Source organism: Planococcus sp. MSAK28401 (assembly GCF_018283455.1).
GTDB classification, from domain to species: Bacteria; Bacillota; Bacilli; order Bacillales_A; family Planococcaceae; genus Planococcus; species Planococcus alpniumensis.
The window spans coordinates 557,501-788,186 of record NZ_JAAMTH010000001.1; the positions used below are offsets into that span (position 1 = coordinate 557,501).

202 protein-coding genes, 1 tRNA gene, 3 rRNA genes and 2 riboswitches (2 of these 208 cut by a window edge) are annotated in these 230,686 nt (G+C 47.0%); of the genes, 151 read left to right on the forward strand and 55 right to left on the reverse strand.

Annotated features, from left to right (window positions below; genetic code table 11):
• The 8 genes from G3255_RS02975 to tsaD form a co-directional block, all read left to right on the forward strand.
• Nucleotides 1-428, forward strand: a 16S ribosomal RNA gene (locus G3255_RS02975) (it extends 1,123 nt beyond the left edge of the window).
• A gap of 190 nt (nt 429-618) precedes the next feature.
• Nucleotides 619-3,550, forward strand: a 23S ribosomal RNA gene (locus G3255_RS02980).
• Between the two features lie 66 nt (nt 3,551-3,616).
• A 5S ribosomal RNA gene (rrf, locus tag G3255_RS02985) occupies nt 3,617-3,732 on the forward strand.
• The 16S, 23S and 5S rRNA genes sit together here with 1 tRNA gene alongside, the layout of an rRNA operon.
• A gap of 9 nt (nt 3,733-3,741) precedes the next feature.
• Nucleotides 3,742-3,814, forward strand: a tRNA-Asp gene (locus G3255_RS02990).
• Between the two features lie 119 nt (nt 3,815-3,933).
• Nucleotides 3,934-4,386 carry a tRNA (adenosine(37)-N6)-threonylcarbamoyltransferase complex ATPase subunit type 1 TsaE gene (tsaE, locus tag G3255_RS02995; RefSeq protein ID WP_211653221.1) on the forward strand — a complete coding sequence of 151 codons (453 nt, stop codon included), beginning with the start codon at nt 3,934-3,936 and terminating at the stop codon, nt 4,384-4,386.
• Nucleotides 4,383-5,075 carry a tRNA (adenosine(37)-N6)-threonylcarbamoyltransferase complex dimerization subunit type 1 TsaB gene (gene tsaB / locus G3255_RS03000; protein ID WP_211653222.1) on the forward strand — a complete coding sequence of 231 codons (693 nt, stop codon included), beginning with the start codon at nt 4,383-4,385 and terminating at the stop codon, nt 5,073-5,075. The genes tsaE and tsaB overlap by 4 nt, the downstream gene beginning before the upstream one ends.
• A complete protein-coding gene (rimI, locus tag G3255_RS03005) occupies nt 5,072-5,527 on the forward strand; it encodes a ribosomal protein S18-alanine N-acetyltransferase (protein ID WP_121300300.1) in 456 nt (151 codons plus the stop codon). The genes tsaB and rimI overlap by 4 nt, the downstream gene beginning before the upstream one ends.
• Nucleotides 5,520-6,539, forward strand: coding sequence for a tRNA (adenosine(37)-N6)-threonylcarbamoyltransferase complex transferase subunit TsaD (tsaD, locus tag G3255_RS03010; RefSeq protein ID WP_211653223.1), 1,020 nt, complete (start codon nt 5,520-5,522; stop codon nt 6,537-6,539). Before rimI ends, tsaD begins: the two co-directional genes overlap by 8 nt.
• Nucleotides 6,540-6,902: 363 nt before the next feature.
• Here the strand turns inward: tsaD and G3255_RS03015 are convergent, their stop codons facing one another.
• Entirely contained in the window at nt 6,903-8,846 is a 1,944-nt protein-coding gene (locus tag G3255_RS03015) for an ABC-F family ATP-binding cassette domain-containing protein (protein WP_211653224.1), read from the reverse strand.
• Between the two features lie 131 nt (nt 8,847-8,977).
• Between G3255_RS03015 and G3255_RS03020 the strand changes: the two genes are divergently transcribed.
• The 3 genes from G3255_RS03020 (at nt 8,978) to tatC (ending at nt 10,707) form a co-directional block, all read left to right on the forward strand.
• The gene (locus tag G3255_RS03020; RefSeq protein WP_211653225.1) at nt 8,978-9,610 is read left to right on the forward strand and encodes a redox-sensing transcriptional repressor Rex; all 633 of its coding nucleotides are present in this window, start codon (nt 8,978-8,980) and stop codon (nt 9,608-9,610) included.
• Nucleotides 9,611-9,700: 90 nt separating this feature from the next.
• Entirely contained in the window at nt 9,701-9,913 is a 213-nt protein-coding gene (locus tag G3255_RS03025; RefSeq protein ID WP_121300304.1) for a twin-arginine translocase TatA/TatE family subunit, read from the forward strand.
• 20 nt (nt 9,914-9,933) lie between these two features.
• Complete coding sequence (tatC, locus tag G3255_RS03030; RefSeq protein WP_211653226.1) at nt 9,934-10,707, forward strand: twin-arginine translocase subunit TatC; 774 nt, start codon at nt 9,934-9,936, stop codon at nt 10,705-10,707.
• A gap of 120 nt (nt 10,708-10,827) precedes the next feature.
• On the opposite strand, the gene G3255_RS03035 is transcribed toward tatC, so the two are convergent.
• A complete protein-coding gene (locus G3255_RS03035) occupies nt 10,828-11,703 on the reverse strand; it encodes a helix-turn-helix transcriptional regulator (protein ID WP_211655736.1) in 876 nt (291 codons plus the stop codon).
• A 124-nt stretch (nt 11,704-11,827) separates the two neighbouring features.
• A complete protein-coding gene (locus tag G3255_RS03040; protein WP_211653227.1) occupies nt 11,828-12,598 on the reverse strand; it encodes a CPBP family intramembrane glutamic endopeptidase in 771 nt (256 codons plus the stop codon).
• Between the two features lie 196 nt (nt 12,599-12,794).
• Here G3255_RS03040 and groES point away from each other — a divergent pair, with 196 nt between their 5' ends.
• From groES to G3255_RS03115, 16 genes are all read left to right on the forward strand, one after another.
• The gene (groES, locus tag G3255_RS03045) at nt 12,795-13,079 is read left to right on the forward strand and encodes a co-chaperone GroES (protein WP_101189528.1); all 285 of its coding nucleotides are present in this window, start codon (nt 12,795-12,797) and stop codon (nt 13,077-13,079) included.
• Nucleotides 13,080-13,117: 38 nt separating this feature from the next.
• A complete protein-coding gene (gene groL / locus G3255_RS03050; RefSeq protein ID WP_211653228.1) occupies nt 13,118-14,749 on the forward strand; it encodes a chaperonin GroEL in 1,632 nt (543 codons plus the stop codon).
• A 712-nt stretch (nt 14,750-15,461) separates the two neighbouring features.
• On the forward strand, nt 15,462-15,929 hold the full coding sequence (locus G3255_RS03055; protein ID WP_211653229.1) for a hypothetical protein: 468 nt from the start codon (nt 15,462-15,464) through the stop codon (nt 15,927-15,929).
• A gap of 113 nt (nt 15,930-16,042) precedes the next feature.
• Nucleotides 16,043-16,630 (forward strand): toll/interleukin-1 receptor domain-containing protein, encoded by a 588-nt coding sequence (locus G3255_RS03060; protein ID WP_211653230.1) that lies wholly within the window; start codon nt 16,043-16,045, stop codon nt 16,628-16,630.
• A gap of 39 nt (nt 16,631-16,669) precedes the next feature.
• Nucleotides 16,670-17,194 carry a hypothetical protein gene (locus G3255_RS03065; RefSeq protein WP_211653231.1) on the forward strand — a complete coding sequence of 175 codons (525 nt, stop codon included), beginning with the start codon at nt 16,670-16,672 and terminating at the stop codon, nt 17,192-17,194.
• Between the two features lie 67 nt (nt 17,195-17,261).
• Nucleotides 17,262-17,741: a hypothetical protein gene (locus G3255_RS03070; protein WP_211653232.1), complete on the forward strand. Its 480-nt coding sequence runs from the start codon at nt 17,262-17,264 to the stop codon at nt 17,739-17,741.
• Between the two features lie 72 nt (nt 17,742-17,813).
• Nucleotides 17,814-18,029: a terminase small subunit gene (locus G3255_RS03075; RefSeq protein WP_249222052.1), complete on the forward strand. Its 216-nt coding sequence runs from the start codon at nt 17,814-17,816 to the stop codon at nt 18,027-18,029.
• 149 nt (nt 18,030-18,178) lie between these two features.
• Nucleotides 18,179-18,307, forward strand: a complete 129-nt coding sequence (locus G3255_RS20210; protein ID WP_283092910.1) for a hypothetical protein — start codon at nt 18,179-18,181, stop codon at nt 18,305-18,307.
• 503 nt (nt 18,308-18,810) lie between these two features.
• Complete coding sequence (locus G3255_RS03080) at nt 18,811-18,963, forward strand: hypothetical protein (RefSeq protein ID WP_211653233.1); 153 nt, start codon at nt 18,811-18,813, stop codon at nt 18,961-18,963.
• Nucleotides 18,951-19,268 (forward strand): DUF771 domain-containing protein, encoded by a 318-nt coding sequence (locus G3255_RS03085; protein ID WP_211653234.1) that lies wholly within the window; start codon nt 18,951-18,953, stop codon nt 19,266-19,268. The genes G3255_RS03080 and G3255_RS03085 overlap by 13 nt, the downstream gene beginning before the upstream one ends.
• 33 nt (nt 19,269-19,301) lie before the next feature.
• Nucleotides 19,302-19,574 (forward strand): hypothetical protein, encoded by a 273-nt coding sequence (locus tag G3255_RS03090; protein ID WP_211653235.1) that lies wholly within the window; start codon nt 19,302-19,304, stop codon nt 19,572-19,574.
• A 56-nt stretch (nt 19,575-19,630) separates the two neighbouring features.
• Entirely contained in the window at nt 19,631-20,017 is a 387-nt protein-coding gene (locus tag G3255_RS03095; RefSeq protein WP_211653236.1) for a DUF2513 domain-containing protein, read from the forward strand.
• Between the two features lie 192 nt (nt 20,018-20,209).
• The gene (locus G3255_RS03100; protein ID WP_211653237.1) at nt 20,210-20,419 is read left to right on the forward strand and encodes a hypothetical protein; all 210 of its coding nucleotides are present in this window, start codon (nt 20,210-20,212) and stop codon (nt 20,417-20,419) included.
• Between the two features lie 470 nt (nt 20,420-20,889).
• A complete protein-coding gene (locus G3255_RS03105) occupies nt 20,890-21,315 on the forward strand; it encodes a hypothetical protein (RefSeq protein ID WP_211653238.1) in 426 nt (141 codons plus the stop codon).
• Nucleotides 21,312-21,854 carry a hypothetical protein gene (locus G3255_RS03110; RefSeq protein ID WP_211653239.1) on the forward strand — a complete coding sequence of 181 codons (543 nt, stop codon included), beginning with the start codon at nt 21,312-21,314 and terminating at the stop codon, nt 21,852-21,854. Before G3255_RS03105 ends, G3255_RS03110 begins: the two co-directional genes overlap by 4 nt.
• Entirely contained in the window at nt 21,854-22,435 is a 582-nt protein-coding gene (locus tag G3255_RS03115; RefSeq protein WP_211653240.1) for a hypothetical protein, read from the forward strand. The genes G3255_RS03110 and G3255_RS03115 overlap by 1 nt, the downstream gene beginning before the upstream one ends.
• Nucleotides 22,436-22,691: 256 nt before the next feature.
• On the opposite strand, the gene G3255_RS03120 is transcribed toward G3255_RS03115, so the two are convergent.
• Nucleotides 22,692-23,447 (reverse strand): SDR family NAD(P)-dependent oxidoreductase, encoded by a 756-nt coding sequence (locus G3255_RS03120; protein WP_211653241.1) that lies wholly within the window; start codon nt 23,445-23,447, stop codon nt 22,692-22,694.
• Between the two features lie 417 nt (nt 23,448-23,864).
• Here G3255_RS03120 and G3255_RS03125 point away from each other — a divergent pair, with 417 nt between their 5' ends.
• The 22 genes from G3255_RS03125 to G3255_RS03230 all read left to right on the forward strand — a co-directional run bounded on the left by G3255_RS03125 (nt 23,865) and on the right by G3255_RS03230 (nt 52,092).
• Nucleotides 23,865-25,037, forward strand: a complete 1,173-nt coding sequence (locus G3255_RS03125; protein ID WP_211655738.1) for an acyl-CoA dehydrogenase family protein — start codon at nt 23,865-23,867, stop codon at nt 25,035-25,037.
• A 211-nt stretch (nt 25,038-25,248) separates the two neighbouring features.
• A complete protein-coding gene (locus G3255_RS03130; protein WP_211653242.1) occupies nt 25,249-26,094 on the forward strand; it encodes a DegV family protein in 846 nt (281 codons plus the stop codon).
• A gap of 219 nt (nt 26,095-26,313) precedes the next feature.
• Complete coding sequence (locus tag G3255_RS03135) at nt 26,314-27,252, forward strand: sensor domain-containing diguanylate cyclase (protein ID WP_249222053.1); 939 nt, start codon at nt 26,314-26,316, stop codon at nt 27,250-27,252.
• Between the two features lie 33 nt (nt 27,253-27,285).
• A complete protein-coding gene (locus G3255_RS03140; RefSeq protein WP_211653243.1) occupies nt 27,286-28,386 on the forward strand; it encodes a threonine aldolase family protein in 1,101 nt (366 codons plus the stop codon).
• A gap of 241 nt (nt 28,387-28,627) precedes the next feature.
• The gene (locus G3255_RS03145) at nt 28,628-29,611 is read left to right on the forward strand and encodes a tRNA dihydrouridine synthase (protein WP_211653244.1); all 984 of its coding nucleotides are present in this window, start codon (nt 28,628-28,630) and stop codon (nt 29,609-29,611) included.
• A 175-nt stretch (nt 29,612-29,786) separates the two neighbouring features.
• Nucleotides 29,787-30,206 carry a hypothetical protein gene (locus G3255_RS03150; RefSeq protein WP_211653245.1) on the forward strand — a complete coding sequence of 140 codons (420 nt, stop codon included), beginning with the start codon at nt 29,787-29,789 and terminating at the stop codon, nt 30,204-30,206.
• Between the two features lie 129 nt (nt 30,207-30,335).
• Nucleotides 30,336-30,557 carry a hypothetical protein gene (locus tag G3255_RS03155; RefSeq protein WP_058381746.1) on the forward strand — a complete coding sequence of 74 codons (222 nt, stop codon included), beginning with the start codon at nt 30,336-30,338 and terminating at the stop codon, nt 30,555-30,557.
• A gap of 340 nt (nt 30,558-30,897) precedes the next feature.
• Nucleotides 30,898-33,288 (forward strand): glycoside hydrolase family 65 protein, encoded by a 2,391-nt coding sequence (locus G3255_RS03160; RefSeq protein WP_211653246.1) that lies wholly within the window; start codon nt 30,898-30,900, stop codon nt 33,286-33,288.
• A gap of 53 nt (nt 33,289-33,341) precedes the next feature.
• Nucleotides 33,342-34,580 carry an ABC transporter substrate-binding protein gene (locus G3255_RS03165; RefSeq protein WP_211653247.1) on the forward strand — a complete coding sequence of 413 codons (1,239 nt, stop codon included), beginning with the start codon at nt 33,342-33,344 and terminating at the stop codon, nt 34,578-34,580.
• Nucleotides 34,581-34,673: 93 nt separating this feature from the next.
• On the forward strand, nt 34,674-35,555 hold the full coding sequence (locus G3255_RS03170; protein WP_249222054.1) for a carbohydrate ABC transporter permease: 882 nt from the start codon (nt 34,674-34,676) through the stop codon (nt 35,553-35,555).
• A complete protein-coding gene (locus G3255_RS03175; protein WP_211653249.1) occupies nt 35,555-36,391 on the forward strand; it encodes a carbohydrate ABC transporter permease in 837 nt (278 codons plus the stop codon). Before G3255_RS03170 ends, G3255_RS03175 begins: the two co-directional genes overlap by 1 nt.
• A 25-nt stretch (nt 36,392-36,416) precedes the next feature.
• Entirely contained in the window at nt 36,417-37,118 is a 702-nt protein-coding gene (locus G3255_RS03180; RefSeq protein WP_211653250.1) for a YesL family protein, read from the forward strand.
• 45 nt (nt 37,119-37,163) lie between these two features.
• Entirely contained in the window at nt 37,164-38,186 is a 1,023-nt protein-coding gene (locus G3255_RS03185) for a LacI family DNA-binding transcriptional regulator (protein ID WP_211653251.1), read from the forward strand.
• Between the two features lie 27 nt (nt 38,187-38,213).
• Nucleotides 38,214-38,894 carry a beta-phosphoglucomutase gene (pgmB, locus tag G3255_RS03190; RefSeq protein ID WP_211653252.1) on the forward strand — a complete coding sequence of 227 codons (681 nt, stop codon included), beginning with the start codon at nt 38,214-38,216 and terminating at the stop codon, nt 38,892-38,894.
• A gap of 32 nt (nt 38,895-38,926) precedes the next feature.
• On the forward strand, nt 38,927-41,212 hold the full coding sequence (locus G3255_RS03195; protein WP_211653253.1) for a glycoside hydrolase family 65 protein: 2,286 nt from the start codon (nt 38,927-38,929) through the stop codon (nt 41,210-41,212).
• A gap of 34 nt (nt 41,213-41,246) precedes the next feature.
• A complete protein-coding gene (locus G3255_RS03200) occupies nt 41,247-42,344 on the forward strand; it encodes an ABC transporter ATP-binding protein (RefSeq protein ID WP_211653254.1) in 1,098 nt (365 codons plus the stop codon).
• A 310-nt stretch (nt 42,345-42,654) separates the two neighbouring features.
• Nucleotides 42,655-43,257: a copper resistance CopC family protein gene (locus G3255_RS03205; protein WP_211653255.1), complete on the forward strand. Its 603-nt coding sequence runs from the start codon at nt 42,655-42,657 to the stop codon at nt 43,255-43,257.
• The gene (locus G3255_RS03210) at nt 43,254-44,315 is read left to right on the forward strand and encodes a CopD family protein (RefSeq protein WP_211653256.1); all 1,062 of its coding nucleotides are present in this window, start codon (nt 43,254-43,256) and stop codon (nt 44,313-44,315) included. Before G3255_RS03205 ends, G3255_RS03210 begins: the two co-directional genes overlap by 4 nt.
• A gap of 264 nt (nt 44,316-44,579) precedes the next feature.
• Complete coding sequence (locus tag G3255_RS03215; protein WP_211653257.1) at nt 44,580-45,413, forward strand: DUF6920 family protein; 834 nt, start codon at nt 44,580-44,582, stop codon at nt 45,411-45,413.
• Between the two features lie 103 nt (nt 45,414-45,516).
• Nucleotides 45,517-45,619, forward strand: a riboswitch (SAM riboswitch).
• 104 nt (nt 45,620-45,723) lie between these two features.
• Complete coding sequence (locus G3255_RS03220; protein ID WP_211655740.1) at nt 45,724-47,571, forward strand: bifunctional homocysteine S-methyltransferase/methylenetetrahydrofolate reductase; 1,848 nt, start codon at nt 45,724-45,726, stop codon at nt 47,569-47,571.
• Nucleotides 47,564-51,001 (forward strand): methionine synthase, encoded by a 3,438-nt coding sequence (gene metH / locus G3255_RS03225; RefSeq protein WP_211653258.1) that lies wholly within the window; start codon nt 47,564-47,566, stop codon nt 50,999-51,001. The genes G3255_RS03220 and metH overlap by 8 nt, the downstream gene beginning before the upstream one ends.
• An 89-nt stretch (nt 51,002-51,090) precedes the next feature.
• Nucleotides 51,091-52,092 (forward strand): LLM class flavin-dependent oxidoreductase, encoded by a 1,002-nt coding sequence (locus G3255_RS03230; RefSeq protein ID WP_211653259.1) that lies wholly within the window; start codon nt 51,091-51,093, stop codon nt 52,090-52,092.
• Between the two features lie 198 nt (nt 52,093-52,290).
• Here the strand turns inward: G3255_RS03230 and G3255_RS03235 are convergent, their stop codons facing one another.
• Nucleotides 52,291-53,262: a cation diffusion facilitator family transporter gene (locus G3255_RS03235; protein WP_211653260.1), complete on the reverse strand. Its 972-nt coding sequence runs from the start codon at nt 53,260-53,262 to the stop codon at nt 52,291-52,293.
• 260 nt (nt 53,263-53,522) lie between these two features.
• Here G3255_RS03235 and G3255_RS03240 point away from each other — a divergent pair, with 260 nt between their 5' ends.
• Nucleotides 53,523-54,506: a F510_1955 family glycosylhydrolase gene (locus tag G3255_RS03240; RefSeq protein ID WP_211653261.1), complete on the forward strand. Its 984-nt coding sequence runs from the start codon at nt 53,523-53,525 to the stop codon at nt 54,504-54,506.
• 87 nt (nt 54,507-54,593) lie between these two features.
• Here G3255_RS03240 and G3255_RS03245 read toward each other — a convergent pair whose 3' ends face one another.
• The 3 genes from G3255_RS03245 to G3255_RS03255 all read right to left on the reverse strand — a co-directional run bounded on the left by G3255_RS03245 (nt 54,594) and on the right by G3255_RS03255 (nt 57,023).
• A complete protein-coding gene (locus tag G3255_RS03245; RefSeq protein ID WP_211653262.1) occupies nt 54,594-56,075 on the reverse strand; it encodes a phytoene desaturase family protein in 1,482 nt (493 codons plus the stop codon).
• A 59-nt stretch (nt 56,076-56,134) separates the two neighbouring features.
• Complete coding sequence (locus tag G3255_RS03250; RefSeq protein WP_211653263.1) at nt 56,135-56,464, reverse strand: four-helix bundle copper-binding protein; 330 nt, start codon at nt 56,462-56,464, stop codon at nt 56,135-56,137.
• Between the two features lie 337 nt (nt 56,465-56,801).
• A complete protein-coding gene (locus tag G3255_RS03255) occupies nt 56,802-57,023 on the reverse strand; it encodes an SHOCT domain-containing protein (protein WP_211653264.1) in 222 nt (73 codons plus the stop codon).
• A gap of 142 nt (nt 57,024-57,165) precedes the next feature.
• On the opposite strand from G3255_RS03255, the gene G3255_RS03260 reads away from it, so the two are divergent.
• The 5 genes from G3255_RS03260 (at nt 57,166) to G3255_RS03280 (ending at nt 61,051) form a co-directional block, all read left to right on the forward strand.
• Nucleotides 57,166-57,720 (forward strand): GNAT family N-acetyltransferase, encoded by a 555-nt coding sequence (locus tag G3255_RS03260; RefSeq protein ID WP_211653265.1) that lies wholly within the window; start codon nt 57,166-57,168, stop codon nt 57,718-57,720.
• 92 nt (nt 57,721-57,812) lie between these two features.
• Nucleotides 57,813-58,103, forward strand: a complete 291-nt coding sequence (locus G3255_RS03265; protein ID WP_211653266.1) for a DUF5316 family protein — start codon at nt 57,813-57,815, stop codon at nt 58,101-58,103.
• An 18-nt stretch (nt 58,104-58,121) separates the two neighbouring features.
• On the forward strand, nt 58,122-58,880 hold the full coding sequence (locus tag G3255_RS03270) for a class I SAM-dependent methyltransferase (RefSeq protein ID WP_211653267.1): 759 nt from the start codon (nt 58,122-58,124) through the stop codon (nt 58,878-58,880).
• A gap of 249 nt (nt 58,881-59,129) precedes the next feature.
• Nucleotides 59,130-60,068, forward strand: coding sequence for a magnesium transporter CorA family protein (locus G3255_RS03275; RefSeq protein ID WP_211653268.1), 939 nt, complete (start codon nt 59,130-59,132; stop codon nt 60,066-60,068).
• A 485-nt stretch (nt 60,069-60,553) separates the two neighbouring features.
• Nucleotides 60,554-61,051 (forward strand): GerW family sporulation protein, encoded by a 498-nt coding sequence (locus G3255_RS03280; protein WP_211653269.1) that lies wholly within the window; start codon nt 60,554-60,556, stop codon nt 61,049-61,051.
• 81 nt (nt 61,052-61,132) lie between these two features.
• Here the strand turns inward: G3255_RS03280 and G3255_RS03285 are convergent, their stop codons facing one another.
• Both G3255_RS03285 and G3255_RS03290 read right to left on the reverse strand, forming a co-directional pair.
• Nucleotides 61,133-61,336, reverse strand: coding sequence for a hypothetical protein (locus G3255_RS03285; protein WP_211653270.1), 204 nt, complete (start codon nt 61,334-61,336; stop codon nt 61,133-61,135).
• A 229-nt stretch (nt 61,337-61,565) separates the two neighbouring features.
• The gene (locus G3255_RS03290; protein ID WP_211653271.1) at nt 61,566-62,060 is read right to left on the reverse strand and encodes a hypothetical protein; all 495 of its coding nucleotides are present in this window, start codon (nt 62,058-62,060) and stop codon (nt 61,566-61,568) included.
• A 248-nt stretch (nt 62,061-62,308) separates the two neighbouring features.
• Between G3255_RS03290 and G3255_RS03295 the strand changes: the two genes are divergently transcribed.
• The 6 genes from G3255_RS03295 (at nt 62,309) to G3255_RS03320 (ending at nt 67,631) form a co-directional block, all read left to right on the forward strand.
• Complete coding sequence (locus tag G3255_RS03295) at nt 62,309-63,346, forward strand: hypothetical protein (protein WP_211653272.1); 1,038 nt, start codon at nt 62,309-62,311, stop codon at nt 63,344-63,346.
• Between the two features lie 151 nt (nt 63,347-63,497).
• On the forward strand, nt 63,498-64,220 hold the full coding sequence (locus G3255_RS03300; RefSeq protein ID WP_211653273.1) for a hypothetical protein: 723 nt from the start codon (nt 63,498-63,500) through the stop codon (nt 64,218-64,220).
• Between the two features lie 15 nt (nt 64,221-64,235).
• Entirely contained in the window at nt 64,236-64,625 is a 390-nt protein-coding gene (locus tag G3255_RS03305) for a GntR family transcriptional regulator (protein WP_349291406.1), read from the forward strand.
• Between the two features lie 3 nt (nt 64,626-64,628).
• Nucleotides 64,629-65,474: an ABC transporter ATP-binding protein gene (locus tag G3255_RS03310; protein WP_211653275.1), complete on the forward strand. Its 846-nt coding sequence runs from the start codon at nt 64,629-64,631 to the stop codon at nt 65,472-65,474.
• Nucleotides 65,475-65,497: 23 nt separating this feature from the next.
• Entirely contained in the window at nt 65,498-66,430 is a 933-nt protein-coding gene (locus tag G3255_RS03315) for an ABC transporter ATP-binding protein (RefSeq protein ID WP_211653276.1), read from the forward strand.
• Nucleotides 66,423-67,631, forward strand: coding sequence for an ABC transporter permease (locus G3255_RS03320; RefSeq protein ID WP_211653277.1), 1,209 nt, complete (start codon nt 66,423-66,425; stop codon nt 67,629-67,631). Before G3255_RS03315 ends, G3255_RS03320 begins: the two co-directional genes overlap by 8 nt.
• Before the next feature lie 66 nt (nt 67,632-67,697).
• Here G3255_RS03320 and G3255_RS03325 read toward each other — a convergent pair whose 3' ends face one another.
• A complete protein-coding gene (locus G3255_RS03325; RefSeq protein ID WP_211653278.1) occupies nt 67,698-68,549 on the reverse strand; it encodes an SDR family oxidoreductase in 852 nt (283 codons plus the stop codon).
• A gap of 381 nt (nt 68,550-68,930) precedes the next feature.
• On the opposite strand from G3255_RS03325, the gene G3255_RS03330 reads away from it, so the two are divergent.
• A complete protein-coding gene (locus tag G3255_RS03330) occupies nt 68,931-69,920 on the forward strand; it encodes an NAD(P)-dependent alcohol dehydrogenase (RefSeq protein ID WP_211653279.1) in 990 nt (329 codons plus the stop codon).
• A 98-nt stretch (nt 69,921-70,018) separates the two neighbouring features.
• Here the strand turns inward: G3255_RS03330 and G3255_RS03335 are convergent, their stop codons facing one another.
• Complete coding sequence (locus G3255_RS03335; RefSeq protein ID WP_211653280.1) at nt 70,019-70,597, reverse strand: biotin transporter BioY; 579 nt, start codon at nt 70,595-70,597, stop codon at nt 70,019-70,021.
• 248 nt (nt 70,598-70,845) lie between these two features.
• Here G3255_RS03335 and G3255_RS03340 point away from each other — a divergent pair, with 248 nt between their 5' ends.
• The 3 genes from G3255_RS03340 to G3255_RS03350 are packed head-to-tail and all read left to right on the forward strand — an operon-like array spanning nt 70,846 to nt 72,765.
• Nucleotides 70,846-71,388: a bifunctional transcriptional activator/DNA repair enzyme AdaA gene (locus G3255_RS03340; RefSeq protein ID WP_211655741.1), complete on the forward strand. Its 543-nt coding sequence runs from the start codon at nt 70,846-70,848 to the stop codon at nt 71,386-71,388.
• Nucleotides 71,381-72,283 carry a DNA-3-methyladenine glycosylase family protein gene (locus G3255_RS03345; protein ID WP_211653281.1) on the forward strand — a complete coding sequence of 301 codons (903 nt, stop codon included), beginning with the start codon at nt 71,381-71,383 and terminating at the stop codon, nt 72,281-72,283. Before G3255_RS03340 ends, G3255_RS03345 begins: the two co-directional genes overlap by 8 nt.
• Complete coding sequence (locus tag G3255_RS03350; RefSeq protein ID WP_211653282.1) at nt 72,280-72,765, forward strand: methylated-DNA--[protein]-cysteine S-methyltransferase; 486 nt, start codon at nt 72,280-72,282, stop codon at nt 72,763-72,765. Before G3255_RS03345 ends, G3255_RS03350 begins: the two co-directional genes overlap by 4 nt.
• A 33-nt stretch (nt 72,766-72,798) precedes the next feature.
• On the opposite strand, the gene G3255_RS03355 is transcribed toward G3255_RS03350, so the two are convergent.
• The 3 genes from G3255_RS03355 to G3255_RS03365 all read right to left on the reverse strand — a co-directional run bounded on the left by G3255_RS03355 (nt 72,799) and on the right by G3255_RS03365 (nt 74,890).
• A complete protein-coding gene (locus G3255_RS03355) occupies nt 72,799-73,881 on the reverse strand; it encodes an AI-2E family transporter (RefSeq protein WP_211653283.1) in 1,083 nt (360 codons plus the stop codon).
• Between the two features lie 175 nt (nt 73,882-74,056).
• Nucleotides 74,057-74,611, reverse strand: coding sequence for a maltose acetyltransferase domain-containing protein (locus tag G3255_RS03360; RefSeq protein ID WP_211653284.1), 555 nt, complete (start codon nt 74,609-74,611; stop codon nt 74,057-74,059).
• Nucleotides 74,612-74,635: 24 nt separating this feature from the next.
• A complete protein-coding gene (locus G3255_RS03365; protein WP_068872180.1) occupies nt 74,636-74,890 on the reverse strand; it encodes a hypothetical protein in 255 nt (84 codons plus the stop codon).
• A 138-nt stretch (nt 74,891-75,028) separates the two neighbouring features.
• On the opposite strand from G3255_RS03365, the gene G3255_RS03370 reads away from it, so the two are divergent.
• The 3 genes from G3255_RS03370 (at nt 75,029) to G3255_RS03380 (ending at nt 76,657) form a co-directional block, all read left to right on the forward strand.
• Nucleotides 75,029-75,694, forward strand: coding sequence for an alpha/beta family hydrolase (locus G3255_RS03370; RefSeq protein WP_211653285.1), 666 nt, complete (start codon nt 75,029-75,031; stop codon nt 75,692-75,694).
• Nucleotides 75,695-75,779: 85 nt separating this feature from the next.
• A complete protein-coding gene (locus G3255_RS03375) occupies nt 75,780-76,226 on the forward strand; it encodes a DUF4385 domain-containing protein (protein WP_211653286.1) in 447 nt (148 codons plus the stop codon).
• Nucleotides 76,227-76,297: 71 nt separating this feature from the next.
• Nucleotides 76,298-76,657, forward strand: coding sequence for a hypothetical protein (locus tag G3255_RS03380; RefSeq protein WP_211653287.1), 360 nt, complete (start codon nt 76,298-76,300; stop codon nt 76,655-76,657).
• Nucleotides 76,658-77,434: 777 nt separating this feature from the next.
• Here the strand turns inward: G3255_RS03380 and G3255_RS03385 are convergent.
• A complete protein-coding gene (locus tag G3255_RS03385) occupies nt 77,435-78,703 on the reverse strand; it encodes a dicarboxylate/amino acid:cation symporter (RefSeq protein ID WP_349291407.1) in 1,269 nt (422 codons plus the stop codon).
• A gap of 170 nt (nt 78,704-78,873) precedes the next feature.
• On the opposite strand from G3255_RS03385, the gene G3255_RS03390 reads away from it, so the two are divergent.
• A complete protein-coding gene (locus G3255_RS03390) occupies nt 78,874-79,758 on the forward strand; it encodes a TIGR01777 family oxidoreductase (protein ID WP_211653288.1) in 885 nt (294 codons plus the stop codon).
• A 104-nt stretch (nt 79,759-79,862) separates the two neighbouring features.
• Nucleotides 79,863-80,603, forward strand: coding sequence for a nucleotidyltransferase domain-containing protein (locus G3255_RS03395; RefSeq protein ID WP_211653289.1), 741 nt, complete (start codon nt 79,863-79,865; stop codon nt 80,601-80,603).
• Between the two features lie 164 nt (nt 80,604-80,767).
• Here G3255_RS03395 and G3255_RS03400 read toward each other — a convergent pair whose 3' ends face one another.
• The 4 genes from G3255_RS03400 to G3255_RS03415 all read right to left on the reverse strand — a co-directional run bounded on the left by G3255_RS03400 (nt 80,768) and on the right by G3255_RS03415 (nt 83,406).
• Nucleotides 80,768-81,145, reverse strand: coding sequence for a hypothetical protein (locus tag G3255_RS03400; protein WP_211653290.1), 378 nt, complete (start codon nt 81,143-81,145; stop codon nt 80,768-80,770).
• Between the two features lie 193 nt (nt 81,146-81,338).
• Nucleotides 81,339-81,896, reverse strand: coding sequence for a hypothetical protein (locus tag G3255_RS03405; protein ID WP_211653291.1), 558 nt, complete (start codon nt 81,894-81,896; stop codon nt 81,339-81,341).
• A 98-nt stretch (nt 81,897-81,994) separates the two neighbouring features.
• Nucleotides 81,995-82,384: a hypothetical protein gene (locus G3255_RS03410; RefSeq protein ID WP_211655743.1), complete on the reverse strand. Its 390-nt coding sequence runs from the start codon at nt 82,382-82,384 to the stop codon at nt 81,995-81,997.
• A gap of 167 nt (nt 82,385-82,551) precedes the next feature.
• Nucleotides 82,552-83,406: a CPBP family intramembrane glutamic endopeptidase gene (locus G3255_RS03415; protein WP_211653292.1), complete on the reverse strand. Its 855-nt coding sequence runs from the start codon at nt 83,404-83,406 to the stop codon at nt 82,552-82,554.
• A gap of 377 nt (nt 83,407-83,783) precedes the next feature.
• On the opposite strand from G3255_RS03415, the gene G3255_RS03420 reads away from it, so the two are divergent.
• Together G3255_RS03420 and G3255_RS03425 are read left to right on the forward strand one after the other, a co-directional pair.
• A complete protein-coding gene (locus G3255_RS03420) occupies nt 83,784-85,772 on the forward strand; it encodes a penicillin-binding transpeptidase domain-containing protein (RefSeq protein WP_211653293.1) in 1,989 nt (662 codons plus the stop codon).
• A 16-nt stretch (nt 85,773-85,788) separates the two neighbouring features.
• Nucleotides 85,789-86,733 carry an Abi family protein gene (locus tag G3255_RS03425; RefSeq protein ID WP_211653294.1) on the forward strand — a complete coding sequence of 315 codons (945 nt, stop codon included), beginning with the start codon at nt 85,789-85,791 and terminating at the stop codon, nt 86,731-86,733.
• 36 nt (nt 86,734-86,769) lie between these two features.
• Here the strand turns inward: G3255_RS03425 and G3255_RS03430 are convergent, their stop codons facing one another.
• A complete protein-coding gene (locus tag G3255_RS03430; protein WP_211653295.1) occupies nt 86,770-87,954 on the reverse strand; it encodes an MFS transporter in 1,185 nt (394 codons plus the stop codon).
• Between the two features lie 82 nt (nt 87,955-88,036).
• Nucleotides 88,037-88,136: riboswitch (purine riboswitch) on the reverse strand.
• Between the two features lie 149 nt (nt 88,137-88,285).
• Between G3255_RS03430 and G3255_RS03435 the strand changes: the two genes are divergently transcribed.
• The 3 genes from G3255_RS03435 (at nt 88,286) to G3255_RS03445 (ending at nt 90,264) form a co-directional block, all read left to right on the forward strand.
• Complete coding sequence (locus G3255_RS03435) at nt 88,286-88,456, forward strand: hypothetical protein (protein ID WP_211653296.1); 171 nt, start codon at nt 88,286-88,288, stop codon at nt 88,454-88,456.
• A 117-nt stretch (nt 88,457-88,573) separates the two neighbouring features.
• On the forward strand, nt 88,574-89,257 hold the full coding sequence (locus G3255_RS03440; protein WP_211653297.1) for a response regulator transcription factor: 684 nt from the start codon (nt 88,574-88,576) through the stop codon (nt 89,255-89,257).
• Nucleotides 89,258-89,259: 2 nt separating this feature from the next.
• Nucleotides 89,260-90,264 carry a sensor histidine kinase gene (locus G3255_RS03445; protein WP_211653298.1) on the forward strand — a complete coding sequence of 335 codons (1,005 nt, stop codon included), beginning with the start codon at nt 89,260-89,262 and terminating at the stop codon, nt 90,262-90,264.
• Nucleotides 90,265-90,348: 84 nt separating this feature from the next.
• Here G3255_RS03445 and G3255_RS03450 read toward each other — a convergent pair whose 3' ends face one another.
• On the reverse strand, nt 90,349-90,579 hold the full coding sequence (locus G3255_RS03450) for a hypothetical protein (protein WP_211653299.1): 231 nt from the start codon (nt 90,577-90,579) through the stop codon (nt 90,349-90,351).
• 565 nt (nt 90,580-91,144) lie between these two features.
• Between G3255_RS03450 and G3255_RS03455 the strand changes: the two genes are divergently transcribed.
• Nucleotides 91,145-91,828, forward strand: a complete 684-nt coding sequence (locus G3255_RS03455; RefSeq protein ID WP_211653300.1) for an ABC transporter ATP-binding protein — start codon at nt 91,145-91,147, stop codon at nt 91,826-91,828.
• Nucleotides 91,825-94,410: an ABC transporter permease gene (locus G3255_RS03460; protein WP_211653301.1), complete on the forward strand. Its 2,586-nt coding sequence runs from the start codon at nt 91,825-91,827 to the stop codon at nt 94,408-94,410. The genes G3255_RS03455 and G3255_RS03460 overlap by 4 nt, the downstream gene beginning before the upstream one ends.
• 47 nt (nt 94,411-94,457) lie before the next feature.
• On the opposite strand, the gene G3255_RS03465 is transcribed toward G3255_RS03460, so the two are convergent.
• A complete protein-coding gene (locus G3255_RS03465; RefSeq protein ID WP_211653302.1) occupies nt 94,458-94,748 on the reverse strand; it encodes a hypothetical protein in 291 nt (96 codons plus the stop codon).
• A 179-nt stretch (nt 94,749-94,927) separates the two neighbouring features.
• Here G3255_RS03465 and G3255_RS03470 point away from each other — a divergent pair, with 179 nt between their 5' ends.
• The 4 genes from G3255_RS03470 (at nt 94,928) to G3255_RS03485 (ending at nt 97,053) form a co-directional block, all read left to right on the forward strand.
• A complete protein-coding gene (locus G3255_RS03470; RefSeq protein ID WP_211653303.1) occupies nt 94,928-95,143 on the forward strand; it encodes a hypothetical protein in 216 nt (71 codons plus the stop codon).
• A gap of 1 nt (nt 95,144) precedes the next feature.
• Complete coding sequence (locus G3255_RS03475; RefSeq protein ID WP_211653304.1) at nt 95,145-95,351, forward strand: hypothetical protein; 207 nt, start codon at nt 95,145-95,147, stop codon at nt 95,349-95,351.
• 11 nt (nt 95,352-95,362) lie between these two features.
• Complete coding sequence (locus G3255_RS03480; protein ID WP_211653305.1) at nt 95,363-95,590, forward strand: hypothetical protein; 228 nt, start codon at nt 95,363-95,365, stop codon at nt 95,588-95,590.
• 173 nt (nt 95,591-95,763) lie between these two features.
• On the forward strand, nt 95,764-97,053 hold the full coding sequence (locus G3255_RS03485) for a M48 family metallopeptidase (RefSeq protein WP_349291408.1): 1,290 nt from the start codon (nt 95,764-95,766) through the stop codon (nt 97,051-97,053).
• 26 nt (nt 97,054-97,079) lie between these two features.
• Here G3255_RS03485 and G3255_RS03490 read toward each other — a convergent pair whose 3' ends face one another.
• Nucleotides 97,080-97,346 (reverse strand): hypothetical protein, encoded by a 267-nt coding sequence (locus G3255_RS03490; protein ID WP_211653306.1) that lies wholly within the window; start codon nt 97,344-97,346, stop codon nt 97,080-97,082.
• 214 nt (nt 97,347-97,560) lie between these two features.
• Between G3255_RS03490 and G3255_RS03495 the strand changes: the two genes are divergently transcribed.
• A complete protein-coding gene (locus tag G3255_RS03495) occupies nt 97,561-97,713 on the forward strand; it encodes a hypothetical protein (protein WP_167399221.1) in 153 nt (50 codons plus the stop codon).
• Nucleotides 97,714-97,769: 56 nt separating this feature from the next.
• Here G3255_RS03495 and G3255_RS03500 read toward each other — a convergent pair whose 3' ends face one another.
• Together G3255_RS03500 and G3255_RS03505 are read right to left on the reverse strand one after the other, a co-directional pair.
• Nucleotides 97,770-98,135 carry a type II toxin-antitoxin system RelE family toxin gene (locus G3255_RS03500; protein WP_211653307.1) on the reverse strand — a complete coding sequence of 122 codons (366 nt, stop codon included), beginning with the start codon at nt 98,133-98,135 and terminating at the stop codon, nt 97,770-97,772.
• Entirely contained in the window at nt 98,116-98,475 is a 360-nt protein-coding gene (locus G3255_RS03505) for a type II toxin-antitoxin system Phd/YefM family antitoxin (protein WP_211653308.1), read from the reverse strand. The genes G3255_RS03500 and G3255_RS03505 overlap by 20 nt, the downstream gene beginning before the upstream one ends.
• Nucleotides 98,476-98,773: 298 nt before the next feature.
• Between G3255_RS03505 and G3255_RS03510 the strand changes: the two genes are divergently transcribed.
• From G3255_RS03510 to G3255_RS03570, 13 genes are all read left to right on the forward strand, one after another.
• On the forward strand, nt 98,774-103,120 hold the full coding sequence (locus tag G3255_RS03510; RefSeq protein ID WP_211653309.1) for a PDDEXK-like endonuclease domain-containing protein: 4,347 nt from the start codon (nt 98,774-98,776) through the stop codon (nt 103,118-103,120).
• A 212-nt stretch (nt 103,121-103,332) separates the two neighbouring features.
• Complete coding sequence (locus tag G3255_RS03515) at nt 103,333-104,595, forward strand: competence protein CoiA family protein (RefSeq protein WP_211653310.1); 1,263 nt, start codon at nt 103,333-103,335, stop codon at nt 104,593-104,595.
• A gap of 195 nt (nt 104,596-104,790) precedes the next feature.
• The gene (locus G3255_RS03520; RefSeq protein ID WP_211653311.1) at nt 104,791-107,550 is read left to right on the forward strand and encodes a type I restriction endonuclease subunit R; all 2,760 of its coding nucleotides are present in this window, start codon (nt 104,791-104,793) and stop codon (nt 107,548-107,550) included.
• Between the two features lie 72 nt (nt 107,551-107,622).
• On the forward strand, nt 107,623-109,206 hold the full coding sequence (locus G3255_RS03525) for a type I restriction-modification system subunit M (protein WP_211653312.1): 1,584 nt from the start codon (nt 107,623-107,625) through the stop codon (nt 109,204-109,206).
• Nucleotides 109,181-110,326, forward strand: a complete 1,146-nt coding sequence (locus G3255_RS03530; RefSeq protein ID WP_211653313.1) for a restriction endonuclease subunit S — start codon at nt 109,181-109,183, stop codon at nt 110,324-110,326. Before G3255_RS03525 ends, G3255_RS03530 begins: the two co-directional genes overlap by 26 nt.
• A gap of 48 nt (nt 110,327-110,374) precedes the next feature.
• The gene (locus G3255_RS03535; RefSeq protein WP_211653314.1) at nt 110,375-111,835 is read left to right on the forward strand and encodes an ATP-binding protein; all 1,461 of its coding nucleotides are present in this window, start codon (nt 110,375-110,377) and stop codon (nt 111,833-111,835) included.
• 439 nt (nt 111,836-112,274) lie between these two features.
• A complete protein-coding gene (locus G3255_RS03540; protein WP_249222056.1) occupies nt 112,275-113,198 on the forward strand; it encodes a restriction endonuclease in 924 nt (307 codons plus the stop codon).
• A gap of 34 nt (nt 113,199-113,232) precedes the next feature.
• Nucleotides 113,233-113,472: a hypothetical protein gene (locus G3255_RS03545; RefSeq protein ID WP_211653315.1), complete on the forward strand. Its 240-nt coding sequence runs from the start codon at nt 113,233-113,235 to the stop codon at nt 113,470-113,472.
• A 157-nt stretch (nt 113,473-113,629) separates the two neighbouring features.
• Nucleotides 113,630-115,489: a PDDEXK-like family protein gene (locus G3255_RS03550; protein ID WP_211653316.1), complete on the forward strand. Its 1,860-nt coding sequence runs from the start codon at nt 113,630-113,632 to the stop codon at nt 115,487-115,489.
• A 15-nt stretch (nt 115,490-115,504) separates the two neighbouring features.
• Nucleotides 115,505-116,314, forward strand: coding sequence for a hypothetical protein (locus tag G3255_RS03555; protein ID WP_211653317.1), 810 nt, complete (start codon nt 115,505-115,507; stop codon nt 116,312-116,314).
• Nucleotides 116,315-116,480: 166 nt separating this feature from the next.
• Nucleotides 116,481-117,287: a bacteriochlorophyll 4-vinyl reductase gene (locus G3255_RS03560; protein WP_211653318.1), complete on the forward strand. Its 807-nt coding sequence runs from the start codon at nt 116,481-116,483 to the stop codon at nt 117,285-117,287.
• Between the two features lie 115 nt (nt 117,288-117,402).
• The gene (locus tag G3255_RS03565; protein ID WP_211653319.1) at nt 117,403-118,101 is read left to right on the forward strand and encodes a DUF4085 family protein; all 699 of its coding nucleotides are present in this window, start codon (nt 117,403-117,405) and stop codon (nt 118,099-118,101) included.
• A gap of 45 nt (nt 118,102-118,146) precedes the next feature.
• On the forward strand, nt 118,147-119,007 hold the full coding sequence (locus G3255_RS03570) for an SAV1803-related protein (RefSeq protein WP_211653320.1): 861 nt from the start codon (nt 118,147-118,149) through the stop codon (nt 119,005-119,007).
• 159 nt (nt 119,008-119,166) lie between these two features.
• Here G3255_RS03570 and yfkAB read toward each other — a convergent pair whose 3' ends face one another.
• Nucleotides 119,167-120,297, reverse strand: a complete 1,131-nt coding sequence (yfkAB, locus tag G3255_RS03575) for a radical SAM/CxCxxxxC motif protein YfkAB (protein ID WP_211653321.1) — start codon at nt 120,295-120,297, stop codon at nt 119,167-119,169.
• A 222-nt stretch (nt 120,298-120,519) separates the two neighbouring features.
• Between yfkAB and G3255_RS03580 the strand changes: the two genes are divergently transcribed.
• A complete protein-coding gene (locus G3255_RS03580) occupies nt 120,520-120,846 on the forward strand; it encodes a hypothetical protein (protein WP_211653322.1) in 327 nt (108 codons plus the stop codon).
• 286 nt (nt 120,847-121,132) lie between these two features.
• Here the strand turns inward: G3255_RS03580 and G3255_RS03585 are convergent, their stop codons facing one another.
• The 5 genes from G3255_RS03585 to G3255_RS03605 all read right to left on the reverse strand — a co-directional run bounded on the left by G3255_RS03585 (nt 121,133) and on the right by G3255_RS03605 (nt 125,972).
• Nucleotides 121,133-121,333: a helix-turn-helix transcriptional regulator gene (locus G3255_RS03585; RefSeq protein WP_211655746.1), complete on the reverse strand. Its 201-nt coding sequence runs from the start codon at nt 121,331-121,333 to the stop codon at nt 121,133-121,135.
• Nucleotides 121,320-121,853: a DUF6773 family protein gene (locus tag G3255_RS03590; protein WP_211653323.1), complete on the reverse strand. Its 534-nt coding sequence runs from the start codon at nt 121,851-121,853 to the stop codon at nt 121,320-121,322. The genes G3255_RS03585 and G3255_RS03590 overlap by 14 nt, the downstream gene beginning before the upstream one ends.
• 224 nt (nt 121,854-122,077) lie before the next feature.
• Nucleotides 122,078-123,607 (reverse strand): FAD-dependent monooxygenase, encoded by a 1,530-nt coding sequence (locus tag G3255_RS03595; protein ID WP_211653324.1) that lies wholly within the window; start codon nt 123,605-123,607, stop codon nt 122,078-122,080.
• A gap of 264 nt (nt 123,608-123,871) precedes the next feature.
• Nucleotides 123,872-124,756, reverse strand: a complete 885-nt coding sequence (locus G3255_RS03600; RefSeq protein WP_211655747.1) for an oxidoreductase — start codon at nt 124,754-124,756, stop codon at nt 123,872-123,874.
• 259 nt (nt 124,757-125,015) lie between these two features.
• The gene (locus G3255_RS03605) at nt 125,016-125,972 is read right to left on the reverse strand and encodes a calcium/sodium antiporter (protein WP_211653325.1); all 957 of its coding nucleotides are present in this window, start codon (nt 125,970-125,972) and stop codon (nt 125,016-125,018) included.
• Between the two features lie 313 nt (nt 125,973-126,285).
• Here G3255_RS03605 and G3255_RS03610 point away from each other — a divergent pair, with 313 nt between their 5' ends.
• From G3255_RS03610 to G3255_RS03640, 7 genes are all read left to right on the forward strand, one after another.
• A complete protein-coding gene (locus tag G3255_RS03610) occupies nt 126,286-126,612 on the forward strand; it encodes a hypothetical protein (RefSeq protein WP_211653326.1) in 327 nt (108 codons plus the stop codon).
• 407 nt (nt 126,613-127,019) lie between these two features.
• Nucleotides 127,020-128,201 carry an IS256 family transposase gene (locus G3255_RS03615; RefSeq protein ID WP_211653327.1) on the forward strand — a complete coding sequence of 394 codons (1,182 nt, stop codon included), beginning with the start codon at nt 127,020-127,022 and terminating at the stop codon, nt 128,199-128,201.
• An 83-nt stretch (nt 128,202-128,284) separates the two neighbouring features.
• Nucleotides 128,285-129,226, forward strand: coding sequence for a hypothetical protein (locus tag G3255_RS03620; RefSeq protein WP_211653328.1), 942 nt, complete (start codon nt 128,285-128,287; stop codon nt 129,224-129,226).
• Between the two features lie 33 nt (nt 129,227-129,259).
• On the forward strand, nt 129,260-129,727 hold the full coding sequence (locus G3255_RS03625; protein WP_249222214.1) for a hypothetical protein: 468 nt from the start codon (nt 129,260-129,262) through the stop codon (nt 129,725-129,727).
• A gap of 365 nt (nt 129,728-130,092) precedes the next feature.
• Nucleotides 130,093-132,132: a glycosyltransferase family 4 protein gene (locus G3255_RS03630; RefSeq protein ID WP_211653329.1), complete on the forward strand. Its 2,040-nt coding sequence runs from the start codon at nt 130,093-130,095 to the stop codon at nt 132,130-132,132.
• Nucleotides 132,122-133,423 (forward strand): glycosyltransferase, encoded by a 1,302-nt coding sequence (locus tag G3255_RS03635; protein WP_211653330.1) that lies wholly within the window; start codon nt 132,122-132,124, stop codon nt 133,421-133,423. The genes G3255_RS03630 and G3255_RS03635 overlap by 11 nt, the downstream gene beginning before the upstream one ends.
• A 618-nt stretch (nt 133,424-134,041) precedes the next feature.
• On the forward strand, nt 134,042-135,382 hold the full coding sequence (locus tag G3255_RS03640) for a uracil-xanthine permease family protein (RefSeq protein ID WP_211653331.1): 1,341 nt from the start codon (nt 134,042-134,044) through the stop codon (nt 135,380-135,382).
• 226 nt (nt 135,383-135,608) lie between these two features.
• Here G3255_RS03640 and G3255_RS03645 read toward each other — a convergent pair whose 3' ends face one another.
• On the reverse strand, nt 135,609-135,878 hold the full coding sequence (locus tag G3255_RS03645; protein ID WP_211653332.1) for a LapA family protein: 270 nt from the start codon (nt 135,876-135,878) through the stop codon (nt 135,609-135,611).
• 524 nt (nt 135,879-136,402) lie between these two features.
• Between G3255_RS03645 and G3255_RS03650 the strand changes: the two genes are divergently transcribed.
• The gene (locus G3255_RS03650; RefSeq protein ID WP_211653333.1) at nt 136,403-138,061 is read left to right on the forward strand and encodes an SWIM zinc finger family protein; all 1,659 of its coding nucleotides are present in this window, start codon (nt 136,403-136,405) and stop codon (nt 138,059-138,061) included.
• A gap of 165 nt (nt 138,062-138,226) precedes the next feature.
• Here G3255_RS03650 and G3255_RS03655 read toward each other — a convergent pair whose 3' ends face one another.
• The 4 genes from G3255_RS03655 to istA all read right to left on the reverse strand — a co-directional run bounded on the left by G3255_RS03655 (nt 138,227) and on the right by istA (nt 142,669).
• The gene (locus G3255_RS03655) at nt 138,227-138,781 is read right to left on the reverse strand and encodes an MFS transporter (RefSeq protein ID WP_211653334.1); all 555 of its coding nucleotides are present in this window, start codon (nt 138,779-138,781) and stop codon (nt 138,227-138,229) included.
• The gene (locus G3255_RS03660) at nt 138,778-140,208 is read right to left on the reverse strand and encodes an FAD-binding oxidoreductase (protein ID WP_249222057.1); all 1,431 of its coding nucleotides are present in this window, start codon (nt 140,206-140,208) and stop codon (nt 138,778-138,780) included. Before G3255_RS03660 ends, G3255_RS03655 begins: the two co-directional genes overlap by 4 nt.
• A gap of 426 nt (nt 140,209-140,634) precedes the next feature.
• Nucleotides 140,635-141,387: an IS21-like element helper ATPase IstB gene (gene istB / locus G3255_RS03665; RefSeq protein ID WP_211653335.1), complete on the reverse strand. Its 753-nt coding sequence runs from the start codon at nt 141,385-141,387 to the stop codon at nt 140,635-140,637.
• The gene (gene istA / locus G3255_RS03670; protein WP_211653336.1) at nt 141,380-142,669 is read right to left on the reverse strand and encodes an IS21 family transposase; all 1,290 of its coding nucleotides are present in this window, start codon (nt 142,667-142,669) and stop codon (nt 141,380-141,382) included. The genes istB and istA overlap by 8 nt, the downstream gene beginning before the upstream one ends.
• 170 nt (nt 142,670-142,839) lie before the next feature.
• Between istA and G3255_RS03675 the strand changes: the two genes are divergently transcribed.
• Complete coding sequence (locus G3255_RS03675) at nt 142,840-143,940, forward strand: DUF1572 domain-containing protein (RefSeq protein ID WP_349291409.1); 1,101 nt, start codon at nt 142,840-142,842, stop codon at nt 143,938-143,940.
• A 152-nt stretch (nt 143,941-144,092) separates the two neighbouring features.
• Here the strand turns inward: G3255_RS03675 and G3255_RS03680 are convergent, their stop codons facing one another.
• Nucleotides 144,093-144,581: an N-acetyltransferase gene (locus G3255_RS03680; protein WP_211653337.1), complete on the reverse strand. Its 489-nt coding sequence runs from the start codon at nt 144,579-144,581 to the stop codon at nt 144,093-144,095.
• A gap of 246 nt (nt 144,582-144,827) precedes the next feature.
• Between G3255_RS03680 and G3255_RS03685 the strand changes: the two genes are divergently transcribed.
• Complete coding sequence (locus tag G3255_RS03685) at nt 144,828-145,142, forward strand: hypothetical protein (RefSeq protein WP_211653338.1); 315 nt, start codon at nt 144,828-144,830, stop codon at nt 145,140-145,142.
• Nucleotides 145,143-145,337: 195 nt separating this feature from the next.
• On the opposite strand, the gene G3255_RS20040 is transcribed toward G3255_RS03685, so the two are convergent.
• Both G3255_RS20040 and G3255_RS03690 read right to left on the reverse strand, forming a co-directional pair.
• On the reverse strand, nt 145,338-145,448 hold the full coding sequence (locus G3255_RS20040; RefSeq protein WP_249222058.1) for a putative holin-like toxin: 111 nt from the start codon (nt 145,446-145,448) through the stop codon (nt 145,338-145,340).
• A gap of 570 nt (nt 145,449-146,018) precedes the next feature.
• Complete coding sequence (locus G3255_RS03690; RefSeq protein ID WP_211653339.1) at nt 146,019-147,476, reverse strand: amidase family protein; 1,458 nt, start codon at nt 147,474-147,476, stop codon at nt 146,019-146,021.
• Nucleotides 147,477-147,870: 394 nt separating this feature from the next.
• On the opposite strand from G3255_RS03690, the gene G3255_RS03695 reads away from it, so the two are divergent.
• Nucleotides 147,871-150,594, forward strand: coding sequence for a M14 family metallopeptidase (locus tag G3255_RS03695; RefSeq protein WP_211653340.1), 2,724 nt, complete (start codon nt 147,871-147,873; stop codon nt 150,592-150,594).
• A gap of 221 nt (nt 150,595-150,815) precedes the next feature.
• Complete coding sequence (locus tag G3255_RS03700) at nt 150,816-151,658, forward strand: aldo/keto reductase (protein ID WP_211653341.1); 843 nt, start codon at nt 150,816-150,818, stop codon at nt 151,656-151,658.
• A 184-nt stretch (nt 151,659-151,842) separates the two neighbouring features.
• On the opposite strand, the gene G3255_RS03705 is transcribed toward G3255_RS03700, so the two are convergent.
• Nucleotides 151,843-152,991: an MFS transporter gene (locus G3255_RS03705; RefSeq protein ID WP_211653342.1), complete on the reverse strand. Its 1,149-nt coding sequence runs from the start codon at nt 152,989-152,991 to the stop codon at nt 151,843-151,845.
• A 147-nt stretch (nt 152,992-153,138) separates the two neighbouring features.
• Entirely contained in the window at nt 153,139-153,657 is a 519-nt protein-coding gene (locus tag G3255_RS03710) for a TetR/AcrR family transcriptional regulator (RefSeq protein ID WP_211653343.1), read from the reverse strand.
• A gap of 266 nt (nt 153,658-153,923) precedes the next feature.
• Here G3255_RS03710 and G3255_RS03715 point away from each other — a divergent pair, with 266 nt between their 5' ends.
• Nucleotides 153,924-154,598 (forward strand): metallophosphoesterase family protein, encoded by a 675-nt coding sequence (locus G3255_RS03715; protein WP_211653344.1) that lies wholly within the window; start codon nt 153,924-153,926, stop codon nt 154,596-154,598.
• Nucleotides 154,599-154,706: 108 nt separating this feature from the next.
• Here the strand turns inward: G3255_RS03715 and G3255_RS03720 are convergent, their stop codons facing one another.
• The gene (locus tag G3255_RS03720; protein ID WP_211653345.1) at nt 154,707-155,516 is read right to left on the reverse strand and encodes a CPBP family intramembrane glutamic endopeptidase; all 810 of its coding nucleotides are present in this window, start codon (nt 155,514-155,516) and stop codon (nt 154,707-154,709) included.
• A gap of 185 nt (nt 155,517-155,701) precedes the next feature.
• On the opposite strand from G3255_RS03720, the gene G3255_RS03725 reads away from it, so the two are divergent.
• The 4 genes from G3255_RS03725 (at nt 155,702) to G3255_RS03740 (ending at nt 159,759) form a co-directional block, all read left to right on the forward strand.
• Nucleotides 155,702-157,180: a flavin-containing monooxygenase gene (locus G3255_RS03725; protein ID WP_211653346.1), complete on the forward strand. Its 1,479-nt coding sequence runs from the start codon at nt 155,702-155,704 to the stop codon at nt 157,178-157,180.
• A 148-nt stretch (nt 157,181-157,328) separates the two neighbouring features.
• Nucleotides 157,329-157,844, forward strand: coding sequence for a YfiT family bacillithiol transferase (locus G3255_RS03730; RefSeq protein ID WP_211653347.1), 516 nt, complete (start codon nt 157,329-157,331; stop codon nt 157,842-157,844).
• A 282-nt stretch (nt 157,845-158,126) separates the two neighbouring features.
• Entirely contained in the window at nt 158,127-159,353 is a 1,227-nt protein-coding gene (locus G3255_RS03735) for a DUF819 family protein (RefSeq protein ID WP_211653348.1), read from the forward strand.
• Nucleotides 159,354-159,480: 127 nt separating this feature from the next.
• Entirely contained in the window at nt 159,481-159,759 is a 279-nt protein-coding gene (locus G3255_RS03740; protein WP_211653349.1) for a toxin-antitoxin system YwqK family antitoxin, read from the forward strand.
• 142 nt (nt 159,760-159,901) lie between these two features.
• On the opposite strand, the gene G3255_RS03745 is transcribed toward G3255_RS03740, so the two are convergent.
• Nucleotides 159,902-160,951: an aromatic acid exporter family protein gene (locus G3255_RS03745; protein ID WP_211655751.1), complete on the reverse strand. Its 1,050-nt coding sequence runs from the start codon at nt 160,949-160,951 to the stop codon at nt 159,902-159,904.
• 241 nt (nt 160,952-161,192) lie between these two features.
• Between G3255_RS03745 and G3255_RS03750 the strand changes: the two genes are divergently transcribed.
• From G3255_RS03750 to G3255_RS03805, 13 genes are all read left to right on the forward strand, one after another.
• Nucleotides 161,193-161,993, forward strand: coding sequence for an ABC transporter ATP-binding protein (locus G3255_RS03750; RefSeq protein ID WP_211653350.1), 801 nt, complete (start codon nt 161,193-161,195; stop codon nt 161,991-161,993).
• A complete protein-coding gene (locus G3255_RS03755; RefSeq protein WP_211653351.1) occupies nt 161,986-163,626 on the forward strand; it encodes a hypothetical protein in 1,641 nt (546 codons plus the stop codon). Before G3255_RS03750 ends, G3255_RS03755 begins: the two co-directional genes overlap by 8 nt.
• 256 nt (nt 163,627-163,882) lie before the next feature.
• The gene (locus G3255_RS03760; RefSeq protein ID WP_211653352.1) at nt 163,883-166,153 is read left to right on the forward strand and encodes an excinuclease ABC subunit UvrA; all 2,271 of its coding nucleotides are present in this window, start codon (nt 163,883-163,885) and stop codon (nt 166,151-166,153) included.
• 331 nt (nt 166,154-166,484) lie between these two features.
• Complete coding sequence (locus G3255_RS03765; RefSeq protein ID WP_211653353.1) at nt 166,485-167,297, forward strand: TspO-related membrane protein; 813 nt, start codon at nt 166,485-166,487, stop codon at nt 167,295-167,297.
• A gap of 108 nt (nt 167,298-167,405) precedes the next feature.
• Complete coding sequence (locus tag G3255_RS03770; RefSeq protein ID WP_211653354.1) at nt 167,406-168,074, forward strand: type 1 glutamine amidotransferase domain-containing protein; 669 nt, start codon at nt 167,406-167,408, stop codon at nt 168,072-168,074.
• A gap of 395 nt (nt 168,075-168,469) precedes the next feature.
• Nucleotides 168,470-169,309: an MIP/aquaporin family protein gene (locus tag G3255_RS03775; RefSeq protein WP_211653355.1), complete on the forward strand. Its 840-nt coding sequence runs from the start codon at nt 168,470-168,472 to the stop codon at nt 169,307-169,309.
• A gap of 36 nt (nt 169,310-169,345) precedes the next feature.
• Complete coding sequence (gene glpK, locus G3255_RS03780; protein WP_211653356.1) at nt 169,346-170,842, forward strand: glycerol kinase GlpK; 1,497 nt, start codon at nt 169,346-169,348, stop codon at nt 170,840-170,842.
• A gap of 213 nt (nt 170,843-171,055) precedes the next feature.
• Nucleotides 171,056-172,042 carry a macro domain-containing protein gene (locus G3255_RS03785; RefSeq protein ID WP_211653357.1) on the forward strand — a complete coding sequence of 329 codons (987 nt, stop codon included), beginning with the start codon at nt 171,056-171,058 and terminating at the stop codon, nt 172,040-172,042.
• Between the two features lie 350 nt (nt 172,043-172,392).
• Nucleotides 172,393-173,049 carry a vWA domain-containing protein gene (locus G3255_RS03790; RefSeq protein ID WP_211653358.1) on the forward strand — a complete coding sequence of 219 codons (657 nt, stop codon included), beginning with the start codon at nt 172,393-172,395 and terminating at the stop codon, nt 173,047-173,049.
• A gap of 37 nt (nt 173,050-173,086) precedes the next feature.
• Nucleotides 173,087-173,578 carry an Ltp family lipoprotein gene (locus G3255_RS03795; protein ID WP_211653359.1) on the forward strand — a complete coding sequence of 164 codons (492 nt, stop codon included), beginning with the start codon at nt 173,087-173,089 and terminating at the stop codon, nt 173,576-173,578.
• 317 nt (nt 173,579-173,895) lie between these two features.
• Nucleotides 173,896-174,027, forward strand: a complete 132-nt coding sequence (locus G3255_RS20365; protein WP_442757068.1) for a hypothetical protein — start codon at nt 173,896-173,898, stop codon at nt 174,025-174,027.
• A gap of 151 nt (nt 174,028-174,178) precedes the next feature.
• On the forward strand, nt 174,179-174,661 hold the full coding sequence (locus G3255_RS20370) for an aldo/keto reductase (protein ID WP_442757069.1): 483 nt from the start codon (nt 174,179-174,181) through the stop codon (nt 174,659-174,661).
• 280 nt (nt 174,662-174,941) lie between these two features.
• A complete protein-coding gene (locus G3255_RS03805) occupies nt 174,942-177,740 on the forward strand; it encodes a hypothetical protein (protein WP_211653360.1) in 2,799 nt (932 codons plus the stop codon).
• An 89-nt stretch (nt 177,741-177,829) separates the two neighbouring features.
• Here G3255_RS03805 and G3255_RS03810 read toward each other — a convergent pair whose 3' ends face one another.
• The gene (locus tag G3255_RS03810; protein ID WP_211653361.1) at nt 177,830-179,266 is read right to left on the reverse strand and encodes a carbon starvation CstA family protein; all 1,437 of its coding nucleotides are present in this window, start codon (nt 179,264-179,266) and stop codon (nt 177,830-177,832) included.
• Between the two features lie 348 nt (nt 179,267-179,614).
• Here G3255_RS03810 and G3255_RS03815 point away from each other — a divergent pair, with 348 nt between their 5' ends.
• Nucleotides 179,615-180,553 (forward strand): Gfo/Idh/MocA family protein, encoded by a 939-nt coding sequence (locus tag G3255_RS03815; protein WP_211653362.1) that lies wholly within the window; start codon nt 179,615-179,617, stop codon nt 180,551-180,553.
• 484 nt (nt 180,554-181,037) lie between these two features.
• Here the strand turns inward: G3255_RS03815 and G3255_RS03820 are convergent, their stop codons facing one another.
• The 3 genes from G3255_RS03820 to glcT all read right to left on the reverse strand — a co-directional run bounded on the left by G3255_RS03820 (nt 181,038) and on the right by glcT (nt 185,033).
• Nucleotides 181,038-181,829 (reverse strand): endonuclease/exonuclease/phosphatase family protein, encoded by a 792-nt coding sequence (locus G3255_RS03820; protein WP_211653363.1) that lies wholly within the window; start codon nt 181,827-181,829, stop codon nt 181,038-181,040.
• Nucleotides 181,830-181,942: 113 nt separating this feature from the next.
• The gene (gene ptsG / locus G3255_RS03825; RefSeq protein ID WP_211653364.1) at nt 181,943-184,003 is read right to left on the reverse strand and encodes a glucose-specific PTS transporter subunit IIBC; all 2,061 of its coding nucleotides are present in this window, start codon (nt 184,001-184,003) and stop codon (nt 181,943-181,945) included.
• Between the two features lie 187 nt (nt 184,004-184,190).
• On the reverse strand, nt 184,191-185,033 hold the full coding sequence (gene glcT / locus G3255_RS03830) for a glucose PTS transporter transcription antiterminator GlcT (RefSeq protein WP_211655752.1): 843 nt from the start codon (nt 185,031-185,033) through the stop codon (nt 184,191-184,193).
• A gap of 631 nt (nt 185,034-185,664) precedes the next feature.
• Here glcT and G3255_RS03835 point away from each other — a divergent pair.
• The 7 genes from G3255_RS03835 (at nt 185,665) to G3255_RS03865 (ending at nt 194,023) form a co-directional block, all read left to right on the forward strand.
• Nucleotides 185,665-186,978, forward strand: coding sequence for a D-alanyl-D-alanine carboxypeptidase family protein (locus G3255_RS03835; protein WP_211653365.1), 1,314 nt, complete (start codon nt 185,665-185,667; stop codon nt 186,976-186,978).
• A gap of 302 nt (nt 186,979-187,280) precedes the next feature.
• On the forward strand, nt 187,281-189,188 hold the full coding sequence (nagE, locus tag G3255_RS03840) for an N-acetylglucosamine-specific PTS transporter subunit IIBC (RefSeq protein ID WP_211653366.1): 1,908 nt from the start codon (nt 187,281-187,283) through the stop codon (nt 189,186-189,188).
• 57 nt (nt 189,189-189,245) lie between these two features.
• Complete coding sequence (gene nagA, locus G3255_RS03845; protein ID WP_349291412.1) at nt 189,246-190,424, forward strand: N-acetylglucosamine-6-phosphate deacetylase; 1,179 nt, start codon at nt 189,246-189,248, stop codon at nt 190,422-190,424.
• Nucleotides 190,421-191,137: a glucosamine-6-phosphate deaminase gene (gene nagB, locus G3255_RS03850; RefSeq protein WP_211653368.1), complete on the forward strand. Its 717-nt coding sequence runs from the start codon at nt 190,421-190,423 to the stop codon at nt 191,135-191,137. The genes nagA and nagB overlap by 4 nt, the downstream gene beginning before the upstream one ends.
• 29 nt (nt 191,138-191,166) lie before the next feature.
• The gene (locus tag G3255_RS03855; RefSeq protein WP_211653369.1) at nt 191,167-191,889 is read left to right on the forward strand and encodes a GntR family transcriptional regulator; all 723 of its coding nucleotides are present in this window, start codon (nt 191,167-191,169) and stop codon (nt 191,887-191,889) included.
• A 123-nt stretch (nt 191,890-192,012) separates the two neighbouring features.
• Nucleotides 192,013-192,747 carry an SIS domain-containing protein gene (locus tag G3255_RS03860; RefSeq protein ID WP_211653370.1) on the forward strand — a complete coding sequence of 245 codons (735 nt, stop codon included), beginning with the start codon at nt 192,013-192,015 and terminating at the stop codon, nt 192,745-192,747.
• 307 nt (nt 192,748-193,054) lie between these two features.
• Entirely contained in the window at nt 193,055-194,023 is a 969-nt protein-coding gene (locus tag G3255_RS03865; protein ID WP_211653371.1) for an NAD(P)-dependent alcohol dehydrogenase, read from the forward strand.
• Between the two features lie 247 nt (nt 194,024-194,270).
• On the opposite strand, the gene G3255_RS03870 is transcribed toward G3255_RS03865, so the two are convergent.
• On the reverse strand, nt 194,271-194,777 hold the full coding sequence (locus tag G3255_RS03870; protein WP_211653372.1) for a zinc metalloprotease: 507 nt from the start codon (nt 194,775-194,777) through the stop codon (nt 194,271-194,273).
• 268 nt (nt 194,778-195,045) lie between these two features.
• A complete protein-coding gene (ade, locus tag G3255_RS03875; RefSeq protein WP_211653373.1) occupies nt 195,046-196,773 on the reverse strand; it encodes an adenine deaminase in 1,728 nt (575 codons plus the stop codon).
• A gap of 396 nt (nt 196,774-197,169) precedes the next feature.
• On the opposite strand from ade, the gene G3255_RS03880 reads away from it, so the two are divergent.
• The 8 genes from G3255_RS03880 (at nt 197,170) to G3255_RS03915 (ending at nt 210,736) form a co-directional block, all read left to right on the forward strand.
• On the forward strand, nt 197,170-198,729 hold the full coding sequence (locus tag G3255_RS03880; RefSeq protein WP_211653374.1) for a response regulator transcription factor: 1,560 nt from the start codon (nt 197,170-197,172) through the stop codon (nt 198,727-198,729).
• Nucleotides 198,689-200,467: a sensor histidine kinase gene (locus G3255_RS03885; protein ID WP_211653375.1), complete on the forward strand. Its 1,779-nt coding sequence runs from the start codon at nt 198,689-198,691 to the stop codon at nt 200,465-200,467. Before G3255_RS03880 ends, G3255_RS03885 begins: the two co-directional genes overlap by 41 nt.
• A 732-nt stretch (nt 200,468-201,199) precedes the next feature.
• On the forward strand, nt 201,200-202,498 hold the full coding sequence (locus tag G3255_RS03890) for an ABC transporter substrate-binding protein (RefSeq protein WP_211653376.1): 1,299 nt from the start codon (nt 201,200-201,202) through the stop codon (nt 202,496-202,498).
• A gap of 111 nt (nt 202,499-202,609) precedes the next feature.
• Nucleotides 202,610-203,557, forward strand: coding sequence for a carbohydrate ABC transporter permease (locus tag G3255_RS03895; protein WP_211653377.1), 948 nt, complete (start codon nt 202,610-202,612; stop codon nt 203,555-203,557).
• A complete protein-coding gene (locus G3255_RS03900; protein WP_211653378.1) occupies nt 203,554-204,381 on the forward strand; it encodes a carbohydrate ABC transporter permease in 828 nt (275 codons plus the stop codon). The genes G3255_RS03895 and G3255_RS03900 overlap by 4 nt, the downstream gene beginning before the upstream one ends.
• 300 nt (nt 204,382-204,681) lie before the next feature.
• Complete coding sequence (locus G3255_RS03905; protein ID WP_211653379.1) at nt 204,682-206,892, forward strand: alpha-galactosidase; 2,211 nt, start codon at nt 204,682-204,684, stop codon at nt 206,890-206,892.
• 57 nt (nt 206,893-206,949) lie between these two features.
• Nucleotides 206,950-208,674: a glycoside hydrolase family 35 protein gene (locus G3255_RS03910; protein WP_349291413.1), complete on the forward strand. Its 1,725-nt coding sequence runs from the start codon at nt 206,950-206,952 to the stop codon at nt 208,672-208,674.
• 31 nt (nt 208,675-208,705) lie between these two features.
• Nucleotides 208,706-210,736, forward strand: a complete 2,031-nt coding sequence (locus tag G3255_RS03915) for a beta-galactosidase (protein WP_211653380.1) — start codon at nt 208,706-208,708, stop codon at nt 210,734-210,736.
• Nucleotides 210,737-211,123: 387 nt separating this feature from the next.
• On the opposite strand, the gene G3255_RS03920 is transcribed toward G3255_RS03915, so the two are convergent.
• The 4 genes from G3255_RS03920 to G3255_RS03935 are packed head-to-tail and all read right to left on the reverse strand — an operon-like array spanning nt 211,124 to nt 215,942.
• Complete coding sequence (locus G3255_RS03920) at nt 211,124-212,221, reverse strand: ABC transporter ATP-binding protein (protein WP_211653381.1); 1,098 nt, start codon at nt 212,219-212,221, stop codon at nt 211,124-211,126.
• Nucleotides 212,222-212,263: 42 nt separating this feature from the next.
• Nucleotides 212,264-213,760 (reverse strand): UDP-glucose--hexose-1-phosphate uridylyltransferase, encoded by a 1,497-nt coding sequence (galT, locus tag G3255_RS03925; protein WP_211653382.1) that lies wholly within the window; start codon nt 213,758-213,760, stop codon nt 212,264-212,266.
• Complete coding sequence (gene galE, locus G3255_RS03930; protein ID WP_211653383.1) at nt 213,757-214,758, reverse strand: UDP-glucose 4-epimerase GalE; 1,002 nt, start codon at nt 214,756-214,758, stop codon at nt 213,757-213,759. Before galE ends, galT begins: the two co-directional genes overlap by 4 nt.
• Nucleotides 214,755-215,942, reverse strand: a complete 1,188-nt coding sequence (locus tag G3255_RS03935; protein WP_442757070.1) for a galactokinase — start codon at nt 215,940-215,942, stop codon at nt 214,755-214,757. Before G3255_RS03935 ends, galE begins: the two co-directional genes overlap by 4 nt.
• A gap of 104 nt (nt 215,943-216,046) precedes the next feature.
• Here G3255_RS03935 and G3255_RS03940 point away from each other — a divergent pair, with 104 nt between their 5' ends.
• The 6 genes from G3255_RS03940 to G3255_RS03965 all read left to right on the forward strand — a co-directional run bounded on the left by G3255_RS03940 (nt 216,047) and on the right by G3255_RS03965 (nt 226,497).
• Nucleotides 216,047-217,198, forward strand: a complete 1,152-nt coding sequence (locus tag G3255_RS03940) for an ROK family transcriptional regulator (RefSeq protein WP_211653385.1) — start codon at nt 216,047-216,049, stop codon at nt 217,196-217,198.
• Between the two features lie 50 nt (nt 217,199-217,248).
• Nucleotides 217,249-218,295, forward strand: coding sequence for an aldose epimerase family protein (locus tag G3255_RS03945; RefSeq protein ID WP_211653386.1), 1,047 nt, complete (start codon nt 217,249-217,251; stop codon nt 218,293-218,295).
• 340 nt (nt 218,296-218,635) lie between these two features.
• A complete protein-coding gene (locus tag G3255_RS03950) occupies nt 218,636-219,532 on the forward strand; it encodes a hypothetical protein (protein WP_249222059.1) in 897 nt (298 codons plus the stop codon).
• A 381-nt stretch (nt 219,533-219,913) separates the two neighbouring features.
• Nucleotides 219,914-222,709, forward strand: coding sequence for a bifunctional diguanylate cyclase/phosphodiesterase (locus G3255_RS03955; RefSeq protein ID WP_211653387.1), 2,796 nt, complete (start codon nt 219,914-219,916; stop codon nt 222,707-222,709).
• 240 nt (nt 222,710-222,949) lie between these two features.
• Nucleotides 222,950-224,674 (forward strand): ABC transporter ATP-binding protein, encoded by a 1,725-nt coding sequence (locus G3255_RS03960; RefSeq protein WP_211653388.1) that lies wholly within the window; start codon nt 222,950-222,952, stop codon nt 224,672-224,674.
• Nucleotides 224,671-226,497, forward strand: a complete 1,827-nt coding sequence (locus G3255_RS03965) for an ABC transporter ATP-binding protein (RefSeq protein ID WP_211653389.1) — start codon at nt 224,671-224,673, stop codon at nt 226,495-226,497. The genes G3255_RS03960 and G3255_RS03965 overlap by 4 nt, the downstream gene beginning before the upstream one ends.
• 63 nt (nt 226,498-226,560) lie before the next feature.
• On the opposite strand, the gene G3255_RS03970 is transcribed toward G3255_RS03965, so the two are convergent.
• A complete protein-coding gene (locus G3255_RS03970) occupies nt 226,561-227,154 on the reverse strand; it encodes a class I SAM-dependent methyltransferase (RefSeq protein WP_211653390.1) in 594 nt (197 codons plus the stop codon).
• Nucleotides 227,155-227,400: 246 nt separating this feature from the next.
• Here G3255_RS03970 and G3255_RS03975 point away from each other — a divergent pair, with 246 nt between their 5' ends.
• The 3 genes from G3255_RS03975 to G3255_RS03985 all read left to right on the forward strand — a co-directional run.
• Nucleotides 227,401-228,903: a phytoene desaturase family protein gene (locus G3255_RS03975; RefSeq protein ID WP_211653391.1), complete on the forward strand. Its 1,503-nt coding sequence runs from the start codon at nt 227,401-227,403 to the stop codon at nt 228,901-228,903.
• Between the two features lie 309 nt (nt 228,904-229,212).
• Nucleotides 229,213-230,130, forward strand: coding sequence for an ABC transporter ATP-binding protein (locus G3255_RS03980; protein WP_211653392.1), 918 nt, complete (start codon nt 229,213-229,215; stop codon nt 230,128-230,130).
• Between the two features lie 16 nt (nt 230,131-230,146).
• Nucleotides 230,147-230,686: the 5' portion of an ABC transporter permease gene (locus tag G3255_RS03985; protein ID WP_283092932.1), read on the forward strand. The gene runs 228 nt beyond the window's last position; the window shows 540 of its 768 coding nt (coding positions 1-540); its start codon is at nt 230,147-230,149; the stop codon falls past the right edge of the window.

The following is a 230,686-nucleotide window of genomic DNA, read 5'->3' on the forward strand; positions in this document are numbered from 1 at the left end:
TGATCTTAGTTGCCAGCATTCAGTTGGGCACTCTAAGGTGACTGCCGGTGACAAACCGGAGGAAGGTGGGGATGACGTCAAATCATCATGCCCCTTATGACCTGGGCTACACACGTGCTACAATGGACGGTACAAAGGGCTGCAAACCCGCGAGGGGGAGCCAATCCCAGAAAACCGTTCTCAGTTCGGATTGCAGGCTGCAACTCGCCTGCATGAAGCCGGAATCGCTAGTAATCGCGGATCAGCATGCCGCGGTGAATACGTTCCCGGGCCTTGTACACACCGCCCGTCACACCACGAGAGTTTGTAACACCCGAAGTCGGTGGGGTAACCCTTACGGGAGCCAGCCGCCGAAGGTGGGACAGATGATTGGGGTGAAGTCGTAACAAGGTAGCCGTATCGGAAGGTGCGGCTGGATCACCTCCTTTCTAAGGATTATATCGGAACCGATTCTTAACGGATCGGGTTGACGTTTTGCGTTCAGTTTTGAAGGTTCACTCCTTGCGGAGCACTTTCAAACTTGTTCTTTGAAAACTGGATAGATCGACATTGATTAAGAAACAAGCATCAAGTAGCGTGATCGCTTTGCGATCAACTTATTTTTTTTGACCATTCAGTGGTTAAGTTAATAAGGGCGCACGGTGGATGCCTTGGCACTAGGAGCCGAAGAAGGACGGCACTAACACCGATATGCCTCGGGGAGCTGTAAGTGAGCTGTGATCCGGGGATTTCCGAATGGGGAAACCCACTGTTCGTAATGGAGCAGTATCCATGTGTGAATACATAGCACATGAGAAGGCAGACTCAGGGAACTGAAACATCTAAGTACCTGAAGGAAGAGAAAGCAAATGCGATTCCCCAAGTAGCGGCGAGCGAAACGGGATCAGCCCAAACCAGAAGGCTTGCCTTCTGGGGTTGTAGGACACTCTATACGGAGTTACAAAGGAATGGATTAAGCGAAGCGACCTGGAACGGTCCGCAAGACAGGGTAATAGCCCCGTAGCTGAAAGTTCATTCCCTCCAGAGTGGATCCTGAGTACGGCGGAACACGAGAAATTCCGTCGGAATCCGGGAGGACCATCTCCCAAGGCTAAATACTCCCTAGTGACCGATAGTGAACCAGTACCGTGAGGGAAAGGTGAAAAGCACCCCGGAAGGGGAGTGAAATAGATCCTGAAACCGTGTGCCTACAAGTAGTTAGAGCCCGTTAATGGGTGATAGCGTGCCTTTTGTAGAATGAACCGGCGAGTTACGATTGCATGCAAGGTTAAGGTGAGAAGCCGGAGCCGCAGCGAAAGCGAGTCTGAATAGGGCGAATGAGTATGCAGTTGTAGACCCGAAACCAGGTGATCTACCCATGTCCAGGGTGAAGGTAAGGTAACACTTACTGGAGGCCCGAACCCACGCACGTTGAAAAGTGCGGGGATGAGGTGTGGGTAGCGGAGAAATTCCAATCGAACCTGGAGATAGCTGGTTCTCTCCGAAATAGCTTTAGGGCTAGCCTCAAGAAGAGAATCCTGGAGGTAGAGCACTGTTTGGACTAGGGGCCCATCCCGGGTTACCGAATTCAGACAAACTCCGAATGCCAGTGATTTATGCTTGGGAGTCAGACTGCGAGTGATAAGATCCGTAGTCAAGAGGGAAACAGCCCAGACCACCAGCTAAGGTCCCCAAATATCCGTTAAGTGGAAAAGGATGTGGCGTTGCTTAGACAACCAGGATGTTGGCTTAGAAGCAGCCATCATTTAAAGAGTGCGTAATAGCTCACTGGTCGAGTGACACTGCGCCGAAAATGTACCGGGGCTAAACGGATTACCGAAGCTGTGGATGGACATCGTAGATGTCCGTGGTAGGAGAGCGTTCTAAGGGCGTTGAAGTCAGACCGGAAGGACTGGTGGAGCGCTTAGAAGTGAGAATGCCGGTATGAGTAACGAAAGACGGGTGAGAATCCCGTCCACCGAATGCCTAAGGTTTCCTGAGGAAGGCTCGTCCGCTCAGGGTTAGTCGGGACCTAAGTCGAGGCCGATAGGCGTAGACGATGGACAACAGGTTGATATTCCTGTACCACCTCCCCGCCGTTTGAGTAATGGGGGGACGCAGAAGGATAGGGTGAGCGTGCCGTTGGTTGTGCACGTCCAAGTTGTGAGACGAGAAACGAGGCAAATCCCGTTTCTATGTACATCAAGCAGTGATGGCAAGAGGTTTACCTCAGAGTCCCTGATTTCACACTGCCAAGAAAAGCCTCTAGCGAGGCGGGAGGTGCCCGTACCGCAAACCGACACAGGTAGGCGAGAAGAGAATTCTAAGGTGAGCGAGTGAACTCTCGTTAAGGAACTCGGCAAAATGACCCCGTAACTTCGGGAGAAGGGGTGCTCTGGTAGGGTGTTACAGCCCGAGAGAGCCGCAGTGAATAGGCCCAGGCGACTGTTTAGCAAAAACACAGGTCTCTGCAAAACCGTAAGGTGACGTATAGGGGCTGACGCCTGCCCGGTGCTGGAAGGTTAAGGGGAGTGCTTAGCGCAAGCGAAGGTGCGAACCGAAGCCCCAGTAAACGGCGGCCGTAACTATAACGGTCCTAAGGTAGCGAAATTCCTTGTCGGGTAAGTTCCGACCCGCACGAAAGGCGTAACGATCTGGGCACTGTCTCAACGAGAGACTCGGTGAAATTATAGTACCTGTGAAGATGCAGGTTACCCGCGACAGGACGGAAAGACCCCGTGGAGCTTTACTGTAGCCTGATATTGAATTTTGGTGCAACTTGTACAGGATAGGTAGGAGCCAGAGAACCCGGAGCGCCAGCTTCGGGGGAGGCGTCGGTGGGATACTACCCTGGTTGTATTGAACTTCTAACCCACAAGCCTTAGCGGCTTGGGAGACAGTGTCAGGCGGGCAGTTTGACTGGGGCGGTCGCCTCCTAAAGAGTAACGGAGGCGCTCAAAGGTTCCCTCAGAATGGTTGGAAATCATTCGCAGAGTGTAAAGGCACAAGGGAGCTTGACTGCGAGACGGACAGGTCGAGCAGGGTCGAAAGACGGACTTAGTGATCCGGTGGTTCCGCATGGAAGGGCCATCGCTCAACGGATAAAAGCTACCCCGGGGATAACAGGCTTATCTCCCCCAAGAGTCCACATCGACGGGGAGGTTTGGCACCTCGATGTCGGCTCATCGCATCCTGGGGCTGTAGTCGGTCCCAAGGGTTGGGCTGTTCGCCCATTAAAGCGGTACGCGAGCTGGGTTCAGAACGTCGTGAGACAGTTCGGTCCCTATCCGTCGCGGGCGCAGGAAATTTGAGAGGAGCTGTCCTTAGTACGAGAGGACCGGGATGGACACACCGCTGGTGTACCAGTTGTTCTGCCAAGAGCATCGCTGGGTAGCTATGTGTGGCCGGGATAAGTGCTGAAAGCATCTAAGCACGAAGCCCCCCTCAAGATGAGATTTCCCATTGCGCAAGCAAGTAAGATCCCTCAAAGACGATGAGGTAGATAGGTTCGGGGTGGAAGCGTGGCGACACGTGCAGCTGACGAATACTAATCGATCGAGGACTTAACCAACAAACTGAAACGTGAGTTTCCCCCAATGTCGATTTATCCAGTTTTGAGCGAACAAGCTCAACAGAGTCCAGTGATGATGGCAAAGAGGCCACACCCGTTCCCATCCCGAACACGGAAGTTAAGCTCTTTTGCGCCGATGGTAGTTGGGGGTTTCCCCCTGTGAGAGTAGGACGTCGCTGGTCTATAATTTTGGTCCCGTGGTGTAGCGGTTAACATGCCTGCCTGTCACGCAGGAGATCGCCGGTTCGATCCCGGTCGGGACCGTCATTCCAAAAAGTGAGCACAGCGAACCCGCTGTGCTCTTTTTCTATGGAAACAATATATTTTGATTTGCACGGCTATCTCCGCTAAACTATGAAAAGACTCAAACGAGGTGAAGAGACATGAGCTTTACGATTACAGTGCAATCGCCGGAACAGACAGAGAAACTTGCCATTCGATTGGCTTCGTTTTTACAACCTCAAGATCTTCTAACACTCGAAGGTGACTTAGGGGCAGGAAAGACGACTTTTACTAAAGGATTGGCAAAGGGGCTCGGCATCGAACGAACAGTTAATAGCCCGACTTTCACTATCCTCAAACAATATGAAGGACGAGTAAATCTGAACCATTTCGATGTATATCGCTTGGAAAATAGTGATGAAGATATCGGTTTTGATGAATTATTTGCAGAAGAAGCTGTGTCGGTGATCGAATGGGCTCAGTTCATCAAGGATTATTTGCCGGAGGAACGCCTGGATATTGTGATTCGCCGCTTATCTGAAGAGGGACGTGAAGTGGAGTTTCACCCGCACGGTGTCCGTTATGAAAACTTATGCAGGGAGCTAACACAATGATCTTAGGAATCGATACCTCGAATTCACCGCTAGCTATCGCTTTGGTGAAAGATGACACAGTATTAATAGAAGAAACTCAAAATTTAAAGATCAATCATTCCTTAACTGCTATGCCTGCCGTAGAGGAATTGATGAAAAAAGCAAAAATTGCTCCGGGTGATTTAACGCAAATTGTTGTTGCGGAAGGGCCTGGATCTTATACAGGAGTTCGAATTGGCCTGACAATCGCGAAAACTCTCGCATGGTCGTTGAAAATTCCGTTGACCACGGTATCGAGTTTAAAGGTTCTTGCAGCGAACGGACAGGGATTTAACGGTCTAGTTTGCCCTGTCATGGATGCAAGGCGTGGTACCGCTTTTACTGCACTTTATGATGGGCTTGATCTGGCAACAGTCCTTTCAGATCGGCATAGCGACTTTAGGGAGTTCCTTGAACAAGTGCATATACAGGGACGTCCGGTTTTGTTTACGGGAGTTGACCTTGAGATTCACCGGGCAGTGATTGAGGAAATGCTGGGGGACTTAGCCTATTTTGCTCCGTTCCAAAATAGGCTGCCAAGAGCGTCGAATTTAATTGCCTTGGCAGCGGATGAAGAAATGAAAGAAGTGCATCATACGGTACCTGAATATCGCCGGATTACAGAAGCGGAAGCGAATCTGGCAAAACTTGAAGAAGGAAAAGGCCAATGAGCGAATCAGTGAAATTTCGGAAGATGACTATTCATGATGTAAATGAAGTGTACGAAATTGAAAAGCAATCGTTTACGCTAGCCTGGACTAAAGAGGCGTTTGAGCAAGAGATGCTGAAAAACGAATTTGCTTATTATGTGTTGGCTGAAACGCAAGAAGGAGTCGTCGGTTACTGTGGCATGTGGCTTGTCATGGACGAAGCACATATTACGAATATTGCCATCTCACCCAAAGAACGGGGCAAGAAGTTTGGGGAAGCATTAATGAAAGAGGCAATAGAAACTGCTAAAGCGCAAGGTGCGAAATTGATGACATTGGAAGCACGTGTTAGCAATATAGCTGCGCTTAATTTATATAAGAAACTAGGATTCAAAAATGGTGGCATCCGAAAAGGTTACTATACGGATAATCAGGAAGATGCCATAGTTATGTGGGTGAATTTCGATGAATAAAGATATTTTTGTATTGGGAATAGAAACGAGTTGCGACGAAACAGCGGCTTCAGTTGTGAAAAACGGGACAGAAATTATCTCCAATGTGGTGGCATCGCAAATTGAGAGCCATAAGCGCTTCGGGGGTGTGGTACCGGAAATTGCCTCGAGGCATCATGTCGAGCAAATCACGATTGTAATTGAAGAAGCTCTGCAGCAGGCGAATTTGATGCCAATTGAATTATCCGCGGTAGCTGTAACAGAAGGGCCTGGTCTAGTAGGGGCATTGCTGGTTGGTGTCAATGCAGCAAAAGCGTTTGCCTTTGCGCATAGCTTGCCGCTAGTGGGTGTTCATCATATCGCAGGCCATATATATGCGAACCGATTAGAGCAGGAAATGGAGTTCCCGCTTTTGTCGTTGGTCATTTCCGGAGGGCATACTGAGTTGATCCTCATGAAAGAGCACGGTGATTTTACAGTCATCGGCGAAACTAGGGATGATGCTGCAGGGGAAGCCTACGACAAAGTGGCGCGGACATTGAACTTGCCATATCCTGGCGGGCCGCATATTGACCGATTGGCGCATCAAAGTGTGGAAGCGGTCGATTTTCCGCGGGTTTGGCTGGAAGAAGGATCTTATGATTTCAGCTTCAGCGGATTGAAATCGTCTGTGCTGAATTATATGCATAATATGAAACAACGCGGGGAAACGCCCGTGCCGGAAGCTGTTGCCGCAGGATTCCAAAACAGCGTCGTGGAAGTCGTAACGGCAAAGACTTTGCGCGCAGCCAGGGAATTCGGTGTACGACAAGTAATTGCAGCGGGCGGTGTAGCAGCCAATAAAGGCTTACGCCAATCGTTGACTGAGACTTTTGAAAAAGAGGGCATTCCCTTCTTTATTCCACCGCTGCCGCTTTGTACAGATAATGCAGCGATGATCGCCGCAGCTGGAACAGTTATGTACGAAAAAGGATTAACAGGAGATATGGCCATGAATGGGCGCCCGGGCATGCCTTTAAGTTCATGGATTTAACTGAAAGCATTGCCGCAATTTATTGAGAATTGCGGTAATGCTTCTTTTTTTATGAATAATATCCAAATATTATAAGGACATAGAAACGTGTTTTCTGTCAATAGAGAACATTTGTACTTATGCACAATTTGTGAATAAGCTGTTAACAACCGATCGATAAATAGTGGATTACCTACATATTGTGGAGATTAAGGTGGAAAACTATGTGGATAAAAGAAAATAGTCCTGTGGATAATGTTCGTAACTCTGTTGATAGTTGATTTTGCAACTCTTTTAATGTGTACAAATCTGTGGAAATATTTATTTTCTGAAATGGTATTGACCTATATGTAGGAAATGAAAAACCGCATACCCAGTATGCGGTCAGGAATTCATTTCTTCAAGTTGTTCTTGTAATTCGAGCCATTCTGCCATGGTTGCTTCATGTGATTGCTTGAGTTCTTCCAGGCGTGATTGCAAAGGCATAACGCGTTCATGGTCCTGGAAAATATCCGGCTCGCATAGTTGTTCTTCAATCGCGGCGATTTCTTCATCAAGTGCTTCCATCGCCTGCTCGATTTCAGTGTTTTTTCTTACTAATTGGCGTTCGAGTTTTTTGGCTTCCTTATCGATTTGCGAAGTAGAGGTGGATGTTTGCGTTTCTGGCTGTTTCGCTTTTGCTTCAAGGGCATCGAGTGCCGCGAGTTCTTCAGTTTCGAGTTTCTTCTCGACATAATAATCGTAATCGCCCAAATACTCGGTTGTGCCGTCGCGGGACAGTTCTACCACTTTTGTAGCGATCCGGTTCATGAAATAGCGGTCGTGGGAAACGAATAGTAATGTGCCTGGATAGTCGATCAAGGCATTCTCGAGTACTTCTTTGCTATCGAGGTCCAAATGGTTGGTCGGCTCATCAAGCAGCAAGACATTGGCTTTTTGCATCATGAGCTTAGCAAGTGCCACACGCGCTTTTTCGCCGCCCGATAAAGTCGAGACCGGCTTCAAGACATCGTCTCCAGTGAATAAGAAGCGTCCGAGGATGCCCCGGATGTCTTTTTCATTTACATGCGGGTAGTCGTCCCATAATTCGTTGAGCACGAGCTTATTGCCTTTTAAGTTCGCTTGTTCCTGATCGTAATAGCCGAACTGGATGCCAGTGCCGTAATGGATGTCACCTGCGAGTGCCGGCAATTCTTTCATGATGGTCTTGAGCAGCGTCGATTTGCCGACACCGTTCGGCCCGACAAGCGCGAGGCTGTCGGTGCGGTAAAGTTTTAGCAAGATGTTGTTCGAGACCGGCTGGGCGCCATAGCCGACGGACAGCGACTGGACGTTCAAGACGTCATTGCCGCTTTGCTTTTGGATGTCGAAGCCGAAGCGCGCTGATTTTTCGTCGCCTTCCGGAGCTTCCATCCAGTCGGTTTTCTCGAGCACACGGCGCCTGCTTTGCGCCATTTTTGTTGTAGAAGCCCGAACCAGGTTACGGGCGACGTAATCTTCAAGTTTGGCTTTCTCGCTTTGCTCTTTCTCGTAATGTTTGCGGTCGAGTTCGTATTGTTTCGCTTTTTCGCTTAAATAACGGCTGTAGTTGCCGGTGTATTTACGGACCTTCTTGCGTGACACTTCGTAAACCAGCGTGACGACTTGGTCGAGGAAATAGCGGTCATGCGACACGATGAGCAATGCGCCCGGATAATTCTTCAAATAGTTTTCGAGCCAGCTCAGCGTTTCGATGTCCAAATGGTTGGTCGGCTCATCGAGAATCAAGAGCTGCGGCTTTGCGAGCAGGAGCTTCGCCAGCATGAGGCGGGTTTTCTGGCCGCCTGACAGGGAAGTGATTTTCTTTTCGTAGTCTTCCGGATAGAACTTCATGCCGTGCAGGACCGCGCGCGTATCGGCCTCGAACTGATAACCGCCGGCATCTTTAAAATGAGTCTGGAGGAGGTCATATTCTTGCATGACCTTGGCATTGCGTTCGGCATCATTGTACACATCCGGATCAGCCATGGCAGCTTCGAGCTGGCGCAGCTTTGCTTCCTGATCCCGGAAATGGGCGAAGATTTTCATCATTTCCTGCCATACGGTGGCGTCTGAATTCAAGTCGGTTTGTTGTTCCAAATAGCCGATCGTTAAATCTTTCGGCATGATCAAATCGCCGCTGTCGTAAGACATTTCACCGGCGATGATTTTCAATAATGTGGATTTTCCGGCACCATTGCGGCCGACAAGTGCGACCCGGTCACGGTGCTGGACTTCGAGTTTGGCGCCTGAGATGATTTCCTCGGCACCGAATGATTTATGGATTTGATTGACTTGCAATACGATCATTTAGGGTCACCTCTATTCTTCTTAAGTGTAGCTGATGGGCGTGCGCTTCGCAATTACGCAAGCCTTTACATATCAAGGCCTGTCATGTAAGATTGATACGATTTGACAACAGTTCAGAAGGAAGCGATCCCATGCTTGACGAATCCCATAAAATCCCGCAAGCGACAACGAAGCGGCTGCCCTTGTATTACCGGTTTCTCCAGAATTTTGCCAATGCTGGACAGAAACGCATCTCCTCACAGGAGTTGAGCGAAGCGATGAAAATCGATTCGGCGACCATCCGCCGCGATTTCTCCCATCTTGGCGCACTTGGCAAAAAAGGCTACGGCTATGATGTGCAGGAGCTCTTGGCGTTTTTCCGTAAGACGCTTGACCAGGACGAAGCGACGAATGTTGCGTTGATCGGTGTCGGAAGCCTCGGCAGCGCGTTTTTAAAATACAATTTCCACCGCAATCACAACACGAAAATCATCCTGGCCTTTGATACGAACAGCCCCCATGAAGGCAAGAAAATCAGCGGCATCGATACCTACCACCCCGATTTGATTGAAGAGAAGATTAAGCAGTACGGTGTGGAAGTGGTCATTTTGACGGTGCCGTCGCGGTCGGCTCAAGATGTCACCGACCGGCTCGCCCAGACAGACATTAAAGGCATCCTCAATTTCACGCCGGTGCGCATTTCCGTACCGGAACATATCCGCGTCCAGACGATCGATTTATCGGTGGAGCTGCAAACTTTGATCTACCAGATCAAGCATGATTAACATAAAACCTTCACATTTGAACGGCCATTGGAAATAGCCAAAAGGCCTTGTTTCATGTACACTAGAAGCATACTACAGGAGGTGTCTGATATGGCTCCAGGTCCATTAAGTTTAATCATCATCGGGATTGTCGCCTTGCTGATTTTCGGCCCGAAAAAATTGCCGGAACTAGGGAAAGCATTCGGTTCTTCCTTGCGCGAATTCAAAAACGCCACAAAAGGATTGGCCGACGACGATGAAGATGACAAGAAAGTCGAAACAGCAAAGAAAAACGATTTAGATAAGAAAGACGAGCACAAGTAACACGATAGGATGTTTGTCCGATGAACCAACAAAATGAAATGACGGTAGTTGAACATATAGGTGAACTTAGAAAACGGCTGACCTTGATAGTCGTTTTCTTTCTGTTCGCGCTCATTGCCGGATTCTTTCTCGCTGAGCCTTTAATCCGCTATTTGCAGTTCAGCGAAGAGGCGCGGAATCTGACGCTGAATGCGTTCAAGATTACCGATCCGATTAAGATATATATGCAGGTCATGATGATTTTGGCATTGATCATCACGTCGCCTTTGATCATGTACCAATTTTGGGCATTCATCAGCCCTGGACTCTCTGACAGGGAGCGAAAAGTGACGCTTGGGTATATTCCGTTTTCCTTGTCCTTGTTTATCGGCGGGATTGCGTTTTCCTATTTGGTGTTGTTTCCATATGTTATTGGATTCATGCTCAATATATCGGAGAATCTGGATATCCAGGAGACGATTGGGATCAATGAGTATTTCCAATTTTTGTTCCAAATCACCTTGCCGTTCGGCTTTATCTTCCAGCTGCCGGTGTTGATGCTATTTTTGACGCGTCTCGGGATTTTGACGCCGATGATGATGACGAAGTACCGGAAGTATGCGTATTTGGCGCTGGTGACGATCGCCGCTTTCATTACGCCGCCGGATATTATTTCCCATATGATCGTGACATTGCCTCTGATTTTACTCTATGAATTCAGTGTAATCATTGCGCGCATTGGCTATCGTAAGTTCCTGCGGGCAGAACAGCAGCAGGCAATTGAAGAACAGACAGAAGACCTTCCGCCGAAATGATGGCGGAAGGTTTTTTGTTTGGAATGAACTGTACGTAAATCGAAATTCCCCTCAGTGTCAGCTCTTAGCGCTGACACGGAGGGGAATTCATGAGAATTTGATTAAGGTTCTATACACAAACTAGTCTTCGAAAGATAAGTTAACCGGTTCTTCCATTAACTCGTTTTCCAATTGCATATTGGTTGTTGGGGTGTTAGCATCCACTGTTTGGAAAGACAGCCCGTCTATCCAGACTCCACCTGTGCCGGTGAGCAACACGCCGAATGAAATGGCTGCACTGTGATCGGGGACGTCGAGGACAATGGAATAGCGGTTCCACGTGGTGGTGCCGGTGAGTGGGCGGTTGCTCATATTGTCGAATTGTAAAACGTCTTCTGATGAATTGTCGACACGCATCCATAGGCCCGCGAAATGTTGGACGTCTTTCGTTTGGATAAATCCGGACAGTTGAATGCGCTGTCCGCGGTAACGGTCGGCTTTAAACTGCTGCATCATCGTGGCGAATTCTTCATCATCTGCGGAATCGGTTGATTTTAGGTATCCTGATGCTCGACCCTGATGGATTTCTTTTTGGTCAGTGCCAATTTCGTAATGGTCAGGATGGCTGCCGCTGATGAACCAGCCTTTCAGTTGTTCAGTCATCTTCGTTTCCTCCTTGTGTAGGTGCATGGCATTCATGATTTTTCGGTAACGGCCAGGTGGAAGTTGGTAAACTTTCTTGAAGGCGCGTGTGAAAGCTTCTTGAGATTCAAATTGATAGAAAAAAGCAATATCGATAATACGTTCATCGGTATACAAAAGCTGGCTAGCTGCATTGGCAAGACGTCTTTTTCGTATGTATTCAATAGCGGATATGCCGACAGTGTTTTGAAATATGCGGTGAAAATGAGATTGAGAAAATCCGGAAACCGCTGCGATCTCATTAGCTGAAATGGCCTCATGCAAATGCGACTCTATCCATTGGATGGACTGCTGGATGAAGTGTTCGTAATTCACCATGCATCACCTCCTTCTACGCTTTATCATAAAGCAAAGCAGAATTACATTTTTGATTTTTATTGCTTTCTTGTTGTGAAGGCATAAAAACCGCCGCTCCAACAAGGGAGTGGCGGTTTTTGGGTTATTGCAGGTTTTCCATTTGTTTGATGAAAGTTTCGATCTTGTCCATATTGAGCTGGATGAGCATGACGTAGCCGTTCAGCAGGATGTGCGCGATGATCGGTGTGATGATGCGCTTGGTCCGCTGATAGAGGGCTGCCAGGATCAGTCCGGTCGTGAAGTAGAGCAGAAGATGCGTGAACTCGAGATGGACGAGTGCGAAGACCAGCGCCGAGATGGCTGTGGCGATCCAGAAGTTCATCGTTTGGTTCAAGGAGCCGAAGACAACCCGGCGGAAGACGAGTTCTTCGAGTATCGGGCCGAACAGGACGACCGCGATGATCGCGTAAGGCACGACTTCAGCGATTCGGACGAGCGTCTGTGTATTGGCGGATCCGGGGTCGATGCCGATTGCCATTTCAATCATGGCGGCGATCGATTGCCCGATGATCAATAGCAGAAAGCCGAGGACGCCCCAGCCGATAGCAGCGGGAAGGCTCGATTTTTTGCCTTTCCAAATATTGAAGAAGTTGCGGTCGCGCAAGATGAGAACCATCGTAACTAAAAAGCCAACGCCCATCGTCAGGAAGATCAGCCAGCCCGACGTCGAAGCGCGGGCGGTGGCGTCGTCAAGTCCTTGATCGCGGAAATAGCCAAGCGTCGGGCCGATAAAGAGGATCGGCATGAGCTGGACGGCTACGAAGACGAGCAGGACCAGGAGCGGCGTGCGCATGTTTTTGCGCTTATACCCTTTCGCTTTCTGCGAAGAGGCGGTTTTATCGGTTGAGGTCATGTAGTCAAATTCCTTTCTTTTCGCGTGCTTCTTTTATTGTAGGGCTTAACAGAAAAAGGCGCAAAGAATTCAAAACGCTATAAGGTTTCTGCTTGCAATTAACTGAAGATTTTATTAAACTTATCTATGGGTTAGCACTCAAGACTAGAGAGTGCTAAGCGACTAGAAGCTATTTAATTTGAGGAGGGTGTTTCAATTGTTAAGACCATTAGGAGATCGTGTCATCATTGAGCTCGTCGAAAAGGAAGAAAAGACATCTAGCGGAATCGTCTTGCCAGGATCTGCGCAGGAAAAACCGCAGGAAGGCAAAGTGATTGCGGTAGGGAATGGACTTATCCGTGAAAATGGACAGCGTACAGAGCTGGACGTAACTGAAGGAGACCGCGTCGTCTTTTCGAAATATGCGGGCACAGAATTGAAATACGAAGGCAAAGAATACTTAATTTTACGTGAAAACGACATCCTTGCGATTGTCGGCTAAATAAGCATAAATTCTATTTATATAGGAGGAACCGAATCATGGCAAAAGATATTAAGTTCAGTGAAGATGCACGCAGCCTGATGTTGCAAGGTGTAGATAAATTAGCGGACGCAGTCAAAGTTACGCTTGGGCCAAAAGGGCGCAATGTTGTACTTGAGAAGAAATTCGGCACGCCGCTGATCACAAACGACGGCGTAACGATCGCTAAAGAAATCGAGCTTGAAAACGCGTTTGAAAACATGGGCGCGAAACTTGTGGCGGAAGTGGCTTCCAAAACAAACGATATCGCAGGTGACGGTACGACGACTGCGACTGTTCTTGCACAAGCGATGATCCGTGAAGGCTTGAAGAACGTTACAGCTGGCGCTAACCCTGTCGGCATCCGCCGCGGCATCGAATTGGCTGTGGAAAGCGCAGTTACTGGATTGCAATCCATTTCCCAGCAAATCGAAGGCAAAGAATCGATCGCGCAAGTAGCGGCGATTTCTTCTGGCGACGAGGAAGTCGGCAAATTGATCGCAGAAGCGATGGAGCGCGTTGGCAACGACGGCGTCATCACTTTGGAAGAATCACGCGGCTTCACGACGGAACTTGATGTCGTAGAAGGCATGCAATTCGACCGCGGCTATCAGTCTCCTTACATGGTGACGGATTCCGACAAAATGGAAGCGGTTCTTGAAAACCCGTTCATCCTTGTCACAGACAAGAAGATCGGCAACATCCAGGAAATCCTTCCAGTACTCGAGCAAGTCGTCCAGCAAAGCAAACCGTTACTCATCATCTCTGAAGATGTTGAAGGCGAAGCGTTGGCAACACTTGTCGTGAACAAATTGCGCGGCACATTCAACGCAGTGGCTGTTAAAGCCCCAGGATTCGGCGACCGCAGAAAAGCGATGCTCGAAGACATTGCAGCACTCACTGGCGCTGAAGTGATTACAGAAGACCTCGGTCTTGACCTGAAATCCACAAACATCACACAACTTGGACGCGCAGCGAAAGTCGTTGTTTCGAAAGACAACACAACGATCGTTGAAGGCAATGGCGATTCCGAGAAAATCATCGCTCGCGTGGCACAGATCCGCAGCCAATTGGAAGAAACAACTTCTGAATTCGACCGCGAAAAACTGCAGGAGCGCCTAGCGAAACTTGCTGGCGGTGTCGCAGTCATCAAAGTCGGCGCAGCAACTGAAACAGAACTTAAAGAGCGTAAACTGCGCATCGAAGACGCATTGAACGCAACACGCGCAGCGGTTGAAGAAGGCATCGTAGCAGGCGGCGGTACAGCGCTTATCAATGTCTACAACCAAGTGGCGAAAATCGCGGCAGAGCAAGAAGGCGACGTCGCGACAGGCATCAACATCGTGCTCCGTGCACTTGAAGAGCCGGTTCGCCAAATCGCAACGAACGCTGGCCTTGAAGGCTCGATCATCGTTCACCGTTTGAAAACCGAAGAAGTCGGCATCGGCTACAACGCGGCAACAGGCGAATGGGTCAACATGCTTGAGCAAGGCATCGTAGACCCAACGAAAGTGACGCGTTCAGCACTACAAAACGCAGCATCCGTTGCAGCGATGTTCCTAACAACTGAAGCAGTCGTAGCAGACCTGCCAGAACCAGCACAAGCTGGCGGTGGCATGCCCGATATGGGCGGCATGGGCGGCATGATGTAAAAAGAACTCCCAAACCTTGTTATTACAGGGTTTCGGGAGTTTTCTTTTTGTTTCGGGCAACAATGGATTTCAAAAAATATCTATTAAAGTTTTTTAGTCATTTCCGAGAGGTGACTGCTGAATAGCTCGGAAGCTTTACTTTTTACGTTTTTCGTCATGTGGGCATAAACCTTCATGATCATGTTAGTATCTGAGTGCCCCACACGGCGTTGAATTTCTGCTTCAAGCAGTAAATAGACGTTCGTATGGAAAAGACTATGAGAGGTAATGTGTTTATTAGTGTCTATCATCTTCAGTGCTTTTGCGATCACCAGCAGCATTCTCCAGGCAATCATTCACTTGGTAATGAATATCATCCAAGTAATTGCGCCGCCAATTAGTTTTATTGCAGGGATGGTCTCTTCTAATCTGGCTATCAGCACCCCGCCACGTTCATAGCAGGTATTATGACATCGATATTCCAGCTGTTTCGCCCGATTGTGGACGTGGTGATGGAAGTATTAAATATCATGACGCAGGTCATTTCAGAAGTTTGGCAGCGAGTAATGGTTTTGACAGGTGGATTGTCCGTCGGTATCAGTCCCATCATCAGTGGGTGCTCAGGCGTCGTATCAGACATATTTAATAATCAACAATTATCAGCGGCGCCATGAATAACGTTTCCAGGCTCATCACGGGTGTGTTCGAGAATATCCGCGGAGCCTGGAAAGGATTGACCACTTTTGTGGATGGAATCTTCAACGGTATCAGCAGCAATGTCCAGGTACTTGTTAATCAGGTCAAAGGCTTTGTGAACGACGTCATCGGCGGCGTGAATGCTGCAGTCAGCCTGATTAACAAAATTCCAGGTGTTAGCATCTCCGCAATTCCGATGCTTTACCGGGGGACGAATGACTGGCAGGGCGGCTTTGCTCGGATGAACGAGGGCGGTCGAGGGGAACTCGTAAACCTTCCGAACGGGGCGCAAGTCATTCCACACGATGTATCGATGAAATACGCTAGAGAAGCTGGCAGAGCATCTTCTGGCGACTCTAAAGGGAATGGACCGAGTGTCTACAATGATGCAGGAGTTCAGGTTCATATTGCGAATTTCGAAAACAATACAGATCGGGATATCGAAACCCTCTCTCACGATCTTGCTTGGCTGACGAAACGAGAAAGAGGACGCATAGATTATTAAAGCGCATAACTTAAAGTCAAAAAGGTTGCATAAAATAAAATTCCAATTTTAAACAGGAATCCCCTTTCTAGGCATAGAATGTTAACATATACGCTTAGAAAGGGGATTTGCAAATGGTAAGAATGGGTATTAACAGAGCTGAAGTGGGACAGCGAGCACTATTGGAAAAATCTTCGTTCAGTAACGAAGAAAGGTGTATATTCCTTTCCCACGCTTCTAAAGATAAAGAGGCTGTAAGAGAAATAGGTAACTATATCATGAACTCAGGAATTGATATTTATCTTGATGAAAATGATATCGATTTACAAACAGCTGCTGAGGCAGGTAACCATAATGAAGTTACTTCATGTATAGAAAAAGGAATTAATAAATCAACAGATATTTTTTGCATTGTTTCTGAAGAAACTAAAAAGTCCTGGTGGGTGCCATATGAAGTGGGATATGGAAAGAAAGCGAAGACCAATCTATATACATTTCTTTTAAGAGACGTCACACACATTCCAAGCTACTTAAAAATATGTGGCATCATTAAAGATAGATGGGACCTAAATAGTGTCTTAGGTGATTTATCTAAGGGGGAGCTTTTGAAGGAGTCTAGCACTTTTGATTACAATTACAATCAAAGAGCGGGGAGTATCGTAAACTATGACGCCGCTAATCACCCACTTAACGAATACGTTCGAGAAATTAGGCATGATTAGGAAGAAAATCAATTCTCGTAAGTTATTGGAGGTAATAAGATGAGTCGTACACCTAATAAATTCACGGTTTCTTTAGGTATACCTAACATGGCTAGCATTTCCGGAGAATGGGAGCCTAATGAAAATCAACAGGACGCTTCTTGGGAGATTTACGTAGAACTTGTTACTCGAGTCTCGGTGGTAGGTCTTAAAGAAGATGAGGGCAACGTTAGGGAGGCCCTTTCATCTCTGTATGCTATTTTTGCCGAAACGAGAGGGATTCTTAAGAGATATGGGCCGGGTATTGCGATTTCTCCGGGGAAAGGTGATTTGTCTTTGGGTTATATAGCGGTGAGTGTCCTGAATGATTTTCTCAGGCCGTTTTTAACTAAATGGCATCCTATACTCTTATCTCATGAAGAAACTCGTAATGAAGGGGTTTCGCTTATGAATCATTACAAAGTCTGGGAGCGAGATGATGAGATCAGAGAAGGGCTAAATCAATTATCCGATTTTCTGTACGAGTATTCTAAAATTCTGGCTAAAGGCGCTGGAATACCGCCATTAGTTGAAAAAAGTATCTAAGTAAACGTAAAGTAAGTGTCGGAGTTATATCTAGGGAAGAAGTTAATTATACAAGGGGTTGTTTTAAGTGGAGGCATGGTTGATTCCAGGAGAGTTAAAAGTTAATATCGAAGCAGATACCTATTTCAGAGATGAAAAGGACGTTTATGACATCAAAGATACTTTGACGGAAGAGGAGTTTGAAAAGTTTAAAGACTTTCTTGTAGCCATATCCATAAGTGAAGAGCAGTATTTCACCCTAGAAATTGATGGCTCACCAAGTCTAGTCAGATTCGGACTTATCAGTCATAGAAAAACAGATGACGGTGTGCGTATTAAAGGGCCAATTGTATCAAGCTTTTTTGACGAGAAGCAGGAAGAAAAAGATTATGGTGATAACTTCAGTGTCAATATAGAAGATCGAACTTTAATTAATGAGCTTCGGTTTGAACGTTTGACAGCCAAACTTATTGAAAAGGGGTACCTGACTGAGGATGAAGCGGGAGAGATAGTAAAGTTTCCTTCAGAGAATTTCGTACGAAAAGCAATCGAATACAGAACATTTTAGCCTTAGCGCTTCCAATCCGGAGGCGTTTTTCTTATGTCGTAAAACGGTAAATAACCTGAAAGTTGGTGGTAAATGGTGAAACTGACAGTCAAGCAGCAACGATTTGCAGACGAGTACATCCGGCTCGGAGAGATTACTCAAGCAGCAGTAAACGCAGGATACAATCCGAAAAGCGCATATAAAACAGGAAGCGAAAACCTCAGAAAACCCCTAATCGAATCTTATATAAACAGGAGTATGGAGAAATTGAAGAAGGAGTACCTAGCAGAACAGGACGAAGTACTGTAATTTCTGACGAGCGTGGTAAGGGGATGAGCGAGCAGCACTACGTTAGTCGGTCTTGGAATGGGATTATAGTGAACGGGCGTCTGTTCGGAGTATAGAAATATAACAGTAACCGGCTGCAATGATTTCAAAAAAAGGAGGAGTGATCCCTAGTGAAGCAACAGAAACCTTATATACCGCCGCATGTACTTAGTGCTATGTGGCAGTTCATGCTCAAGACTTCAGTTCCTCGTATCCTTGCAGAAGAGCAGAAAAGAAGAGTGGAAGAAAAATTAAAGTGAAAAATGTGTAATTAGAAGGATGTCAGTTAAAGTTCTCTTGAAAACTACTGGACATACAGAGAGAGGAGTACGAATTAATTATTTATGTATTACGCCCGCTCCGGCCAGTCCATGTAAAAAACTGAATTTCCATCCAAATTAGACTGCTGATTACCCAGGCACACCCCCATAAAAGAAGTCCTTGAAATGCCGAGAAAGTACCTGTTTCAAGCAGCGCCTTTCTCCACCTGAAATGGACTTCCTTATAAGGAGAGTAGTAGGCGTTGTTTTTCGTCAATATATCCAGTTTTCCCAAGGGTTTAATGGGGTGTGGGTTACACAGCCCCTAGTTACACACCCCTAAACGGGAGGCTCAGAGGGGTGTGTAAGACGGGAGTAAATGAGTTTTTCTGATAGAAGAATTCTAGTAGAGGAAATTCGCAGAAGGTAAGAGAATACTTAGGTATAAATATAAAACCAAAAGGGATAGTGATTGCTGAAAAAAGCCGGAAAGGATGAATTGAATGAAAAGCAAAAAACCCGATATTTCTCCGCAGACCCTCGAAGCCATGCGACAGTTTATGCTTAAAACTTCTGTGCCTCGTATTCTTGCAGAGGAGCAGAAAAGAAGGGATCTCCTGAAAAAGGAAGAAGGCGAATCCGGATGCAAAAACTAAACGTCGAGCTTTCAGTCGAGATACCAGCTGAATACGTATTGATCACTAAAGTAGAATACGAAGAATTGAAAGGCAATGAGCTGCGCGGCGTTTACTGGAATATAAAAGAGCTTGAGAAGCGTACAGGCAGGAAGGCCACATGGTTGAAAGAAAACGTGCTCTATCCAGAGAAATTCAGAAAAGTGTTGGATATCGAGCACGGAGGCTTTGTGGCTTATCCGAAGACTAAGGGGCAGCCTTGGGCGTTTCAAGCTAAGAGAATGAGTGATTTTTTGGATGAGAGATTTTCTCGTATATTTCTCTGAGACGAAAGAAATTCCAGGGAAGGAGGTGCTTAATTGCCGTTCATTGAAGTGAAGGTAGATGTCAATCACGATGAAATTCGCAAACAGGTTAATGATCGAATCGACAAGGCTATCCAGGAGACTCTCTTCTTGTGGGACATAAACGAGATGGCCAAACGCACGTGCATGGGCAAGACGTTTCTCGAAGAAGAGTTTCTGCGCGATCCACGCATGAAGTTGCTGGAACGGCGGAAGGGGAAAGGTAAGCGGTTTTGGTTTTACGAACAGAGCTTAACGGTCATGCAGCAAATCATGGAAGAGTGGTAGCAAAATAAACGCGTGGACAGACGCTATTGTTTTAAAAATGTAAGGAGGACACCTCGTTGAAAAGAGATATGGAATACGTAAGAAAGCTATTAATTGATTTCTCTGAGGGCAAAGGAAGAGGAGATTTTAAAACATTTACCTTCGAGAGTGATAAAATGGCAGTCTCGCAACATTTAAAATACGAGTATCATTTGAAAATAATGGAGCAGGCTGGCTTAATAACCTATAAAAAGCGAAGTTATAAAAGTGGATTCGCGTTATTGAATGCCCCGGAGTTAACTTGGTACGGACAGGATTATTTAAGTGCTATTGAGAGTGATACAGTATGGAAGAAAATTAAGGTTACTATCAAAGAGAAAGGCTTGGAGACTGGGCAGGTTACGTTTGAGGTATTTAAAGAACTAGCCAAAGCTAAAATGAAGGAAACTTTCGGTTTAATTTAATTGCGGTGAGTAGTAATAAAAATTTTAACTATCTTGAAACTTTTCTTCCATTTATTCGTAATTATATGTATCAAATGAAATGGGGGAAATATTATTATTACTTATAACGCTTCAGAAACCAAACAAGCTGTAAAGTTTTTTGAGAACAACCTCGAATTCTTAGGGAAGGTTCAATCAATTGAGCATAAGCGATTGAAATCTGAAACTATGTACCAGACCATCATCAAAGGTACGGAAGAAACATTAACGATTAACGACGGATTGTCTTCTGGGTATGCTGGCGAAGGGCCAAGAGGACTTGTTAAAGTGCTGGAGAGATTGGGTGTTGAAAGTTCTGATGCAGAGTATTATGCCAAAGATAGAGATACTCACAAAAAAGGTTTTATCCTCGAACTTAAATAGAAGTGATTAAACGAGTTTCCGAGTGGATGCTCGTTTTTATTATTACTTTGATATATTCCCACACAGATAGAATCATTGCATTTAAAGTTTAAAAAAGATTCTTTCACAAATATTTCACAAGTTTTTTTCGAATGTGTAGGCCTCGCTAAAACGCATTGAAAGTGGCCTAGAGGGACAATAAGTTTAAAAGCAACTAATGTACTATTTTAATGAAAAAACCTCTCTATAGTGGTTCTAAAGGTCTCTGGGGTACTAAATGCGTAAGGAAAAGCTATAACAACTCTTCCTGACATATCGGTATTTCAAATGGAAATTTATGGAGTGTACAATTAGGCTATCGGTGGTATAGAATATGTATACAGCAGGTATACGGTAGTCTTTAGAGGTGTTTGAGGTAGTTTACTCGCACCTTTTTCGTGTATTCTAAACTGTATTAATGTATGCATGAATGTATTAATGGAGGTATATAAATGCCTAAAGTAACTAATTTTGTATTTTGTGAGCCGGGACAATTTAAGCCGGGTTCATCACAGATCCCATTTATAGAAGGAGTTTCAACTTCTAGTAGTTTATTTGGGTTCGCTATTTTGTACTCAATTACTAGTTTTTCTAGATTCGAGGATCATAATGTATTTCTTAGTATAAAAGATCCTCACGAGGAAGAACTGATTAAAACTGAAGAGTTTACTATCGAAAAAAGCGAAGACGTTAGTGGTGACTTATCAAGAGAGTTTCCATCGAAAGAGCTACTGAATGGTGCAACAATGGCTATAGAATTTAATGATGTTGAATATAGAGGCCAAGGTTTGTACAAGGTAGAAGTGTTCTTCGATGGAGAATTATTAGGTGAATTTTTCCTCCCTGTTATCTTAAGAAAGGAGAGTGAAAAGGAATGAGCGGAATAGGAGCAACAAGCGTCGCTGTTAACGAGAGAAGTTTTATAGATACTTTTATAAAAACAACTGCTGTTTTAGTGGTAGTTGCATCTACTTCGGGAATCTATACGAATGTTCATGTTTTAAAGGATCAAGAGTTAAGTAGTAAACAAAAAACCGCACCAAGTGTTGAAGTTAAGAGACACAACTTATTTTCCTCTGCGAAACCTAATGTTCTAGAAAAACCTAAGCCTAGATTAATAAATTTGACAGAGATGAATAAACCTATATATCAGAGTTCCTTATTAGAGGCTAAAAATGTAGAAGAGAATGACTTTGTATATGCAGACGATTTTGATACTGTGGACAATTCAAATGACTCTAAGAGCATTTACGTGACTCTTTCTTATGGGGGGCATTTACCAGCAGCTTCTGATGATGATTTCGACTTTGTATATGCAGACGATTTTGATACTGTAGACAATTCAAACGACTCTAAAAAGCTTTCTATGCAACAAGCAACTGGGGGGCGCCTGTTTGATGGGAGAGATAGAGGATAATGACAGAAGAAAACACAACTACAGCTTTATATCGTGAAGTTTTCTCGACAGAAGACATCAGTCAAGGGGATATCTTCTTCGGTTTCCCACTCATGCTCCCTGACCCCGAAAGTATTGATAAAGTTGTAGAAGTAACAAAAGAAGGAATAGAGGCTACTGTAAAATACAAAGTGAATACTACAAATTTAATAGTCCTGACTCAGGCATGTGATTTATCAAGGGATAATGGCCGTTTGCCAGTTAAATCTGTGGTATGTGCAGCTATAAATGATATTAGCCAATATAAGTTACAAAACGTGCACAATGTAAATGCGCAGAAAGTACACAGTTTTTACTTACTCCATAAGGATGATGTGTTGTTTAAAAAGTCTCATCTAATTGAGTTTAAGAGCACATATACAATTCCTTATGAATTATTGAGTAAATATGCGCAAAATTACGGGAATAGAGTTCGACCAACTAGCCCTATTCTAGAGAAAGTTTCTCAACAGTACGGTAATTTTTACTCGAGAATTGGTCTCGAGTATGTAAGAGAGTCGAAGGATCTTGCAGCAGAGTACAATTCATTAAAAGGTGAATAATAAAAATGCAAGAGAGGAGCTTCGGTTTTCTTTTTTTATGAGCAACAATCCGGCAACAATGAAATGATTTTCCATGAAAAACTATACGAACAAAAAATGAAAACCTTCTATATAGTAGGGTTTTCGATACCCCATACAAGACTATAATAGCTACTCTTCAATGGGCGGCATGATGTAAGTCATCAACCCATTATAAAAAATCCCCTCTCACATGATGTGAGAAGGGATTTTTTTGGTATCGGAACTATAAGAGAGCTTACTTCCTCGAAGTATACTGAAAAACCGGATCCATCAACTCAAACTCATAGGTCTCACTATTGACCTTGCCAACAATCTGTTCGCTATCATAAAGCTCCAGCATAAACTGAGCCATCTCTTTTGCAGTATGGAATTTCTGCACATTGTCGCCATAGCTGAATTCATCAAGTTCCCGCGCCGTTTTTACGAATTCGGTTTCTGTCATGGATGGTGCGAGTATTTTCACTTTTAACTGAGCTCCGTTATCCTGCAGCTCCTGGGCCAGGCCTTCGGTAAATGCGCTGACGTAAAATTTAGTCGCAGCGTATGTAACGGCATTTGGCACGAGTCGGTAGCCGAGGTCTGATGAGACATTGATGAGCTGCGCGCCTTGTTGGTCCGCATAATCGCGTGCGTAAAGAGTGGAAAGCGTGGTGAGTGCTTCTACATTTACGCGAAGCATTTTTTCCGTTTTAGTTACATCCTGTTCAGCGACGGTTGAGCTGTTTCCGAAGCCTGCGTTGTTCACGAAGGTTTCAATATCGTAGTCTTTAAGGCTTTCATAAAACGCATGGACCTGCTCGCTTTCAGATAGGTCTGTCGGCTTGATAATGACGTCGAGATCGGTGTTCATGTTTTGAATGTTCTCTTTTAGATTATTAAGCTCGGCTTCTCTTCTTGCGACAATAATCAGGTTTTTGCCGCGTGATGCGAAAGCCAATGCCGCTTCATATCCAATTCCTGAGCTGGCGCCTGTGATAACTGTGTACTTCATATGAACCCCTCCATTGAAATAAATGTTATTAATTAAACGCTCCTGAAATCGTACCAGTCCTTGAAGTGAAAGAAAAAGCAGTTTATAAGCCAGAAATTTCTTAGAGTATTTAGAATTATAAGTGTACTCAAGTGAAGATTATACACTATTCTTCGAGTAGCAAAGGAATAGGAAGCATCGGGTTAATTAAAAAGATCATTTAAGGGTATAAAGTTGATACGACGACTTTCCCGAGAATATGCGGGATGGTTCGATTGATGCGAGCACTTCATAGATCAAGCGGATATAGCATCACAGGCAACGCAGTTGTGCCGAGCACGCTCCAAGGCTTATACTCGGTGCATCAATAATCTTTGGATAAAGTAGAAAACGGCTTCATGATAATGGACGCAATAGATAGGAGAAAGGTGAAGAATGATGGATATCACAAAAGCGAAGACATTTGAAGAACGCATGGACATATTGAATGAAACCGTCGCACCGTTTACGGAACGGGCGGCGCACAATGATTTGGAACGAGAATTTCCATTTGAGAATTTTGAGGAACTGAAAGCGATCAATTACCCGGCGTTGACGATTCCAAAACAATACGGCGGAGCAGGTATTTCCTTGTCGGAGATGCTGCGCTATCAGGAAGCGATCAGCCGCGCGGACGGGTCGACGGGATTATCGATCGGCTGGCATATGGGCATCGTCAAAGATTTGGGCGAGACCGATAAATGGGACGAGTCGGTGCTTGTGGCCTTATTTGACGACATCAAAGCGCGTGGCGCGTTGATTAATAATTGCGCGACTGAAAAGCAGACCGGCAGCCCGACAAGAGGCGGGAAACCGTCGACCACCGCCAGAAAAATTGGCGATTCGTGGGTGATTGACGGGCGCAAGTCATTTACGTCGATGGCGCCGGTATTGGATTACTTTAATGTGACTGCTGTAATTGAAGAAACCGGGGAAGTGGGCTATTTCCTCATTCCACGGTCGGCTGAAGGCATAGCAATCGACGAGACTTGGGATAGCGTGGCCATGACCGGCACCGGAAGCCATGATTTGGTGTTGACGAATGTACATGTGGAGGAAAATGCCTTGGTCGAGATCAGTGTGCCCGGGAAAAAGCAGCCAGCTGGATGGCTGCTCCATATTCCGGCGTGCTATCTCGGAATCGCCCAAGCGGCACAGGATTACGCAATCCGCTTTGCGCAGGATTATTCGCCGAATAGCTTGAACGGGCCGATCATCGAGCTGCCGAATGTGAAACAAAAGATCGGCCAAATCGAAATGGAGTTGCAGCGGGCGCGGCATTTCCTTTATTCCGTAGCGAAACAATGGGACGAATCGGACGACGAACAGCGCTCGCAGATGGCTGCGGAACTCGGGGCCGTGAAAGTCGCGGTGACGAATTCAGCGGTCGACATCGTGGATCTAGCGATGCGGGTCGCGGGTGCACACAGCCTGTCGGAAAAATCGCCTTTGCAGCGCTATTACCGCGATGTGCGGGCAGGACTTCACAACCCGCCGATGGAAGATATGCTCATTCCGGCGCTTGCTGATTTTGCGATTGGCCAGCAGACACAAAAACAACCGGTTAAATAAGATGGAGCCGCTGATCCCTTGGGATCCGCGGCTTTTTCCTTTTTATAATTGGAAAGAAATAACGGATATAAGTGCAAAATATGTCGGCGCTTACATTAATTTTCGCTTATGTGACATCTGTCACTAGCCGCTAATGCCGCGCCTCCTGTACGTTAACTAGAGCAGACAACTGCTTCCGATATGGAATTTGCATCTAGAGGAGATTTTTTGAATGAAAAAAATAGCATGGATCACGGATACAGCAGCGCAATTGGATGATGCGTTCATCCAAAGGCATAATGTCTACGTATTGCCCCTTAGTGTCGTGTTTGACGACGGGTCGTATCGCGAGTCGATCGACCTGACACAGGGAGAATTTTACGATAAATTACGTGCGGCTAAAGTGTCGCCGAAAACTTCACAGCCGGCCATCGGGGAGATGGTTGCTTTATATGAACAATTGCAGTCTGAAGGCTATGATTTTGCGGTAGCGCTTCATTTGTCGAGCGGGCTATCCGGAACGTTTGCCAGTGCGCAATCAGCTGCTAAGATGGCAGACTTTAAAGTGTATCCGGTCGATTCAAAAATCGGTTCGTTCCCGATGGGGAAAATGATCGAAATCGGCAATGAATTATTCGCGTCCGGAAAAGAACCGGAAGAAGTCGTGGAGACGATCAATCAATTGACTGCTAAATCGCATTTGTCGTTCATTCCATCAAGCTTGAATCAATTGCATAAAAGCGGGCGAGTGTCAGGGACGCAGGCATTTCTCAGCAATATCCTCAACATCAAAGTGGTCATCACTTTTGTTGACGGCGTCACGACAATGAAAGAAAAAGTCCGTTCGAACAAACGCGCCAAGGAAAGTGTCAATTCGGCGTTGCGCGCGGATATGGAATCTGGGATGGTGCCGGAAGTGGCGGTCATTCATTGCAATAATGAAACCGGCGCAGAAGCATGGAAAAACGAATTGATGAAGGAGTTTTCCGGCCTTAAAGTGGATGTCATTCCGCTAAGCGTCTGTGTGGGAGTCCATGCCGGAGAAGGCACGACCGGCTTGAGCTGGGTCAGTTATTAAAACAGGAAAGATCATCATGAACCTCGGATTGGCTGCGTTTTTATACGCTGTCATCCGGGGTTTTATAATTTAACTATATGGGAAGACCGTTTTACCGGGGGCCGTTCTATGTTAAGCTTTAATAAATATAGTTAAATATTGGCTATTAATCAGTAGCCTTGAATTAATTTTCCAAAAGAATGCAAACAAGAAATCTGACACTAATTGAGGTGCTTAATTATGGTGACATTTCGTGAATTGGAAATGTATAAGAATTTCGATGAGCTGGCGGAAGATGTGATCGATTTGGCGAAAGAGATTTTGCCGGATCAATTGTTTTATTTAAGCTCCATCAGTGAAGCCCAGCAAATAATCTTGAAGCATTCGCCGAACGATACGACGATCCCCATAGCGGAGGGATTGGTGTTGAATTTGGAGGATTCGCTATGCAGCCGTATAGATTTCAAGAACAAGCAGCCATTGGTCTATGAGGATGTCAAAGACGGACATGCATTGGGAGCGTTTGAAGAGAAGCTGGAAGCAGCCAATGTGCGCTCATATTTGGGATTGCCGATTTCATTCGTCAATGGGGAGAGGTTCGGCACTTTATGCGCGGTGAATGATGAAAAAAGCCAGTTCGATCTAAAAAGCATCACTTTATTGCAGCGGATTGTGCGGATGTTTACCTATTACTTGGATCTCGAGCGCTTCGCTTACCGAGATTCGCTGACGGATCTGTATAACCGGCATTACCTTGCCCGTTTTTTCGAAGGGCATTCCGATGCTGGCGGGGCGGTATTCTTTCTCGATCTAGATGGGTTCAAAAAGGTCAATGATTTATACGGACATGAAACAGGAGATGTGGTGTTGAAAGAAGTAGCCTCCAAGTTGCAGCGATTTACTGCAGATCATCCAGATGCTTTGGCGATTCGTCTTGGCGGAGATGAATTTCTGGTCTATTTCACTAAGCCAGCAAGTGAAACGGAATTGAGCGAATGGGCAAACCGTCTGCTCGACAGCTTGAGTGATTGGGCAGCCGATTACCCGCTGTCGGCGAGCATCGGCATTGCCCAATATCCTGCCGGTGGGGATTGCAACTTGAAAGAACTTCTTCAACAAGCAGACCAAGCATTGTATCAAGCGAAAAAAGCAGGGAAGAACCGCTATACTTTCTATTAAGTTCAAAATTAAGCGTTTTGAGGAGTGGGGACATTGGCTGAACTCAATCGACTGCAATCGGCCTTTAAGCAAGCGAGGTATCAATTGGCGAATCACGGCACGCGCAATGCGGGTGTGTTGAAACAGGCTTTTGAAGATGTCGCTGATGATGTTGAAAGTGATTTGTATGGAAGTGGGCAGGTCATTGAAGCTTTTCAGGAGAAGATGGCGGCATTTTTAGGAAAAGAGACGGCAGTCTTTTTCCCGAGCGGCACAATGGCCCAGCAGATTGCGCTGCGGATTTGGTGTGATGATAAAGGGCTGAAACGAGTGGCCTACCATCCGCTCAGCCACTTGGAAATCCATGAAGAAGACGGTTTGAAAGAATTGCATGGCATCGAATCGGTGTATTTGACGGACCCGGACCGTGTCGTTGAGTTGAAAGATGTCGCAGAGTTGGACCAAGAGGTGGCGGCGGTGCTGTTGGAATTGCCGCAGCGCGAAATCGGCGGGCAATTGCCAAGTTTCGAGACGCTGGAACAAATCTCGCACTATTGCCGCGACAACCAGATCAAGCTTCATCTCGACGGCGCCCGCTTGCTGGAAGTTACTCCTTATTACGAAAAGTCCGCAGCGGAAATTTGTGCCCTATTCGATAGCGTCTATTTGTCGTTATACAAGGGAATTGGCGGAATTGCAGGCGCTATCCTGGCTGGGGACGAAGCATTCACGAAGCAGTCGAAAGTGTGGAAAAGGCGACATGGGGGCGATTTGATCAGCCTCTATCCGTATGTCATCTCGGCCGATTATTATTTTGACGAGCGCTCTGGGAAAATGAGTGACTATTACGAAGCGGCGAAACGAGTGGCCGCACTCTTTAATTCCTGCCAGAGCATTGCGACTTTGCCGGAAGTGCCGGTTTCGAATATGTTCCATGTCCATTTCGCGCATCCAAAAGAAGAAATAGAACCGGTCATCGTGGAGCTTGAACAAGAAACGGGGATCGGCATCACCAGTTATTTGAAAGAAATCGACAGCGGGTCGTGTTATTTTGAAATGTCGATGGGAGACCAGTACGCAGAAATACCAGCAGATTTGGTTCAACAGGCATTCAAGCGATTGGATCAAAAGATGAAAGAACGCTTTAGTGAATAGAAGATGGTCTATTCAGCCCTTCCAGGCAATCTGCGGATTGCGGGAAGGGCTTTTGCGTTCAAGCGGAAGCAGGAGCGCCTCTCTTTCCACAGCGCGTAGAATCGTGTAAACTGTATAAGGTTAAGAAAAGATAGCGAGACGTAGTGAACCATTTGATATTTTTGCATTCTTACTATAGATGACAGTGAATTTTTGGATGAAGGAACGCTTCATCCCGCAAGGAAAGGATTGGAATTGAACTATGAAAGAAAATTTTTGGCGTGAATTGCCGAAGCCATTTTTTGTATTGGCGCCGATGGAAGACGTGACGAATGTGGTGTTTCGCCATGTGGTAGCGGAAGCGGCGAGCCCTGACGTGTATTTCACGGAGTTTACGAATACGGAAAGCTATTGCCACCCGGAAGGCATCCACAGCGTGCGCGGGCGCTTGACGTTCACGGAAGATGAACAGCCGATCGTCGCCCATATCTGGGGCAATAAGCCCGAGCATTTCCGCGAGATGAGCATTGGCATGGCGGCGCAAGGCTTTAAAGGTGTCGACATTAATATGGGCTGTCCCGTACCGAACGTTGCCGCCAAAGGAAAAGGCAGCGGCTTGATCAATTACCCCGATAACGCGGCGGAAATTATCCAAGCGGCGAAAATGGGCGGACTGCCTGTCAGCGTCAAGACACGCCTCGGCTATACTCATGTCGACGAATGGAAAGGCTGGCTGCGCCATGTCCTGGAACAAGACATCGCCAATTTGTCGATTCATTTGCGGACGAAAAAAGAAATGAGCGCGGTGCCGGCGCATTGGGAATTGATCCCTGAGATCAAAGCGCTGCGCGATGAAGTGGCACCGGATACGCTAATCACCGTTAACGGAGATATCCCAGACCGCAAAACCGGCCAGGAACTGGCGGATAAATACGGCATCGACGGCGTCATGATCGGGCGCGGAATCTTCCATAACCCGTTCGCTTTCGAGGAAGTGCCAAGAGAACATAGCACGCAAGAATTGTTCGACTTGTTGCGCCTGCATTTGGACCTTCACGATAAATATTCGACAGAAACCGAGCCCATCGCCTTTAAGCCGCTGCGCCGTTTCTTCAAGATTTACGTGCGCGGCGTACGCGGTGCTGGTGAACTCCGCAACGATTTGATGCATACCGAGACGACCGATGAAGTACGGGCATTGCTCAATGAATTCGAGAAGCGGGAAGTTCCCGTAGCGACCAGCTAAAATTGGATATGAAAATGCCGTCAGAAGCCATGAGCTTTTGGCGGCGTTTTTTATGGAAAATAACTGGGGCTTGAAGAGTTTAGAGCTTCACAAATCGGGAAATGAACCCAGAACCACTTAATTTGGTATTTACAAGGAGGCGAACATCATCGCACAAACGAGCTCAAAAGAGCGGATGGATGAAGCATTGAAAAAACTGGAAGAAGATTACCTGGATGCTGTGGAAAATAACGACTCGGACAGCGTAGAAGAATTTATAGAAGCATTTCTATATGATTCCTGGTCGTATAACGAACGGAATTTAGCGACGATTAAAACCGCCATGAGCCGTTATTCTCAACAACAAATAGATGTCGACACGTTCAGCAATTCATTCAAACGGATGGTCGACCGCGTGCAGAAGAAGTTACAGGAACTTGATGGACAAAGCCATTATCCGGTCATCCAAGACGGCCGGGGCGCTTCCTTATTGATTGCTTTTGTGGACGGATTGGTCATCCAATACTTCGCAGGCACCTATACAATCGAACAATTGGAAAAAGATACCCCTTATTTAATGCGCGCTATCTTGCAATTGTTAAAAGCCGAAAGCTAAATAAAGCAATTTCCATCAATTGTTGCACCCATGCGTGGTATAATAGAAAACTTAAGGTGGCATGAAACAGCCATTTGAGACGGAAAGCGCCAAAAGCTTTCTTCTACTATTAAATTGAGGTGTAAGCAAATGAATAAACGATGGACGATCGATAAAATCAGAACATTTGTCAACAACAATTCCGACAGCAAACTATTGTCGACGGAGTATCACGGATTCTCCCAAAAGTTGTTGTTCAAATGCGCATGCGGCAATAACTTCGAGAAAACCTTCACGAAGTTCAACAAAAACAACCAGCGCAAATGCGACACATGCCAACCACCAAAAGCACCACGCGGGCAGGAACAATAAGATAACGCCAATCCTGGCAGGGCACCCTGAAAGTTAGAGTTCATTCCTAACTATTGGGGTGTTTTTTATTTCCTTTACTTCAACTAGCGATCGGTGGGAATCTGTCCGCCCTGCTAGATGACCATACTCCTTGACTATTAAAAATTTAAGGATTATACTAACTTGAAAGCGCTTAATATTCTGTGAAATGTATATATATTCGCTTGCACAGCTTAGAAGATGGTAAGGTTCATGGACGATTCAACAAGTCAAAAAAGAGCCTGGAAAAACCATCTTTTTCTTTTACAGAAAAACTAAAACGTTTTCGGAAACTTGAGGATTGTAAAGGAGGCAGGCTGGAATGATGAATTATTCGCTCGGGACAGGGGCATATAAAGATTGGCTCTTGTCGGAAACCAATTTTTCAGCCAATGCTTTAGGCAAAAGCGAAGCGGTCATGCTACTCGGCAATGGCTATATGGGGCTCCGTTCCGACAACGAAGAACCATACTTAGCGGAGCAGCGCAACCTGTTCGTCAATGGGACGTTCAATAAGGCGGAACTGAACGAAGTGACGGAGCTACCAAACGCAGCCAATGTGACGCGGATCGATATCCGGGTTGACGGCGAACGTTTTTCATTGGAATTTGGCAAGACGAAAAATTACATCAAACAACTTAACTTAAAGGATGCTGAACTGACACGCACATTCCAGTGGACTTCACCTAAAGGCAAAACCTTGCACTTTCATTTTAGCCGTTTCGTCTCTCTGGATGATCTGCACTTAATCGCCATGAAAATGGAAGTGGAAAGCCTATCTCACGATGTGGCCGTGTCGATTGACAGTGGTATCGACGCCCAAATGACCAACTCGGGCGTCCAGCATTTCAGGGAAGGTGAACGGAAAATATCAGATGGGCGATTTATCCAGCTGGTCCAAACGACTAATGAAACCGGAATCGACCTCGTCCATAATACGGTCCATGCTTTTAAACTCAACGGCAAGGACACCGATACGCCAGGCGATAAAAACATGGCGCGCAGAAAAGCATGGATGACATATGATTTTGAATTGCGCCCACAAGACCGGCTTGTCATGGAAAAGCTGTCGACGGTACATACGAGCAGAGATACAGAACGAAAATCCGGATACAGCCTTCCACAGTTGCGCAGGCATTCGCTCGAACAACTGAAAGGCCACGTAACACAGGGCTACGATATGTTATTCCAAGCACATCGGCGCTCTTGGCAGCAAAAAGTATGGGAAGCCTACAATGTGGAAGTGGAAAGCAGTGAAGCGGTCGATCAACTGGCGCTCAGGTTCTCTCTTTACCATTTGACGGCCATGATCCCGGCGCATGATGACCGGTTGGGCATCGGGGCAAAGGCGTTGAGCGGCGAGGGCTATAAAGGGCATTCATTCTGGGATACGGAAATTTTCATCCTGCCATTTTTTACCCTATCGAATCCACAAGCGGCCAAGTCTTTGTTAGCCTATCGTTATCATGGCCTCGAGGGAGCCAGGCAGAAAGCACGAGAGAACGGTTATGCAGGTGCCATGTACCCGTGGGAAATGGCATGGCCGACTGATGGGGAAGTGACGCCGGTATGGGGCGATATTGATATCGTCACCGGCGAACAGACAAAAATATGGTCGGGCTTCATCGAACAGCATATTTCGGCGGACATCGCATTTGCGGTTTACCAATATGAAAGCGTTACCGGCGATGTGGAATTCATGGAGCAATGCGGATATGAGATGGTGTTTGAAACCGCTAAATTCTGGGCAAGCCGGCTTGAATGGAACGAAGAATTTGGCCGTTATCATATTAACCAGGTCATCGGCCCGGATGAATACAAAGAACATATCAACAACAATGCCTTTACCAATTATATGGCGTACTTCAATTTAAGATTGGCCATGCGCTATGCTGATAAGCTATCTCAAGAACAAGGGGCGCTCTGGGAAAGTTTCGGTTTGGACGCCGACTATGCCGACTGGCAAGAAAAAGCAAGACAGCTTTATTTACCGGAACCTCGGGCTGAAGATCTTGTGATTCCGCAAGATGACACATACTTACAGCTGCCGGAAATCGACCTTGAGAAATATAAGCGCCAGACGAAGGTGAGAACGATTTACCGGGATTACAACGCCGAGCAAATCAACGGCATCCAGGTAACAAAACAAGCAGATACACTTTTGCTGTTTTACTTGATCGACCAGACTTTTTTTCGCGGCGACCCGCGTTTTTCCGAAGCCGCCAAAAAAGCGAACTTCCGCTATTATGAATCGCGTACGCTCCATGACTCCTCCTTGAGCCTCGCCACCCATGCAATCATGGCGAGTGACCTCGGAGAGCGGGAATTAGCATATAAATTATTCCGGGAAACGTGCGCTATTGATATGGGGCCTGGCATGAACACTTCAGATGAAGGCATCCACGCTGCAGCGATAGGGGGTATTTGGAAATCAGCGATATTCGGTTTTGCCGGCGTCCGGCTCGCTGATGGCAAGTTGCGGATTGACCCGTACCTGCCAAAACAGTGGCAACGCATGAAATTCACCATCTACTGGCAAGGGCAGCCTTTGCAGGTGGAAATCATGACTGATTTTATGGAAGTTACATCTGCCGGCGATCAACCGGTTAAGTTCGAATCAGGCGGAACGGTTCATAAAGTGGACCGCCGCTTGAAAATACCGATCAATCCAAACAAATCACTATCATCACCGAAAAAAATAGTTTCAAAATGAGCCATTCATTTTGTTTTCTATAGTATTCCACTAAATTAAAGGGGGCAACACACATGGCGTTCAATAAAAAATTAGTTACCGGCATGACACTGGCTGCAACAATGACACTGGCTGCATGCAGCGGCGGAAGTGAAGAAGGTTCGGGAGATTCGGGAGCAGCAGAAGGCATCACGATTTTCCAAAGCAAAGTAGAGATTTCTGAACAGCTTGAAGCTGCAGCTGAAGCCTATACGGAAGAAACGGGAGTAGATGTGGAAGTTATCGGAACGACAGGCGATGACTATACCCAGCAATTGCAGATTCGCCTGAACAATGGTACCGGCCCATCGATCTTTAGTGTAGAAAATACCCAAGTAGCGAAACGGTTGGAATCCTATATGTATGATTTGAGCGACACGGACATGGTCGAGAACATCGCGCCGGATATGGAATTGGCACTTGACGACAAAGTTGTCGGCATCCCTTATGGCGTTGAAGGGTTTGGCATCGTTTACAACAAAGAAATGGTCGACCCGGCAGACATCGAGGATATGGATTCGTTTGTCAACACATTGGAGACATTTAACGAGGAAGGCATCAATGGGTTCGGCCTTTCGTCTGAAGCATATTTCCTGATCGGCCACATCAGCAATTACCCATTCTCGGTCCAGGAAAACCCAACCGAATTTATGGACCAATTGTCTAATGGTGAGGTGTCTTTGACAGAAACTCCGGAATTCGCCGAATTTGGGGAAGCGATGGAAGCGATCAGAGCGAACACGCCAACTCCGCTCAATACAACATACGATACACAAGTTGGTGACTTCGCTTCTGGCAAAACAGCGATGATTCACCAAGGCAACTGGGCATCCGGCATGTTGGAAGAATTCGATGTGGACTTTGAAGTCGGCATGGCACCTTTCCCGCTTGCAGGAAATGATGAACTTGCAGTCGGCGTCGGCAGCAACTGGGCAGTCAACGGAGAAAAAGACCAAGCGGAAATCGACGCAGCGATCGAGTTTCTGGATTGGCTCCATACAAGTGAAACTGGCCAGAAGTTCATTGTAGAGGATTTTGGGTTTATCCCGGCAATGACGAATATCGAAGCTGGAGACTTGGATCCGTTGTCACAAGCAGTACTGGAAGCTTCAAATAGCGGGGAAACGATCCCATGGTCACATAACTACTATCCTGCCAATGTAATCCCTAACGACTTTACGCCAGTAGCGGAAAGCTTCTTCGTGGATGATAGCATGACAGGAAACCAGTTCATTGAAGAATTGGAAGCTGCGTGGCAGAATGCAGCCCAATAAACAAGATGTCCATTGAAGAATAGGAACACGCCTAAAGCGGCGTGTTCTGCTTTTTCTGTAGGAAAAGCAATCAGAAATAACTTGAAAGTAGGGATGGACGTGAAAAAAAGGAAAAATATCGGCTGGTATCTGTTATTTACAGTTCCGCTATTGATCATTTTTACAATCGTAGTTGTCATTCCGTTTGCCATCGGAATTTATTATGCATTTTTCGACTGGGATGGCATCGGGGCAAATCCGATGGTTTTCACAGGATTAGAGAATTTCAGGGTGCTACTGGAGGATGAGCGGTTCCTGCGCTCGGCATGGCTGACCGTATTGTTTACGGTATTGTCGGTCGTGACGGTCAATGTGGTCGGTCTATCCTTTGCGCTTCTTGTCACTTCTAAACTGAAGCTGGCGAACTTAGCGAGAACGATGCTGTTCATGCCCTATTTGATCGGCGGCTTGATACTTGGGTATATCTGGCAATTTGTATTCCTGGATGTCTTCACTTTAATCGGGGACGTGACTGGGCTCGAGTCGATATTCTTCAACTGGCTGAACAATGAAGATTTTGCGCTGTTTGCTTTAGTCTTTGTCTTTACATGGCAAATGGCGGGTTATGTGATGATTGTATATATTGCAGGTTTGCAGGGCATTCCTGGAGAGTTGGTCGAGGCGGCGAAAATCGATGGCGCGAGCAAATGGGATCGATTTAAGAACGTTACGGCACCGCTTTTGATGCCGGCCTTTACGATCAGCTTGTTCCTGACACTTTCTTATGGCTTTAAAATTTACGATGTCAACTTGTCGCTGACTGGCGGCGGTCCCGCAAATGCGACGGAATTGTTCGCCATGAATATTTACAATGAAATTTTCGGTTATGGAAATTATGGCTATGGCCAAGCGAAAGCGATTGTCTTCTTTGTCATCATTGCCGCAATCACCATGACGCAAGTGTATATTACGAAGAAGCGGGAGGTTGAGATGTAATGAAGTTCATACGGACATGGTCTAAAGAAATCTTGCTCTTCCTGATGGCGCTCGTCTTCTTATCGCCGATCTACATTATCTTTGTCAACTCTTTCAAAACCCGCCAGGAATTATATGAGAACACCCTAGCGTTTCCAAAAGAGTTTGGCCTGCAATTCTATAGTGAAGCGATGGACCAAATGGATTTCTTCAATGCGTTCCTGAACTCGATGTACGTTACAGTCGTTTCAGTCGTATTCATCATCGTTTTGTCTTCCATGATGGCCTGGATGCTTGCACGGTCCGGCAACGGGATCAGCACCGTGATTTTTATGACGATGATTGCAACGATGCTTATCCCGTTCCAGACAATCATGATGCCTTTGATGCAATTGGTGACCGGCATTACGAGAGAAACCGGTATTCCATTGTACAATTCACTCAGCGGCTTGATTTTCATGAACATCGGTTTTAATGCCGCGCTGTCTGTCTTTTTGTACCATGGGTTCGTCAAATCGATTCCAGTGTCTTTGGAAGAAGCGGCGACCATCGATGGTGCCTCGAAGTTCGGCGTGTTCTGGCGGATCATTTTCCCGATTTTGACGCCGATCACTGCAACGGTCGCGATTTTGAATGTTATCTTGATATGGAATGATTTCCTCTTGCCTTCTTTGACACTAATCGATAAAGGCTTGCGCACCATCCCGCTTTCCGTTTTTTACTTTTTTGGTGAATTCACCATTGAGTGGAATTTGGCCATGGCCGGGCTGACCTTGACGATTATTCCCGTGGTGATATTCTATATGATCGCTCAGAAATACATTATTAAAGGAATTGGGGAAGGCGCTATTAAATAAGCCCTTCTCTATTGGAGGGGTAACGATGCTGGAACTGAAAGGAATCGCAGGTGTGCTGTATACAGCGAGTGAGTGGGTGATGCGGCTGACTGCCGTCAATTTGATGTGGTTCATTTTAAGCTTGCCATTCTTTACGCTGCTTGTGACAATCGATATCAGTGATCCCGCTGCCTGGATTTGGTTCGGCGTGGCGGCTTGGTTATTTGCCTCCTTTTTGTTTTTCCCAGCGACGGCAACGGTGTTTTCAGTAGTCCGGAGTTGGATCGTAGAGGGGGATTATTCTTCGTCGTTCAAAAAGTATATTCAATACTTGAAGTCGGATTACCAATCCAGCGTCAAATCCGGGGCATTTTTCGCATCGGCCTGGCTCATCTGGTATTACAATTATTTTTACTTTTACAGCATACAAAATAATATCGCTTTCTTCTTTCTGGTCATCGGCCTCGGCATGTTTATCTTCACGGTCAATTTCTTGTCGATCAGTGCCCATTACAATATGAGCCGCAACGACCGGTTCAAGAATGCGTTTCTCATCTCAGCGGGGCGCCCGCTGGCGAGCTTATCCATTCTAGCGAGCAGCGCAGTGCTCATATGGGCCAGTGTGTTCCAGTTATTGTGGCTGGTGCCTTTAATGCTTTGCTCATTGCTTGCGTTCATGTCGTTTGCCGCATTCCACAAGGCGACATTGAAAATTTTGGAAAAGGCGTCGCAGGACACGGCATCATGAAGCACGATTTACCATCTTTCAATACGTAAGGAAGTGAATACAGGCATGACGACGATCAAAGACGTGGCGAAAAAAGCGAATGTATCGGTCAGTGTCGTTTCCAAATCATTCAATAATTACAAGGACGTCAAAGAAGAAACGCGCCAACGCGTACTGGCGGTAGCCCAGGAACTGAATTATTCACCGAACATCAATGCCAAAAATCTGTCTTCAAAAAAGCAGATGACGTTTGGGTTGATTTCTTCGGGAGTGCTCAATGACAACGAAAAAGACAATAACGCCTTCGATATTTTCAAGGGCGTTTACCAGGCGATTTCGGAAAGCCATTTTGAGTTATCTATCTACCTTATTGACTCCCAGCAGCAAAAAATGCAGAGCTATGTCCAGTATTGCCGCGAGCGAAATATCGGTGGGGCAATTTTGCAAGGGATCCGGACCGATGACCAGTATTATAAGGAATTGATTGATACTAGCTTGCCGTGTGTCGTCCTGGATATCATGAACGATACATCGAACGCACTTATTGGGACGGTATCGATCGACAATGCGGCAGCCAGTGAAAAAATCACTAAATATATACTGGAGAAAAACCATCGCGATATCTGTCTTATTACCGGCACGGCCGAGACCTATGTCAATGAAGAACGTATGCGGGGAGTTGAGCAAGCACTGTCTGAATATGGCATGTGTCTTGGCGATGTCGATATAGTGGACGGGGGTTTTTCGGAAGATAAGGCATATGAGCTTGCCGCCGCATATCTGCAGCGGCATCGGCCAACAGCATTTCTATGCTTCAGTGATTTGATGGCAATCGGCGTAATGAAAGCCATCAAAGAAGCCGGCTTGCAAATACCCCAGGACGTCTCGGTGACCGGCTTTGACGATTTGGTAATCAGCAGTTACACGCACCCTGAGCTGACGACAATTCGCCAGGACTTTGTAGAAATCGGCAGGACTGCCGCCCAATTGCTGCAAGACATTAAAGAACACAAGAATAAACAGCAGCATGTCTGGGTGAAGCACCAATTAATCGAACGGAAGAGCGTGAAAAATTTAGCAGGCAATTGATTGCTAAACAGAAAGGACTTAACTCTCATGGCACACTCCGCAGAACTTATCATTTATGATCTCGATGGCGTCATTACCGATACGGCAGAATTTCATTTTCTGGCGTGGAAGCAACTCGCCGAAGAACTGGATATCACGTTTGACCGGCGTTTCAATGAGCGCCTCAAAGGAATCAGCCGCATGGATTCGCTCGAACTTATACTCGCGTTGGGCGGCTCTAAAACTGCGCTATCTATGGAAAAGAAACTCGAACTCGCGGCACGCAAGAACGGCTACTATCTGGAGCTTATCGAAGAAATCAGCCCAGGCCATATCCTCCCCGGCATTAAAACCTTATTGGATGACAACAAACAAGCAGGTGTCAAAATTGCGCTCGGGTCTGCCAGTAAAAATGCACCGCATATTCTAGACATGCTGGAACTCAGTGATTATTTCGATTACATCGTGGACGCCGCACAAGTTCAAAAAGGCAAACCGGATCCCGAAACTTTCACCAATGCTGCGGACGCGTTAGGGGTTGCATATGAAAATTGCATTGGCGTGGAAGACGCAGCGGCAGGAGTCGATGCGATCAATAGCGCAGGCATGTTCTCGGTTGCTGTCGGCGATCAATCTCATTTGGGCCATGCCCATTATCGGGTAGACGATACAAAAGATTTGATGTTCGAAAACATGATTCAATGCTTTCAAGATTGGCGTAAAATCTAAAGAGACCGAGAAAAAGGGGGAGGAGAGGCCATATGAGCTGGAAACTAACGAAATATGAGCTGGATAACGATAATTTACTCACCAACGAAAGCCTGCTGTCCCTAGGGAACGGCTATTTGGGGGTCAGAGGGAATTTTGAAGAAGGCTATACGGACGGATTCAAATCAATTCGCGGAACCTACATCAATGCTTTTCATGATGAAACGGAAATCAGCTACGGCGAAAAGTTATACGGGTTCCCGGAAACTCAGCAAAAGCTATTGAACGTCATCGATGCCCAGTCAGTCGATATTTATGTGGATGATGAACGCTTTTCCTTGTTTGATGGAGAACTGCTGGCGTTCGAACGCAATTTACATATGGACGCAGGATTCGCGGAACGAAACGTCCATTGGATATCACCTAAAGGAAAAGAAGTTAAAATCCACTTCAGGCGAATGGTTTCGTTTGTGACGAAAGAATTGTTCGTGCTGGATATTCAAATTGAACCTATTACTCCGGTAGAGCGGGTGAAGATCGTCTCTACTGTCAATGGAGATGTCAGCAACTATGTCGATAAAGAAGATCCCCGGGTGGCATCAGGCCATGCTAAGCGACTGCATGTGACAGAGGCAAGGCAAGATGCCGCGGCATCGATTGTCAAAGCCAAAACGTATGTAACTGGCCTCGAAGCGGCATGCGTCTCGTCAGCCACTGTACAAGCAGAAAGCTGCGAGTACAGCAGCCAGCTGACCGATTCTGTTGTTGAAGAAACCTATGTATGTCAAGGTGTCGGTGCTGTGCACTTTACCAAATTCAATATTTTTACCGATACTTTGCGGCATGGGCAAGATTTGATCGATGAAGGAAAAGTGCTGCTCCACCAAGTACAAGACAAAAACTTCGACGAATTGCTCGAAGGCCAAAAAGCTTATCTAGACAATTACTGGGCAGTCTCGGATATCGAAATTGAAGGCGACCAACGCGTACAAGAAGGAATCCGATTCAATCTATACCATCTCCTCCAGTCTGTCGGCAAGGATCCGGCAAGCAATATCGCTGCAAAAGGCTTATCGGGTGAAGGCTACGAAGGGCATTATTTCTGGGACACGGAAATTTACATGTTTCCGGTATTTTTGATGACCAACCCGGTAATTGCGAAAAACCTGTTGTTACACCGTTATTCGATATTGGGCCACGCGAAAGAACGCGCGAAAGAACTGGGCCACGAAAAAGGGGCCTTGTTTCCTTGGCGCACGATTACCGGTTCGGAAAGCTCCGCCTTCTTCCCGGCAGGTACCGCACAATACCATATCAGCGCTGACATAGCTTATAGCTATATTCAATTTTACTTGGCGACAAAAGATGAAGCCTTCATGAAAAACTATATGGCAGAAGTGTTATTTGAAACGGCGCGTTTATGGGCAGATACTGGGCATATGCAGAACGGCCAGTTCCGCATTGATGATGTGACGGGGCCGGATGAGTACACTTGCATCGTGAATAATAATTATTACACGAACGTAATGGCCAAGCATAATTTGCTATGGGCAGTAAAGATCTACCGTATGTTGGAACAGCAAGATGAGGATCACTTAAGGCAGTTGGCAAGCCGCCTGGAGCTGACCGAAAACGAAGTGGAAGCATGGAAGAGTGCTGGCGAAAACATGTACTTGCCGTACGATGAAACTCTGGGAATCAATGCTCAGGATGATAGCTTCCTGCAAAAGGCAAGATGGGATATCAAGAAAACGCCTCGTGAGAAGTTTCCGTTATTGCTTCATTACCATCCTTTGACTTTGTACCGCCATCAAGTATTGAAGCAAGCAGATACAGTACTGGCTCATTTTTTACTGGAAGACGAGCAGAATCTTGACACGATTAAAAATTCCTATGATTATTATGAAGAAATCACCACACACGATTCTTCGTTATCCTCTTGTGTTCACAGCATCATGGCATCCAAGCTCGGCTATTCGGAAAAGGCGTATAGCTATTTTAACGAAACCGCGTTATTGGATTTGGAAAACACCCATAAAAACACCAAGGATGGGCTGCATATGGCGAATATGGGCGGCACTTGGCTCGGCATTGTCTATGGATTTGCAGGGCTCCGGTTGAAGGAAAGCGGACTGTCGCTGTCTCCGGTGCTTCCGGCGGAATGGAATGCCTTCAAGTTTCATCTGCGCTATCAGGCGAGGGTGCTGAAAGTCCAAAAAACACGTGAAGCGACGATCTACACGCTCGTTGAAGGGGAAAGTCTCGAGATCACCCACAACGGCGAAGCGCTAGTAGTGGAAAGTGGAAAAGAGTTGGTCGTGCCGGAAGATGCAGTATGAAGTTCAAAAAAATTAGCATAGGAGGGTACATGAAATGAGCAGTTTAACCTTAAAGAACGTTAAAAAAGAATACGATAAAGGTGTCGTCTCGGTACAAGATTTTAACTTGGAAATCCGCGATAAGGAATTTCTCGTATTGGTTGGCCCATCAGGTTGCGGGAAATCGACAACATTGCGGATGATCGCAGGGCTTGAAGACATTACGGAAGGCGATCTCTATATCGGCGATAAGCGGGTCAACGATATATCCCCGAAAGACCGCGGCATCGCGATGGTTTTCCAAAACTATGCCCTTTACCCACATATGAATGTCTACGATAATATGGCGTTCAGCTTGAAATTGAGCAAAATGAAAAAAGCCGATATCAAGACGCGTGTAGAAAATGCAGCAAACATTCTGGGCTTGCAAGATTATTTGATGCGCAAACCAAAAGCTTTATCTGGCGGCCAGCGCCAGCGTGTTGCCTTGGGTCGTGCAATTGTCCGCGATGCAGAAGTTTTCCTCATGGATGAACCTTTATCCAACCTGGATGCCAAACTGCGCGTCCAAATGCGCACGGAAATCCAGAAACTCCATCGGCGCCTGCAGACGACAACAGTGTATGTAACACATGATCAGACAGAAGCAATGACGATGGCAACACGCCTCGTCGTCATGAAAGACGGATTCATCCAGCAAGTTGGTTCGCCTAAAGAAGTTTACGATGAGCCCGATAATATCTTTGTAGGAGGCTTCATCGGGTCGCCTGCAATGAACTTTCTGTCCGGACGCCTTGAAGGCAATCAATTTGTAATGGGCGAAGTTAGCGTGCGAGTACCTGACAGTAAACTGAAAGCACTGCGTGACAACGACTATGATGGTAAGGAAGTGATTCTTGGCATCCGTCCGGAAGATATCCATGACGAACCGATTTTCCTCGAACATTCACCGGATACGAAAATCCGTGCTGCTATTGAAGTAGCGGAATTGATGGGGGCGGAAATCATGTTGTACTCATCTGTCGATAACCAGGATTTCGTCGCCCGCGTCGATTCCCGTTTCAGTGTAAAAGCTGGAGAAACCATCAATATGGCATTCGATATGAACAAAGTGCATTTCTTTGATAAAGATTCAGAACTGCGGATTAAATAAAATCATTTTATAAAAACCTTGCCTCCAGAGTAATTCGTGAGGCAAGGTTTTTAGGTAGCTGAATGATCATAGTGGCTCGAGAGCAAAGAAAGTTCTAGAACATTCAATTGGCTGCTTTAGCGGTCCGTAGATTGTAATGAGCCGATGGAAAAGCCCCGAAATCATTCGGGGCTTTTTTGATGCGTTCAACTTTCAGGAAAATTTCATAAATCCAAGCGCCTCGTTCTTGTGTCTTCGGTTCAAATGAAATAGGCTGAAAAGAGTGGATGCAATAATTCAGTTCATTCAAAAGAAAGAAGGAATCATACCTATGAAGAAGACCTTGATTTTATTAAGTGCATTATTGGTGTTGCCGATGACAGCGCACGCCCATTCCGTGTTGGAGTCATCTACTCCGGCTGAGGGTTCGGTAATCGCTGAGCCATTGGAACAAGTGGTGCTCGATTTTAGTGCCGGCATCGAACAAGGCAGTGACATGTCGATGACGATGGATGGGACCGCTGTCGATTTCAGCGAAGTGGCCGTGATGGAAGATCAATTGATCGGCACACCGGCTCAGGAACTGGAGGACGGTTCTTATGTCGTGGAATATGATGTATTGAGCCAAGATGGCCATCCGATCCAAGGTTCACTGGCTTTTGAGTTGCAGGCAGGCGAGGAAGAAGCGGCTCAAGAAGAGCAGGCTGAAGAAGCTGCGCAGGAAGAACAAGCTGAAGAAGCGGCGGACGAACAGGAAGCTGAAGATGAAGCAACAGAATCGGAACAAACTGAAGCTTCGGATGTGGAGCAAGCGTCAAGCGGGGAACCTGAAGCCCCTTCGGAAGACGCGGGATCTAGCATGACTTTGATCATTGCGGGCATCGCCATTATCCTGTTGATTGCTGCCGTTGTCTTAATGCGTAGAAAACGATGAATTGGCTGATCGCGTCATCGGATTTTTTCCTTTACGTGGTGCTGGCCTTTCTCGCAGGGGACGTCGTCTTGCGGTTCATTCATCCAGAAAAAAAGCCGCTTGTTGAAGTCCCGAAAAAATGGCTAATGCTTGCGCTTGCGTCGATCCCGTTCTTGCTTGCGCCTCCTGTCATCCAGCTCGTTTTATTGCTGGGGGATAGCTTTGGGCTGCTTCAAGCTTTGACGGATGTCACGACGGAATTTCGCACCGGCCAAAGCTATGTATTCGGCGTCTTGATGGCCGTGGCTTGGTTGGTCGTGGTATGGCGAGATGGATCGGCGGTGCTGCGTGCGTTTTGGCTCGTACTCAGCGTGCTCAATGTGGCATATGCAAGCCATGCGGCATCGATTGCAGATTGGCAAGGATTTACGGCGCACGCGCTTCATTTCCTGGCGCTTGTATTATGGGCCGGCGTCTTGATCCACATCGCCTGGTTTATGAAAAACGGGCGCGATTGGCGTGCGTTTCTTAAATGGTTCACGCCGTTTGCGGTGGCCATGATGGTCATTTTGATCGGCAGCGGAATTTGGCTTATGCTGTTTTTCGTGGCGCCGGAAGATTATGCGAGCTCGTGGATCTTGCCTTATGGACAGCTATTGCTGCTGAAACATTTGAGCATCGTTCCGCTCCTGTTCGCCGCGTTCATCAATGCCGCCTTGTCGAGAAGTGATGCGCCGAACCGCTCCTGGCTCAAGGTGGAGAGTTGGCTCTTGCTATTGGTGTTATTGATTACCGCCTTTATGAGCAAGCTCGCCCCGCCGCATAATATCAACGAAACGTTCCGGCTAGAAGGCAGCGCGCCATTTGTCGAATGGTTCGCAGGGCCGCAGTATCTGCCGGTGCATGCGGTATGGACGCCGAATATCGACGGATTTTTGATGATGGCGATCGGCTTGATTTTCCTGGGCTTGCAATGGCTGGGATATCGCAAACAACTGCCCGAATGGTTATCGTTAATTTTCGGTCTCGGGTTTGTCGCAGCGACTTACATTGGATTAATGTTCAGTTTCCTATTTTAATGAAAAGCCATCCTTGGAATGGCGAGTCCCAGAGACCAGTTGACGATGCTGTACTCGAAGACTATGGGACCGGCGTTGAAAAATATCTTGAACCGGCTCTTGAAGAAGCGAGCTGACGAATACCGAACGCTTCCGGAAGGCCAACTTCCGGAGGCGTTTTCTATTGTTTCACTAGGCAGGGAAAACAGCTGCCGTGTCGAAAGAAACTACAATGGAAATAGTTTACGGATAATAGCGCAGCAAAATCGGAGAGGGGTATGTGGCATGAAACGCAGATGGCCGGTTTTAGCATTGACATCACTTGTGGTATTCGGAGCTTACCGAAAATACAAAGACATGACGCGGCTCGTTAAGCCGACGTGGCCGGAAGTCCGTCACGCCGGGGAAGTGGAGAAAGCGAGAACGGGCAATCTCCCAAAACCAATCGCTAAATGGCTGGAAGCAAGCGGCGCAATCGGCCGCGAACAAGTGATGGGCGTTTATGTAAAGCAAGTGGGCTGGATGAAAACCAAACCCGACCAGGAAGAATGGACCGAATCGACCGCCGAGCAATACAGTTTTGTCGAACCGCCGTCGTTTTATTGGAAAGCGCGCATGAAAGTGGATGGTTTGTTCGTCACAGGGTCCGACAGTTTTCGGGACGGCCGCGCGGGCATGCGCATTCGCTTTGCGGGGCTCGTGCCGATCAACCGGACAATGCCCGACGGCAAGCTCGATGAATCGGCTTTGCAGCGCTTTTTAATGGAGATGGCCTGGCTGCCTGGGCTGGTGTTCAGCCCATATGTGCGCTTTTTGAATAGTAACGAACATTCCGTGGAAGCGGAAATGACCTATAACGGGTCGACCGCCAATGTGACATTCGAATTTGATGAAACAGGGCGCATGAAGCGGGCGCGTGCGATGCGCTATAAAGAGGTCGGCGAAGATGCCAAGCGCTTGCCGTGCATCGCAGAAGTGCATGAATGGCAAACAGTTGACGGCATCGAAATCCCGAGGCGAATCGACATCACCTGGATGATCGACGGCCAAGCCTTCACTTGGTATAAATTCACCGTCGAAGCCGCCAAATTCAACCCGCGCGTCCCGGATGCCTGGTAGAGATCAGAAATGTAACAGAAAGTTCTTTGTTTTTTGATAAATCACCTTGACCCAAATCACCGCAGGGGGTATCATGTGGGAATACTGAAAACTGCATAGTGAATTCTTATCTAGAGAAGTCGAGGGACTGGCCCGATGACGCTTCAGCAACCAGCCGCTTGCGGTCAGGTGCTAATTCCAGCAGGCACACGCCTGGCAGATGAAAAGGAACGAGTCCGATATCGTAAAGCCTTCTTTTTCATGGAAGGCTTTTTTTGTTTCATATCGATGCGTCCGCAGCTGCACGGCAAAATCAGACAGAGGAGGACGAATCATGTTATTAGATGAACTGAAAAAACGGATGCTGACGGCGGACGGCGCCATGGGAACGCTGTTGTACTCCTACGGCATCGAATACTGCAACGAGGAATTGAACATCCAGCGCCCGGAAGTGATCGAGAAAATCCACCGCGATTATATCGCAGCCGGGGCGGACATTATCCAAACGAATACTTACGGTGCGAATGCCCATAAACTGGCGCGCTACGGGCTAGAAGAACAGACCGAAGCGATCAATAAAGCAGCGATTGCCATCGCCAATAAAGCCGCAAAAGACGGGGGGCAGTTTGTCGTCGGCACGATCGGCGGCATCCGTGGCATCCGCAAAAGCGATGCGACGCTTGATGAAATCGTCGCCATGGTCGACCAGCAGGCCCAGCATTTATTGTCGGGCGACCCGGACGGCTTATTGCTCGAGACCTATTATGATTTTGAGGAACTCGCGGCGACCGTGACTCATTTAAAAAAACTGACCGATGCGCCGCTCATAGCGCAATTGTCGATGCACGAACCCGGCATTTTGCAAAACGGCATGAGCTTGAACGAAGGGTTGAAACGATTGGATGCGCTCGGTGCGGAAATCGTCGGCGTCAATTGTCGTCTCGGCCCGCACCATACGATCCAGGCATTCGAAGGCGTCGAACTGCCGGAAAAAGCCTTTTTGTCGGCTTACCCGAACGCTTCGCTATTGGATATCGAAGACGGGCGAATCGTCTATGAATCGGAAGCCGATTATTTCGGCCGTGCGGCATTGCTTTTGCGCGAAGAAGGCGTGCGCCTCATCGGCGGTTGTTGCGGTACGACGCCAAAGCATATCGAAGCGGTGAAAAAACGCATCGGCCATCTGCAGCCGATCACCGAAAAGAAAGTTGAAGAGAAAAAACCGATCATCATCCGTGAAGCGGAAGCCTTGAAAGACAAGCCCTTGCATGAAAAAGCGAAAACCGAACGGACCATCATCGTCGAACTTGATACGCCGCGCCATTTGGATATCGAGAAATTTCTCGAAGGTTCAAAAGCATTGGACGCAGAAGGCATCGACGCTATCACGATGGCTGATAATTCACTCGCCTCGCCGCGCATCAGCAATATGGCGATGGGGTCGATCCTCAAGCATAAGCAGGATGTCAGACCTCTCGCGCACATCACGTGCCGTGACCGCAACTTGATCGGCCTGCAATCGCATATTATGGGGCTGGACGCACTCGGCATCCACGACATACTTGCCGTCACGGGGGATCCGACAAAAGTCGGCGATTTCCCGGGCGCCACAAGCGTCTATGATGTATCGAGCATGGAATTGATCCAGCTCATCAAAAAGCTCAACGAAGGCATTTCATTCTCGGGAAAACCGTTGCGGAAAAAAGCGAATTTCTCTGTCGCCGCCGCGTTCAACCCGAACGTCCGCGTGGTGGAACGAGCTGTAGCAAGGCTCGAGAAGAAAATCGAAGCCGGGGCGGATTATTTCATTTCACAGCCGGTCTATACAAAAGAGAAAATCATCGAAATCCACGAGGCGACGAAGCATTTGGACACGCCGATTTTCCTCGGGGTCATGCCGCTGACGAGCATACGAAGCGCCGACTTCCTGCATAACGAAGTACCGGGCATCAAATTGTCCGAAGAAGCGCTCGACCGCATGCGGGCTTGCGGCGAAGACAAGGACAAAGCGACCGCGGAAGGCATCCAGATCGCGAAAGAACTGATCGACACCGCAGCGGAACTGTTCAACGGCATTTATTTGATTACGCCATTTGTGCGCTACGACATGACGGTGGAATTGATCCGCCACATCCGACAACTAGATTTAAAGAAAGCGAGCGATCGTGCCTATGCCTAAACATTTAATTGAACAGCAGCTGGAAAAACGCATCCTCATCATCGACGGCGCAATGGGGACGATGATCCAAAATGCAGACTTGTCTGCGGAAGATTTCGGCGGCGAGGAGTACGACGGCTGCAATGAATACTTGAATATCGTACGCCCCGATGTGCTTGAAGGGGTGCACGACGCTTATTTGGAAGCGGGTGCCGACATCATCTGCACGAACACATTCGGCGGCACGCCAGTCGTCCTCGATGAATATGGGCTCGGCCATCGCGCAGCGGAGATCAATAAAAAAGCGGTCGAAATCGCCAAGATCAGCCAAGCAAAATATTCGACGCCGGACTGGCCGCGCTTCGTTGCGGGCGCACTAGGCCCGACGACGAAAACTTTGTCAGTAACAGGCGGCATCACATTCGACGAATTAAAGGCCGATTTCCAGGTACAAGCAAAAGCTTTGATTGAAGGCGGCGCGGACCTGCTGCTTTTGGAGACGAGCCAGGATATGCTCAATGTCAAAGCGGCGACGATCGCAATACGCGATGCCTTTGAAGAAACCGGAGTGGAATTGCCGGTGATGATTTCAGGGACAATCGAACCGATGGGGACGACGCTTGCGGGACAGACGATTGAAGCATTTTACGTATCGATCGAACATATCAAGCCGCTTTCGGTCGGTTTGAACTGTGCGACAGGGCCGGAATTCATGACCGATCATTTGCGTTCGCTGTCTGAACTGTCGACAGGCTACGTCAGCTGCTACCCGAACGCCGGGCTGCCGGATGAGGAAGGGCATTACCACGAAACGCCGGAATCCTTATCGAAAAAACTGCGTGGCTTTGCTGAAAAAGGCTGGCTCAATGTCGTCGGCGGCTGTTGCGGCACGACGCCTGCGCATATCGCAGCGGTGCGTGAAGCGGTCGATGGGCTGGCTCCGCGCGAGCGCAATGAAACGAGCCATGGCCATGCGGTGTCCGGCATCGAAGTGCTCGAATACGACGAGTCGATGCGTCCGCTATTTGTCGGTGAACGCACCAACGTCATCGGTTCGCGCAAATTCAAGCGGCTCATTATCGAAGGGAAGTTCGAGGAAGCGGCGGAAATCGCACGTGCCCAAGTGAAGAACGGGGCGCACGTCATCGATATTTGCCTGGCGAACCCGGACCGCGACGAACTTGAAGACATGGCGGCATTCATGCAGGAAGTCGTCAAAAAAGTGAAAGTGCCGCTCGTTATCGACTCTACGGACGAAGACGTCATCGAAGCTTCGCTGAAATTCTCGCAAGGCAAAGCAATCATCAACTCCATCAATTTGGAAGACGGAGAGGAACGTTTCGATGCAGTCATGCCGCTCGTCAAAAAATACGGCGCTTCGGTCGTCGTCGGCACAATCGACGAAATCGGCATGGCGGTGACGCGCGAACGGAAACTTGAAATTGCGGAACGTTCGTACGAATTGCTGACGGAAAAATGGGGACTCGCCCCGGAAGACATCATTTTCGACCCGCTCGTGTTCCCGGTCGGAACAGGCGACGAGCAATACATCGGTTCGGCGGTTGAAACGGTTGAAGGCATCCGCCTCATCAAGGAAAAGCTGCCTCGCGCCTTGACGATTCTTGGTGTATCGAACGTCTCGTTTGGCTTGCCGCCGGTCGGCCGCGAAGTATTGAACGCCGTTTATCTATACCATTGCACGCAAGCCGGGCTTGATTACGCGATCGTTAACACCGAGAAGCTCGAGCGCTTTGCGTCGATTCCGAAAGAAGAAGTGAAGATGGCGGAAGAATTATTGTTCGAGACAACCGACAAAAACTTGGCGGACTTCACGGATTTCTACCGCGACAAGAAAAAGGAAAAAACGGAAGACGATATTCCGGATACCGTGCCGGAGCGCCTCGCTTACTATATTCTCGAAGGCACGAAAGAAGGGCTCATCCCCGATCTTGAAAAAGCGCGGGAGCTGTACGAAGATCCACTCGAGATCATCAACGGCCCGCTCATGGAAGGCATGGCGGAAGTCGGGCGCTTGTTCAACGACAATCAGCTGATCGTCGCAGAAGTGCTGCAATCAGCCGGCGTCATGAAAGCCGCCGTGTCGTATCTCGAAGGCTTTATGGAAAAGAAAGCGGACGATAGCGGGAAAGGCAAGGTCATTCTCGCGACGGTCAAAGGCGACGTGCATGATATCGGCAAAAACTTGGTCGATATTATTTTGTCGAACAACGGCTTTAAAGTGATCGATATCGGCATCAAAGTAACACCTGCTGCACTCATCGAAGTGATCCGTAAAGAACAGCCGGACATCGTCGGCTTGTCGGGGCTGCTCGTGAAATCTGCCAAGCAGATGGTGCTGACGGCACAGGATTTCCGTGAAGCGGATATCGACGTGCCGATATTAGTCGGCGGTGCGGCCTTGTCCCGACGCTTTACCGAAACGAAAATCGCCGCTGAATACAACGGTCCTGTCATTTACGCGAAAGACGCGATGCAAGGGCTGGACCTTGCGAACCGTCTGCAAAGCGGCGCGGGAAAAGCGGTCTTGCTCGAAGAACTCGGCGTACAAAAAGAAAAGCGCCAAGCGCAAGATGCCGCGCGCGCCGAAAAAGGCGCTGTCGCCATTTTGGAAAAGCCAGTCAAGACCGTTCGCGAAGATGCGCCTGTTTACGTGCCGAATGATTTGCGCAGACATGTATCGAAAGAGTATTCAGTCGCGCATCTATACCCGTACGTCAATATGCGTACATTGATCGGCCATCACCTGGGGCTCCGCGGCTATAGCGACAAACTCTTGCAGCAAGGCGATGCGCGTGCGGTGGAGCTGCACGAACTCGCGACGAAGTTTCTCCAGTCAGGGCTGTTGAAGCCTGCGGGGATGTATCAATTCTTCCCGGCGCAATCGGATGGCGACGATGTCATCATCTATGACCCGAAAGATGCCAAGACGGAAATCGAACGCTTCACATTCCCGCGCCAAGCCAAGGCACCATTTCTCTGTCTGGCCGATTATTTGAAATCAACCGCAAGCGGCGAGATGGATTATGTCGCGTTCATGCAAGTGACGGCAGGGCACGGGGTACGTGCGGAAGCGACACGCTTGAAAGAGGCAGGACGCTTCCTCGAGAGCCATACGCTGCAAGCGACCGCTTTGGAACTGGCAGAAGGATTCGCAGAACGCATCCATCAGGAAATCCGCGACCAATGGGGCTTCCCGGACGCGACGGACTTCTCGATGCGCGACCGGTTCGCGGCAAAATACCAAGGCCAGCGCTTCTCGTTCGGCTACCCGGCCTGTCCGAATCTGGAGGACCAGGCGAAACTGTTTGGCCTCATCAAACCGGAAGACATCGGTGTCCACTTGACGGAAGAATTCATGATGGATCCGGAAGCATCGGTATCGGCGATCGTCTTCGCCCACCCGGATGCGCGTTATTTCAATGTAGAATAAAGGAAACGGAGCAGGCAAACCGCTGCTCCGTTTTTCTTTGTGTTCAAGTGGTATGATGAAGAATAGAGAGTTAAAGGAGGTGCGGACGTATGACCGTCTTGAATATTTTGGATTACTCGCCGATTGATGAAGGCGAAACGGCAGCTTCCGCGCTGCGTTCCACTGCGGAATTAGCAAAACTGGCAGATCGATTGGGTTATAAACGCTATTGGGTCGCGGAGCACCATCAAGTGTTTTCCGTTGCGGGCAGTTCGCCGGAAATGCTGATGATGCATCTCGCGACACTCACCGAACGTCTGCGCATCGGCTCGGGCGGCGTTATGCTGCCGCATTACAGCGCCTATAAAGTAGCGGAGAATTTCCGTCTGCTCGAAGCGCTGCACCCGGACCGGATCGATCTCGGCGTCGGGCGTTCGCCGAGCTTCCGGCTCGTCAACCAGGCGCTCAATGAATCCAAAGGCAAGCGCGTGCCCTACGCCCAGCAGCTCATCGACCTGGAGAAATATTTCACCGATGATGTGGACACGGAACACCGCTTCCAGAAACTAAAAGCGACACCAGTGACGGAGACAGCGCCTGAATTGTGGCTGCTCGGGACAGGCGAAGGCTCTGCGAAACTCGCGGCTGAACGCGGCATGGCATATGCCTATGCACATTTCGCGCGCCCTGAACAAGCAGGCATCGATGCGATCAAACGCTACCGGGAAACCTTCGTGCCGTCCGGATTGCGTCAACAGCCGCATGTCGCCATCGCTGTTTTTGCCATTGTCGGCGATACGGAACAACAAGCCGAACAACTCGCCAAAGCATTCGATTTATGGCTGTTATTCGTCGAATCGGATTTCCAGCCGCCGTATTACCCGTCGGTCGAGACCGCTGAAAAGCGGCGCCTCAGTGCAACCGAGCAAGAACGCGTCGAACGTAACCGGAGCCGCATGCTCGTCGGCACGGCCGAACAAGTCAAGCAGCAAATCGAAGCCGTCGCCGAACAGTTCGAAGCCGATGAAATTACCATCATTCCGAATATTGCCGGCCATCAGGCGCGTATGGACACTGTGCGTTTACTGGCGGAAGCATTTAATATGAAGTGAGGTAGTAAGAAATCGGAATTTCTAGGCGCTCGCTTCGTATACTAAAAATTACACTTTGAATTGTCTGAATGGACATCGACACTCAGGCACTGCCTATCGTTTGATAAACAAAACCGCCAGGAATTTTCCCGGCGGTTTTTGTCTGGAAAGGCTGAGAAAGAATGGCGAAGCTGTCGGTCGAGAGCAAGCGATTGTTCCTTACTCCTGCGGCTTGGTCCAAGTAACTTTCCCGTCGTCCTCGTCAAATTCAATGATGACATCTGTGACATTCTTTATCTTTTCTTTGAGTTGTTGTTCAATATAATCCCGGATATCATCTGCTTCTTCAATCGTCATTGACGGGTCTACTTCCACCTTGATTTCGATATGAAGGCTATCTCCTTCTTTTATAGCATATAAATCTTGAATATCCCTTATTTGCGGATGCTCCATGATTTTGCTGCCAATGCGTGCCTGCAAGCCGAGATCTGCCACTCCGAGAACGCCGGCTGCATTGTCGAGGAAAATTCGGCCTACGACTATAATAAGCGAAATCCCGATGATGATGGAGGCATAGCCGGTTGCGCTATGAAATGGAGTGTAGGTGGAGACAACAATAGCCAATAATGCCAATAACGCTCCGCCGACTGCCACATTGTCTTCTAAAAAGACCAGTTTGGTAGCTGGTTTTGCTTCTTTGGCGTGTTTGTAACTTGCCGGAATGATTTTGAAGCCGCTGACTTGATCTTTCGGTAAATGTTCAGTGATTTCTTTCATGGCTTTATAAAGCACTGCGGCTTCGAGCATGGCTGCTGTTCCCAAGACGCCAATGTTAAGCCAGAACCACTCCTCAGAATGAGTGGCGTCTGAAATGTGATGGATTCCTTCTACAATTGTTTCATAGGCAAGTACCCCAACCACCAGGACAGCGCCCAATAAAACAAGATTCACTAAACGGCCAAATCCGCCGGGAAACCGTTCCGTCGGCTCTTTCTTGCTTAGTGCAGACCCTATGAATACAAAAAACTGGTTAGCGGCATCGCCGTAACTATGCATCATTTCTGCAAACATGGCGACGTTACCGGTGATAAGATAAGCTGCAGTTTTGATGATGGCAACAATCGTGTTGACAATTGCTGCCCATAATGCCGATTTCGTACCGAATTTCAGCAACCCGATAAATTCTTTCATGATGCCTGCCTTCTTTCCAGAGAAATTATAAGTTTACGTAATTTTATTCCCTTAATGGCGGCTATAAAACGCATTGCTTGCAAGTATAGGAAAGGTTCTTGGAGAAAAACCCCAGGTGTGTTGCTGCTTCGCCTGTTACAAGCTGCTAGGCGTAGGTAACTGCATTTTGTGACAAAGATGCATCATTTGGCGCAATTAGTTGACCTTTGATTCCAGCCGTGAAACTATAGAAACAGCACACTAGAGAGGAAGATCGAGCGATGAAAAACAACTGGTTATGGTCGGTGATGGCAGCCGGGCTATTCATTTCAGCTTGCAGCGCAGAAACGGCTCAACAGGAAACAGAAAACCCAACCGATACGGCATCTGAATCAACGGAAGAAACCGAAACGGCTTCAGCTGTCGATAGTGCGGCAAAGGAGCTGGAAGTTCCGTTTGATGGCGTCATGGATCATGTCCATGGCATGGGGTATATCGAAGAGAACGGCGGCTTGTATTTCGCATCCCATCACGGCTTAAAAGTGTATCGCGACGGGAAATGGACTGAAATTGAAGACCAATACCACGATTTCATGGGCTTTAATGCAACGGCGACTGGTTTTGTCTCGTCGGGGCATCCAGATATGCAATCCGGGATGCAAAATCCGCTCGGCATCAAACGCAGCGATGACGGCGGCGAAACTTTCGACGACCTCGGATTTGAAGGAGAAACGGATTTTCATGAAATGGCAGCCGGCTATAATACTAACAATTTGTTCGTCTTCAACCCGCAGCCAAATTCCGAAATGGACGCTGGCTTCCACCGGAGTGATGATGCCGGCGAAACCTGGCAGCAGACAGCGGCAGAAGGGCTGGAAGGGAAAGTGACGTATCTCGCAATGCATCCCGATGATTCAATGGTGATCGCAGCGGTATCAAACCAGGGAATTTTCTTGTCTGAAGACGGCGGCGAGAGTTTTACGCGCATCACGGAAGGCGAACTCGGAACCGCCGCATTCTTCAGTGAAGACGCGCTTTATTACGGCACGTACAGCGAAGAGGCAAAACTGGTGAAACGTGATCTGTCGGGCGGCGAGCGGGAGATTTCCTTGCCGGATATGACGGAAGACGGCGTTGTTTACCTGGCGCAGCATCCTGAGAATGCGGAGCAACTGGCGATTTATACAGCGAAAGGCCACGCATGGCTGACACAGGATGCCGGTGAAAACTGGGCACAAATCTTAAATGCAGGGCAAGTGCAGTAAATAGCAAGTTAATGAATAGATTATCTAGCGGCAGTTTAGCATGACAAACGATGAACACCCGCCCTCAAAACTGAGGGCGGGTGTTTTTTACGTCAGCAAAGCTTTTCCGGAAATGGAACGTGCGCAATGAATGCCGCTTGCAGCGACGCCGATTGTGCCGCCGCCCGGGAAGATATGGTCGCCTGTCAAGTACAGCTCCGGCAGCCCACTGTGATGCGAGATCGATTTGAACAATGCCGCATCCAAAGTTTGCGCGAAGCCGCCCACATAGCCGTTCGGCCGTCCCGTATAATGCTGCCAGGCAAGTGGTGCGCCGCTTTCGACATGGACGATCGCCGAGCGAAAGCCCGGGATATGCTGTTCAATCAAATCCAGCATACGCTCCGAAAGTTCAGTGCGCATCGCTTCGTAATCCTCCTGCGACTGCCAATAGGCCGGCTTCGAATGCGTCGAAATGGTTACGGTCTGGAAGCCTTCGGGTGCGCGCAGCCGGTCATCCATGCGCGATGCCGACATGAAGAAATGATGCCCTTCGTCCATGGCCGCACCGCTTGAGAGCTGGCGGAATTCAGGGAGAGGTTCCATGAGTTTCTCCGTGTCGAGTGCCAAGTACAAAGTCAAAGTCGTCCACGTTTCGGTATCGATGACTTCTTGCAGCGGGCGTTTTAATCGGTGGTGATGATCAACCGGCAACAGCTCGGTCAATAACTGGATCGGCGCATTGAAGACGACGGCATCCGCTTCGTATACATTGCCGCGCTGGTCGCTCGCGTGCCAGATGCCGTCTTTGTGTTCGAGTGTCTGCACGGTGCGCGGCTTTTTCACTTTGCCGCCATTTTCTTTGATGCTGTCCGCCATCACTTCGGCGAAACGATACAAGCCACCCGGGACGTAATAAGCGCCTTCGTGGTAAATATCGAGCGCCACCGCCGCGAGCAAGTACGAAACATCTTCCGTCGTCGTCTGCATGCTGTCGATCAGCAGCCCATCCAGCACATGGCGAAACGCATCGAGTTCGTCGAGGCCGTGCTTTTTCAACACTTGCCCGAGTGTCAGCTGGAATTTTGGCAGCAGGCGCAAATGAACCGGGCGCAAGGCTTTCGTGAGCGCCGCCCATTCCCGTACATTGTCAGGCGGCAGCGCCGGAAGCGGCCCCATCAAGGTGCGGGTGATGCGTGCCGTGCGGTACAGTTCCGCATAGAACGACAGGATGGCGGTTCGGTGCTCTGGAAAATGATCAGCGAGTTCCCGCACATGCCTCCTGCGGTCTTTATGGAAAACGAAGGTGCCTTTCGGATGGATCATTTCCATCACCCGCTCGAGCGGTTCGAGTTCCATTTGCTTTCCGAGACGGCGGAATACGCGTTCATGAATACCGCCAGGCTCGAGTCCCATGCCGAGCGTGGCACCAACCGGAAATAAATACGGGTGGCGCTTGTATTTTCCAGCGCAGCCGCCGAGTTCTGCTGCAGCTTCGAGCACGGTCACTTCATAGCCTTCTTTTGCCAGCAAGGATCCGGCCGTCAATCCGCCGATGCCAGCACCAACGACCAATATGCGTTTTGTCATCATGTCCCCTCATTTCTCCCATGAAAAAACGCCCGGCAGTTCAGCCGGACGCGTGTCTCTTATGCCACTTGTCTGCAAGCTTCTACGCATTTCAAGCAAGCTTCCGCACATTTTTGGCAATGCTCATGGTCATGTTTTTTGCATTCATTTCCGCATGCTTCACAAATCTCCGCGCATACTTTCGCGAGCTGTGAGACGAACGGCGAGTTGCGTTCAATGGCTTGGGCCAAATAGGCGCACATGTCGGCGCATTCGCGGTCGAGCCGGATGCACTCGGCCATCATTTTCACATCGTCTTCTTTCAGGCAAGCATCGAAACAATGATTGCACGCCACCATGCAGTCATGGAGCGTCTTGGACAGTTCTGCGTGTTTTGCATGTTCTACCATTCTGAAAAACCTCCTATAAGAATTATGATCATTCACTTATTCTTTGGATTTCCCGACTGGCAGAAAAATAAACAACTAGCAGTGCAAGCTGCCAAGAAACTCTTGATAACCGTATTTTCCGAAGCTTATTGCTCGCTTTCCGTGGGCTCGCGCCCAAGCCTCCTCAGTCGCCTTGCGCCTTGCGGGGTCTTGGTCGTCTCGCTATTCCACAGGAGTCGAGCCACACGCTTCTCCAAATACTCAGATAGGTCATTGGTTATTAAATGTCGAAAAGCTAAGGTTTTTTTGACTTACAGTGGATTGCGAACTTATTTAACACTCTGTAGCTGATGGGATTCTATCCATTTTTGCGCAGTCCGGGCTTTTGTTCAAGTTCTTTCATGCGTTTGCGAAACTCGTCTTCCGACAGCTCGCCGCGTGAAAAGCGTTCTTTCAATAACCGGGCTTCGTGATGGGGGGCGGGCAGTTTATGCGGTTTATGGCGAATGAAAAACAATACGAGGCACAGGACGATAAGCACGACCATCAAAGCGACGAGCACAGTAAAGAGCCAGAACATAAGCGTTCACTCCGTTTGCTTTCTTTTCTTTTAGTTTACGCTATTAAATTGAAAATTGCGTCTTTTTAATACAGAGAAAATAAATCCATGTAAGATACTGGATATGCTAAGCTTATGGATAATTCAAAAAGGGGGAAGCGGCATGTTTATACATAAGATTGATGAAGAGGTAGCGTTGAAATTGGTCGAGATGCAAGACGCGGAACGGGTTTTTCAATTGACGGACCGTTCGCGTGCTGTACTGAAGGAATGGCTGCCATGGCTCGATCACACGAAAACCGTCGAGGATACGAAAAATTTCATCCAGTCCGGCGCCGAAAGTTTCGCACTCGGCAAAAGCTTGAATTGCGCAATCGTCTACCGCGGCGAACTGGCCGGAATCGCTGGTTTCAACGAAATCAATGAAGCGAAACAGACGGCCTATATTGGCTATTGGCTCGATACCGAATACCAGGGAAAAGGCATCATGACAAGGGTAGCCGGAGCGCTGACGGATTATGCGTTAACAGAGCGCGGGCTCAATAAAGTCGAGATCCGCGCAGCGGTCGACAACGAGAAAAGCCGCAACATTCCAATCCGCCTCGGCTTTACGCAAGAAGGCATAATCCGCCAAGGAGAATGGCTATACGATCATTTTGTCGACAGTGTCGTCTACGGCATGCTGAAATCGGAATGGCCATCTGAAAAAGGCGAATGAAGTTCCCACATCTTTTTTTGCGCAATGTTTCCCACAGCCTTCCTCATTTAGTAAAATAAGAAGGAAACTAGAAATACAGGAGGAATACTATTATGAAGCACTTTCTACTCGGCCTTCTCGTATCAGGCCTGATCGCACTCATCGCTTTCCTGGCGGATGACTGGGCGCTGTTGTTCCCGATCGCTGGCGCAGTCGCCGTCATCGCACTCGTCTGGGCGGTCATTTCGTCCATCACGGCAGGCAAGCAAGTGAAATCTTCATTCAACACGAGTTCTGAACGCCGCCGGGCACAGCAGGCGCGCAACGCCAAAGTGAAAAACCTCGTGTTGTTCGCGTTGCCGAATTTGGTCTTGGCGCTCGTCGGATTGTTCATACTTTCCTAAACGAAAGAGGGGGATGTCATGCTCAGCTATTATAGTTCCTTGTCCGCGGAAGTGTACGACCTCGATAAGCCGATCGGCAAATCGTTCGGCGATGTCGAGTTCTACAGGGAGCGGCTTGCTGGAAATGAAGGGCGCATTTTAGAACCGGCCACCGGGACCGGCCGCTTGCTCGTGCCGCTGCTGGAAGACGGCCTTCACATCGACGGCTTTGACAGTTCGCCTGAAATGCTCGATATTTGCCGCGTCCATTGCAAAGAACGCGGCTTGCATCCGAAATTATTCGAAGCGGATATGGAAACTTTCCGCATCGACGTCGAATACGACGCCATCATTTTGCCTGCAGGAACGTTCCAGCTGCTTGCGGGGCGCGAACAGGCGATCAAAGCCTTGAAGAATTTCCGCAAACACTTGGCACCGGGCGGACGGTTGCTCGTCGATTTGTACGTCCCGCAAGGCTTCGAAGTCGACCGGCCGAGAACACGGACTTGGCAGACGAAAGCCGGCGAAGTCATCACGCTTGAGAGCAAGACCGTCGAAGTCGATTGGATCAAGCAGTATTCCGTCTCCCATAACCGCTACGAGAAGTGGCAAGGCGGCAAGCTAATTCAAACCGAACTCGAACGCTTCCCGATGCGCTGGTACGGCGTCGAGGAATTCAAGCTTCTGCTTGGCAGCCAAGGGTTTGAAGACATCATCGTCTCGTCCAATTACGAATACGGGCAATACCCGAAAAACGCTCAGCATGCCGTCACTTTTGAAGCAATCGCACATATTTGAAGACCAAAAGCTGTTTGGAAAAATTCCAAACAGCTTTTTATTTGCCTGAAATTGTATGTATGGCTGGCTAATGGTGTTTCATTCCACTCATGAGAATCTAAAATGAAATTGCAGCTTTTCGAAAAAGTTAGATTTGCAGCTAATTCGGGTAAACTCGTAAAGGTCTGGAAGTAAAATCGCTGTAGCCACAATCATAGGAAGTTTCTAGATAAGCGAGGCTTTCAGACAGAAAGAAAAGGGGGATCGAGCATGATTACAATACATAAAACCTCTGCTGGCGGAGATTTACAAACAATTGATACCTTCGAGAAGAATAGTTGGATCAATATGGTGGCGCCTTCACAAGAGGAGATCAGGGGAATAGTAGAACGCTTCAATATCCCTATCGAATTTTTAGAAGACCCATTGGATTTAGAAGAAAGCGCACGGATTGAATATGACGAAGAGACAAATTGCACATTGATCATTAACGACCTTCCAATTGTCGATGACAACAGCCCGCAGCTCGACTCTTATATTACAATCCCCATCGGCATCATTTTAGGGGGAGATTTTATCGTCACCATTTGCAGTCAAGCGACGAACTCCGTGGAAAACGTCATCAAGAAAAACGTGAATACGTCGATGAAAAATCGCTTTGCGCTCGAAGTGTTATTGTCGATTTCTACCCAGTACATAGTGAAGTTGAAGAAATTGAACAAACAGCGCCTCAAAATCGAAAGCAATTTGAAGGATTCCTTAACGAACAAGCAACTCTATAAGATCATGGAGATCGAAAAAAGCTTGGTGTACTTCCTGACCTCATTAAAAGCGAATGGCGATGTCATCACGAAGTTGTTCCGTACGCATTCCATAAAGTTGTATGAAGACGATGAAGACCTGTTGGAAGATGTGAAAATCGAAAACAACCAAGGAATTGAAACGACCGAGCTGTATACCAGAATCTTGGACAGCATCACGGGTTCGTATTCTTCACTCATATCGAATGAATTGAACAATACCATGAAAACCTTGACCCTTTTCACAGTTTTCTTAACCCTACCGACTTTGATCTTCAGCTTTTTCGGCATGAACGTGGCATTGCCTATTTCCGGGCAGGAGCCTGGTTCATGGATTACGACACTGGCATTGTCAGCCATATTGATGCTTGTGATCGCCATTTCTTTATGGAAGAGAAGGATATTCTAATTTCGTATAGTATTTTCCGAAGCTTATCGCTCGCTTTCCGCGGGCGGGAATCGAGCCTCCTCGTCACTGCGTTCCTGCGGGGTCTCTCAAACCCGTCGCTTCGCTGCTCCCGCAGGAAAGATAAGGTCGAACTACGTGAGATCTTATCTTTGCGAAGTAATGCGTAGCATTATTGAGCAGAAGGTTTTACGAGCGAACGCTTCTCCAAATGCTGAGATAGTTCATTGGCTTTTGATTGCCAAAAAGGTGATTCCCTTTTCGATTCATAGCGGATTATGGACCTCTTCAACACGCTAAAAAACGCCTGGAGATAAATCCAGGCGTTTTTTATATGTTTTTTAACTGGGATTCATCAATAAAAATTAGAGGGTTAGTAGCAGGCGGGGCGAATGTATATACTAACAATCGACAGTGCGGATTTATGCCGCTTGCCATTACTGCTGCCTTGGCCATGAGAATTCATCGTCAAAAAAGGAGTGTAGAACATGGAGGAAAAAGAAATAATCCCGTTCCAATCGTCTCCGGTACGACCGATTTTCGAAAAGTTTTCAAGTGCGCGTGATGTGTCGCTCGTCTACGGCGACCCGATCGAGATGCAAGGCAGGACCATCATTCCAGTCGCGAGAATCAGGTATAGCGTAGGAGCAGGTGCTGGCGGCGGCTATGAACGGGAAGACAAAGATTCGGAATCGCCTGGCTTCGAGGAATTTGAAGGCGGCCACGGGGAAGGCGCAGGCGGCTCGTTCTCAGTGAAGCCTGTCGGCATTTACGACGTGACAGCGGAAAAAACCGTCTACCGGCCGATTGTCCCGATTGAACTCATCGTCATGTTGCCATTGATGATGACCGGACTCGGGTTCTTGATGGCTGCGAGCCAGAACAAAAACAAAGGCGGCAAGCACAAAAAGCGCATGCAAGCCGGGAAGCGCTGCGAAAAGAAAGGGAAAGGCAAGAAGGTGAAAGGGTTGGGGCATAGCGGCTGAAGTGGAATGAGATAGTGATTAAAGCGAAAACCACCAGGGGATTGATACCCTGGTGGTTTTTCTTGAGGTAGAGCACTCATTCTAATTCGTGCCAAGTAATTGAATAACCGGTGCTTCAGAAGAAATGACATCCACTTGATGTTCCATACAGGAAAACGAGAAATGCTGATAGCTGATTTCTTCTTGGCTTTCCCGTTCCTTCAAATTCGTCCGATTCTCCAAATAAGTGAGAAGATCAGACTGTTGATAAATGCGATAAGCAAGTTCTGTATCAGAATCAGACATTCTTGTGAACTCTTCGGAAGTTACGGAATAAATGACATATGAACCGAAATCAATATGCCATCTATCCACTTTACCAGAGAGGTTTAGGAGCAAGTCTGTTTCATTCTCGCTGCCGCGCATAGAAATACGCAATGCGGACCCCGGAAGTCTCGTTTCTGCAAATCCTTCAAAGGCTATAAAGTAATCTTCTCGTGATAGCAATCCCGAACCTTTCATCAAATCGATCCTTTCATTGAGTGTTAATAACAGGGGAAGGAGCGAAAAGCCGGTTCGAGGCGAAAAATAACAGGACCGGCGGCAGCAAGGTGAATAAGGACAGCACACCTGCTAGTGAGAACAGCACGGCGGGCACGAAGCGGTTAAGATTGATTGTTAATAAACCGCCAACACTCAATAATGCAGATGCGACGAGTAAGTAAAAAGGATAGAAGAGCAGTTGTTTGGCGCCCGCCACTACATCGGCGGCGAATATTTCCGAGTTCATCATTGCTTCTGTACGTGTCATTTCCCGCTGTACTTTCGGATCATTCTGGAATAGCTCTGTTAATTGATTTTGAGCAATTTGGCTGTCATCAAGCGAGAAAATCAAGAAGCCTGACAAGCCTGCGCATACCAGCAATAGCGCGAGAGAAGCGATTGCTAGTTTAACCGGAGTGAATAAACTTTCGATTGAGATGATGAACCCTCCTTTAAAATAATCGGTTGTATACCACTTCGATAGCAATTTGGAAATTCCTGCTATTTATAGGAGAGGTGGAAAGACAAAAAAGGATTCTTTAATGACGTGTCTTAAAAGGCTGCATTGCCAAACTTTAAACAAAAGGTATAACTTTCAAAAAAATTAGTGAAACTATATTTAAATTTCCTGAAATCCATATATATGCATTTTTATATATTTTCTGGAAAAATATCCACTAAAAAGCTTTAAGGAATCAGTCGACGGGGTACGTGAATAGCAAGGAGGCGTTATGAGTGAGCAATATAAACAAACTGGCTGGAATGACTTTTGCCGTATTTTTACTCGCAAGCTGCCAAGAAACTGAAAATCCACCGCCTAGCACAGAGGACTCAGGTTCTCCAAGTGAAACAACACCTGACGAAGAAGAAACAGTAGAAGCAAAGGAAAGTAACGAAGATAGCCAAGACAATGAGGATAAAGAAGCGTCAGATGACTCGAGTGACAGTACAGATGACGATCCTTCAGATGGCTTTGAAGAAACTCAGGCGAGTCCATCCTTTTCCATCGAGACATATTCATATGTCACAAAAACCGGCTATCTCACCGCATTCAACATTGAACGCGGTGAGGATGAAGAGGGCATAGCTGAAAAAAGCTTGATGCAATCTCTGATTGAAAACGATCCTACCACATTAGAAATTCTGGGATCTTATGCTGAGTTGACTGTGGATATGCCGACGCTTAACGTGAAATTTACGGAAGAGGATGGAGGTGCATTATCCACAACTTCTGCGCAAACGACCTTTTTCTATAGTTCATTGTTTGGAATCAGTGATCTCTATGGCATTGAAGAAATTGTGTTTACCAATCCCGAGGGCGAAGAAAATGTCATTGTAGCTCAGCGCTTAGTGGACAAGCCCTTGATTGTTGAAGAAGAAAGAGGTATTTCGCGCGGTTACTATACAATGTACGACAAAGAGCTGGAGCAGACCAACTTCTTAGCTGGCGTGGATGTGGGAGAGCAAGTGGCGGATGAAAACGGTGGACCCTTGTCCTTTCCTGAAACAGTGGAAGTGATGAAGACAGCGGACCAGGAAGGGGCCACTTACTCATCAGCCATAGTGGAAGGATTGGAAGTGGTTGACGCCTCACTCGAAAACGATACGGCTACAGTTCGCTTCACATCAGATGAAGAAACAGTCACAGAACCCGACCTGATCGTCTTCGAAACCGCAATGCAATTGGCAGCCCTTGACTTTCAGGCAGAGCAACTTCGTTTAATAAACGAAACCTTAGAAGAAAGCATCACGTACCCGTTTGCGGTGAAGTAAAGATTAATAAGGATAAAAAAGGCTTGGAGAAAACCAGGCCTTTTTTTTATGTCTTGATTTTATCCAGGTAAATGGATTGACTATACTTAAAAAACGTTATACTGTGTATATGAGTATAAACAGTATAACAGTTAAGAGGGAGTGTTTATAAATGAATGACTGGAATCTAGCATACCGTTTGGCAACTTTCGAAATAAAAGCGTCGTTGCGCAATTTATTATTAATCCTGGCTTTTTATATCGCAATGAGCCTGATTTTTATGCTGTCGTTCGATGTGTATCTAGAAGGTGAGTTTAAAGGTTTTGACTTGATGTTCCTATTGGTGTTCTTCATGTTTCCGTCTTGGATGAAAGGAAAGGAATTTCAAATGCAGAAAATGGATGGGAATCTATGGTCGTCCCCGCCGGTCATCATGCTCCAGCAATTGCCGATAAGCAAAAACACAATTGTCAAAAGCCGCTTTATCATCCATGCGTTCTGTTCGTTTCCATTCCAATTGATCCTGCTGATCGCCATGCCACTCATGTCGGACAATTTTCGCGAAGCAATGACGCCTATTTCTTACCTTGTGTTCGTGCTGACGTGGCTTGCCATTTCGATTGCGGTCGGCTTTATGATGGCCGCCAGTGAAGCGGGAGGGAATTTTAGGATGAAAGAGATTGTGCTGTCGTTCATCTATATCTTGGTCGCGGCAGCCGCCATCTACTTGTTGTTCCCCATGCTTTCGGGCGGCGGATTAGTCGAGTGGACAATGGCGATTGCTGTGGACTGGCCGCTGCTGACGGGCACCACAGCTGTGCTCCTCATGATTGCCGGTTGGAAATACTGGCAGGCGGATATGAGAAAGACAATGAAGAAAACGGATTATCTGTGAGAGGAGGGCTTGCTTTTGCTGCCAATACGTTTATCCAAAGATTCCCGCGAACCGATTTATCACCAAATTGAAAAGCAGCTGAAAGCCTTGATTGCGGGAGGCCATTTGGTTGCGGGTTCGCCGCTTCCGTCAATCCGCGCATTATCGAAAGATCTGGAAATCAGCGTCATCACGATAAGGCGCGCTTATCAGGACCTCGAAGCGCAGGGCTTTATCCAAACGCTTCACGGCAAAGGGACCTTTGTTGCGGAAATACAAAATACGACCAAGCAGCAAGTGATGACCGATTCGGTGGAAAAGGAATTTGAACAGGCCATCCGCAATGCGATGGACTATGACTATACAGTTGATGACATCAAGCGTGTTTTTGAAGAAACCTTAAGCAAGCTGAAGGAGGGAAAATAACGGATGATTCCATGGATTGAATTAACGCAAGTCAATAAGCAAATCGATGACTTCCGGCTGGGACCGATCGACTTAGCCATCGAGCCCGGCACGATTACCGCCCTAGTCGGCAATAACGGTTCCGGGAAAAGCACCTTGCTGAAGCTGATTATGAACCTGGCCAACGTGGATACAGGAGATATCCAAGTGTTCGGCAAACCGGTGGACGGAGAAGACGAAAGTTGGAAAAAGCACGTCACTTTCCTGCCTCAAACTCCCGTTGGCTGGAATGCTTATACAGGAAATGATTTGAAAAACCTGATTGCTCCGCTCTATCCAAAATGGGAGGACGCTCTTTTTGAACATACGATACAGCTCTTAGGCATCCCGCTGGATAAGCGCTTCGGCAAATTATCACCGGGCATGCAGCAAAAGTTGAGTTTGTCGCTGGCCTTGCCTCGCAATACGGATATCCTTATTTTAGATGAACCGACCGCTTCTCTGGATATTCCTTCTAAAAACTTGGTGATGGATTTATTGGTCGACTGGATGGAGCGGGAAGACCGGGCTGTCATTTTGACGACCCATCAGCCCGAAAGCCTCCGCAAACTGGCGGACTATCTATTCTTGATAAAAGATGGCCAGGCAATCGGGAATTACGAAAAAGACCAGCTCGTCAGCCGATTTCGCCGCTACTGGCTGACGGAAATGCCTGCTGAAGCAGTACCTGGAGAACGATCGCGCTCCGGCCGGCAACTTGTATCCGATAATTTAGAGGGCACAGAAAAATACTGTGCGAAACACGGGATCGGGATTGTAGACGACAAAGCTCTGGAACTGGAAGAAATTATTAGCCTGTTACTGATATGAACCAAAAAGAGAGGATGAGGGAAATGGAGACCATGCTCACCGTAGAAAGATTGGGAAAATTTTTCAAAGACAAGCAAATCATTTCGAATATCTCGTTTGAAGTGAAACAAGGGGAAATCATGGCGTTGCTTGGGCCGAACGGGGCAGGAAAATCGACCACAATCCGCAATATCATGGGCATCATGTATCCGGATGAAGGGGCCATCACGTTCCGCAATAGTACAAATAACGAGATCCCCCGCAATAAAATCGGCTATTTGCCAGAAGAGCGAGGCTTGTACAAAAACGTCAAAGTGATGGATATCCTGCTATACCTGGCGGAGCTGAAGGATTATCCGCTGAACCGCGCCAAAGAACGGGCGTTGGAATTCTTAAAGAAATTTGGCTTGGAAGGCAAAGACAATGTGTCAGTCGAGGAATTGTCGAAAGGGATGGGGCAGAAAGTGCAATTTATCGCTTCGATTCTTCACGAACCCGAACTGCTCATTTTAGATGAACCGTTTTCAGGACTCGACCCGGTCAGCCAGGAATTATTCAAAGACGAAATCCGCTCATTGGCCAAAAACGGCACGGCGATTTTATTATCCTCCCACCAAATGAATCTTGTCGAGGAAATGGCGGACCGCTTATTCTTGATTCATCGCGGAACCAAAGTCATCTCGGGAAGCTTGAGTGAAGTGAAAAAGGAATACGCCAACTTTAAATGCACCATCCATGGAAACAATAGCCATGAAGTGCTGGAAAGCTTGCCGGAAGTGGAACGGGTCGAACATAGCGAGGAAGCGGCGGTGCTGTATCTGTCGAAGCGTGTGCAACCGGCGATTTGGTTAAGAAACCTGCCGGAACAACTCGAAGTCCAAGAATTATCGATTGACCGGATTTCACTCCACGAAATCTTCATCGATATCGCTACGGACAAAAACCTATTGAAGGAAGCGGGGGAGTTGCATGCATAACACGAAGAAAGTCGCAAAATGGGAAATCAAACGCAATATGAAAAGCAAGTCGTTCATCATCGGCTTGTTTCTGACGCCAATTATTTTCCTGGCCTTCCTGTTGTTGCCGGAATTGTTCAGCTCAGACGATGAACCAGCAACGACGACGGTTTATGTCAACGACCAGCTTGGTGTCTACGAGCAATTAGAAGCAGCTGCAGCGAACACAGAATGGAATATGGAACCGACGGACAGCACCCAACAGGAAGCTGAGGCGGCACTTGAAGAAGAGACGGACGCTGCCTATATTTTCATCGGTGAACAATCGGTCGAAAGCGGCACAGTACCTGTCTATACGAACGATGAAACGAGTGACGCCTTCATGGATGAAGTCCAGCTGCTTGGCGGGCCATTGCAAATGGTGCAAATCGAGCAGCTCGGCCTGACAGCGGAAGAAGCAAGGACAGTCGCACAAAGTATCGTCTTTGAAGACGCTTCGAATGAACCAGAAGAAGCGGGCCTGTTCAGTGAATCGATGCTCGAGCGCGTGGTGCCAGGGGCGTTTGCGGCTGTTGTCATGTTGTCGATCGTCTTCACGGGCATGGCGATTTTCCAAAGTGCTTCCCAGGAGAAGAAAGACAAAATAGCAGAAATCATCCTGTCATCACTGACGCCGGCTGAGCTGATGCAAGGCAAAATCATCGGCTATTTCGTGCTCGGCCTCATTCAGGTGGTCGTCTATGTATTGATTGCGCTGCCGGTGCTCATTTGGCGAGTCGATGTTCCGATCGTGGAGTATTTGTTCGTTCCTGAATTACTGGTCCTATTGCTCATCGCCATTCTCGGCTACCTCTTGTATGCAGCAATATTTGTCGGAATCGGCGCAACGATGGCCGACATCTCGACTGCAGGGAATTTCCAAGGCATGGTCATGATGCTGCCATTCAGCCCATTTCTGTTCATCGGCCCGGTATTCAACGATCCAAGCGGCATTTGGGCACAAATTGGAAGCTATATCCCGTTCACCGCACCTGGTGTCCTCATTATGCGCTTGTCGTTGCTGGAACAATGGCCATGGGTGGAAATCGTGATCGCCACTGCGATTCTGGCTATTAGCGTATGGGTCTTCATGAAACTCGCTGGCAAGATCTTCAAGATCGGCATACTCATGTATGGAAAAAATGCGACCCCGGGAGAAATCTGGAAGTGGGTCAGAACTTAATCAGTGAAATCATCCAGCCAGAAAAAAGCCCAGAGATCATGTCTCTGGGCTTTTCATATTCACATATTATTCAGCTGGAGTGCCGGGTTCGATCTCGTAGGATTTCTGAACGGTTTCGTTGCGCTCGCCCAGTCCTTCGTCGGTCGTTTTGCTCCACATGCCTTCCATGCGTTCCTTGACTTGTGGAATCATTTTTTCCGGAATGACGTTGCGGTATTGATTCGTTTCGCCAAGGATCACTTTGATCGACGGCTCGGTAACTTCTTTCGGATCGAACTGCTCGTAAGGGAAAGCGGCTTTCTCGTAGTCGAAGACCGTGTTTTCTGAATCGGACTGCCAGTTTTTCCATGTTTCAAACTCGCGGTCATTAAAGCCAGTCAAATATGGCCCTGGGTTGATGGTTGCCACTTCCACATTGAATTCCTGCAGCTCTTTGCTCAAGGCATCCGCGAAGGCTTCAGTTGCGTGTTTCGTTCCGCAATATGGCCCCATCAATGGATCTGCCATCAAGCCGGATACAGAAGAGACGAAGACGATACGGCCGGATTTCTTTTCGACCATTTGGCGCGCAAATCCTTTCGTCAATAAGGTCGGCCCAAAGAGGTTGACCTCGAATTGGTGGCGCAAGTTTTCTTCAGGGATATCGACAAGCGATCCACCTTCAGACACTGCCGCATTGTTCACCAAGACATCGATGTCCCATGTCCATGCTTTTTCGCGGTCTTTCGGATTCGTGACATCCAATTTCTCGATTTGCATCGATACGCCACGCTCTTTCGCTTCCTGCTCCAAAGCAGAAACCTGTGAAATGATTTCAACACCCGCGATGACGGATTTGCCTTTTTCCGCCAAGCTGAATGCAATATTTTTGCCAAATCCAGTGCCAGCACCGGTAATTAAGATTTTTTCGTTTGCCATTCAAAATTCCTCCTCGAGTTGTTTGTTGCTGCTGTTTTTACTTATATTTCCCCCACATACCCTTCCGGACTCTCTGGTCAAACGAAAAATAAGGGATTCTTTCGAAATTCAAGCGAAGAAATTAGCTGGATGAACAAGGGAGGTGACATGCCGGTTCGTTGTCAGTCACTAGAATTACAGGACAGGAAACCATGTAGTTGATCAAAATTGCTAAAAGCAACTAATAAGTATACTGTTGAGTTAATTTAAGTCGGAAAATTCTGATATAAATAATTCGTGACATCACGGCCGAAAATGTGTCATTCTGTTTGGCTATTGGAAAGAGGGAAAAATACCTGAAATAAGATACCTGGAGCTAAGCTATGAAGGAGGAGTTCGCCAATGAGAGCCAGCGTCCACGAAACCTATGGGCCGCCGGAAGTCATGGTCCTGAAAGAAGTGAAGAAACCGAGCCCGAAAGAAGATGAAATATTGATTAAGGTTCATGCAACAACAGTTACTTCTGGAGACTGCAAAGTGCGAGGGGCGGATCCATTTGCTGTCAGGCTGTTCTATGGATTGAAAAAACCAAAAATCGGGATATTGGGTTCTGAACTGTCCGGAGAAGTCGAAGAGATAGGGGAAAACGTCAAGTCATTTAAAAAAGGGGATTTGGTAGTGGGTGGAACAAATACAAAACTCGGCGCAAATGCCGAGTACGTATGCATCAAGGAAAAAGGCGCCATTGCCATCAAACCGGTGAATATGACATTTGAAGAGGCGGCCTCTGTTCCTTTTGGCGCCACCACCGCTTTGTTTTTCCTGCGGGATAAGGGGCATATCCAGAAAGGGCAAAAAGTGTTGATCTATGGTGCGTCGGGCAGCGTGGGCACTTATGCCGTCCAATTGGCTAAAATTTTTGGCGCAGAAGTTACAGCGGTGTGCAGTGGTAAAAATATTGAATTGGTAAAGTCATTAGGGGCTGATTATGCAATCGACTACACCTTGGAGGATTTTACCGATTCAGCTAAATCCTATGACGTGATCTTTGATACGGTAGGGAAAACTTCCTTTGCCCAATGCAAACGCGTCATGACCGAAAAAGGGATTTATTTAGCGACAGTTGCAGGAGTGCCTCAATTCGCGCAGATGTTTTCAACTTCGATCAGGGGTGGCAAGAAATTGATCAGCGGATTAGCCCCCATGCACAAGGAAGATTTGCTTTTCCTCATTGAATTGATTGAAGCCGGAAAGCTCAAATCCGTCATCGACCGAAGCTATCCTTTAGATCGAGTGGCTGAAGCCCATCGGTACGTGGAAACAGGGCATAAGCGGGGCAATGTAGTTATAAATGTGATAAAGCCTGACGAGCTTGCGGCTGTGAGTGATTAACAAAGCAGCCTTGTCCGAGCTTATTGTTCGAACGAAGGGAGAGTCAAAACCGAACGTCGGTTTTGACTCTCCCTTTCATTTTACAAATAATATGCTGTTCATAAAGAAGAATGATTCCGTGCTTCCAAACTAGGCAAAAGCTTCGCCGATGCCAAACGGTTTCTCACCGAGATGCCGATCCACGCAGCGAGCACGGCTTTGATAACCCCAACAAGGATGAACGGTAAGAATCCGCCCATAAAGGCGCCAGTCCAGGAAAGTTCAGCGAAGATCTTCAGCCAGACCGTTCCGAACGTTAAAGCTACGAACATGCCGAGGATGTTGGCAATGACTGCATTCATGACCGTAAAACCCATTTTTTCCAGGTAATAGCCGATGACAAAAGCGGTCGGGATGAACCCGAATAAATAACCGCCCGTCGGCCCGAACAAACTGCCCAAGCCGCCTGACATTTGCGCGAATACCGGGATACCGGCGGCGCCGATTGCGAGATAAACCAAGATGGACAATGTGCCATAGCGTGCGCCCAAAATCGTGGCAGCAAGCCCGATCGCCAAAGTTTGCCCGGTAATCGGCACGAGCGGCAAGGGAATGGTGACTTGAGCGAGTATGCCGATAATGGCGGCGAACAAAGCTGTCACGATCATCATCCGTAGTTTTTTGTTTGATTCTGTCATGAGAAAACGTCCTTTCGATTTGAGTTAACTAATTTTAATTATAAGTTAACTCAATAATATCTGAACGGGCGAGAAGGTGTCAATAAGCTTTTGGCCAATCAACAACTAGCCGAAACTCCCGGCTTCAGACCATAAGTGCAAAAACGAGGACGAATGCTGAGGGATGCAATGATAAAATGAGAGGGATACTATAGAGAGTAAAGGAGGCGGCGGCTTTGGAAACAAAAACGAAGTTCACGTTCGATGAGATGTGGGAGAAGATCCTGGATTGCGACCGGAAATACGATGGCTTGTTTTTCACGTGCGTGAAGACGACGAAGATCTATTGCCGTCCGTCCTGCCGATCGCGCAAGCCGAAAAAGCGCAACGTGGAATTCTGTTTTTCCATTGATGAAGCGGAGACTCGCGGATTTCGGGCATGCAAAAGATGCCAGCCGGAAATCGAAAAGTCGCCTTATGTGGAATTCACCCAGCAAGTCATCGCTTTTTTAGCCGATCGTTACGAGCAGAAAATCGGATTGGAAGAAGTGGCCGCCCATGTCGGCATGAGCCCCTCTTATGTGGACCGGCTGTTCAAGCAGGAAACGGACGAAACACCGCGTTCTTATTTGGAGAAAATCCGCATCGATAAAGCGGCTCATTTACTCGCCAACACTGATAAAACGAATTTGGAGATTTGCCTCGAGACCGGCTTTCAAAGCACGTCTCATTTCTATAAAGTGTTCCGGCAGCTGAAACAGCAATCGCCGGGCCAATACCGGAAAGAGAAAGGAGCGCGACAGGATGGATAGCAAACCGGCAATAGAACGCCTGAAAATCCCCACGCCGGCCGATTTTAATTTCGCGGAATGCCTGGCCATTCTCGGCCGCTCCGATCAAGAGCTGCTTCATACGATTAAGGAAGAGCGCATCACCAAACTATTAGTCATTGAAGATGAACTAGTTTTGTTCGATTTGAGCCATTCCGGCGAGGCCTTGCACATTGAGTTTTTGCATCGTTCGCCGTCTGAACAAGGAAAACAGGCAGCCCTCCGTTATGTAATAGAATGGTTCGACCTGGAAACAGACCTGCAGCCGTTTTACGCAATGGCAGCGAGCGACCCGGTCCTTCGGGAAGTCGTGGAGAACCATGCGGGATTGCGCGTGATGGGCATGCCTGATTTATTTGAGGCATTCGCCTGGGCCATCACCGGCCAGCAGATCAATTTGACTTTCGCCTATACGTTGAAACGGCGCTTGATTGAACACTTCGGCACTTCGCTTACGGTAGATGGAGTCGATTATTGGGCCTTTCCATCTGCTGAAACCATCGCGTCGCTGGAAGTGGACCAATTAAGAACGCTGCAATTTTCCGGAAGAAAAGCGGAATACATCATCGGTATCGCCCGCGAACTTTCAGACGGGCGTCTCTTTAAAGACGAGCTGCTCGAAAAGACAGAGCAGCAAGTAGAAAAACAATTGGTGGCGATCCGGGGCGTCGGGCCGTGGTCCGCACATTACGTCATGATGAAATGCCTGCGCTTTAATTCCGCGTTTCCAATATCTGACGTCGGGCTGCACAATGCCTTGAAGCATCAATTGGGACTGGAGCGAAAACCGACCATTGCCGAGATTGAGAATTTAGCCGAAAACTGGACAGGCTGGCAAGCGTACGCAACATTTTATTTATGGAGGGTGTTATTATGAATGAACTGTATCAAGTCGATTATCCATCGCCGATTGGGATCGTTGAAATCACCGGCACCGAACAAGGCATCGTGTCGCTTTATTTTAGCGACCGCGAGCAGCCGCTGCATGCGGTGCAACCGGACACGCCTCAAGTGCTGAAAAACGCTTTACAGGAATTGGACGAATATTTCAAAGGACAGCGAACGGAATTTACCGTGCCGTGCATTTCTTCCGGCACCGAATTCCAGCAAAAAGTTTGGGCGGCGCTGCCTGATATTGCTTACGGCGAAACGGCTTCGTACCGCGATATCGCGGCAGCTGTCGGCAACGAGAAATCCGTGCGGGCAGTGGGGAATGCCAATAGCAAAAACAAAATCAGCATCATCATCCCATGCCACCGCATCATCGGGTCGAACGGCAAATTGACGGGATACGCGGGCAGCCTGACCCGTAAGGAATGGTTGTTGAAGCACGAGCGGGCGATAAAAGGTCAAGAATAAGCCGACTCTCGGGCGTTTCAAAACATGCTTGTTTCAGCGCAAAGCCGGGAATTTCAAGCGGATCAACCGGTAAATATTCTGTACGATGGCTTTACCTACAGCGTAAACGGGGATGACCAGGATCATGCCGATAATTCCAGCAAAGCTTGCACCGATGTACAGCAGAAAAATAATCGTCACTGGATGGACGGCAAGTTTATGGCCCATAACGTTCGGAGAAATGAGATTGCTCTCCAATTGCTGAATCACAAGAATGGCAATAGCTGTCCAAAGCGCCAGAACTGGTTCCTGTAAAAAGGCCACAACGAGTACCGGCACAGCGCCAATGAATGGCCCGAGAAATGGGATCAGATTGGTAAACAAGGAAACGAGCGCGAGTATAACGGCGTATTGCAAATCAAGGAGCATGTAAGCGATCAGGCTCAGAACGCCCACGAACAAACTGACAATTGCCTGTCCCTGAATATAAGCACTCAAGTTCTCATCCATATCCTGCAGAATTTTCCGTCCGTCCTCGCGTGAGTCTTGGGGAAGCACTTTCAGAAAGTGGTCCGGCAGGTGTTCGCCGTCTTTCAACAGGAAAAACAGTACAAACGGGACAATGACTAGCTTGGAGACGATACTGAGGACACTGGCTAAAAAGTCCATGAGGTTGGCTCCCAAGCCGGCAGAAGTGTTGAGGAAATTATCCATCAAAGTGGATGGCTGAAGTCCTGGCATGACTTCCTGCTCTTCGATGTAGCGCCACCATTCGCTTTCTAGCGCGATATTGACCCATTGCTGGACTCTTGCGGCGATAAGCGGGAAGTTATTGATCAGTGCCATGATTTGATTCGTCAGTATCGGTCCAAGCCAGGTGCCGAGAAAGAAGATGATAATTGTGAAGAGCGCAAAGATCGACAGAATAGCTGTTACGTGCCCCATACGTTTTTCCAACAGGCTGACAAGCGGACGGAAAATATAGTAGAGAATACCGCCGACAACAATCGTCGGGGCAATGGTTGAGAAGATGACGCGGAAAGGATAAAGCAGAAATGGCATGCGGGCAGCCAAATAAATGATGATCAATATGAGAACGACGCTGTATAAAAATAGAAACCATTTTGTTTTTGGCATACACTTTTCCTCCAAACCCGCCTGCTTTTTGAGCAAGCCTTTGTTTCCCTATTGCCTGTCACACAAGGCGTTAAACAACCAAAACAGGAAGTGCTTTATTTGAAATCAATAAAAACGCAGAACTTTCTCTTCTTGAGAGGTTCTGCGTTTTTTATGCTTGTCAGAATGATGCTCCTTAGACGGTTTTGATAAAGGCAGCCGGATTCCCGCCGACTACTGTGTTCGCCGGTACGTCTTTGACGACTACTGCGCCGGATGCGATGACGGCATTGTCGCCGATCGTGACGCCGGGGTTGATGACGGCGCGGCCGCCGATCCAAACATTATCACCGATGCGCACTGCTTTGCCTGACTCGACCCCGCTCAAACGCTGTTCGATATCGAGCGGGTGAGTCGCCGTATAGATGTGGACGCCTGGCCCCACCAGGCAGTTATCGCCGATGCGGATATCACAGACGTCGAGGAAGACACAATCGAAATTGGCGAAGAAATTGTGGCCGACGTGGATATTATAACCGTAATCACAGCGGAAGTTCGGCTCGATATACAAACGGTCGCCGCTCGACCCGAGTAATTGGCTCATGAAGCGCTTGCGCTCCTGACCATCGGTTTCCATCGATTTATTGAACAAGCGCAATAACCGCTTCGCATTGACGCGCTCGCGCACGAGTACCGGATCGTCCGCCCGGTAAAGTGCGCCGGCAAGCATTTTGTCTTTTTCTGTATGCATCCAAATCCCTCTTTCCCGATTAAATTAAAAGCCGAATAACCGCCTCGCGATAAAGGCGAATGCCGCGACTGCGGTAATGAATGCCGCTACAAAGAACGCCACGGCATAGGACACTAGATTGCCCGGCAGCACCGCTTCGCCGATTTCAAAGAAATAAAAATGGATCGCGACCGGTTCTGTGGCATGGCGCATTAGCCACACTTGAACGCCCTTGACGGCAAATAAGATGCTAATGGCCAATAGGACCGAAAACGCAGTCCAGCGAATGCCTTTCCACATAGAACCGCCTCCCCAATAGATCATATGGATATTATAACAGAATAGAAAAACGACTCCTCATGAAGTTTTCGAATTCTTTGAAAAATTTACATGCAATTAACGTGAAAGACTTTATACTATAGGAAAGGAGTGGAACCAATGAAAACGATCAACCGAACCATCAAAACGGATAAAGGCCAAGCGGTCAACTACAACCTTGTCCTGAACCAAGACCAAACGAGAAAACTTGCAATTTTCCTGCCGGGCATCGGCTATACAACGAAAAGCCCGTTATTTCATTACACGGAGCGGCTGCTTGCGGAACAGGAATACGACATCCTGCGCATCAATTACGATTACAACCATCCGCTTTATGACGAATACACGATGGCGGAAATTGACGAGGCGGTCAAAGAAGATGCCAAGCAAGTGATCGACCAAGTATTGAAAGGCAGCATTTATGAAAAGTTCTTCCTCGTCGCTAAATCGCTCGGCACGATTGCGCTAGCCAATGAACTCGAGCGCAAGAAATTCAAAGGCGCAAAAACTGTCTGGCTGACGCCGCTCGTCAAGCACCAAGACATCTTCGAAGCGATGAAAAATTGCCAGAATCCGGCGCTGAGCTTTATCGGCGACAAAGACCATTATTACGACCGCAGCCGGATGGAAGAGCTCCAAGGCAACAGCCAGCTTGAGTCGCACGTCTTAAAGGACGTTAACCACGGCATGGATTTCATCGGCGACCCATTGAAGTCGATCGATGTCTTAAAAGACGTCATCACCGATATCCACGCCTTCTCGAAAAAGAGCATCGAGCACGCATAATGGACTGCCGCCCTTGAGGCGGTTTTTTTATGCTGTTTTTCAAGCAGCGCGACAGGGTATAGTTTCTGCAAAAGGAGGGTGCAGCATGGCATTCGATTACGATTTGGACTATAAAAATTTGGACTTGCGGAAGAACCCCGAGCTGTACCGCGTCGGCAAAGGCGAACAAGGCGTGTTGATGGTCGAACCGTATAAAAGTGAAATCCTGCCACATTGGCGATTCAAGACGCCGGACATCGCCCAGGAATCGTGCGATAAAATTTCAGAGCTGTTCGAGGAATACCGCAAAAAGGATGACTTCGTCGGCATGGACATGGCCCGCAAATTCATCCAAATGGGCTACACTCGCGCACGGCGTAACACGAACTACAAAGGCGGCCGCAAATACAACGAAGACGGCTCGATCAAAGACCGCGAGATTAACGAAGAAAAAGCCGAATCCGCCGCTATTTTCAAGAAGCGCTGGGACGAAATCCGCGAAGACGAGGATTATTTAAAACGTAAAAAAGAACACCAGAAAAAATATGGCTGAAGCAGTTCAGGCGTGAAACAGCGGCGCTCATCAAACGTCGAATAGACGAGACGGAAGGAAGGAGCATGCGAATGAATCGGTTTTGGAAAACGATGGTCTTGATTGCCGCGCTATTGTTGCTCGGGGCATGCAGCGAGCAGACTTTCAGCAATAGCGAAGAGACCGGGTCCTATGCCGGCATTTTAATCGTTGAAGACGAAGAGTATTTGTGGGAAGGCGAACTGGAAGGCAGCGACTACAGCGAGTCGACAAGACTCGGCGCCATCACCCAGTCGACGGCACCTGAAGTCATGCCAAGCGCTGATTTTTCTTCCGACTTCCTCGCTGAAGGCGCTGAAATTTACGCAAGCAACGAAGACTCCGACGTGCTCCTCGCCAAACGGCAAGACGGCAGCTGGGATGTATTCAGGAAAAGCGTGGAGCAAGAATAGCGAAGCTGCATCCGATGGGGTGCGGTTTTTTTGTGGAATTGAGAGGTTTGTTTGTGGAATGGAGAGGTTGTTTGTGGAATTAAGAGGTTGTTTGTGGAATGCAGCGATTGTTTGTGGAATGAATCGATTTATTTGTGGAATGAAGCAATTGTTTGCGGGATGCAGCGATTTATTTGTGGAATGAAGCAATTTATTTGTGGAATGAAGATAATGTGATATTTTATCGATTGGGTATTCGCTGCCTGCTTTTTCGGTGGTGCGTAGATAAGGGTAGTGGGGGAATCGCTTCTCGGGATCCAGCATCTGCCACGGTGGTGCTTGAAACAAAAATTTGATTGATGCATCGGGACTAATTAACTTCCATTCACAGCAAAGTTGACGAGAGCTACAAAACATGACGCATTTCCACATTTTTCAATTGAGTGAATAAGAAAATCCCTTCCACTCTAAAATTTGAGACGGAGTGGAAGGAGGCTGACGCCTGTGGGACCGCGCGAATGAATAAGTGAAGGGGAGCTGAGCTTATTCATTTGCGACATATCTGCTTGCAGATATGTCGCAGGCTTTTTTTCTTTGGAACATTGGCTGGGCACCCGCCCCCGGGCAGCTGAAAGCGCGACGTCCTGTCGCATCAGTTGCATGACTCGCATCCTGTGAGCCCCAAGCAGCCCCCTGAAACGCAGTCGAAAAGGCAGAAACTTTTCCTATCACTTTTTTTATTTCACATTTTCCCCAAAGAAAAAGCCTCCCGACATAGCCGGGAGGCTTGCTTCTATTTTATGCTTCTTGTGGGTTCATTGCTGTTTCTGTTTCCAAGCCGTGCTTTTTCTCGGATTCTGCGACCATCAGTGCGCAAGCTGCGTCACCGGAAATATTGATGGCTGTGCGGGACATATCAAGCAAGCGGTCGATTCCGAGTACAAGGCCGATGCCTTCTACCGGAAGCCCGACGCTCGATAAGACCATCGCGAGCATGATCAAGCCGACGCCTGGAACTCCAGCGGTCCCGATACTGGCAAGCACTGCGGTCAAGACGACCGTCAATAATTGGCCGATCGTCAAGTCGACCATGAAGGCCTGCGCGATGAACATCGTCGCGGCACCTTGCATGATCGCGGTGCCGTCCATATTAATTGTCGCGCCGAGCGGCTGGACGAACGAACTGATCGACTTTGGAACCTTCAGATCACGCTGCGCCACTTCCATTGAAACCGGAAGCGTGCCCGTGCTGCTTGAAGTACTAAAGGCGACCGTCATGGCCGGCATAAAGGTTTTGAAAAACCAGATTGGGCTCTTTTTCGCCAGGAAATAAACGGTGCCGCCGTATGTAAAGGCAGCGTGAATCAACAAGGCACCGATAACGACGAGCATATACGAGCCCATGGCCTGGATGGCGGCGAGGCCTTGCGAACCGATCGCTGTCGCAATCAATCCGAATGTGCCGTACGGAGCAAAACGCATGACGATGCCGACCAAGTACATCATGATTTCATTGCCTTGTTCGACAAGGCTCAATATCCCTTTCGTCTTATCGCCAAGAGCTGTCAACGCGAGCCCGACGAATACCGCGAAGACAATGATCTGGAGCATATTGCCTTCGGTCATGGCTTCAAGCGGGTTTTTCGGGATGATGTTGAGCAAGGTATCAGCGATCGACGGAGCGTCGTCCGGGCTATACGTCGCCGCACCGATATCAAAATCACCCGCTGCGCCCGGCTGAACGAGTGCGGATAAGCCGAGTCCAATGGTGATGGCGATGGTTGTCGTCACGAGGAAATACGAAATCGTCTTGATGCCGATGCGGCCAAGCTTCGCTGGGTCGCCAAGCCCGGCTGTACCGAGAACAATCGACAAGAATACGAGCGGCACGACGAGCATGCTGATGAGGGCGAGGAAAATCTGCCCGACCGGCACGAAGACGTAAGGATTGAGTATTGCGAAAACTTCAGGTGCAAAAAGATTTAAAAGCAGTCCTGTGATTGCACCCAAAATCAAGGCACTGATGACTTTAAATGTTAAGCCTTTCTTTTTCTTCAATTCATCCACCAACTTTCTTCATTTAAGGAAACGCATAAAAATAAGTGTAACCGAAGCGGAACAAAATCAACAGTTTCAACAGACCTTATAGCTTGGGAAGCCATTTCCTAAAAAACTGCAACTATTCCCATAGGTCTGGCGTCTAACATGATAGAATTACGGCGAAAAGAGGTAAGAATATGGTTAAGAAAGCAGTCATCGCAGGCGGTACAGGGTTTATCGGAACGTATTTGAAAGAAAAATACGAACGGCTCGGCTATCGCGTTTACATCATTTCCAGAGGTTCAGAGCATATTCAATGGGACGACGCACATCGTATGAAAGATGCGCTTGACGGCGCGAAATTGGTCATTAACCTTGCTGGAAAATCCGTCAATTGCCGTTACACAGAAGCGAATAAACGCGAGATTTTTAATTCCCGTACCGAGACGACCGAGTCGCTTGGGCGAATGATCGAAGCGTGCAGCATAGCCCCGGAATTATGGGTCAACGCCAGCACCGCAACGATTTACCGCCATGCCGAAGACCGCCCGATGACTGAGGATGGCGGAGAGGTGGGGCGTGGATTTTCGGTAGAAGTCGCAAAAGCTTGGGAAGATAGCTTCTTTTCATTCCAACTGCCCGATACGCGCCAAGTCGCCTTGCGCATCGCGATTGTCCTGGGAGAGGGCGGCGTCATGGAGCCGTATCGCAAGCTCGTGAAATATGGGCTTGGCGGCAAGCAAGGCAGCGGCCGCCAGATGTTCAGCTGGATCCATATTGAAGATCTGTACCGGACCGTGCGTTTCATGCAGCACCGTGATGAACTCTCGGGCGTCTTCAACGCTTCAGCGCCAAATCCTGTCACGAATAAAGAATGGATGAAAGCACTTCGGCAATCGATGAACCGCCGCGCTGGGCTACCGGCATCGAAATGGATGCTTGAGACAGGGGCAGCGGCACTTCGGACCGAAACCGAATTGATCCTAAAAAGCCGCTGGGTCGTACCGGAGCGGCTCGTGCGGGAAGGCTTCCGCTTCCGCTATCCGGGTGTCGGAAGCGCATTGGCTGATTTGAATAATTGACAGACTTAAAGGCATTCAAGAGAATGTCTTTATTTGTGCGCACTCTTGCACTAGGTAGGGTATGCTAGGGAAAGACTGATAGAAAGAGAGTGTGGGGGAAAGTAATGAGACAACGTTGGGAACCGATACACACAGCCAAAGTATTCGTCGAAACGAATTTTCGCCATTGCCGCGGGGCACTGCTAGCCGGAAGTGTAGTGCGCGGGCAAGAGACAGCGACGTCGGATTTGGACATCGTCGTATTCGATGAAACGCTGATGAGTTCATATCGTGAATCCATGATTTTTTATGGCTGGCCGATCGAAGTGTTTGTCTATAATTTAAGTTCGTACAAGGACTTTTTTGAAAAAGACCGAAAAGCGGCGAAGCCTAGCATGCCGCGCATGGTCAGCGAGGGCATTGTCTTAAAAGATTCAGGCATCATGGAAAACATCCAGCAAGAAGCGAAAGCCTTGCTCGAAGCAGGGCCGGAAGCGTGGAGCACGGACACGATCCGCACGAAACGCTATTTCATCACCGATGTGCTGGATGACCTGCGGGGCAGCGATGATCGGAAAGAACGGCTGTTTTGCGTCAACACGCTTTCGGATTTGGTGAGCGAATTCATTTTGCGCACCGAGCAAAAATGGATCGGCTCATCCAAATGGGTGATTCGTTCACTCGAAGCGCATGACCATGAACTGGCGGTACGGTTCGTCGAGGCGTTCGAGAACTTTTACCGGACCGATGAAACGGGGCACATTATCGAATTCGTCGAAAGTGTCTTGGAGCCTTACGGAGGCCGCTTATTCGACGGATTTTCGATTGGGAAAGCGGAAGCTGAGAGGAAGACGGAAAAGCTTTAAAGCTTAAGTTGGCTTAATCTTAGAGCTTACAATTATTCGAGCAAGTACGCCTATAATGAAATAAAATTCGCCGTCCAGTGAACATCAGGGCGGCGAATTTTGATGGAAAGAAACATTTCTATATTAACCGAGAGCTTTCATGAAAAAACACCGCTTCAGCGACGTCAGTTGTCAGTAGTTAGTAGTAAGTTTTCAGTTTGTTCGTTCCATGAAATTTCTACTTCTATTTCCTCATCCTCTTGTATAACTGAGCATCCTCCACAAGAGCCGTTGGCAATGCTAGCAACGTTATCGGATAACGTTACGCCTGTACCTTCTGAACCTCCTGAATTAGCTTCAAGTTTGTACTCGATTGTTTCAGGGGCTTCACCGTCGCCAGTAAATTTAACAGTTCCGTCTTCTACTTGGTTCGTTCCATTCGAAACGTCCACCACATAAAACACATCCCAGTTTTCACTGCTGCCCGAGAAGTTGTATCTATCGCCATCTACACATCCACTTAAAATGAATAGAAGCACCAATAGCCCGAGTATCTTTTTCAAAAATATTCCCCCTATCTAGTATTTGATGTTTGTTTAATGGCATCAATTTCCTCTTCTTCATTATTATACCTTAAAATTCAGAAAACATTTACTATTATTTAAACAATAACAAGCTCTAGGTGAGGGGATTTTATAAGGAATTTTAGTATAAAGTCTATCAACAAAACCGCCCAGACGAATCTGGGCGGTTTTTTTAATACATTTCCAAACGCTGCAATTCCTGTCCGTTTGCATCGAGCAATTGGAGCGGGATCGGGCGTTCTTCTGGTGCGTTTTCGATAAACCACACCGCTTTTCCGGACAAACTGGTGTCTTCCAATAATTCGATTGGGAAGCGCTCGCCCAGCAATAATTGATCAGCCGGAACCTCACCGACCTGGACGTGGCGCCCATCAGCCGGATCAAACAATCCGTAGACCAAGCCGTCACTGCTCATATAGCTGTCGATGCGGTCCGGATCATCGAGTGAGGGAATGGTGGTTTCGCTTCGCGTCTCGAGGCGCCAGCCGAACCAAGATTCCGTTGCCGTCACTGCCCCGAAGTTATCGTCGCCGCGGATGAAGAAAAATAATGCGCGGCCATTTAATTCGTAGACCGGCGTCAAGACAAGGTCATCGTCGCCATCGCGCACTGCCTCTTCCGCTGTATCGACTGTATCCGAACTCCATACGAGTGCAATGATCAGCGCCGCGGCGAGCACAAGGCCCAGCAGCACGAGCATGCGTTTTTGAATTAGGTTTTGCAGGGTCATCCGCCATTTCCCCTTCCGTTTCACGATGCTTCCATTATACGGTATTTTATTGAATAGAGGGAAATGAAAAAACGCCCGGATGCGCCCGGGCGTTTTTGTCAGTCTTTTTCGGTCAAGAACGTAATAACCGCAAACAATAAGAACGCGAGCAGCAAAATTGTGCCGCCGACGATAAAGAAAACCAAGATGAAGGTTTCGTTCATATTGAACGGGTTCAAATTATAGAACCACATGCCGACAGTTAAGCCTACTGCGCCGATCATCGCGAGAAAGCCGTGGATGGTGACGAGCTTTTTGTATTTGACGGTATACAAGCGGTAGAACACGCCCCAGGCAAAAACCGAAAGCCAGCCAACGAGCAGGATGTGGGCGTGAATCGGACGCAGCGCGTAATCCATCTGTCCCGCCATATGCGACCCGAGATAGGTCCCGATGAACCCGAAGATGGCCGAAAACTGGATCAAGCGCAAGCTCCATTTTTTCTCCAAGGTATTGTTGCGCGGTGTAACTGTGTTGTTCATGTAAATCCTCCTATAGCTTTTGGGAACAGCGACAAGTATTCCGCTGGATAGCCCCTAAGTTCATATGACTGTATCATACCGCACGAATATAAACGCTGTATGAACGGGGCGTGACAGATCATCGACAATTTTCTTTACGGCGTTTCGCTTTCTGTCAAAGGTTCAGCGATTTCGCGTGTGTCGGTTTTATCCCTCAAGCCTTTCGCGAGGCGGTAGATGATCCAAACGGTGAGCAGCGTGCTGATAACCAAGATGATGATATTGGCGAATGCTTTTGCTTCGATATCCGCAGCTGTGGTCACGATAAACCAGTCAATCGCGAAAAACTCATCGATCGGTACATAAATCGATAAAGCTGCCAGCGCATTATTGAGCATGTGAAAGAAAATCGGCAGCAATAAATTGCCGGTGCGCAAATACAACAGAGATGCGATGATGCCGAACAAGAACGAGCCGACAAAATCAAGATGCAAAACGCCAAACATCAAACTCGAAATCAAAATGCCGCCCCACATTGAAGTTTTTGCCGCAATACGCGTCAAGAAGACACCACGGAAAACGAACTCCTCTACAATCGGCGCCAAAATCACGAGCGTTAGCAGCATGAAATACTCATATCCGACACCGCCCGGCATCTCGACCGGCGTCAGCAATAATTCCGCAAACCATGGAAATGCGGGGTAGATAATCGCCAGCTGCAGCCAGAACATCGTCAGCGAGAACGCGATCGACACAATGACCATGCCCGTTATGCCAGGAAGCCATGGTTTAACGCCTTTGGTAGTTAAAACTTCACTAAGCGACCAATCGGGGTTTTTGCTCCAATAATAATGAAAGAAAAAGTACGGGACAACAATATAAAAGGCAATCTGCACCGCGATTTCGGTCGTGGCGACATCCGCACCAATCAGCATGAAGATGATCAAAGTCGCGATGACGCCGAGAATGGTGAAGAGAATCAAATAACGCGATTTCATTTCAGCGAACATAAATAGCCTCCTTTTCTTCCTTAATTATACGGAAGATGGGGCGGTTTGTTTCATATATGAGTGAGATTCTTCGTTTTAAATGTTAGTATTCCGCAAAATTACTACGAAAAGCTTTGCTCAACTCTCGCTATACTCGAGCATCGCAAACGAATAGACTCAGCAATGCTTCGTCTATTCGTTTCCTGCGGGCGAGCGTCTTTGCTCCATACCTTGAACTGTCTTTGTAAGAGTCTATAAGGCACATTTATACCAGCTGTCGTTGGATAGTAAAGACCTCAATTTCTACTTTTCAATTCCCTAATCCAAAAATTCCCGTATTGAAGCAAGCGGTTTCAGGGTAAGATGGTAGAAAAGGCTACGGAAATGGAGGGGTAGAAATGGGGAAAGGGAAGCTGTGGATGATTGGAATGGGCGCGGCGCTTACACTGGCAGCGTGTTCGGACGAGGAAGCGGACGTGCCGGTGCCGGAAGAGACGGAACCGGAGACGGTCGCATCGCCGGAACCGCGTGCACAACAATTCATGGAATTGTGGCAAGCGGGCGAATACGAAACGCTATATGATGAATTTTTGACGGAGCGGGCCAAAGAGGCATTCGGTGAAGAGACCTTCATTGACTGGCAAGTGGAACTTGAAGAGCAATTGTCATTGTCGGAGCGCGAGATCGATTGGCAATTGGGCGAAGAGCCGTGGCTGAAAAACGAGCCGGCGGATGTTCCGCTGACGATTTCAATGGACAGCGTCATCGGCGAGATTGAGTTCGATAAGACGCTGAGCTTTGTCTACGAGGAGACGGAAGAGGCTGAAGCAGGCGAATGGTTCGCAGAATGGGATCCGTCCTTCATTTTGCCGAATCTGTCTGAAGGCGATAACGTATCCGTGCAAATCAGCGATACCGCACGCGGCGAAATCGTCGACCGCAACGGCAGCGTCATCGCCGGCAATACGGATGCCTACGAAATCGGCGTCGTGCCAGAGAATTTCGATCGCGACGATTACACGGAGCGGCTTGCGGGGCTTTTGGATTTGTCCGTCGAAGACATTGACGCAGAACTCGAAAAGCCGTGGGTCGAACCGCATCATTACGTGCCGCTCGGAACTGTCGGGCCGGACCGCGAGAAATTGAACCGGCTGTTTGCGATTCCTGGAACCAAGCGCACGAAAGTGACGATGCGCCACTATCCGTACGGGAAATCGATGGCGCATTTGACCGGATACATCGCGCCGATCACCGCTGAACAGCTAGAAGAGCGCAGCGGCCAAGGCTACGGCCAAGGGGATATCGTCGGCTGTGAAGGCTTGGAAGAAATCTTTGAAACCGAATTGCGCGGAAAGCGCGGCGGCAAGGTCTTGATTGAAAAGACCGCACAAAACGAAACGATCACCGCTGTCGACAATTCCTCCGCAGCCGGTGAGACGGTAGAACTGACGATTGACGCCGACCTCCAGCAAGAAGTCTATGAGGAAATGGGTGGGGAACCGGGCACTGCAGCCGCGGTCGACCCGTACACAGGTGAGACGCATGTGCTGGTCAGTTCGCCAGCTTACGACCCAAATGATTTCATTCCAGGCATCAAGGAAACCCGCTTCCGCCAGCTTACCAACGATCCGGACCAGCCGTTCTTCAACCGGGCAGCGGCGTCTTACCAGCCGTCTTACTTGATGCAGCCAATCACGGCAGCCGTTGCTATGAAGCAAGGAACACTGGATCCGGCAGAAGGCATCGAGATCGACGGGGAGACGTGGCAGAAATACGCCTCGTGGAACGATTTTCGCATCACCCGTCCGAATCCGGGCGTCGCGAATCCGATCGACTTTGAAAAAGCGCTCATCCATTCTGACAGCATTTACTTTGCAATCCAAGCGACCAATATGCCGGACGACAGCTTCTTGGAAGGCTTGACTGAATTCGGCTTTGGTACGGCGTTCGACTATCCGGTGCCGCTCGCAGCTTCACAAATTTCGGAAAGCGGCACGTTCGGCTCGGAAGGCCAGCTTGCGAGTTCCGCATCCGGGCAGAGCCAAGTGCGCGTTAATGTTCTCCACACAGCGCTGATGTATGGCACATTTCTAGCTGATGGCGAAATGAAAAAGCCGATCTTGATTAGAGACGCGGCAGAAGAAAACTTGAAGCAAGATCTTTTGAATCCCGAGCAATCGGAAATGGTCCGTGCAGCACTCGTCCAAGCCGGTGAAGAAGACGGCCACGGCCTTGCTGGCAAGACGGCTGTCATCAAAACCGATGACGGCGATATGGGCTGGTTCGCCGGCTACGACCCAAACGTCGGCAATTTAAGTGCAGCGGTCATGATGGAAGATGAGGAAGACGCAGCGGCTATCGCGGGCGCATTGTTCAGCGATGACTAAACAGGGAGAGGTAGACATGAAAAGCTTTGCGACGCATGACGAACAGCTCGCGATCTTAAAAAGCCGCGGACTCGTCATCGAAGACGAAGCGGTCGCAAGACGCGTGCTGTCGCGTGACAATTATTACGCGCTCATCGACGGTTATAAGGAGCCATTCCTTGAGCGTGATGAAACCAAAAATCCGTACGGTGAAGAACTGTATGAAGCTGGCACGACGTTCAATCATATTCTCGCGCTGTACCAATTCGACCGCAAGTTGCGCTTGTTATTGCTCGGGGAATTATTGAAATTCGAGCGCAGCATTAAATCCAAGCTCGCGTACCGGTTTTCCGAACGCTTCCAAGAAGTCGACAGCTTTCTCGACAGCGCGAATTACAGCCCAGATGAAATTCATTTCCATGAACGCGACCGTATCACCGCGACGCTCAACAACCTGATCGAAAGCCATCGGAAGCGCCACCGCGTGCGCTATCCGGAGCTCCGCGAGTTCTACGAAAAGCATAAGAACTTGCCGCTATGGGTGCTGGTCAATTTCCTGTCGCTCGGCCAGATAACCAATTTCTATACGGTCATCGATCAAGACTTGCGTACGCGCATCGCGCAGGATTTCGCAGAGGATGCAGGAGAACAGGGCATCAAACTGAGCGCAGCGGAACTCGACGAAATCCTGTCGATCGCGTTCCCGTTTCGCAACAAGGCGGCGCACGAAGAAGTGCTGTATTCGTTCAGGTTAAGATCTCCGCTTGAACTCAAGCAGCTCGAAGCGCAGCTGCATCAGGAAAAAGGCCATATCACACGCGGCACGACGGCTTCGCTCATCAAATTGTTGAAAGTGGTGTCGCCGCCGGATGAGTATGAAGTGTTCACTCGGGAACTGTTGGAATTGATCCGTGAGTTGGAAGAAGTATTGCCGGAAAGGCCGTATGTATGGGTTATGACAGATGCGGGGTTCCGCAAATAGAAAAAGGCCTGGTCCGCGGACCAGGCCTTTTTTATATTAGAGGCTTTGCGATTTTTGGTAGCTGCGTATGCTGCGTTCGATCGCTGGACGCGTAATCGAGAACACTGCACAGCCAAGCGCAACCAGTACGATCACGGCGCCGACCCAAGCAGTGCTAGTGACGGAGCCGGTTTGCGTCAAGGTGAGACCGCCGACTGCAGATCCGAGCGCGATGCCGACTTGCAGCGCCGAGTTATTGAAGCTCTGCTGGATGTCGGATGTGGCCGGGTCGGTTTCGATCAAATAGCTTTGCTGCGGCGGGGCAAGTGCCCAGCTGAGCGCCGCCCAAATGACCATCACCGGCAAGAAGATGACGAGCGAGAACGTCGTGAACGGAAGGACGAACAAGCTGACGGCGAACGCCGAGATGACGATCAAAATGCTTTTCTTTGAACCGATCGAATCGGACATGGTGCCACCGATCGCACCGCCGCTCACTGCCGCGATGCCGAAAATCAAATAACAGGCGCTGACCCAGAATGGGCTGAGTTGCATGGTCGTTTCCAAAAACGGTGTGAAGTACGCATAAACGGTGTAATGCCCAGCGAGCATGAACAGCGTCGCGAGGTGGGCGGTGCCGATTTTCGCACTCGCGACCGCTTTTAATTGCTGCTTAAGCGGAATCGCCGTGCCTCCAGGAATCGGCTGGATGTAAAGCGCAATCAAGGCCATCGAACCGAGCGAAAGGGCTGCGATCGCAAGGAAAATGACGCGCCAGCCGAATGCATCGGCAATCAAAATGCCAAGCGGAACGCCGAGCACGAGCGACGAGCTGATCCCCATAAAGATCAGGCCGATCGCTTTCGCGCGGTAAGGCGGCTCAACGATTTTCGCGGCAATCGTGAGTGACAAGACAACGATGAGCGCCGTACTCGCCGCGGTAATGACGCGCGCGATGACCATCCACGTAAAGTCTGGGCTGAAGAAAGTCATGATGTTCCCGAGGAAAAAGATGAACATGGAAATCAAATAGACTTTCTTGCGCTCAAAACGACTCGTCGCAATGAGCAACACCGGTCCGGCGATTGCGTAAATCAAGGCGAATAAGGTGATCAACTGGCCGGCAGCGCTCACCGACACATCGAACTCTTCAGCAATGGTCGGCAAGATGCCGCCGACAATCAGTTCGACAAGCCCAACAGCTACCGTGGCCAAGGCTAAAATATAAACTTTCAAATTCATAACATACGCTTCCTTTCTCATTAAAAAATTCCATACAGTCAACTGATTCTTTTCAGAAAATAAAAAAATCCTGATTACAGAAAACGAAAAGATCGCTTTCTGTAATCAGGATTTTTCGGTTCCTGGTAGAGACCCTTAAGCCGTATTCTTAAGGTTATACAGATAGATTATGGGGGTTATTCACTTTGAACAGCTTACTATATAAACAGGGTTTATGCAAGAGAATATACAATAGACGTCAGACCTCTAGTGGAGAAATGAAACTTAATTTTAATTGAGCCGTAGAATAGACTACCGCAACCAAATCGGTCCACACGAAAGGAATGAGTTGATGAAGACGATCGGATATACGTTTCTCATGCTGGGCCTTGTTTTCTCTATCCTCAGCTTTACGGGCGACCAGCCGCCGGCACTCGGCCTGATTTTTATATCGGTCGGCATCACCTATTTCTTTATGGAAGACGAGGACGAACAAGAGGAAAAGGACGAAAGCAATTCTTAAGATTTTCCACTATTTCCAACCAATAGCTAGTCACTTTCAGCGAAAGCCTGTATCGTAGATGATAACAAATCTACCGGTACTGGCTTTTTTCATTTCAAAACGGATAGGGGAATACAGATGAACATACTCGTAGTCGAAGACGACCGGACGATCGCTTCCGGCCTGACATATTCGCTCGAACAAGAAGGCTTCACCACGGTGTTGTGCCACACGGCAAAAGATGCCACCGCAGCAATCGAAGGGCAGCTCTCTACAATCGATCTATGCCTCTTCGATCTGTCCTTGCCGGATGGCAGCGGCTATGACTTATGTGCGCTCGTGAAAAAGAAAAGCGACATCCCGGTCATTTTCCTGACGGCGTTCGACGATGAAGTGAACGTCGTCATGGGGCTCGATATGGGTGCGGATGATTACATCACCAAGCCGTTCCGCGTGCGTGAACTCCTGTCGCGCATCAATTCCGTTCTGCGCCGCTACCAGCGCAATGCACAGCCGAAAACGGTCGTTGAACTCGGCGATGTTCAGATCAACACTTCTGACGGCAAAGTCCATAAAGCGGGCAATGAAGTTCTCTTGACTGCGCTGGAATACCGCTTGCTGCTCATTTTTGCGAATCACTTAGGCCAAGTGCTGACGCGGGCGCAATTGCTCGATCGCATCTGGGACGTCGGCGGCGATTTCGTCAACGACAATACGCTGACGGTCTACATCAAGCGGCTGCGTGAAAAATTGGAAGACGATGCCGCGCGCCCAGAACTCATCAAAACAGTCCGCGGCATGGGCTATAAGGCGGGTGAGTAGGGATGTTCCGCAATCGTGAAATCCGCTGGCTGCTAGTTGTACTTATCACAATCAGCACACTTGGCACGTTTCTCTCAGCTATCTTTGTTTCCTATACAGCCGCGTGGTTCGCGCTCGGCGTATCGCTACTGCTGAGCGCAACAGCACTCGTTTTCACTTGGTGGCGCTATAGGGAAATCGAGCGCTTATCGGGTTTCCTCCAGCAAATCAGCAGCGGCGATTTCCAGCTCGATGTGCGCGACAACCGCGAAGGCGAGTTGAGCCTCTTAAAAACGCAAATCTACAAAGTGACGAAAATGCTGTCGGAACACGGCGCGCTTCTGACTGAAGACAAAGGCAAGCTGACGAACGCCATTTCGGACATTTCCCATCAATTAAAAACGCCGCTCACCTCGATGATGGTCATGGCGGATCTGTTGCGTGACAGCCAGTTGGATGACGCGAAGCGTAGCGAGTTTATTCGCAATCTCCATACACAGCTTGAGCGCATGGACTGGCTCGTGGCGTCATTACTCAAATTGTCGAAAATCGATGCCGGCACGATTCATTTCAAACAAGACCGCATCCCGGTATCCATGCTCATCGAAAAAGCGGTCGAACCGCTGCTCATCCCGATGGATATTAAAATGCAGGAACTTGAGATTGAAGGCGATCAGGACGCAGCGTTTACAGGCGACCTCAACTGGACGACAGAAGCACTCATCAATATTTTGAAAAACTGCGTCGAACATACCGGAGAAGAAGGCAAGCTCACCATCCGTTACAGCGAAAATGCGCTGTACACCGACATCCGCATCGAAGACAACGGCAGCGGCATTTCCAGAAAAGATTTGCCGTATATCTTCAAACGCTTCTACAAAGGCGAAAATGCCGGCGACGACTCGGTCGGCATCGGCCTCGCCATGGCTTATAGCATCATCACCAGCCAAAGCGGCGATATCGAAGTCGCAAGCACACCAAATGAAGGCACCCGCTTCCATATCAAATTCTACAAGCAGGTGATCTAGCGCCTGCTTTTTTCTGTGGAATGAAAAAACAGAAACTCCGCATCCGTGGAATTTCTGCTCAACTTTTTCAATTTAAATTAACGGTTATCCGGACGTGCTATTAAACCACCAGACGACCAGTGCCAAACTGACAACGCCCCAAGCAGTAACACTCCATACCCACCAAATCATGTGCTTGGTATCTCTTGAAGCTGCCTCGCTGTCCGGGTTTGCTTTAACATGCGCGAGCTTCGTCTCCATTCGTTTTTTCATCAAAAGGAATACAAGTAATCCGATAAGGATGAAACCGATCATGAACCACAATAAGAAATCCACGTTTTACCCCTCCTCTATTTTGGTGATTTGTTTCACTCTAAACCAGTGCAAACAAATTGAGTCGAATAGGAGTTTTGATAATTAAATTGTAACATGAAATCAATATCTGGAAATTGCCTTCCACTTCAAGTGAACTAGAACAGATTCTTATCTAATTTTCCTTAAGTGACTAGATTGTCACTTGAAAGTCACCGGGCAGTCATTAACCCTCTCTATACTAAAGTTATGTAAGACGGTTTGAAGTTGGTGAAAGAACATCTTATTTAATTTAAGTGAATTTATTTTACACCTAACTTAGTTGCATAGCAGATTCAAAGAGAGTAGTGGAGCGGTATAGAATCGTCTCAGGCATATTTTTAATTGCAAGGTTCAAAGAGATATGGAGCAAAACGGCGCAGACTCCTTGGGGATTAGCGAAGTGCTGAAATCCATTCGGGCGCTAGTCCGAATTAGTTCAGCGCAAGCCCCCAGGAAAGCAAGCCGTTTTGCGGAATATCGTTTGCAATGAAATTCCCAAAATATATTCAATTTATTCATAAACAGTAACCAAACGGAGGGTACACTCATGACAATCATGGAAGTAAAAAACTTATCAAAAGTATACGGCAAGGATGAAATGGCGGTCAAAGCACTCGACGACGTATCATTCAGCGTCAACAAAGGCGAATTCATCTGCATCATCGGGCCATCGGGTTCCGGCAAATCTACTTTGCTTCACTTGCTCGGCGGCGTCGACCGCCCGACCAGCGGCAACGTGTCGATCGATGGCACGGATATCTACAAGCTCGACGAAACGCAGCTGGCGATTTTCCGCCGCCGCCAAATCGGCTTGATCTATCAGTTCTACAACTTGATCCCGATCTTGACGGTTGAAGAAAACATCACCTTGCCGATGCTGCTCGACGAACAACGCGTCGACAAACATCAATTCCGCAAGATATCCGAGGCGCTCGGGATCGACCAACGCCTTAACCATTTGCCGAACCAATTATCCGGCGGCCAGCAACAGCGCGTCTCGATCGGCCGCGCGCTCGTCAGCAACCCGGCGATCATGCTTGCAGATGAGCCGACCGGAAACTTGGATAGCAAAAACAGCGAGGAAATCATGGAGCTCCTCAAAATGTTCAACAAAACCTTCAAGCAGACTTTGATCGTTATCACGCACGATGAGCGCATCGCCTTGCAAGCCGATCGCGTCATTTCCATCGAAGACGGCAAGATCGCCAAAGACGAGGTCATCCGCTCATGAATATCGTCAATAAAGTCACCGTCCGCCACTTGAAGGAAAACAAACGGCGCTCGCTTGTTACCATTATCGGCGCTATCATTTCCGTCGCCATGATCACCGCGGTCGCAACGCTCGGCGTGTCGTTTCTCGACTTGTTGATTCGTGAAGACATCGAACAAAATGGCGAATGGCATGTCCAATATCAAGAAGCGACTGTCGAGCAGCTCCAAGCGATTGAGCAAGACGGCAATACCGAACAGCTCATCGTCACGAGCGACGGCTTTGCCGATTTTGAGAGCGCCAAGACCGATTCCAAGCGCTATCTCTATTTTCGCAATTTCGAAGCACAGGGAATGGAACATTTCCCGCTTGCGCTCACAGAAGGGCGCTTGCCTGAAAACGCCAATGAAGTCGTTATCTCGGAAACTTTAAACACCAATTCCGATGAAACGTACCAAGTCGGCGACACTTTGACCGCGGGCATTGGCGAACGCATGCACAGCTTGGAAAACCGCAAGCTGTCAGAGTTCGATGCCATGCAATTCGGTGAAGGCGATACGTTCAATGAAGAACTGGTTAATGTAGAAGAGCAAACCTTCGACATCGTCGGCATCATCGAGCAGCCGGGCTGGGAAGTGTCTTGGCTGCCGGTTGTGAGTGTCGTCGGGTTTACCGACACCAACACTGCCGCAGCGGATGACACGTTTGACGGCTACGTCGTCGCTTCAAAAATCAACAACGACGTATTCGATGACGCCAAGGCGTTTGCCGAAGCACAAGGCATTCCGTCGGTTGATTTCAACTCAGATCTTCTGCGCTTATACGGCGCAACGCAAAACGATAATTTGCGGACGACCTTGTTCTCGCTCGCCGGCATCATGATGGGCATTGTTGTCATCGGCTCGGTGGCACTCATCTATAATGCATTCGCCATCAGCGTCTCGGAACGCGCGCGTCATCTCGGCATGCTCGCAAGCGTCGGGGCGACGAAACGCCAGAAACGCAACTCGGTGTTTTTCGAAGGGGCCATCATCGGCGCCATAAGCATCCCACTCGGCATACTCGCAGGGCTTGGCGGCATTTGGGTGACCTTCCAGTTCGTTAACACCTTCTTGCAAGGCGCGCTCAATGTCGAGCAGCAGCTAGAAGTCGTCGTCACGCCAATGATGCTGGTCGTTGCGATCGGCGTCTCGGCACTGACGATTTTGATCTCGACATACATCCCTGCTCAAAAAGCGTCGAAGATTTCCGCGATCGATGCCATCCGCCAAACGCAAGACATCAAACTGACCGGGAAAGCCGTCAAGACCTCAAAATGGGTGCGCAAGCTGTTTGGCTTAGAAGCAGAGATCGGCTTGAAAAACTTGAAGCGCAACCGCAAGCGCTATTTGGCAACGGTGTTTTCACTAGTCATTTCAATCGTCTTATTCTTGTCGGTGACTTATTTCACCAATAACTTAAAAACCTCGCTCGAAATGACGCAAAGCGAGCTGCGCTACGATATCCAATTGTACGGCGGTGAACTGAACGAACAGAGTCTCGCACAATACGCAAACCTTTCGGACGTCACCGAAGCCGGCTTAATGCGCCAAGCAGGAGGCGAAGCGCACATCCCGCAAGACCGTTTGCCGGAAGCATTGCTCGAAGAAATCGAACGGGGCGAAACGGAGCTCGTGGACGACCGCTATCGTTATTACGTGTCGGTGTATGCGATGGACAGTGAAAACTTTGCGCAATACGCAGAACAAATCGGCGTCGATCCAGCCGATTTCGGCCAGGAAACGCCGCGTGCCATTCTGATTGATGAAGTGGTCTATCAAGACGGCCAGTCCGGCAAACTGAAAGAAACGGAGACTGTCAAAATAGAGGAAGGCGAGACCTTAGAACTTCTCGGCAGTTCCATCAATGAAATGGGCGAGGAAATCGAACCGGAAGTGCTCGCCAATGTTGAAATCGCCGCAAGGACGAACGAAGCGCCAGCCGGTGTCTCGACTTCCTATCTCGGCAATTTGGATTTGATCGTGCCGATGGATGCGCTCGATGAACTCGGCTTTATTGCTGGCGACACCTATCCGTCCATCACGCTTGCATCGAGCGACCCGATGAAAACGGAAGCCGAGATTCTGGAAATCAATGAAGCGGGCATCGACATCTCGAATGTCTTCCAGCGGCGCCAACAGCAAGAACAACTCGTCTTGCTTATGCAAGTGTTCACGTACGGGTTCATCACCTTGATCTCGCTCATTTCCATCGCGAATATCTTCAACACCATCTCGACAAGCATTCAACTCAGAAAACGGGAATTCGCCATGCTGCGCTCGGTTGGCATGACACCAAAAGGCTTCAATAAAATGATCCGCTACGAAAGCCTGTTCTACGGTGTCAAAGCTTTGGCATACGGCTTGCCGATCAGTTTCGCGGCGATGGTTGCCATGCATTTCGCACTCGGCCAGACCTTTGATTACGGATTCATCGTCCCGTGGGGCAGTGTCGCCTTCGTCATCGTCGTGATCTTCTTGATTGTCGGCGCGGCAATGCTTTACTCGATTGCCAAAATCAAGAATGACAATATTATTGAAAGCTTAAAACAGGAAAATGCATAAAGAAAACGCGCTCAGCCGATTGGCGGAGCGCGTTTTTATATAGAGGTTCAAATTCTACGAACGGCATCTTTCTTGCGGAAGATCTCCATCAGCAATAACACCAAGCCGATAATAAACGTGCTAGGGTACAGGATGGCGAGCATCGCCACTGCAGCCCAACCACTTCGCTGGTAATGAGCATAGCCCATACTGACGAGCCAAGAGAATAAGGGGCAAATGACAAACATTGTCGTGATGCCCCAAATGACGTATTTGCCTTTGCGGGAATAGCCCTTACTGAGCTGGTAGGCGAGAAGCAGTGAGACGAGCAAGATGCCACTGGCTGCAATGTATTCCATATCGAATAGCCTCCTTCTGGTGGGTGCCAATCTAAGGTGAGCGTCTGTTTAAGTGGTTTCATTTTAACACAAATTCCCAATTGTTGAAGTTCTGCTTGAACATCATTCAGCTAACTTAGTGGAAAGGTTTCCAGGTATTCCCTGAGGGTAACAGGGGAGTAGAGCTAGGAGGAGAAAAAATGAATAACCGATTGAAAAATGCTTTATGGGTGATACCCACTTATGGCGTAGTCGCCTTTATTATGGGTTACATCATAGAAGGAAGGCCGGTTTGGAATCTGGTGCTCAGTTCCGTCATTGCTGGATTTCTTATTTCTGTATTTATTTGGCCGCGCATGGAGAAGAAGCGGCTAGAAAAAGAAAAGAAGGCACAAACCAGCTTGGAGGATAACTGAAATGACTAACTATGCAGTAAAGGCCATTTCATGGGCAGTGGCATATGCCGCCGTTGCGTTTGCAGTGAGCTACATATTTGGAAGCGAGCCAGATTGGTTCTTCTTTATCGGCTCTTTAGTTGCTGGATTCATTCTATTCGGTGTGCTGCGCCCAATCGTCCAGAATAAGCGGCGCAAGAAACAGCAGCGGGCAGGTGAACGCATATGAGCTGGCCGGAGATGAAGAAACATCTTACAGAACCAATCATTTCGAAGGAGAAAGACCCGCTGATATTTTTCCCTTTAGTCTTTTTCGCTGCCTGGATCGGAACAGCAGTCTACCGAAGAAGCGGCATCTCATATCTCGAATACATACTATGGATGATTCCAGTAGCAATCGTTGTTTCTATCTTGTATATTTTATTGGTTGTCTGGATTAAAAAAAGACGAGCGAAAAACAAAAAATAAATCATCTAAGAAACGCCGATCTCCAATAGATCGGCGTTTTTCTTATGCGTTCAAACGCTGCAGACGAGCTTATCCCCCGATTAAATTAATTTATTCCGTAAGCCAAAACCCTATTCTCCAAATGAGCAGTAAGTGCTATTATATGTAAGATATTCCAAATTGAGAGGGAGTAAATGATGAACCAGAAACAGATTCAATCCAGCAGAGAGACCGTGTATTTTATAATCAGCCTGATCTTCAGCATTCTTATTTATATTTTGGCAGCTGTCTCCATTATCGGTATCGGCATCGCCTTGACGGTGTTTGCGATTCTTTTGTTCGCAAATGTCGTCATGCTCGGCACGATTCGCGGCAACGGCGTGCGCATCCACGAGCGTCAATTCCCAGATGTCTATGAACGCGTGCAAACTTTAGCTGCGCAAATGGAATTAAAGAAAGTACCGGACGTCTTTGTCATCCAATCCGAAGGGGCACTTAACGCGTTTGCCACACGCTTCTTCGGCCGCGACATGGTCGTGTTGTATTCGGAAGTGTTTGAACTGGCGCGCGAGCAAGGCCAAGACGAACTCGATTTCATCATCGCCCACGAACTGGCTCACGTAAAACGCCGCCACGTTTGGAAAAATCTATTGATCCTACCGGCTGGGTTCATCCCGTTCCTCAGTACCGCATACAGCCGTTCATGTGAATACACGTGCGACCGCCACGCCGCGTACACCATTCAAAACGCCACAGCCGCAAAACGCGCATTGACGCTGCTTGGCATCGGCAAGAAAACCTACGCAGAAGTGAACGAAGACGCGTACCGCGAACAAATCCACACCGAGTCGAATGCATTTGTGTGGCTTGCCGAAGTATTGTCGACGCACCCGCGTTTGCCGAAGCGTATCCAGTCCATCGAGCGCTTCCATGACGGTGATGTGAAATACTACGAGCCGAACAATGGCAAAATTGCTCTGGGTGCAACATTGCTCATTGCGGGAGTCACCGCAGGCTATATCGGCCTCATCGCGTTAACGACAGCCGGCACCATAGCCTTCGCAAGCTTCATGCAATTTTCAGAAGCAAGCTTCGCCGACGGGTTTTCAGTCGACGGTGAAACGCCGCTCATGGTCGCAGCCTCAGATGGCGATGTTGCTGAAGTGGAAGCCCAACTCGCAAACGGCGCAGACATCGATGCCCGCAACGGCGGGAATGAAGACGCCTTGATGTACGCGATGTATTCAGGCGATACGGACGTTGTCACCACGCTGCTCGAAGCAGGAGCGGACCCGAACACGACCGATGACTTTGGAACGGTTCTCGCGACAGCCGTCGCTTATGGGGATTACGAAAGCGCTAAAATTCTCGTCGAAAACGGCGCCGACCCAGCACTCGAAGGTCCAGATGGCTTGAGCGCCATGGATGAAATCGGCGCAAGTTCCGAAGAAGAGTTCATGGAAATGCTGGAACAAGGCTATTAATAGATCTCAAAAACAAGCGTCGATCGCTAACAGATCGACGCTTGTTTCATTTCTACGCTGCCATCATCCCCATCGACATGATCGATGCCCCATTCGCAATTTCCTCCATTTTCCCACTCTACTTCATAACGGCCCCATTTGTATTCAATGGATAAGACCGCTGCGTCTCCGAACGGATTTGTATGAAGCTCTTCGATGATTGTGATGGCTTCGGATTCACTAATCTGCGGTTCTTGCATACAGCCGAATAATAGAGAGCTTAAGAACAATACGAGCAAACTCAAGCGCTTCATCACTTCACCCCTTCGGCAGATAGACGGAATTGAGCCCACAAAAGTTACTGGAATTTCGGCTGAATATGTTATGTGTCTGCAATAGGCGGGTAGGCAGGGAGTAACACCCATTTATTTGGCAACTAGGAACAGCTTGGTGAATGGAAGCAAATGTCCCGGATAGTTAGCACGGAGGAATAAACCTCGAAATCCTTACTAGAGAGGAATGGTTGAAATGAAAAAATTCGCAGCAATCATCTTCGCAAGCGGACTGGCATTGTCCGCATGTTCAGGCGACAGCGAACCGGAAACAGAACCGCTCGAAGAAAACGACGGCGCCGATGATACGATGACCGACACGGATGATGGTGAAGAGGAAGAGGATTAATAGAGTTCAAATATGAATAAAAGACATTCAAAAAGCTCGCAGCAAATGCGAGCTTTTTAGCGTTTTCTATCCATCATTTCTTTCAAGCGCTTTGCAGAATCAGTGAAGACTTCCTCATCTGCCCGGTTTCCTGTAGACAAGATCCAGACAATCTCGAGTTGGTCCTGTTTTACTCCAGTTAACCGATAAACGACTCGCAATCCGGCCTGTTTGAATTTCAATTCGCGGCAACCCGTTAACACGCTGCCGCGTTTATTAGAGAGAGGCTTGCCGATTTCATCTGCGCGAAATCTTAGTTTGGCTAGGCCTTTGTCAACCAGGTTGCGGCTGCTTCCGTCCAATTTACTGTATTCTTTCTGTGCTTTTGGATGAAAGTTTAAGACAAACTTGTCCTCGCTCATATCACTCGAACAACTCGTCATCGGAAATGTCATCTGGGTCGATTGCCATGATTCGTGCGTAGCTCTCTTCTCCAACAGCCTCCCGAAGCGGAATCGTTTGTTCAGGATGTGCCTCAGCTTCAGCTGCTCTTCTTGCGATCTCTTCATACCAATTCAGTTCGCGGTACGTTTCTAACTCTTGGTACATTTTTTCGTATTGCGCATAGTCTAAAATAACGGAATCGATTGTATTATTGGCAGAAATGAACTGGGGTTCTTTTTTAGCTGCAGCCCGTATGTGAGCCAATTGTTTTGCCGCCTTTGAAGCAGAAGTAATCTGATCTACGTTAAATTGCGGTTTTTTGGGAGTGTCGGTAGCCATAGGGTTCAACTCCTTTGCATTTGCTTCAATTATAGCAAGCTCAATGTACATTTGACAGTAAAATATACCGCTATTTTTTACGTTAAATATGCCGGTGTATTAATTATGAAGTTAACCAACTACAGTGGAAATGAAACTGCGGTTTCTTAGTCAGAAGTTGTCATGTCGCCTTGTGAAAAGCCAATCTTGTTGGTAAAATTAGGCACAGCATAATAATAATAGTATTAAAATATCAATTGATTAGCCTCTAAAGTCAACAGAAGCTGAGACATTAGAATAATGAAACGAGGTGTTCATCTTGGAAACTATCACTCCTACAGACAAAGCAAAAAACTTCTTCGAGTATATGCTCGCCTTAAACAATTTGGTGGGGAAAGTTATTCGTGATTACTCGGAATATGAGAAGAATTGGAACCTGGATGATATGAAGCTATTGGAAGGCTGCTTCGTATTTGACGAATGCCATAATGAAGAAAACTTAATGGAGATCCACAGGCCGACAATTACTGAGAAAGACACGACACCTCCAGCGCCTCACGCCATATTTAAAGACTGGCTGAGCTTTGATCCGAAAAAGGAAAATCAAAAGCCTTCTTATGTAGTCGGGAAACAGGTCGAGACAGTGAATGGTGAGAAAAAAGAAGAACTGTTTATCGATGACAAAAAGCGCATGCACGCTTATGGGACTTGGACAGCCCAGTGGAAAGAATGGGCTGAGAAGTTAAAAGAGAAAAAACGCATTCTAGAAAAATACGAAGAGTTTTTTGATCTCATCACTCAGCTTGAAAAAGAAGGGGAGTCTTTGGAGTTCATTTATGGCAAAGGCCTCTTTACTTGGAAACACCCAGACCCGAAAATCGGGACGATTCGATCGCCACTATTGACGAGCAAAGTGGAGCTGGATTTGGACTCTGTAAAAGGGATTATTTCTGTGAAACTCGTCGATCAAGCGGTTGCTGTGGAGAGAGAAATCTTCTCCGGAATCTCCATTCCGAATGTCCAAACGATTAATGACCTATGGAGAGATGTCCAAACACGTGAGATTACTGAGGATATGAATGACTTCTTCACGCAATTCATTCAAACCTTTGATGCTAATGGAAGATTCATCGACGGCCAAACAGCTAAGACACCAATGGAACATCCATCTGTTTATACTCATCACATGCTCTCACTGAGAACAAAAAATGCGCGAGTGCTACGGGACGACTTAACCCAAATCATTGACGGCATTGGCAATGATGAACTGGAACTATCGGATACAGTCACTTCCATTATCGGCGAACGAGTTGAAAATGCTCCTGAAAAAAACTCGACAGTAGAAACTGATGGAGGAAACAATTTTGAAGACGATATCCTCTATTTTCCGCTGGAATCCAATGAACAACAAAAGGCCATCATCAAGCGCATTTCGCATCACCAAGGCGTAACTGTACAAGGGCCTCCTGGAACTGGGAAGACCCACACCATTGCAAACTTGGTTTCCCACTTTTTATCTGAAGGCAAAAAGATCCTTATCACCAGCCAAAAAGAAAGCCCGTTGAAAGTATTGAAAAACAAAATCCCTCAAGAAATCAGGGATTTATGCGTACCGGTACTTGGTGGGGGGCGTGAATCGCTGCAGGAAATCGAGCAATCGATCCGTGTCATCGGCGAGAAATTGGGCGAACTTGATGTCGATAGGCTAGAAAAGGAAATCGCACGCGACAAGGATGCCTTAAAACAAAGCAGACGTGACGAAGCGACATTGAAAAATCAATTGAAAGTATACACCGAAAAAGAAGGCACCATTCTCCAATACAAAGGAGAAAAACTATTCAAATATGACGTGGCAAAGCGTCTAGCCGAATCGGAGATTGATTACAGCTGGATCCAGGATGAGTTGACGATGGACCAGACCTTCCCGTTAAACAAAGTCGACTTCACCGAATTATGGACATTGAAAAAAGAGTTGGCAAAAGAAGACTTGCCGCTGCATAAACAACTGCTTCCTCAAGTCGGGTCTGACATCCAAAACAGTTCGTCTTTCACCTCTTTCCTAGAGGCAGAAAAACAATTAGAACATGCAAATGAACAAGGCAAGGCAATCCTTGAGAAATACAAATATCCGCTAGAGGAAAATGAACTCAAGATCCTCCAAAAAGAACTCGATGAAATCATTGGAATGTCTGCCATTACAGAAAATGGCCCTTTCCGTTTGATTTTGGATGATGTTAAAGCAGGTGGCCCTCGAGAAGCAAGATGGCGTGAGCTCATAGAGAAACTATCCGGAGCCAATGAAAGATTATTCGCTTCTTATAATAAACTCGTTGCATACCAAGTGAAGTTGCCAAACAAGAGTACGGAAGAATTGAAAGCGGATGTTGCCATTGCGAGAGAACCGCTTGAAAACGGCAAAAAGCCGAACTTTCTGTTCTTTTTGACCAAAGGTAAGCAAACGAAATACTTGTTTGAAGACCCTGTATTAAACGATGCTTCCATCAAAACGCTCGGCGACATCGAAGTGCTGGAAATGCATTTGGAGTATGAATGGGTGAAGAAAGAAGCCGCGCGCTTGTTGAATGCCAATATGGAAGAAATCGGCCATACGCCAATCGACGTCGAAGAAAGACGCTTCCCGCATCTATTGGAAGAACGCTTGAATGAATTACAGCTGATCATGAAAACCGCCGATTCGATCAAAGCATTAAAATCCAAGCTGACGCACTACAACCTATACAAGATCGACCTCTATTCAATTGACGAGTGCCAGCAATTAAGAAAAGACTTGGATCTCGTCACCAAACGGGTTGAGTACTTGAAATGGGAAGAACAGTACAAGCAGGATCTGGGCAAACTGCAGGCCTTGAGTGCGCAAACGGATATACATCCAGTCATGCAGGAATTCAAGGAAGCTTATATCAATAGAGATACGGCGAAATGGGACGGGCTGTTGATGCAGCTGGAGCAATTACAGTTGAACAAGGCGAAAGCTATACGTTTCTATGAATTGCTCAACCAATTCGGTGAGACTTTGCCGCTGACAGCGAAACTGTATGAGCTGTCTGTTGAGTCGGACGTCCAGAAACCGGAAAGCTATTTGGAAGCGTTCGAGCTGAAAAAATTGCAATCTTGGCTTGATGAAACGAAAGACATGAACATCACGCTGTTGAAAAAGCAGCTGGAAGAAGAACATAAAGAACAGAAGCGCTTGGTCCGCTCCATCGTCAGTGCGTCAACTTGGAAAAACCAAGTACAACGGATCACCGAAGAAGAAAAACGGGCTTTGTCTGCATGGAAAACCTATATTAAACGTTTCGGTAAAGGCAGCGGTAAATCCGCCAAGCGCAACTTGCAAGGCGCAAGAGAAGAAATGAAAACTGCTCAAAGCGCCATTCCTGTGTGGATTATGCCGATCAACCAAGTGCTGGAGAACTTCCCGGTGACCAACGAGAAGTTCGACGTCATCATTTTCGATGAAAGCAGCCAATGTGATTTGTTCGCAGTCAATGTGCTGCTTCGCGGCAAGAAAGTGGTCGTCGTCGGAGACGATGAACAAATCAGCCCGCAATCAATCGGCACGAAGCAAGACGACGTCTACGAATTGGTCCGCCGCCACTTGAAAGGCATACCGAACGCCGATTTGTTTGACGGCAACCTGTCGCTTTACGAAATCGCCGAGCAGACATTCCCGAAAGAAGGGAAGCTGATGCTGCGCGAGCATTTCCGCTGCGTGCCGGAAATTATCCAGTTCTCGAACGACATGAGTTATGGCGGCGAAATGATTCCATTGCGTCTGCCGCTCGATGAAGAGAAAATCGATCCGCCAGTTACAGCCATCAAAGTGAATGACGGAGTAATCGGCGAACAGCGAGACATTAACGAAGCGGAAATCGACGCCATCGTCGCCGATATGGCAGAGATGGTGGAGGATCCGAAATTGAAAGGCCAAACTTTTGGTGTGATCACCCTCCTCGGAAACCAGCAACACAAACTGCTGGAAACAAGAATTCGCCAAGAAATCGGCGATCGAGAATTCGTGGAGCGCAAGATTATTTGCGGAAATCCGTATACATTGCAAGGGGACGAACGCGACATCATCTTCCTATCCATGGTCACAGCACCGAACCGGAGATTTATGGCCTTGACGAAAACCTCGGACAAGCAACGCTTCAACGTCGCCGCAAGCCGTGCGAAAAACCAGATGCGCTTGTACCATTCAGTGGACCTTGAAGACCTCAACACAGAAGACTTGCGCTACCGATTGTTGAGTTATTGCATGAACCCGACTCGCTTAAATGAGCAAGTAGCGAATCTAGAAGAGCAATGCGACTCGCCATTTGAAGTCGATGTTCTACGCATGCTTCTAGCACGAGGCTATAAAGTCACGCCGCAAATCAAAGTCGGTCAGTACCGAATCGACCTCGTCGTCGAAGGTCTACGCGACCGCTTGGCCGTCGAATGCGACGGAGAGAAATGGCACGGCCCAGAGAAGTTTGAAGAAGACATGAGACGCCAAGAATCCTTGGAGCGGGCAGGCTGGAAATTCTGGCGTGTACGCGGACGCGAGTTTTACTTTGATAAAGTGAAAGCGTTGGAGAGTCTGTGGGTTCAATTGGATGAGTTGGGGATAGAACCTATAAAAGATCAACAAATGACTAGTTAATATGAATATTAAAGAAGCCTTTTATGAACTTAAAAGGCTTCTTTTTTATATCCAAAACAGTTTTAACCACAATAAATGAACATAAAAGCATACGTTAAAACCACGAAAACGGTTATAAAGGCTATTTTAAATGAAAATATATGGAACTTAATTGGTTATTAAAACGTAAAAAGATTAAAGGTTTTAAATAAAACTACAAAGGGGGAATAAAAATGCTAGAAGCGATTTATGAGGGGAGAAATTTTAATCTTTCATCACACTTAAGTTCACAGGAATCAGTGAAACAAGAAGTCCAAAGGTTGAAGAAAGCAGCGGAAAAAGGGGCTTTTACGTGTCCGTATTGTGATGGTGTATTAAGGTTAAAAGCTGGTGAGGTAAAAGAAAAGCACTTCTTCCATCTAAATAACTCCTGTGTCATTTCAGAAGCAAGCGAAGTGTATCAACAGCAAACAAAAAGAGAAACGAAAAGCCATTCCGTTATGAAAGAAATCATCTATGACGAGCTGAAAACACAGGAAAAAATTAACGACAACTTACATGTAGAATATGGCTACGTTGATAAAGCAGAAGAGAAGTGGAAATACTATCCTGACATTATTGTAAACAATAAGAAAGCTGAACTCGCCATTACGATTTTGACGGATGTAACAGCAAATAAAGATTCGAATCTGGTGCGAAAAATAAAAAAGAGAAATGAATATTTCAAATCGAAAAACCTAAAGCCAATATGGTTTGTAGAAGAAACAGAACAATCTATTGATCTAGCGCATCGGGTAGTCCATTTGTGGGAAGCAGAATTAGATATTGCGATTAGGATGGAAGAAGACATCGAATGGGAATCTGCCATAAAGCAACTGGAACTCAACAATAATCTTTTTGACATTTTTGATTATCATCATCAAAGTCTCCCAACTACATTAGATGTTTTTAGTCTTTACTACGTAAAATCTACAGAAACAAACATTACGTTTACAGTGCAGCGTTTTATAAAAGATCAATTAAGCCATCCATACCGAGCATTTGCGCTGAACCATCCATATGAAATTAAAATGGCTACTGCTTTATGGACAGAAGACTCAATGCAATTAAGTGATCCAATCGTAGAAGAACAGCAAAGAGAAGTTTTTGTCAAAGAAGCTCTCGAACGAGATGAACAGTACATGGTTAATGATGAAGAAGAACTTACGACTAGTAGTCAACCTGAAAATAATCCGCAGACTACTGGAAAAGTCTATGAGGATCATGACATTGAAGAGATTTTAAGTGAATACATGAAAGAAGTCGAAGTGGTATCGGCTGACAAGTTCAGTAAGTTTCTAGTTGAGGAATGCGGTGCCCCTTCTCACAAATTTGCTACAGGACGATATCAAATTTATGGGAAGGTCTGCACCACTTTAAATGCCATGGAAAAGGAAGGCACCATAAAGTTAGTGAGGAAAGACTTTGTAAATGACCGTTTATACAAAGTTGTTTAAGTAAAGCAAATAACCATGAGAACTGTTTCTATTTTAATTTCTATACACTCGCCCATGGCTAACTCTAAATGAGTATCCATGATGCGAGTGTTTTTTATGGAAAATCCCACCTATTTTACTTCAAATAAGGAAATAGACCCGTATCCTGTGATAAAATTACATTAATTAAAGGTCGGCATTTTGAGGGGGATTAGCATGGTCTACGAGTCCCGGACACAGTCCGAAGCACAATTGGAAAACGAAATGATCGCCCAGCTGGCAGGGCTGGGTTATGAAAAAGTGAAGATACCGGATATCAAAAAGCTACAAGCGAATTTTCGTGACCAGGTCAATCGACTAAACGAGAAGAACTTGGAGGGCACACCGCTGTCCGATAAGGAGTTCGAGCGATTGCTGTTGGTGATCGAAGGAAAGAGTGTCTATGAATCGGCGAAGCTGCTGCGCATCAAGCAGACGATCAGCCGCGATGACAATAGTACGCTTTATTTGCGCTTGTTCGATACGCAGAATTTCGAGAACAACCACCTGCAAGTGACGAACCAAACGACTGTGATCGGGCGCTATACGAACCGCTATGATGTGACGCTGCTCATCAACGGTTTGCCCCTTGTGCAGATCGAGCTGAAACGGCGCGGGCTTCATTATAATGAGAGCTTTAACCAGATCATGCGCTATCGGAAGGATTCCTACGGGGGCTTGTATAACTTCCTGCAGCTGTTCGTCGTCTCGAACGGTGTCGACTCCAAGTATTTTGCTAACTCTGACCGGGAGCCGCTGAAGAGCCATATGTTTTTCTGGTCCGATGAAGAAAACAAACGCATCACGAAGCTTGATGAGTTCACCGATTCATTCCTCGAGCCGGAGCGGCTACAGAATATCCTCAGCCGCTATATGATTATCAACGATACTGACAAGCATTTGATGGTCATGCGCCCGTACCAGATCTATGCAGTCGAGCGCATCTTGAAGCAGGCTGTCGAACAAGAGAAGAACGGCTACGTCTGGCATACGACTGGGAGCGGCAAGACCTTGACTTCGTTCAAGGCGAGTGAACTGCTCGCGCAGGAAGAAGATATCAAGAAAGTCATTTTCCTCGTTGATCGGAAAGACTTGGACGCCCAGACGATGGAAGAGTTCAATAGATTCGAGAAAGATTCCGTGGATCGGACGACGAAAACCGGCGTCCTTGTCAAGCAGTTAAACGACCCATCGCAAAAGCGCATCATCACGACGATCCAGAAGATGGCAAATGCGGTAAAGACGGAACGTTACCAAGATATTTTAAAGAAGTATGAAAACGAGAAAATCATTTTTGTCATCGACGAATGCCACCGTTCCCAGTTCGGGGAAATGAACTTGCTTATCCAGCGCCATTTCAAGCGCGCTCAGTATATCGGCTTTACCGGAACGCCGCGTTTTGTCGACAATAGAAGCCAAGACGGCCGGACGACTACCGATCTGTTCGATAAATGCCTACATACTTACTTGATCAAAGACGCTATCAAAGATGGCAATGTGCTCGGTTTTTCGGTTGAATACATCCGGACAATCAGAGAAAGAGAAGGCGTCGATGATGTCACGAAAGTTCCAGGCATCGACCAGAACGAACTATGGATGGCAGACGCCCGCATGCGCCTCATCGCAGAGCACATCAACGACATCCATTACAAGAAAACCCATAATCGGACCTATACCGGCATGTTCACCGTCGAAAGCATCAAAGCAGCGGTGAAGTACTACGATTTGTTCAAAGCCATCGACAGCAAGCTGAAAGTCGCAACGATCTTCACGTATACCCCGAATGAAGAAAGTGATGAAAACGAAGAGCATTCCCGCCATTCGCTGGAGCGGATCATGGCTGACTTCAACCAATTATTCGGCACTAACCACTCGACGGATAATTTCGCTTCGTACTTCTCCGATGTATCGAAGAAAGTGAAGGCGGCGCAAATCGACCTCGTGATTGTCGTCGATATGTTCTTGACGGGGTTCGATGCGAAAAAGCTCAACACTTTATACGTCGACCGGCCGCTGCAGCACCATAGTCTCATTCAAGCCTATTCCCGCACGAATCGTGTGGAAGGTCCGAAGAAGACTTACGGCAATATCGTCTGTTATCGCAACCTGAAAGACGAAACCGATACGGCGATCCGCTTGTTCTCACAAACTAGTGATACGACAACCGTTCTCATGAAGAAATATGATGAGTATCTAGCAGACTTCCGTGGTCAGCTCGACACGCTGCTCGATGTTGCGGTAGATCCACAAGCGGTCGATGAACTAGAAGGTGAGTCAAAGCAGAAGGAATTCGTTGTCGCGTTCCGTGATTTAACGCGAATTTTGACAAAGCTAAAAACCTTCGTCGAATACGAATTCACATTTAAAGACATGGGCATCACGCCGCAAATGTATACCGACTTCCGCAGCAAATACCTTGCGCTCTACGAAAAAGAGAAAAACGAAAAAGATAAAGTATCGGTCATCAACGACGTCGATTTCGAAATCGAATTGATGCAGACCGACCGCATCAATGTGGACTATATCCTGGCGCTCCTTAGACAAACCGATTTCACGAACGCCAAAGAACGCGATTCTGCGGTAAGGCGTGCCATCAAGGAAGTCAACGAAGCATCGAGCGACGAGATGCGCTTGAAGCGCGATCTGCTTCTTGAATTCTTGCAAGGCGTCGCACCGACACTAACGAACGACGATTCGGTCGACAAGAAATTCCACGACTTCGAACAAGAGCGGCGCAAGCAAGAAATCCGTGCCATGTCTGAAAAAGTTCAAGTCGCGGAAGGCACACTCGATTATTTCGTGAGAGAATATGAATATACAGGTGTCACGCCGGACCAGGAAATCAGCGACGCCGTAAAAGCGCCGTTCAAGGAGAAGCGCAAACGCGTCCAGCAATTGAAAGACTTTATCCTGTCGAATACAAAACTTTATTCATAAACGAGGAAACAGCCGCATCCATTAGATGCGGCTGTTCCGTAAGTTAAAGTAAAACACCAAAGGAGAATCACCATGACAACATCCAAAAAACAGCGCCAGCAACAGGCAGAACTGCATAAAAAACTATGGACAATGGCCAACGATTTGCGCGGTCAAATGGAAGCATATGACTTCAAAAACTATATTCTCGGGCTGATTTTCTACCGTTATCTATCAGAGAAGACCGAAACTCGCATTGCGAAATTATTGGAAGAAGACAATATCTCTTACGAAGACGCGTGGCAAGACGAAGAATATCGCGAAGGCTTAGTGGAAATGCTTTTGGAGCAAATCGGTTTCGTAATCGAACCACAGTATTTATTCTCGCACATGATCCGCGAAATCCCGAAAGGCGACAAAGGGAAATTCGACGTCGAGCTGCTCCACAAAGCAATCAAAGCGGTCGAAGAATCAACGCTCGGCACAGAGAGCCAGCAAGACTTCGAGCATTTATTTGACGATATGGATTTGACTTCGACAAAACTCGGACGCGACGTGAAATCCCGTTCACAGCTGATCGCGAAAATCATGCTAAGCATCAGTGATATCCCTTTTCTGCATGACGATGTTGATATCGATGTTCTCGGTGATGCGTATGAATACTTGATCTCCCAGTTCGCGGCGAACGCTGGGAAAAAAGCGGGCGAGTTCTATACACCGCAACAAGTCTCGAAAATCCTCTCGAAAATTGTTACGCATGACAAGACCGACATGAAGAGCGTCTATGACCCGACTTGTGGTTCCGGCTCGCTCATGCTGCGGGTTGCGAAAGAAGCAAAAGTACGGAAATTCTACGGTCAGGAACTTACGACCACAACATTTAACTTGGCGCGCATGAACATGCTTCTGCACGATTTGCGCTATACGGATTTTGATATCCGCAACGACAATACACTCGAGAATCCGCATCATATCGATATGCGCTTTGACGCTGTCGTGGCGAATCCGCCATACTCCGCAAATTGGAGTGCTGATGCAAAATATTTGGATGACGACCGCTTCCGTGACTACGGAAAGCTCGCGCCAAAATCAAAAGCCGACTTTGCGTTCGTCCAGCACATGATCCATCAACTTGAAGACGCCGGGACGATGGCAGTCGTCTTGCCGCACGGCGTCTTGTTCCGCGGCGCAGCGGAAGGCACGATTCGCAAGTACTTAATAGAAGAAAAGAACTACCTCGATGCGGTCATCGGCTTGCCTGCAAATGTTTTCTACGGCACATCGATCCCGACGACAATCCTCGTCTTCAAAAAGAATCGCCGGACAGACGATAATGTCCTGTTCATCGACGCCTCGAACGAATTCGAGAAGGGCAAAAATCAAAACAACTTGACCGACGAAAACGTCGAGAAAATCATCACAACGTACATCTCGCGCGAAACAATCGATAGATATTCGTACGCTGCGGGCTTAGAAGAAATCAAAGAAAATGATTATAACTTGAACATCCCCCGCTACGTCGACACCTTTGTGGAAGAAGAGCCGGTCGACTTGGATGCCGTCCAAGCGCGCCTAACAGAAATCGAACAAGAAATCGCCGAGATCGACAAAGAGTTAGAAGAGTATTTTAAGGAATTGGGGGTCATGGGCAATGAACGTACCTCAGTTAAGATTTAAAGGGTTTGAAGGGGAATGGAGAAGAGTTTCCGTTGGCGAATTAGGTGAATTTATGAAAGGATCGGCTATTTCCAAAGCCGATTTAAGTGAAGTTGGAGAACCGTGCATTCTGTATGGAGAATTATATACAAAATATGGTGAAGTGATTCAAAATGTGTTTAGTAAGACTAACATTAAACTAAGCAAAAAAATATATGGTCATAAAAATGATGTCTTAATCCCTTCCTCTGGTGAAACTGCAATTGATATTGCATGTGCGAGTGCCTTGGAAGTAGAGAAGATTCTATTAGGAGGAGATTTAAATTTATTCAGGCCAAATAGTGAAGTGAAAGGTCCATTTATTAGTTATCAGATTAACGGAGTAAGAAAATTTGAGTTGTCTAAATTAGCCCAAGGGGCTTCTGTAGTCCATCTTTATAGTAATAGCTTAAAAAAATTCCGTCTGACTCTTCCAGTATTAAAGGAGCAAGAAAAAATCTCATCATTTCTTATACTTCTTGATAAAAGAATTGAAAAGCAAAAAGAGAAAATTGAAAAGCTTGAGCAGTTTAAAAAAGGGATGATGCAGAAGATTTTCTCGCAGGAATTAAGGTTTAAGGATGAGAATGGCGGGGAGTTTCCGAAGTGGGAAGAGAAGAAAATTGGACAAGTCCTAAAGATAAAACATGGAAGAGATCAAAAGAAGATTGAAACACTTGATGGGAAATTTCCTGTATTAGCCACTGGTGGAATAATTGGAAGAACTGATACTTTTATTTATGATAAGGAATCTGTGTTAATAGGTAGAAAAGGAACGATCGATAGACCTGTATATATGGATACACCCTTTTGGACGGTCGATACTTTATTCTATTCAGAGATTAAGGAAAATAGCCATCCCAAATTCGTATTTTATGTTTTTCAAAATATAAACTGGAAATTGTATAACGAAGCTTCTGGAGTCCCGAGTTTAAGCGCAAAAACAATTGAAGCGATTAAAATATTGACTCCTAGTTATAAGCAGCAGAAAGTAATAGCTGATTATCTTTCTATTTTAGATAGGAAGATTGAGAAAGAAAAAGAGAGGTTGATGATTTTGGAAGAGCAGAAGAAAGGCTTTATGCAAGGGGTATTTGTATGAAATTGGAAAACCAACTTGTATTGATTTAGAGCAATTAGGGGGGATCAAATGAATCGATCAACAGAATATTTAGAAAGTCTTTTAAATGAACTGAGAGCATTACCGAAGGAAACAGGGTGGGTAGAATTTAAGGGCAATAACCAAGATCCTCAAACAATCGGTCAGTATATTTCTGCCCTTAGTAATACTGCCGCGTACATTGGGAAATCACATGCCTACTTGGTCTGGGGAATTGAAGATGAGACACACGAGATTATAGGGACTACTTTTAAACCTAGTCAAACTAAGAAAGGAAATGAAGAGTTAGAAAGTTGGTTATTAAGGCTGCTGTCTCCCCGGATAAATTTTATTTTTTTCGAATTGAAAACAGAAAAAGGTGAAGTAGTCATACTGGAAATTGAAAGAGCCATGCATTCGCCTGTCCGATTTGAGAATAGAGAATTTATACGTATTGGTTCTTATAAAAAACCACTCTCTGAACATTCACAAATTGAAAGAGAGTTATGGCGGATTTTCGATAAGACACCATTTGAAAACATGATTGCAAAAGCTAATGTTGACGAGGAAACAGTCTTGAAATTATTGGACTACACTTCTTACTTTTCTTTACAAGGAATGCCTGTTCCTAAAAACAATAAATTAGTTTTTGAACGTTTAATGGCAGACGAAATGATTGAAAAAAACGAGGTAGGTCTATGGAATATTACTAATTTAGGAGCAATTCTATTCGCTACCACTCTTTCTGCATTTCCAAATTTAAAACGTAAATCTGTAAGAGTGATAGTGTACTCAGGAAAAGGTAAATTAGAGACTTTGAGAGAGCAAGAAGGTGCCAAAGGCTATGCCAGTGGTTTTGAAGGTCTAATTCAGTTTATTGATAATTTATTGCCTAGAAATGAAGTCATTAAGAAAGCTTTGAGGCAAGAAGTTTTGATTTATCCGGAATTATCAGTGCGTGAATTAGTTGCAAATGCTATTGTTCATCAAGACTTTTCTCTAACTGGGACAGGTCCAATGATAGAAATATTTGAGAATCGTATGGAAATTACTAATCCGGGAGTGCCATTGGTAAATGTGGATCGTTTTTTAGACAGTCCCCCACGCTCCAGAAATGAAGCTTTGGCTTCATTTTTGAGAAGGGTTGGAGTATGTGAAGAAAGAGGAAGTGGTTTCGATAAAGTTGTTGCTCAAACAGAAACATATCAATTACCGCCACCCACTGTAGAAGTTTCTAATAATCATACGAGAGTTACTCTTTATGCACCAAAGTCTTTTTCGAATATGGAATTGGAAGAAAAAATTCATGCTTGTTATTTGCATGCATGCTTGAAGTATGTAATGAGAGAGCAATTAACTAATGCGACTCTAAGAGCGAGGTTTGGTTTGAAAGATGCTGAAAAAAGTAAAGTTTCAAGGTTAATCAAGGAAGCAGTAGCAGTAGGGAAAATAAAACCTATGGATCCTGACACAGCTCCGAGACATATGAAGTATGTACCGTTTTGGGCTTAAAAAGAATTTAAGTTGCTTGTAAGTTGCATTACAGTTTAAAAAGTATTGAAGACAATAGAAAATTCACATTTAAAAGGTCGTTCTTAAGCGGAATTTAAGTTGCGCTTAAGTTGCAGCACGGTCAAAAGATTGGAATTAATAAATTGTTTCCACATAGTTAATCTTTCAATTCTTTCATAGTGCTAAATAATATATTTAGGAATCGCGCACCTATTTTTAAAAATTCTAAACGATTCCGACAATACATTACAATAAAATCCCTCCCCTATGTAACAGACAATTTCATTTGTTCACCAAACTTGAATGAAGAATCCGTAAAACTCAGTAATGGAAAAGATTCTTCATGTATTTTCATGTTTTGGCGTAAACAGTCATAAATGTATACGTAATAGATACAATGAACTAGATAGACTTATGAGATCTCAAGTGAATGCTATAAATGAAAGTAGGTGTATTGATGATTCCAGGATACCAAGAATTTATGTATCCATTATTGAAACTTCTTGAAGATCGAAATGAACACACTTTGCGTGATGCTTATATTCAGTTGGCTGATGAATTTAACTTATCAGAAGAACAGAGAGAAAAATTGCTGCCAAGTGGTAAGCAGAAGATCTTGCATAATCGCATTGGCTGGGCGAGAACCTACCTGAAGAAAGCGGGATTATTGAAAATCGTCCGTAGAGGAGTCTTTGTTATTACAGAAGCAGGGCTGGATGTATTAGAGAATCCACGAGTTATAGCTATTGATAATGCCTTTCTCATGCAATATGAAGAGTTTCGTGAATTTAAAAACAAAGAAAAAATTATTGCGCCACCTAAAGTGGATCCTGATGATAATTCCATTACACCTTTGGAAAAAATCGAGCAAAGTTATGCAGTCCTAAAAGATGAGATAAAAGAAGAATTGTTAGAGAAAGTGAAGAGCGGGACCCCACTGTTTTTTGAAAGAATAGTGGTAGAGCTGTTGGTCGCAATGGGGTATGGTGGTTCGATGAAAGATGCTGGCCAAGCGATCGGCCGCTCAGGCGATGAAGGAATAGACGGCATAATTAAAGAAGATATTCTTGGTCTCGATATGATTTATCTCCAAGCAAAACGTTGGGAAAATACTGTCACCCGTCCAGAACTTCAAAAATTTGCTGGAAGTCTAGACGGCCAGCGTGCTAAAAAAGGTGTATTTATCACCACATCTAACTTCTCCGAGGGTGCTAAAGATTATGTGAATATGATTGATAAAAAGATTATTTTAATTGATGGGGATGCGTTGACTGATTATATGTTCGCCTACAATATCGGGGTTAGCCAAGAAGAGTCTTTTGTTATTAAAAAAGTAGATGAAGATTTTTTTGAAAGCGAATAATTTTATAGAGCACGTTTAAAGACGGGGGATTTATATGAAATTAGTAGGTAAGAGCATTGTGATAGCGAGCTTTAGTATGAGTTTATTTCTAACCGGCTGTTCATTTGATAAAGAGACGTATGGCCTCACGAATAAAGAATACAAGCTGGTTGATAAATATTATGACGCCGACAAAATGGTCCAAGATTTAGAGAAGCTAGGTTATAATGATGCCGCTATTTCTGCGGAACTAAATGCAGCGTTAATGCAAGTGAAAAGAGAAACAGGAAATTGAATAGAAGCTAGAGCGTTTTTGGAAAAAAAGAGTTTAAGTATGAGAACTTACGATGTCGAGTCGTAGGTTCTTTTCTGTATATTCTAAAAAACGCTGAAATATTTGAGAAGAATGATAAAATTAAAGGTAAATATCACCAAAAGTTGAGGAGCTTACTATGACCCACTCACTAGAACAAATCGCACAACTCGAACACTCAAAAGAATTCGCACGGCTTCACCAAAAGTTCCATCAGTTTAATCCGCTGAAAGTGTTGCGGGTGGATCAGTTTGAAATCCGCCACTCGAACATCTTGGCGTGGCTCCTTGATCCGAACGAAACGCACCAGCTCGGCAGTTTCTTTTTGAAGAAATTGCTCACGCGTCTTGTGATGCGTGCGGAGAACGAAGAAAAAGGGGAGAGCATCGACTTTTTGTCGTTTCTTTATAGTTCATTCCATGATGCGGAAGTGTCGCGAGAAGTAAAGACGCATACGAACCGGATGATTGATCTGCTTGTCCATGTGCCATCACAGAAACTGGTGCTCGTTATCGAAAACAAATTCCATGCTGGTGAGTCAGACGGACAGCTCATGGATTATTTGGCTTATGCGAAAGGTGAGTTCCAAGAGCCTGGCTATACAGTGTTGCCGATCTTTTTGACACTGGCAAATGAGGAGCCATCAGATAATAGCTATTTACTCCTAGGCTATGAAGATGTGCTCGAGATTATCGAGCAGCAACTCGAGTTCTCGAAAGAAACGACCGCAGATGCCATCTATGATTTTTTATCGTTTTACATAGAAGTCCTGAAAGAGCAATTGGTCCATGACGTGGAATCGGTGGAACTGGCGCTGACAGTGTATGAGGAAAATAAAAACGCCATCGATTTCCTGTTCTTGAGCCAGAATGATAATTTCAAGAAACAGGCGGTCTATAAAGGCCTGTACAAGCAGCTTGCCAAGTTGGATGATTCGGAGAAAGCGGCGCTGCGGAAGATCTATGGCGCTAAGAAAAAGACAATCGATTTTGTCTTCAATATCGGCGGTAATGTCATTCGGGAAGCGTTTCTCGATTTTGTCAAAGAAGCGGCCATGCCGCAAGAAGCCTATACGGCGCATATCCGTTTCCCGCACTTCATCTTGCCGGATTGGTTTGATTTCCAGGAGATACTCGGTGAACCGGCATCTGTGTATTGGCTCGGTCAGGCGTTCATCATTTGGTTCGAACGACAAGTCGGTGAGCGCTTGAAAGTTACCGTTGAAGTCGGGCCGATTCCGTATGAAGAGAGGCTTCGCTTGCTGACGGAGTTGGAAAAGCGGGGCGTCAGCTTCCAGCAGAGCGGTAAACAGGAAGGGAAACGGTATACAAGAATTTATACGGCCTGGACAGATGTTGGCGATTGGGCATCCAAGCAGGAAGTGCTGAAGAGCATGTTCGTGTTGTATGATGCACCGGAACTGAATGATTTGTTCCGGAAGATTGCGGATTCAGTGGAGGCAATGTCAGACGACGAAGAAGCTGTATTGGTGGAGAGAGAAGTTGTGTCATTCAAAAGAGAACGCGCCACTTTTTCTCCGCAAGCCTTCCGTCAATTTTGCGAAGCACAAGGCATCAATGAAGACGAGCGTAAATACCATTACAGAAGCCCTTCCTTTATCTTGCCGTCATTCTCCCGCTTGAAAGAGCGCTTTGGTGAAACCCGCATTAACTGGTGGTGGCAAAACGGACCGTTCCTGATCTGGTTCGAACAATTGCGGGACGGCCGCCTGAAACTGGTCTTGGAGCTTGGTCCATTGTATGGTGAAAAACGTGTCTCGTTAATTGAAGAATTGGAAGCGTATGGATTGGAATTCAAACCGGCTTCCAAGCAAAAAACTGCGAAATACACACGGCTTTTCACGAACACGAAAGTAATTGATGACTGGCAGGACGATAGCCGAGTGGCTGATATGATGACGAGATTGTATGAGGATCCGAAGCTGCAGGAAGTGCTGCAGATTATTGAGATGATTAGCTTGGAGAAATCAGGTATATAGGGAAAGAGGGGAAGTATGTTACTGGACCAGATTTTTAGTTCGATGACGTCAGTATTCGAAGCTGATCCACTTACGATATTTGTATTATTAGTCATTACTAGTTTATTTTTATGGTTAACCAAAGAAATTCGCCTTCATCTAGATAAGGAAAGGACTTGGCAACAAAACGAAATAAGAAAATCCTTAGAGGTCTTCTCGAAAATTTTAGTGGAGGGGGAAAAGTATAAAACAACAAAAAATTTAGCTGGTTTTTATGAGGCTGTGTACTCGTCCATTCCATTTATAGAGCACCAATTAGTAAAGGAAATTCTAGCTGAAATAAATCATGATACTAAAAATAATGAAGAAAAGGTACTAGGAATCACTGAACTAGTCCAAGAAAAAACGAGTTTACTTAGTGCGAAAAATAAAATATATTCTACTTCGAAATTTCTTTTCGAAGATGTTGAAAAGTTTTTCTCAAGACTTTGGAAAATTATTGAACCGTCGATTTTATCTTTTTTCATCATTTATTCCGCTCTATTTGTTTGGCTGATTACCTATGCTTGGGAGAATCAATTTTGGATAATGATAAAATTGATATGTTTGTTTATGAGTTTTATGCTAACAGTTCTTACAGGTGACCTAATTATTAAAAGTGAAAAAATAAACGGTCCAATAACACTTTTTGGATTAAGCGCCATCCTCTCTTTCATGACAGTTATAACATCTGAAAAAAATACTTGGATTCCTCTTAGCTTGTTTTTAATCTTAATCGTTTCTGCAATTTATTTTGGAACAAAAGATAAAAAAGATTATGAGACTGTAAGTACTAGTGAGAAATAGAAGAATTAGATATAAGAAATACTGATTTTTCGTCAGGTGAAAGTTGAAATAAAAACTTAAGCGAGCTTGAAAAAATTATATTCTGTAAAGAAACAAAATAGCCTAGATATATTAATTAAGAAATGTAGTTTTGGTTAAGCGGTATTCTATAAATGGAGGAATTCGAATGGCACGAGAAGTACAAGAGAAGCATATTGACATATTTTATGCCACTATAAAGACAGCTTTAAATACTCCTGGGGTCAGGATACAACGAAATGATTTTTTGATGAAACAACTTAGTAAACACTTCCCCAAAGATGTAGTAGATGAAGCAATTTTAAAGAATCCAGCAAGTGCTGGTATCACAAAGAAAGAGATAGAAAAAATTGCAGTATCGTGTATTAAATATGAAAAGATGAAAGTCACATCACTTTCTGCAGCAGCAGGAATTCCAGGCGGATTTGCAATGTTTGGAACCGTTCCAGCAGACACCGCTCAATACTTTGCCCACGTTATTAGAGTGATGCAAAAACTTGTTTATTTATATGGATGGGAAGAGTTATATGATTCAGAAGAAGGCTTCGATGATGAAACGATGAATAGAATTACTCTTTTTATGGGTGTTATGTTTGGCGTCTCTGGTGCTAATGCAGCGATCAACCAAATCGCAAAAATAGCAGCGGTGAATGTCGAGAAGAAAATTGCAAGAAAAGCTCTTACTAAAGGCGCCATTTATCCTTTAGTTAAAAGAGTTGCTGGTGTTATAGGTGTAAAGATGACTAAAGAGATATTTGCCAAAGGGATAGGAAAAACGATTCCTTTTGTTAGTGCAGCCATTTCGGGTGGAATGACTTACACAACATTTAGTTCAATGACAAGTAATTTGAAAAAGCACCTTAAAGACCTTCCTATAGCCGATGAGAAATTTTATGACTCTTTCAATCTGAAAGAAAAGGACATTATTGATGTTGAATTTGAGGAAATATTATAGAACGAAGATGATTTAAATTGGAATGTAAAATAAAGATGTCGATGAATTGAGGTTGGCTTCACTGTTTTTGAGTTTATCGACTTAAGGGAAACGGAAAAGAAAGAAGGCTGAATAGATGAAATACTTCACGAAAGATTGGTATGAAGAAATGCAGGTTGCCGGTTTTCTCGTATTGCCGGAGACAGAAGAAGATTGGAAAGAGGAAGTGGATTATTACCGTGAGGAAGGAAAAGATTTGCGAGAGTTGAACTTGCGCAATCTGGATGATATGCGGGAAAGTTTGATGCGCTACTTGCCAGAGACGTTTCATCCATATATCCACGACGGCACACTGGTGACAGAATACCCGACGCCAGAGCTGCGCATGCTCGTTAACCGATGGGAACGGGATTACGAGCGGCGGATGGAAGAGTTGAGTGACCGGTATCAGCAACATTTTGAATCGATCAAAGCGGAGCTTCCACCGAATGCGGTCGAGCTCGTGGAGAATGGGCTGCATGATGCGGTCGTCCGTTCTGTCGAAAAGCCCTCTGAAGACCAGCTAATCCTGACGCTCGATTGCAGTGGAGGATTCCATTATTTCACCGATGTCCGATTCACTTTTGAAGGGGTGACTTATTCAAATGTTCCGGCTGATTTCAAAGGTGCTTGGTGGCTGTATGACGAAATTTATAAAACAGAAGATGGCTTCGAACTTCATACATTGTTTGATTCCCCAATGACCGAAACAGTGATCCGTGCATGCGATGTGAAAATCGAGACGCTGAAGTTGCCGCTGATGCGCCGGCTGAAGAATTGGTATGGAGGAAGGTAAATAGCTAGCTATAATTTTTTATAACCAAGATTAGGGGTCATATCGATGGACAGTAATAAAGAATACTTGGTCTTATTATCTAAGAGTTATGAAGAAGCAATCGAATTGTTGCTTCAAAAATACGGTCCTGCACAAGATGATTATTTCAGGGAAGCTTCATACCAGAGGTTTATGAACGGAGAAATAAAGAACATTACAAAAGGTAAATTCTCGAGAACAACTGAAGGTCTATATTGCCATCATATAGATGAAATCAAATGGTTAAAGATATCTGATCAAGATTTTGTGAAAGAATATGGTATCCCCTTTGAGACCCAAATAAAAAACAGATTAGTATATTGTGACTTGGCAGAGCATACGATTCTGCACGTATTGATAACAAAGGAAACTTCTTTTGCATATGGCTACTCAGGATACGAAGTGTTTTTAAAAAGGCTGATGGAAGAATGGTACCTTGATGAAAGAAAGCCCAATCCGGACTGGATGAAACGATGTTATATGAAGTCGTTTCTGAAGCCTCAACAAGCATTTGAATTGATTAAAGAAATGCAAAGGGTATTAGGAGAAAGTTATTTTAATACCTTAGAAGATTATTTTGAGGGAAAGAAGAAAAGGGAAGAACAATTACAACAGTGGAAAGAACAGCGAAAGCAAAGACGAATAGACGAGAGGGCACGTTGGATTGAGGTTGCAAAGCAATTACATCATAAGAGTCCTAGATATGACATTGTCATTGCCAGCTATTTTATTTGCGTAGAATATAGAGATGTAATGGATTTATCAAAACAAGCCACTACTTTAAAAGAGTATGATCGCGAGATGAAAAAATATAGAAAAGAAGAAATATTGGATGAGCTTTTGATGTATATAGAAAGTCTTCCTGAAAGCCACAATATTTTGGAGTGAGCCACATCCGTCTGCCGCCGTAAACTTTTCCAGCTTTTCCTTTGCTTAAAAGGCTGTTGCGGTAATTGATGTGGATTTGAGACAACTCTTTAAATACATTTCTTGAAACGCAAAAACCCGATCCAGCGTAAAGTTTCCACGCCGGATCGGGTTTTTCATTTAAACGGTAATTTTTGATTTTTGAACAGTAAAATCGATGTCCGGATAGTAGGCGTCTTTCACCAATAAATTCGGGCCGAGGCATTTGGCGGCTGGGCAGTGGCAGGCGATTGTTTTGGCTAATGGCCGCTCCAGCCAGCGGTCGAGCATTGTGGGCAGGGAATCGTGCTGGATATTGCCCATGGCTGGTGTGTCGCCGAAATCGGTGACGATGACTTCGCCGGTGAAGATATTCACATTGAGCCGTGAGCGTCCGTCCGGGTCATTGCGGACGGTGACGTTTTTGCTTGAGTGGATGCGGTTCAGGAGTTGAATGTCTTCGTCGTTTTGGCTGCACGGGTAAAACGGCAATGTACCAAAGAGCATCCAGACATTTTCATCGCGGGCATCGAGTAATTCGTGGATCGCTGTTCTCGTTTCATCGAGAGACAGCACTTCCAATTGGCTGGCGAAATCGCTCGGGTACATCGGATGCACTTCGTGGCGCGCGCATTTCATTTCTTCAATGATTTGCTTATGTATGCTCTTCAGGTGAGGCAGGGTCCGCTTGTTCAGCATCGTTTCTGCCGAGACCATAACGCCTGCTTCTGCGAGTGCGCGGCTGTTGTCGATCATGCGCTGGAATTGTTCAGCCCGGCGTTCACGGGAAGGCTTGCGTTCCATATTGGCAAATCCGCCATCGACAAAATCATCGATGGTGCCCCAGTTATGGGAAATGTGCAGAACATCCAAATAAGGGGCGATTTCCATATAGCGGTCCAGCGGCATCGTCAAGTTCGAGTTCATCTGGGTGCGGATGCCGCGTGCATGGGCGTATTTCAGGAGAGGCAAGACATAATTGGCGACCGATTTTTTCGAAAACATCGGCTCTCCGCCCGTCAAACTGATGGTCCTCAAATCAGGGATTTCATCGAGGCGCGAAAAGAGCAGCCCGATCGGCAGCGCGTCCGGATCTTTGTGCTCAAGCATATAGCCGACCGCACAATGTTCACAGCGCATATTGCATAAATAAGTCGTAGTGAATTCGATGCTGGATAAGGTCAGTTTCCCGTGGTCTTCGATATCCATATACGCTTCCCATGGATCGTATTGAGGGGTGATTTGTTTAAGTGTTGTTGCCTGGTTTTCCATATGTATCGTACTCCTAATCATTTTTTCGACTCTTAAGTATGCGCTTTTCCTGTGGCTCACGCAAGAGCTTGTTGTAACGTGCCATGAAGGATGTGAACTATCTTCATTTGTTCTTTTATCATTTTTTAACTAAATATTCTATTTTTTTGAGCTCTTTACTAGTAATCAAACGTTTGTTCCGATATATTAAAAGCATATCACTATGGAATGAGGTGCGTTTCGATGGTGCTAGCGATCAAAGAAGTGAACGGATTCGAAAAGGGTATGGAATATACGAGGGAGCTTGAGTTTTTGTCATGCTTTACAAACGACGAGCATCGGGTAGTCTCTTTAATAGATACAGATGGCAATGTTTTTTATTGGACGACTACGGAAGGCTCGCCTGAATATCGAAACTTCCGGTTAAAAGCCACTTATACATTTAAAGTGAGTTATATATCGACCATACTGGGCCCTTCAAGCCCGAAGGTCATTATTGCCGACTTGAAGGATCTATCAGCCAGAAAAAATATGTATGGCAAGGCAAGGCGCTTCAAATTAAATGCTTGATTCAAATAAATCATCGCCCTGTGTCAAAGGCGATTCAGTGTATACATGGTAATTGCATATAAAATAAGCCGTATCCAGAAACCTGCGTGGTGAATGGATGCGGCTTTTGTATGTGATTTGAATGAGTTGGATATCCGTGGAGGTGCTGAAAAAAACACCTTCCGCTGAACGACTCGCACTTTCATGCGGGTGTTTCAGGAAAGGTGATTTCATTGCTTTATCGATTTTACTTCGCTCCGAAAGCCACAATAAAAGAGTGGTATGGAACCACTCCAGTCGGGGATATTTATTCAGGTTCTTGCCAAAACAAATCATCCAGCGTTCGGCCGAGTGTATGGCAGATTGCCAAGCAAAGAGTCAGCGTCGGATTATACTTGCCTAATTCAATGAGACCGATTGTTTGGCGGGACACACCGATTCGGTCTGCAAGTTCAGCCTGGGATAAATCATGTTCGATCCGAGCCAGTTTGAGCTTAATATTTTTCATCGTTATCACCAGATTCATCATGGAGCATTCTGTCTATGGATCTCTCGCTGTTTCTCTTAAGGAGTTCATTTCCGCCTACCATGAAAATAAGGAAAAAGGGTGAGTAAATCATTAAAGAAACAAGAGCAGTCAGAAAGAAATAATAGATGCTCTGAAGCAGGCCGTCTGCGTATTGAACGGCACTGTTTATACCAAAGACAAGAGCAATAACGACACCGAGCGTGATACTTGCGACCAGATTTTTCTTTTGTTGCGGCCATTTGCTTTCGCGATCATGCATTTCAATCTCAGCGGAAAATACACCCAGTCTTGTTGATCGATAAACAAAGTAAACAGCGCTTAAGAATAGGATTAATAATTCTGTGGTGACGCTTTCGATACCAAGTTGATAAATAAAATATTTGAAGACAATTGAAACCACTGCGATCACCATTACCAAAATATGAATTTCAGCATAAATTTTATTTTTAGTATTTGTGATCCGTTCATCCTTAATTCCTGATTTTTTAAAGAGTCCCATGATGTACGCCTCCTTTACCATTTAAAGTAAGTGTACTTAATAATGAACCAAAAAGCAATATATATACGTCTTTTTGGAATTTAAATTATTCTTTTAGTCATATATATTATTGTGAAAGGATGATTAAAAATATTGAAATCACAGGTAAATTTCTTTAATAAAGTAGTAAGAGGCTAGATAAATGATCCATTATGGATTCATTCCTCTAGCCTCCTTTATTATTTTCACTTCGCTCCAAAAGCCACAATCCCAAAAGACTCCAAATACATGTTCAACACACGCAGCCATTGCTTATCAGTCGCAAGCGCCACATGGCCATCCGGCCGGATCAGGTACAGTGCGTTTTGCTTGAATCCTGCGTCTTTCATTTTCGCTTCCCAAGGAAACTCATGGAGTTCAAGCGAATGGGAGCGGGCAAAGTCGATGAGTTCAGGAGTCGCTTTTCCGTAGATATGGATTTGCCAATCGACAGAGCGCAGCGGCGCGAAATTATCGCCGTTTGCGGTTTCGATCCACGGTAAGCGCATGCCGGCGAAGATTTTGCCGGCTTTGCCTTTACTTAAGAGGCTGCTGCGGTAATTGATGTGGATTTGGGATAAAATTTTGAATGCGTTTTTTGAGGCGAACGAAAATTTGAATACTGATGGCAAGGCGTAAGGCACGGCATACTCCCTCAGCAAAGTCCCGGGCAGTTTTTGATTGACGATCGTCTGGAACGCTTTGTCGGTCGTCGCGATTAAGCGGCGCGCAAAGGCGATACGTTCTTGTTCGTAAGTGCCGAGTATCATAGAATCGGCTTTTCCTTGAACGACTGCCGCGAGTTTCCATCCGAGATTGATGGCGTCCCCAATGCCGGTGTTCATGCCTTGTCCGCCGGTCGGGCTGTGCAAGTGGCCGGCGTCGCCCAGGATAAAGATGCGCCCTTTGGTGAATTTTTCGCTGACGCGGTTATGGACGCGGTAGGTCGAAAACCAATTGACCTTGGATGCCTTCACACCGATTTTATTTTCAACATAATCGGTGATTTCGCTGTACTGAACATCGGTGCGTTCGTTGAATTCCTCGGGCACGATGCCGAGTATGCGTTTCGTGTGGGCGTTGCGGACGTTCATATAGAGCATGAAGCCGTCATTGTCCATGTACATGTCCATTTTTTCCATGTCGTCTACCGGCTCTGCAGTTTCGATATCGGCGACAAAGAACAATTGCTTGTACGTGCCGCCCGGAAAGTCGAGGTCCAGTCCTTTTCGGACCATGCTGCCGGCGCCGTCGCATCCGCATAGATAGGCGAATTCCGCTATTTCCACCGGCTCTCCAAGCTGCTGCATGACAGTGTTCACGCCATCTTCTGTATTTTCAAACGAAATCAACTCGGTGTTCCATTCCACTTCAACGCCGATCTTGCTTAATTCGTCGACGAGAATTTCTTCGTGATCGTCTTGCGGCAAGCTCAAGATAAACGGAAACGGGCTCTGTCCTTTGCCAAGCTCATGGAATTTCACTTGGGCCCGTACTTTTTTGCCGTCGCTGACATCGAGCGATAAAATCGGATGTCCGCGCTTGATGTTGCGTTCGGCGAGGCCGAATTGCTCGTAATGCTCCAAGATGCGCGCATGGACTGCGAGCGCACGTGAAGCGGTACCGGTTCCTGAATTTCGATCGATGATGCGAAACGGCACGCCTTGACGCGCCAGGCTATAGGCCAGAGCCAAGCCAGTGGGGCCCGCTCCGACGATTAAGATTTGTGGGTTCATGATATAGACCTCCTAATGAGTATCACGCCTGTTGATAGATTTGAATTAACGTATCGGGTAAAGCGATAAATTCGCGTATAAAAAAGTTGAAGCACGTGATACCGAACAAAAAACCTTGTACAGCTACTATATCCTTAATTGAGGGGTTTCAAGCATCAGCGTGTTCAATAAACGAAATGCCAGAAAAGCGTATGCAGAATTCCCTGGAAGGAGACCTCGCATACGCTTCTTTTTATTGTCTTTAACATGTTCAGTTCGAACGCATTAGTTATTGAAATCAAACGTGACACCGGTCAGTTGTTCTGACACGTTCCAGAGTTTCTGGCGGGCTGCCTCATCATTCACTGCCGGATCCGGCTTTTCTAACGTCGGATAGCCTCTGCGTTGGCCTTTGCCGTCGGGCCCGATGTATTCGCCGCCTGTGATGCCAGATGACGTCGCGGCATAGACGGTCGGAAGTGCGCCCATAGAGGGTGGCTGCAAGTAGCGGTTCATGAGTCCTTTGAAAATGCGGGGCATTTCTCGCCCGCCGATTTTAAATAGATTGGTCGAAGAAATCCCGGGATGGCACCCAATGCTCAGCGTCGATAAACCATGTTGTTTGAGGCGCTTATCGAGTTCTGTTGCGAACATCAAATTCGCCAGTTTGCTTTGGCCATAAAATTTCATCGCTTTATAGCCTTTTGAGCCGTCCAGGTTATCAAAGTCAATGGCGGCATTGCGGTGTGCCAGACTGCTGAGTGTCACTACCCGCGAATTCTCGGTGTGAATCAGCAACGGCAAGAGCAGGCCAGTCAAGGCAAAATGTCCAAGATGGTTGCTGCCGAACTGCAGCTCAAAGCCGTCTTTCGTCTTCGCATAAGGTGGCGTCATCACGCCGGCGTTATTGACCAGCAAATCGAGTGAATCGAAGCGGCTGATGAACGTCTCGGCAAAAGCACGCACGCTCTCCAAATCGGACAAGTCGAGTTTCATGACCTCAATAGGTGCCTTGGGAGATTCTTCTCTAATTTCTTGTTCAGCTGCCTTTCCTTTTTCGAGATCACGGACAGCCAAGATGACCCGTGCGCCTAAGCGGACGAAGGTTTTAGCCGTTTCCAGTCCGAGTCCGCTATTGGCCCCTGTGATAATAGCCGTTTTTCCTGTCATTGTATTAAATTCCACAAGCTCAGCTCCTACTAGTGTGATAGATTCTACTAACATGTACCCTAATGTAGCTTTTGATAATCGGGTGAGAAAATGTCCCTGTGCACGAAACAATTCTAAACGATTCTGACAATACGCTACAATTTATGCTGTATGCATTATGGATTCAGGGCGGAGTTTTTTCATATTCTTGATTGGTGAAGTCATAGAAGAAAGAGCAGCACCTATAAAACTAGGCGCTGCTCACATTTGTTTGGTCTGGTTAATTGCGCACAATGATAAATACTAAATAAGCGACATAGATGGCGGCCAAGAGTCCACCTTCGATCCTCGAAACCGTGTACTTGGTTCTGGAGAGAACCATCAACAAAATGGTCACAGCGATCATCAGAAAGATGTCCGTAAAGATTTTCGAGTCGACGGTTAACGGGTGAATCACGGCTGAACTGCCCAACACAAAAAAGATGTTGAAGATATTGCTGCCGATGATATTCCCTAAGGCGATGTCGACTTGTTTTTTCAAAGCGGCGGTTATCGAAGTGACCAGCTCGGGGAGAGACGTGCCCACCGCGACGATCGTCAAGCCGACCAAAGTTTCGCTCATTCCGAGTGAAAGGGCGATTTGGACACTGTTATCGACGACGAGGCTGCCGCCGAAGATGATGCCGGCAAGTCCGCCTATGGTTAACAGTGAATTTTTCAGCCTGGATTTGTTCGCGGTGTTAGCGTGCGTGTCTTCATTACTCCGGCGGTCTTTCCGTGCCACTTCGAAGATATAATAGAGAAAGATGGCGAAGAACAATAGCAGCACAATGCCTTCCGTTCTGGTGATGAGATTGCTGTCCAAAGATTGGAGCTGCTGGTCGCTGATCAGGACGAGCAATGCCACTGCACTGAGCAAGGCGAACGGGATTTCTTTACGGATCGTGTCGCTCTGGACCATCAACGGGAAAACGAGCGCAGTGGCCCCTAAGATGAGCGTGATGTTGAAGATATTGCTGCCGACAACGTTCCCGATCGCGACTTCACTGCTTCCTTCCAAAGCGGCGATGAAGCTGACGGACGCTTCTGGGGCGCTGGTGCCGAAAGCGACAACCGTCAAGCCGATCAATAACGGCGATACTCTCAAACTTTGCGCTATTTTTGACGCTCCTTCTACAAAAAAGTCGGCGCCTTTGATTAACAGCGCGAAGCCGACTAACAATAAAACGTAAGTCATCAGGCAATCACTTCCTTCCTGTTTTTCTGTTTATAGGACTTGCTCCTTTCTATGACCATACGCTTTAAACGAGTTCAAAACCAATAAAAACCGACACTGTTTAGCGGGGTGAAGGATCGAATCCACTGTCTTTTATTCGCGTAAATAGGTTGCAGGATTGAGCCGCTCCGGAGAAATAAAATTTAAACAAGGAGCAAGCAGAACAGCGTGATAGAATAACAGAGAGTGAAACAGAAAATAAACGGAGTTGCCTTGTCTAATCGGAAGTGCAGCAACCATAAATGATAGATGAGTTGAAAGGATGGATAGCCAAATGAACAAAATGGTAGAACAAAAAATGAACGAGATGACAGACGTCTTTAACAGCCTGCCGAATTGCCGGGTTGAGACAAGTGAGGACGGCAAGGTTTTGATCTTAAGCGACACCCCGGTTCCTTGGAGTGACACGCTAGAGAAAAAGGATGCGCATTCGGAATATAAAATCGGATCCATCACGCCTCATAAAGCGGCGCTCGGCCTCTATATCGATTTCCCACATAATTTGTTGGATATTGACCGGGTGGAAGACATCGTTGATCCTAATATTACCTTGACATATGTTGAGGCAGGCAGTAAGGCTTCAAACGTGAAAAGCTGGTGAAATCTATGAAAAAAATGGAGCATGGTTTGTTATATTCGAAGAACTTAATTTTGGGCATAATGTTTTTATTATTAATATTAGAAGCGATAGAACTCCTGTCTAAAGGCCATTCTCTTGTCATAGGCTGGTCCTTAGTGTTATTTGCATTAATAATTATAATCGCTACATATTGCAAATTTAATATGATGGATAAAAAATTAGAGTCCAAAAAAATAATGTCAAGAAAATCAAAGATAGAAAAACTAATCATGTTAATTTCTATTAATAATATCCCATTACTCTTCATATTTTGTCGTTTCGCTATGAGAGCGTAAAATATCTTGTGTAAATGAATAAATAGAAAAAGGAAGACCTTTTCTTGTAGAATTAAGTCACCACAACCAATTCACAGAAAAGAGGCCTTCCCTATGACTCAGTTTACAACAGATATTATGCAAGCTCTAGTAAAAAAAGAAGACATCTCCGAAGTTTTTCGCAAACATTTGGAGACGGCGGTGAATACACTTCTTCAAACGGAACTAACAGCGTTCCTGGATTACGAAAAATACGACCGCATCGGGTTTAATTCCGGCAACTCACGCAATGGTGTCTACACGCGGACACTCCATACGGAGTATGGGGATTTAGAGCTTTCGATGCCACGGGACCGGAACGGCGAATTCAACCAACAGACGGTCGCTCCGTACAAGCGCTCAAACGATACGCTGGAAGCCTTCGTTATTCATATGTTTCAAAAAGGCGTGACCATGTCCGAGATTTCGGACCTGATCGAGAAAATGTACGGCCATCATTACACGCCACAAACCATTTCCAATATGACGAAAGTCATGAGCGAACAGGTCGAGGCGTTTAAATCTCGTCCGTTAGAACAGCGTTACGCGTGTGTCTATCTGGATGCAACTTACATTGCCCTCAAGCGCGACACGGTCTCGAAGGAAGCCGTCTATATTACGATTGGCATCCGAGAGGACGGCTCAAAAGAAGTCTTGGCCTATACAGTGGCACCTACGGAATCCGCATTTGTTTGGGAAGAAGTCCTGTTGGACTTGAAAGAGCGCGGTGTCGAAGAGGTGCTTTTGTTTATCTCCGACGGCTTAAAAGGCATCACCGATCGCATCTTCGCGGTCTTTCCCGATGCTCAATATCAGGCGTGCTGCGTCCACTTGTCGCGTGGGATCCGCCACAAAGTTCGCGTTACCGATCGCAAGGAGATTCTGGATGATTTCAAATCGGTCTACCGGGCAGAGAACCAAGAACTGGGTGAAAAAGCGTTGAAAGCCTTTGTCGACAAATGGAAAACGGCCTATCCCAAAGTGGCGAAATCGTTGGAAGCGAATCCCTATATTTTCACTTTCTACAGCTTCCCAAAATCCATTTGGCGAAGCATCTATTCAACGAACCTGATCGAATCGTTCAACAAGAACGTAAAGAAATACAGCAAGCGCAAGGAGCAATTTCCGAACGAAGATTCCTTGGATCGCTTCCTGGTTTCCCAGTTCGAAATCTATAACCAGAACTTCTCCACCCGTTGCCATATCGGATTCGATCAAGCTCGTGCAGAGCTGACTGAGATGTTCAAGCAAGCCTAATCGATATACATACAAGAAAAGGATTTACTTATTTACACATAATTATTGACGGTCTCTTCGCTATAATTTTAGTTGGAACTTCTATGTATCTTGAACTTACGATTATAAAAATTAATCTTTCACTATGGATTATCGGGTATTTTATATTTTTTTTCTTTACCTATTTCTTGCACTTCTTTATATATCGACTGACCTTAAAAAAACTAGAAGTTAAATCTATTCATCTCGAAAAAAGTATTTTTAAGTATTTATTAAAAAATAAAAAATTAATAATCTTAGGCATTATATCACCTGATTACATGTTTGCTTACTTGTACAAAGAAGTTTTAGATGATAATTATGATAAAGATTTTTGTGAAATAAGAAAGAAGAAGTATTATCACGACTATAAAGCACAGAAAATCAAATGCGAATTGATTGGTGAACGGTATGAATGTGAAATTCACGAAAAAAAGAAGAAAAGAAAGTTGTTTATAATTTATAGTAATTGGGCCAATTTAATTGTCACTTCCTACTTTACTCTATTCGCTATTTTCAACTTATACGAAGACTTTATACCGAAATATTTTATAGATCTTGTAATAGTTATTATTATCACGCGTACATTGTCTCGAGTTATAGAAATTATTTATGCTTTTTACAATGACGTTGTTTCACCTAGCATGAGCTCTAATCTGGAATTCGGTGAAAGAACATCGAATCTTAAAAGATGGAACAGAATATCTTTAGCTATACATAGTTATGTAGAAGTCACTTTGTTATTTGCATTAATTTATCATTTGCTCAAAACTACATTTGAAGGTTCAAACGAAGAATATATTAATACCATTCTTTACAGTTTTTCAGTTTCAGCATTTAATGTATCATTTCCAGAAAGTTTATATACCTTTGAGAACTTTTTTCATGTTGTACAAATTGGGACTAGCATGACACTAGTTATTTTAGCGCTTGCAAGTTATTTAGGGATACAAGATGAGATGAACAAGTATGAAAAAATCGATTGGAATAATAACAAGTATATTTAAGAAATAGTAAGGATGATAAATGAATTGAAAGGAATGGATAGCGAAATGAACAGAATGGTCGAACAAAAAATGAACGAGATGACAGACGTCTTTAACAGCCTGCCGAATTGCCGGGTTGAGACAAGTGAGGACGGCAAGGTATTGATCTTAAGCGACACCCCCGTTCCTTGGAGTGACGTGATTGAGAAGCGTGACGCGCATTCGGAATATAAAATCGGGTCCATCACGCCTCATAAAGCGGCGCTCGGTCTCTATATTGATTTCCCGCATGATTTGTTGGATATCGACCGGGTGGAGGACATCGTTGACCCTGAAATCACCTTGACTTACTTCGAGCCAGGAACCAAGACCTCGACCGCGAAAAGTTGGTGGCGGTTCCGGTCGGACGAAAAATTCGACAGCCTCCATATGGTTTTGAGAAAGACCGAGCTGGAGTTGTATGATTTCACGAGAGACGACTGGGTCGGATTGATGGAAGAGATCACGGCTGTTCATAAGTGAAGGGTAAGCTAGTCGTATGGCCGAGCTACAATAGCTTTTCTTCAAACACATAATAGATTTGCACACTTGCCGATTCAACCTGGCAGGTGTGTTTTTTTATTGTCCCGCACCCAGCAAGTGGCTTGAAGGAGTGAGGGGGAGCATATTGTATCCTTTCTATCTAATGGTCTAGTTAACTATGCAGGGCAAAAAATGATGTATAAGGAATAAAGTATATTTGCACCTAATTGCTTCAATATTTTTGGCATTAATTGGCATCGTTCGTTTTATTAAAAAGAATGAACAGACGTATGCGTATATAGTAGCACCTCCTGTGGTATAGAATAGGAAGAAACTAATCTGCTGAAAGCATCGGGGGATGAAAAATGAACGAATTTATTGAGTTCAGAAATCGTGTTTATGATAAGGAAAGTAACTATAGTTATCCTCTCCAATTTTTAGATGAGTACATAAATAACAGCAAGGCGATAAACTCCGATGAACAAAGAGTGGTCGAGCAAATTCGAACGATCAAGCAACTAGAGCTGGACAAGCAGCTAGGTGAACATGAAGTAGACGAATTGCTGTCGTTTTTGGGAGAGCATCCAACGACAGACCGCTTTATCGTAGATGCAGTTTTACATTTATTCCATGATGACAACAAGCAACTAATAGAGAGAAAAATAAAAGACTTATTCGTGAACCAACAGTACGATAGCCAAAAGCTCTATCATGTTTTAGACCTTTGTATTGAATGTGATATGGATATTTTAAGTGATAACGATATCTTATCTATGCTCCAGAAATACGAGCTGGATGTAGAAATCGTTTCCATCTTGCTGGACTATATCGTTCGCTTTAACAGACAGGAATTTAAAGACGCGATTTACAAATTATTAGCCATGGATTACCCGGATGGCATCAAGATCCAGGGAATCAATGCATTAATGAATTTGTATCCAACGGAAACTATCGATCAGTCCTTTATGGAGGAGCATGTAAGAAACAAGAAAAACCAGGTGTTTATTGATAGCTATATGGACTTTCTCAAGACAGATTTTACATTTGAAAAGCCAGGCGTTTCCATTTTGCAGTCGATGTTCTATGGGGATTTTGAAGATAGCGGAAAAGGGAATAATGGCGGCTTAGCCGTATTATTAAAAGGCTTGGGTGAAGAGATCTCGAAAGACAGCCGCATAGCTCATGTGTTTACGATTACGATCACTCAAGAATTGAATAAGCCCTTTATCAGCTCTCATGGCGATAAACACGTATTCATCAGGTTGCCGATTTATTTGGACCAGTCTCGATCAGACAAGTTCATCAAAAGAGAGTTGTTTATCAAACGGCAGATAGCCAATTACTTAAAACGCTCAAACATACAGCCCGATGTCTTTCATATCCGGTTTTTAGACAACGCGTCTAAAGCGGTGGCTCATTTAAGTGAGGAATTAAATAGCAAATTGGTCTTTACGCTAACGCCGGATCCGCACCGGAACATGTTTGAAGGTTCGGGTCAGTTAAAAGAACTCGGTTTCAACGAGCTTATCGAAAAACTGAACAAGATCAAAATAGGTGACGAATTAATCCACACAAGCAATGGAATCGTTGGGATTGGGAATGGAGATGTGAAAACGGAACTTGCGGTTTATTTCCCTCAATTTAAAGATGACCGTGTAAATGGAAAAATCAAAATGATCGGTGAAGGGATACAAACAGGCCAAACCATTGATGAAGAAGCGATCGCTGCCTATTCCAACCGCCACATCGAATGGAATGAAACCAATAAAGGCTTTTTTGAGAAGCCTGTCATCTTAAACGTCGGGAGATTGGCTGTGTTAAAAGGGCAGATGGAACTGTTAAAAGCGTGGGCAAACTCCAAGCTTTCGGAAACCCATAATCTGCTCATCATCGGCGGTGACCTGGAGCGGCCGAGCAAAGAAGAAGAAATGGTGATGGAGTTTTTCGAGGATTTCCTACAACAGCATCCCGAGTTCAAAGGCAGGTTCATCCATAAAGGGGCCATGTCGAATGTGGATATCAGATTGCTGGAAAGGGATATTATCAAAAGAGACTTTGACTATCCCCATATCTACCTGTGCTCCAGTGTGAAAGAAGAGTTTGGCATCGCTATTTTGGAAGCAATGTCGATCGGCTTCCTGACTCTCGGCCCAATCAAAGGCGGAGTGAAAAGTTATATGAAGAACGGGGAAAATGGGTTTTTGATCGACACAAGTAATGGCGAAACGATTGCCAAAGAAACGGAAAGCCATCTGTATGATCCTAAAATCGATAAAGACGCAGTGCAAAAAATTCAAGCTGCAGGACAGAAAACAGTAGATGAAAACTTTTCCATTCAAAAGATTTCACACGAGTTCGTGTCATTTTATTTGTCTTTAGAAGGAGCAAACGAAAATGAAGTATAAAAAAATCTTTGTCGTCAGTCCGCCATTTTATTCGCATTTTAACCCTTTGCTCGTGTTAGCCAAAAGTTTTCAGGAACAGGGTGCACAAGTGACAGTTGGCTGCAGCATCGAATTCAAGGAACAAATCCTGAAAGAGAATTTTGCTTTTTATGAAATCGACATCAGTTCCAATAAAAATACAGGGACCAGTGAAGACACCGTGCAGCCGGATACGGAGAGAATGAGATTAGAAGAATTCTTTGAGTCGACTAAAAAGGGGGCGGTGGAAACACTGATCACCCAGTCCCGCCACCGAAAGGCCGATATGCTGTACAATCCGCAAGAGCTCATCGACAAGATCAAGGCCATAGATGATTCCATGGATGTTGATCTCTATGTGGTGGACATCTTATCGTATTCGGTTACGCTGAGCTTGTATTTCTTGGGGGTGCCTTTTGTGACGTTTTGCCCGCCTCATCCCAACACCATTCCAAGAGATGGACGGTATTTCAATGTGCCGAAAAGCTGGCCTGAGGCGATAACGGTCGACGAAGAAGATCTGAAGAAGTTAAAGCAAGTTTCCACCCAAACGCAACAGGAGTTTACTGAAGTCTTTAACAATATTATCAGTGAAAATAAGTCGATTAAAAAAATCAGCAATGCGTTCAGTTTAGTGTCTGAAATCGCGGTGATCTACAACTATTTTGATTTCAACAATATCGAAAAAAGTGAAGAAAACCCGAAAGAGCTGTTTATAGGAAATTCATTTCAAGCGGTTGCCTTGGATGAAGAATGGATGGAAAAGATAGCTACAAAAGAAAAGAAAATCATGATCAGTTTGGGAACTTTTTTATCGAATAGAAAAGACGTACTGGAAAAACTGATCCTGTCGGCCAGGGAAAGTCATCCTGATGCGCTCCTGATCGTTTCGGCAGGCAGCCATTCGGAGGAATTACAAAAATACAGCTCGCCCAATACGATCATCGAAGGTTTTATCCCTCAAGTAGCGCTTATGCAATATGTAGATACCGTTCTCTTTCACGGTGGATGCAACACCTTGACAGAAGCGATGTACCACGGGAAAGAGATGGTCATCCTGCCATTTTCCAGCGATCAGTTTAATATCGCCTATGACATTGAAAAGCACAATTTAGGAAGAGTATTGGATCCGAATAATTTCAGCCAATTAGAATTAGCGAAAGCATTGGCTGAGCTAGAAGAAACTTCTAAAGACAATTTACGCTATTGGCGAAACGTCTCAAGAGACAGAGGCGCAGATTATGCGGTGAAGAAAATATTGGAGATTGAATAACATACAAATATATAGGCTGACTAGTAAGTCGATATTCCGCAAAACAGCTGCGCTTTCCGCGGGCTCGCGCCCAAGCCTCCTCGGTCTCTGCGCTCCCTGCGGGGTCTCGGTCGTCTCGCTTTACCGCAGGAAATGAATGAACGAAGCAGTGCTGAGTGCATTCATTTGCGACGCATCTGCCATGCAGATGTGGGAGCACAAGGGTTTTGATAGTGACGAGGAGGCTCAGCGCGTGAGCCGTGGCCAGACCGGTTGTCAGCAGGTGGCCCAAATCAGAGAGAGTCACGAACTACTACACTTTTCGAAAGCAATATCTCAAGGACTCGGAGCGCAATGTGGCGACTCCTGCGGAAGAACGGAGTGATGAGACCCCGCAGGCAATGAATGAACGAAGCAGTGCTGAGTGCATTCATTTGCGACGCATCTGCCATGCAGATGTGGGAGCAACGGTTTTTTTGCGATGCTCGAACGCAGTGAGAGTTGAGCACAAGGGTTTTGATAGTGACGAGGAGGCTCAGCGCTTCGTCCGCGGAAAGCGTCCGCATGGAGCGCAGAGTCCTATTTACCGAAGATGATAAGGTGGATTAATAGCTGAATAAAATTGAAAAGAGGTGTTGTATGAAGGAAGTAGTTGGAGCTGACACAAAGGCTAGGAATACAAACAAATACGATGTGGATGGCGTCCCCGCGTTAAAAGAAGCAATACCTTTGGGGTTGCAGCATATTTTCGCAATGTTTTTAGGGAACGTGGCGGTCCCGATCATCATCGCGGGTGCGGTCGGCATCACAGGAGCGGATTTGACGATCTTGATTCAAAGTGCCATGGTCATGGCCGGAATTGCAACGATCATCCAATGTTACCCAATATGGCTGGTCGGGGCGCGGCTCCCGGTCGTCATGGGGACGAGCTTTGGATTTCTGCCGACCAATCTCGTCATCGCCAGCTCCTACGGCATAGGCGGATTATTGGGTGCCAGCCTGATCGGCGGTTTGTTCGGCGGAGCTTTAGGGTTTTTCATAAGGAAAGTAAGGAGATTCTTTCCGAAAATTGTCACCGGTACAGTCGTTTTGACGATCGGTTTGTCACTATTGCCTACGGGAATTGTCTCGATGGCTGGAGGCAGCGGATCTGAAAATTTCGGGTCAGCTAAAAACTGGTTGGTAGCTTTATTGGTACTGGCCATTGTGCTGTTTCTCAATAGATATGCAAAGGGAATGGCGAAAACATCCTCTATTTTAATCGGTATTATTATTGGATATTTAGTGGCTCTGCCACTGGGGATGGTCGAATTTACAGCCATGAGAGAAGCCAGTTGGTTCTCAGTTCCACAACCCTTCTATTTCCCGATGGAATTTTACTGGGGAGCGATTCTCCCTATGATGATCATGTTTATCGTGACATCTGTTGAGACCGTGGGAGATGTGACAGCCATGACGAATGGGGGAGCAGGCAGAGAGCCTACAGAAAAAGAGCTTTCCGGCTCAGTCATAGCGAATGGTTTTACGTCTTCTCTAGGAGCGATTTTTAATTCCCTGCCAAACACCTCGTTTAGCCAAAATGTAGGGATGATTGCATTTACCAAAGTAATGAGTCGATATGTCGTAGCTGTGGGCGCCGGATTCTTAATATTGGCCGGCCTGATCCCTAAGATGGGCGCGCTTATCTCCACCATGCCGCCAGCCGTCATTGGAGGAGCCACCGTTATCATTTTTTCTCAGATTACCTTAACGGGCATCGCCATATTGACCTCGGAGCCTTTAAATGAAAGAGCCAAGATCATCATCGGATTGTCTTTGGTATTTGGACTCGGCTTAAGCCAAGTACCCGATGCGATGAATGGGTTTCCGGAAGTGATTAAGTTATTGTTTGGCGGCTCTGGTATCACAATCGCCTGCTTTATGGCGATTGCATTGAACCTGATCATTCCAGAGGAGCCTGCGGAAACAGAAAACGCATAGGGGAAATCACGCTCGACAACAATAACACGAAGAAAAGGCCGTATCCGGCAAGCTCAATGCTTAGCGGATACGGCTTTTGTCTGTTTCATTTGGTATTGGTGCTCAAAAAAAGAGCCCCCTTTAAAAAAGGAGGGCTGTGCCTAATTTGATCGCCTGTTCCAAACAATTATCTACTTTGTCTCGGTTCAAAGTTTTTTAACGGACCCTCTTGGCCAGCGATAAAAAATTAAGAAGCAGAGACATTTTTCTTCGGTTTAACGGGCTTGCCTTTTTGTGCAGCTTTTTTATCCTTCTGCAAAGAGTAGATTTTGGCAAGCGCCACAGATCCGCTTAACAGGAATCCCATCAACGCAGAGGCCAGAATGACAAGAATAAGCGGCCAATCCGCAGTGCCAAAAACGAAGTTGACAGGCACGGTATCCACATTGACAACTGCGAAAATGGTAATCAATACGGCAAACAAAAATGCGAGCAACACGAGCCACTGGAGTTTCATATGCGTACCCTCCTTTTGAAGTTAGTATGGTGAAAAGGAACAGGATTTCGTAAGTTATGTAATTTTCCGTACTTTGTGGGTAACGGAAAAGATGGTCAGTGCATATGAAACTGGTTAGCTCGCTGTTATCGAAAATAGTTGTGATAGAGTTGTTCTACTAAAATATAGCTACATTGTACACCTTAATTTCTATTAAATCATCAAAAAGGTACTATTTTTTGATTATAAAAAAGGTGTTGCTTACTTGATGATTCCATTTGAAGTATGACCTTGTTGTATCGGGTATAATTCGACTTATATACTGTCATGCATGGAAAAACAGTCGGACATTACGGGGGATGCGTTTGTATTGTTGGCTATTCGTCATTTCGTCTGACACAGCGACGATATGGAGATCGATGAAAATAAAAGTAGTGCCAAGCTACGGCACATCTTCCTTCAAAAAATATGGTTTTCAATTAGAAAATCGCTTCTTATTCAGTCGCAACTCTTCACAAGTTATAATCAAACGAGGAGGGGAACTCATGAATCTAAGTAATTTTAAAAAAACCGTTCCCGCAAAGCTTTACAAGCGAGGATTGGATTATTTTGAGCAGGGTTTCGTGGAACAATTGACGGAAGATACGCCGAACCGCTGGCATGCTTTGGTTTCGGGCACACAAGATTACGAAGTGTCGGTCAATTTAAGGAAAGACGGAACGATTGTCGGTTCTTATTGCACGTGCCCGTTTGAATCGGATTCGCTGTGCAAGCATGAAATCGCAGTGTGCTTGGCGATTAGTGAATATAAAGCAGTAAATGGTACGACTGCAGTGGATGTAATGGCGCAATTAAAGGCGCTGAAAAAAGCGGAACTGCTGGAAATCTTGGAAGAGCTGGTGGAGAAGCAGCCTGCCGTCCATCAGTATTTGACAGAGAAATTCTTGGATACGGGAGAGATGGATGAAGAAAAAGCACGCCAGCTGATACGGATATCAGCTTACCGAGCTGTCCGCAATGGCTTTATCGAGTGGGACTGGACAGGCCAAGCACTTGAAGGCGTTGAGGAAGTGCTTGAGTTTTTGGATGGCTTGGATTCACGGCAGGATGCCGAACAGATCATCCGACTCAGTTTGGTCGTCATCAGGGAATGTACGGGCATGCTGCAAATTGCGGACGATTCATCCGGAGAGATCAGTTCAGCGATTTACGAAAGCTTGGAGAAGGTCGACGAAGCTCTGAGAGAGTGGCCAGGAGAAGTGGATGAAGCGATCGTCGATAGGATGCTTGAACTGTTGTATCCGCATATCTTGTTTGGATTGGAGCAGGACATGACCGATGCACCGAATGATTTGGTGGAATCTGTCTTGCGATGGAACGAAAAAGGAGAGTTCGGAGATAAGCTCTATAATTTCATTGAAAAACTGATTGCCAGTAAGGAAATGCAAAGCAAGACGTATCATTATTTAGAAGAGCGGTTCCGGGTGTACCAGCTATGGGTGCTGCAAAGACACAGCGGGCAGGATGCTGTCGAAGCATTTTATTCAAAGCATCATCGCTATCCGGCTATCCGTAAAGCCCAAGTTCTGCAGGCGCTGAGAGCCAGTGAATTCGAGAAAGCCCTTAAGCTATGCGAAGAGTCGGAAAAGTTAGATGCGGATTTTGCTGGGCTTTTACATGAATGGAAAAAGCTTCGTTTTAAAGCTTACGAAGGGATGGGCAATACAGCGGAGATGATCGACCTCAGTGCCAAGTTTACACTTGATGGTGAGGAAGAATATTACTTTAAGCTGAAGAATTTAGTGAATCCCGAGCAATGGCCGAATAAGTTGGAGGCGCTTCTGGCCGATATGAAAAACCGTCCGCGGAGCCGGCCTTTGTATCTCGGGATTCTAATTGAAGAAAAGAGGATGGAAGACCTGCTGGATTATTGCAGGAGGGATATCTCTGCAATCGAGCAGCTGTATCCGCACCTGTTGGCGGATTATCCGCATGAAGTGAATGAAATCTATACCGCCTATATTTACCGACAAATCGATCGGGCTTCCAACCGTAAAGCCTATTGGACTGCCTGCCAAAAGATCAAGTCGTTCAAAAACGCGCTCGGTACTCAAGCGGCGTATCGGTTGGTCGAAGAAATCAAATTCATGTATCCGAAACGGCCAGCGCTGTTGGATGAGTTGGGGAAGGTGAAGTTGAAATAACCATTTTGCTTCCTGATAAGCGCAGTAAAAAAAGCCGGATTCATTAACCTCACTTAAGGGTTAATGGATCCGGCTTTAGTATGTTCAGTTAGAGTAAATGCTGTGCCAATAAATGATGGATGTCCAATCGTTTGACTGGTGAATGTGGAAACCGCTATATGGATTTTAAGTTTGCAACTCCGGCAAGGGTTTATCTTTTTTCATTATCGAAAACCCGCTCCAGGCGAATAGTGCAGAGGCGATATAGAAAATGCTTGATATTGTGAAGAAATCCACTAAATAGCCGGTGGCAATGACCGCTGCCGCTGCAGCAATTGACGTCCAAATATGGTAATTGCCAATTTCTTTTCCGGCGCTTTCTTTTAATACATGTCTGGCCAATACGGTTTTTTCAGAATTTTTTTGGACTGCACCAAGAACTCCCATAAGGATTTGCAAAATATAGACATGCCATATTTCGTTTGCCAGGGGGAAGACAAGCAATATTAGCGCCATCCCCCAGGAATAGATGCTAAGCAGTACATGGTCGCCCGCTTTGTCAGCGATTTTACCGATGAGCGGGTAGCAAATCGCAGCGGTCAACGCAAACAGTCCATATGCCCAGCCAAACTGGGAATAGGAATTTCCAACGTTTCTGAGCATCAGGATGTAAAAAGGGAAGATCATGCTTGAGGCCATGACGATGGTTCCTTGATAGACGATGAATCGTTTATAGTTCATTGCTTATACTCCTCATAGAAAATATTCACAAACCGCCCGCTCGGATCATATTCTTTTTTTAAGTCGAAAAACTCGCTTGTCCTTGGATAGGCTTCTGCCATTTGCTCTCTAGTAGGGTAGCCAAAATACGGCAGGTAATAGCTTCCTCCATGGTCGAGCGTCACATCCACCATGTTGCGGACGACCCTTCCAGTATCTTCAATGCTCTGTGCATCTGTTCCTTGATTGATCAGGAGGACGAGCGAGAACATATCTTCCTTCGCATAAGACAGCACCGCTTTTTCATTTTTTTCAACATAACGGATGGTGATATTCAATAAATTAAATTGATCTTCATCGATTAAAGTTTCTCTCAAGTCATCAATATACGCTTCAAAATTTTCTGCAGGAACAAAATATTCCTGAAGGACTTCGGTGTTTTCGGGATGGCTGTATTCCATGAATTCGGAATCCGACCGCATGACATTGTTTCGTGAAATCAATTTTCCATCAATTGAAGCTGAATAGGTTTTCTGGGTATTCCAGAACACTTTTTTTCCTTGCTCATTCAGCCGGGCAAGTCCGAGGAAAAATTTCGGAACAGCGATCAAGGTCTCCTGCTTTAATTTTTGGGGCTCCATGGGAAGGCCTTCCCGCTCCATTTCCTGATAATTGATGACATACATGTCTTTCAAAAACGAGTCAGGGGATAAGGAAATTCGCGCCAAATGCATCTTCATGCTTTCGTCTGCTTTGACGTTGTCGTTAAAATAATCACTGTATTCGTCATACTGAAGCTGTTCAGAATGTATTTCATACATTTCATCGTCTGTCAGCTTCAATGTCACGTCCAGAATGACGCCGAATAAACCATAGCCTCCTATAACCGCTTGGAACAGCTCGGGGTTCTGAACCGAACTGAGCGTCAGGATCTCACCGTTTGCATCAAGCAGGCGAAGGGATTCGACAGTGTCGATCAAGCTGCCGTTTTGGATATCGAGGCCATGCGCATTGACGCTTAAAGAGCCGCCGACAGTAAAAATATTTTGGGACTGGCTGACTTTTAATGCTAGCCCATATGGATTGATATAGTCCTGAATGTCACTCCAAGTCGCTCCGCTTTGGATCGTAATGGTTTTTTCTTGTGCATCGAATCTCAGAATTTTATTATATGGTTTCATATCAAGAAGGATGCCGTCGGGATACACCGTATGTCCACCTTGGCTGTGCTGCATGCCGGCAATGGCTATCGGCTCTCCTTCCGAATTGGCATCGAGGACCACTTGCTGAATTTCGGCCGTGCTGTCGGTCGCTTTTATCGCTTTCATTTTTACTGGCAGCAAGCGGCTCTGGTCTTCTGCTACCGGCTCAGCTGATTGTCCAGTAAAATAAAGGATCGACAGGAATAAGAAAGTGATGTAAACAAAGAGCATCAAATAGCGTTTCATAATAGGTTTTATGCACTTCCTTCTGGTCCGGTATAACACTGCTTTTGATTTTACAATACCAAAGCTTTCTGGAAAATACTATGTTATTCGATATCTTATATGTTTGGTAAACACCGCCTAAGCGGCAGGTGAATAACTAATTGTTAAACTCGAGAAATGAAAGATGATTCATGAATTTTTTTATCTTGTCGTAAATCGTTAGCTTCCTCGCGCACAGGGGAGAGATTTAAAAGAGACTGGTAAGCTTCTTTTATCCTTTATGATCGGTTCTTTAGTAAAATATGAACTACCAAAGAAATGAGGCGTAGCTAATGGAATATATTTATCTCTTGATTGCGGCAGTTTTAGTTATAGTAGTTGGCGCCTTTATTTATGTAAATGTCAACTTGACTATGTACATTTTCGCTTGTTTAATGATGCACAACTTCACTCGTTTTCAGAAGCTAAATGATGCTTGATGCGATAAGATTCGCCGACAATGCTGACCACCGTAGCGTGATGCAAGATGCGGTCCAGGATGGCGTTGGCGATCTTCGTATCCTGAAAGACCTCGTCCCACGACTTGAAGTTTACATTGGTCGTGAAGATGGTGCTGCGCTTTTCGTACCGCATATCAATGAGTTGGAAAAAGCTTTTGGCATCTTCCGGATCAATCGGTAAATAGCCGATTTCATCAATGATGAGAAGTTTGTATTTCGTGTAGTGTTTTAAACGGGCCTCTAAGCGATTCTCCAATCGCGCTTTCTTTAATTGCTGAAGAAGATCATGGCACTTGATAAAATAGGTGCTTGTTCTTTTCTTGGCGGCTGCGATTCCGATGGAAGTGGCCAAATGGGTTTTGCCCACACCGCTGGTGCCTAAGAATACGATGTTCTCCAGGTTCTCGATAAAGCGCAGGGACAGAAAATCATACATCTGCCCTTTGTTGACGGTTGGCTGGAAGTCGAAATCAAATTGATCCATCTCCTTTAAATGAGGAAAAGCCCCGACCTTCACCATGGATTGAAGCATATTCTTTTCGCGCACGTCGATTTCATAGTTGGTCAATTTCACCAACATCTCCACAAATGACAGTTGGTTCGAGATGCTGAAGTCGACGACTTCATTGACGTGTGCGGTCATTTGCTTCAACTTTAGGTACTCTAAATTTTGAACAAGTTGCTGATAGGTATTAGTCATGCTTGTACACCTCACCGATCGCTGCCAGATTTCCTTTAGCTAATTCCTCGATGTTCGGATAATCGGGAAGGGCTTGGCCTAAACTTTCCTGATAATGGACCGGTTTGTAGTTCAGAGGCGACTGACTAATGGGATGCTGGACAAGCAGCTCTGTGTTATCATACACATATAGTTGGTCATCATATGTTTGTAGACCTACGGTCTTTCCTTGATACTTGGCTGGTACCGAGTAGTGTTTTCCTTTATAAGGAACCATATTTGAAGGGTTGACCTTTACAAGCGTGTGATTGATCTGATAAGAATCTCTTATTTGTTTCCGTGGTAGGGGCAATAAGAGGTTCTTTTCTTGTTTTAGTGCAAATACGGGTATTTTATGCGTCCCTTGATGAAACGATTGATTGATCCGTTCGCATAGCTTTTGCACAAATTGATGCAGCTCTTCCAAGTTGAACTTGCCTTGATAGGCATGGATTTCATCCAAGTATTTCATCGGTGCTTCCACTTTGCCTTTCGTATTCGGTTTTCCGGCAATGCAGGGATGTACTTTGAATCCATAGTCTTGCGCAAATTGGGCGAACTTCGCATTGACCTTTCCCTTGGAATAACGGGTACGGGAATCGTCCATGACGGTTTTCATGTTGTCGGTGACAATCACTTTCGGCACACCGCCAAAGGTTTCAAACGCATCGTTCATAAAGGAAAAGAGAACGGCTTGCGATTTGGAGATGCTTAGATGGAAAGCGCGGAATCGCGAATAAGAAAGCAAGAGGACAGCGACGTTGATGTAGACGACTTCTCCGTCCTTGGTTTCATAGGGCAGGTTTTCTTTCCAGTCCAGTTGGGCTTGTTCCCCGGGAGGGGTCTCAAAACGTGCACTCGATTCGAGGGGCACCGTTCGTTTCCCTTCCTTGAAATAGGCATTAAATTCAGGTGTTCGTTGAATATATGCACGGAAAGTCGATTGTCCGCATTTCAATCCGTGATTGTCTTTCAAGTATTGCCAGAGAATCCGTTTGTAATAGAAAACCTGTTTGGATTCGACGGATAGAAGAAGCGAAATGACTTCGTAAAATTCGTCGATTTGGGAGCCTTTCTTCTTGGTTTTGGATGGCGTGAAGCCGTTTAGGTATTTATCGATTGTTCGGCGGTCCACATCAAGCTTTCTCGCCAGTTCACTTTTGTTTATTTTCATTTTTAGATTCTCCATTAGGGTTTTAAATTTCGGTAAGTCACTCAATTTCTTCACTTCAAATTCCGTTTCAATCGCTAGCTGTATGTACATACTTAATCACCTCTAGATTAGTATGCCGATGCACATCAAAACTGTACATGCTTAGACAATCATTTTAGTACATAGTTAAGCTATCATTTCTAATTTATTTCAGAAAGAATAAAGACGCATCTATTCAAATAGAAGAAACGCCTAGCGAAAGTGTGGCGGAAGAGATAGAAGTGGAGGAGCCGGAACCCGAAGACGACGACAGCCAGTTGAATCCGGTCGTGACGGAAGTCGAAGACGCGGAACTCGTCAAGCACGGCTATAAGCGGATCGAGATCCCGGCGAATATGATGCCTGTTATCGCTGAGACGCTGAAAGACGGAGCAGTTATTTTCCATCAAAGCCGGACGTTCCGCGTGCAGTTCAGCCCGGAAGTTGTGAAAGGCTTGAAGGATAAGAGTATGACGCTCATTGAGCGGGTCAACGGCAAGGGCTATATGCCGGCGGTGAAAAAAGACGGCGTGAAAGGGATTTACGAGCAGGCGGTCTTGGTGAAACGGGTGAACCCTGGGCTCGTTGCCCATGCGAGCATGAGCCTGTTGACGACGGTGGTTGGCCAGCAGCAACTCATGGAAATTCAAAGTTCCTTAAAGAGCATGGAGAAAAAACTCGAGACGCTCATTCAACACCGTGAACACGATTTCGCCGGGAAAATCGACGCGCGTTTTGGCTATTTCAAAGAAGTCATCGAACGCTTCCGGAGAAACGGCATCACACTCGGCGGCGTGGAAGACGCGGAAATCGAAGGCTTTTACACGGCGACGCTGCAGGATTTGAAAGTGCTGACGAAAGACTTGAAAGCCATTGTGGCGAGTGTCGAAAGTTTGAAAGAGCACGAAACGCTGCGGAAATGGGGAGAGGCCCCGGTGAAAAAAGAGTACGAGCAACTCATCGGGCGCTTCAACACCAAGCAGGAACTATTGCTATTGAATGTGCAGTTTATCCAAGAATGCTACGAGCCATATTTGCGGACCATCCGCAATTACGAAGAAGCCGACGTAAAATCGCAGACTTTGGCAGAGATCGTTGCGGAGAATCACGCGTTGATCCAAAGCATTGAAGAGAAAGTGAAAAGCATTGAAGAAAACTATAAAGTGAAGATCAACTTCGGTCTGAAAGCCTTGAAGTATCGAAACTTGGAGAGTTTGAAAGAGTTGGCGCCTGTGAAGATTAATGAACAACAAGCTGCCGAGCAAGAGATTCCTTCTGAAGTGTTGGTTGAAGTGACGGAAGATGAGAAAGCTTATGCGTATGTGCCGCGGAGAAATGAATAGTACCGAAAACACCCTGTACCTGAGTAACGGCAAATGCCGCTCGCTTGGTAGAGGGTGTTTATTCTAGTTGATCAAATTCAGTGGTATTTAAAGTTCGGTGGGATCCATTTCCGCTTCTCTTATTTATAGAAGCAGTTGAATTAAAGACAGCATTAAAGCGTTTTTAAAAGCTCATAATCATTATCGATATGAAAACCATATTTTGTATAGAAATTCTTTTGTCTAATTTTTTGTTCGTCATTTTCGAAAGACATTTCACCGGTTATTGTAGTTATGTTTCTTTTCTTAGCTTCTTTAATAAGGTAAGTCATAAAAATAGATCCATACCCTTTACTATACTTCTTTATATGAGGTTTATTGCAGTTCTCTAACACTTGAATATCACTGATTTGTAAAGAATGTTCATTTAAAAAAAGAATCATTGATGATCGATCAATCTTTGTCCAGTGAACTGAGTACAACCAAAAATTCAATACTGGACCTTCTTTATCTTCATGGAGAGCCAGCAAAACTGGCTCTCCATATTTTGTTTCTAAAAGGGTAGCCACAATTCCGCCTTCGCCTGGCTTATTGAATTCTTTCAACCTTTTTTTAAGTAAAAAAAATTTGAATTTGTTTATTGATTTTACCATTACTTCCATACATTCACCCCTTTAGTTTTAATACGTGGAATGTATTAAATAGTTCCGATATATTTTTTATCAGATGAACATAGAAACGTAGAATTGACGGAACTTAATTCTTTTCGATTTATGTATCCATATGTAATAACACCTTTTCTTGTTAATTATAAGATGTTGATGATTAACAATAAAATATTCACTGAATCGGGCTGTAATTTCATGTGCTATTCTGGAATTGTCTTACAAGGGAAAGGGGAATCTAGCATGAGTACAGTTAATAGAGCGCTACAGTCTATAGGGAAATCTAATTTCGTTCACTACTTCGAGGATTATAAGGAACTGGCATTTAGCAAGGAAAAACTAAGCGGGAAAGATAAAATGCCTTTGGCTAAAAAGCTTTTAGAGGATAATCCAAATGCTTCTAAAATTTCTGGACAATTAATCAGGATTTCTTCAGCTATTACCATATTTAAAAATGGGTGGGAAGAGGAAGCTTTAAAAGAAGTCATTGCTTCAAAGCATCACTCGATCAGTAAAGAGATAAAAGCAAAAGCCGCGACCTTAATTAGTATGAGATAAAAACCGAAAGAGTCTATTAATAAACTATTAAATAATAGAACCCAAAAACTTAATATGCTATAATTTAGACATAAAAAAAGACCGAGTGCGCTAACACCCGGTCGATGCAGTACATGCCGTATAAGTGCGGCTGGCCAAATTGAAGATGTTTTAAGCAAAGAGTAACCACCTACAATCCTGGCAGGGAGAAGGCGGTTACTTCTTTTTGTTGATGGCAATTGCGATGATCGCGACTCCAGCGGTCAAAGCTGAAGTGAGGAATATACCAAATTGAAATAGCATATTCATAGCATCGTAAGTTACCATATCTAAACACCCCCTTTCTCAAGGGAGTGCCAACCGCCCGTCCACTTTATGTAGCTGCATTTTTTATTTTATCACGCAGATAGAGAGTTTACTATTGCGGATAAAATGTATGGAACTTGTGCCACATTCATTAAATAAAAAAAGATCGAGGCGGCATACATCAAAGCCAACCTTGATCCTTTATGAATAATAAGATTTCCCAATAAAATTCATTAAGAAATTTCTTTAGGGCAGCGGGTGGGATGACCACACGCCCAGTATCAGGAGAAGTGCTTTAACACCCAAATTGTTAAGCAAGTTTCTTACTCTCAATGTAGTTTGTTTTAGCATATACATTCCCCCTTTAAGGAATCGAACCTCGGAATTACTTCGAATTAACGTATCGATGAACTCAATCACCGATATAACAAGCAGCAATTCTCCCGCACCCCTAAAGGAACTTCTTTAAAGATAGTATAAACTTTATATTTTGAGAATTCAAATGGCACATTTATAAAAACACCCAACACTAAATGGTTGATACCGAATACCAACTCTTTAGTGTTGGGTGTTTTTTTACATTTTTAAAATTCAGTGCGATTCCAAATCTGGTTTAATCCGTTTCTGCGTCGCCTGTTCATATGAATAAGCCAGTTCAATCAACCGCGCTTCGCTGAAGGCCTGTGCACTGAACGTAACACCGACCGGATGCCCGCTGCTCGCGTAACCGGCTGGCACGGTAATAGACGGATAGCCCGCTTTTGCCGGCATCCCCGCGCCGCGGTTGTTTTGGAATAACAATGCGTCGAGTTGGTGTTCTTTCATGACGAGGTCGATGCCTTCAGTCGTTGAAGAACGCCAATCGATTTCACGGTGCTTCAAGTATGTCGCGTCGTTCGGATCGTCGCTCAAGTTTTGTGCTTTCTCCAGTTCCGCCTGGCCGAATTTCATGCGGCGCTCGGGGTCTTGTTTGTTGAAGGCAATGACGTCAGCGAGTGATTTGACCGGCACGTCATCTGGTGTAGTGGCGAGATAGTCATTGACGCCGCGCTTGAATTCATACCATAACACGTCTGATTCAAACTCCTGCTGGGAAATCGTCAATTCGACGACGGTGGCGCCGAGTGCTTTGATTTGCTCGATTGCTGCGTCCATAATGGCGCGTTCTTCCGGTGCTTCGTGGTTCAAGTACGAAAGATCGACGCCGATATGGGCGCCTTTCAAGCCGTCTGATTTGAGATGCGGCGTGTAATCGGTGAGTGCGCATGCTGTGCTCCCCAGTGTCGCCGGATCTTGTTCGTCGACGCCGGTCATGGCGCCGAGCAAGATTGCCGCATCTGCCACGGTACGTGCCATCGGTCCTGCGGTATCCTGGCTTTCAGCAATCGGGATGATGCGCGAGCGGCTGATGAGCCCGACGGTCGGCTTGATGCCGACGATGGAGTTGGCGCTTGATGGGCTGAGAATCGAGCCGGACGTTTCTGTGCCGACACCGACCACCGCGAAATTCGATGCGATCGCAGCACCCGTCCCGGAGCTCGAACCACCGACATCTTCCGGTTCAAAGACATCGATGCCGTACGGATTTTTCACTTGGCCGGCGAGTGAGCTATAGCCGCTCGGGCCGTCTTGCGACATGAAATACGCCCATTCGCTCAAATTCACCTTGCCAAGAATGATGGCGCCGGCGTCGCGCAGTTGCTTCGCGACGAACGCATCTTCTTTCGCAAAATTGTGTTCAAGTGCGATGGCACCGGCAGTAGTCGGCATCTTGTCTTTTGTTTCTATATTATCTTTCAGCAACACTGGAATGCCGTAGAGCGGGCCTTGACCGTCCTGTCCGCGTTTTTCGTCCAGCTCGGCTGCGATTGCCAATGCGTCTGGATTGATGGCGCGGACGGAATTGATTTTCGGTCCGTTTTGATCGAGTGCTTCGATCCGGTCGAGATAGGCTTGGACCAATTCGACGGAGGTCAGTTTTTGGTCATGGAAGGCTTGTTGAATATCTTCAATGGTCGCTTCGATCAGTTTAAATGTGCTTGTTTCCATATGTATGCTCCTCGCTATAATGATGTACTACCTTTAATTGTACATGAATTCGTAATTTTGTATAAAGTTTTGGTCGATGTCCCTGTGCACGACACAATTCTCCGGGTGAAAACCTTGGTGTGGAAGGGCTTGAATGTTGCGACGTCCCTGTGCACGACACAATTCTTCAGGTGAAAACCCTGTTGTGGAAGGATTTGTATGTTGCGACATCCATGTGCACCACACAATTAATAGATGTTTCAATAACTGGAATAAAGTCCTATTTTTAATAATTAATCCTTTTGCCTACTTCGGAATACGAAATATTCTGTTATATTAAGAGCTGGTAATAAAAATTTCAAGGTGAAGGGATGTTATGTGGATGAAAAAAGTTTTTGCAGGATAGCTCTCGGTAATGCTGGTGTTGTCAGCGTTTGTGCCGACAATGGCCGCAAATGAAACGGGGGCTAGTGCGACAGAACAAGCGACTGCGCTTGAAGTGAGCCGTTCGGTCTTTTCGTTGACCGAAGCGCGCACTGTCGAAGTGTCGGCTGATTTAGGCGAAGGGGTCGATTTGGAAGATGTCGAATTCCAGTTCGGAGGAAAGCCGTTGTCTGAATGGCAGCAATGGACAGAAGGCCAACAATACAATGGCGACCCATTCATCACAGTGGTTGAAGAGCCTTCTTTTGTGGAAGGCACGAACAAAATCACCGCCGTGCTGGAATTTGGTTTATTGTACGGGACGGATGATTTGTCCAACCGCACGATCCGCACGCAATACCAGCAATTTATCGGCGATTATGAACTGGCGCTGATTGATTCGGCAAGCGGCGACAAAGCGGCAGCGACTGTCGAATTGAATGTCTACGATGAGTTCAAGTTTTACGATGAATTAAAACCGGCGATCGATGATATTTTCGCAGCCGCTGAAGAAGATGCGGACAACGATCGCTACCTCGAGTATCAGACCGTCGGCAAAACGGTGGAAGGGCGCGATATTCATTTCGTCATTTTGGCGCGAGATGAGGCAGCGGTCGATCAGTATTTGAATGAAACTTTGCCGACTGCGCTTGAAGATCCGGAAAGTTTAATTGAAAAACTTGAGAACGATACGATGGGCGATTACCAAGTGCCGATCTGGTTCAATAATATCCACCCGGACGAAGTGGAAGGCGTGGACGTGCAAGTTGAGTTGTTGGAGAAATTCGCTTTGGAAGACGAAGTGAAATTCATGAATACAGACGGCGACACGGAATTTGAAGAGAACTTGAACGTTGACGAGGTGCTCGACGATGCGATTTTCCTCTATATGTTCACGAGCAACCCGGACGGCAGAGCGGCCAACACGCGCGCGAACGCCGAGGGCTTTGACTTGAACCGCGACAATGCGTACCAAACGCAAGTGGAAACGCAGCAAGTGAATGAAGTGCTGTCGAAATGGACGCCGCTATCATTTGTGGATTTCCACGGCTATGTGGACGGGTTCTTGATCGAACCGGCAACACCGCCGCATAACCCGAACTTTGAATACGATTTATTGATCGACAATATGATGGAACAAGCCAATGCGATGGGCCAGGCGGGCATCGCGAATTCCGAGCTGACCTCGTATTTCATTGCCAAAGACGGCTACGGTTCCGGTTGGGATGATATGACGCCAGCGTACACCGCAATTTACGCGATGCTTCACGGTGCGCTCGGCCATACGATCGAAGTGCCGACATTGAGCCAGGACGGCTATAATGCACTTGTCGGCAGCGGACTCGGCGCGGCGAATTACGTGCATGACAATAAAGACCAATTGTATAAAGAGCAATTGGAGATCTTCAAACGCGGCGTGGACGGGGAAGATAACCGTGCCGTCGATGAATATTACGTCAATGCGGCAGGTGAAGTGATCGGCCGTGACCGCGGAGACAATGAAAACTTCTTCCCGGATTACTACGTGATTCCGACAGATGACAAGAACCAGAAGAATGCGTTGGAAGCTTATAATATGGCGGATTATTTGATTCGCAACGGCGTGGAAGTCGAAAAGACCGTGAAACCTGTCGAGGTGGACGGGGTAACTTATCCGAAAGGCACATTCATCGTGCCGATGGACCAGGCGAAACGCGGCTTGGCGAATGCCATGCTCTATGAAGGTGATAATGTTTCCGATTGGGATGCGATGTATGACCCGATCGTCGTCAACTTCTCCGATTTGAGAGGCTTTGATTTGGAAGAAGTTCGTGTTGAAAATGCATTCGATGGAAAGACTCAAGAACTTGAAGAAGCGGTTGTTCCGACAAGCACGGTAAAAGGAAACCCGCCGAAACAAATTCTCGAGAACTCCACGAACGATGCAATCCGCGTCGTCAACGCGTTGCTTGCTGACGGCAAAACAGTGGAAGTGCTGACGGAAAGCAAAGGAAAAGCGGAGGCTGGCGATTTCGTCGTAGCAACGAACGATCTTCGCGCGTATGCCGATGATTATTATTTTGAGACGCAAGTATTCGGCAACGGCAAAAATGCCGAAACCGAAGTGCTGGAGCAGCCAAGTGTTGCGGCCACCGGTTCTGCGCAATTGAACTTCTCGTTGCGCCAGCTTGGCTTTGAACTGACGGACGCTGCAGCAGCGGATGTCATCGTCAGCGATGGCGGTTCATTTAACGCAGCACAAATCACCGGCAAAACTTTTGTCGGGATCGGTGCACCTGCACTTAACGCTGTCAGTAAGAGCGGCTTGCTTCCAGGCTTTGCGTACACGAGCACCGGAAGCAGACACGAAGGGCTCGTCAAAGCCGATGTCGCGGAGCATCCGCTGACTGCCGGATACGAGCAGCAAGAAAATCTCTACGTCACGACCGGTTCGTGGATTTCAAGCGTACCGGAAGGCGCAGAAGTGCTCGCGAGCTTCCAGGACAGCGACGATTTCTACCTCGCCGGCTGGTGGCCTGGCTATGAACAAGCGCAAGGCCAAACGATGGCGATTACGGCTGATGAGGGAGAGACGACGTTTAACTTGTTTGCCAACTCTCTGGCATTCCGTGCCCATACTGAGCACAGCTACCGCTTCATTGCGAACTCGATTTACGATGCAGTGAGCGTTGAAGCTGAAGTGGTGGTGAAGGGGAAAGGGAAGAAGAAGCAGTAGGTGATGTCCCTGTGCACCACACAATTCTCCGGGTAAGAACCTTGATATAGCGGCGTTTGCGTCACGCAACGCCCCTGTGCACAACACAATTTGAGATCCGCTCCATTCGACAATGGAGCGGATCTCTTTTTATTCGCCAGAGAAATTTCGGAAGCCGAATGATTTGAATTCATAGAGCTGTAAGAGTAATCTGAAAATAGATTTGAGAGGAGTGGAAGTAGATGGTAAAAGCAATTCCAGAAGTGACATTAAATGACGGCACAACTTTGCCGGTGACAGGGCTCGGTACATACGGACTGTGGGGAAATGCCGGAGCGAACGCCGTCAGCAGCGGCATCAATGCGGGATACCGTTTGATCGACACGGCGTATAACTACGAAAACGAAGGCGCGGTCGGCGAAGGCATCCGGCGCAGCGGCATTTCCCGTGACGAGCTATGGGTGACTTCCAAGCTGCCGGGACGCTATCACACATACGAAAAAGCCTTGGTGGCGATCCAGGAATCGCTATTCCGGGCACAATTGGATTATTTCGACCTGTATTTAATTCACTGGCCATTGCCGAATCAAGATACGTACGTGGAGGCATGGCAAGCCTTGATCGATGCACAGAAATGGGGGCTCGTCCGCTCGATCGGTGTCAGTAATTTCCTGCCTGAGCACTTGGATCGCATCATCAAAGAAACAGGGGTGACGCCGAGTGTGAACCAAGTGGAATTGCACCCGTTCTTCAACCAGGCACATCAGCGAAAAGTGCACACGGACCTCAATATCCAAACGCAATCGTGGAGCCCAATCGCCAGAGCGAAGGATATCCTGTCGAATGACACCATCAGCCAAATTGCCGAATCCCATCATAAAACCATCGCGCAAGTCGTCTTGCGCTGGCAATACCAAATCGGCTCGGTGTCGATTCCGCGTTCCACCTCGCCTGAGCGCCAGCGTGAAAACCTGGCTATTTTCGATTTTGAATTAAGCGACAGTGAAATGACGGCGATTTCGGATTTGTCCCGCCCGGACGGCAGGTTGTTTGATATGGACCCGGCGACGCATGAGGAGTTTTGATGTCCCTGTGCTAGACACAATTCGAGTATCCGGATTCCTGTGTTAGAAGGAATCTGGTGAAAAAATATCCCTGTGTGAGACACAATTAAAGACACATCCGCTGCGAAGGCTAGCGGATGTGTCTTTGTTGTTTTATTCATCAGAACGAATTGTGTGGGAATTGTGTGGTGCACAGGGACAGGGCTTACGGCTGTGCAGCGGTTTGTTGAGTAGAAACCGGCTGAGCATTCGTTTTAATAAAGATAAACAGCAAGCCAATCACTGCGAATGACAGAAAAGCGATCGGGTAGGACATGCCGTCGATCAAGACGCCCGCCGCGATCGATCCGATCGATTGCCCGATGCCGAGCGAGAAGAACGACAAGCTCACGCCGACAGACGGCGTATCTGGGAAATGGCGTGTGCCCCAGACGATGAATAAGCCAGTCATGAAAATGAATGAGATGCCGAATAAAATCGCCGACAGGTAGATGGCGGCAGAATGCTGAATGGTCAGGGTGACGAGAGACGCCGTCGCCACCAACACGCCGAGACGGTAAGACCAGCCGAGCCCCAGACGTTGAATAATCGTTCCGGCGATGCCGCCGATGATGCCGGCTGCGCCCATGACGATCCAGAAAATCATGCTTTCCGGCACCGAGAAATCGTGCGCTTCGGTCAGGTAGCTTCTTGAAAAGGTCCAGTAAATGGAGGAGCTGAAGCCGATGCCGATTGCCGCGAGAATCATAAAGCGCGCTTGGCCGAGCAGGCTCAGTTTAAACTGGCTGCCAGTGGATTGTTCCGGTTCTTCTTCCGGACGGTCGATCGCGCGTGCATTCCACCACAGCGTCAAGAACGCCAGGATTGCGAACAGCACGTAGCCCCAGCGCCACTGTTCGGCAAAGACCAGTGCGACAGGGCCGCTCGCGACGACTCCGACACTCGTGCCGGTATTGATCCACGTATTGCCTCTATCGCGCTCGCGGCTCTCAAGCGATTGCGCGACGACTTGGCTGAAGGCGGGCGATACCCAACCGCTCCCGAGTCCCGCGACAAATGCGCTGATGGCGAGTGTATAGAAACCTGGCGACATAGCCATTCCGAGCATGCCGATAAAGGCAGAAGCGCCGGAATACAACACGACGTGGCGGGCGCTCATTTTATGGATGAAGATAGCCGCTGTCACCAAGGCCAGTGTATAGGCGGCATACGCCACCGAACCGATCAATCCCGACTGGCTTTCGGATAAATTTAAGGCGCTGCTGATTTCCGGCAAGAACAAACCGAAACTGTATCTGGCGAACGCATAGGTGACACCGATCATGGCGATGCCGGGCAAAACGATTTTCCACATGATAATTCACTCCTTTTATTAGATAGAACGGTCATTATATTTTTAAGATAAAAAAATAGAACTGTTCTGAGTGCCGTTCTTAATTTCTTATTATAGATAGAACGGTCACTATACTTTTGAGGTAAAAAAAGTAAGCAATCCGCTTACTTATAAATGTTGCACCAAAGCCATCAAGGCATCTTCGACATCATCCAATGGAGAAAATTCCGCCAAGGATACGGCTCCTTCAAACAGCAAGGACAAGCGCGTCGCTTCGGTGGGCGTAAGCCCGTTCGACAGGAACAACTGCTTGGTGTCTTCTTTATGGTTCGTCACGAGCTGGACAATCGCGTGGTCGGGTTCGCTGACGAATTCTTCTTTCGCCCGCAAAAACATGCAGCCATTGGAAGCGGTATGCTTTAGCCAATTCAAATGGCCGATCGCTAGCCGTTGTGCAACCGAGCCCGTCGCTTGTTGTTTCGCCTGTTCGAGATAGTCCATATAAACTTGCGATCTGCGGGTCAAGATTTCCAAGATCAGTTCATCTTTGGAATTAAAATGATTGTACAGCGTCATCAGCGCCACGTCCGCTTCTTGGACAATCGCCTTCAAGCCAATGGCATGAAAGCCGTGTTGGTAAAACAGCTGTTCAGCAGCTACCAGTAAATCTTCTTTCTTGGTGCTCATGAGCCACTCCTCCATTAATTTAGATATAACGGTCACTCTAAAATTAACAGCTATGGATAGCGGATGCAAGTGAAACCTGTCCAAGTGCAAAAAAGGCGTGAGGGTTTTGCTGCTCACGTGAAGGGTAAATAATTGGATGAAGATGGTAAACGTAAATGGAGATTGTTTTGGCAGGAGTTTGAGTGCAAACAGGGAAATACGCATATAACGGGAAGTCAGGTGAATTCAGAGTTATTGTGGAAAACGGGAAGCAGGAGGTGCACACGATGAAACGGATCTTAGCCATCAGCGATATTCACGGAGAGCTGGAATTATTCAATGAGTTGCTGGAGAAAGTGGCGTATGACGCATCGAATGACCAGCTGATTTTACTCGGTGATTATGTGGACCGCGGCCCGGATTCCAAAGGCGTGCTGGAGCGGGTCGTCGAATTGAAGCAGCAAGGCGCGATTGTGCTGCGCGGCAATCACGACCAAATGATGCTGGAAGCAGCGAGGGGTGAAACCGGCGCGGCGGGGAACTGGGTGCGCAACGGGGCGCTTTCCACTTTGCAAAGTTACGATTCTTCCATAAAAGGCATGAAGCTTCCGGCGATGGAGCTGTTTTGGGAACATATCGAGTTTTTGAAAGAGACGAAGTTTTATTACGAAGCAGATGGCTACTTATTCGTGCATGCAGGGGTTCAGCCAGGCGTTGCGATTGAAGAGACAGATCCGTATTTGTTGATGTGGATCCGCGATGAATTTCATCGAGGCTACGCAGGCGAAAAAAAAGTCGTCTTCGGCCACACACCGACATTTAAGCTGAGAGGGTCGGATGATACGAGCGTTTATTTTGGCGATAACCGCATCATCGGCATCGATGGGGGCGCGGTGTATGGCGGGCAGTTGAATTGTTTGGAGCTGCCGGGTGAGCAGGTGTATTTCGTGAAGAAAGAATGAGGCGGGCGTTTATTTCGAATGATACGTGCCCTGTGCTTTGGCTAGCGAGGGTATTTTTTATTCACCAAAAACCTGCTTCGCGCTTGTTTTCGGAGAATCGGGGGCTGCTTACCGAATGGCCGATCTGCGCTGTTCCAAGCCCCGTGACATCCAACCGACGATAAGCAGCAATAGCGCCGTGCTCACAATCAGCGCGATGAGATTCGGTGCAGCTTTTGTGTACAGGTCGTTGACGCTCGTCACCGACAGCCATTCCATAAACGAAGTGTCGGCAAAGGCCTGGTAGACGGCGAGTGTGTTGTTGGCGGCATGAAGCAAAATCGGCGCGAGCAAATTGCCGGTTTTGACATACAGGAGAGAGGCGATGACGGCGAACAGGAAGGCACCGAAAAAATTGAGGTGAAAGACGGCGAAGATCAAGCTCGTGATGCCAATGCCTTTCCACAAGCCGAATACGTCCATCAGCTGATTCAACAGGACGCCGCGGAAGACGAATTCTTCGGCGATCGGCGCGACGACGGCAACGATGAAACCGGTGGCGGCCAAATACCAAACGGCATCGGGGAGCGGCTGCGGTGTAAGAAAGAGATCGACCAAAGCGGGCGCTGTCGCCATGAGGCCGCGCAGCAATAGCCAATAGATGCTTATGGAAAACACCATGATTAAGAACGTAAGCCCGGCGATCGGCAATAGCCAGCGGGCGATGCCGCGGAAAAAGACGACTTCGCGCACTTTCACGCCGCGCTTTTGGAAGTAGTAGCTGCAAATCCATCCCGGCAAAACGATGTAGAAAATGAGCAACATGACGATGCTGTTCAGGAAGGGGTTGCCGGCAACTTGCAACAAGAAAGAAATCGAGACGATCGATGCGACTGTCATCAAACCGAGAACAAACCGTGGCTTCTTTTCCCTGACCATCCTCATCGCCGCCTTTCCGTAAAGTGCAGAACGAATTGTATTTTAATCTCATAATATCACGATTTTGCGCACGTTCAGAAAGAAATGAATAAAGGATGATCAACTGCTGCGCTGAATACAAAAAATGACAAAAAGAGCCCGGTTTACAAGAGAATTTATTGCCAGCATTAAGAGGAGGGATAAACATGCATAGCGGACGCCCAGAGAAAAGCATTCGAAAAGCTAAAATTATCGTGATCGGGACCGGATTTTCCGGCATTGCAGCCGCCGCCCGCCTGTTGCAAGAAGGCGAACGGGATTTGCTTGTGCTAGAGCGGGGCAGCGATGTCGGCGGGGTCTGGCGGGACAATCATTATCCGGGGTGTGCATGCGATGTGGAATCGCATTTGTACTCGTTGTCTTTCGCGCCGAATCCGGGATGGAGCCGGAAATTCTCCCCTCAAGCCGAAATTCACGCGTATTTGCAAAAATGTGCTAACGAGTTCGGCGTTATGCGCCATATTTGTTTTCATCACGAAGTTCAGCGCATGGAGTGGGATGAGCGGCATAAGGAATGGCGGATCGAGACCAATATGGGGGATTTTGCGGCGCGAATCGTAGTGGGGGCAGTGGGCGCGCTCAGCGAGCCTTCCATTCCCACGATCGATGGAATCGAGCGGTTTCAAGGCGATGTGTTTCATTCGGCGCAATGGCCCGCGGATTTTGATTCAACAGGTAAGCGCATTGCCGTGGTCGGGACAGGGGCTTCTGCCATTCAATTCATTCCGCATATCCAGCCGCAAGCTGCGTCTCTTCATGTGTTTCAACGGACGCCGGCATGGGTGGTTCCGCAGCAGAACGAATTTATCAAAAGCAAGCGGCAGCGAGTCTATCGCCGTTTTCCAGCCCTCCAAAAAATGGCGCGGTTGAACATTTACACGAAGCGGGAAACGATGGTTTTCGGTTTCCGCCATCCGAACTGGCTGAAACTGCTGGAGAAAATAGCGGTCAATCATATGAATAAAGCGATCAAGGATCCGGCTTTGCGGGACAAACTGACGCCCGATTACCGAATTGGCTGCAAGCGCATCTTGCTGTCGAACGCTTATTATCCAGCCTTGGCACAGGAGAATGTAGAAGTACATACAGCAGGCATAACGGAAGTGACAGAAGACGCCGTGATCGATGGGGCAGGTAAGCGAATGCCTGTGGATAGCATCATTTTCGGCACAGGCTTTCAAGTCACGGATTTTCCGATCGCCCGGCACATTTACGGCCGTGAAGGACATTCCTTGGAGGATCAATGGAACGGCAGCCCGAAAGCGTATCTCGGCACGACCATTTCCGGCTTCCCGAATTTATTTCTGATTCAAGGGCCAAACACAGGACTCGGGCATACATCGGTCATTCTGATGATCGAAGCTCAAGTGGATCATGTGCTGAAAGTTTTAAAGCATATGAACCGCAACCAGCTCGAAACAATTGAGCCAAACCCACAAGCACAGCAACGCTTTGTTGAGGAAACGGACCATTTGACGAACGGAACAGTGTGGGTTTCCGGAGGATGCCGCAGCTGGTATCTCGATGAAACCGGGCGCAACTCGACACTTTGGCCGGGGACGACGCTATCGTTTATGAACAAAGCGGGCCGATTTAACAGTAAGGATTATATTTTCACTAATTAAAGGGGATGCCGCGTTCACTGTTTTGCCTGTAAGCCGGGATTTCGGTTTTGGGACAAAACATGGTTATTTTTCTGGTTTAAAAATGGTATGTTGGTAGGACTGTTGGAAATATGTCATTCAACAAATACAGAAAAAAGGGGTTAAACAAATGGATGTGAAATTTCCGATTGGACAAATGCAAGTTCCAGAACAAGTAACGAATGAAGACGTCAACAACTGGCTCAGAGAAATCAATAGCTACACCACGCGTCTTCGCGAGGTGGTGGATTCCTTGTACGATGAGGACTTGAACAAAACCTATCGAGAAGGCAGCTGGACAGTCCGGCAGCTTGTGCACCATATTGCGGATTCGCAATTGTCTCTCTACCACCGCCTGAAAAGGGGATTGACGGAATACCAACCGAACGTGTCTGAGTTTGACCAGGACAAATGGGCGTATCTCCCGGACAACCGACTGCCGGTGGAAAGTTCCATTCGCGTGTTGGAGGGGTTGAACGAACGGATCGTTGCGCTTGGAAATTATGTGACGGGCACGCAATTGGAGCGCGTTTTCATTCACGAAACGGACGGCGAGGTTCGCATCGCTGAAACCCTAGCAAAACTGTCGTGGCACGAAGAGCATCATCTGGCGCATATTCGAATCGCATTGGGCTTGGAACTTTAGTTGTCCCTGTGCATCACACAATTTCAGCGATGAGATTGTTGTAGTGGCGGCATTCAGGGATTGAAATGTCCCTGTGCGTCACACAATTCAAGGCCGTACCGGAAACTGAACCGTTTCCGGTACGGCCTTTTTGATGATTGTAAACAAGTGTGTAAAATTGTGAGACTACTCGACATCATCTGACAATAATAGGATACTGGGAGATGAAGCGGTCAGTTTAAATATAGCTCGTGCGCACAAATCGGGAAGACTTGAAGTGCAGTGAGCGAAGGGAGAATACATATGGAGAATTCATTGATTCGGGCAGATGATTTGCTGACGTTATGGGGCATCATCGTTATCGTCGCGGCGATGAGCATTGTGCTCGAGCAGAAGTACAGCTGGGCCGGGAAGATTTCTGGCGCCATCATTGCGCTCGTGTCTGCCATTATTTTATCGAATACCGGCATTATCCCAACGGCGTCGCCTGCGTATGACGCAGTATGGGCATTTATCGTGCCGCTCGCCATTCCGCTGTTGTTGTTCCATGTGAATTTCAAGAAAATCTGGAAAGAAAGCGGGCGCATGCTGCTGATTTTCTTGATCAGTTCAATTGGGACAGTGGCCGGGACAATCCTCAGCTTCTTCTTGTTAAAAGACACGATTCCGTTTCTCGACCGTATCGGAGGCATGATGGGCGCCTCTTATGTCGGGGGCGGTGTCAACTTCGCGGCGATGACGGCGAAGTTTGAAGCGCCGGAAGATTTGGTGTCCGCTGCGGTCGTGGCGGACAATTTGATGATGGCGCTCGTGTTCATCACTTTAATGGCGATTCCGACATTTGGTTTCTTCCGGAAAACTTATCCGCATCCGCACGTTGCGCAAGTAGAACGGGAAGCAGGGACGAACGGCGGCAAGACCAACGCCGAAAACTTCTGGAAGCGTCAGGATATTTCATTGAAAGATATCGCCATGTCACTCGGGACGGCGTTTTTCCTCGTCGTGGTTGCGACGAAGATCGCTGAGTTTTTTGCCGGCGTCGTTCCGTCCGGTGAAGAAGTCGGATTCGGCTGGAACTTGCTCAGCGGCTTGATCGGCGACCAGTATTTGGTGCTGACGACTTTGACATTCCTTGCGCTCGCGTTGTTCCCACGTTATTTTGACGGCATCAACGGCAGTCAGGAAATCGGGACGTTCTTGATTTATTTATTCTTCGTGGTCATCGGCATCCCGGCATCGATTCCACTGATCGTCCAGAACGCGCCATTGTTGCTGGTCTTTGTCGCCGTCATCGTTATCGTCAACTTGACGGTATCGCTGACGGCCGGGAAATTGTTGAAATACGATCTTGAAGAGATTTTATTGGTGGTTAACGCCAACGTTGGTGGCCCGACAACGGCTGCAGCGATGGCGATTGCCAAAGGCTGGCGCGAACTGATCGGACCGATCTTGGTGGTCGGGACGATTGGCTATGTGATCGGCAACTATATCGGGACGACGCTCGGTTTGTGGTTTGCGACGATGATGTAGGGAGGACGGTTGTGTCCCTGTGCGCCACACAATTTCAAGAGTGAAATGACTGTAGTAACGGAGTTTCGTGGCTGGAATGTCCCTGTGCGTGACACAATTAAATCATTCGGGAGGAGTTGAAGCAATCATGGATGAGGAAAAATGTGATGTAGTGAAACCAAACGGCGTGAAGGAAAAGAAGCTCGAAGTGATTGATGGCTATACGATCAAATACCATGCCAACGGAAAAACGATGTGGTCCAAAGGCAAAATCGTTGATGGGAAACCCGAGGGTTACTGGGAATGGTACTGGGCTGACGGGACATTGAAACGCTCAGGTCATTTTCAACAGGGCGAACCTGTCGGTGAGTGGATCACTTATGACAACAAGGGCGAAACGTATAAGGTGACCAATCGGGATAGATAGCGGCTCTGTCCCTGTGCGCCACACAATTTTAGCAGTAAGATCCTTATCGCAGCGGGATTTCCATCTCGGAATGTCCCTGTGCAAGACACAATTCAACAGAAAAAGGCCATGGCGGAATTCCGCCACGGCCTTTTTTTATTTCTTACGATTGTTGTGCTTCCTGCACGGCTTTTACGCTATTCGGATCGAAAAACTTATCGACTAAATCGTAGATGGTGATGAGTTCGTATAGAATCGTGAATTCTGGCGGGAACAGCGTTGGGTGAAGTGCGTCATCTGCTGGCACGCGTTTACTGTTTTCCCAAAACAGATCGGTAATGCTTTTCAGTTGCTCTTGGTGTTTTTCGTGATCGAAATTGATGGAATGCCGCAAGTCGTCTGCAAGTGCCATAACGGCATCCATAATGATTTCCCGCTCGGCTTTTGTCCATTGGATTTGTTGGAACGGGGCGCGAAGCAAAGCATTCAAATGGTATTCGAAGTTATCTAGAAACAGCAATTGCCGTTCCGCCATCTGCAGCTCGGCTTCCCGGTTGCGAACCCAAGGGTACAGGCTCGCTTCGTCGCGCTGATAATGAACCAATTTCTCGGTCTTGCGGATTTCAGTCGTCAGTTGCTTGACGATTTTTTTATCTTCCTGGAGGTTTGCATCTCCGTCGAAGAGGATGGTCCGGAAAGTATGTTCAAGCATGCTTCCGGCACGCCCGCTAATACTATGGATGCTTTTTAAGATAGCGGTGCTGTAATTTGGCGGGAACACAAGCATATTGACGGCGGTCGAGACGACCAGGCCGATCGTTGTCGTCCCTAAACGGATGAAGAACGAGAACAGGAAATTGTCATGGATGACTTCTACCATCGCAACAGAAGTTAACGTCGCAACCAGCAAGCCGGCATGCAGATTGAGCCGGAAACACACCAGGATTGTGGCGACCGCGGCAAGCGTATAGGTAATCGGGGAATTCCCGAACAAGGTGATAAAGAACACGGCAAAAGCTGAACCGATAGCCGAAGCAGGGAAGCGGACCAGCCCTTTTTTTATTGAATCACTGACGGTCGGTTCGATTGTCACAATCGCTGTGATGACCGCAAAGACAGGTGGCCAGTTAAACCATAGACAAATCGTGGCAGTCAAAAAGATGGCCAACCCGGTTTTTATTATTCGACTGCCAGCGAATTGAAAGGATCGCATCATATCCAGCCACTATCTCCTTTGCGTAGAATTTCTGTATTTTTAGTATATCATCTGTGTCGAGTGTCCCTGTGCACGGCACAATTTAGCAGGCGAAAAGCTTATACTGCTAGGCTTTCTTCATATAAGTGCCCCTGTGCACCACACAATTCAAGTCGATTTCCATTAAATCGGTAAAAACTCCCAAATCACTTCAGTTGAATGTTAGAATTAACACATAATTAGCGTGAGGGGTTTTTAGATGACTAGAGAAAACGATAAGGTGCTATCGATTCAGAATCTGACAATGAATTATGGCGGCAAGAAAGTGTTGAACGGCATCAATCTTGAAGTGGCAAGTGGCGAAATCATCGGTTACATCGGGCCGAATGGAGCGGGCAAGAGTACGACGGTAAAAATCATGCTTGGGCTGATTGATGATTACCAAGGAAAAGTGGTGATCTTCGGGCAAGATATTGCGTCAGGCGACCCGTCTTACAAAAAGAAAATCGGCTATGTACCGGAAAATGCGGAAGCCTATGACAATTTAACGGCGATGGAGTATTTGGTATTTACGGGAGAACTGTATGGCATGGGCCGTGACGCGGCGCATGCAAAAGCGGAGCGGCTGCTGGGGCAATTTGACTTGCAAGATGTCGGCCATTCCCGGTTGTCTTCATTTTCAAAAGGCATGAAGCAAAAAGTGCTGATCATCGCGAGCCTGCTTCATGATCCGGATCTATTGTTTTGGGACGAGCCGCTCAGTGGGCTCGATGCCAATAGCATGATGGTCATCCAGGAAATCCTGGCGCAATTGGCGGCGCAAGGAAAAACGATTTTTTATTCGTCACATATTATGGATCTCGTGGAAAAAATCAGCAATCGCATCGTGCTGCTGGTGAAAGGTGAAGTGGTGGCGGATGCGACGTTTGAAGAACTGCAGGAAATGAGTGAGGAAGGGTCGCTTTCCGGGATTTTCAATCAATTGACCGGGTTTACGGAGCATCGCAATAAAGCTAAGGACTTCGTGTCGATCGTACAGGGAGACGAGGAGTATGCGTGAATTCAAGTCACTGAAGTTCCTTGGAGCATTTAAAGGCATTTTTACTAGGTTTGGCGTCGATTATGCGGTGATGGAAAAGATACTGGAGATCAAATTGACGATGGACGAACGCCGCGTGCCGACGATTTTTGGCGAAAACGGCAAAAAGAAGAAGGAAGGCAACCAATTTCTAAAATCGTTGTGGATTTACGGGCTTTACAGTTTGATTTTGATTCCGTTTTTGCTGCTCGGGGAAAATTATATGTATCAATTGAGCCTCGTTTTTGGCATGATTCTGTTCATTTTGATGACCTCAATGATTTCCGACTTTTCCGTGGTGCTGCTGGATATTCGGGATAAGAACATTATCCAGACCAAGCCGGTCAATAAACAGACCATCGCGGCGGCGAAAATCGTCCACATCATGATTTACATGACGTTTGTGGCGGGGGCTTTCACGACGATTCCATTCCTCGTCGGCCTGTTTCAGCACGGCATTGTCTTTTCATTGATTTTCCTCATTGAACTCGTGTTGACGATCTTATTGGTCGTTGTCCTGACGTCCTTGCTGTATTTATTCATCCTGCGCTTTTTCGACGGCGAAAAGCTGAAAGACATCATCAATTACGTCCAGATTTTGCTGTCGGTCGGAGTTGTGGTGGGCTATCAAGTATTGATCCGGTCGTTTGAATTTGTTGATTTGAACATGACGTACGCGTTCAGCTGGTGGCATTTCCTCATTCCACCGCTGTGGTATGGGGCGCCATTTGAAGTGTTGTTGAACGGCAATACGTCGAGCCATTTCATCGCATTTACAATGCTCGCGTTGCTGGTGCCGGTCATCGCCATTTTTGGCTATGCCAAACTGATGCCGTCGTTTGAACGCAATCTTGAAAAGTTATTGAGCGACACGAAAACCCGCAAGAAACCCAGGAATGGGCTGGATGAAATGGGCGCTAAATTATTATGCCGTTCGAATGAAGAACGCGTCTTTTACCGCTTCGCTGCATCGATGATGAAAAAAGAACGCGAATTCAAACTGAAGGTGTTCCCGGTGCTCGGGATGTCGTTGTTCTTCCCGTTTCTCTTTATTTTTACGTATTCAGTAGACGGCGGCTTGGAAGAGATATCAAGCGGCAATATGTTCATGTTCATCTATTTCTGCAATGTCATCATTCCGAGCGTCGTGTTTATGCTGAAATTTTCGGAAGGCTATAAAGGCAGCTGGCTGTTTCGGGCGGCGCCGATTGAACAGGCATCAAGTGCCTACAGCGGCACCTTGAAAGCCTTCTTTGTGAAAATGTATCTGCCGGTTTTCCTGTTCTTGTCCATCGTCTTCATTTGGATTTTTTCGGCGAGAATTCTGCCGGATTTGGCAGCGGTATTGCTCGGCGGGCTTCTGCAAATATTAATCACCTATAGAATAGTGAATGAAGGCGAATTTCCGTTTTCAACTTCCTTCGAATTTGCCCAAGAATCAGGCGGCGCGAAGATGTTATTACTGACACTGATCACCGGCGCTTTTGTGGGCATGCATTTCCTCGCGAATGCGTTCGATTACGGCATTTATGTGTATGTCGTCGTGTTGTTGGCGGCTATAGGGATCGGCTGGCGCATGGTGTTTCCGAAAACGAAGGCAGTGGCTGCATTTTAATGTGTCCCTGTGCATGACACAATTCGGAGGATAAAATCCTTAATGCAGCAGTATTTTGGTGAAAGAATGTCCCTGTGCACCACACAATTTGACGCATCCGCGCTGGCGGATGCGTCTTTTTTCTATGCCCTGATGAATTGTGTGGGAATTGTGCGGTGCACAGGGACAAGTCGGTTGTGTGAACCACCCCGAAACAGGGAACACTTTTATGTAGTAGTGTAATCCACTGATCGGATTGGAAAAGGAGAATGTTAACATGCCAGAAAAACGAGATGAAATCATATTGCGAGGGCTTCGCGAAAATAATTTGAAAAATATCGATTTGAATATCCCGAAAGAGAAAATTAACGTATTTACCGGCTTGTCGGGTTCGGGGAAAAGTTCGGTCGTGTTCGATACCTTGGCGACTGAAAGCAGAAGGCAGATGACCTTGAACTATCCGCTGTATATCCGCCACCAGATGCCGAGGTACGAGCGGCCGCATGCCGACTTGATGCAGCATTTGAGCCCGGTAGTGGTTGTGGAACAAAAGCCGGTCAGGGGCAATTCGCGCTCGACGGTCGGTACGTATATGGACATCGACCCGCTGATCCGGCTGTTGTTCTCGAGAATCGGCAGTCCGCCGATCGGCTCGGCGACAGAGTTTTCGAGTGAAAGTTCGTTTGGCAACTGTCCGGAATGCAATGGCTTCGGGGAAGTCGTTACGCCGGATATCCACAAGCTGATCGATCACACGAAATCGATCCGGGAGTCCGCGGTGCGCTTCAAGCCGCTTGCGCCTCCTGGTTGGCAAGGCAGGTGGATGAGGGACGGCGGATTGTTCGATCCCGATCTTCCCATCAAAGATTTCACGGAAGAAAAATACAATCTGCTCGTATACGGGCCGCCGGAAGGACAACGTGCATTTAGCACTTATTATTACAAAGAAGGCGATCGCGACATCGAATGGGACGGCCTGCTTCCGAGGTTTATTCGCCTGTACATCAACCGGGACCTGACGAAACTGAAAATCGTCTCCCAGGAAGACGTCTTGGCGCTGACGACGCGTACCCCGTGCCCAGTTTGTGAAGGTTCGGGACTCAATCCGAGAGTGTTGGAGTGCAAAATCAACGGCTTGAACATCGCCCATTACGCCCGTTTGGAATTAACGGAACTGCTCGGTGAACTAGAGAAAATCGGCGACCCGATCGGCAAGTCGATTGCCCAACAGGCGCATCCGAGCGTGAAACAGCTGGTCGGTTTGGGGCTCGGTTATTTGAGCCTGTCACGTAAAATGGGCACCTTGTCCGGCGGGGAAGCGCAGCGCGTGAAAATCGCGCGCCACCTAGGCAGTAGCTTGAACAATATCACCTATATTTTCGATGAGCCGAGTGCCGGTTTGCATCCCGAAGAAATCAATATGTTGACGCATATGCTGGAAAGTTTGCGGGACAATTACAATACCGTCGTCGTCATCGAACACAATCTGGCGGTCATCAAGACGGCGGATGAAATCATCGAAATGGGCCCGGGCGCAGGCAGAAGCGGCGGTGAAGTGGTGTATCAAGGCGGGCAGGAAGGCCTGAGAAAAGCTTCCGCTCTCACTGACTTGGACCACACCGTAACGGTGAATGAACAGCCGAGAACATCCGAAAATACGTTTTCGATCAAACATGCTTCGGATAATAATTTGAAAAATGTCAGCGTGGAAATTCCACAAAATGCCCTCGTCTCGGTGTGCGGTGTTTCCGGTTCCGGAAAAAGCTCATTGATGTTCGGCGCATTTACCGGCAATTATCCCGAAACGATTGCGGTCGGGCAAGGCAGCATCGGCACGTCCAGCCGTTCAACGCTCGCGACCTATATGGGCATCATGAGCGACATCCGGTCGATCCTGGCAAAACAAACCGGACAGCCGGCGGGCTTGTTCAGTTTTAATTCATTGGGCGCTTGCCCCGTATGTGAAGGCAAAGGCATCACCACGCCGAATGTCGCGTTTGCGGATCCCGTGACGGTAACCTGTGAAGCGTGCGGTGGCACGCGGTATTCAGATGAAGCTTTGTCGTATCGTTATAAAGGAAAAAACATTGTGGAAATTCTGGAGCTGACGATCGACGAAACGAACGAGTATTTGGAAATGCCGAAAATCGTCAAAAAAGTGGATACTTTAAAAGATGTTGGTTTAGGCTATCTGACACTTGGACAAACGACAGGTTCCTTAAGCGGAGGCGAAGTGCAGCGTTTGAAGTTGGCGAGCCATCTGAAAAAAGAAGGGCAGATCTATTTATTGGACGAACCATCACTCGGTTTGCATGCGCGAGACAATGCTCATTTGTTAGACGTCTTCCAAAGACTGGTCGACAAAGGCAATTCGGTCATCCTCATCGAGCACAACCTGAACTTGATCGCAGCGAGCGATTGGGTCATCGAAATGGGCCCGAGCGGCGGCAAAAAAGGCGGCGAAGTGCTGTTTGAAGGCACGCCGAAAGAGATGCTTCAAGCGGACACTTTGACCGCGAAATGGTTGAGAAATGGGGTTGAGGGATAGAGTGGCAGCGTTCTGTCCCTGTGCACGACACAATTCGGGAAGCAGAAACCTTGATGCAGCGGTATTTCGATGTGGAAACGACCCTGTGCGCCACACAATTCTCGGGTTCAGAGAGCTTGTATTGATTCTCGCGTTGTCCCTGTGCAAGACACAATTTCAGCATGAGAAACCTTGATGCAGCAGCATTCTCCAGTCGAAACGCCCCTGTGCATGACACAATTCACCCGATTCATTCCGGAAAACCGTTTTGCTGACTGGCAAAAACGGGAAGATAGAAAGCAAGAGGCACATATTGCCAGTGACTATTATCTTTCAGGAGGATGAAATCATTATGGATGAACGCACATTGAAGAAAACCCAACTGTTTACCGTCTTGAACTTGGTCGCTTATTTTGTGACGCTTGGCGTCAATTACTTGGGGTCGTCGGGGTTCTTTAACGGCAACACGCAAAAAGATATTTCGGACAAATACATGACGCTCATTTCGCCGGCGCCGTTTACGTTTTCGATTTGGGGCGTCATTTACACGCTCGTACTGGTGACGCTCGTTTATTTATTCATCAAGCGAAAAGACGATAGGGTCAGCCGGTTGGTGCTGTTGATCTCGCCTTTGTTCATCGCGAGTTCGCTGCTGAATATGGGCTGGATTGTCGTATTTTCTTATGAATGGCTGGGAGTTTCGACACTATTGATTATAGGCTTGTTGTTTTCCTTGCTCTTTATTGTGAAAAGAATCTACAAACACCGTTCTGAGTTTCCGTCGTTACTGGCAGGGCTTGCGTTCACGTTGTACGGCGCTTGGGTATTTATTGCAACGATTGTCAACATTTCACTGTCCTTAGTGCAATGGGGGTGGGACGGCTTCGGCATTTCCGATTCCGTCTGGACGCTCATCGTCTTAGGCGTTGCCGTCGTATTTGTGTTGTTTTACTTGTCTCGCTTTAAAAACGCAGCGTTTCCGATTCCGATTGCCTGGGCATTCTTCGGCATCTATAGCGCCTATATGAACGGGACGCTCGACCCGGAGATGGCGGCGATTATTCAAGGAGCCTTATTGGCGGGCATTGTTATTTTCTTGATTGCTGTGGTGTGGACATTCTTTAAAAACGGTAAATCCCTTTTCCCGAAACATAAGATGGTTTAGGAAGGAAAGCTTGTGTAATAAAAAATTGAGGGAATTGTAAGTTTGTTTAAATCCGAAAACATTCGGGAACAACTAGTGTCAGAATGATTTTCAGAGGAGGAACTATTAATGGCTAAAGTATTAGCAGTGCTATCAAGCGGACATAAGGACGCAGAAAATAATTACGAAACTGGCTGGTGGGCAGAAGAATTGTTCGCGCCGATGGAAATTTTAAAAGATGCAGGACATGACGTGGAGCTCGCTTCACCAAAAGGCGGCAAACCGACGCTTGACGAAGTCAGCATCAGCGAAGATTATGATCCGGAAGGCAAGTACAAGAAAATGTACGAATCCGGCCTTGCGGACAACACGAAAAAATTATCGGATGTGGAGCCGAAAGAATACGATGCCATATTTATCGTCGGCGGACACGGGGCGATGTATGACCTCGCGGAAGACAAAACGCTTCACGGGATCATCAACGCTGTATACGACAACGGCAATATCGTGTCGGCAGTGTGCCACGGACCGGCGCCGTTGATCTGGACGAAACGCCCAGACGGCCAAAGCATCATCGCTGGATTGGACGTCACTGGCTATCCAGAAGCTGTCGAACCAGAAGGGCTCCCAGAAATCCTGCCGTTCAGCTTGGAAGGCAAGATGAGCGAAGTGGCCAATTATACTGCTGACGAAAAAGTGGTATGGGGCAATGAGCAAGTGCTGACGGGCCGCGACCCGTTTGCTTCTGAAGCATTGGCTGAGGAATTGGTCAAAGCATTGGATAAGAAAAACAACTAAGTGATGAGCGGCAAGATCGCCATCTCCATAAGCAAGGCTTTGCAGCGTTCTCGTGCAAAGCCTTGCTTTTTTTATTCGAATGAAGAAACTCATGCACCGGCTTTTCAAGGAAACTTTTCTCAGCACCAGATGCGCGGGAGCGAAGTTATTTGAAGCAAGCAGAGGAAACTATTTTAAAGACCGAGCAGGAATATTTAAACAAAAATTCAGAAAAATATATTGACAGCGCTTTCTTTTAAGTATAACTTATAGATAACAAGTTAAGAGTTGTGTTGGAGACCCGGAGATTCGCACATTAATGAGTACTTCTATCGAGGAGAACTTTCATTAATTGCGGATTTTTTTAATGGGCATTAACACAGCTGTTGCTTTAAAAGGAAGGGAAGTGTTAAGCGATGTCAGAGTTTTTAGCAGAATTGATCGGGACCATGATCTTGATTATTTTCGGCGGCGGTGTAGTGGCGGGTGTGGTCTTGAAAGATTCCAAGGCTGAAGGCAGCGGGTGGGTCGTCATCACGATTGCGTGGGGGCTGGCCGTAACCATGGCAGTATATGCAGTGGGCAGTTTTTCAGGAGCCCATGTCAATCCGGCGGTAACTTTTGGGTTGGCTTCAGTAGGAGAATTTCCATGGTCGAAAGTTCCAATGTATATTCTCGCTCAAATGATCGGCGCGATTATCGGCGCAGTAATCGTCTTTTTGAATTATTTGCCGCATTGGAAGATTACGGAAGATCAAGGAGCGAAATTAGCTGTATTCTCCACGGGTCCCGCTGTTCGAAGCCCGTTTTCGAATTTAGTCAGTGAGATCATCGGAACTGCCGTTTTGGTGATGGGCTTGTTGTTCATCGGCGCCAATGATTTTACAGATGGCTTGAATCCTTTGATTGTTGGAGCTTTGATTATTGCGATCGGCATGTCACTCGGCGGCGCTACAGGCTATGCCATCAATCCGGCACGAGATCTTGGCCCCCGCATTGCGCATGCTTTTCTTCCTATTCCTGGAAAAGGTAGTTCAGATTGGAGTTATGCCTGGGTTCCAGTTGTTGGGCCGATTTTCGGCGGTATTTATGGCGCGGTGTTCTATAAAGCTTTCTTCACGAGTGATTACGGCCTGCTGTTCTGGGGGTTAAGCGTAGTCATGGCCGGTATTTTGATCGGGGCGACAAGCGCCGAATTGAAAAAAGGGCATACGGTAGCGAATGAAATCGAAGACACTTTAGTAGATGACAAATAAGAATTGAAGATAAGACCATTTGAGGAGGAATAATTGATGACTAAAGATTATATTATGGCGATTGACCAAGGAACAACGAGTTCACGGGCGGTATTGTTCAACCACAAAGGGGAAATCGTGGGGACGGGCCAGCAAGAATTTGAACAATTTTTTCCGAAACCGGGTTGGGTAGAGCATGATGCGAATGAAATCTGGACCTCAGTTTTAGCTTGTATGGCAGGCGCATTGCGAAAAGCGGATGTGGAAGCAAACCAAATTGCAGGGATCGGCATTACCAACCAGCGCGAAACGGCTGTCGTTTGGGACCGCAACACTGGAAAACCGATCTATAAAGCGATTGTTTGGCAATCGAGACAAACGGCGGACATTTGCGGTGAGTTGAAAGCGCAAGGGCACGAAGAGCTGTTCCGCAAGAAAACAGGCCTATTGATTGATGCCTATTTCTCAGGAACGAAAGTTAAATGGATTTTGGATAATGTCGAAGGCGCGCGTGAAAAAGCAGAGAACGGCGATTTGATGTTCGGGACGATCGATACGTGGCTCGTCTACAAACTATCTGGCGGCGCTGCGCACATCACCGATTACAGCAACGCTTCCCGTACGCTGATGTACAATATTTATGACTTGGAATGGGATCAGGAATTGCTGGATATTCTGACGGTGCCAAAAAGCATGCTGCCGGAAGTACGCCAATCGTCTGAAGTCTATGCCAATACCATCAACTATCATTTCTTTGGCAATGAAGTGCCGATCGCGGGTATCGCCGGTGACCAGCAAGCTGCATTATTCGGCCAGGCCTGCTTCGAAAAAGGAATGGCTAAAAATACGTATGGCACCGGCTGTTTCATGCTGATGAACACTGGGGAAGAAGGCGTCGTTTCCGAACACGGCTTGTTGACTACGTTAGCGTGGGGCATTGACGGCAAAGTGGAATATGCACTTGAAGGCAGTATCTTCGTTGCGGGTTCTGCAATTCAATGGTTGCGTGATGGCTTGAAGATCTTGGACACTGCGCCGGAAAGTGAGCAATACGCCACATCCGTCGAATCGACAGACGGCGTCTACATGGTACCGGCATTTGTCGGGCTCGGCACGCCTTATTGGGATACAGACGCGCGCGGCGCCATTTTCGGCTTGACGCGCGGCACGACACGGGCGCATCTGATCCGCGCAACGCTTGAATCACTCGCATATCAGACGAAAGATGTCGTGAACGTCATGATCGAAGACGCGGGCATTGAATTGAAAACTTTGCGTGTGGATGGCGGCGCCGTGGCGAATGATTTCCTCGTGCAATTCCAGAGCGACATTTTGGATGTACCAGTTGAGCGTCCGGTGATCCAGGAAACGACAGCGCTAGGCGCAGCTTACTTAGCGGGATTGGCAGTTGGTTTCTGGGAAAGCAAAGAAGAAATTGCGCAGCAATGGAAAGTGGATAAAACCTTCACCAGCGAGATGCCAGCCGAACAAGGTGAAAAATTATACGATGGCTGGAAGCAAGCGGTGGCGGCTACTAGAACGTTTAAAAACTAATACTTCAACAGCAAAAAACACACGCGGCTGCCTGTCGCGTGTTTTTTTATGTGCAAATTGTGTGGTGCACAGGGACAACAAGCAGTTCGCGGAACACGAAAACCCTTGCCCTACCTATCTTTTTTAAGAATCCAGGGGTCAGAATTGTGTGGCGCACAGGGACACAACGGGTGGTAGAATGAAAAGAGACAAGAAACAGAAAGGGATGAGCCCATGCCACTGCAAATCGTGCGCAACGACATCACCAAAATGACAACCGACGCCATCGTCAATGCCGCAAACTCCAATCTGAAGATGGGCGGCGGTGTGTGCGGGGCGATTTTCCGGGCAGCGGGTCCGAAGCAGCTGCAGAAAGCGTGCGACCGGGTCGGCCATTGTGCGGTCGGGGAAGCGGTGCCTACTGACGGCTTTGAACTCAATGCGAAGTACATCATCCATACGGTCGGGCCGGTGTGGGAAGGCGGCGGGCGCAACGAGGAAGTGTTGCTGCGCAATTGCTACCGCAACTCGCTGGAACTTGCCATCGAGCTTGGCTGTGAGTCGATCGCTTTTCCGCTTATCTCGACCGGCATCTTCGGCTATCCGAAAGAGTCGGCGCTGCGGGTCGCGACGGAAGAAATCAATGAATTTCTGAACGAGCACGATATGGACGTCTATCTGGTCGTGTTGGACAAGCAGTCGTTTGGCCTCAGCCAGAAGCTTTACGAATCGATCGAAACATTCATCAACGAACAGGAAGCGTCGGTTTTGGAAGAACAGGCTGTCCGTTACCAAGACCGGCGGGAAATGGAAATACCGATGTCTGCACCAATCGAAATAGTGGAGCAGCAATTGAGCCTAGAAGAGTTTTTGGAAGAGGTGGACGAATCCTTCTCGCAGCGGCTGTTCAGGTTTATCGATGACAGCGGCATGACCGATGCCGAGACCTATAAAAAGGCGAATCTCGACAAAAAGCTGTTTTCCAAAATCAGAAATTCCCCCGGCTACACGCCGAAGAAAAAGACCATCCTCGCATTTGCGATCGCGCTCGAACTGGATCTCGATGAGACGGAAGAACTGCTCGGGACAGCCGGCTATCGCTTGTCGAACAGCCATAAATTCGACTTGATCGTCCATTATTTCATCGAGCGTGAACAATACAATATTTTTGAAATCAATGAAGCCTTGTTTGCATTTGACGAAGCGCTTCTTGGTTCGTAAAAGGTCGCTTTCGAAGCGACCTTTTTTAGTCTGTCGAAAAACTTCAGAAAGTCGTATTTTCCGAAGCTTATCGCTCGCTTTCCGTGGGCTCGCGCCCAAGCCTCCTCAGCCGCCTTGCGTCTTGCGGGGGCTCGGTCGTCTCGCTGATCCACTGGAGTCGAGCGAACACTTCTCCAAATACTTAGATAGCTCATTAATTTTTGAATGCCAAAAAGATGATCCCATTATAATTTATAACCTTTTAATAGGCTTCTTCAACACTGTGATAAAAGGTCGCTTTCGAAGCGACCTTTTTTCTATGGGGAAATCGTATCCTTGGAGTAGCAAGTAACCCGAAGGAGGAAACGATGATGAAAAATGAAACGACGGAATTGGTGTTTATTCTTGATAAAAGCGGCTCGATGGCGGGGCTCGAGAAAGATACGATCGGCGGCTTTAATGCCTTGATCGACAAGCAGCGAAAACTTCCCGGTGAGGTCCGCGTGACGACGGTGCTGTTCAACCACGAATACGAGCTGCTGCACGACCGGATTTCGCTCGAAGGCATTTCGCCGATGACGGATAGTGATTACGAAGTAGGTGGCATGACGGCTTTGCTCGATGCGGTCGGCTCGACGATTCAGAAAATCAGCAACGCGCAAAAAGGGACATTGAAAAAGCACCAGGCCGATCAAGTGATGTTTGTCATTACAACAGATGGCCTGGAAAACTCCAGCTGTGAATACACGTATAAGAAAATCCATGAAATGATCTCCTCGAAAAAGACGGCAGGCTGGGAATTCATATTCCTCGGTGCAAATATCGACGCGGCCGCGACGGCAAAGAAATTCGGTGTCGACGAGGATTTTGCGGTGGATTACCACGCGGATACGGAAGGGACGGAATTGAATTATCAAGTGTTGAGTGAAGCGGTGAGTTCGTTCCGGACCGGGAAGAAGATTGACCGGGAATGGAAAAAGGAAATTGAGCGGGATTATAAGGCTCGAGGAAAGCAGGAAAAGCAATAATGAGTGAAATTCATTCGAAATTAAAGGGGGATGCATCATGAAAAAAGTATTTAAGATTGGCTGTCTCGGCATCATTGGCCTATTTGTATTAATGGCCATACTAGTTGCTTTGGTCGGTGGCGGAGAAGATTCCACGGAAACTGAGGGCACGACAGAAACAGCACCGGCAACAGAAGAAGCTGCAACAGAAGAGCCGGTCGAAGAAGAGCCAGCTGAGCCGGAAGTATCGACTGAGTTTGAATCTGCATTGAATCAAGCACAAAACTATTCAGATACCATGCATATGTCGAAAGCCGGCTTGTTCGAGCAATTGACTTCTGAATACGGCGGGCAGTTCCCGGAAGACGCTGCACAATACGCGATTGACAATGTAGATGCTGATTGGAAAGCGAACGCTTTGGAATCGGCCAAAACGTATCAGGAAAGCATGAGCATGTCCAAAGAAGCTATTCGCGATCAATTGACTTCGGATTATGGCGGCCAGTTTACACAAGAAGAAGCTGACTACGCCGTACAAAACCTGGAATAAATGAAAAAGATGAGCCCCGGCAAAACTGCCAGAGCTCGTCTTTTTTCATTTAAACCGTTTCAACTTCCGAATCCACTTGCTTCGCAGCGCGGTACTTCATGATCTGCGCCACATGCCACTGGGCAACAGCCAAGGTGATGGCCGTGTGTGGTGCACAGGGACAGAACCATCCAAGCTAATCCATATAGTTTGAGTTCCTGATAATGTAAGAGTAATCTGAAAATAAAATCGAGAGGAGTGAAAGTGGATGAATATAGTAATTCCAGAAGTGACATTTAACTACGGAACGACCTTGTCGGTTACCGGGCTCGGTACATATGGGGGGCAATGCCGGCGCGAACTCGGTAATCAGCGGGATTAACGCAAGTTACCGCCTGATCGACACGGCGTATAATTACGAAAATGAAGGCGCAGTCGGGGAAGGCATCAAATGCAGCGGCATTTCGTGAGAGGATTTGTAGATCACCTCCAAGCTGTCGAGGCGTTATGATGAATACAAAAAAAGCCATGGTAGTGATCCAGGAATCGCTCTAGCGTTCGAAGCTGGATTATTTCGATCCCTACGTGATCCACTGGCTGCTTCCGACTCAAGACTTATACATGGAAGCATGGCAAGCGCTGACGATGCGCAAAAATAGGGGGATCCGGTCGATCGACGCGAGCAACTTCCTGCCTGAGCATCTCGAGCGCACTATAAAGGAAACCGAGGTGACACCGAGCTTGAACCAAGTAGAGTTGCATCCACTCTTCAACCAGGAAGACCAGCGGAGAGCGCACACGGAACCCGGCATTCAAACGCACTCATGGAGCCCGATAGCGAGAGCGACCGGTATCCAATCGAATGACACAGTCAGCAAAATCGCGGAAACCCATCACAAAACAATCCCTCAAGTGTTGCTGCGCTGGCAATACCAAATCGGTTCTGTATCCATTCCGCGCTCGACTTCGCCCAAGCGTCAGCGCGAAAATCTGGATATTTTTGATTTTGAATTAAGCGAAACCGAAATGACGGCGATCGCCGGATTGTTCCGCCCAGATGGCAGGCTGTTCGATATAGACCCGGCGACTCACGAGGAGTTTTAAAAAGCATAGGACAGTAGAAGCTTTTGAATGAACGATAATCAACATTAACAATAATGATGGCCACTGAAATTTTCTGTGTTTCTTCTATTTTCTCACCTGCAGATGAAATAATGTAGGTGTTTTCTTTGGTAGAAATTTTATAGGTGTTTTTCTAGAAATCGATTTAATGGCAAACATCGTGATAAAATAGTAGATGTTATCAACTGAAAGGTACGAATACATAGAACTTAAGATAATGTGCAATTATGTCACAAAATAGGTTGATTCGGAGGAGGAAAATATGAGAAAGCAAAAAAATAAATTGAAAGTCTTCATAAGTTCGAAGACTGGAGAAACCCTTGCTGATCAAAAATATGTGTTAGCAAGAATTGCTGCAAAAGAAACCTTAGAATCTACCGGGTTATTCGAAGTATATTCATTTGAATCTGAAGGCCCATCAACGTCTTCAGCTTTAAATCACTATACGTGGGGCTTAAAGGAAAGTGATATTTGTGTGTTTTTAATTGACAATAAAGATGGTGTTCCACTTGGCGTTCAAGTAGAGATTGACACTGTTAAAAAATATAAAATACCTTCCCTCTATTACTTTTGTCAAAGCGATGAAAAGAAAAAAACACAAACTCAAATCGATTTGCAGCAGTCAACTCAACCTAAATTCAGTATAATAAATTCGTTTAGTGAGTTCATTGAAAATTGTGCGACACATTTACTAAGCGATGTATTACTTACATATAAGCAAATGAATAAACAAATCAATGAAACAAGCAATATAATGGATGAAACTTTTGCTAGCACAAGAGAAGCTTTAAATTCGGAGTCGAAATCAGCAGCACAGTCGGAAAAAATAAACACAAACCCCTCTTTACTTTTAGATAAAGAACGGCTATCTAATGCAGTGTGTCGGAATTATTTCTCGTATTTACTTTTCGGTACAAAGCAGAAGAACTTTGAAGAAAAAGATTTTGATTATTATTGTTCTAAATTTTTGTCAATAATTTTTGAGAACGAGAGTATTGAAAGTTTTAATATGACCCTTTTTCTCGATAACCTAAAATTACAATTACCAGATGCATACTACAAAGTAGTGGAAAAGAGATGGTTATCACATCAAAAATATTTATTAAAACAATATGATGAATCTCTCAAATTACTTAAAGAAGCTTTTGATATGGCTAAATCACTTAATGGCGAAATTGCTGAATGGCTTATTCAAGATATATTAATTGATTTGAGAAATAGAGAAAATAGTATTGCTGAAACCAAAAATGAATATATCTTTGAATCGGCTAGTCAAAAGGAATTGGAAAATCGGCTAGAAGAATTATATTATCCCTTAATTGATAGAAAAGAAAAAAATCTTATGGAATGGATAGAAAAGGAAAGACAAAAAAACGAAATGAGATCCTATTCTAGTTGGTCTTCTTATGGTAACCTCTTTTTCCTAAGTAATTTAATTGCTGATATTTACTATCAAGCTATGTTATTTGGTTCCTTTACTCATGTAACTAGAATATACTCATTGATTCAAAAACTATCATATCAATTAAGTAAATTTACAGATTACTGGCCTTCTGTAATGTTGCTTTTGAAAACCACTATTGTTACTCTGGATTATAAAAAAGTAACTCAAATCACAAGAAATTTTGCGGAAATGATGGAAAAAATGAATGAAGAAGATGCGAAAGATGTATACGAATTTTCCAATAATGCTAAATTAACTCAGAACCAGTTTAAAGCAAACCTGATTTCTATGTCTGAAATTGGCTATTATTTAAGTGATGCTGATTTTATTCAATATTGGAATTCTCTTAAATCGAAAATAAGGTCTTGGGTTATTGAAGAAAATAGTATGGTTTCATTGCAATCATATATATTCCGTTGCATAAAAAGAATTAATGGTCGAATTGAAGATGATTACATAGTCGATTTTGGATTGAGTATTTTAGATTCATCAAAAAAACGTTATTACGATGATGTGCTAAAATTACTATCCGAAAACTATGTCGATTACAGATTGGTAAACGTGGATAATTCAAATAAGTTAATACAAGTTCTTATTAACCATTTAACTAATAACACTGATTTTAATGAAATAAGGAGAGTACAATCAATCTTTGTATTATTGAAGAATGAAAGTTATGAGATGCGACAAGAGATGGAAGCTTTCATTCAAAAAGAATGGCCAGAATTTTATTTGACAGAATACACGTTCGAAAAATATGAAGATAAAGAATCTAGCCAATCACTTATTGAGTCTAGAATTGAAGAAATAAAAAATAGAAATATCCACCAAGGTAAAAACGGTATTTATCACGGTTACACTAATGATCCATACGTTCAAACAGAAATTATTTTAAAAGAGTCGGATGGAATGATTAAAACTGAAGTAATTGATGAACTGTTCATAGCAACAGCAAACAGTATTATTACTAATAATCAATTAGTTGAGGATAAACTAAAAGCTTATTGTCTGGCGATATTTTTGACTAGATTTGATACAAATATTATTGAGAGAAATAAAGTGATAGTTGATCGAATAATAAATTACGAGGATTATGAATCTGCGCAAGAGTCAATGATAAGTTACACCGACAGTACAACTTTAGTTTTCGCGCATTTTGTATTGTTAGAATGTTTAGGTAAGAAAAAATTTAACGGAATTCTAGAGGTTATATCAACTTTCAATGAAGCGGGAAGGCAAATAGAAGGTTGTAAAATAATTAATCGGTTCCTTTATAATTATAAAAAATTGCCTGTAAAACAAAACTTAGAAAGCTTGTTTATGCAATGTTCACTACTGTGGGTTAACTCTGATGATATTGATGTCAGATGGTATAATATACAAATACTAATTAAATTGATGGAAAGAAAAAAGTATAGGAAAATAATTAGTCAAAATCTAGTGGGCGTTATGAATAGAGACAATGCTATAGTAAAAAGTCAAATTGCACATAAAATTGATTTTATTGCTGACTTGGATGCTGAAGTAGGAAGAACCATTTATGAAATTGCAAAGAATGATAATAATTTTGCGATACGAAAAATTGCTGCAAATAAAGGTCATCATTTTATGAAATAATTTTCATATGAATTATATGGAAGTTTGCAAGAAATACGGAATATAAAAAGATGAGCCCCGGCAATTTTGCCAGGGCTCATCTTTTTCATTTAAACCGTTTCAACTTCCGAATCCACTTGCTTCGCAGCGCGGTACTTAATTATCTGCGCGATATACCAGAGAGCAACAGCCAAAGTGATGACCGAGCCGATCATGGCGGCGATGTGGTATTCCATGTTCAAGCCTTCCGGTGCGTAGAAGATGTACATGGAGACGACGCCTGTCATGAACATGGCCGGCACGCCGCTGATCCAGTGCATTTTGTAGTTCTTGAGCAAATACATCGTCGCTGTCCACAGCATGAAGGTCGCGACGACTTGGTTGGTCCAGCCGACGTATCTCCACAAGAATGTATAGTCGATCGTTGCCATGTAGAACGTCGGGATGGCGAGTGGGACGGTGATTAACAGGATACGCAAGGTGCCGTCAGTTTTGGTGAACTTCGACAATAAATCAGCCAAGATCATGCGCGATGAGCGAAGTGCGGTATCGCCTGTCGTGATCGGCAAGATGATGACGCCGAAGATCGCGAGGATGCCGCCGAGTGTGCCAAGGAGCGAGATCGAGATTTCATTGACCACGCCGGATGGTCCTCCAGCTGCAAGCGCTGCGCCAAGTCCTTCAGTTCCGTTGAAGAAGGTCATGCCAGCCGCCGCCCAGATCAATGCGATGATGCCTTCGATGACCATGGCGCCGTAGAAGATTTTACGGCCGTCAGTTTCTTTTTTCATCGTGCGGGCAATGATCGGGCTTTGCGTGCTATGGAAGCCGGAGATCGCACCGCAAGAAACGGTAACCATCAATAGCGGCCAGATCGGCAATTCGCCTGGATGCAAATTGCTGAAGGTCAAGTTCGGCATCGGTTTGCCTGAGAACACGAGTGCCACAGCTACTGCGATGGCCATGAACAACAGGATGCCGCCGAGTAGCGGGTAGATACGGCCGATGATGCGGTTGATCGGCAAGATGGTTGCGAGAACGAAATAAGCAAAAATAAGGGCAAGCGCCGCGATAAAGGAGATCGGCGTAATTTGTGCGATCAATTGAGCGGGACCTGCAGTGAAAGCGGCCGCTACGAGCAGCATCAATACGAGCGAGAGACCGTTGATGAAGACTTTGGCGTTCTTTCCTAAATAACGCCCGACGAGAGTGGGGAATTGCGCTCCGCCGTGGCGCATCGACATCATGCCGGAAAAATAATCGTGTACGCCGCCTGCAAAAATGCAGCCTACGACGATCCAGATGAAAGCGACCGGTCCGTACAATGCGCCCGCTACCGCTCCGTAGATCGGGCCGAGCCCTGCGATGTTCAGCAGTTGGATCAAATTGCCTTTCCACCAGCTCATCGGCACATAGTCAATATTATCGGCCTGTGCGTAGGCGGGCGTTGGAGTTTTGTCGTCAACGACGAATACCTTTTCGATAAATTTCGAATAAAATATGTATCCCAATATCAAAAGTGCAAGTGCTGCGAAAAATGTTATCATATGCGTCGTCCTCCTGATGTCAGTGATATATCGTATACACATGATAGCATCTTTCGGGGAGAATCGACTATAATATTTCGAAAAAACTAATATTTCTATTTATTTATAGCAAACCGATAGATAGTTGATAAGGCGAGTGAAAGTGAAAGCGGACCCAATGGGTTTTGAGGACTAAACACTTTTTATTGCTTCATGTACACGTCCAGAAAATCTTTAAATTCATTATCTTAAGATAAAAGTAAAATGAAATGTTCAGTCGAAACATTGGCGGGATTTGATGTCATGTGACACATGGGCGTGATTGCATTATGCTTGAAGCAAGTACTTAAAGAGAAGAGGGAACCAACCATGAATTTTGGAATCATTGGAACGAATTGGATCACCGATCGATTTATCAAAGCAGCGAAGCAACACCCGGATTTCCGCATCGGCGCAGTGTATTCGAGAACGGAAGAGACCGGCCGCGCGTTTGCAGAGAAATACGGAGTGGAAGCGGTTTATACGGACATGAAAAAAATGTTCGAAGAAAGCGGAATTGATGCGGTCTATATCGCTTCGCCGAATGCGTTTCACGCTGAACAAAGCCTGCTCGCGATGCAACACGGCGTGCACGTGCTATGTGAAAAGCCAGCTGTTGTCAGCCTGGACGAGATGGACCGAGTCATTGCGACTTCAAAAGAAACCGGCATGACTTATATGGAAGCGATGAAGTCGACCGTGACGCCGACTTTCCTGCGGCTGAAAGAAGAGCTGCATAAAATCGGTCCGGTTCGCCGCTACGTATTCCATTACAACCAGTACTCGTCCCGCTACGATAAATACAAAGAAGGGATCATCGAAAATGCGTTCAAGCCGGAACTCGGCAACGGCGCGAAAACGGATCTCGGTGTTTACGGGTTGGCGCCGCTCGTCCATTTGGCAGGCGAACCGGATGACGTATTGCGTAACCGCTACCTGTTGTCGACCGGTGCGGAAGGGCAAGGTAGCATGATTCTCGATTACGGCGAATGCGAAGCGATCATTATGTACTCGAAGATTTCGGATTCGTATTTGCCAAGTGAAATTCAAGGGGAAAACGGCGTCGTTGAAATCGATAGAATCAGCGACCCGAAACACGTGCTGATCAAATACCGCGACGGCACAACCGAAGACATTTCCGTCCCGCACGAGTTCGATACCATGTATTACGAACTCGATGAATTTACCCGTTGCGTACACAAAGGCCAAATAGAGTCCCCAATCAACACGCACGAGATCTCTCGGCAAGTGACCAAGCTGTTGCTTTAATGAAAATAGTCAACAAAAAAACCGCTTTTCCCGTCCAGTATATGTGGAGGGAAGAGCGGTTTTTTTATTTAAAATGAACTTATGAAATTCATTTAGTGCCATTACTCAAAATCACTCTGGAACTGTTTCTTGACTGAGCCTTAGGCAGTGCAATTTCCGGATACTCCTACTATTTTGTTTCATATCTATTGAACAGTCCAGATGAAAAAGTGGAAGGCGGCGAAGGGCAAAGATGTGCTCCCACATCGCTGCGCTACTGCGTCGCAAACGAATCGTGTCAGGCACGATTCGCTTCCTAAGGGAGCAGTGACGGAGCAGCGCGACGGAGCGACATGAGCTGAAGACCCTGGACTGAGCGTAAGCGAGGGAAGCGGCTGAAGCCATGCCCTGGCAGCTGGCATCGCGACGTCCTGTCGCGCCAGCTGCATGACCCACATCCTGTGGGCCCGAAAGCGTCCGCCTGGAACGATTCATCACTATCTTTTTAATCTATTACTAAATAAACTTCCACACCGAAATGGTCCGACACCAGCGGCTTGTGCTCGCCGTTGAATATGACTTTCGACGATTTGACGGTTACGGGTTCGGTGGAGAGGATCAAGTCGATGCGCAGGTCTTGCTTGTTGTCGCTCCAGCCGGCGATTTTGCCTTTGACGGTGATGCCGGCGTCTTTTTCCTCAGCCAATGTGTACGTGTCGTGCAGCCCATTTTCCAATAAGTAAGCATAGCCTTGCTGGTCAAGTGAGGCGTCGTTATTGAAGTCGCCCATCAGAAAGGCTGGGGTGTCTGTGGTCATTTGCCCAAGCAGCTGGTCGGCCTGGAATTTGAACGGTTCTACGCTGTCGTGCCACCAGCCGGTGTGGCAGGAATAGAACGTGAAGGGCTGGTCTTCGTAATGGATGGTTGCGCCGACAATCTTCCGCGTTTTCGGGGAATTTTTGTCGGTGTTTTGGCTGACGAAGAAGCTGTGCTCCTCGGCGACTGGGTGGCGCGTCAAGATCACCAGCCCTTCTTCGTAGCGCCCGTAGACGAGGTGGGAAAAGTCCCATACCATCGAATAGCCCGTAACGCCGAGTTGCTCCATTTCCTGAAGCAGGACCCATGCGTAATTATCGTGCTTGATGACATGTTCTGGTTGCTCGTCGATCGACTGGTTGACTTCCTGTAAGGCGATGACGTCATATTCTTTTTCTGCGATGGCTTGTGCCAAATGGCGAATCTTGTCCAGTTGATTTTCTTCGTGCCACGCATGGCAATTCAAGGTCAGTAGTTTCATTGATTCATTCCTCCAAAACGGTTTAATGAGTGAGCTTCATTAGTTTAAAAAACCCGGCCCGATGCGAAGAGATTCGCACGGGTCCGGGTTTGAAGCTGGTAAGGAAGGTTCTGTTAGACTTCTTCAGTTCCAGCTGTGATCTCAATCAAGTCTTTCGTATTCGCGGCTACTCGGCCGGATGTTTTGATGTTCACTTGCTGTCCTTCTTGGAGACTCGTGAATACCACTGGCGTGATGATGGAAGGAGCGTGTTCGCCGATATAGGCGAGGTCCATTTCCATCAATAATTGTCCTTGTTCGACAAGGTCGCCTTGTTCAACATGGGCAGTGAAACCTTCGCCTTTCAGATGGACAGTATCGATGCCGATATGGATGAGCATTTCAGTGCCATCATCTGCTTTGAGGCCAATGGCGTGTTTCGTCGGGAACAAAGTAACGACTTCTCCGTTCACTGGCGAGAACACTTTGCCTTCGGACGGTTTAATTGCAAAGCCGTCGCCGACCATTCTGCCGGAAAAGACTTGGTCCGGTACATCGGTAATCGGTAGGATATCGCCTGTGATCGGGATGCCGAAATCAACTGTGCCGAGGCGTACCGGTGCGTCTCCAGCATCTTTTGCCTGGTCGATGATCTGGGATACATCTTGTTTTGTGCGCGGCGTTTTGCCGTTAATGATGTCTTGCATTTGCCCGCGCAGATTGTCGGAAACCGGCCCGAAAATCGCTTGGATGTTATTGCCGACTTCCATGACGCCGGAAGCACCGAGTTTTTTCAATCGGTTTTTGTCGACTGCGCTCTTGTCTTCTACACTGACGCGCAGGCGGGTAATGCAGGCATCGAGATGGGTGATGTTTTGTTGGCCACCCATTGCTTGCAGGATTTCGTATGGCAATTCACCGGCAACGGCTGAATCGTCGTCTTCGTCTGCTTCGTCGTCTTCACGCCCTGGCGTCATCAAATTGAATTTTGTGATGGCGAAGCGGAAGCCGAAATAGTAAATGACGGCGAAGAACAGACCAACAATGATAACCCAGAACCATTCCGTTCTACCCGGCATGACGCCGAACAGCAGGAAGTCGATGAGGCCGCCGGAGAAAGTCATGCCGATTTTAACATCAAGAATGTGCATGATCATAAAGGACAGTCCAGCGAATACTGCGTGGATCCCGAACAATACTGGTGCTACGAAAAGGAATGCGAATTCAAGCGGTTCAGTGATCCCTGTCAAAAATGAAGTGAGGGCAGCTGAACCCATAATGCCGCCAACAACTTTCTTGCGTTCAGGGCGTGCGCAGTGGTAGATCGCAAGCGCTGCTGCTGGAAGGCCGAACATCATAAACGGATATTTTCCTGTCATGAACGTGCCGGCTGTGAAATCGACTCCATCACGCAATTGCTCAATAAAGATGCGCTGGTCGCCGCGGATGATTTCGCCAGCTTCATTTGTATACGTGCCGAACTCAAACCAGAACGGTGAGTAGAAAATGTGGTGAAGCCCGAAAGGAATCAACGAGCGTTCGACAAGGCCGAAGACGAACGCCGCAAGTGTGCGGTTTGTGTCTAGGATGAAATAAGAGAGCGTGTTTAGGCCGTTCTGTGCAAAAGGCCACACAAGGTACATCGCGACACCGAGAAACAATGCCGAGAATGCAGTAATAATTGGAACAAAGCGCTTTCCGGCGAAGAAGCCGAGAAATTGCGGCAAGTTGATATTGTAGAATTTATTGTACATCGCTGCGGCCAATATCCCGACGATGATCCCGCCGAAGACGCCGGTCTGCAAGGTTGGAATGCCGAGGACCATGGCGTACGCAGGATCTGAAGTGGCCAACTCTTCTGTGATGCCGCCGACTGCTTTCATTGTGACGTTCATGATCAAATAGCCGATGATCGCGGCAAGACCTGCGACGCCGTCACCGCCGGCTAAGCCAATCGCTACACCGACCGCAAAGAGCAGTGGCAAGTTGTCAAAGATGACACCGCCGGCTTCCGCCATGATAAAGAGCAATGACTGGACCCATGGGGTGCCGAAGAATGGTACCGCTTCCACAAATGTGTCTTGTGAAAAGCTTGTGCCGAATGCCAGCAAAATTCCTGCTGCAGGCAAGAGTGCGACAGGCAGCATCAATGCCTTCCCGACTTTTTGCAATGTACCGAATACATTAGTAGACATAAAATTTCCTCCTTTATTGGTAAAACTTACTGCGGATCAAACGGGATTGAGCGTGTTTGGCGGAAGCTAAAGCATACAAAAAAGGCATGAGCGGAAAAGGCATCGGTAAAAAAAGGGGAGAGATCCCCTAGATTAACCGTTGTACCTTTTCATACTCATGCCTGATCGAATCAGTAACACGTATGAATCAGTTTGTATGGGTCAAGCGCTGCAGATGAATCGTCAGATAAAGTACTTCCGCTTCGTCGACAGGCTTTTTTAATTGGTTTTGCATCACTTTAATGAGCTTCCAAGCCAGATTATAGCACACGGGGTATTCGGCTTTCAATAGCTCTTGGAGTTTATTTTCATCACCGAGCGATTCCCCGTGATGGATGCGGTCGATCGCCCGGTGCAAATGCTGAATCAAGCGATGGTAATTCACATTGTCTTTGCTGATGTCGACTTTCAACCCATCTTCGATCAATTCTGTCAGGCGTGAGATGAGTGCGTGGTCGCGGTTCATGTCGCGCAAGGATTTGTCAGTCACGGCACTATGGATGTGGAGTGCGATAAAACCGATCTCGCCTTCCGGAAACACGATGCCCAGCTGGCGTTCAAACTCTTTCACGACACCTTTTGCCACTTGGTATTCTTTCGGATACAAAGACTCGATTTCAAACAGGAAGGAGTTAGAGAACTGCATGTTTTGCTGGATGCGCTTGATGGCAAAAGACAAATGATCCGTCAGCGCCACGTGAATGTGTTCATTCAACTCGGTGCCCATCTGTTCTTCGATATATAATAGTTGATCATTGATAAACGCGATCAAGTCTTCATCGATATAAGGGATCAAGTTGACGTATTGTTCCTTCTCCGCCTCATCTTTTAACAGGAAGGTCTTATCGGCATGATCAAAGGAAATGACATCGCCTTTTTTCCGGTTGAAGCCAAGGCCGTTTCCGATCAAGACAACTTCCTTATAGACATCATGGCGGGCGATCACGACGTTGTTATTCAATACTTTCTCAATGGTCAATAGCTGTTCCATGATTTCCTCCATTCAAAAAAAACGCCTTGACGCGCTAAGCATAATTCAAGTTATACAGGAAAAGGGCATGTGAAAACAAGTTTGGTGCGTGAGTGTCCCTGTGCACGGCACAATTCGGGCGACGAGGAGTGGGTGGAAATGGCGGCGGGAATGGATTTACGGGGGGCGGGTGGTTGGTTGCGTCCCTGTGCGTGACACAATTCACACGGGAAATGGGCCGGTTTTTGTTTGATTTCGTCGCTTGTCCCTGTGCATCACACAATTTAAGCAGCGGAAAATGCATAGGTAGTGGATTTGGGTGTGAAATAGCCCCTGTGCAAGGCACAATTTAGTTCGTTAAAGCGGAGCTGAAAACAGGCAGCTGATTCGAGAAGAAAGCACCTCAGAAGAAATAAGGCAAGAAGAGGGAGTAGCACAAGAATAAGCGGTAGCAAGTAAAGCAGCAGTTGCAGACACAGCGACACCAGCCACAGTCGAAGTGAATGGCTCGAATGACTATCCGTGGAAGGCAGTTGATCTGGATGGTATGATCATGGACGTAGCGAAAAGCTTGTATCCTGGTGCCCAAAGATATGCGACCTGATTTTTATGTGTAATAAAGATACAGCAAAAGAAGATGGAGTTGGTTTTTATGACGAAAAACAAAATGACAACAAAAGCGGTTATCTCAACAGCAGTACTCACATTGGCTATTTCCATCGTGCCAACGGGCAATGCTTTTAGCAATATCGAATTCGGCCTGATTCAAGCAGAGGCGTCGACAGCCACGCATGTGGCGAAAGGGAATTTGAATCTTCGCAGTGGCGGTTCATTAAAGGACAAGATCATTTTGCAAATTCCTAAGGGTGGAAAAATTGAGTACATCTCGGGAAGCGGTATTTGGTACAAAGTGAAGTATGGCACGACCACGGGTTATGTTCATTCCGACTACATAACGAAAATCGAAACAGTCGCACCAGAAACACCAAAAGAAACCTCGGCGACCCATTTTGCGAAAAGTAACGTCAACCTCCGTACCGGGGCTTCGACCAAACACGAAATTATGTTGCAGATTCCTAAAAACGGAAAAGTTTCGTATATCTCAAAAAGCGGCATTTGGTACAAAGTGAAGTATGGTACGAACACGGGTTATGTTCACTCGGATTACCTAACAAAAATCGAGACAGTCGCACCAGAGACACCAAAAGAAATCCCGGCAACCCATTTTGCGAAAAGTAACCTCAACCTCCGTACCGGGGCTTCGACCAAACACGAAATTGTGTTGCAGATTCCTAAAAACGGAAAAGTTTCGTATATTTCGAAGAGCGGTATTTGGTATAAAGTGAAGTACGGCACGAAAACGGGCTATGTTCATTCCGGCTACCTAGCAAAAATCGGAGCAGCAGAACCATCGAAATACCCGGCTCCTTCGACGGACACACCGGGCAAATATGTAGAAGACATTTTGATTGTGAATAAAAAGTATGCATTGCCTTCAACTTACAATCCAGGAATAAATGCTACGGCGAAAAAAGCATTGGATGCTATGATTGCTGATGCAAAAAAACAGAGCGTTACATTAAAGAACACGAGTTCATACCGTTCTTATTGGTATCAAAACACCCTGTATAATAACTATGTGAAAAAGCATGGCAAAGCAAAAGCAGATCGCTTCAGCGCACGTCCTGGACATTCTGAACATCAGACTGGACTGGCCTTCGATTTAGGCGGAGTTAATCAAGCTCATTGGTTTGAAGAGTCGTTTGCAAACACTAAAGAAGGAAAATGGCTGGCTTCAAACGCTCATAAATATGGTTTCCACTTGCGCTACCAAAAAGGCAAGGAAGACATCACGGGTTACATGTTTGAGCCATGGCACTTCCGTTACATCGGGGAGGCCAACGCTACCAAAATCAAGGCTAGTGGAAAAACACTTGAAGAGTATTTCGATATTCCGGGGAAATAGACGGAGCGAAAAGAGTCTCATAGGAGGCTCTTTTTTTTTGCGCAAGTGGCGTCCCTGTGCACGGCACAATTCGAGCGATTCGAGCGAGGAAGAATGGCGGTAGGAGTAGGTTTTTATGGTGGGAGTGGTTGATTGCGTCCCTGTGCGTGACACAATTTTAGCAAGGATACACGGTTTTTCATCGTACTGATCACTGATATGAAAGCGAATACATTTCTTTGATTAATACTTTAATTGGTATAGACAACTATACAAATTAACTCTATAGTAAAAAGCAAGAATACATAAAGGGGTGGAATAAAATGTTTGGTTTTCTGCAGAAAATTGGTAAATCATTGATGTTTCCGATCGCGACACTTCCGGCTGCCGCATTGCTGTTGCGTTTTGGGCAGGACGATTTGCTCGGGATTCCGTTTCTATCGGCAGCGGGCGCTGGGATCATTGATAACTTGGCGATTATTTTTGCCATCGGTATTGCCATGGGGCTGGCCCATGATGGAAATGGCGGAGCGGCACTTGCCGGGGCCATCGCTTATTTAGTTTTAACTTCAGCCATTGTCACCATCAACGAATCCATAAATATGGGCGTTTTCGCCGGTATTCTCTCAGGAATCGTTGGCGGGCTGCTGTATAACAAGTTTTATGATGTGAAACTGCCGAGCTGGCTGGCTTTCTTTGGAGGCAGGCGCTTTGTGCCGATTATTACGGCGGCCACCATGACCATAATTGCCGGCGCACTCGGTTATTTATGGCCACCGGTTCAAGAAGGAATTGACGCGGCCGGGGCGTGGATCTTAAATGCAGGGATGTTTGGGGTTGGTTCCTATGGGTTCTTAAACCGCCTGTTATTGCCGACCGGTTTGCATCATGTCATCAATACAGTTGTTTGGTTCGATTTTGGTACTTTCACGGATGCCAACGGCGAAGTGATACGCGGGGAAATCAACCGCTTCCTAAAAGGCGACCCGACAGCCGGGCCTTTCCTTTCCGGATTTTTCCCGGTCATGATGTTCGGGCTTCCGGCTGCTTGCCTTGCCATGTATATGGCTGCGAAAAAAGAGCGTAAGGCAGCAGTGGGCGGCATGCTTTTCAGTATTGGATTTACTTCTTTCCTAACAGGGATTACAGAGCCAATTGAATTTTCTTTCATGTTCTTGTCTCCGATATTGTATGTCATTCATGCATTGCTGACAGGAGTCTCCATGATGGTCGCCTATGCGCTGGACATCCGGCACGGGTTTGGCTTTTCAGCGGGCGCCATCGACTATGTGCTGAATTATGGTTTGGCGGAAAATCCGCTCCTTCTTCTCGTCATGGGGCTCGTTACAGGAATTGTTTACTTTACGGTCTTTTATTTCATGATCATAAAATTCGATTTGAAAACTCCCGGCCGTGAAGATGAAGATGCAGAAGACGGGAATGCTTATTCCGGAGATGATAAAATTGATGTAAGAGCTTACCACACGATTGAAGCACTTGGCGGAAGCGACAATCTCACGTCAGTGGATTATTGTACAACGCGTCTTCGAGTGACGGTGAAAGATGCTGGGGAAGTGAACGAAAAAGATTTGAAACGCCACGGCGCAATGGGTGTTATGAAAGTGAACAAAACCAATGTTCAAGTCGTTATCGGAACTGCAGTGGAATTCTTGGGAGATGCGATGAAGCAACGGTTGGCAGATGGCAATCCTGCTCCGGAAAACACGGATCAAGTTCTAGAAGACGCACCGGCTGGCCAAGAAATGACAAAAGAAATTTTAGCTGAAGATTTCGTTATGCCGATCGAAGGGGAAATCGTTCCTTTATCAGAAGTCCCGGATGATGCTTTTGCAAAAGAAATGATGGGGCCAGGGTTTGGCATCAAGCCTTCGGGCAGTATTGTCTATTCACCGGTTGACGGAAGGTTGGTTACTGTATTCCCGACCAAGCATGCCCTTGGAATTGAGACTGACACGGGAGTGGAAATATTGATCCATGTCGGGCTGGATACAGTCAAGCTGAACGGCGAAGGATTTGAATCGCTGGTCGAGCAAGGGCAGCTTGTCCAACGGGGAGACGCTTTATTGAAACTCGATTTGGCCTTTTTGCAAGCCAATGCGCCTTCTATCGTTACACCAATTGTTTTCACTAATTTAACAGGCCAAAAACTGGATATGTTAAAAAACGGATTCCAGCAGCAAGGAACGGCGTCTATCTTGAAAATTAAATAACTTAAAGAAGCAAAAGCCGGGGATGTCAGTGATGATTTTCCCGGCTTTTCGTAAGGAGTGCTGATTTTGAATAAAACAATATTGATTTCAAATGTGGCCATCGCCAATGCGAAAACCGAAAGCCGAATAGCAGATCTCTTTTTGGAAGGCGGCAAAATAGCGGAGATCGGAGAAAGCCTATCCCGGGAAGCAGATTTCCACATCGATGGAAATGGGGAAAATTGGGTTGTCATGCCAGGATTTATTGATGTCCATATTCACGGGTCTTCAGGCTTTGATACGATGGATGCGACATCGGAGGCATTGAATGGATTAGCTAGTTCGCTCCCGCGGGAAGGGACAACCAGTTTTCTGGCGACCACGATGACGCAGTCAGATGAAGCCATTTCGAAAGCTCTGCAAACCGCCAGTGCTTTTCAAGCCGATGAACAGCAGGCAGAAATGCTCGGCGTGCACTTAGAAGGGCCGTTCATTTCTCCGGAGATGGCGGGGGCACAGCCGCTAGAATATATTATGGCCCCGTCGCTTTCTTTATTCGAAAAATGGCAGGAATTGAGCGGCAAGCGCATCAAGCAAATCACTATTGCTCCTGAGGCAGATCCCAATATGGAATTCATCAGAACGCTATCAGCGAATGGAGTTGTGGCCTCAATCGGGCATTCGAACGCCAGCTTCGAAAAAGTCCAAGAAGCGATAGCAGCGGGAGCGAAACAAGTCACTCACTTGTACAATCAGATGAGCCCGTTCCATCACAGGAATCCGGGAGTGGTCGGGGCTGCTTTTCTGGAAGAAGGTTTGGCGGTGGAGCTGATTGCGGATTTTGTCCACAGCCATCAGCAATCCGTCCGCTTGGCTTACCAGCAAATAGGCGCAAGCCGCTTAATTCTCATCACGGATGCTATGCGGGCTAAAGGTCTCGTGCCGGGAACTTATGATTTAGGGGGACAGGACGTACAAGTGAGTGAGCGGGATGCCCGCTTGCCAAATGGCGCGCTGGCCGGCAGCATCTTGACGATGGAAACTGCAGCGAAAAATGTAAAAGCGATCACCCATTGCACATGGCCGGAGCTTGCAGCGATGACTTCTGCCAATGCCGCCATACAGTTGGGCCTTGAAAATAAAGGCGTTATCGCGACGGGGAAAGATGCAGACCTGGTCATTTTAGATGGCGACGCGAACGTCCTGCTCACGATTTGCAGAGGAAATATCGCATTTGCAAAGGATGAGTTGCAATGAAGATAATTATAGTCGAAAATTACAATGCAATGAGCGAGAAAGCCGCACAACTGGTAGAACAGCAAATTTCAGAAAACAGCGAGATGGTATTGGGGCTGGCCACAGGATCCACGCCGCTTGGCCTTTATGAGAATATGATTGAAGGATACAAAAAACGGGGAGTTTCCTATAAACATGTCCAGACTATCAATTTGGATGAATACAGAGGCTTGAGCAAAGATCATCCGAATAGCTATTATGCGTTTATGTGCGAAAAGTTATTTAACCAGCTCGATATCCCTTTGGAAAATGTCCATCTGCCCGACGGAATTGCCCGTCCGGTCGAAGCGGAATGCCGCCGTTACGAAGCCCTTCTGGATCGTATCGGGCCGCCGCATCTGCAGATATTAGGCATGGGGACGAATGGGCATATCGGGTTCAATGAACCGGGAACTCCAGAACATAGCTTGACTCATTGCGTGAAACTCGATGAGTCGACGCGGGCGAACAATGCGCGTTTTTTCAAATCGGCTGATGAAGTGCCCACACATGCAATCACTTTAGGGATTGCCTCGATTCTAAAAAGCAAGGAAATTCTTGTGCTGGCTTCTGGCAAAAAAAAGGCGGAAGCTGTAAAGCGCTTGCTTGATCGAGAAATCAGCGAAGCTTTTCCTGCTTCTTTTTTGTGGAAGCATCAAAATGTTACGCTGATTGTTGACCGGGATGCTTATTAATTGGCCCAAACAGAAAGGCGGTGAATCTTTTGCTAGACAAGCAATCACGGATACCGATGTATGTCCAAATCGAAGAGGAATTGAAGAGCCGCATAGAGCGGGGCGAGTTTCCTGTAGGGGCCGCCATTCCTTCTGAGCGCGAACTGACGGAGCTTTTCAAGGTCAGCCGCATGACCGTCCGTCAATCCATCACTAATTTGGTGAACGACGGGTTGCTGTACCGTGAAAAAGGGCGGGGCACGTTTGTCGCTTCGCCGAAAGTTGAACAGCCGCTGATCGGCATGACCAGTTTTACCGAAGACATGCAGTCACGCGGCATGGTCCCTGGCAATAGACTGATTCGTTTCGAAAAAATGACTCCCAGCCCGGACATCGCAAAAGAGCTTCAGCTGCAAAGCGGCGAAAAGGTTTTTTATGTGGAGAGAATCCGTTATGCAGATGACAAGCCGATGGCACTTGAAAAGACGTACCTTCCGATCAAACTTTTTCCCCAGCTCAGCAAAGAAGCGTTGAAAGGCTCTCTCTATTTATTAATTGAGCAGGAGCAACAATTGATGATCAGCCATGCAAAGCAGCGCATGGAAGCGGCACTCGTTAAACAGGAGGATGCGGAACTGCTTCAGATCCATGTTCCCTCGGCCATCCTGCTCATAGAAAGAGCCAGTTACTTAACGAACGGGCAGCCCTTTGAAGTGGTCCGCAGCATCTACCGCGCAGACCGCTATAAATTCATTACCGAAATTAAGCGTTAAAGAAAATGAATTCAGTGGCCCCCATTCTGTGGAGCAAACCGAAGTGGCATAAGTGGGGAAAACGAGTTGTCTGAAGGAACTGATAAGCCACTGGCTATTTGAATAAGCAGGGAGCTGGGATAAATGTTAACTGCGTACTTTGAAAAAATAAAAGAAAAGCTCCAAGCGATTGAAGCATGTGAAAAAGAGAATATGGCCGAAGCGGCACGAAAAGTGGCCGAAGCCATAAAGCAGGGCAATATCGTCCAGCTATTCGGCTGCGGGCATTCGCATATCTTAACGGAAGAAGTGTTTTTCCGCGCGGGCGGATTGGTGCCAATCAAGCCGATATTGATAGAACCGCTGATGCTTCATGAAGGCGCCGTCACTTCCTCGCAATTGGAACGGCAGCCGGATTACGCCGCGAGTTTTCTAGCGGAACAAGATTTTCGTCCTGGAGATGTGCTGATTGTATTATCCACTTCAGGCCGAAATCCGGTGCCAGTGGATGTGGCCCATCATGCGCGTGAAAATGGCGTGTATGTCATCGGGCTGACTTCCCTGGCATATTCACAAAGCCAGCCTTCCCGGCATAGCAGCGGAAAACATTTATATAACTCTGTCGATCTTGCCATAGACAACCATTCTGTCGCCGGAGACGCCATCCTTTCAGATGCCAAAGTAAAAGTCCCGTTCGGCCCTACGTCAACTGTGACGGGAGCCGCCATCTTGAACGCCGTCTTCGCTGAAGCGATAGCCCTGATGGCAGACGAAGGGTTCGAACCGCCTGTTTTTTTAAGTGGCAATATTGATGGCGCAGATGGCCATAACCACCGACTTGTGGAGAAATACCGCAACAGAATTCCTTTATTGTCCTGATGTCCCTGTGCATGGCACAATTCGCTCAGACAGAAATGGCGGCGTTGCTGGTTTTTCTGCCGTGTATAGTCGGGGCGCGTCCCTGTGCAAGACACAATTCAACAGCTATCCATCTAGCCTAGGGCAGGAATAGGCGGCATCGAAGTGGAAGTAATGAAGTATCCGATTGGCAGCTAGTTGGATGGAGTCCCATCCCCTGCTGGTCATTGAACATTCCAAAGTCGATCCAATGCAAGGGAACCATGCAAGCCATAGTAATGAGGCTTGAGGAAGACATGGCCAAATTGTAGAAAAGGGGAGAAGACACATGAAAGCGATGGTCTGCACGCGTTATGGAACTCCGGATAGGCTAGAGCTGCAGGAGCTTGAACAACCGCTGCCAAAAGCCAACGAAATCAGCATCAAAGTCCTGTCATCTACTGTCACTGCAGGGGATTGCGAGATGCGCAGCTTTACTTTTCCTCTATATTTGCATCTTCCAATGCGTTTATTGTTCGGTGTCCGTAAGCCGAGAATGAAAGTGTTGGGGCAGGAATTTGCCGGTGTGGTGGAGGCGGTCGGCGAAAGCCAGAAACACTTCAAGAAAGGCGACCGTGTAGTCGGGTCGACCGGGATGAAACTCGGTGCGAACGCCGAGTATGTGTGTTTGCCAGAACGTTATGCGATCGTTCACATGCCTAAAGAGTTGGATTATGAGCAGGCCGCAACGATTCCGACAGGCGGGATGAATGCTTTATTTTTTCTGCGGAAAGCTAATATTCAAGCCGGGCAAAAAGTATTGATTCTCGGAGCGGGCGGCAGCATCGGCACAATCGCTGTCCAGCTCGCGAAACACGCAGGAGCTGAAGTGACAGCGATCGACCGGCAGGAAAAACTAGACATGCTTTTATCAATCGGAGCGGACAAGGTTATTGATTATGAGCGGGAAAATTTTACGGCTAGTGGCGAAACTTATGACGTCATCTTTGACATTGTAGGGAAAAATACGTTTTCACAAGCCATGGGTTCGTTGAAACCAACAGGCATTTACTTAATTGGCAATCCAAGCCTTGGCCAAGTCCTACGGAAGTTTAGTGGGAGAAAGAAAGGTGCAGGGAAAGTGTTTGTGGGTGTAGCGGATTACAAAGCCGGTGACTTGCGCTATTTAGTCGATTTATCTGCAAAAGGAAAGCTCACGACGGTCATTGATCGTACTTTTCCACTTGAAGAGTTAGCTCAGGCGCATCATTACGTGGAGAGCGGGATGAAAAAAGGGAATGTGGTTATTGTGCACTGACTGTCCTACGCTTGAACCTCCAGTACAAAATATAATACTAGCAAAAAATGCATGAAGAATATTCCCGATATTAGGGGGAAGTTCTTCATGCATTTTTGTGTTGTGGTGTTGAAATTAAATTGTGTCGTGCACAGGGGCAAATACGTTTATCAAACAGTAACGACCGCAGTCAAATCAATATTGCCGCTCATTTTCTATGAGTAGAATTGTGTCGTGCACAGGGACACAGAAACAATAAAAAGACTTTTTAGCCAATCGTTTTATCGCTGACCTTACCGCGGATATTTTGATAGATGCGCAGGCCATCGGATGGATAGCCCGACAATGCGCCGAAAAACCCTGGATATGTAACGGGAATTACGCTCGTGAGAAACAGGCAGAAATTGACCGCAGCAAACGGATAAGCATATTGAAAGCTTCCTGAAGCACTAATAGACAAGCCATAAGCCAGCGTCCCGGCAATAAGAGAAAACAACGGGCCGCAAGCATCGACTAAGAGTCTCTGTGCGTTTGATAAGGGAGGGATGTCTTTATAGTTGGAAATTAAACAAAAACCTGATAATCCCAATCCAAGGTAAAAATGAAACTTGTGGATGCTGAATGCCAACTTATTTTCTTTATGCGGCGTGCCCAGAAAAATATTCGCCTCACCAGATTTTGTCGATAAGACGATCGGTAGAGCATGTCCGAGTTCGTGGATCAGGATGGAAATCGGCAATAAAATGAAAAAGATAGTCAATAGATCTAATATCAATTAGCATTCTCCTCCGCAAAGGACCAATTAAATGCTGGCCAATTCGTTTGTCATTATAGTATAAATAAATGAAATAAAAGTCAATTTATCTTTTATTTCCATATTTAAAAAAGGAACGCAGTGCCGGGATACATCCGGTAGCTGCGTTCCTTTTTCGCTTAAATTGTGTCATGCACAGGGGCAAAAACAGCAACGCCCAACACGGAAATACAGTTATGCCAACTTTCTGGAGTGATCATCGGCATTTGAATTGTGTCGTGCACAGGGACTACTCTCCCCGCACCACTACCTCGATATGCCGGAAGCTCGCGACATCAAACAATCCGCGATCGGTCAGTTTCAGGTGGGGAATGACCGGCAGCGACAGAAACGACAAAGTCAGGAAGGCGTTGAAATGCGTTGGGGCGCCGATCTGCAGGAGGCCTTGGTCAATTGCCTTGAGCTGATTGTAAACAGCGGGGATAGGTTTATCGGACATCAATCCGGCAATCGGCAACGATAAACTGGCCGAGACTTTGCCGTTTTGGACCACGGCTAGCCCGCCTTGTAGCTCTTGCAGTGCACGAATTGCCGCCAACATATCCTCATCATTTGTCCCGACCACAATGATGTTATGGGAATCGTGCGCTACGGTTGTGGCGATGGCGCCGTCTTGGAGGCCCAGCCCTTTGACGATGCCGAGCTCGATATTGCCAGTCGCCCGGTGGCGTTCGATGACGGCGATTTTTAAATGATCGCTCGCTGCATCCGAAACAAAGTATCCGCCGGCGACTGGTACTTTTTCAATTAAATGTTCGGTAATCAATTTGTTCGGGTTGATGCCGATGACATGGGCGCTCGCATTCGTCTCCATCAGAATTTGCAGATTTTCTGTGGACAGTCCGGCAATGCTCACTGTGTCTCGCACAGTTGCCGTTTCGTTATCTTCTTGAATGGGTCCTGCGTAGCGGCCGTCTTTCGCCGCCAATTGCCCGCCTTTATAGACTTCCGCAATCGTGAATTCTTCCAAATTATCGAGCATAATAAAATCCGCGTCGTATCCGGGAGCGATAGCGCCTTTTTGGTGCAGCCCGAAACATTGGGCAGCGTTCAGCGTCGCCATCGACATGGCGGTGATGGGGTTGATTCCGGAGCGGATCGCTGTCCGGATATTATGATCGACGCTGCCTTCTTCGATTAGATCATCGAGATGCTTGTCGTCGGTGCAGAATAAGCAGCGATGAGCGTTTTGTTCGGTCACGCCTTCAAGCAGCGCGTGCAGGTCTTTTGCGACCGAACCTTCGCGCAGCATGACGTACAGGCCGCGTTCGATGCGGGCTGTCATTTCGTCTTTCGTTACGCATTCATGATCCGTCAAGATGCCCGCGGTGCCATAGACGTTGATGTCATTGTCGGTGAGGCCTGCTGCGTGGCCGTCGATCTGCCGGCTCAGCAGTAGTTTATCGAGCATCGCCTCGTCTCCTTGAAGCACCGCGGGGAAATCCATCACTTCCGCCAAACCGAGCACTGAATCGCGACTGGCAAAAGGCACCAGGTCTTCAGCGGACAGCCGGGCGCCAGCGTTTTCAAAAGGCGTTGCCGGAACGCAGGACGGCAGCATCATTTTAATGTCGAGCATGGCCTGCTCTGCATCTTTCAACATGAATTCAAGTCCCGCCGTTCCGCTGACATTGGCGATTTCGTGCGGGTCGGTGATGATTGTCGTTACGCCGTGTGGCAGCACGACTTGTGAGAACTGTTGCGGCGTCACCATGGACGACTCGATATGGACATGGGCATCGATCAAGCCGGGCGCGATGAATTTTCCGGTGGCATCGATTTCCTGCACGCCTTCATAGTCTCCGATTCCGACGAACACGCCGTCAGTGATTGCCACATCACCAGCCGTCAAGCTTTTCGTGTAGACATTGACGATGGATGCATGGCGAATAACCAAGTCCGCTTTTTTTCGTTTATTTGCAACATCGATTCTATTTTTCAATTGGGCTTTTTTCATGGCTACTCATGCTCCTTTGATTGCTCGGTATCATATTGAACGCGAAATAAGTTTTGCTTTATTCTACAGCAGACTGGTGACAAGACCTAGCGAAAAAGAGAAAAAACTCTGTGGTTGTCCCTGTGCACGACACAATTTAGAGCACTGAAAACGCGCGGAGAGTGGATGTAGGTATGAAACCGTCCCTGTGCACGACACAATTCATTCAGATGTCACCTTCTACCGAGAGTCAGAACTTGGGAACTATCCCAATGCGCTCAAAAGGTGGTAACATATCAACAAGAAAAGGATTCAGAGAATTGCCACGGAGATGGGCAGGTCGAGCGTGCCAAGCAGAGAGGGATGGCGTAAGGGCTCGGAATGTACCAAAGAGTTTCATATGATGGGGGTAAAATCATGGGAGAAGTGTGCAAGGTCCTGATTGTCGACGACGAGATGCTGATCAGGCAGGGGATCATCAATTATATTGCCTGGGAACAGGAAGGCTTTCAAATTGTTGGAGAAGCTTCGAACGGCAAAGAAGCGATGGGCTTGATTGCAGAATTTGCACCGCATATCGTCATCACGGACATCGTCATGCCGATCATGGATGGCATCGATTTGGTGAAAGAAGGAAAGATGGAGTTTCCTGACACCGAATTTATTGTGCTGAGCAGTTTCGAAGACTTCGAATACGTCCGGTCGATGTTCCAGAACGGCGTTGCCGATTATATTTTAAAGCCGAAACTCAACGGCCCTGAGCTATTGAAAATATTAAACCGTGTGGTGAACCGCATTCCGGGCCTGCAGCATTGTGTTTCGGCGGCGCAGGCCGAACCAACGACAGAAGAGATGTTGGAAGGCGTGATTCAAGGCTATCATTTGCCTGTCGAACGGGACGGACTATCCGACATTCTGCCGAACAGCGACTTCGTTTTGGTGGCGATCCGCGGAAAAAGCGTCGATCCGCTCCAGCTGAAAACGGCTTTGGAGCGCTCCATGCTGGAAGAAATGCCGATTCTCGCCTTGAATTCCAGCGATGCCGATGCGCTGTTGCTGCTGAATTTCCATCCGCATCAACTGGATACCATTAAACAAGCCATCAAACAGCAGGCGGCTCGCTTGCCAGAGGCCGCATGGATGATGTGCGAGCCGGTCGATGCCATCGAAGGTTTAAAGAAAGCGCACGATGAAGGCTGCGCGAAGATGAAGAAATATGCATTTTATTTGCCGGAAGACAAGCTGTTCATCTTTGGTGAATTGCCTCAGGAAAATGAAAAACAAGCGACTTTCGATTTGAATCATTTTATCGAGATGTTCAAGGACCGGCTGTTCAATGCAGCGTTCACTTACCTGGAAAACCATGTGGACTATTTGTCTGGGCGCTACAACAATGACAGCTTTGAGTTCAAGTCGTTTTTGGGCAATATCGTCTTCAACATCGTCGTATTATTGGATGCCATGAAATACGACACCGAAGAGCTCGAACAGAAAAAATACAGCTATTTCTCGACAATCAACGAAGCTGCCGATATCAATGAAGCTTTAGGCTTGCTCCGTGAGTTCCTCGAAGAAACAAAGGAAATTATCCATTTGGGGGATAAAGCGAGCGAATCCAATAACCTTGATAAGATCCTTGAATATATCGAACTTCATTACACCGAGCCGCTGCGTTTGTCGGAAATCGCCAACCATTTCCACTTTAATGCGTCGTACTTGTCGTCTTATTTCAGTACGCACCATAAAGAAGGCTTCAGCGAATACTTGAACCGTGTGCGCATCAAGAAATCGATGGAATTATTGGAAAACAGCACGGTATCCATCTCTAATATCAGCGGCATGGTCGGTTATTCGGAGCACAGCTATTATTGCAAAGTGTTTAAGCGCATAACCGGGATGTCTCCAGGCAGCTATCGAAAGGAGCTCCAAGCCCGCAATGAACATGAAGAAAAAGGCCTTTCGCATCTTAAGAAATAACAGCTTGTTCATCAAAATGTTCCTGATCATGGTCATCAGCATCGTGGCGGTTTCCTTATTGATCACGTTCAGTTCGATCCGCATGTCGTCCGATTTGTTCATGGACACTTTCAGCATTTCGAACACGAAAGCTTTGGAACAGATCGAAAACGAGTTCGAAGACTATAGCTTTGCGATCGTTGCGGCCACGAATGAAGTACAAAACAACGGCACGATTAAACGGGTGCTGACACAAACGGACGCCACTACTTTGGAAACCTATAGCTCTTATCACGATATCAGTGAGCAGATCGAGCGCATTTATCGGACCGTCGAGTCGTATGATGCCAATATGATCGTGCTCGGCAACAACGAGCGCTTGTATAATGTGAACTACACAAATTGGCCGGTGTCGTGGGAAGCGTTGCGCAACCACCCGATTTCGCAGTACACGATTAATCGGCCTAACCGGATAATCTATCAGTTTATACCGTCCACATCGTTCGCAGATGAGCCGATGATTGTCGCGACAAAAGCATTGATGGAGCGATCGACCGGCGAGATTTACGGCGTCTTATACTTCCCAATCCGCGAAGCGCAGCTCAAGCAATTTTACGAAGGCTATACGAGCGAAGAAAACGAAGTCATGCTGGTCGATGCTGAAGGGAAAATCGTTTCTGGCAATCAAGAGGCGATGATCGGCCAAGAAGCGCCCGAGTTGATGGCCCTCGCAAAAGAAGTGGACGATGAGGGGCTGGAATACAAAGACGTCGAAGTGTTCGGCAAGGATTATATGCTGATGGCGCAATACTTGCCGACTTATAATATGTATTTGGTTAATCTTGTCGACAAAGACGCGGTGCTCGCCAACCTCATCAATACGAGGGAAATCCTGCTGATCAGCCTTGGCATCGTGTTGCTCGCGGTCATCGTCGTGTTTATCATTTCGCGGCGCATGACCAATTCGATCAGCCGCCTGGTCAAGCAAATCTCGACCATGGCAAAACACGATTTCAACGTGCCGGTTGCAGAAACCGGTGGCTACGAAGCGAAGAAAATCGCCAATGCCTTCAACGCCATGCTCAATGAATTACAGGAATACGTGGATTTGGCGATACAGGCCCAGCAAAAGCAGCGCAGCGCTGAATTGATGGCGCTGCAGCACCAGATCAATCCGCATTTTATCTATAACACCTTGGCGTCGATCAAGTTCATGATCCAGCAAGGCAAAAAAGAGCAAGCGACCGATATGATCCACGCCTTGATTGCGCTGCTGCAAAATGCGCTCAGCAATGTCGAACAGACCATTACCGTGGAGCAGGAAATAGCGGATTTGAAAAACTATGTGTTGATCAACCAATCGCGTTACGGCGATGGCATCAAAGTGAATTTCTTCATTTCGCCGGATTGCCTGGATTGCCAATTGCCGAAATTGATCCTGCAGCCCTTTATCGAAAATGCGTTTTTCCATGCCTTCAATGAGAAAAAACAAGGCTTTGTGCAAATTCTAGTGGCTCAAAAAGGCGACAATTTGTTGTGCGAAATCGTCGATAACGGCGATGGCATGGAAATCAAAGGCGACCACACGAAAGAAGATATCAAGGAAAAACGCCACCTGTTCAGCGGCATCGGCATCCGCAATGTCCACGAACGCATCCAGATGCTTTACGGCGAACAATACGGCGTAGACATCTCAAGCGTCAAAGGCGAAGGCACCAAAGTCAAAGTGGAATTGCCGCTTCAGAAAGTCATGGTGTAAGTTGAATGAATTTTTTAGATTTCTTTATAAGCGATATTCCCCAAAACAGCTGAAAAGCTTTGCTCTACTCTCACTCTGTTCGAGCATCGCAAACGAATTGGCTCAGCTCCGCTTCACTAATTCGCTTCCTGGGGGCTTGCGCTGAACTAATTCGGGCTAAACGCCCGAATGGATTTCAGCACTTCGTCGAAACGGAGTTGGAAAGCCACCTCCGTTTCTGCTCCCCAAGGAGTCTGCGCTATTTTGCTACATATCTATTCAATAGTTCATCCGAAAGAGCGGAAGGTGGCGAAGAGCAAAGAGGTGCTCCTACATCGCTGCGCTGCTGCGTCGCAAACGAATCCTGCCAAGCACGATTCGCTTCCTGCGGAAATAGCACGAGCTGAAGACCCTGGACTGAGCGTAAGCGAGGGAAGCGGCTGAAGCCGTGTCCTGGCAGCTGGCATCGCGACGTCCTGTCACGCCAGCTGCATGATCCACACCCTGTGGACCGGAAAGCGCCCACCTGAAGCGATTTTAAAATTCTATTTTTCTATCTCTGATTTATTTGTTCACCAAAAGCCAACGAAATTCCAAGAACCTAATAATAGTACAAGAAAAAAGAGAGAAAATTGAAATGTCTAAAAATTTTCGAATAGAACACCTAAAGATTGTGCTAACAATCTTTTTTTTTTGGCCGCTATACTGTTTACAAGGCGAAAAGTTAAGCGCTTACAAAAAGGGGGATTTCAAATGAAGAAGTTTAATCTTATGTTTTTGGCGGCAGCGAGCATGGCCGCGTTAGCAGCTTGTTCTTCTGGGGATGAAGAGGCGAGCGGTGGCAGTGGATCAGAAGGTTCAGCTGACGTAGACGAGATTACAGCATGGGCTTGGGATCCAGCTTTCAACATTGCAGCTCTTGAAAACGCAAAAGAAGCGTACAATGGCGACGGCGATTACGAAGTGAACATCATTGAAAATGCACAAGACGATATTATCCAAAAACTCAATACGGGGCTCAGCTCAGGGACAACAAACGGCATGCCGAACATTGTCTTGATTGAAGATTACCGTGCACAAAGCTTCCTACAAGCTTATCCGGATGCTTTCCATCCATTGACGGACGTCATCAATTCTGACGACTTCGCAGATTATAAAATTGCTACAACCAGCTATGACGGCGAGCAATACGGATTGCCGTTCGATTCAGGCGTAGCAGCACTCTACGTCCGTACAGACTATTTGGAAGAAGCCGGCTACTCAGTTGAAGACGTAACTGACATCACATGGCAGGAATACATCGAAATCGGGAAAGACGTCAAAGAAGCAACAGGCAAGAACATGCTGACTTTGGATCCGAACGATTTGGCGCAAGTGCGCATGATGATCCAGACAAACGGATCTTGGTATGTGGAAGAAGATGGTTCGACACCGAACATTGCAGGAAACGAAACACTTGAAGCCGGTTTTGAAACATACAAAGAAATGATGGATGCGGACATCGCGAAAATCGTTTCTGACTGGAGCCAATTTGTCGGCGCCTTCAACAGCGGCGAAGTAGCGAGTGTGCCAACAGGAAACTGGATCACGCCAAGCGTCAAGCAAGCAGCTGACCAATCCGGTAACTGGGCAGTTGTTCCAATGCCTCGCTTGGATATGGAAGGCGCGGTTAACTCGTCCAACCTAGGCGGCAGCTCATGGTATGTGTTGAATGTGGACGGCAAAGAACAAGCAGCAGACTTCCTCTTGAACACATTCGGTTCAAATCCTGATTTGTATCAAACGCTTGTAGAAGACATCGGCGCTCTTGGGACTTACTCACCGGCAGCTGAAGGGGATGCATACGCAGTGGAAGATGAATTCTTCGGCGGACAGCAGCTCATCACAGATCTTTCTACATGGACAGACGAAATTCCAGCAGTTAACTATGGCCTTCACACGTACGCGATTGAAGATATCCTGGTGACTGGAATGCAAGATTATTTGAACGGCGCAGAACTGGATACAGTACTTGAAAATGTCCAAGGGCAAGCTGAAGCACAACTCAAATAATTGATCGGAAATAAATGAAGCCTTGAGTTGACGCCGACGAACTGGTAGAAGTGCTTTATCACTTACCAGTTGGGCACAGCTCAAGGTTTTTTTATAGGAGGAATGAAAAGCATGAGCCAGCTAGGAACAAAAAAAGCCGAAGTGGATCTCCCGGTTCGTACGAAATACGAAGAAAGCAGGCGCCAAAAAACAGGTGTCTTTTTCAAGAAAAAAGTGGGTTGGCTGTTTATCATTGTCTCGATCCTCGCCATCACCATCTTCAACTTTTACCCGATGGTTCAAGCGTTCCTGTTGTCTTTCCAATCCGGAATGGGCGCGAACCTGGAATATGTAGGGCTCGATAACTGGCGCCGCCTGTTCGGTGACCCGACTTTTATCGCAGCACTGACCAATACGACGATCTACTTGTTGATCCAAGTCCCGTTAATGATCGTATTGGCGCTATTCTTCTCCGTATTACTGAATGACCCGAAACTGAAGTTCAAAAGCTTCTTCAGGATTGCGATCTTCCTGCCGTGTGTCACATCACTCGTTGCCTATTCGGTCGTCTTTAAATACTTGTTTGGCATCGATGGCATCATCAATCAATTCTTGCTGAATTTTGGCTTTATCTCCGAGACGGTCAATTTCTTGGCTGACCCGTTTTGGGCGAAAGTGGTCATCATTTTGGCCATTACCTGGAGATGGACAGGCTATAATATGATCTTCTATTTGGCGGCATTGCAAAACGTCGACAAATCCATTTACGAAGCTGCCAAAATTGATGGCGCCAGTTCGTTCCAGCAATTTTTCCAAATTACGGTTCCGATGCTCAAGCCGATCATTTTGTTCACGTCCATTACGTCAACGATCGGTACGTTGCAGATCTTTGACGAAATCGTCAACATCACCAACGGCGGCCCTGGGAATGCGACCATTTCGATTTCGCAATACATTTACAACTTGTCATTTGAATACACGCCTGACTTCGGTTACGCATCAACTGTTTCCTACGTCATCGTAATTCTCGTGGTGATCCTTTCAATTATCCAATTCAGAGTGGCGGGTGAGAAAAAATGAACAGTTTAAAACGAATCTTCATCTATACGTTTCTCAGTGTCGCGGCGATTGTTTCCATTTTCCCATTCCTATGGATGCTCACCAGCATCACCAATAAATCGGTCGATGTGACGCAAGGGCGTTTACTTCCAGGAACGCATTTAATCGAAAACTTTAAAACCCTTTTTGCGACCGTCGATATCGTTCCAGCTTTGATCAATTCATCCATTATCGCGATCATCACGACTTTCTTGACGCTGTTGTTGGCATCGCTTGCGGGCTACGGGTTTGAAATCCACCGCAGCAAAGGAAAAGACATCGTCTTCACCATTTTGCTGTTGTCGATGATGATTCCGTTTGCGGCGATCATGATTCCTTTGTACCGCATGTTCGGCAGCATCAGTGAAACGGCACCGCTTATCGGCATCGACTCGCTCGGCGCGGTCATTTTGCCAACAGCGACAACGGCGTTCTTCATCTTCTTTTTCCGCCAAAATACCAAGATGTTTCCGAAAGATTTGGTGGAAGCGGGGCGCATCGATGGCTTGAGTGAGATCGGCGTCTTTTTCCGAATCTACGTGCCAACGATGAAAACGACTTACGCAGCTGCGGCGATCATTGCCTTCATGAACAGCTGGAATAACTACTTATGGCCATTGGTCATTTTGCAGTCGCCTGAAAAACGGACGATTCCGCTATTGATTTCGAATCTCGGATCGAGCTACTCGCCAGACTACGGTGTCATCATGTCAGCCATCGTCATCGCAACATTGCCGACCGCGCTTGTGTTCTTCCTCATGCAGAAGCACTTTGTTGCAGGCATGATGGGCTCGGTTAAGGGTTAAATGAAAGTTAGTTTAATGGGACATATCACTAGTTAAAGACGTGTTGCCTTGAACGCCGCTTCGGCCGCTTGGGGCATGGCTCCCGCAAGAAGCCAGGAAAATCACCTGTCTTCTTGCTTCGCCTAGCCCGTGGACGCGCCGGCGCTAATGAATGCATTAAAGAAAAGCAACTCTACTTTCCAACTACTCGAACTTCAGATATGGAGCAAAAACAGCGTAGACGCCTGCCGGAAAGCGCAGCTGTTTTGCGGAATATCGTCACTGCAAAACTATTAACTTAGCCGATACGGGAGGTAAATTGTGCCGATTTTATATAACGACGCCACACGTGAGTTTCATCTGCAAACCGAGAAGACCAGCTATATTTTCAACATCCTGAAAAATGAACAGCTCGGCCAGTTGTATTACGGTAAGAAACTGCGTCACCGGGACTCGTACGAGCGCTTGTTTCATATCGAGGAAATGCCGAATACCGCTTGCGTTTACGAAGGCGATTTGGTGTTTTCGCTCGATATTCTCAAACAGGAATACCCAGCATACGGAACGACGGATTTCCGCGAGCCGGCGTATCAGGTGCTGCAACAAGGCGGCAGCCGCATCACAAACTTCGTCTATCAAAATCACACCATCAATCAAGGGAAAAACAAGCTCGCTGGCTTGCCCGCGACATATGTCGAGCAAGACGAAGAAGCTACCACCTTGGAGATTTCTTTGTACGACGAAGCGATCGATGTGGAAATCCAGCTGTCCTATAGCGTCTTTGAACAACTGAACGCGATCACTCGCTCTGCCCGCTTTATTAATCACGGCCAAAGAGACGTCAATTTGACGAGAGCAATGAGTGCCAGCATCGATTTGCCGGATTCGGATTTCGAGATGGTGCAATTGTCCGGTGCATGGGTGAGGGAGCGTCATATCAAAAACCGCAAATTGGTGCCAGGCCTTCAAAGCATCAGCAGCACAAGAGGCACGAGCAGTGCCCAGCAAAACCCATTCCTGGCGCTGAAACGCCCATCGACTACCGAACATCACGGCGAAGTGTATGGCGTGAGTTTGGTCTATAGCGGCAATTTTCTGGCGCAAGTGGAAGTCGACCATTACGACGTGACGCGTTTGATGATCGGCATCAACCCGTTTGATTTTAATTGGCTGTTGGAAAGCGGCGAAAGTTTCCAGACGCCGGAAGTGGTGATGGTCTATTCAGCGGATGGCTTGAACGATATGAGCCAGACTTATCATAAGCTTTACCGAAACCGCTTGGCGCGCGGAACATGGCGCGACCGGGAACGCCCTGTGTTGATCAATAACTGGGAAGCAACGTATTTTGATTTCGATGAAACGAAAATCTTGGAACTCGCGAAGTCTTCCAAGGAATTGGGTGTGGAGCTGTTCGTGCTGGACGACGGCTGGTTCGGCAAGCGCGATGCGGACACGACGTCTCTCGGCGATTGGTTTGAAGACAAGCGCAAATTGCCGAGCGGCATCAGTCAATTGGCGAAAAACATTACCGATTTGGGAATGAAATTCGGTTTGTGGTTCGAACCGGAAATGGTCTCGAAAGTAAGCGAATTGTACAAAGCGCATCCGGACTGGATCATCCATGTGCCGAATCGCAAAAGCTCGCACGGCCGCAATCAACTCGTATTGGATTTCTCCCGCCAGGAAGTGGTGGATTATATCCACGGCTTGGTAGCCGGCGTACTGCGCGATGCGCCGATTTCCTATGTGAAATGGGACATGAACCGCTATATGACTGAAATCGGTTCATTGGAATTGCCGGCGAATCGCCAGCGTGAAGTCGCACACCGCTATATCCTCGGCGTGTATTCATTGTACGAACGATTGACTTCGGAATTTCCGGATGTCTTGTTCGAATCCTGTGCAGGAGGCGGCAGCCGCTTCGACCCAGGAATGCTCCATTACGCGCCGCAAGGGTGGACGAGTGATGACACCGATGCGGTCGAACGCTTGAAAATTCAATACGGCACGTCAATGGTCTATCCGATCAGCTCGATGGGCGCTCATGTCTCTGCGGTGCCGAATCATCAAGTGGGACGCATCACGAGCCTGAAGACGCGGGCGGATGTCGCGTATTTTGGCACATTCGGCTATGAACTTGATGTCACGAAGATGGGCGATGAAGACAAAGCCATCGTTACGGAGCAAATCGCTTTCTACAAAGAAAACCGTTCGCTCATCCAACAAGGACAATTTTACCGGCTAGCAAGTCCGTTCGCAGAAGATGGCAACGTGACGAGCTGGATGGTCGTGTCAGATGACCAGAGCGAAGCGATATTCGGCTATTACCAAGTGTTGGCCAAACCGAACCCAGGATATGCACGCGCATTCTTCAAAGGGCTCAACCCCGAATTCGAATACGCCATCGATGGGATCGACGATACGTTTTACGGGGATGAATTGATGGGAGCAGGCCTGCAGCTCAATCGTTACCGCCAAAATCAACATCCTTCTGATTTTTCTTCTATTATTTATAAATTAACGCGAGTGTAACTGAACAGTTCCGCAAAGCTTAACCTCCTTGCGGAATCTTACATAGGAGGCGTCGATGTGCTGACTGCTAAAAATGGATCGTTTTATTTTGAAGGAGAATCATTCCAAATATTGTCAGGTGGCATGCATTATTTCCGCACTGTGCCGGAACAATGGGAAGACCGCTTGCAGAAATTAAAAGCGCTCGGGCTGAATACAGTCGAAACCTATATCCCGTGGAATTTCCATGAACCGAAAAAAGGCCAATTCCACTTTTCCGGAATGGCGGATATCGAAGGCTTTATCGAGCTGGCACATCGCTTAGGGTTGTATGTCATCTTGCGCCCGGCGCCGTATATTTGCGCAGAGTGGGAAATGGGCGGTTTGCCGTCTTGGCTGATGAAAGACAAAAATTTGGTGTTGCGAAGCAGCGATCCGGCTTTTCTCGGGCATGTGGGAGATTATTTTGCGGAATTGCTGCCGAAATTCACTAAGCATCTATACCAAAACGGTGGCCCGGTCATCGCTATGCAGATCGAAAACGAATACGGCGCATATGGCAATGATTCGGCATACCTCGATTTCTTTAAAGCGCAATACGAACAACATGGACTTGATACCTTCTTGTTCACTTCAGACGGTCCGGACTTTATCACGCAAGGCTCGATGCCGGATGTGACAACGACCTTGAATTTCGGGTCGCGTGTGGACGAGTCATTCAAAGCACTCGATGCCTTCAAACCGGATTCGCCGAAAATGGTGGCCGAGTTTTGGATCGGCTGGTTTGATTACTGGTCAGGGGAACATACCGTACGGAGCGGGGACGATGTCGCTTCGGTCTTCAAGGAAATCATGGAAAAGAATATTTCTGTCAATTTCTATATGTTCCACGGCGGCACGAACTTCGGCTTCATGAACGGCGCGAACCATTACGATATCTACTATCCGACGATCACCAGCTATGATTACGACAGTTTGCTGACAGAAGGCGGGGCGATTACGGAAAAATACAAGGCGGTTAAAGAAGTGTTGCGTGAGTATCGGGAAGTACCAGCCGATTTCGAGGAGAGCGTCTCTGCGAAAGCGTACGGAACTGTCACGCTGACCGAATCGGCCAGTTTGTTCGATGTTCTAAAAGACATCAGCGAGAAAGTCGAGCATATTGTGCCGCTTTCAATGGAAGATATTGGCCAGGCTTACGGCTACACGCTGTACCGGACGACCGTCAACCGGCGGGGCGAACTGAAAGTCAGCTCAAAAGACATCCGCGACCGCGGCTTTATTTACATCAACGGCCGCCATGTGGCAACGACGTATATCAACGACGAGGAAAAAATGCTGACACTGGATTTCCCGGAAGCGGTGAACACGCTCGAGATTCTTGTGGAAAATATGGGGCGCGCCAATTACGGAGAGCATTTGACCGACCCGAAAGGCTTGGTCAACAATTTATGGCTCGGCGAGCAGTATTTCTTCCACTGGGACATGTTCAAAGTGGAACTCGAGCAGTTGCCGGAAAGCTACGGAACGGGAGAAGACCCGCGCTTCCCGAAATTCTTCCGCGGCTCGTTTGATGCCGAAGAAGGCTTGGATACGTATGTCGACACGCCCGGATTTACGAAAGGCAATGTCTTCATCAACGGCTTTAACCTCGGCCGTTATTGGAACACCGCCGGTCCGCAGCAACGCCTATACTTGCCAGGCCCGTTATTGAAAAAACAACACAACGAAATCGTCGTACTGGAACTGGAACAGACAACGACGGATCAAATCCAATTGCTGGATGAGCCGAAGCTTAGCTGAGTGATGGTTATTATAGAAGGGATGGAATCAAATGATCAACGATAAATTGCCGAAGATTTGGCACGGCGGGGACTATAACCCGGAACAATGGGATTCACAAGAAATCTGGGACGAAGATGTGCGCATGTTCAAACTGGCTGGTATCGACGTCGCGACCTTGAACGTTTTTTCATGGGCGCTCAATCAGCCGAATGAAGATACGTATAATTTCGAATGGTTGGACGACAAAATCAACCGTTTGTACGAAAATGGCATTTACACATGCCTCGCGACAAGCACCGCGGCGCATCCTGCGTGGATGGCGAAAAAATACCCCGACGTGTTGCGCGTTGATTTCTACGGCAGAAAACGCAAATTCGGCAGCCGACACAACTCGTGCCCGAACAGCCCGACATACCGTGAGTATTCCGAGAAAATCGCCGACAAACTAGCCGAGCGCTACAAAGACCATCCGGCGGTCTTGATTTGGCATGTGTCCAATGAATACGGCGGCTATTGCTATTGCGACAATTGCCAGGACGCTTTCCGTGTGTGGCTGAGCGATAAGTACGGCACGCTTGAAAAGCTCAACAAAGCGTGGAATACCGGATTCTGGGGCCACACATTCTACGAATGGGACGAAATCGTCGCGCCGAATATCCTCAGCGAAGAGCGCGAAGACAACGTCTCAGACTTCCAAGGAATCTCCCTTGATTACCGCCGCTTCCAATCGGACAGCCTGCTTGATTGCTATAAGCTCGAATACAACGCGATCCGCAAGCATACGCCGAACATTCCGATCACGACGAACTTGATGGGCACCTATCCGATGCTCGATTATTTCAAATGGGCAAAAGAAATGGATGTCGTGTCGTGGGATAACTACCCAGCGATCGATACGCCGTTCAGCTATACGGCGATGACGCACGATTTGATGCGCGGCTTGAAGAGCGGACAGCCGTTCATGCTGATGGAGCAGACGCCGAGCCAGCAAAACTGGCAGCCGTACAACTCCTTGAAGCGCCCGGGCGTTATGCGTTTGTGGAGCTATCAGGCAATCGGCCGAGGGGCGGATACGATTCTTTATTTCCAACTGCGCCGTTCGGTCGGGGCTTGCGAGAAATACCACGGAGCGGTCATTGAACACGTCGGGCACGAAAATACGCGTGTCTTCAACGAAGTGGCGCAAATCGGCAGTGAATTCAACCAGTTGGGCGATACTTTGCTCGATGCGCGGGTCAACGCCAAAGTGGCGATTGTCTTTGACTGGGAAAACCGCTGGGCGACAGAGCTGTCGAGCGGTCCATCCGTGTCGCTTGATTATGTCAATGAAGTCCATAAATACTACGACGCGTTGTATAAATTGAACGTCCAAGTCGACATGGTCGGCGTCGAAGAAGACTTGAGCCAATACGATGTCGTCATCGCGCCGGTCTTGTATATGGTGAAAGAAGGCTACGCAGCAAAAGTCGAGCGCTTCGTCGAAAACGGCGGCACCTTCATCACGACCTTCTTCAGCGGCATCGTCAACGAAACCGATATCGTGACACTCGGCGGCTACCCGGGCGAATTGCGCAAAGTGCTCGGCATTTGGGCGGAGGAAATTGACGCGTTGCATCCGGACGAAACGAATGAAATCGTCATGAACGGATCTCGCGGAAGTTTAAGCGGCAGCTATTCCTGCAATTTGCTGTTCGACTTGATCCACACAGAAGGCGCGCAAGCAGTCGCTGAATACGGCTCTGATTTCTATCAAGGCATGCCGGTCCTCACCGTCAACGAATTCGGAAAAGGAAAAGCTTGGTATGTGGCATCGAGCCCGGACGCAGAGTTCTTGGTCGATTTCCTGCAAACAGTATGCGAAGAAGCAGGCGTCGAGCCCTTGCTTTCCGTACCGGAAGGCGTCGAAACGACTGAACGCGTCAAAGACGGCCAGACGTATTTGTTCGTACTGAACCACAACAATAAAGCAGAATCGATCGACTTGAAAGACAGCCAGTACAAGGAACTATTGTCTGCCCAGCAATTGAGCGGCACGGTGGAACTCGAAGCCAAAGGCGTCTTCATCTTAGCGAAAGCATAAGCAGTTGTAATAGAAACAAACAAAAACCCATGCACAGCGCCCGGCTATTGGAAATCAATCCAACGGTGGAGGGGCGGGTGCATGGGTTTTTATTGTTGAAAATTTTTGGGAAAAACCGCTCAGTTGAAAAATTCTATAATCCGCTTTGAAATAAAAAAGATGTTAACCTTTTCTACACTTAGAAGTCAATGACCTGTCTGAGTATTTGGAGAAGCGTTCGCTCGACTCCTGTGGGACTAGCGGGTTTGAGAGACCCCGCAGGAACGCAGTGACGAGGAGGCTCGATTCCCGCCCCACGGAAAGCGAGCGATAAGCTTCGGAAAATACGGTTTCCTGAGTTTCTCTACATACAGAAAAACCCGGCCAGAACTTTGGCCGGGTTTCCTTTTATTTAATGCGCAATTCCGATTCGCTGTCGAAGAAATGGGCTTTATTCATATCGAAGGCCATGTCAATCGTCTGGCCGGATTCTACATTGAAGCGGGCATCTACGCGCGCAACAAAATCCTGTTCGTTCACATTCGAGTACAAGATGATCTCCGAGCCCATCAACTCCGCCACTTCTACATAAGCTTTCACTTTCGTATGCGGTGAATGTTCGAGGAACAAAGGTTCATCGTGGATGTCTTCCGGACGGATGCCCAAGACGATTTCTTTGTCTTTATAGCCCTGGTCGCGCAGTGTCGCAAGCTTGCCTTCAGGGACGAGCACTTTGACATCGCCCATGACGAACGAATCGCCAACGATTTTCCCGCGCAGGAAGTTCATGGACGGCGAGCCGATGAAACCGCCGACGAACATATTGTCCGGCTTGTCGTATACTTCTTTCGGCGAGCCGACTTGCTGGATAAAGCCGTCCTTCATGACAACGAGGCGAGTCGCCATTGTCATCGCTTCTGTTTGGTCATGCGTAACATAGACAGTCGTTGTTTGCAGGCGGCGATGTAATTTTTGGATCTCCGTGCGCATCTGTACGCGCAGTTTGGCATCCAAGTTGGACAAAGGCTCATCCATCAAGAATACTTCAGCATCGCGCACAATGGCACGCCCGAGAGCGACACGCTGGCGCTGTCCGCCTGAGAGCGCTTTCGGTTTGCGGTCCAAATAATCATCAAGGCCGAGAATGCTCGAGGCGTTTGCCACGCGCGTCTTGATCTCGTCTTTTTTCATTTTGCGCAGCTTCAAGCTGAACGCCATATTGTCGTAGACGCTCATATGCGGATACAGTGCATAGTTCTGGAACACCATCGCGATATCGCGATCTTTTGGCGAAACGTCGTTGACGCGTTTGTCGCCGATGTACAAGTCGCCTTCGGTGATTTCTTCCAAGCCTGCGATCATCCGCAAAGTAGTGGACTTGCCGCAGCCTGAAGGGCCAACAAGTACGAGAAACTCCTTGTCGCGGATTTCCAGATTGAAGTCCTGAACGGACACGACCCCTTTTTCGTATTCTTTTCGGATATTCATTAAGTTTAAGCCTGCCATATAAATCCCTCCCATGTATGTAAGTGCTTTGTGTAATTGCGGTTAAATGGTTTCTGCTCTTTGTTCATTAACGGCATGGATAAATCGCTTGAATGCCTGAGTTTCTTTCAACACGCCGGCATCTTCCAAGATCCGGACGAATTTCTTGCCCAGTTCTTCCCGCACGAGCGCTTCGGCTTGTTCGCGGTTCGCGATTGGACCGGATTGTGCTTTTAATTGCTCCGCCCAGTCCTGATGCGCGGGTTCTACACGATTCGTTTCGCCGAGCAGGAATTCCTGGATTTGTTCCAGTTCTTGTTTCAAGCGAGGCGGCAGCACCGCGAGCCCCATCACTTCGATCAAGCCGATATTCTCTTTTTTGATGTGATGGACATCTGCATGGGGATGGAAAATCCCCGCAGGATGCTGCTGTGTCGTACGGTTGTTTCTCAACACCAAATCGATTTCGAACAGCCCGTCGCGTTTTCTGGCAATCGGTGTGATGGTGTTGTGCGGCGTATCCCCGGTGAAGGCGATGACGTCCGCCGCTTCATCCGAATATTGCTTCCAAATCTGTAAAATCTCATCTGCGGCATCCACCAGTTCGTCGATGTTTCCGCCTCTCAAGCGAATGACCGACATCGGCCAGTTGACGACAGATGCCCGGATGTCCGGGAATGAATCCAAGTGGAACGTAAACGCATCTTCAGCGCGCGTCATCGCGAATTCGTAACGGCCCGCCTGGTAATGGTCGTGGCTCAGGATGGACCCGCCGACAATCGGCAAATCGGCATTCGAACCGACGAAGTAGTGGGGGAACTGTTCTGTAAACTTCAGCAATCGTTCAAAGCCGCCGCGGTCGATTTTCATGTCGCGGTGTTCTTCGGATAGAAGGATGCTATGTTCATTATAATAGACATAAGGCGAGTATTGGAAATACCAATTTTCCCCGGTGAGCGGAATATTGACGACGCGGTGGTTGGCGCGTGCCGGATAGCCGATCTGCCCCACGTAGCCTTCATTTTCCTTGCACAATAAACATTTCGGGTAGCTGAGCGTTTGCTTCATTTCGCGTTCACGTTTGATTTGTTCCGGGTCTTTTTCCGGTTTGGACAAGTTGATCGTAATGTCCATCTCGCCGTAAGGGCTGGCGTGCTTATAGGAAATATTTTTTCGGATCCGGTTCATTTGAATGTAATTGCTGTTTTGGCTCAATTCGTAAAAATAATCGGTCGCAGCGATTGGCGACTCCGCGTATTTGTCGTTGAACGCGGCATTGATGGCGGAAGGCCTGGCGACGAAGCAGTTCATGATATTCGCCGACAGCATTTCCTTGTCATCCAAGAGATTTTGGATGACGCCGTTTTCAACTGCGTAGTCGATGAGCTCTTCCAATAAATTGGGGATGCTGTCGTCTGTTGGCTCGACAGCTTCTTCCGGGAAGGCGTCCAGTTCAAGCAAGTGCAGCACCTGGTTGCGGGCATAATCGATATCGTCCCCTTCGATCAATCCAGTTGCCAAGGCTTTATGGATGAGTCCGGCAAGCGTTTGGTGAATCATAGCTTAACCTCTTCTCCGTAGCCTGCAGGATGAGCGGAATGCCAGTTCCAGGCATCTTCAATGATTTTCGTCACCGAAGTATGGCTTGGATTCCAGCCGAGAATGCGTGTCGCTTTTTCTGTACTGGCGACAAGAACGCTTGGGTCGCCTGCCCGGCGCGGCCCGATTTTGACAGGAATGTCTTTGCCGGTGACAGAACGCGCGGCAGAAATCATTTCATTGACCGAGAACCCTTGGCTGCTGCCGAGGTTGAAGACATCATTTTCTCCGCCGTTCCGTAAGTATTCAAGTGCCAACAAGTGGGCGTTGACGAGATCTTCGATATGGACGTAGTCGCGGATGCACGTGCCGTCCGGGGTGTCGTAATCGTCACCGAAAACGGTGATTTCCTCACGCTGTCCGAGGGCTGCCTGCAAAATGATTGGTACGAGATGAGATTCAGGACGGTGATCTTCTCCGATTTCGCCTGTCGCCCGTGCGCCCGCTACATTGAAATAACGCAAGGAAACGAATTTTAACTCATGTGCCACGGACGTCCACTTCATCATTTTTTCCATCGTCAGCTTGGTTTCGCCGTAAGTGTTGGTCGGCTGCGTCGGCATCGTTTCGGTGATCGGTACGGCTTCTGGCTCGCCGTAAGTGGCGGCCGTCGAAGAAAAGACGATGTTCTTGACGCCGTGTTTTGTCATGGCCTGCAACAGTACTTGTGTGCCGTATACGTTATTGTCAAAGTACTTTAACGGATTTTCCATTGATTCGCCGACCAGGGAGTTGGCAGCAAAATGAAGCACTTCGTCGATTGACTCATTTTCGAATACGCTATCCAAGAAGTCCGCGTCCCGGATATCGCCTTCGTAAAAAATAGCTTCCGGGTGGACCGCTTGCCGGTGCCCATTCTCCAAATTATCGACGACCACGACTTGCATGCCTTGGTCGATTAATTGATAAACCGCGTGAGAACCGATATAGCCGGCTCCGCCTAATACCAATACACTCATAATTGCCACTCCTCTACTAGCTCTTTTGCCCCGTCAGAGATTTTCGTTTCGTAAAACGATGGGGGATAACCGAAATCTTCGCTATAGACAGCCGTCAGGTTTTTTTTGAAATTGTCGATCTGCGCCTGCTCGACGATGGCAATCGCACAGCCGCCAAATCCTGCCCCGGTCATCCGTGCGCCGATGACACCGGGATGGCCCCATGCCGTTTCCGCGATTTTATCAAGTTCCGCGCCCGTAACTTCGTAATCGTCACGAAGCGAGACGTGGGAGGCGTTCATCAAGTTTCCGAACGCTTCGATATGGCCTTGCTGCAGTTCGCTGAGCGCACGCACGGTCCGTTCATTTTCGTAGACAGCGTGCTTGGCGCGTTTTCGGTTGATGTCGTTTGCGATCAAATGCTTGTGCTGCTCGAATTGTTCGCCGGTCAATTCGCCGAGGCTATCGATCGGCAATTCTGTCCGCAAATCCATCAAAGCCTGTTCGCATTCGCTGCGGCGTTCGTTGTATTTGGATGCGGCGAGCGTCCGCTGTTTATTGGAATTGATGATGACGATTTCATAGCCGTTCAATTCGACCGGTGCGTAACTGAATTCCAGCGTTTGGCAATCCAGCAGCATCGCGTGGTCTTTTTTACCTTTGCCAATAGCGAACTGGTCCATGATGCCGCTGTTGACGCCGAGGTAATCGTTTTCAACTTTTTGCCCCAGGCGGATCATCTGCAGGCGCTCGATCTCCAAATCGAATAGCTCTTCTAGCACCACTCCTGTCGCCATTTCAATGGAAGCGGAAGAGGAGAGGCCGGCACCATTTGGAATATCTCCATAAAATAAGATATCCATGCCCGAAGAAATCGAAAAACCATTTTCGATAAATGTGTGGATCATGCCTTTCGGGAAGTTCGCCCAGTCGTGATCGGAATTGAAAGACAAATCGTTAAGTGTGCACTCGATGATTCCGGTATCCGAAAAGTTCATCGAATAAAAACGCAATGTTTGGTCGGTGCGCTTTCGAGCAATCGCGTAAGTGCCGAGTGAGATGGCGGCTGGAAACACATGGCCACCATTGTAATCGGTATGTTCACCGATCAAATTGATGCGGCCGGGCGCGAAAAAAGATCGCGGGGTGTCAGTGGTCTGAAAGATATCCTGGTAGTTTTGCAGCAAATCTGGCTGTGTCATCATGTCCCTCCGATACTTTGTAAATTAATTTAATTAACATAAGTATATGGTATTTTGTTAAACTATTCAATAAAGAAACTGAAAACTTTAAAAACGGAGGAATCAGCATGCGCCAAGGCAGCTTTCAATGGATGAAATCGATGAACAAATCGATCATCCTAAATAAAATCAGAACGCAAGGGCCAATCTCCAGGGCGCAGATTGCGCGCGAGACCAACTTGACTCGTCCGACAGTGAGTAGCAATGTAAAAGAATTGATCGACCAGAACATTGTCGAAGAAAGCGATATCGGCCAGTCCCAAGGTGGCCGCAAACCGACGATGCTGGTCATCAATCACGGCGCTTTTTGCATTCTCGGAGTGGATGCCGGCCCGGATTCGATCGAATGCATCGTGGCGGATCTCTCCGGAAAAGTGCTTGAAAGATCCGAAACCCAATTGCAATTGCCGACCGATAATGAAAAGTTTCTCGACGCCTTGAAACGCTGCATCCAAGACTGCCTGGTGAAAACGACAGGCAAAGACGTCGTCGGCATCGGAGTTGCCATGCACGGGGTGGTGGATGTCGAGACGGGGATGTCACTGGTGGCACCGAATTTAGGGCTCACCGATATCCCGATCAAAGAAGAGCTCGAGAATACGTTCGGCCTGGAAGTGAAAGTAGAAAACGATGCACGCGCCATGGCGCTTGGGGAGTTTTGGTTCGGCGATCATGGTGAACTCGAGAGCATGCTTGCAGTCAATATCGGCCGTGGCGTGGGTGCAGGGATGATCATCGGCGGAAAGCTATATCATGGCTCCTCCGATATCGCTGGGGAGATCGGCCATATGACAATCGATCTGAACGGTCAGGTGTGCGAATGCGGCAACCGCGGCTGCCTGCAGACCTTTGTCGCGGGACCCGCAATCACGCGGAACATCAGCGAGAAAACAGCGCAATCACTGAGTGCGGAGCAAGTTTTCGAACAAGCGCTGGGCGGCAATGAAGCCTGCATCGAGGTACTGACACAAGCCGGAAGGGCGATGGGCGTTGGGCTGACCAATCTGATCCATATCGTCAATCCGGAAAAAATCGTATTGGGCGGCGGCGTTTCCAAAGCACAGCAATTCATCCTGCCGGCGATCCGTGAAACGATTCAGGCGTCTGCATTGACGCAATCGGCAAGCCGGACGCAAGTGGAAATTACTAAGCTTGGCGACGACGCCACGTTAATCGGGGCAGTGACGCTATTGTTGGTGGACGTCTTTGAACTGACGTAAAGCGAATGGTTGTGTAGGGGGATATAAACATTGGAAGGGTGATCAACAAGATGACAATTACTAAAAAAGCATTCGGCCAAATCAATGGCCAAGATATCACGCGCTATACACTGACAAACGACAAGGGCTTTCAAGTCTCGTGTCTCGACTACGGCTGCATCATCACGGAAATCCTTGCGCCAGACCGAGACGGTTTGTTGGAGAATGTAGTACTCGGCTTCGATACATGGGAAGAGTACGGAAGCAATCCGCATTATTTCGGTGCCGTCGTCGGGCGTTTTGCAGGCCGCATCCAAGAAGGGGCTTTTACAATAGAAGGAACGGATTACCAGCTCGCCAAAAATTCCGATGGCCAGCATTTGCACGGCGGCCCTGGCGGCTTTCATTCGGCTATCTGGAAAGCGAAATTGATTGAGAATGAGCATGAATCAATTGTGGAATTTACCCATTTCAGCCCGGACGAAGAAGAAGGGTTTCCCGGGAATCTAACGATGACGGTTCGCTACATCGTGAAAAACGATGAAAATCAATTGACGATTGCCTACTTCGCGAACTCCGATAAAACGACCTTGCTGAATGTCACCAACCATTCCTATTTCAACTTGAGCGGTGATTTCAAGCGGACGGTTGTGGATCATCAACTGGCCATCCCAAGCAGCCAATACGCGGAGTTAAACGGCAACATGCTTCCGACCGGTACACTGGTGCCGGTAGAAGAAGATCCGCTGTTTGATTTTCGCAAAGGCAGAACCATCCGCGAAGGGACAGACTCTAAGCATCCGCAAATCGAACTGGTCGGCGGCGGCTATGACCATCCGTTCCTATTGGATAAAGAAGCTAAGCCGGTGATCAAGCTTAAAGACGAGGAAAGCGGGCGCAGTTTGCAGGTCGAAACGACAGAACCGGCAGTCGTCTTGTACACCGCCAACCACATCGGCGGCCCGTATTCATTCAAAGGCGTGGCGGCACAAAACCAGCTCGGGCTTTGCCTCGAAACGCAAGGGATGCCGGATTCCATCCATCATCCGCATTTCCCTTCTGCAATTTTAAAAGCAGGGGAAGTGTTTGAGTCTCAGACGGTTTACCGTTTTTCGTAGTGCTGTCCCTGTGCACCGCACAATTCAGGCCATGGAAACCGCGCGAATATGGGAGTGAGGGGTGCAAACGCCCCTGTGCACGACACAATTTCAAGCAAAAAGGCAAGCGCAATTTTTGCGCTTGCCTTTTTTGTGCTTTAATGACCATTTCACATCGTCTACCTGCAGGGGCCTGTGAAATAATATATAAAAAAATGCCATAAATTTTAAAGTAATAAGTTCTAAATATTTAGGTATTATTATTTTTTGTATGATAAAATAATCATAAAAATATTATATAGGTAGTTCGATAATCACCGCACCCACTTATGAAAATCATCAGCCGAAAAGAGGAAATCCATTGAAAATCCACGTTAAAAAGTTTTTTTATTCCGCCTTGGCCACTTCTATTTTATTAATGGGAGCGAGCAGTGGTGTTTCAGCCAATGAAACAGCAGGAAACGTCAATCCACAAACGTATGAAGCCTACTCCCAGCAAGATGCTAAGTATTCGAAGAAAGCCGTAAAAGCCATCAGTGAAGCATTGGGGATGGATGCCAATTCCCAACAAGCTATAGCTGCGATCAACCAGCTGCCCAAAATAAAGGCATGGGAATACTATTTGTCTAGGTTTGGCAAAAAGTTGAAAGGCAACGAAATTCGCCAAGCAGTGGAAGACATTTTTGATATCGACTTGAACTACGTGTCAAAAAATGACTACGGCAGCAAGCTTTCGATTTACCCAACACCTGTCATGGAATCCGTGCGCGCTTCTTTGAATGAAGAAGTTACCTCTACTGCAAAAGACGAACGCATTATGAATATGTCCAAAAACGAAGTCATGGATCGCTATATTAAACAACAAGATTACGCGCTAAGTGGAGCACAGGCGAGCTTATTGATCAACCAAATTTTTGGCGTAAATCTGGTAGGGATTTCAGGCTTGGAAGGCAAGCAGCTTGCCATCAGCTCGAAGGGGCAATGGATTGTAAAAAGCGACAGGGATTTGTTTATTCTCGAATCCAGTCTTGATGATGTAGATGTTTCGATTTATGCAGGCCCTTATCTTCAAGAGTTGACGGGCGGCAGTGAATTACCTGCGCCATTAATTGCCAAGCTGACAGAATTAGGATTTACGTATAATGAAACAGAACAACTTCTCTATTATAAAAACCCAACTGGTGAATCGGTTCCAGATGCATTCAAGGGGCAGTTGATCGGAATCCTTTTGGGCACGATTGCGCAAGTGAATGGTTAAGGAACCCAAGGTTTAAAAGAATATCCAGATGAACCCTGCAGCTGCCTTTGCGGCAATTGTGGGGTTTATTGTGTTTTCATTATTTGGCGTTGTGCTTAATCGCGGGTTCTCAGCCAGATAGCAAGGGCATTTGGCCTGTAAATTAGATGATTGTTCTTTAAATTTCAATATTAACAGGGATGAAAATGAATGTTTTAAATTAAGTTGTGGGATAAAAGTAAAAATTAACTATTTAAGCTATTTTTTTATACGGTAATATAGTAGTAGAATAGTGCGTTCGAAAAGTAAAGAACAGGAAGTAAACGAAAAGTAAATCATTACACTGTCTTGTTTTGTCACCTTTTGCTGTGGCGAGCGAGTTAAGTATTGGGGGTTTGAATCATGGAAAAAAATCAAACGAGATACTCCCGCTTGGCCCATATCACAAAATTAATCAATACAAACTTGGAGCTGCGCCCGTTGCTTGAACAAGTGGTAATGGTCATTTCTGAAGAAGTGATGCGCTGTGATTCGGTAGGCATTTATTTGCCTCAAGAAGATGGAAGATTCCGTGGTTATGTAGGCAAGCCTGAAGTCATCAACGGCATGACACTCGATATGCATGTCGTGGATACGGACTATGATTTATTGGCGAAAGAAGTAATTGAGACGCAGCAAACCATCTATATCCCTGACACTGCAAATGACCCTCGCCCAGACCCAAGGGCCGTTGCTGGCTTTGGCATTAAATCTTTATTGGCGCTTCCGATTTCTTATGAAGGCGAGTTGTATGGGCTGGTATTCTTATTCGATTACGGGATTCCCATGGAGTTGACGACCAATGAAATTCAAACGGTTGAAGCGTATGTCAACATGGCTGGAGTGGCCATCAGGAATGTGAATAATTTAAAACGTAAAGAAAGCTTGTTGTCTGAGAAACAGATGCTTTTGGATTTGACGCGGGATTTGTCGATGAGTTCGTTGATGCCCGAGGTGATGGAGATTTGCCTTTACTATACTGGGAAGGTATTGAACAATGACAATATCGGAGTCCATTTATTGGATCCGGTGGCCGGCACCAAATTAAAGCCATCCCATTTAAGCGCTGAAAGTGAATGGGATGAAGAAGAATGGCTGGAAAGGCACAAGGAAATGGGATTTGACCCTTCGACAGATCCCGCGTTTGAAGCAGTCATGCGCTCCAAAAAACCGTTGTATATTCTGGATGTGGAAAAAGATAACCGGGTGAATCAGGAAATGTGCAAGGCATTCGGCATCGAACGGATGCTAATTCTTCCGTTTGTCACAATGGGGGAAATGCTCGGTGCTATGGTGCTTGTGAGTTTTGATAAAACCGAAGCAGTTTTCAGTGAATCGCATATTGATTTGGCGCAATCCATTGCTGAAGCAACCGCTTCAACCTTATCCAATTTGTTGTATATGGAGAAGCAGGAGATGTTGATCCAGGAAAGAACCTCAGAAATACGTGTGAAAAATATCGAGCTGAAACAAGTGATCGCCCAGTTGAAGAGTCTCGGGCGGGAAAATGAATTGGTTTTGAGTTCGGTGGAAGAAGGAATTTTCGGGCTTGATCTGGATGGCAAAATCACTTTTTGCAACCGGGCGGCAGAAGTAACATTGGGATATGCGAAAGGTGAACTGATAGGGCAGTGCTATAGCATCATTTTGAATAAAGATACTGAATTATCGACGGATTCGCTTTCCCTGAAACAGGATTTGAAGTTCCGGAAAAAGAACGGTCTCGAGTTTTCGGTAGAATATGTCGTGTCTTCTGTGAAGGAAGAAGGAAAGATGATCGGGGAAGTCGTGACATTCCGGGATATAACGAAAAGAAAGCAATTGGAAAAAGAAATTACCCATCTTGCTTATTACGACCATTTGACGGACTTGCCGAATCGGGCATTGCTGGAGTATTTTCTAAAGCAGGAAATCGACAAAGCGAAATTAGCCGGGCAGAAATTAGCTGTGCTGTACCTGGATTTGGACCGCTTTAAAATCATCAATGACAGCCTTGGCCACAGCTATGGGGATATTTTATTGAAAGACGTCGCCAAACGGATAAGTCAATATGTGCCGGATCAGGCATTCGTTTCCCGCCAAGGAGGGGATGAATTCACCATTGTGCTGCCTGCGTTCGATAGCCTGGCAGAATTGATGGATTTAGTCGGACGCTTAGTGGATTCATTTGCGGATGCATTCATATTGAAAGGAAACGAAGTTCATATCAAAGCCAGCATCGGAATCAGCATGTTTCCTGAAGATGGCGAATCTGCAGAGATATTGATCAAAAATGCAGATGCCGCAATGTACAAGTCGAAGGAAAAATCCGGTACGTACTATCATTTCTTCAGAAGCGAGATGAATACCCGCAATATGGAAAGCATATTTCTTGAAAATGCATTGTATAAAGCATTGGAGAATGAAGAACTGTTGCTCCATTTCCAACCGCAAGTCGACTGCAGGACCGCAAGAGTTACAGGTGCCGAAGCATTGATTCGATGGAATCATCCGACCCGGGGCATGGTTTCCCCGATAGAATTTATACCGACAGCAGAAGCTACAGGGTTAATTGTGCCTATCGGGAAATGGGTGTTGGAGAAGGCCTGCATCCAATTAAAGAAATGGCATGAAGAAGGCCGTACCGAGATGTCAGTTTCTGTGAATATGTCGGGGAGGCAATTTGAAGAGGATGATTTGGTTTCGATGATTGAAAGCATACTAATGGAAACTGGTGCAGCTCCTGAATGCCTGCATATTGAATTGACTGAAAACCAGATTTTCAGAAATACTCATATGACACTTGATAAAATGAGGGAACTCAAAATGCTGGGGGTCAAAATCGCACTGGATGACTTTGGTACGGGATATTCATCGTTAGGGTATTTGAAAAATTTCCCAATCGACACATTGAAAATTGACCGATCTTTCATGGTCGATATTTTATCGAATAAAAACAACGCAGCCATTACGAGCACGATCATTACGCTTGCGCAAAATCTAGATTTGAATGTTATTGCAGAAGGTGTCGAGACAAAAGAGCAGCTGGATTTTCTGGCTGCGAGAAATTGCTTTAACATTCAAGGGTATTATTACAGTAAACCTTTGGAAGTGGGAGAATTGGCAAAGTATATGAATCGGGTTGCGCCGATTTTGACTAGTGATTTTCCACGTTCGTAACACGATTTAATAGGTATTTCAGTTATTTATAAAACATAATGAATCTCCTCCAGCCCACGCTGGCAGGAGATTTTTTGTGCAGAAAATCCGATACTTCAAAATTGACGGGCCGCAGCAATCGGAGTAGCTTAAAATCAATAAAACAACTCTTTCTGTGTGAGAAGCTTCATGAATGAATGATGAAAGATGTCATTTGTTGAGGATTCGAGAAAATTGTGAGCTGTAGGAGGGGGCAGTGAAATGATAAAAATCCTAAAAAACCTTAGTCCCTATAAATGGATTGTGTTAGGTGTCATTGCTTTGGTGTTTGCGCAGTCGATGGCGGAGCTGTTTTTGCCGACTTTAATGGCTGACATTATCGATAACGGAGTTGTTCAAGGGAACATCCCATATATTTGGAGAATCGGGGGCTGGATGCTTTTAGTATCTGCGGTCGGCGCTGGAGCAGCTGTCTTTGCCAGTTACTATTCAGCCAAGGCAGCGATGGGGCTCGGGCGCGATCTGCGGCAGAAAGTCTTCAAGCACGTCGGCCAATTTTCTTTGCAGGAATTCGATGAGGTAGGCACAGCTTCGCTTATCACGCGGACAACAAATGATATTACGCAAGTTCAGCAAGTCGTCATCATGATGCTGCGCATGGTCATCAGCGCACCGGTCATGCTGGTTGGCGGCTTGATTTTGGCAGTTTCAAAAGACGCACAATTATCTTTGGTCATCATTGGCGCGATGCCGGTATTAGCTGTGTCGATCCTGCTCATCCTGAAATACGGCATTCCATTGTTCCAGCAAGTGCAGAAACAGCTGGACGGCTTGAACTTGGTGGTGCGGGAAAATTTGACGGGCATCCGGGTCATCCGGGCTTTCAACCGCGAAACCGAAGAAAAAGCGCGCATGCAAAAAGCCAACCGGGAGCTGGCAGATGTCTCCATTAAAGTGAATAAAGTGATGGCATTTTTGATGCCGGTCATGATGCTGGTCATGAACATGACTGTCGTCGCCGTCATTTGGTTCGGCGGCATCCGCATCAGCAACGGGGCCATGCAAATCGGGGATTTGATGGCGTTTATCCAATACGTCATGATGATCATGTTCGCACTTGTAATGGCGTCTTTTATGTTTGTCATGATTCCGCGAGCTGCCGTGTCAGCTAAGCGCATCAACGAAGTGTTGGAGATGCAGCCAGCGTTCCAAGATCTTGGCACGAAAAAAGCGGACCGCGAGCGTGGCACCTTGGAATTTGAAGATGTGACGTTTTATTATCCGGGAGCATCTGAGCCGGCGCTATCGAATGTCAATTTCACAGCAAAGGCTGGAGAAATGACCGCATTGATCGGAGGTACAGGTTCCGGCAAGTCAACACTCGTTAATCTGGTGCCACGTTTTTATGAGGCCACAAGCGGCACGATTCGTGTCAACGGTGTCGATATACAGGAAGCCCCCCAGCAAGAAATCCGGTCAAAAATCGGTTTTGTGCCACAAAAATCCATTCTTTTCACAGGAACGATTGCGGACAATATCCGTTTCGGCAAGCAGGACGCGAGCCAATCGGAGTTGGATCAGGCAGCAAGCATTGCGCAGGCACAGGAATTCATCAATCGAATGGAAGGCGGTTATGCAGCTGAAATCGAGCAGGGCGGTTCGAATCTATCCGGTGGGCAGAAACAGCGTTTGTCGATTGCCCGTGCGTTGATCCGTAAACCGGATTTGTACATTTTCGATGATAGCTTTTCCGCACTTGATTTCAAGACGGACGCCAAGCTGCGTAAAGCGTTGAAAAATGAAACGAAAAATGCCACGGTGCTATTGGTCGCCCAGCGTGTCAGCACAGTCGTTGACGCAGACCGCATCCTTGTTTTGGAAAAAGGACGTGTGGTAGGCATGGGAACCCATGATGAGCTGTTGGAATCCAATGAAGTGTACCGTGAAATTGCGCTATCCCAGTTGTCAGAGGAGGAGATCGCATGAGCCAAATGGGACCTCCACGCCCTGGAGCGAGTATGCCGGCGGAAAAAGCGAAAGATTTCAAAGGAACTTTCCGCCGGCTCGTCTCTTATTTGAAACCGCGCAGGAAAAAATTAGCGGCGGTCTTTATCGTTGCGATCCTTAGTACCGTTTTCGCAATTATCGGTCCGAAAATCATGGGGATGGCAATCACCGAATTATTCGAAGGCGCTTACGGCCAATTGCAAGGGGTGCCTGGCGGGGGCATCGACTTTGGTGTTATCGGCCAGATCCTTGCTGTGCTTGCTGGACTGTATTTGTTCAGCAGCCTGTTCAGTTATATCCAGCAGTATATGATGTCAACGGTGGCGCAGGACACGGTCTATGATTTGCGTCAGGATGTCAATAAAAAGCTGGAGAAATTGCCGCTCGAGTATTTTGACGGCCGGCCAAATGGCGAAACCTTAAGCCGCATGACCAATGATATCGACACCATCGGCAGCACTTTGCAGCAAAGCTTGACGCAATTCATCACGTCCATCGTGACGCTCGTCGGGATTCTCGTGATGATGCTGACAATCAGCCCTTTGCTGACTTTGATCGCAGTCGTGTCCTTGCCGCTGTCGTTATTTGTCATCGGGCCGATTTTAAAACGATCACAGAAATACTTCAGCAGCCAGCAAAAAAATCTCGGTCGCCTCAATGGCCACGTCGAGGAGATGTACACCGGCCATCAAGTGGTCAAAGCGTTCGGACATGAAGCCAAATCGAACGAACAATTCGATGCGGTCAATGATGAGCTGTATGACGCCGGACGCAAAGCGCAGTTCATCTCCGGGATCATCATGCCGATGATGAGTTTGATCGGCAATTTGAGCTATGTGCTGATCAGCATCGTCGGCGGTGTATTGGTCATCCAGCGCTCCATTTCAATCGGGGATATCCAGGCATTCATTACCTATTCCAAACAATTCACCCAGCCGATCACCCAGACGGCCAACATTGCCAACATCATCCAGTCGACGGTAGCCGCAGCGGAGCGGGTATTTGAACTATTGGACGAGCAAGAGGAAGTGGAGGCAGTGACGACCTCTGTATTGGCACGGGCAAAAGGAGCAGTGGCCTTTGAAGATGTCGACTTTGGCTATGGCGATAACTTGCTGATTGAAGGGATGAACATCGATGTCCAGCCGGGGCAAACGGTGGCAATTGTCGGGCCTACCGGCGCTGGTAAAACGACGTTAATCAATTTATTGATGCGTTTCTACGAACTGAAAGGCGGCCGCATCACCATCGACGGCCTGGATTCACGGCAGATGGCACGCCATGAGCTGCGCCACAACTTCGGCATGGTGCTGCAGGATACGTGGCTCTTTAACGGCACGATTCGTGACAATATCGGCTACGGCAAAACCGGCGCTTCTGAAGAAGAAATTTATGCAGCGGCACAAGCGGCACATGCCGATCATTTTATCCGGACTTTACCGGATGGCTACGACACAGTGATAAACCAAGAGGTATCGAATATATCACAAGGGCAAAAGCAATTATTGACCATTGCCCGCGCGATCCTCGCCGATCCGCCGATAATGATCTTGGACGAAGCTACTTCGAGTGTCGATACAAGGACGGAAATCTTGATCCAGCAGGCGATGAACCGCTTGATGGCAGGGCGCACGAGTTTTGTCATCGCACATCGGCTGTCGACGATCAAGCATGCCGACCTGATCCTGGTCATGGATCAAGGGAAAGTCATTGAACAGGGCACGCATCAACAGCTGCTCGACAAAGATGGCTTTTATGCGGATTTGTACCGCAGCCAGTTTTCAGCGAAAGTGGCAATTTAAAATCAAAAAAGCCTTCGTGCAGAGGATGCACGAAGGCTTTTTTGGTAGTGTGCGAAACTTGAATCAATGCGGTTTCCGGCTCTCAATGGTCAAAAACAGTCCGCCGTAATAGGATTCTACCTTCACAATTTCCAGAGGGGAGCGATTCACCAAATCGAGTGTATCGCGGTTCAAATGGCAGCCGTCACATAGCTTTTTCCAGACGGGTGTCAAGGATTCCTGGGTTTTGCCCATGAGCGGCTGGTCCATTTTGACGTGCTCGAACATGAGGATTTGGGCGCCGGGCTTGCTGACGCGGTAGATTTCTTCGAGTGCTTTGACCGGGTCTGGAATCGTGCAGAATACCAAAGTCGCGACGACGGTATCGAAGGTTTCATCGGCAAAGGGCAGTTTTTCAGCGACTGCTTTGTACGTGCGAATCGGCGTCTTCGACTGTCGGATGCGTTTGCCGGCCTGTTTGCTCATCTCCGGATTTGGTTCGATGGCATCGACCCGTTCGGCATTTTGATAATAGCGGAAGTTTGCACCTGTTCCGAAGCCGATTTCGAGCACATGCCCTTGCGCTTTTTGAACCAGGCCGGCGCGGATTTTTTCAAAACGCGTCTTCTCGAGCGGTTTCATGGCCGTATCGTATATATGCGGTAAAAATCCAGCCATAGTGATCAACTCCTGTCTTGTGTATTGCGTCTTTCTATACCATTCCACTTTGCTGGTCAATGTCCTGTTTATTCCTGAAATGAACGGTTTGTCTAAGATTATACAAAAACTATACAATCAGCGTTTTTAAGCTTATTATGAAGGGAATAACAAGGACAATGGCAAGGTATTGAAGAAATCTCCGTACAGGCGGTTTTAGTGTAAAAAAGAAGGATACATATTTCATTATAAAGGGGCGGTACATATATGGGGGAAGCGAAGAAATCCGTAATCGTGATCGGAGGCGGCCTTGGGGGCTTGTCGGCGGCGATTTCATTGCAGCAAAAAGGCTATGAGGTTTCGTTATATGAAAAGAACGAGCATATCGGTGGGAAAGTGAACCGTTTGGAGCGGGACGGCTTCGGTTTTGACCTGGGCCCGTCTATTTTGACGATGCCGCATATTTTCGATCGCTTGTTCCAAGGCAGCGGCAAGAAAATGACGGATTATGTGCCGATGCAGCGCTTAGAGCGTGAGTGGCGCTCGTTTTTCCCGGACGGCACGGTGATCGATCTGTACCATGACCTTCATTTGATGGAGCGGGCGAACCCGGCACTGTCAAAAAAGGACATGAAGGAATACTACGCGCTGCTCAAGTACGCGAAGCGGATTTACGAAACGACCGAGCGCAGCTATTTGAAGGAAGGCTTTGAATCGCCGAAGGAGGCCGTCGCACAAAACGGCATCCTTGCGACTCTGACCGGATTCGATTTGACCTCGACGATGTACAGCGCGATTTCCAAGCGCATCAATAATCCTCATTTGCGCGACATGCTGTCGTATTACGTAAAATACGTGGGGTCTTCGCCGTATAGCGCACCCGCCGTGCTCAATATGATGATCTATATGCAACACGCGCAAGGTTGCTGGTATGTGCCGGGCGGCATGCATAACTTAGCTGGCGGCATGGAGAAATTGGCGCGTGAAGAAGGCGTACAGATCCATACCGGCATGGGCGTGATTCGTGCCTTGACGAGTGCAGAAGGCAAGATCACCGGCGTCGAACTCGAAGACGGCAGCTTCCAAACCGCTGATTATTACGTATCGAATATGGAAGTCATCCCGTTCTATCAAAAAATGGTCAAAGCGGAGCATGAGTTTGTCGATAAGCTCGAGAAGAAATACGAACCGGCAAGTTCCGGGCTCGTCTTGCATCTCGGCGTCAAGAAAACCTATCCACAATTGAACCACCACAATTTCTTCTTCTCGGACAATTTAAAAGAGCAGATGGACAAGGTGTTCGAGCGTCATGAGTTGCCCGACGACCCGACAATCTATCTCGTCAACGTCAATAAGACCGACCCGACGCAGGCGCCGGAAGGGCATGAAAATATAAAAATTCTTCCGCATATCCCGTATATCCAGGACAACCCGTTCACACCGGAACAGTACAAGGAATTCGAAGAGCGTGTCATCGATAAGCTCGAACGTATGGGGCTCGACGGCTTGCGCTACAATATCGTCGTACGGGATGTCTGGACGCCGCATGATATCGAACGCGTCTACGGTTCGGACCGCGGCGCGATTTATGGAACGGTCTCCGACAAGAATAAAAATGGCGGCTTCAAACACAAAAAGCAAAGCGAACTATACGACAATCTGTATTTTGTCGGCGGTACGGTCAACCCAGGCGGCGGCATGCCGATGGTGACCTTGAGCGGCCAGCAAGTGAGCGATAAGATCGTTAAACGCGACCAGACGAAAAAATGACTGCCGGTTTTTCTTTTGACTTAAACTTCACGGGCAGTCGCTCAATTTTCTGCTTGAGCCGTACTTGAAAAAATTCTAAGGAAACCGATGGTCCAAATAATTAGAGCATAGACGATTTATTAAACGGTGGCTTATCATTTGGGCTTTCACCGCTTCCGCTGCAACAGCAGCAGGAGCGGTTTTTTATTTGCCACTATCAATGCGGTGAACTTTTTTAAGGCTACAACGAAGTGCTTGCAGTTTCCCATCTCAGCCTAAAGGTCTTCTGGCTTCTTCATCGAATAGTTAGGGGAAAAGGAGAGGGTGAAGATGGAGGCAGTCATCGAAATTAAAAAAATATCAAAACGCTATAAAGGTGTGCAGGCGGTTGAAGGCCTTTCATTGAAATTGAAGAAAGGGGAGATTTACGGATTTATCGGGCTGAACGGTTCAGGGAAAACCACCACCATACGCATGATGCTCGGGATGATCAAGCCGAGCGAAGGATCCTGCTGGCTCTTCGGCAAAAAGGTCACTTTGTCTAACTATAAAGTATGGGAGAAAGTCGGTTATCTGGTGGAAACGCCGTATGCTTACCCCGAACTTACGGTGGAAGAGAATTTGGAGTTGTTTCGCCGTTTTCGCCAAATTGAAGACCCAGGGGCCGTGAAACAGGTGATTGAAGAACTGAAATTAACGGCTTATGCCAAGCGGAAAGCAAAACATCTTTCACTGGGAAATGCCCAACGCCTTGGAATAGCCAAGGCCTTATTGCATCAGCCCGAAATCCTCATTCTGGACGAGCCAGTAAATGGATTGGATCCTGCCGGAATCGTGGAAGTCCGGGAATTATTGCAGGGCCTAGCAGCCGCTAAAGGCGTGACCATCTTCCTCTCCAGCCATCTCCTCAGCGAAATTGCGCTGATTGCCGATAAAATAGGGATTATCCATCAAGGCCGCTTAGTTGAAGAGTTTGAGGGGAACCAACTGAATCGCCTGATTGAGCGGAGGCTGCTGGTGAAGACCCGGGACGATAGCGCTGCGGCAGCCGCTTTATTAAAGTCGGGGATTGCTTGCCGGATAAATCACCATGGATTTATTGAAATCGAGGAGGAACATTTACTCGACTGCCCGGAAGTCATTTCGAGCCGGCTGGTGGAGATGGGGTTTCCGCCAACTTATTTAAACGTGGAAGTGGAAACGCTGGAATCTTATTTCATGAGATCTATCCAAAGGAAAGAGGGGTAAAGCAATGGCTTATTTCATGGCATCATTGCAGGCTGAAGGTATAAAAATCAGGAACTCCAAAATGATTTGGATTACATTAGCGATTTTTACTTTGGCGCCGCTCATGGGAGGATTTTTCATGTTTGTGCTGAAGGATCCGGAACTTGCCAGAAACTCGGGGCTGCTGGGGGATAAAGCGCAAGTGCTCGGTGAAGCGACTTGGCCGGCATATTTCAGTTTGCTTGCCCAAATCATTGCGGTTGGGGGAATTATCGTTTTCGGCTTTGTCACAAGCTGGGTATTCGGCCGGGAGTATGCTGATCGGACCATCAAGGATCTATTGGCTTTGCCGGTCCACAGAAGCGTCATTGTGCTGTCCAAGTTTATCGCCATTTTCTTGACATGCTTAATGCTCGGTTTGTATGTGATGGTAATCGGGGTGTTGATCGGCGTAATTATCGGCTTGCCGCAAGGGTCTTCTTCGGCAGCGTTAGACGGGTTTTATCTCTTGGCGATTACGGCCACATTAACAGTGGCGCTAAGCCCGCCGGTCGCTTTTTTCGCATGTCTCGGAAAA

What these genes read in the sequence shown, in the direction of transcription:
- G3255_RS03770 (WP_211653354.1), top strand. Translation starts at nt 167,406, where the DNA reads ATGGCTAAAGTATTAGCAGTGCTATCAAGCGGACATAAGGACGCAGAA.
- G3255_RS03485 (WP_349291408.1), top strand. Translation starts at nt 95,764, where the DNA reads ATGATGAACCAGAAACAGATTCAATCCAGCAGAGAGACCGTGTATTTT.
- G3255_RS03960 (WP_211653388.1), top strand. Translation starts at nt 222,950, where the DNA reads ATGATAAAAATCCTAAAAAACCTTAGTCCCTATAAATGGATTGTGTTA.
- G3255_RS03360 (WP_211653284.1), bottom strand. Translation starts at nt 74,611, where the DNA reads ATGCATACAGAAAAAGACAAAATGCTTGCCGGCGCACTTTACCGGGCG.
- G3255_RS03365 (WP_068872180.1), bottom strand. Translation starts at nt 74,890, where the DNA reads ATGTGGAAAGGCATTCGCTGGACTGCGTTTTCGGTCCTATTGGCCATT.
- G3255_RS03160 (WP_211653246.1), top strand. Translation starts at nt 30,898, where the DNA reads ATGATGAATTATTCGCTCGGGACAGGGGCATATAAAGATTGGCTCTTG.
- G3255_RS03165 (WP_211653247.1), top strand. Translation starts at nt 33,342, where the DNA reads ATGGCGTTCAATAAAAAATTAGTTACCGGCATGACACTGGCTGCAACA.
- G3255_RS03885 (WP_211653375.1), top strand. Translation starts at nt 198,689, where the DNA reads ATGAACATGAAGAAAAAGGCCTTTCGCATCTTAAGAAATAACAGCTTG.
- G3255_RS03505 (WP_211653308.1), bottom strand. Translation starts at nt 98,475, where the DNA reads ATGGCTACCGACACTCCCAAAAAACCGCAATTTAACGTAGATCAGATT.
- G3255_RS03835 (WP_211653365.1), top strand. Translation starts at nt 185,665, where the DNA reads ATGACGAAAAACAAAATGACAACAAAAGCGGTTATCTCAACAGCAGTA.
- G3255_RS03415 (WP_211653292.1), bottom strand. Translation starts at nt 83,406, where the DNA reads ATGTTCGCTGAAATGAAATCGCGTTATTTGATTCTCTTCACCATTCTC.
- G3255_RS03180 (WP_211653250.1), top strand. Translation starts at nt 36,417, where the DNA reads ATGCTGGAACTGAAAGGAATCGCAGGTGTGCTGTATACAGCGAGTGAG.
- G3255_RS03600 (WP_211655747.1), bottom strand. Translation starts at nt 124,756, where the DNA reads ATGACAGGAAAAACGGCTATTATCACAGGGGCCAATAGCGGACTCGGA.
- G3255_RS03680 (WP_211653337.1), bottom strand. Translation starts at nt 144,581, where the DNA reads ATGGAAGTAATGGTAAAATCAATAAACAAATTCAAATTTTTTTTACTT.
- ade (WP_211653373.1), bottom strand. Translation starts at nt 196,773, where the DNA reads ATGAAAAAAGCCCAATTGAAAAATAGAATCGATGTTGCAAATAAACGA.
- G3255_RS03555 (WP_211653317.1), top strand. Translation starts at nt 115,505, where the DNA reads ATGTTACTGGACCAGATTTTTAGTTCGATGACGTCAGTATTCGAAGCT.
- G3255_RS03730 (WP_211653347.1), top strand. Translation starts at nt 157,329, where the DNA reads ATGGATGTGAAATTTCCGATTGGACAAATGCAAGTTCCAGAACAAGTA.
- G3255_RS03495 (WP_167399221.1), top strand. Translation starts at nt 97,561, where the DNA reads ATGAAAAAATTCGCAGCAATCATCTTCGCAAGCGGACTGGCATTGTCC.
- G3255_RS03565 (WP_211653319.1), top strand. Translation starts at nt 117,403, where the DNA reads ATGAAATACTTCACGAAAGATTGGTATGAAGAAATGCAGGTTGCCGGT.
- G3255_RS03105 (WP_211653238.1), top strand. Translation starts at nt 20,890, where the DNA reads ATGCCTAAAGTAACTAATTTTGTATTTTGTGAGCCGGGACAATTTAAG.
- G3255_RS03900 (WP_211653378.1), top strand. Translation starts at nt 203,554, where the DNA reads ATGAACAGTTTAAAACGAATCTTCATCTATACGTTTCTCAGTGTCGCG.
- galT (WP_211653382.1), bottom strand. Translation starts at nt 213,760, where the DNA reads ATGATTCACCAAACGCTTGCCGGACTCATCCATAAAGCCTTGGCAACT.
- nagB (WP_211653368.1), top strand. Translation starts at nt 190,421, where the DNA reads ATGAAGATAATTATAGTCGAAAATTACAATGCAATGAGCGAGAAAGCC.
- G3255_RS03965 (WP_211653389.1), top strand. Translation starts at nt 224,671, where the DNA reads ATGAGCCAAATGGGACCTCCACGCCCTGGAGCGAGTATGCCGGCGGAA.
- G3255_RS03390 (WP_211653288.1), top strand. Translation starts at nt 78,874, where the DNA reads ATGGTTAAGAAAGCAGTCATCGCAGGCGGTACAGGGTTTATCGGAACG.
- G3255_RS03015 (WP_211653224.1), bottom strand. Translation starts at nt 8,846, where the DNA reads ATGATCGTATTGCAAGTCAATCAAATCCATAAATCATTCGGTGCCGAG.
- G3255_RS03200 (WP_211653254.1), top strand. Translation starts at nt 41,247, where the DNA reads ATGAGCAGTTTAACCTTAAAGAACGTTAAAAAAGAATACGATAAAGGT.
- G3255_RS03720 (WP_211653345.1), bottom strand. Translation starts at nt 155,516, where the DNA reads ATGGTCAGGGAAAAGAAGCCACGGTTTGTTCTCGGTTTGATGACAGTC.
- G3255_RS03735 (WP_211653348.1), top strand. Translation starts at nt 158,127, where the DNA reads ATGGAGAATTCATTGATTCGGGCAGATGATTTGCTGACGTTATGGGGC.
- G3255_RS03595 (WP_211653324.1), bottom strand. Translation starts at nt 123,607, where the DNA reads ATGAACCCACAAATCTTAATCGTCGGAGCGGGCCCCACTGGCTTGGCT.
- G3255_RS03270 (WP_211653267.1), top strand. Translation starts at nt 58,122, where the DNA reads ATGCTCAGCTATTATAGTTCCTTGTCCGCGGAAGTGTACGACCTCGAT.
- G3255_RS03075 (WP_249222052.1), top strand. Translation starts at nt 17,814, where the DNA reads ATGGTGAAACTGACAGTCAAGCAGCAACGATTTGCAGACGAGTACATC.
- G3255_RS03605 (WP_211653325.1), bottom strand. Translation starts at nt 125,972, where the DNA reads ATGACTTACGTTTTATTGTTAGTCGGCTTCGCGCTGTTAATCAAAGGC.
- G3255_RS20370 (WP_442757069.1), top strand. Translation starts at nt 174,179, where the DNA reads ATGGAAGCATGGCAAGCGCTGACGATGCGCAAAAATAGGGGGATCCGG.
- G3255_RS03215 (WP_211653257.1), top strand. Translation starts at nt 44,580, where the DNA reads ATGAAACGCAGATGGCCGGTTTTAGCATTGACATCACTTGTGGTATTC.
- G3255_RS03175 (WP_211653249.1), top strand. Translation starts at nt 35,555, where the DNA reads ATGAAGTTCATACGGACATGGTCTAAAGAAATCTTGCTCTTCCTGATG.
- G3255_RS03535 (WP_211653314.1), top strand. Translation starts at nt 110,375, where the DNA reads ATGAATCGATCAACAGAATATTTAGAAAGTCTTTTAAATGAACTGAGA.
- G3255_RS03025 (WP_121300304.1), top strand. Translation starts at nt 9,701, where the DNA reads ATGGCTCCAGGTCCATTAAGTTTAATCATCATCGGGATTGTCGCCTTG.
- G3255_RS03695 (WP_211653340.1), top strand. Translation starts at nt 147,871, where the DNA reads ATGCTGGTGTTGTCAGCGTTTGTGCCGACAATGGCCGCAAATGAAACG.
- G3255_RS03790 (WP_211653358.1), top strand. Translation starts at nt 172,393, where the DNA reads ATGAAAAATGAAACGACGGAATTGGTGTTTATTCTTGATAAAAGCGGC.
- G3255_RS03080 (WP_211653233.1), top strand. Translation starts at nt 18,811, where the DNA reads ATGAAAAGCAAAAAACCCGATATTTCTCCGCAGACCCTCGAAGCCATG.
- G3255_RS03690 (WP_211653339.1), bottom strand. Translation starts at nt 147,476, where the DNA reads ATGGAAACAAGCACATTTAAACTGATCGAAGCGACCATTGAAGATATT.
- G3255_RS03315 (WP_211653276.1), top strand. Translation starts at nt 65,498, where the DNA reads ATGGAGACCATGCTCACCGTAGAAAGATTGGGAAAATTTTTCAAAGAC.
- G3255_RS03205 (WP_211653255.1), top strand. Translation starts at nt 42,655, where the DNA reads ATGAAGAAGACCTTGATTTTATTAAGTGCATTATTGGTGTTGCCGATG.
- G3255_RS03745 (WP_211655751.1), bottom strand. Translation starts at nt 160,951, where the DNA reads ATGCGATCCTTTCAATTCGCTGGCAGTCGAATAATAAAAACCGGGTTG.
- G3255_RS03545 (WP_211653315.1), top strand. Translation starts at nt 113,233, where the DNA reads ATGAAATTAGTAGGTAAGAGCATTGTGATAGCGAGCTTTAGTATGAGT.
- G3255_RS03425 (WP_211653294.1), top strand. Translation starts at nt 85,789, where the DNA reads ATGAAAAGCTTTGCGACGCATGACGAACAGCTCGCGATCTTAAAAAGC.
- G3255_RS03660 (WP_249222057.1), bottom strand. Translation starts at nt 140,208, where the DNA reads ATGAAACGCTATTTGATGCTCTTTGTTTACATCACTTTCTTATTCCTG.
- G3255_RS03895 (WP_211653377.1), top strand. Translation starts at nt 202,610, where the DNA reads ATGAGCCAGCTAGGAACAAAAAAAGCCGAAGTGGATCTCCCGGTTCGT.
- G3255_RS03955 (WP_211653387.1), top strand. Translation starts at nt 219,914, where the DNA reads ATGGAAAAAAATCAAACGAGATACTCCCGCTTGGCCCATATCACAAAA.
- yfkAB (WP_211653321.1), bottom strand. Translation starts at nt 120,297, where the DNA reads ATGGAAAACCAGGCAACAACACTTAAACAAATCACCCCTCAATACGAT.
- G3255_RS03370 (WP_211653285.1), top strand. Translation starts at nt 75,029, where the DNA reads ATGAAAACGATCAACCGAACCATCAAAACGGATAAAGGCCAAGCGGTC.
- G3255_RS03115 (WP_211653240.1), top strand. Translation starts at nt 21,854, where the DNA reads ATGACAGAAGAAAACACAACTACAGCTTTATATCGTGAAGTTTTCTCG.
- G3255_RS03250 (WP_211653263.1), bottom strand. Translation starts at nt 56,464, where the DNA reads ATGGTAGAACATGCAAAACACGCAGAACTGTCCAAGACGCTCCATGAC.
- G3255_RS03455 (WP_211653300.1), top strand. Translation starts at nt 91,145, where the DNA reads ATGACAATCATGGAAGTAAAAAACTTATCAAAAGTATACGGCAAGGAT.
- G3255_RS03330 (WP_211653279.1), top strand. Translation starts at nt 68,931, where the DNA reads ATGAGAGCCAGCGTCCACGAAACCTATGGGCCGCCGGAAGTCATGGTC.
- G3255_RS03705 (WP_211653342.1), bottom strand. Translation starts at nt 152,991, where the DNA reads ATGTGGAAAATCGTTTTGCCCGGCATCGCCATGATCGGTGTCACCTAT.
- G3255_RS03805 (WP_211653360.1), top strand. Translation starts at nt 174,942, where the DNA reads ATGAGAAAGCAAAAAAATAAATTGAAAGTCTTCATAAGTTCGAAGACT.
- G3255_RS03920 (WP_211653381.1), bottom strand. Translation starts at nt 212,221, where the DNA reads ATGGCAGGCTTAAACTTAATGAATATCCGAAAAGAATACGAAAAAGGG.
- groL (WP_211653228.1), top strand. Translation starts at nt 13,118, where the DNA reads ATGGCAAAAGATATTAAGTTCAGTGAAGATGCACGCAGCCTGATGTTG.
- G3255_RS03320 (WP_211653277.1), top strand. Translation starts at nt 66,423, where the DNA reads ATGCATAACACGAAGAAAGTCGCAAAATGGGAAATCAAACGCAATATG.
- G3255_RS03310 (WP_211653275.1), top strand. Translation starts at nt 64,629, where the DNA reads ATGATTCCATGGATTGAATTAACGCAAGTCAATAAGCAAATCGATGAC.
- G3255_RS03520 (WP_211653311.1), top strand. Translation starts at nt 104,791, where the DNA reads ATGGTCTACGAGTCCCGGACACAGTCCGAAGCACAATTGGAAAACGAA.
- G3255_RS03265 (WP_211653266.1), top strand. Translation starts at nt 57,813, where the DNA reads ATGAAGCACTTTCTACTCGGCCTTCTCGTATCAGGCCTGATCGCACTC.
- G3255_RS03245 (WP_211653262.1), bottom strand. Translation starts at nt 56,075, where the DNA reads ATGACAAAACGCATATTGGTCGTTGGTGCTGGCATCGGCGGATTGACG.
- G3255_RS03120 (WP_211653241.1), bottom strand. Translation starts at nt 23,447, where the DNA reads ATGAAGTACACAGTTATCACAGGCGCCAGCTCAGGAATTGGATATGAA.
- G3255_RS03355 (WP_211653283.1), bottom strand. Translation starts at nt 73,881, where the DNA reads ATGCCAAAAACAAAATGGTTTCTATTTTTATACAGCGTCGTTCTCATA.
- G3255_RS03145 (WP_211653244.1), top strand. Translation starts at nt 28,628, where the DNA reads ATGAAAGAAAATTTTTGGCGTGAATTGCCGAAGCCATTTTTTGTATTG.
- G3255_RS20040 (WP_249222058.1), bottom strand. Translation starts at nt 145,448, where the DNA reads ATGGTAACTTACGATGCTATGAATATGCTATTTCAATTTGGTATATTC.
- G3255_RS03375 (WP_211653286.1), top strand. Translation starts at nt 75,780, where the DNA reads ATGGCATTCGATTACGATTTGGACTATAAAAATTTGGACTTGCGGAAG.
- G3255_RS03765 (WP_211653353.1), top strand. Translation starts at nt 166,485, where the DNA reads ATGGATGAACGCACATTGAAGAAAACCCAACTGTTTACCGTCTTGAAC.
- G3255_RS03640 (WP_211653331.1), top strand. Translation starts at nt 134,042, where the DNA reads ATGAAGGAAGTAGTTGGAGCTGACACAAAGGCTAGGAATACAAACAAA.
- G3255_RS20365 (WP_442757068.1), top strand. Translation starts at nt 173,896, where the DNA reads ATGGGGGGCAATGCCGGCGCGAACTCGGTAATCAGCGGGATTAACGCA.
- G3255_RS03475 (WP_211653304.1), top strand. Translation starts at nt 95,145, where the DNA reads ATGACTAACTATGCAGTAAAGGCCATTTCATGGGCAGTGGCATATGCC.
- rimI (WP_121300300.1), top strand. Translation starts at nt 5,072, where the DNA reads ATGAGCGAATCAGTGAAATTTCGGAAGATGACTATTCATGATGTAAAT.
- galE (WP_211653383.1), bottom strand. Translation starts at nt 214,758, where the DNA reads ATGAGTGTATTGGTATTAGGCGGAGCCGGCTATATCGGTTCTCACGCG.
- G3255_RS03815 (WP_211653362.1), top strand. Translation starts at nt 179,615, where the DNA reads ATGAATTTTGGAATCATTGGAACGAATTGGATCACCGATCGATTTATC.
- G3255_RS03130 (WP_211653242.1), top strand. Translation starts at nt 25,249, where the DNA reads ATGAAAAAAATAGCATGGATCACGGATACAGCAGCGCAATTGGATGAT.
- G3255_RS03975 (WP_211653391.1), top strand. Translation starts at nt 227,401, where the DNA reads ATGGGGGAAGCGAAGAAATCCGTAATCGTGATCGGAGGCGGCCTTGGG.
- G3255_RS03380 (WP_211653287.1), top strand. Translation starts at nt 76,298, where the DNA reads ATGAATCGGTTTTGGAAAACGATGGTCTTGATTGCCGCGCTATTGTTG.
- G3255_RS03760 (WP_211653352.1), top strand. Translation starts at nt 163,883, where the DNA reads ATGCCAGAAAAACGAGATGAAATCATATTGCGAGGGCTTCGCGAAAAT.
- G3255_RS03040 (WP_211653227.1), bottom strand. Translation starts at nt 12,598, where the DNA reads ATGACCTCAACCGATAAAACCGCCTCTTCGCAGAAAGCGAAAGGGTAT.
- G3255_RS03725 (WP_211653346.1), top strand. Translation starts at nt 155,702, where the DNA reads ATGCATAGCGGACGCCCAGAGAAAAGCATTCGAAAAGCTAAAATTATC.
- G3255_RS03785 (WP_211653357.1), top strand. Translation starts at nt 171,056, where the DNA reads ATGCCACTGCAAATCGTGCGCAACGACATCACCAAAATGACAACCGAC.
- G3255_RS03560 (WP_211653318.1), top strand. Translation starts at nt 116,481, where the DNA reads ATGGCACGAGAAGTACAAGAGAAGCATATTGACATATTTTATGCCACT.
- G3255_RS03150 (WP_211653245.1), top strand. Translation starts at nt 29,787, where the DNA reads ATGGATGAAGCATTGAAAAAACTGGAAGAAGATTACCTGGATGCTGTG.
- glpK (WP_211653356.1), top strand. Translation starts at nt 169,346, where the DNA reads ATGACTAAAGATTATATTATGGCGATTGACCAAGGAACAACGAGTTCA.
- G3255_RS03890 (WP_211653376.1), top strand. Translation starts at nt 201,200, where the DNA reads ATGAAGAAGTTTAATCTTATGTTTTTGGCGGCAGCGAGCATGGCCGCG.
- G3255_RS03170 (WP_249222054.1), top strand. Translation starts at nt 34,674, where the DNA reads ATGGACGTGAAAAAAAGGAAAAATATCGGCTGGTATCTGTTATTTACA.
- G3255_RS03865 (WP_211653371.1), top strand. Translation starts at nt 193,055, where the DNA reads ATGAAAGCGATGGTCTGCACGCGTTATGGAACTCCGGATAGGCTAGAG.
- tsaE (WP_211653221.1), top strand. Translation starts at nt 3,934, where the DNA reads ATGAGCTTTACGATTACAGTGCAATCGCCGGAACAGACAGAGAAACTT.
- G3255_RS03685 (WP_211653338.1), top strand. Translation starts at nt 144,828, where the DNA reads ATGAGTACAGTTAATAGAGCGCTACAGTCTATAGGGAAATCTAATTTC.
- G3255_RS03980 (WP_211653392.1), top strand. Translation starts at nt 229,213, where the DNA reads ATGGAGGCAGTCATCGAAATTAAAAAAATATCAAAACGCTATAAAGGT.
- G3255_RS03280 (WP_211653269.1), top strand. Translation starts at nt 60,554, where the DNA reads ATGGAGGAAAAAGAAATAATCCCGTTCCAATCGTCTCCGGTACGACCG.
- G3255_RS03630 (WP_211653329.1), top strand. Translation starts at nt 130,093, where the DNA reads ATGAACGAATTTATTGAGTTCAGAAATCGTGTTTATGATAAGGAAAGT.
- G3255_RS03335 (WP_211653280.1), bottom strand. Translation starts at nt 70,597, where the DNA reads ATGACAGAATCAAACAAAAAACTACGGATGATGATCGTGACAGCTTTG.
- G3255_RS03935 (WP_442757070.1), bottom strand. Translation starts at nt 215,942, where the DNA reads ATGATGACACAGCCAGATTTGCTGCAAAACTACCAGGATATCTTTCAG.
- G3255_RS03480 (WP_211653305.1), top strand. Translation starts at nt 95,363, where the DNA reads ATGAAGAAACATCTTACAGAACCAATCATTTCGAAGGAGAAAGACCCG.
- G3255_RS03880 (WP_211653374.1), top strand. Translation starts at nt 197,170, where the DNA reads ATGGGAGAAGTGTGCAAGGTCCTGATTGTCGACGACGAGATGCTGATC.
- G3255_RS03060 (WP_211653230.1), top strand. Translation starts at nt 16,043, where the DNA reads ATGGTAAGAATGGGTATTAACAGAGCTGAAGTGGGACAGCGAGCACTA.
- tatC (WP_211653226.1), top strand. Translation starts at nt 9,934, where the DNA reads ATGAACCAACAAAATGAAATGACGGTAGTTGAACATATAGGTGAACTT.
- G3255_RS03580 (WP_211653322.1), top strand. Translation starts at nt 120,520, where the DNA reads ATGGTGCTAGCGATCAAAGAAGTGAACGGATTCGAAAAGGGTATGGAA.
- G3255_RS03740 (WP_211653349.1), top strand. Translation starts at nt 159,481, where the DNA reads ATGGATGAGGAAAAATGTGATGTAGTGAAACCAAACGGCGTGAAGGAA.
- G3255_RS03820 (WP_211653363.1), bottom strand. Translation starts at nt 181,829, where the DNA reads ATGAAACTACTGACCTTGAATTGCCATGCGTGGCACGAAGAAAATCAA.
- G3255_RS03515 (WP_211653310.1), top strand. Translation starts at nt 103,333, where the DNA reads ATGCTAGAAGCGATTTATGAGGGGAGAAATTTTAATCTTTCATCACAC.
- G3255_RS03020 (WP_211653225.1), top strand. Translation starts at nt 8,978, where the DNA reads ATGCTTGACGAATCCCATAAAATCCCGCAAGCGACAACGAAGCGGCTG.
- G3255_RS03135 (WP_249222053.1), top strand. Translation starts at nt 26,314, where the DNA reads ATGGTGACATTTCGTGAATTGGAAATGTATAAGAATTTCGATGAGCTG.
- G3255_RS03650 (WP_211653333.1), top strand. Translation starts at nt 136,403, where the DNA reads ATGAATCTAAGTAATTTTAAAAAAACCGTTCCCGCAAAGCTTTACAAG.
- G3255_RS03155 (WP_058381746.1), top strand. Translation starts at nt 30,336, where the DNA reads ATGAATAAACGATGGACGATCGATAAAATCAGAACATTTGTCAACAAC.
- G3255_RS03125 (WP_211655738.1), top strand. Translation starts at nt 23,865, where the DNA reads ATGGATATCACAAAAGCGAAGACATTTGAAGAACGCATGGACATATTG.
- G3255_RS03465 (WP_211653302.1), bottom strand. Translation starts at nt 94,748, where the DNA reads ATGGAATACATTGCAGCCAGTGGCATCTTGCTCGTCTCACTGCTTCTC.
- G3255_RS03285 (WP_211653270.1), bottom strand. Translation starts at nt 61,336, where the DNA reads ATGTCTGATTCTGATACAGAACTTGCTTATCGCATTTATCAACAGTCT.
- G3255_RS03915 (WP_211653380.1), top strand. Translation starts at nt 208,706, where the DNA reads ATGATCAACGATAAATTGCCGAAGATTTGGCACGGCGGGGACTATAAC.
- G3255_RS03240 (WP_211653261.1), top strand. Translation starts at nt 53,523, where the DNA reads ATGAAAAACAACTGGTTATGGTCGGTGATGGCAGCCGGGCTATTCATT.
- G3255_RS03395 (WP_211653289.1), top strand. Translation starts at nt 79,863, where the DNA reads ATGAGACAACGTTGGGAACCGATACACACAGCCAAAGTATTCGTCGAA.
- G3255_RS03210 (WP_211653256.1), top strand. Translation starts at nt 43,254, where the DNA reads ATGAATTGGCTGATCGCGTCATCGGATTTTTTCCTTTACGTGGTGCTG.
- G3255_RS03420 (WP_211653293.1), top strand. Translation starts at nt 83,784, where the DNA reads ATGGGGAAAGGGAAGCTGTGGATGATTGGAATGGGCGCGGCGCTTACA.
- G3255_RS03810 (WP_211653361.1), bottom strand. Translation starts at nt 179,266, where the DNA reads ATGATAACATTTTTCGCAGCACTTGCACTTTTGATATTGGGATACATA.
- G3255_RS03405 (WP_211653291.1), bottom strand. Translation starts at nt 81,896, where the DNA reads ATGACCCTGCAAAACCTAATTCAAAAACGCATGCTCGTGCTGCTGGGC.
- G3255_RS03350 (WP_211653282.1), top strand. Translation starts at nt 72,280, where the DNA reads ATGAATGAACTGTATCAAGTCGATTATCCATCGCCGATTGGGATCGTT.
- G3255_RS03300 (WP_211653273.1), top strand. Translation starts at nt 63,498, where the DNA reads ATGAATGACTGGAATCTAGCATACCGTTTGGCAACTTTCGAAATAAAA.
- G3255_RS03570 (WP_211653320.1), top strand. Translation starts at nt 118,147, where the DNA reads ATGGACAGTAATAAAGAATACTTGGTCTTATTATCTAAGAGTTATGAA.
- G3255_RS03470 (WP_211653303.1), top strand. Translation starts at nt 94,928, where the DNA reads ATGAATAACCGATTGAAAAATGCTTTATGGGTGATACCCACTTATGGC.
- G3255_RS03440 (WP_211653297.1), top strand. Translation starts at nt 88,574, where the DNA reads ATGAACATACTCGTAGTCGAAGACGACCGGACGATCGCTTCCGGCCTG.
- G3255_RS03460 (WP_211653301.1), top strand. Translation starts at nt 91,825, where the DNA reads ATGAATATCGTCAATAAAGTCACCGTCCGCCACTTGAAGGAAAACAAA.
- G3255_RS03795 (WP_211653359.1), top strand. Translation starts at nt 173,087, where the DNA reads ATGAAAAAAGTATTTAAGATTGGCTGTCTCGGCATCATTGGCCTATTT.
- G3255_RS03585 (WP_211655746.1), bottom strand. Translation starts at nt 121,333, where the DNA reads ATGAAAAATATTAAGCTCAAACTGGCTCGGATCGAACATGATTTATCC.
- G3255_RS03525 (WP_211653312.1), top strand. Translation starts at nt 107,623, where the DNA reads ATGACAACATCCAAAAAACAGCGCCAGCAACAGGCAGAACTGCATAAA.
- G3255_RS03615 (WP_211653327.1), top strand. Translation starts at nt 127,020, where the DNA reads ATGACTCAGTTTACAACAGATATTATGCAAGCTCTAGTAAAAAAAGAA.
- G3255_RS03550 (WP_211653316.1), top strand. Translation starts at nt 113,630, where the DNA reads ATGACCCACTCACTAGAACAAATCGCACAACTCGAACACTCAAAAGAA.
- ptsG (WP_211653364.1), bottom strand. Translation starts at nt 184,003, where the DNA reads ATGTCTACTAATGTATTCGGTACATTGCAAAAAGTCGGGAAGGCATTG.
- G3255_RS03435 (WP_211653296.1), top strand. Translation starts at nt 88,286, where the DNA reads ATGAAGACGATCGGATATACGTTTCTCATGCTGGGCCTTGTTTTCTCT.
- G3255_RS03715 (WP_211653344.1), top strand. Translation starts at nt 153,924, where the DNA reads ATGAAACGGATCTTAGCCATCAGCGATATTCACGGAGAGCTGGAATTA.
- G3255_RS03700 (WP_211653341.1), top strand. Translation starts at nt 150,816, where the DNA reads ATGGTAAAAGCAATTCCAGAAGTGACATTAAATGACGGCACAACTTTG.
- metH (WP_211653258.1), top strand. Translation starts at nt 47,564, where the DNA reads ATGCCTAAACATTTAATTGAACAGCAGCTGGAAAAACGCATCCTCATC.
- G3255_RS03645 (WP_211653332.1), bottom strand. Translation starts at nt 135,878, where the DNA reads ATGAAACTCCAGTGGCTCGTGTTGCTCGCATTTTTGTTTGCCGTATTG.
- G3255_RS03110 (WP_211653239.1), top strand. Translation starts at nt 21,312, where the DNA reads ATGAGCGGAATAGGAGCAACAAGCGTCGCTGTTAACGAGAGAAGTTTT.
- G3255_RS03500 (WP_211653307.1), bottom strand. Translation starts at nt 98,135, where the DNA reads ATGACGAGTTGTTCGAGTGATATGAGCGAGGACAAGTTTGTCTTAAAC.
- G3255_RS03430 (WP_211653295.1), bottom strand. Translation starts at nt 87,954, where the DNA reads ATGAATTTGAAAGTTTATATTTTAGCCTTGGCCACGGTAGCTGTTGGG.
- pgmB (WP_211653252.1), top strand. Translation starts at nt 38,214, where the DNA reads ATGGCACACTCCGCAGAACTTATCATTTATGATCTCGATGGCGTCATT.
- G3255_RS03255 (WP_211653264.1), bottom strand. Translation starts at nt 57,023, where the DNA reads ATGTTCTGGCTCTTTACTGTGCTCGTCGCTTTGATGGTCGTGCTTATC.
- G3255_RS03445 (WP_211653298.1), top strand. Translation starts at nt 89,260, where the DNA reads ATGTTCCGCAATCGTGAAATCCGCTGGCTGCTAGTTGTACTTATCACA.
- G3255_RS03195 (WP_211653253.1), top strand. Translation starts at nt 38,927, where the DNA reads ATGAGCTGGAAACTAACGAAATATGAGCTGGATAACGATAATTTACTC.
- G3255_RS03775 (WP_211653355.1), top strand. Translation starts at nt 168,470, where the DNA reads ATGTCAGAGTTTTTAGCAGAATTGATCGGGACCATGATCTTGATTATT.
- G3255_RS03655 (WP_211653334.1), bottom strand. Translation starts at nt 138,781, where the DNA reads ATGAACTATAAACGATTCATCGTCTATCAAGGAACCATCGTCATGGCC.
- G3255_RS03590 (WP_211653323.1), bottom strand. Translation starts at nt 121,853, where the DNA reads ATGGGACTCTTTAAAAAATCAGGAATTAAGGATGAACGGATCACAAAT.
- G3255_RS03710 (WP_211653343.1), bottom strand. Translation starts at nt 153,657, where the DNA reads ATGAGCACCAAGAAAGAAGATTTACTGGTAGCTGCTGAACAGCTGTTT.
- G3255_RS03230 (WP_211653259.1), top strand. Translation starts at nt 51,091, where the DNA reads ATGACCGTCTTGAATATTTTGGATTACTCGCCGATTGATGAAGGCGAA.
- G3255_RS03755 (WP_211653351.1), top strand. Translation starts at nt 161,986, where the DNA reads ATGCGTGAATTCAAGTCACTGAAGTTCCTTGGAGCATTTAAAGGCATT.
- G3255_RS03260 (WP_211653265.1), top strand. Translation starts at nt 57,166, where the DNA reads ATGTTTATACATAAGATTGATGAAGAGGTAGCGTTGAAATTGGTCGAG.
- nagE (WP_211653366.1), top strand. Translation starts at nt 187,281, where the DNA reads ATGTTTGGTTTTCTGCAGAAAATTGGTAAATCATTGATGTTTCCGATC.
- G3255_RS03970 (WP_211653390.1), bottom strand. Translation starts at nt 227,154, where the DNA reads ATGGCTGGATTTTTACCGCATATATACGATACGGCCATGAAACCGCTC.
- G3255_RS03340 (WP_211655741.1), top strand. Translation starts at nt 70,846, where the DNA reads ATGTGGGAGAAGATCCTGGATTGCGACCGGAAATACGATGGCTTGTTT.
- G3255_RS03540 (WP_249222056.1), top strand. Translation starts at nt 112,275, where the DNA reads ATGAAAGTAGGTGTATTGATGATTCCAGGATACCAAGAATTTATGTAT.
- G3255_RS03945 (WP_211653386.1), top strand. Translation starts at nt 217,249, where the DNA reads ATGACAATTACTAAAAAAGCATTCGGCCAAATCAATGGCCAAGATATC.
- istA (WP_211653336.1), bottom strand. Translation starts at nt 142,669, where the DNA reads ATGTACATACAGCTAGCGATTGAAACGGAATTTGAAGTGAAGAAATTG.
- G3255_RS03185 (WP_211653251.1), top strand. Translation starts at nt 37,164, where the DNA reads ATGACGACGATCAAAGACGTGGCGAAAAAAGCGAATGTATCGGTCAGT.
- istB (WP_211653335.1), bottom strand. Translation starts at nt 141,387, where the DNA reads ATGACTAATACCTATCAGCAACTTGTTCAAAATTTAGAGTACCTAAAG.
- G3255_RS03490 (WP_211653306.1), bottom strand. Translation starts at nt 97,346, where the DNA reads ATGAAGCGCTTGAGTTTGCTCGTATTGTTCTTAAGCTCTCTATTATTC.
- G3255_RS03530 (WP_211653313.1), top strand. Translation starts at nt 109,181, where the DNA reads ATGAACGTACCTCAGTTAAGATTTAAAGGGTTTGAAGGGGAATGGAGA.
- G3255_RS03635 (WP_211653330.1), top strand. Translation starts at nt 132,122, where the DNA reads ATGAAGTATAAAAAAATCTTTGTCGTCAGTCCGCCATTTTATTCGCAT.
- G3255_RS03235 (WP_211653260.1), bottom strand. Translation starts at nt 53,262, where the DNA reads ATGAAAGAATTTATCGGGTTGCTGAAATTCGGTACGAAATCGGCATTA.
- G3255_RS03325 (WP_211653278.1), bottom strand. Translation starts at nt 68,549, where the DNA reads ATGGCAAACGAAAAAATCTTAATTACCGGTGCTGGCACTGGATTTGGC.
- tsaD (WP_211653223.1), top strand. Translation starts at nt 5,520, where the DNA reads ATGAATAAAGATATTTTTGTATTGGGAATAGAAACGAGTTGCGACGAA.
- G3255_RS03345 (WP_211653281.1), top strand. Translation starts at nt 71,381, where the DNA reads ATGGATAGCAAACCGGCAATAGAACGCCTGAAAATCCCCACGCCGGCC.
- G3255_RS03750 (WP_211653350.1), top strand. Translation starts at nt 161,193, where the DNA reads ATGACTAGAGAAAACGATAAGGTGCTATCGATTCAGAATCTGACAATG.
- G3255_RS03860 (WP_211653370.1), top strand. Translation starts at nt 192,013, where the DNA reads ATGTTAACTGCGTACTTTGAAAAAATAAAAGAAAAGCTCCAAGCGATT.
- glcT (WP_211655752.1), bottom strand. Translation starts at nt 185,033, where the DNA reads ATGGAACAGCTATTGACCATTGAGAAAGTATTGAATAACAACGTCGTG.
- G3255_RS03275 (WP_211653268.1), top strand. Translation starts at nt 59,130, where the DNA reads ATGATTACAATACATAAAACCTCTGCTGGCGGAGATTTACAAACAATT.
- G3255_RS03940 (WP_211653385.1), top strand. Translation starts at nt 216,047, where the DNA reads ATGCGCCAAGGCAGCTTTCAATGGATGAAATCGATGAACAAATCGATC.
- G3255_RS03610 (WP_211653326.1), top strand. Translation starts at nt 126,286, where the DNA reads ATGAACAAAATGGTAGAACAAAAAATGAACGAGATGACAGACGTCTTT.
- G3255_RS03085 (WP_211653234.1), top strand. Translation starts at nt 18,951, where the DNA reads ATGCAAAAACTAAACGTCGAGCTTTCAGTCGAGATACCAGCTGAATAC.
- tsaB (WP_211653222.1), top strand. Translation starts at nt 4,383, where the DNA reads ATGATCTTAGGAATCGATACCTCGAATTCACCGCTAGCTATCGCTTTG.
- G3255_RS03625 (WP_249222214.1), top strand. Translation starts at nt 129,260, where the DNA reads ATGGATAGCGAAATGAACAGAATGGTCGAACAAAAAATGAACGAGATG.
- G3255_RS03065 (WP_211653231.1), top strand. Translation starts at nt 16,670, where the DNA reads ATGAGTCGTACACCTAATAAATTCACGGTTTCTTTAGGTATACCTAAC.
- G3255_RS03620 (WP_211653328.1), top strand. Translation starts at nt 128,285, where the DNA reads ATGTATCTTGAACTTACGATTATAAAAATTAATCTTTCACTATGGATT.